General features: G+C 62.8%; 201 protein-coding genes, 3 tRNA genes, 1 other RNA gene and 4 pseudogenes (2 of these 209 only partly in view). 86 read left to right on the top strand and 123 right to left on the bottom strand.

Annotated features, from left to right (window positions below; translation table 11 throughout):
* From IPF49_17820 to IPF49_17785, 8 genes are all read right to left on the bottom strand, one after another.
* A protein-coding gene (locus IPF49_17820) for a prephenate dehydrogenase/arogenate dehydrogenase family protein (protein MBK6289456.1) crosses the window boundary here: on the bottom strand, positions 1-83 show its 5' end (the start). Its footprint begins 784 nt before the window's first position; the window shows 83 of its 867 coding nt (coding positions 1-83); it begins with the start codon at positions 81-83; its stop codon lies off the left edge, out of view.
* 41 nt (positions 84-124) lie between these two features.
* Entirely contained in the window at positions 125-883 is a 759-nt protein-coding gene (locus tag IPF49_17815) for an SDR family oxidoreductase (protein MBK6289455.1), read from the bottom strand.
* A gap of 76 nt (positions 884-959) precedes the next feature.
* Positions 960-2,360, bottom strand: coding sequence for a response regulator (locus IPF49_17810; protein MBK6289454.1), 1,401 nt, complete (start codon positions 2,358-2,360; stop codon positions 960-962).
* Entirely contained in the window at positions 2,357-3,490 is a 1,134-nt protein-coding gene (locus IPF49_17805) for an FIST C-terminal domain-containing protein (GenBank protein ID MBK6289453.1), read from the bottom strand. Before IPF49_17805 ends, IPF49_17810 begins: the two co-directional genes overlap by 4 nt.
* Before the next feature lie 270 nt (positions 3,491-3,760).
* A complete protein-coding gene (locus IPF49_17800) occupies positions 3,761-4,936 on the bottom strand; it encodes an ABC transporter permease (protein ID MBK6289452.1) in 1,176 nt (391 codons plus the stop codon).
* On the bottom strand, positions 4,933-5,856 hold the full coding sequence (locus IPF49_17795) for an ABC transporter ATP-binding protein (GenBank protein ID MBK6289451.1): 924 nt from the start codon (positions 5,854-5,856) through the stop codon (positions 4,933-4,935). Before IPF49_17795 ends, IPF49_17800 begins: the two co-directional genes overlap by 4 nt.
* A complete protein-coding gene (locus IPF49_17790) occupies positions 5,853-6,806 on the bottom strand; it encodes an HlyD family efflux transporter periplasmic adaptor subunit (protein MBK6289450.1) in 954 nt (317 codons plus the stop codon). Before IPF49_17790 ends, IPF49_17795 begins: the two co-directional genes overlap by 4 nt.
* Positions 6,807-6,947: 141 nt before the next feature.
* On the bottom strand, positions 6,948-8,456 hold the full coding sequence (locus tag IPF49_17785) for an aldehyde dehydrogenase family protein (GenBank protein ID MBK6289449.1): 1,509 nt from the start codon (positions 8,454-8,456) through the stop codon (positions 6,948-6,950).
* Between the two features lie 295 nt (positions 8,457-8,751).
* On the opposite strand from IPF49_17785, the gene IPF49_17780 reads away from it, so the two are divergent.
* The 16 genes and pseudogenes from IPF49_17780 (at position 8,752) to IPF49_17705 (ending at position 32,109) form a co-directional block, all read left to right on the top strand.
* The gene (locus tag IPF49_17780; GenBank protein MBK6289448.1) at positions 8,752-10,959 is read left to right on the top strand and encodes a TonB-dependent receptor; all 2,208 of its coding nucleotides are present in this window, start codon (positions 8,752-8,754) and stop codon (positions 10,957-10,959) included.
* A gap of 135 nt (positions 10,960-11,094) precedes the next feature.
* Positions 11,095-12,726, top strand: coding sequence for an AMP-binding protein (locus IPF49_17775; GenBank protein MBK6289447.1), 1,632 nt, complete (start codon positions 11,095-11,097; stop codon positions 12,724-12,726).
* A gap of 41 nt (positions 12,727-12,767) precedes the next feature.
* The gene (locus tag IPF49_17770; protein ID MBK6289446.1) at positions 12,768-14,447 is read left to right on the top strand and encodes an AMP-binding protein; all 1,680 of its coding nucleotides are present in this window, start codon (positions 12,768-12,770) and stop codon (positions 14,445-14,447) included.
* Between the two features lie 7 nt (positions 14,448-14,454).
* A complete protein-coding gene (locus IPF49_17765) occupies positions 14,455-14,682 on the top strand; it encodes a hypothetical protein (protein MBK6289445.1) in 228 nt (75 codons plus the stop codon).
* 81 nt (positions 14,683-14,763) lie between these two features.
* Complete coding sequence (gene peaA, locus IPF49_17760; GenBank protein MBK6289444.1) at positions 14,764-16,377, top strand: quinohemoprotein amine dehydrogenase subunit alpha; 1,614 nt, start codon at positions 14,764-14,766, stop codon at positions 16,375-16,377.
* A gap of 14 nt (positions 16,378-16,391) precedes the next feature.
* Positions 16,392-17,828 carry a quinohemoprotein amine dehydrogenase maturation protein gene (peaB, locus tag IPF49_17755; GenBank protein ID MBK6289443.1) on the top strand — a complete coding sequence of 479 codons (1,437 nt, stop codon included), beginning with the start codon at positions 16,392-16,394 and terminating at the stop codon, positions 17,826-17,828.
* On the top strand, positions 17,825-18,151 hold the full coding sequence (qhpC, locus tag IPF49_17750) for a quinohemoprotein amine dehydrogenase subunit gamma (GenBank protein MBK6289442.1): 327 nt from the start codon (positions 17,825-17,827) through the stop codon (positions 18,149-18,151). The genes peaB and qhpC overlap by 4 nt, the downstream gene beginning before the upstream one ends.
* A 12-nt stretch (positions 18,152-18,163) precedes the next feature.
* Positions 18,164-19,300, top strand: coding sequence for a quinohemoprotein amine dehydrogenase subunit beta (gene peaD / locus IPF49_17745; GenBank protein ID MBK6289441.1), 1,137 nt, complete (start codon positions 18,164-18,166; stop codon positions 19,298-19,300).
* The gene (locus IPF49_17740) at positions 19,300-20,976 is read left to right on the top strand and encodes an ABC transporter ATP-binding protein (protein ID MBK6289440.1); all 1,677 of its coding nucleotides are present in this window, start codon (positions 19,300-19,302) and stop codon (positions 20,974-20,976) included. Before peaD ends, IPF49_17740 begins: the two co-directional genes overlap by 1 nt.
* Positions 20,973-21,635, top strand: coding sequence for a S8/S53 family peptidase (locus tag IPF49_17735; protein MBK6289439.1), 663 nt, complete (start codon positions 20,973-20,975; stop codon positions 21,633-21,635). The genes IPF49_17740 and IPF49_17735 overlap by 4 nt, the downstream gene beginning before the upstream one ends.
* Before the next feature lie 286 nt (positions 21,636-21,921).
* Entirely contained in the window at positions 21,922-24,660 is a 2,739-nt protein-coding gene (locus IPF49_17730) for an MFS transporter (protein MBK6289438.1), read from the top strand.
* The gene (locus IPF49_17725; protein ID MBK6289437.1) at positions 24,657-28,400 is read left to right on the top strand and encodes a nitrate reductase subunit alpha; all 3,744 of its coding nucleotides are present in this window, start codon (positions 24,657-24,659) and stop codon (positions 28,398-28,400) included. Before IPF49_17730 ends, IPF49_17725 begins: the two co-directional genes overlap by 4 nt.
* A pseudogene (gene narH / locus IPF49_17720) lies at positions 28,397-29,939 on the top strand (nitrate reductase subunit beta). Before IPF49_17725 ends, narH begins: the two are co-directional and overlap by 4 nt.
* On the top strand, positions 29,936-30,616 hold the full coding sequence (gene narJ / locus IPF49_17715; GenBank protein MBK6289436.1) for a nitrate reductase molybdenum cofactor assembly chaperone: 681 nt from the start codon (positions 29,936-29,938) through the stop codon (positions 30,614-30,616). The pseudogene narH and the gene narJ overlap by 4 nt, the downstream one beginning before the upstream one ends.
* A 4-nt stretch (positions 30,617-30,620) precedes the next feature.
* The gene (gene narI, locus IPF49_17710) at positions 30,621-31,322 is read left to right on the top strand and encodes a respiratory nitrate reductase subunit gamma (GenBank protein MBK6289435.1); all 702 of its coding nucleotides are present in this window, start codon (positions 30,621-30,623) and stop codon (positions 31,320-31,322) included.
* A complete protein-coding gene (locus IPF49_17705; protein MBK6289434.1) occupies positions 31,312-32,109 on the top strand; it encodes a peptidylprolyl isomerase in 798 nt (265 codons plus the stop codon). The genes narI and IPF49_17705 overlap by 11 nt, the downstream gene beginning before the upstream one ends.
* Before the next feature lie 120 nt (positions 32,110-32,229).
* On the opposite strand, the gene IPF49_17700 is transcribed toward IPF49_17705, so the two are convergent.
* The 11 genes from IPF49_17700 to IPF49_17650 form a co-directional block, all read right to left on the bottom strand.
* Positions 32,230-32,865 (bottom strand): outer membrane beta-barrel protein, encoded by a 636-nt coding sequence (locus IPF49_17700; protein MBK6289433.1) that lies wholly within the window; start codon positions 32,863-32,865, stop codon positions 32,230-32,232.
* A gap of 322 nt (positions 32,866-33,187) precedes the next feature.
* Positions 33,188-33,916, bottom strand: a complete 729-nt coding sequence (locus IPF49_17695; protein ID MBK6289432.1) for a hypothetical protein — start codon at positions 33,914-33,916, stop codon at positions 33,188-33,190.
* A 111-nt stretch (positions 33,917-34,027) separates the two neighbouring features.
* The gene (locus IPF49_17690; GenBank protein MBK6289431.1) at positions 34,028-37,165 is read right to left on the bottom strand and encodes an efflux RND transporter permease subunit; all 3,138 of its coding nucleotides are present in this window, start codon (positions 37,163-37,165) and stop codon (positions 34,028-34,030) included.
* A gap of 1 nt (position 37,166) precedes the next feature.
* On the bottom strand, positions 37,167-38,474 hold the full coding sequence (locus tag IPF49_17685) for an efflux RND transporter periplasmic adaptor subunit (protein MBK6289430.1): 1,308 nt from the start codon (positions 38,472-38,474) through the stop codon (positions 37,167-37,169).
* Entirely contained in the window at positions 38,471-39,733 is a 1,263-nt protein-coding gene (locus IPF49_17680; protein MBK6289429.1) for a TolC family protein, read from the bottom strand. Before IPF49_17680 ends, IPF49_17685 begins: the two co-directional genes overlap by 4 nt.
* A 92-nt stretch (positions 39,734-39,825) precedes the next feature.
* Positions 39,826-40,227 carry a CopL family metal-binding regulatory protein gene (locus IPF49_17675; GenBank protein MBK6289428.1) on the bottom strand — a complete coding sequence of 134 codons (402 nt, stop codon included), beginning with the start codon at positions 40,225-40,227 and terminating at the stop codon, positions 39,826-39,828.
* 114 nt (positions 40,228-40,341) lie between these two features.
* Positions 40,342-41,694, bottom strand: a complete 1,353-nt coding sequence (locus IPF49_17670) for an FAD-dependent oxidoreductase (GenBank protein MBK6289427.1) — start codon at positions 41,692-41,694, stop codon at positions 40,342-40,344.
* Positions 41,695-41,756: 62 nt separating this feature from the next.
* Positions 41,757-43,244 (bottom strand): wax ester/triacylglycerol synthase family O-acyltransferase, encoded by a 1,488-nt coding sequence (locus IPF49_17665; GenBank protein ID MBK6289426.1) that lies wholly within the window; start codon positions 43,242-43,244, stop codon positions 41,757-41,759.
* A 92-nt stretch (positions 43,245-43,336) separates the two neighbouring features.
* Positions 43,337-43,813 (bottom strand): helix-turn-helix transcriptional regulator, encoded by a 477-nt coding sequence (locus IPF49_17660; GenBank protein MBK6289425.1) that lies wholly within the window; start codon positions 43,811-43,813, stop codon positions 43,337-43,339.
* 77 nt (positions 43,814-43,890) lie between these two features.
* The gene (locus IPF49_17655; GenBank protein ID MBK6289424.1) at positions 43,891-45,657 is read right to left on the bottom strand and encodes an ABC transporter ATP-binding protein; all 1,767 of its coding nucleotides are present in this window, start codon (positions 45,655-45,657) and stop codon (positions 43,891-43,893) included.
* A gap of 16 nt (positions 45,658-45,673) precedes the next feature.
* Positions 45,674-46,621 carry a lysophospholipid acyltransferase family protein gene (locus IPF49_17650; GenBank protein MBK6289423.1) on the bottom strand — a complete coding sequence of 316 codons (948 nt, stop codon included), beginning with the start codon at positions 46,619-46,621 and terminating at the stop codon, positions 45,674-45,676.
* A 141-nt stretch (positions 46,622-46,762) separates the two neighbouring features.
* Between IPF49_17650 and IPF49_17645 the strand changes: the two genes are divergently transcribed.
* The 3 genes from IPF49_17645 to IPF49_17635 are packed head-to-tail and all read left to right on the top strand — an operon-like array spanning position 46,763 to position 49,548.
* Complete coding sequence (locus IPF49_17645) at positions 46,763-47,896, top strand: mitochondrial fission ELM1 family protein (protein MBK6289422.1); 1,134 nt, start codon at positions 46,763-46,765, stop codon at positions 47,894-47,896.
* On the top strand, positions 47,890-48,495 hold the full coding sequence (locus IPF49_17640) for a hypothetical protein (GenBank protein MBK6289421.1): 606 nt from the start codon (positions 47,890-47,892) through the stop codon (positions 48,493-48,495). Before IPF49_17645 ends, IPF49_17640 begins: the two co-directional genes overlap by 7 nt.
* Before the next feature lie 48 nt (positions 48,496-48,543).
* Positions 48,544-49,548, top strand: a complete 1,005-nt coding sequence (locus IPF49_17635) for a kinase (GenBank protein ID MBK6289420.1) — start codon at positions 48,544-48,546, stop codon at positions 49,546-49,548.
* Between the two features lie 13 nt (positions 49,549-49,561).
* Here IPF49_17635 and IPF49_17630 read toward each other — a convergent pair whose 3' ends face one another.
* Positions 49,562-50,734, bottom strand: a complete 1,173-nt coding sequence (locus IPF49_17630; GenBank protein ID MBK6289419.1) for a cytochrome P450 — start codon at positions 50,732-50,734, stop codon at positions 49,562-49,564.
* Positions 50,735-50,925: 191 nt separating this feature from the next.
* On the opposite strand from IPF49_17630, the gene IPF49_17625 reads away from it, so the two are divergent.
* A complete protein-coding gene (locus IPF49_17625) occupies positions 50,926-52,188 on the top strand; it encodes a cytochrome P450 (GenBank protein MBK6289418.1) in 1,263 nt (420 codons plus the stop codon).
* Positions 52,189-52,210: 22 nt separating this feature from the next.
* On the opposite strand, the gene IPF49_17620 is transcribed toward IPF49_17625, so the two are convergent.
* The 9 genes from IPF49_17620 to IPF49_17580 all read right to left on the bottom strand — a co-directional run bounded on the left by IPF49_17620 (position 52,211) and on the right by IPF49_17580 (position 59,429).
* Entirely contained in the window at positions 52,211-52,441 is a 231-nt protein-coding gene (locus IPF49_17620; GenBank protein ID MBK6289417.1) for a DUF885 family protein, read from the bottom strand.
* Complete coding sequence (locus IPF49_17615; protein MBK6289416.1) at positions 52,383-52,802, bottom strand: cytochrome c; 420 nt, start codon at positions 52,800-52,802, stop codon at positions 52,383-52,385. The genes IPF49_17620 and IPF49_17615 overlap by 59 nt, the downstream gene beginning before the upstream one ends.
* 5 nt (positions 52,803-52,807) lie before the next feature.
* The gene (locus IPF49_17610) at positions 52,808-53,332 is read right to left on the bottom strand and encodes a methylamine dehydrogenase (amicyanin) light chain (protein MBK6289415.1); all 525 of its coding nucleotides are present in this window, start codon (positions 53,330-53,332) and stop codon (positions 52,808-52,810) included.
* Positions 53,329-53,928 carry a methylamine dehydrogenase accessory protein MauD gene (gene mauD / locus IPF49_17605; protein ID MBK6289414.1) on the bottom strand — a complete coding sequence of 200 codons (600 nt, stop codon included), beginning with the start codon at positions 53,926-53,928 and terminating at the stop codon, positions 53,329-53,331. Before mauD ends, IPF49_17610 begins: the two co-directional genes overlap by 4 nt.
* Positions 53,925-54,461 carry a DoxX family membrane protein gene (locus tag IPF49_17600; GenBank protein MBK6289413.1) on the bottom strand — a complete coding sequence of 179 codons (537 nt, stop codon included), beginning with the start codon at positions 54,459-54,461 and terminating at the stop codon, positions 53,925-53,927. Before IPF49_17600 ends, mauD begins: the two co-directional genes overlap by 4 nt.
* Positions 54,462-54,465: 4 nt before the next feature.
* Complete coding sequence (locus tag IPF49_17595) at positions 54,466-55,614, bottom strand: amine dehydrogenase (protein ID MBK6289412.1); 1,149 nt, start codon at positions 55,612-55,614, stop codon at positions 54,466-54,468.
* 45 nt (positions 55,615-55,659) lie between these two features.
* Positions 55,660-57,075: an aldehyde dehydrogenase family protein gene (locus IPF49_17590; GenBank protein ID MBK6289411.1), complete on the bottom strand. Its 1,416-nt coding sequence runs from the start codon at positions 57,073-57,075 to the stop codon at positions 55,660-55,662.
* A 108-nt stretch (positions 57,076-57,183) separates the two neighbouring features.
* Entirely contained in the window at positions 57,184-58,572 is a 1,389-nt protein-coding gene (gene sthA, locus IPF49_17585; GenBank protein MBK6289410.1) for a Si-specific NAD(P)(+) transhydrogenase, read from the bottom strand.
* Positions 58,569-59,429, bottom strand: coding sequence for an HDOD domain-containing protein (locus IPF49_17580; protein ID MBK6289409.1), 861 nt, complete (start codon positions 59,427-59,429; stop codon positions 58,569-58,571). The genes sthA and IPF49_17580 overlap by 4 nt, the downstream gene beginning before the upstream one ends.
* 152 nt (positions 59,430-59,581) lie before the next feature.
* Here IPF49_17580 and IPF49_17575 point away from each other — a divergent pair, with 152 nt between their 5' ends.
* The 8 genes from IPF49_17575 to IPF49_17540 all read left to right on the top strand — a co-directional run bounded on the left by IPF49_17575 (position 59,582) and on the right by IPF49_17540 (position 66,958).
* Positions 59,582-60,163, top strand: a complete 582-nt coding sequence (locus tag IPF49_17575) for a GNAT family N-acetyltransferase (GenBank protein MBK6289408.1) — start codon at positions 59,582-59,584, stop codon at positions 60,161-60,163.
* Between the two features lie 4 nt (positions 60,164-60,167).
* Positions 60,168-60,710: a YaeQ family protein gene (locus tag IPF49_17570; GenBank protein ID MBK6289407.1), complete on the top strand. Its 543-nt coding sequence runs from the start codon at positions 60,168-60,170 to the stop codon at positions 60,708-60,710.
* A gap of 141 nt (positions 60,711-60,851) precedes the next feature.
* Complete coding sequence (locus tag IPF49_17565; protein ID MBK6289406.1) at positions 60,852-62,051, top strand: acyl-CoA dehydrogenase family protein; 1,200 nt, start codon at positions 60,852-60,854, stop codon at positions 62,049-62,051.
* Positions 62,052-62,081: 30 nt separating this feature from the next.
* Positions 62,082-63,197: an acyl-CoA dehydrogenase family protein gene (locus tag IPF49_17560; protein MBK6289405.1), complete on the top strand. Its 1,116-nt coding sequence runs from the start codon at positions 62,082-62,084 to the stop codon at positions 63,195-63,197.
* 99 nt (positions 63,198-63,296) lie between these two features.
* Positions 63,297-63,926, top strand: coding sequence for a lysoplasmalogenase (locus IPF49_17555; protein MBK6289404.1), 630 nt, complete (start codon positions 63,297-63,299; stop codon positions 63,924-63,926).
* Positions 63,923-64,732: a histidinol-phosphatase gene (gene hisN, locus IPF49_17550; GenBank protein ID MBK6289403.1), complete on the top strand. Its 810-nt coding sequence runs from the start codon at positions 63,923-63,925 to the stop codon at positions 64,730-64,732. The genes IPF49_17555 and hisN overlap by 4 nt, the downstream gene beginning before the upstream one ends.
* Positions 64,733-64,829: 97 nt before the next feature.
* Entirely contained in the window at positions 64,830-66,254 is a 1,425-nt protein-coding gene (locus IPF49_17545; protein ID MBK6289402.1) for an MATE family efflux transporter, read from the top strand.
* Positions 66,251-66,958 carry a metallophosphoesterase gene (locus tag IPF49_17540; protein MBK6289401.1) on the top strand — a complete coding sequence of 236 codons (708 nt, stop codon included), beginning with the start codon at positions 66,251-66,253 and terminating at the stop codon, positions 66,956-66,958. Before IPF49_17545 ends, IPF49_17540 begins: the two co-directional genes overlap by 4 nt.
* Here IPF49_17540 and IPF49_17535 read toward each other — a convergent pair.
* The 6 genes from IPF49_17535 to IPF49_17510 form a co-directional block, all read right to left on the bottom strand.
* A complete protein-coding gene (locus IPF49_17535) occupies positions 66,900-68,216 on the bottom strand; it encodes a hypothetical protein (GenBank protein MBK6289400.1) in 1,317 nt (438 codons plus the stop codon). The genes IPF49_17540 and IPF49_17535 overlap by 59 nt on opposite strands.
* Positions 68,217-68,337: 121 nt before the next feature.
* Positions 68,338-69,813 carry an oligosaccharide flippase family protein gene (locus IPF49_17530; GenBank protein MBK6289399.1) on the bottom strand — a complete coding sequence of 492 codons (1,476 nt, stop codon included), beginning with the start codon at positions 69,811-69,813 and terminating at the stop codon, positions 68,338-68,340.
* A gap of 115 nt (positions 69,814-69,928) precedes the next feature.
* Complete coding sequence (locus IPF49_17525) at positions 69,929-73,141, bottom strand: efflux RND transporter permease subunit (GenBank protein ID MBK6289398.1); 3,213 nt, start codon at positions 73,139-73,141, stop codon at positions 69,929-69,931.
* A 28-nt stretch (positions 73,142-73,169) separates the two neighbouring features.
* A complete protein-coding gene (locus tag IPF49_17520) occupies positions 73,170-74,330 on the bottom strand; it encodes an efflux RND transporter periplasmic adaptor subunit (protein ID MBK6289397.1) in 1,161 nt (386 codons plus the stop codon).
* A 172-nt stretch (positions 74,331-74,502) separates the two neighbouring features.
* Positions 74,503-75,408, bottom strand: coding sequence for an SDR family NAD(P)-dependent oxidoreductase (locus IPF49_17515; protein MBK6289396.1), 906 nt, complete (start codon positions 75,406-75,408; stop codon positions 74,503-74,505).
* A gap of 33 nt (positions 75,409-75,441) precedes the next feature.
* The gene (locus IPF49_17510; GenBank protein MBK6289395.1) at positions 75,442-76,620 is read right to left on the bottom strand and encodes a steroid 3-ketoacyl-CoA thiolase; all 1,179 of its coding nucleotides are present in this window, start codon (positions 76,618-76,620) and stop codon (positions 75,442-75,444) included.
* Positions 76,621-76,893: 273 nt separating this feature from the next.
* Here IPF49_17510 and IPF49_17505 point away from each other — a divergent pair, with 273 nt between their 5' ends.
* Positions 76,894-77,358 (top strand): MaoC family dehydratase, encoded by a 465-nt coding sequence (locus tag IPF49_17505; protein MBK6289394.1) that lies wholly within the window; start codon positions 76,894-76,896, stop codon positions 77,356-77,358.
* Between the two features lie 30 nt (positions 77,359-77,388).
* Here the strand turns inward: IPF49_17505 and IPF49_17500 are convergent, their stop codons facing one another.
* A complete protein-coding gene (locus IPF49_17500) occupies positions 77,389-78,243 on the bottom strand; it encodes an SDR family oxidoreductase (protein MBK6289393.1) in 855 nt (284 codons plus the stop codon).
* A 246-nt stretch (positions 78,244-78,489) separates the two neighbouring features.
* Here IPF49_17500 and IPF49_17495 point away from each other — a divergent pair, with 246 nt between their 5' ends.
* Together IPF49_17495 and IPF49_17490 are read left to right on the top strand one after the other, a co-directional pair.
* Complete coding sequence (locus IPF49_17495; GenBank protein ID MBK6289392.1) at positions 78,490-78,933, top strand: Hsp20/alpha crystallin family protein; 444 nt, start codon at positions 78,490-78,492, stop codon at positions 78,931-78,933.
* An 88-nt stretch (positions 78,934-79,021) separates the two neighbouring features.
* A complete protein-coding gene (locus tag IPF49_17490; GenBank protein ID MBK6289391.1) occupies positions 79,022-79,345 on the top strand; it encodes an Hsp20/alpha crystallin family protein in 324 nt (107 codons plus the stop codon).
* Between the two features lie 74 nt (positions 79,346-79,419).
* On the opposite strand, the gene IPF49_17485 is transcribed toward IPF49_17490, so the two are convergent.
* Together IPF49_17485 and IPF49_17480 are read right to left on the bottom strand one after the other, a co-directional pair.
* Positions 79,420-80,526 (bottom strand): SDR family NAD(P)-dependent oxidoreductase, encoded by a 1,107-nt coding sequence (locus IPF49_17485; protein MBK6289390.1) that lies wholly within the window; start codon positions 80,524-80,526, stop codon positions 79,420-79,422.
* Positions 80,527-80,537: 11 nt separating this feature from the next.
* Positions 80,538-81,854, bottom strand: a complete 1,317-nt coding sequence (locus IPF49_17480; GenBank protein MBK6289389.1) for an AarF/ABC1/UbiB kinase family protein — start codon at positions 81,852-81,854, stop codon at positions 80,538-80,540.
* Between the two features lie 161 nt (positions 81,855-82,015).
* Between IPF49_17480 and IPF49_17475 the strand changes: the two genes are divergently transcribed.
* The 4 genes from IPF49_17475 to IPF49_17460 all read left to right on the top strand — a co-directional run bounded on the left by IPF49_17475 (position 82,016) and on the right by IPF49_17460 (position 87,463).
* Positions 82,016-83,818, top strand: coding sequence for an ABC transporter ATP-binding protein/permease (locus tag IPF49_17475; GenBank protein MBK6289388.1), 1,803 nt, complete (start codon positions 82,016-82,018; stop codon positions 83,816-83,818).
* A gap of 72 nt (positions 83,819-83,890) precedes the next feature.
* Positions 83,891-84,220 (top strand): hypothetical protein, encoded by a 330-nt coding sequence (locus IPF49_17470; protein MBK6289387.1) that lies wholly within the window; start codon positions 83,891-83,893, stop codon positions 84,218-84,220.
* A 121-nt stretch (positions 84,221-84,341) separates the two neighbouring features.
* Positions 84,342-85,292 (top strand): HDOD domain-containing protein, encoded by a 951-nt coding sequence (locus tag IPF49_17465; GenBank protein ID MBK6289386.1) that lies wholly within the window; start codon positions 84,342-84,344, stop codon positions 85,290-85,292.
* Positions 85,293-85,399: 107 nt separating this feature from the next.
* Positions 85,400-87,463 (top strand): CocE/NonD family hydrolase, encoded by a 2,064-nt coding sequence (locus IPF49_17460; GenBank protein MBK6289385.1) that lies wholly within the window; start codon positions 85,400-85,402, stop codon positions 87,461-87,463.
* Positions 87,464-87,510: 47 nt separating this feature from the next.
* On the opposite strand, the gene IPF49_17455 is transcribed toward IPF49_17460, so the two are convergent.
* Positions 87,511-88,263, bottom strand: coding sequence for a hypothetical protein (locus IPF49_17455; protein ID MBK6289384.1), 753 nt, complete (start codon positions 88,261-88,263; stop codon positions 87,511-87,513).
* The gene (locus tag IPF49_17450; GenBank protein MBK6289383.1) at positions 88,193-88,705 is read right to left on the bottom strand and encodes a hypothetical protein; all 513 of its coding nucleotides are present in this window, start codon (positions 88,703-88,705) and stop codon (positions 88,193-88,195) included. The genes IPF49_17455 and IPF49_17450 overlap by 71 nt, the downstream gene beginning before the upstream one ends.
* Positions 88,706-89,110: 405 nt before the next feature.
* Here IPF49_17450 and IPF49_17445 point away from each other — a divergent pair, with 405 nt between their 5' ends.
* Positions 89,111-90,676, top strand: a complete 1,566-nt coding sequence (locus IPF49_17445) for a hypothetical protein (GenBank protein MBK6289382.1) — start codon at positions 89,111-89,113, stop codon at positions 90,674-90,676.
* An 85-nt stretch (positions 90,677-90,761) separates the two neighbouring features.
* On the opposite strand, the gene IPF49_17440 is transcribed toward IPF49_17445, so the two are convergent.
* The 5 genes and pseudogenes from IPF49_17440 to IPF49_17420 form a co-directional block, all read right to left on the bottom strand.
* Positions 90,762-91,733: a zinc-binding alcohol dehydrogenase family protein gene (locus IPF49_17440; protein ID MBK6289381.1), complete on the bottom strand. Its 972-nt coding sequence runs from the start codon at positions 91,731-91,733 to the stop codon at positions 90,762-90,764.
* A gap of 444 nt (positions 91,734-92,177) precedes the next feature.
* A pseudogene (locus IPF49_17435) lies at positions 92,178-92,528 on the bottom strand (IS630 family transposase).
* Positions 92,529-92,659: 131 nt separating this feature from the next.
* A complete protein-coding gene (locus IPF49_17430; protein MBK6289380.1) occupies positions 92,660-93,532 on the bottom strand; it encodes a metallophosphoesterase in 873 nt (290 codons plus the stop codon).
* 164 nt (positions 93,533-93,696) lie between these two features.
* Positions 93,697-93,879, bottom strand: a pseudogene (locus IPF49_17425) (ATP-binding protein).
* The gene (locus IPF49_17420) at positions 93,879-94,913 is read right to left on the bottom strand and encodes a poly(3-hydroxybutyrate) depolymerase (protein MBK6289379.1); all 1,035 of its coding nucleotides are present in this window, start codon (positions 94,911-94,913) and stop codon (positions 93,879-93,881) included. The pseudogene IPF49_17425 and the gene IPF49_17420 overlap by 1 nt, the downstream one beginning before the upstream one ends.
* A gap of 578 nt (positions 94,914-95,491) precedes the next feature.
* Here IPF49_17420 and IPF49_17415 point away from each other — a divergent pair.
* The 4 genes from IPF49_17415 to IPF49_17400 all read left to right on the top strand — a co-directional run bounded on the left by IPF49_17415 (position 95,492) and on the right by IPF49_17400 (position 99,552).
* Positions 95,492-96,550 carry a spermidine/putrescine ABC transporter substrate-binding protein gene (locus IPF49_17415; protein ID MBK6289378.1) on the top strand — a complete coding sequence of 353 codons (1,059 nt, stop codon included), beginning with the start codon at positions 95,492-95,494 and terminating at the stop codon, positions 96,548-96,550.
* A gap of 109 nt (positions 96,551-96,659) precedes the next feature.
* Complete coding sequence (locus IPF49_17410; GenBank protein MBK6289377.1) at positions 96,660-97,853, top strand: ABC transporter ATP-binding protein; 1,194 nt, start codon at positions 96,660-96,662, stop codon at positions 97,851-97,853.
* The gene (locus IPF49_17405) at positions 97,853-98,746 is read left to right on the top strand and encodes an ABC transporter permease (GenBank protein ID MBK6289376.1); all 894 of its coding nucleotides are present in this window, start codon (positions 97,853-97,855) and stop codon (positions 98,744-98,746) included. Before IPF49_17410 ends, IPF49_17405 begins: the two co-directional genes overlap by 1 nt.
* Positions 98,743-99,552, top strand: a complete 810-nt coding sequence (locus IPF49_17400) for an ABC transporter permease (GenBank protein MBK6289375.1) — start codon at positions 98,743-98,745, stop codon at positions 99,550-99,552. The genes IPF49_17405 and IPF49_17400 overlap by 4 nt, the downstream gene beginning before the upstream one ends.
* 253 nt (positions 99,553-99,805) lie before the next feature.
* Here IPF49_17400 and IPF49_17395 read toward each other — a convergent pair whose 3' ends face one another.
* The 6 genes from IPF49_17395 to IPF49_17370 all read right to left on the bottom strand — a co-directional run bounded on the left by IPF49_17395 (position 99,806) and on the right by IPF49_17370 (position 106,954).
* A complete protein-coding gene (locus tag IPF49_17395; GenBank protein MBK6289374.1) occupies positions 99,806-101,170 on the bottom strand; it encodes a 2-oxo acid dehydrogenase subunit E2 in 1,365 nt (454 codons plus the stop codon).
* 4 nt (positions 101,171-101,174) lie between these two features.
* Positions 101,175-102,188, bottom strand: a complete 1,014-nt coding sequence (locus IPF49_17390) for an alpha-ketoacid dehydrogenase subunit beta (GenBank protein MBK6289373.1) — start codon at positions 102,186-102,188, stop codon at positions 101,175-101,177.
* Position 102,189: 1 nt separating this feature from the next.
* On the bottom strand, positions 102,190-103,425 hold the full coding sequence (locus tag IPF49_17385; protein ID MBK6289372.1) for a 3-methyl-2-oxobutanoate dehydrogenase (2-methylpropanoyl-transferring) subunit alpha: 1,236 nt from the start codon (positions 103,423-103,425) through the stop codon (positions 102,190-102,192).
* A 91-nt stretch (positions 103,426-103,516) separates the two neighbouring features.
* Entirely contained in the window at positions 103,517-105,874 is a 2,358-nt protein-coding gene (locus IPF49_17380) for a hypothetical protein (GenBank protein ID MBK6289371.1), read from the bottom strand.
* Positions 105,875-105,993: 119 nt separating this feature from the next.
* Positions 105,994-106,149 (bottom strand): hypothetical protein, encoded by a 156-nt coding sequence (locus tag IPF49_17375; GenBank protein MBK6289370.1) that lies wholly within the window; start codon positions 106,147-106,149, stop codon positions 105,994-105,996.
* Between the two features lie 55 nt (positions 106,150-106,204).
* Positions 106,205-106,954 carry an SDR family oxidoreductase gene (locus IPF49_17370; GenBank protein ID MBK6289369.1) on the bottom strand — a complete coding sequence of 250 codons (750 nt, stop codon included), beginning with the start codon at positions 106,952-106,954 and terminating at the stop codon, positions 106,205-106,207.
* Between the two features lie 233 nt (positions 106,955-107,187).
* On the opposite strand from IPF49_17370, the gene IPF49_17365 reads away from it, so the two are divergent.
* Entirely contained in the window at positions 107,188-107,487 is a 300-nt protein-coding gene (locus IPF49_17365) for a hypothetical protein (GenBank protein ID MBK6289368.1), read from the top strand.
* Positions 107,488-107,565: 78 nt separating this feature from the next.
* The gene (locus IPF49_17360; GenBank protein MBK6289367.1) at positions 107,566-107,967 is read left to right on the top strand and encodes a cytochrome c5 family protein; all 402 of its coding nucleotides are present in this window, start codon (positions 107,566-107,568) and stop codon (positions 107,965-107,967) included.
* 91 nt (positions 107,968-108,058) lie between these two features.
* Here IPF49_17360 and IPF49_17355 read toward each other — a convergent pair whose 3' ends face one another.
* The 8 genes from IPF49_17355 to IPF49_17320 all read right to left on the bottom strand — a co-directional run bounded on the left by IPF49_17355 (position 108,059) and on the right by IPF49_17320 (position 117,160).
* Positions 108,059-108,424 carry a hypothetical protein gene (locus tag IPF49_17355; protein ID MBK6289366.1) on the bottom strand — a complete coding sequence of 122 codons (366 nt, stop codon included), beginning with the start codon at positions 108,422-108,424 and terminating at the stop codon, positions 108,059-108,061.
* A complete protein-coding gene (locus IPF49_17350) occupies positions 108,421-108,693 on the bottom strand; it encodes a hypothetical protein (protein ID MBK6289365.1) in 273 nt (90 codons plus the stop codon). Before IPF49_17350 ends, IPF49_17355 begins: the two co-directional genes overlap by 4 nt.
* Positions 108,694-108,701: 8 nt before the next feature.
* Positions 108,702-109,217, bottom strand: a complete 516-nt coding sequence (locus IPF49_17345) for a nitrous oxide reductase accessory protein NosL (GenBank protein MBK6289364.1) — start codon at positions 109,215-109,217, stop codon at positions 108,702-108,704.
* Positions 109,214-110,029: an ABC transporter permease gene (locus IPF49_17340; protein MBK6289363.1), complete on the bottom strand. Its 816-nt coding sequence runs from the start codon at positions 110,027-110,029 to the stop codon at positions 109,214-109,216. Before IPF49_17340 ends, IPF49_17345 begins: the two co-directional genes overlap by 4 nt.
* 9 nt (positions 110,030-110,038) lie before the next feature.
* Positions 110,039-110,962, bottom strand: a complete 924-nt coding sequence (locus tag IPF49_17335; GenBank protein ID MBK6289362.1) for an ABC transporter ATP-binding protein — start codon at positions 110,960-110,962, stop codon at positions 110,039-110,041.
* A complete protein-coding gene (locus IPF49_17330; protein MBK6289361.1) occupies positions 110,952-112,217 on the bottom strand; it encodes a nitrous oxide reductase family maturation protein NosD in 1,266 nt (421 codons plus the stop codon). Before IPF49_17330 ends, IPF49_17335 begins: the two co-directional genes overlap by 11 nt.
* Before the next feature lie 29 nt (positions 112,218-112,246).
* The gene (locus IPF49_17325) at positions 112,247-114,928 is read right to left on the bottom strand and encodes a 4Fe-4S binding protein (GenBank protein MBK6289360.1); all 2,682 of its coding nucleotides are present in this window, start codon (positions 114,926-114,928) and stop codon (positions 112,247-112,249) included.
* 288 nt (positions 114,929-115,216) lie between these two features.
* A complete protein-coding gene (locus IPF49_17320; GenBank protein ID MBK6289359.1) occupies positions 115,217-117,160 on the bottom strand; it encodes a nitrous-oxide reductase in 1,944 nt (647 codons plus the stop codon).
* Between the two features lie 459 nt (positions 117,161-117,619).
* Here IPF49_17320 and IPF49_17315 point away from each other — a divergent pair, with 459 nt between their 5' ends.
* Positions 117,620-118,528 carry a neutral zinc metallopeptidase gene (locus IPF49_17315; GenBank protein ID MBK6289358.1) on the top strand — a complete coding sequence of 303 codons (909 nt, stop codon included), beginning with the start codon at positions 117,620-117,622 and terminating at the stop codon, positions 118,526-118,528.
* Between the two features lie 150 nt (positions 118,529-118,678).
* Positions 118,679-119,104, top strand: coding sequence for a hypothetical protein (locus IPF49_17310; GenBank protein MBK6289357.1), 426 nt, complete (start codon positions 118,679-118,681; stop codon positions 119,102-119,104).
* Positions 119,105-119,185: 81 nt separating this feature from the next.
* Here IPF49_17310 and IPF49_17305 read toward each other — a convergent pair whose 3' ends face one another.
* The 6 genes from IPF49_17305 to IPF49_17280 form a co-directional block, all read right to left on the bottom strand.
* Positions 119,186-120,181: an aminoglycoside phosphotransferase family protein gene (locus IPF49_17305; protein MBK6289356.1), complete on the bottom strand. Its 996-nt coding sequence runs from the start codon at positions 120,179-120,181 to the stop codon at positions 119,186-119,188.
* Positions 120,182-120,192: 11 nt separating this feature from the next.
* On the bottom strand, positions 120,193-121,809 hold the full coding sequence (locus IPF49_17300; GenBank protein MBK6289355.1) for an AMP-binding protein: 1,617 nt from the start codon (positions 121,807-121,809) through the stop codon (positions 120,193-120,195).
* Positions 121,810-121,827: 18 nt separating this feature from the next.
* Positions 121,828-123,039, bottom strand: a complete 1,212-nt coding sequence (locus IPF49_17295; protein ID MBK6289354.1) for a thiolase family protein — start codon at positions 123,037-123,039, stop codon at positions 121,828-121,830.
* Positions 123,040-123,115: 76 nt separating this feature from the next.
* On the bottom strand, positions 123,116-123,961 hold the full coding sequence (locus IPF49_17290) for a nitroreductase family protein (protein MBK6289353.1): 846 nt from the start codon (positions 123,959-123,961) through the stop codon (positions 123,116-123,118).
* A gap of 64 nt (positions 123,962-124,025) precedes the next feature.
* The gene (locus IPF49_17285) at positions 124,026-125,234 is read right to left on the bottom strand and encodes an acyl-CoA/acyl-ACP dehydrogenase (protein ID MBK6289352.1); all 1,209 of its coding nucleotides are present in this window, start codon (positions 125,232-125,234) and stop codon (positions 124,026-124,028) included.
* A 66-nt stretch (positions 125,235-125,300) separates the two neighbouring features.
* Positions 125,301-125,879 carry a TetR/AcrR family transcriptional regulator gene (locus tag IPF49_17280; protein ID MBK6289351.1) on the bottom strand — a complete coding sequence of 193 codons (579 nt, stop codon included), beginning with the start codon at positions 125,877-125,879 and terminating at the stop codon, positions 125,301-125,303.
* Between the two features lie 806 nt (positions 125,880-126,685).
* Here IPF49_17280 and IPF49_17275 point away from each other — a divergent pair.
* The 4 genes from IPF49_17275 to IPF49_17260 all read left to right on the top strand — a co-directional run bounded on the left by IPF49_17275 (position 126,686) and on the right by IPF49_17260 (position 132,150).
* Positions 126,686-128,098 (top strand): TonB-dependent receptor, encoded by a 1,413-nt coding sequence (locus tag IPF49_17275; protein ID MBK6289350.1) that lies wholly within the window; start codon positions 126,686-126,688, stop codon positions 128,096-128,098.
* Between the two features lie 12 nt (positions 128,099-128,110).
* Complete coding sequence (locus IPF49_17270) at positions 128,111-129,019, top strand: zinc ABC transporter substrate-binding protein (GenBank protein ID MBK6289349.1); 909 nt, start codon at positions 128,111-128,113, stop codon at positions 129,017-129,019.
* Positions 129,016-129,789, top strand: coding sequence for a metal ABC transporter permease (locus IPF49_17265; protein ID MBK6289348.1), 774 nt, complete (start codon positions 129,016-129,018; stop codon positions 129,787-129,789). The genes IPF49_17270 and IPF49_17265 overlap by 4 nt, the downstream gene beginning before the upstream one ends.
* A gap of 123 nt (positions 129,790-129,912) precedes the next feature.
* Positions 129,913-132,150, top strand: coding sequence for a patatin-like phospholipase family protein (locus IPF49_17260; GenBank protein ID MBK6289347.1), 2,238 nt, complete (start codon positions 129,913-129,915; stop codon positions 132,148-132,150).
* A gap of 10 nt (positions 132,151-132,160) precedes the next feature.
* Here the strand turns inward: IPF49_17260 and IPF49_17255 are convergent, their stop codons facing one another.
* The 5 genes from IPF49_17255 to purU all read right to left on the bottom strand — a co-directional run bounded on the left by IPF49_17255 (position 132,161) and on the right by purU (position 136,852).
* On the bottom strand, positions 132,161-133,057 hold the full coding sequence (locus IPF49_17255; GenBank protein ID MBK6289346.1) for a haloalkane dehalogenase: 897 nt from the start codon (positions 133,055-133,057) through the stop codon (positions 132,161-132,163).
* A 109-nt stretch (positions 133,058-133,166) separates the two neighbouring features.
* Entirely contained in the window at positions 133,167-133,784 is a 618-nt protein-coding gene (locus IPF49_17250; GenBank protein ID MBK6289345.1) for a hypothetical protein, read from the bottom strand.
* 119 nt (positions 133,785-133,903) lie between these two features.
* A complete protein-coding gene (locus IPF49_17245) occupies positions 133,904-134,446 on the bottom strand; it encodes an OmpA family protein (protein MBK6289344.1) in 543 nt (180 codons plus the stop codon).
* Positions 134,447-134,571: 125 nt separating this feature from the next.
* Entirely contained in the window at positions 134,572-135,942 is a 1,371-nt protein-coding gene (locus tag IPF49_17240; GenBank protein MBK6289343.1) for a sodium-dependent transporter, read from the bottom strand.
* Positions 135,943-136,000: 58 nt separating this feature from the next.
* Positions 136,001-136,852 (bottom strand): formyltetrahydrofolate deformylase, encoded by an 852-nt coding sequence (gene purU / locus IPF49_17235; GenBank protein MBK6289342.1) that lies wholly within the window; start codon positions 136,850-136,852, stop codon positions 136,001-136,003.
* Between the two features lie 293 nt (positions 136,853-137,145).
* Here purU and IPF49_17230 point away from each other — a divergent pair, with 293 nt between their 5' ends.
* Entirely contained in the window at positions 137,146-137,448 is a 303-nt protein-coding gene (locus IPF49_17230) for a hypothetical protein (GenBank protein ID MBK6289341.1), read from the top strand.
* A gap of 85 nt (positions 137,449-137,533) precedes the next feature.
* On the opposite strand, the gene IPF49_17225 is transcribed toward IPF49_17230, so the two are convergent.
* A complete protein-coding gene (locus IPF49_17225) occupies positions 137,534-139,246 on the bottom strand; it encodes a thiamine pyrophosphate-binding protein (protein ID MBK6289340.1) in 1,713 nt (570 codons plus the stop codon).
* Positions 139,247-139,616: 370 nt separating this feature from the next.
* On the opposite strand from IPF49_17225, the gene IPF49_17220 reads away from it, so the two are divergent.
* From IPF49_17220 to IPF49_17205, 4 genes are all read left to right on the top strand, one after another.
* Positions 139,617-140,516 carry an FkbM family methyltransferase gene (locus tag IPF49_17220; protein MBK6289339.1) on the top strand — a complete coding sequence of 300 codons (900 nt, stop codon included), beginning with the start codon at positions 139,617-139,619 and terminating at the stop codon, positions 140,514-140,516.
* A 67-nt stretch (positions 140,517-140,583) separates the two neighbouring features.
* Positions 140,584-141,507: an NAD(P)-dependent oxidoreductase gene (locus tag IPF49_17215; GenBank protein ID MBK6289338.1), complete on the top strand. Its 924-nt coding sequence runs from the start codon at positions 140,584-140,586 to the stop codon at positions 141,505-141,507.
* Positions 141,508-141,560: 53 nt separating this feature from the next.
* Positions 141,561-141,728 carry a hypothetical protein gene (locus IPF49_17210; protein ID MBK6289337.1) on the top strand — a complete coding sequence of 56 codons (168 nt, stop codon included), beginning with the start codon at positions 141,561-141,563 and terminating at the stop codon, positions 141,726-141,728.
* A gap of 78 nt (positions 141,729-141,806) precedes the next feature.
* The gene (locus tag IPF49_17205) at positions 141,807-142,676 is read left to right on the top strand and encodes a fumarylacetoacetate hydrolase family protein (protein ID MBK6289336.1); all 870 of its coding nucleotides are present in this window, start codon (positions 141,807-141,809) and stop codon (positions 142,674-142,676) included.
* An 82-nt stretch (positions 142,677-142,758) separates the two neighbouring features.
* On the opposite strand, the gene IPF49_17200 is transcribed toward IPF49_17205, so the two are convergent.
* From IPF49_17200 to IPF49_17175, 6 genes are all read right to left on the bottom strand, one after another.
* Positions 142,759-143,397 carry a cobalamin-dependent protein gene (locus IPF49_17200; protein MBK6289335.1) on the bottom strand — a complete coding sequence of 213 codons (639 nt, stop codon included), beginning with the start codon at positions 143,395-143,397 and terminating at the stop codon, positions 142,759-142,761.
* A 44-nt stretch (positions 143,398-143,441) separates the two neighbouring features.
* Positions 143,442-144,749 carry a monomethylamine:corrinoid methyltransferase gene (locus IPF49_17195; protein ID MBK6289334.1) on the bottom strand — a complete coding sequence of 436 codons (1,308 nt, stop codon included), beginning with the start codon at positions 144,747-144,749 and terminating at the stop codon, positions 143,442-143,444.
* 100 nt (positions 144,750-144,849) lie between these two features.
* The gene (locus IPF49_17190; protein MBK6289333.1) at positions 144,850-146,223 is read right to left on the bottom strand and encodes a hypothetical protein; all 1,374 of its coding nucleotides are present in this window, start codon (positions 146,221-146,223) and stop codon (positions 144,850-144,852) included.
* Positions 146,224-146,239: 16 nt separating this feature from the next.
* Positions 146,240-146,866 (bottom strand): TetR/AcrR family transcriptional regulator, encoded by a 627-nt coding sequence (locus IPF49_17185; protein ID MBK6289332.1) that lies wholly within the window; start codon positions 146,864-146,866, stop codon positions 146,240-146,242.
* Positions 146,867-147,104: 238 nt separating this feature from the next.
* Positions 147,105-148,181 (bottom strand): phosphotransferase, encoded by a 1,077-nt coding sequence (locus IPF49_17180; protein ID MBK6289331.1) that lies wholly within the window; start codon positions 148,179-148,181, stop codon positions 147,105-147,107.
* Positions 148,178-149,128, bottom strand: coding sequence for an SMP-30/gluconolactonase/LRE family protein (locus IPF49_17175; protein ID MBK6289330.1), 951 nt, complete (start codon positions 149,126-149,128; stop codon positions 148,178-148,180). Before IPF49_17175 ends, IPF49_17180 begins: the two co-directional genes overlap by 4 nt.
* Before the next feature lie 245 nt (positions 149,129-149,373).
* Here IPF49_17175 and IPF49_17170 point away from each other — a divergent pair, with 245 nt between their 5' ends.
* A complete protein-coding gene (locus IPF49_17170) occupies positions 149,374-150,828 on the top strand; it encodes a coniferyl aldehyde dehydrogenase (protein ID MBK6289329.1) in 1,455 nt (484 codons plus the stop codon).
* Between the two features lie 143 nt (positions 150,829-150,971).
* Here IPF49_17170 and IPF49_17165 read toward each other — a convergent pair.
* The 16 genes from IPF49_17165 to IPF49_17090 form a co-directional block, all read right to left on the bottom strand.
* Positions 150,972-151,048: transfer RNA gene (locus IPF49_17165), tRNA-Pro, on the bottom strand.
* 79 nt (positions 151,049-151,127) lie between these two features.
* Complete coding sequence (locus tag IPF49_17160) at positions 151,128-151,490, bottom strand: MerR family transcriptional regulator (protein ID MBK6289328.1); 363 nt, start codon at positions 151,488-151,490, stop codon at positions 151,128-151,130.
* A complete protein-coding gene (ihfA, locus tag IPF49_17155) occupies positions 151,474-151,776 on the bottom strand; it encodes an integration host factor subunit alpha (protein MBK6289327.1) in 303 nt (100 codons plus the stop codon). The genes IPF49_17160 and ihfA overlap by 17 nt, the downstream gene beginning before the upstream one ends.
* Before the next feature lie 4 nt (positions 151,777-151,780).
* The gene (pheT, locus tag IPF49_17150; GenBank protein ID MBK6289326.1) at positions 151,781-154,153 is read right to left on the bottom strand and encodes a phenylalanine--tRNA ligase subunit beta; all 2,373 of its coding nucleotides are present in this window, start codon (positions 154,151-154,153) and stop codon (positions 151,781-151,783) included.
* Between the two features lie 72 nt (positions 154,154-154,225).
* Positions 154,226-155,242: a phenylalanine--tRNA ligase subunit alpha gene (gene pheS / locus IPF49_17145; GenBank protein MBK6289325.1), complete on the bottom strand. Its 1,017-nt coding sequence runs from the start codon at positions 155,240-155,242 to the stop codon at positions 154,226-154,228.
* Between the two features lie 141 nt (positions 155,243-155,383).
* A complete protein-coding gene (gene rplT, locus IPF49_17140) occupies positions 155,384-155,740 on the bottom strand; it encodes a 50S ribosomal protein L20 (protein ID MBK6289324.1) in 357 nt (118 codons plus the stop codon).
* A gap of 29 nt (positions 155,741-155,769) precedes the next feature.
* Complete coding sequence (rpmI, locus tag IPF49_17135; GenBank protein ID MBK6289323.1) at positions 155,770-155,964, bottom strand: 50S ribosomal protein L35; 195 nt, start codon at positions 155,962-155,964, stop codon at positions 155,770-155,772.
* Positions 155,965-156,010: 46 nt separating this feature from the next.
* Positions 156,011-156,535 (bottom strand): translation initiation factor IF-3, encoded by a 525-nt coding sequence (gene infC, locus IPF49_17130; GenBank protein ID MBK6289322.1) that lies wholly within the window; start codon positions 156,533-156,535, stop codon positions 156,011-156,013.
* The gene (thrS, locus tag IPF49_17125) at positions 156,532-158,472 is read right to left on the bottom strand and encodes a threonine--tRNA ligase (GenBank protein ID MBK6289321.1); all 1,941 of its coding nucleotides are present in this window, start codon (positions 158,470-158,472) and stop codon (positions 156,532-156,534) included. The genes infC and thrS overlap by 4 nt, the downstream gene beginning before the upstream one ends.
* Positions 158,473-158,737: 265 nt before the next feature.
* On the bottom strand, positions 158,738-159,586 hold the full coding sequence (locus tag IPF49_17120) for a mechanosensitive ion channel (protein ID MBK6289320.1): 849 nt from the start codon (positions 159,584-159,586) through the stop codon (positions 158,738-158,740).
* A 117-nt stretch (positions 159,587-159,703) separates the two neighbouring features.
* Positions 159,704-160,726 carry a TIGR03617 family F420-dependent LLM class oxidoreductase gene (locus IPF49_17115; protein ID MBK6289319.1) on the bottom strand — a complete coding sequence of 341 codons (1,023 nt, stop codon included), beginning with the start codon at positions 160,724-160,726 and terminating at the stop codon, positions 159,704-159,706.
* Positions 160,727-161,043: 317 nt separating this feature from the next.
* Positions 161,044-161,877 (bottom strand): SDR family oxidoreductase, encoded by an 834-nt coding sequence (locus IPF49_17110; GenBank protein ID MBK6289318.1) that lies wholly within the window; start codon positions 161,875-161,877, stop codon positions 161,044-161,046.
* 38 nt (positions 161,878-161,915) lie between these two features.
* Complete coding sequence (locus IPF49_17105) at positions 161,916-162,704, bottom strand: SDR family oxidoreductase (protein MBK6289317.1); 789 nt, start codon at positions 162,702-162,704, stop codon at positions 161,916-161,918.
* A gap of 121 nt (positions 162,705-162,825) precedes the next feature.
* Positions 162,826-164,421 (bottom strand): FAD-dependent oxidoreductase, encoded by a 1,596-nt coding sequence (locus IPF49_17100; GenBank protein MBK6289316.1) that lies wholly within the window; start codon positions 164,419-164,421, stop codon positions 162,826-162,828.
* A gap of 212 nt (positions 164,422-164,633) precedes the next feature.
* A complete protein-coding gene (locus IPF49_17095; protein MBK6289315.1) occupies positions 164,634-165,500 on the bottom strand; it encodes a hypothetical protein in 867 nt (288 codons plus the stop codon).
* Positions 165,497-166,495, bottom strand: coding sequence for a transketolase (locus IPF49_17090; GenBank protein MBK6289314.1), 999 nt, complete (start codon positions 166,493-166,495; stop codon positions 165,497-165,499). Before IPF49_17090 ends, IPF49_17095 begins: the two co-directional genes overlap by 4 nt.
* 142 nt (positions 166,496-166,637) lie before the next feature.
* Between IPF49_17090 and IPF49_17085 the strand changes: the two genes are divergently transcribed.
* Entirely contained in the window at positions 166,638-167,762 is a 1,125-nt protein-coding gene (locus tag IPF49_17085) for a hypothetical protein (protein ID MBK6289313.1), read from the top strand.
* 113 nt (positions 167,763-167,875) lie between these two features.
* Here IPF49_17085 and IPF49_17080 read toward each other — a convergent pair whose 3' ends face one another.
* Positions 167,876-170,182: a TonB-dependent receptor gene (locus tag IPF49_17080; protein ID MBK6289312.1), complete on the bottom strand. Its 2,307-nt coding sequence runs from the start codon at positions 170,180-170,182 to the stop codon at positions 167,876-167,878.
* 652 nt (positions 170,183-170,834) lie between these two features.
* Here IPF49_17080 and IPF49_17075 point away from each other — a divergent pair.
* Positions 170,835-171,605: an SDR family oxidoreductase gene (locus IPF49_17075; GenBank protein ID MBK6289311.1), complete on the top strand. Its 771-nt coding sequence runs from the start codon at positions 170,835-170,837 to the stop codon at positions 171,603-171,605.
* 143 nt (positions 171,606-171,748) lie between these two features.
* Here the strand turns inward: IPF49_17075 and IPF49_17070 are convergent, their stop codons facing one another.
* From IPF49_17070 to uvrB, 3 genes are all read right to left on the bottom strand, one after another.
* On the bottom strand, positions 171,749-172,993 hold the full coding sequence (locus IPF49_17070; protein MBK6289310.1) for a sulfotransferase: 1,245 nt from the start codon (positions 172,991-172,993) through the stop codon (positions 171,749-171,751).
* Positions 172,994-173,497: 504 nt separating this feature from the next.
* Positions 173,498-173,574 (bottom strand) — tRNA-Val (locus IPF49_17065).
* Between the two features lie 59 nt (positions 173,575-173,633).
* The gene (uvrB, locus tag IPF49_17060; GenBank protein ID MBK6289309.1) at positions 173,634-175,649 is read right to left on the bottom strand and encodes an excinuclease ABC subunit UvrB; all 2,016 of its coding nucleotides are present in this window, start codon (positions 175,647-175,649) and stop codon (positions 173,634-173,636) included.
* A 215-nt stretch (positions 175,650-175,864) separates the two neighbouring features.
* On the opposite strand from uvrB, the gene IPF49_17055 reads away from it, so the two are divergent.
* From IPF49_17055 to ilvD, 5 genes are all read left to right on the top strand, one after another.
* Positions 175,865-175,940 (top strand) — tRNA-Asn (locus IPF49_17055).
* Positions 175,941-176,052: 112 nt separating this feature from the next.
* A complete protein-coding gene (locus tag IPF49_17050) occupies positions 176,053-176,256 on the top strand; it encodes a hypothetical protein (GenBank protein MBK6289308.1) in 204 nt (67 codons plus the stop codon).
* Between the two features lie 210 nt (positions 176,257-176,466).
* The gene (locus IPF49_17045) at positions 176,467-177,090 is read left to right on the top strand and encodes a pyridoxamine 5'-phosphate oxidase family protein (protein ID MBK6289307.1); all 624 of its coding nucleotides are present in this window, start codon (positions 176,467-176,469) and stop codon (positions 177,088-177,090) included.
* 28 nt (positions 177,091-177,118) lie between these two features.
* Positions 177,119-177,571 (top strand): PPOX class F420-dependent oxidoreductase, encoded by a 453-nt coding sequence (locus IPF49_17040; protein ID MBK6289306.1) that lies wholly within the window; start codon positions 177,119-177,121, stop codon positions 177,569-177,571.
* Between the two features lie 152 nt (positions 177,572-177,723).
* The gene (gene ilvD, locus IPF49_17035; GenBank protein MBK6289305.1) at positions 177,724-179,409 is read left to right on the top strand and encodes a dihydroxy-acid dehydratase; all 1,686 of its coding nucleotides are present in this window, start codon (positions 177,724-177,726) and stop codon (positions 179,407-179,409) included.
* 261 nt (positions 179,410-179,670) lie between these two features.
* On the opposite strand, the gene IPF49_17030 is transcribed toward ilvD, so the two are convergent.
* Positions 179,671-179,988, bottom strand: a complete 318-nt coding sequence (locus IPF49_17030) for a phage integrase N-terminal SAM-like domain-containing protein (GenBank protein ID MBK6289304.1) — start codon at positions 179,986-179,988, stop codon at positions 179,671-179,673.
* A 185-nt stretch (positions 179,989-180,173) separates the two neighbouring features.
* Between IPF49_17030 and IPF49_17025 the strand changes: the two genes are divergently transcribed.
* The 4 genes from IPF49_17025 to IPF49_17010 are packed head-to-tail and all read left to right on the top strand — an operon-like array spanning position 180,174 to position 181,929.
* Positions 180,174-180,467 carry a helix-turn-helix transcriptional regulator gene (locus IPF49_17025; protein MBK6289303.1) on the top strand — a complete coding sequence of 98 codons (294 nt, stop codon included), beginning with the start codon at positions 180,174-180,176 and terminating at the stop codon, positions 180,465-180,467.
* A complete protein-coding gene (locus IPF49_17020; GenBank protein ID MBK6289302.1) occupies positions 180,451-181,494 on the top strand; it encodes a HipA domain-containing protein in 1,044 nt (347 codons plus the stop codon). The genes IPF49_17025 and IPF49_17020 overlap by 17 nt, the downstream gene beginning before the upstream one ends.
* Position 181,495: 1 nt before the next feature.
* The gene (locus IPF49_17015; GenBank protein ID MBK6289301.1) at positions 181,496-181,720 is read left to right on the top strand and encodes a hypothetical protein; all 225 of its coding nucleotides are present in this window, start codon (positions 181,496-181,498) and stop codon (positions 181,718-181,720) included.
* A 14-nt stretch (positions 181,721-181,734) separates the two neighbouring features.
* A complete protein-coding gene (locus tag IPF49_17010; protein MBK6289300.1) occupies positions 181,735-181,929 on the top strand; it encodes a hypothetical protein in 195 nt (64 codons plus the stop codon).
* A gap of 292 nt (positions 181,930-182,221) precedes the next feature.
* Here the strand turns inward: IPF49_17010 and IPF49_17005 are convergent, their stop codons facing one another.
* The 4 genes from IPF49_17005 to IPF49_16990 all read right to left on the bottom strand — a co-directional run bounded on the left by IPF49_17005 (position 182,222) and on the right by IPF49_16990 (position 187,337).
* Positions 182,222-182,947: a hypothetical protein gene (locus IPF49_17005; GenBank protein MBK6289299.1), complete on the bottom strand. Its 726-nt coding sequence runs from the start codon at positions 182,945-182,947 to the stop codon at positions 182,222-182,224.
* A gap of 365 nt (positions 182,948-183,312) precedes the next feature.
* Positions 183,313-184,740 carry a hypothetical protein gene (locus tag IPF49_17000; GenBank protein ID MBK6289298.1) on the bottom strand — a complete coding sequence of 476 codons (1,428 nt, stop codon included), beginning with the start codon at positions 184,738-184,740 and terminating at the stop codon, positions 183,313-183,315.
* Between the two features lie 216 nt (positions 184,741-184,956).
* Positions 184,957-185,193 (bottom strand): transposase, encoded by a 237-nt coding sequence (locus IPF49_16995; GenBank protein ID MBK6289297.1) that lies wholly within the window; start codon positions 185,191-185,193, stop codon positions 184,957-184,959.
* A 350-nt stretch (positions 185,194-185,543) separates the two neighbouring features.
* Entirely contained in the window at positions 185,544-187,337 is a 1,794-nt protein-coding gene (locus tag IPF49_16990; GenBank protein MBK6289296.1) for a class I SAM-dependent methyltransferase, read from the bottom strand.
* Positions 187,338-187,830: 493 nt separating this feature from the next.
* Here IPF49_16990 and IPF49_16985 point away from each other — a divergent pair, with 493 nt between their 5' ends.
* The 8 genes from IPF49_16985 to IPF49_16950 all read left to right on the top strand — a co-directional run bounded on the left by IPF49_16985 (position 187,831) and on the right by IPF49_16950 (position 195,993).
* Complete coding sequence (locus IPF49_16985; protein MBK6289295.1) at positions 187,831-188,712, top strand: hypothetical protein; 882 nt, start codon at positions 187,831-187,833, stop codon at positions 188,710-188,712.
* Between the two features lie 67 nt (positions 188,713-188,779).
* On the top strand, positions 188,780-189,784 hold the full coding sequence (locus IPF49_16980) for a hypothetical protein (GenBank protein ID MBK6289294.1): 1,005 nt from the start codon (positions 188,780-188,782) through the stop codon (positions 189,782-189,784).
* Between the two features lie 2 nt (positions 189,785-189,786).
* Positions 189,787-190,713: a hypothetical protein gene (locus IPF49_16975; GenBank protein ID MBK6289293.1), complete on the top strand. Its 927-nt coding sequence runs from the start codon at positions 189,787-189,789 to the stop codon at positions 190,711-190,713.
* Positions 190,713-191,858 carry a mitochondrial fission ELM1 family protein gene (locus tag IPF49_16970; GenBank protein MBK6289292.1) on the top strand — a complete coding sequence of 382 codons (1,146 nt, stop codon included), beginning with the start codon at positions 190,713-190,715 and terminating at the stop codon, positions 191,856-191,858. Before IPF49_16975 ends, IPF49_16970 begins: the two co-directional genes overlap by 1 nt.
* Positions 191,859-192,020: 162 nt before the next feature.
* Positions 192,021-193,646, top strand: coding sequence for an aldolase (locus IPF49_16965; GenBank protein MBK6289291.1), 1,626 nt, complete (start codon positions 192,021-192,023; stop codon positions 193,644-193,646).
* Positions 193,630-194,373, top strand: coding sequence for a 3-deoxy-manno-octulosonate cytidylyltransferase (locus IPF49_16960; protein ID MBK6289290.1), 744 nt, complete (start codon positions 193,630-193,632; stop codon positions 194,371-194,373). Before IPF49_16965 ends, IPF49_16960 begins: the two co-directional genes overlap by 17 nt.
* Positions 194,354-195,052, top strand: a complete 699-nt coding sequence (locus tag IPF49_16955; GenBank protein MBK6289289.1) for an HAD family hydrolase — start codon at positions 194,354-194,356, stop codon at positions 195,050-195,052. Before IPF49_16960 ends, IPF49_16955 begins: the two co-directional genes overlap by 20 nt.
* The gene (locus IPF49_16950) at positions 195,049-195,993 is read left to right on the top strand and encodes a hypothetical protein (protein MBK6289288.1); all 945 of its coding nucleotides are present in this window, start codon (positions 195,049-195,051) and stop codon (positions 195,991-195,993) included. Before IPF49_16955 ends, IPF49_16950 begins: the two co-directional genes overlap by 4 nt.
* A 36-nt stretch (positions 195,994-196,029) precedes the next feature.
* Here the strand turns inward: IPF49_16950 and IPF49_16945 are convergent, their stop codons facing one another.
* On the bottom strand, positions 196,030-196,782 hold the full coding sequence (locus tag IPF49_16945; GenBank protein ID MBK6289287.1) for a hypothetical protein: 753 nt from the start codon (positions 196,780-196,782) through the stop codon (positions 196,030-196,032).
* 319 nt (positions 196,783-197,101) lie between these two features.
* Here IPF49_16945 and IPF49_16940 point away from each other — a divergent pair, with 319 nt between their 5' ends.
* Positions 197,102-198,034, top strand: coding sequence for a sulfotransferase domain-containing protein (locus tag IPF49_16940; GenBank protein ID MBK6289286.1), 933 nt, complete (start codon positions 197,102-197,104; stop codon positions 198,032-198,034).
* A gap of 81 nt (positions 198,035-198,115) precedes the next feature.
* Positions 198,116-199,063 carry a hypothetical protein gene (locus IPF49_16935; protein MBK6289285.1) on the top strand — a complete coding sequence of 316 codons (948 nt, stop codon included), beginning with the start codon at positions 198,116-198,118 and terminating at the stop codon, positions 199,061-199,063.
* 6 nt (positions 199,064-199,069) lie between these two features.
* Here the strand turns inward: IPF49_16935 and IPF49_16930 are convergent, their stop codons facing one another.
* Positions 199,070-200,104 carry a mitochondrial fission ELM1 family protein gene (locus tag IPF49_16930; GenBank protein ID MBK6289284.1) on the bottom strand — a complete coding sequence of 345 codons (1,035 nt, stop codon included), beginning with the start codon at positions 200,102-200,104 and terminating at the stop codon, positions 199,070-199,072.
* A gap of 193 nt (positions 200,105-200,297) precedes the next feature.
* Between IPF49_16930 and lptF the strand changes: the two are divergent.
* From lptF to IPF49_16915, 3 genes and pseudogenes are all read left to right on the top strand, one after another.
* Positions 200,298-201,185 (top strand): annotated as a pseudogene (gene lptF / locus IPF49_16925) (LPS export ABC transporter permease LptF).
* A gap of 181 nt (positions 201,186-201,366) precedes the next feature.
* The gene (gene lptG / locus IPF49_16920; GenBank protein ID MBK6289283.1) at positions 201,367-202,443 is read left to right on the top strand and encodes an LPS export ABC transporter permease LptG; all 1,077 of its coding nucleotides are present in this window, start codon (positions 201,367-201,369) and stop codon (positions 202,441-202,443) included.
* Positions 202,444-202,470: 27 nt separating this feature from the next.
* Positions 202,471-204,195 carry an ABC transporter ATP-binding protein gene (locus IPF49_16915; protein MBK6289282.1) on the top strand — a complete coding sequence of 575 codons (1,725 nt, stop codon included), beginning with the start codon at positions 202,471-202,473 and terminating at the stop codon, positions 204,193-204,195.
* On the opposite strand, the gene IPF49_16910 is transcribed toward IPF49_16915, so the two are convergent.
* Positions 204,174-205,259 (bottom strand): mitochondrial fission ELM1 family protein, encoded by a 1,086-nt coding sequence (locus IPF49_16910; GenBank protein ID MBK6289281.1) that lies wholly within the window; start codon positions 205,257-205,259, stop codon positions 204,174-204,176. The two genes, IPF49_16915 and IPF49_16910, sit on opposite strands and share 22 nt — an antisense overlap.
* Positions 205,260-205,390: 131 nt before the next feature.
* On the opposite strand from IPF49_16910, the gene IPF49_16905 reads away from it, so the two are divergent.
* From IPF49_16905 to IPF49_16895, 3 genes are read left to right on the top strand one after another with little or no spacing between them, the layout of a single operon-like run.
* Positions 205,391-205,636, top strand: a complete 246-nt coding sequence (locus IPF49_16905; protein ID MBK6289280.1) for an acyl carrier protein — start codon at positions 205,391-205,393, stop codon at positions 205,634-205,636.
* Positions 205,633-206,814: an aminotransferase class I/II-fold pyridoxal phosphate-dependent enzyme gene (locus IPF49_16900; protein ID MBK6289279.1), complete on the top strand. Its 1,182-nt coding sequence runs from the start codon at positions 205,633-205,635 to the stop codon at positions 206,812-206,814. Before IPF49_16905 ends, IPF49_16900 begins: the two co-directional genes overlap by 4 nt.
* Positions 206,811-207,764 carry a metallophosphoesterase gene (locus IPF49_16895; protein ID MBK6289278.1) on the top strand — a complete coding sequence of 318 codons (954 nt, stop codon included), beginning with the start codon at positions 206,811-206,813 and terminating at the stop codon, positions 207,762-207,764. Before IPF49_16900 ends, IPF49_16895 begins: the two co-directional genes overlap by 4 nt.
* Positions 207,765-207,773: 9 nt before the next feature.
* Here the strand turns inward: IPF49_16895 and IPF49_16890 are convergent, their stop codons facing one another.
* Both IPF49_16890 and IPF49_16885 read right to left on the bottom strand, forming a co-directional pair.
* Complete coding sequence (locus tag IPF49_16890; protein MBK6289277.1) at positions 207,774-208,577, bottom strand: nucleotidyltransferase family protein; 804 nt, start codon at positions 208,575-208,577, stop codon at positions 207,774-207,776.
* A 3-nt stretch (positions 208,578-208,580) separates the two neighbouring features.
* Positions 208,581-209,705, bottom strand: coding sequence for an N-acetyltransferase (locus IPF49_16885; GenBank protein ID MBK6289276.1), 1,125 nt, complete (start codon positions 209,703-209,705; stop codon positions 208,581-208,583).
* 403 nt (positions 209,706-210,108) lie between these two features.
* On the opposite strand from IPF49_16885, the gene IPF49_16880 reads away from it, so the two are divergent.
* Together IPF49_16880 and IPF49_16875 are read left to right on the top strand one after the other, a co-directional pair.
* Positions 210,109-211,881: a fatty acyl-AMP ligase gene (locus IPF49_16880; GenBank protein MBK6289275.1), complete on the top strand. Its 1,773-nt coding sequence runs from the start codon at positions 210,109-210,111 to the stop codon at positions 211,879-211,881.
* A gap of 31 nt (positions 211,882-211,912) precedes the next feature.
* The gene (locus tag IPF49_16875) at positions 211,913-212,842 is read left to right on the top strand and encodes an NAD-dependent epimerase/dehydratase family protein (protein MBK6289274.1); all 930 of its coding nucleotides are present in this window, start codon (positions 211,913-211,915) and stop codon (positions 212,840-212,842) included.
* Between the two features lie 2 nt (positions 212,843-212,844).
* Here the strand turns inward: IPF49_16875 and IPF49_16870 are convergent, their stop codons facing one another.
* Positions 212,845-213,690 carry a hypothetical protein gene (locus IPF49_16870; protein MBK6289273.1) on the bottom strand — a complete coding sequence of 282 codons (846 nt, stop codon included), beginning with the start codon at positions 213,688-213,690 and terminating at the stop codon, positions 212,845-212,847.
* 447 nt (positions 213,691-214,137) lie between these two features.
* Here IPF49_16870 and IPF49_16865 point away from each other — a divergent pair, with 447 nt between their 5' ends.
* Positions 214,138-214,962: an RNA methyltransferase gene (locus IPF49_16865; protein MBK6289272.1), complete on the top strand. Its 825-nt coding sequence runs from the start codon at positions 214,138-214,140 to the stop codon at positions 214,960-214,962.
* On the opposite strand, the gene IPF49_16860 is transcribed toward IPF49_16865, so the two are convergent.
* Both IPF49_16860 and IPF49_16855 read right to left on the bottom strand, forming a co-directional pair.
* Complete coding sequence (locus IPF49_16860) at positions 214,922-216,097, bottom strand: VWA domain-containing protein (protein ID MBK6289271.1); 1,176 nt, start codon at positions 216,095-216,097, stop codon at positions 214,922-214,924. The genes IPF49_16865 and IPF49_16860 overlap by 41 nt on opposite strands.
* A 13-nt stretch (positions 216,098-216,110) precedes the next feature.
* Positions 216,111-216,959 carry a MoxR family ATPase gene (locus tag IPF49_16855; protein MBK6289270.1) on the bottom strand — a complete coding sequence of 283 codons (849 nt, stop codon included), beginning with the start codon at positions 216,957-216,959 and terminating at the stop codon, positions 216,111-216,113.
* A gap of 220 nt (positions 216,960-217,179) precedes the next feature.
* On the opposite strand from IPF49_16855, the gene cysK reads away from it, so the two are divergent.
* On the top strand, positions 217,180-218,154 hold the full coding sequence (gene cysK, locus IPF49_16850) for a cysteine synthase A (protein ID MBK6289269.1): 975 nt from the start codon (positions 217,180-217,182) through the stop codon (positions 218,152-218,154).
* A 6-nt stretch (positions 218,155-218,160) separates the two neighbouring features.
* On the opposite strand, the gene IPF49_16845 is transcribed toward cysK, so the two are convergent.
* The 7 genes from IPF49_16845 to ffs form a co-directional block, all read right to left on the bottom strand.
* Positions 218,161-218,562, bottom strand: coding sequence for a hypothetical protein (locus IPF49_16845; protein ID MBK6289268.1), 402 nt, complete (start codon positions 218,560-218,562; stop codon positions 218,161-218,163).
* The gene (locus IPF49_16840) at positions 218,556-218,831 is read right to left on the bottom strand and encodes a YcgL domain-containing protein (protein ID MBK6289267.1); all 276 of its coding nucleotides are present in this window, start codon (positions 218,829-218,831) and stop codon (positions 218,556-218,558) included. Before IPF49_16840 ends, IPF49_16845 begins: the two co-directional genes overlap by 7 nt.
* On the bottom strand, positions 218,828-219,970 hold the full coding sequence (rnd, locus tag IPF49_16835; protein ID MBK6289266.1) for a ribonuclease D: 1,143 nt from the start codon (positions 219,968-219,970) through the stop codon (positions 218,828-218,830). The genes IPF49_16840 and rnd overlap by 4 nt, the downstream gene beginning before the upstream one ends.
* Positions 219,970-220,566 (bottom strand): recombination protein RecR, encoded by a 597-nt coding sequence (gene recR / locus IPF49_16830; protein MBK6289265.1) that lies wholly within the window; start codon positions 220,564-220,566, stop codon positions 219,970-219,972. Before recR ends, rnd begins: the two co-directional genes overlap by 1 nt.
* 17 nt (positions 220,567-220,583) lie before the next feature.
* Positions 220,584-220,904, bottom strand: a complete 321-nt coding sequence (locus IPF49_16825) for a YbaB/EbfC family nucleoid-associated protein (protein MBK6289264.1) — start codon at positions 220,902-220,904, stop codon at positions 220,584-220,586.
* Position 220,905: 1 nt separating this feature from the next.
* Positions 220,906-222,621: a DNA polymerase III subunit gamma/tau gene (dnaX, locus tag IPF49_16820; GenBank protein ID MBK6289263.1), complete on the bottom strand. Its 1,716-nt coding sequence runs from the start codon at positions 222,619-222,621 to the stop codon at positions 220,906-220,908.
* 71 nt (positions 222,622-222,692) lie between these two features.
* Positions 222,693-222,789, bottom strand: an RNA gene (ffs, locus tag IPF49_16815) — signal recognition particle sRNA small type.
* A 247-nt stretch (positions 222,790-223,036) separates the two neighbouring features.
* Between ffs and IPF49_16810 the strand changes: the two genes are divergently transcribed.
* Positions 223,037-223,621 (top strand): hypothetical protein, encoded by a 585-nt coding sequence (locus tag IPF49_16810; GenBank protein MBK6289262.1) that lies wholly within the window; start codon positions 223,037-223,039, stop codon positions 223,619-223,621.
* Positions 223,622-223,633: 12 nt separating this feature from the next.
* Here the strand turns inward: IPF49_16810 and tilS are convergent, their stop codons facing one another.
* From tilS to IPF49_16780, 6 genes are all read right to left on the bottom strand, one after another.
* Complete coding sequence (gene tilS / locus IPF49_16805; protein MBK6289261.1) at positions 223,634-224,968, bottom strand: tRNA lysidine(34) synthetase TilS; 1,335 nt, start codon at positions 224,966-224,968, stop codon at positions 223,634-223,636.
* 11 nt (positions 224,969-224,979) lie between these two features.
* Positions 224,980-225,930, bottom strand: a complete 951-nt coding sequence (locus IPF49_16800) for an acetyl-CoA carboxylase carboxyltransferase subunit alpha (GenBank protein MBK6289260.1) — start codon at positions 225,928-225,930, stop codon at positions 224,980-224,982.
* Positions 225,931-226,008: 78 nt separating this feature from the next.
* On the bottom strand, positions 226,009-229,458 hold the full coding sequence (gene dnaE / locus IPF49_16795; GenBank protein ID MBK6289259.1) for a DNA polymerase III subunit alpha: 3,450 nt from the start codon (positions 229,456-229,458) through the stop codon (positions 226,009-226,011).
* Between the two features lie 7 nt (positions 229,459-229,465).
* Positions 229,466-230,080 (bottom strand): ribonuclease HII, encoded by a 615-nt coding sequence (rnhB, locus tag IPF49_16790; protein MBK6289258.1) that lies wholly within the window; start codon positions 230,078-230,080, stop codon positions 229,466-229,468.
* Between the two features lie 78 nt (positions 230,081-230,158).
* A complete protein-coding gene (gene fabZ / locus IPF49_16785) occupies positions 230,159-230,599 on the bottom strand; it encodes a 3-hydroxyacyl-ACP dehydratase FabZ (protein ID MBK6289257.1) in 441 nt (146 codons plus the stop codon).
* 71 nt (positions 230,600-230,670) lie between these two features.
* Positions 230,671-230,686 carry the end of a hypothetical protein gene (locus tag IPF49_16780; protein ID MBK6289256.1) on the bottom strand. It continues 473 nt past the right edge of the window, so 16 of the gene's 489 nt are visible here — the last part of the coding sequence; its start codon lies off the right edge, out of view; its stop codon occupies positions 230,671-230,673.

Genomic DNA, 230,686 nt, shown 5'->3' with positions numbered 1-230,686 from the left:
GCGGCAGGATTCCTGTGCACGGCCAGGGCCACTGAGCCCCCCATATTTCCCAAACCAATCACCGTCATGCGTTCTATTGCCATGGTTTCACCTCAATCGCCCTGCCGCCAACTGCTGCTGCTGCTTAAACAAACCACGAACCGCCGTTGACCAGCAGCGTTTGCCCGGTCACATAGGCCGATTCATCACTGGCAAGAAACAAGGCCGCGCCCGCGATATCCCCGGGCTCCGCCATGCGCTTCAAGGGAATGCGGCGGGTGAGGGACTGTAGCTGTTCCGGAGTCAGGCCACTCAGCAATTCGGTATTGGTCGGCCCCGGACAAATGGCATTGACGCGAATGCCGCGTGCGCCCAACTCGCGTGCCAGAGAGCGCGTCATCGACAACAGAGCACCCTTGGCCGTGTCGTAGTGGACCGCGCTCTCTCCACTCAGAGCACCGGTACTGGAAATGCTGATGATGGATCCCGACAACTTCTGTTCAATCATCGCCAGGGCAGCGGCGCGAGTACAGTAGAAGCTGCCACTCAAATTGATATCCAGCATCCGTTGCCACAGCGCGTCATCGATCTGTGACAGCGACTTGCCCTGTCCCGCTATACCGGCAACGTTGACCAGTACATCCACCCGCCCATAACGCTGCTGAACATCGACGAACAACTGCCGTACTTTGGCGCTGTCAGAGATATCGCAGACCGCCGCCATGCAATCGCCGCGACCGTTGATCAGCGCCAGGGTCTGGGCGGCGAGCTGTTCCACCACGTCGACGATCACCACCGCCGCACCCTGGGCGGCAAACAGCTCGGCCATGGCACGACCGATACCCCGCCCCGCTCCGGTGATGACGGTGACCTTGTCGGCCAATCTGGAACCCTGTGTTACCACCGATTGACTCACATCCACTCTCCAGATCAATCAAATTCAATACCCGCAAACCATTCGATTCCTGATATCCGTGCGGCTACCAGCCGCGCAGCAGGTGCTGCATCAATGCCCGCAGGCGCGCAACCTCCACCGGCTTGGTCAGGAACGGAATGCCGCGCTGCTGAAGCTCCGCAGTGAGTTGCGGCGAGGTATCGCTGCTCACCACGATCGCGGGCAGCGGCCCGGAAAACTCGACGGAAATCTCCGCGAGCGCATCGAGGCCGGTGCGCGCATTGCCGAGATGATAGTCCGCCAGCAACAGGTCCGGAACCAGATCGGCATCGATCAGCCGCGTGAGCACCTCCTCGATCGACGAGCCGGCGACCGTGCGGCACTGCCATCCCTCGAGCAGCCGCTCCATGCTGCGCAGCACCTGCTCGTTGTCGTCGACCAGCGCCACGCAACGCCCGGCAAACGTGGCCGGCGCATGGCTCAGTGCCGCGACCACGGGAGCCGCGAGCTGGCGCGCATCTCCGGCCGGCAAATCGAGACTGAAGGTGCTGCCACGCCCGAGGCTCGAGCGAACCTCGACCCGGGTTTCCAGCAGGCGCGATATCCGCTCGACGATCGACAGCCCGAGGCCGATGCTGCCGGCACCCTCCGCGGCGCCCGGCGCGCGCCAGAACTCCTCGAAAATACGACTCACGTGCTGCGCATCGATACCCGGCCCGGTATCGCTCACCTGCACCCGCAGCTGCGTGCCGCGGCGCCGCGCCGCGAGCAGGATCCTGCCGCCACCGGCGTATTTGAGTGCGTTGCTGAGCAGGTTGCGCAACACCGTCTCGAGCAGCGCGGCATCGGTATGCACAACCGCGTCACGCGGCACCATGCGCAGGCGCAGCACTCCGCTGCCGGCCATCGAGCCGTACTCGCGCGCGAGGCGCTCGAGCATCGGCGCCAGTCGATGATGCGCCGGATCCGGGTGGATCGCGCCACTGTCGAGACGCGAGATGTCCAGCAGCGTGCCGAGCAGGCTGTTCAGCGTACCAAGCGCGAGTTGTACCCCGCGCAGGGATTCGGCGTTGCGGGTATCGAGTTCGGCCGGCGACATCGATTCGAGATAGAGAATCGCGGCATTCAAAGGCTGGCGCAGGTCATGGCTGGCGGAGGCGACGAAACGGGTCTTGCTGCGCGTTGCATCCTCCGCCTGCTGCTTGGCACGAATCAGGGCTGCCTCGTACTTGCGGCGCAGTTCCAGCTCGCGCTCGAGACGCAGGTTCAGCTCGCGCAGTTCCGCGGTGCGTTCGGCAACGGTCTTCTCGAGGTTGATCGCGGTCTGGAATGCGGCAAAGGCATTGCCCTCCTGGCTGATCCGGTGCTCTACCCGATCCATCAGCGTCTCGTTGGTGCGCTGCAACCGCAGCATCGCCCGCTCGAGGGCGACAATCCGCGCCGCCGCCGCGACGGTCCCGGCATCAGCTGCCGCCTTCTCGCTCATGGCCCGACCGAGAACGCGATGCAATTGAAGGAATTGTTCATGTTGATCGCATTGGCCTGCTCTCCCATGCACGAGAAACCCCAGACATTGTTGCGTGCAAACAGCCTGCCGACCGCGGCTTGCATGCCATTGCGCTCGACTTCCACCTTGCGCGCCGCGCACTCGAATGCGAGCACCAGTTGCGGTGCGCCGATCTCGCGGCGCAGCGCCGCGAAGCGCTCCTCGAGCTGGCCCACGAAATCGCCGGGCTGCGCGACGCGAAACACCATGCCCTCGTCGATCGCGCAGGCAAAGCGCATGGAACTGTCCTCGAGCACCTGGGAAAAACCGCGTGCATAACCCTTGTCACCGATCATCAGGATAATCGGGTGCGAAGAAAGATGCTCGACGTCGATATCGGCCTCGTCGAGGCCGCACAGCCGCGCATACTCGACGATGGCCGGCGCGCCGTTGATCTCGTGGACCAGCCGCTTCGCCGGCGTGGCCGCGGTGATGACCCCGCGCGTGGACGATGGGCGGTAGTGATGGAAATTGTAGTGCCGGAATTCGAGCGCGGTATGCACCAGCAGCATCACCGCGGCATCGTCGTGCAATTGTCCGCAATCCAGCACCGGCGTGCGATTGAGCTTCCAGTTGTCTCCGGCCGAGCCACCGATCAGCGTGGTATTGCCGAGTTCGCTGCCGAGTGCCGCCGCCACGAATTCCTCTGCCTGGCTGGTGCTGTCGATCAGCAGCAACGCAAAGGTATTGCGCGCATCGGCGTCCGGAGCGCGCTCGCGAAGCTCCCATTGTGCCGACAGCACCAGGTTGCGCGCGTCCTGGAAACCAAAGCCGCGCAACCCGTCGATGCGCCGCGATACGGCGGTGAAATCGCCCTTGCGAAAACCGATGCACACCATCGAATTCTCGTGATAACCGCGCCCGGTGATCTCGCCGGAGGTGGTGCAGCCGAATATCCGCTGCGCGGGAAATCTGGCCGCCACCGGCATCAATACCTGATCCAGCAGATCGGGAGCGGACAGCAACAATGAAAACTCGAGGTCCGCGCGCGCCAGCACGCCATCGAGCTCGGCGATGACTCCGGCAGTGGAGAGGCCCTCGGCGTGGGCCGTGAAAAATGAAGCCGTCATGCGTGCGGATCACATCGCGGGTGGCGCCGGAGCCGAGGCGGCCAGCTCGATCGACCCGAATGCCGCTGCCAGCCAGCCGCCTGCACCCTGCTGATCGAAATTGTTGTCGATGTCCATCTGTTCTCCTGGGGTGTGGCGCGTTGGCGTCTGGTCCGCGCTAGAGCATACAGGCGCCGCCACTGCCGCCGGTGATGATGGCGGTCTTTCCGTTCAGCCCGAGATCCATGCAGCACTCCCTGTTGTTTTTTCGCTCGAGCGATTATCGCTGTTTCAGGAATCCAGCGTATGCCGGAAGCGGCTCAGTGCAATCGCCGACACCACTACCAGAAACAGCAACAGTGGCCAGATATTGGGGGCAACATCGGCAAAGCCGCCACCCTTCAACATGATGCCACGTACGATGCGCAGAAAATGCGTCAGCGGCAACACTTCGCCTATGCCCTGCGCCCACGCCGGCATGCCGCGAAACGGAAACATGAAGCCCGACAGCAGCATCGAGGGCAGAAAGAAGAAGAACGTCATCTGCATCGCCTGCATCTGGTTGCGCGCCACGGTCGAGATCAGGTAACCCATGGTCGACACCGTGGCGATGAACAGCGCCAGCATCACGCACAGCAGCGGATAGGAGCCCTGCATCGGCACCTCGAAAACCCCGTGCGCAACCGTGAGGATGATCACTACCTGAACCGCCCCCATGGCGATGTAGGGCAGCAACTTTCCGATCATCATTTCCATCGGCCGCACCGGCAGCGCCAGCAGGTTTTCCATCGTGCCGCGCTCGACTTCACGGGTCAGCGCCAGCGCCGGCATCATCACCATGGTCATGGTCAGGATCACGCCGAGCAGACCGGGCACGGTGTTGTACTGGGAGATACCGTCGGGGTTGTAGCGCCGGTGCATCACCAGATCGAATGGCGGCTGCCCGGAATCGGCGCCGGCGGCACCGAGACGCTGGTGCGCCAGCGCGGTGCGTGTCAGCTGCGTCGCCGCCGCGAGCGCGTTGGACGATGCGGCGGGATCGGTGGAGTCGGCCTCGAGCAGCAGCTGCGGCTGCTCCCGGCGCAGCAATTGCCGGGTGAAACCCTCCGGGATCGTGACCACGAAGGCGACCTCGCCGCGCGCAAGCTGGCGATCGCCCTGTACCTCGGCATCATTGACCGACACGATGCGGAAATAGCCCGAGTTTTCGAATGCATTGACCACCGCGCGCGAATACGCGCTGTGATCCTGGACAAAGATCGCGGTGGGGAGCTGCTTGGGGTCATTGTTGATCGCAAATCCGAACAACACCAGTTCCAGCAACGGAACCCCCAGGATCATGCCGAAGGTCACGCGGTCGCGTCGCAGCTGGATGAATTCCTTGATCAGCACGGCATTTATCCGCCGCGCCGACAGGCCACGCAAGTGGTCCAGCAGGCGCGCCAACAGCGGCGGACGCTCAATCATGCATGGCCTGCCGCACGGCTTCGCCTGCTCATCAGGTGGATGAAGACATCTTCCAGCGTGGTCTCGCCCTCGGCCCAGCGATGCGCCGCGTGATCGCGAAACGGTGCGATCGCGGCCTGCAGTGCAGCCCTGTCCGTGCCGGTCACATGCAGCGTGTCACCGAATGGCGCCACTTGTTCGATACCGGCCCGGCTTTCGAGCGCCACGCGCAGCTGTGCGATGTCGCCGCCCTGGACCGTGAAGGTGTGCAGTCCGGCGTTTTCAAGCAGTTCGCCGATGGTGCCGTCGGCCAGGATCTCGCCATCCATGATGTAGACGATGCGATGACAACGCTCGGCCTCGTCCATGTAATGGGTGGATACCAGCACCGTGACACCCTGGTCGGACAGGTCGTGAATGGCATCCCAGAACTCGCGGCGCGCCTTGGGATCAACGCCGGCGGTCGGTTCGTCGAGCAACAGCAGGCGCGGGTTGTGCATTACGCAGGCTGCCAGTGCGAGCCGCTGTTTCCAGCCCCCCGAGAGCGAGCCGGCCAGTTGCCGGCGACGATGCTGCAATCCGATGCTGTGCAACGCCTCGTCCACTTTCTGCAGCCGCGGGCGCAGATCATACAGGCGCGCGACGAAATCCAGGTTCTCCTCGATCGTGAGGTCCTCGTAGAACGAGAAGCGCTGCGTCATGTAACCGGTCTGGAGCTTGATGCTCCCCGCCTGGGTGCGCAGATCGAAGCCGAGACAGGTGCCGCTCGCCGTATCGGGACGCAGCAGGCCGCACAGCATGCGGATCGTGGTGGTCTTGCCACTGCCGTTTGGCCCGAGAAACCCGACGATCTCGCGCTCGCGCACGCGCAGCGCGATGTTGTCGACGACCGTCTTGCCGCCAAAGCTCTTGCTCAGGCCGCTGACATCGATCACGTTCATGGCTGCTGCCCGGCGCCGATCGTGATATCGACGATCTGGCCCGGCGCCAGTTGCCGCGCAGCGCCGAGCAGTTCCCCCTCGACCAGCACCACCAGCTTCTGGCGACTCTCCACCGAGTAGATCACCGGCGGGGTGAATTCGGGACCACTGGCGATGAAATTCACTCTTGCCTGCAGCGCCGGCGCACATCCGTCACAGCCCAGACCGAGCAAATCGCCGATCCGGACCCGGCTCAGCATCGATTGCGGAACGAACAGCTTGAGCTTGCGATTCAGCGGTGTCAGCAGGCTCAGCACCGGGGCGCTCGGGCCTGCCATTTCGCCCGCATAGCGGATGATGTCCTCGACCCGTCCGGCGGCCGGCGCCCGCAGGGTGCGTTGCTCCAGCCGCCACTCGGCATCGGCCATCGCCGCTGCCGCGGCCTCCACGACCCGCCGCGCGGCCTCGATTTCCTGGACCCGCGCGGCGATGCCGGCCACCTGCAGGCTGGCATCGATCTCGCGCAGGCGTGCGCGCGCCACGTCGTGCGCGGTGCGCGCCTGATCGAGCGCCGACTGGCTCTGCACCTTGCGTCGCACCAGGTCGGTTGCGCGCTCGAGATCGAGCTCGCTTTGGGCGAGATCCGCCCTGGCGGCAGCGCGGTTGGCCTCGATGACGGCGATCTCCTCGGAGCGCTTGCCGGTGGTGAGGTTGTCGAAGCGCGCCCGCGACTCGGCATGGCGCGCGCTCGCGGCCTCCAGCGCAAAACGCGCGTCGGCGGCATCCATGATCGCCAGCACATCGCCGGCCTTGACCTGATCGCCACGACGCGCCTCGAGACTTTCGATACGCACGACCTCAAGCGGCGCCAGATAAACGGCCTCACCCTCGACATAAGCGCTGAGCGTGGCATCGGAAGGCGCACAAAACAGTCCCGCGAGCAGCGCGAAACCGCATAACCAATCCACCATGCATGACTCCTCGATCCGCAAGGACGCCGCCGCAGCGGCGCTCGTAGCGCTCATCGCTGCGCAAAAAAATGGGGCTCCAGAGCCCCATCATAAGTCGATTTGTGCGCACCCCGAAATAGCGGGGTGCGATTCACCAGTAATTCACAGTGCGATGCAGATGGTCTGGGTCTCGGTGTAGGCCCTGACCGCATCGACGCCGTTCTCGCGTCCCCAGCCGGATTCCTTGAAACCGCCAAACGGCAGCGCCGCGTCGATCACGTTGTGGCAATTGACCCACACCGTTCCGGCCTTGATGCGCGGGGCAATACGATGAACGGTGCTGACGTCACGCGACCATATGCTGGCACCGAGCCCGTAGGGCGTATCGTTGGCCGCGGCAATCACGTCCTCGATGTCATCATAGGGCATCGCCACCAGCACCGGTCCGAAGATCTCCTCGCGCACGATCTTCATGTCGTTGCGGGTGTTCACGAACACCGTGGGATTGACGAAGTAACCGTTGCTGTCGGGACGATCGCCGCCGGCCACCAGTTCCGCGCCCTGCTCCACACCCGAGGCGATGTATTTGCACACCCGCTCCTGCTGGATCTTCGAGACCATCGGCCCGATCTCGGTGCCCGGATCGAGACCGGGACCGACCTTCATGCTCTTCGCGATATTGGCCACACCGTCGATGATCTCGTCAAAGCGCGACTTGTGGACGTAGAGGCGGGAACCGGCGCAGCAGGTCTGGCCGTGGTTGAAAAAGATCCCGCTCGCGGCACCCGGAATCGCCACCGCGGGATCCGCATCGGGGAACACGATCGCCGGTGATTTGCCGCCCAGTTCGAGGGTCACTTTCTTGAGGTTGCCGGTTGCCGCCTGGATGATCAGCTTGCCGACTTCGGTGGAACCGGTGAACGCAACCTTGTCGACACCGCGGTGCGAGGACAGGGCCGCGCCCGCGGTATGTCCGTAACCGGTCACGATATTGAGCACCCCGGCGGGGAAGCCGGCTTCCAGCGCCAGGCGACCGATGAAGAGCGCCGTCAGCGGCGTTTCCTCGGCAGGTTTCAATACCACGGTGCAGCCGGCCGCGAATGCCGGCGCCAGCTTCCAGGCAATCATCAGGATCGGGAAATTCCACGGAATGATCGCGCCGACCACGCCGACCGGCACCGGGTTGGCAAAAGCAAAGAACTTGCCGTCCGGGTTGAACGGCACCGAAGGCCGCAGCGTACTGCCCTGCAGCTTCGAGGGCATGCCGGCCATGAACCGGAAGCAGTCGATCGCACAGGTGATATCGACGGCCTTGGCGATGGCCACGTTCTTGCCGTTGTCGATCGACTCGAGTTCGGCCAGGGTATCGATATGCTGCTCCATCAGGTCAGCCAGGCGGTGGATCAGGCGCTCGCGCACCGCTGGTTTCATGTCGCGCCAGGCCGGGTCCTCGAAGGCACGGCGGGCCGCGGCGACCGCGCGATCGATATCGGGGGCATCGCTTTCGGCCACCCGCGCGACCTCGAGACCGGTCGCGGGATCGAACACCGCCAGGGTTTTTTCCGCTGCGGCCGCCACCCACTCACCGCCGATCAGATTGCGGTGACTGGCACCAAGGAACTCGCGGGTGGCCGGACGGATGGTATTGAGATCGTTCATTGCTACGGTCATTGTCGGTACCTCCAGAGTGTTATCGGGGAACACGGGGCGCTCCCCGCACCATAAACAGATTCATCTGCCGGATCCATGGTAACGCTTCCCCGATAGCACCGCATCGTACCGTGGCAGGGTAGCGCCTGCTACTTTCGTAGCATTCAACCTGCTGCTTTCGGGCAGTTGGCAAGCGTACCGGTTTCGCTTACCCTTCCGATCGATTGACTCATATTGGCCGCGGGGCGTCCTCAGGCGCGTGTGGTCCGAACAACAAGCAATACCAGAGCAACGACAACCGCGGAGGCCCAGCCACATGTCATCTTTCAAACCAAAGCTCCTTGCCAGCACCATTGCCATGGCTCTGCTGCCCGGCCTGTTGCAGGCACAGATACTCGATGAAATCACCGTGACCGCGCAAAAGCGCGAGCAGAGCGTGCAGGATGTCGGTATCGCGATGAGCGCCTTCAGCGGCGAGCAGATGGAGCAACTCGGTTTCGCCAATGCCCAGCAGGTTACCGCGATGGCGCCCGGTGTATCCACCATCCAGCCCAACGGCGAGGCCAACTACGCGATTGCGATCCGCGGTGTGGCGAGCAGCGACTTCACCACCAACGTCGAGAGCCCTGTCGCGCTGTACCTCGACGAGGTCTATATCAGCCAGATGTCCGGCGCCGGCTTCCAGCTCTATGACATGGAGCGGGTGGAGATCCTGCGCGGCCCGCAGGGCACCCTGTTCGGGCGCAATGCAACCGGTGGCCTTGCCCACTTCATCTCGAACAAGCCCAGCCAGGATTTCAGCGGCTACGTGAAAGGCACCATCGGCGATTACGACCAGTACAAGGCGGAGGGCGCGATCGGCGGCGGTATCACCGACACCCTTGCGGCGCGTTTCTCCGGCGCCTACGTCAAGAGCGACGGCTATGTCAGGAACCGTTACACCGGCACCGATCTGAACAATGCCGACGACCAGAGCTACCGTCTCCAATTCTTGTGGGACCCGACCGAGGACCTGCAGATCCTGCTGAGCGGGCGCAAGTCGGAACAGGAAATCGATTCCGGATTTTTCGAAAACGTGACTTCGCTGATTCCCGGAAAACTGACGCCACCGCGCTTCAATCCGATCCTGAACGGCTATCGGGATCATGATGGCAACCCCTACGGCGGCGATTACGACCGCGACGGCTTCAATGATCTGGACACCGACGGTCTCACGCTGACCCTGAAGTGGCAGATCGGCGACCTTAACCTGACCTCGATCAGCGACCGTTCGAACGTGCATCGCCACTATATCGAGGATTCCGATGCCTCGCCGGTGTCGTTCTTCAACTTCTTCCTGAATACGGGCGCAGAGCAGACTTCCCAGGAGTTGCGACTCGATGGCGATACCGACAGGCTGAAATGGGTCGCGGGGCTTTATTACCTCAAGCTCGACATCAACGACAACAACGGCGCGATCTCCGACCCGTTTGTCGGGCCGGCCACAACCCCGGGTGCCGAAGCCGGCCTGCTGAACCCCTATACGCGCGAACTGGAATCGTACTCCGGCTTCGGCCATCTCGAGTACCAGCTCAGCGATCAATGGACACTGATCGGGGGGCTGCGCCTGATCAAGGACGAAAACGACTTCAAGTACAAGACGAGCATCTACGATTTTCTGGATCCGATTGCGCACGATTTCGACGCCGCCTCGAACCTCGCCAACCGCTTCACGCTGGCAAGCTACGAGGGCGACCGCAACGACGACGAGTGGTCGGGGCGGGTGCAGCTCAACTGGACACCGAACGACGACCTGCTGGTTTATACCAGCCTCAACCGCGGCGTGCGCGGCGGCGGCTTCAATGCGCCGATCTTCCCGCTGACACCGCCACTCGACTACAACGACGCCACGTTCTCCTACGAACCGGAGAAGCTCGACGCGGTCGAGGTCGGCTTCAAGGGCACGTACTTCGACGGTCGCGCGCGCGTCAATGGCGCCACCTACTATTACGATTACAAGGACTACCAGGCGTTCTACATCGTCGGCATCGACACCATCACTTTCAACACCGATGCCACCAGCAAGGGCGCGGAACTGGAACTTATCGCGAGTCCGATCGACGGGATGGATCTGTTGCTCGGTGGCGCCTACAACGATATCGATGTCGAGTTGCCGAGCGGTGACGTGCCGTCCGTACAGTCGCCGAAGTGGATGTGGAACGCGATGGCGCGCTATGAATGGTCCGCGCTGAACGGCACGCTCGCGGTACAGAGCGACTGGCAGTACCGCAGCGAGCACTTCTTCGCGCTGACCGGCGCCGAAACCGTGCGCGAGAACGGCTACTCGATTGTCAATACATCGATCAGCTATACCGACTGCAACAAGCAGTGGACCGCATCGGCCTTCGTCGACAACCTGCTCGACGAGGAATACCTGGTGCAGACTTTCGATCTCTCCGGCCCGGGCGTATTCGACATGACGGAACAGTACTACGGCCGCCCGCGCTGGTGGGGCGTATCACTGCGTTACAAGTGGGGCGCGTAAACCAGGACTGTCGTCACTCGGGTTTCGGCCCGGGAAGAGCGAGTATCCCCGACCTGCGGTCCGTGCTGCGGGTCGGGATCGGGCCTGACAGTATCTCGAATGTCGGCCGCAACAGCGCATAACAGTACCGGCAGCATGCAAACGACAACCGCGTCAAACGACTACGAAACCGCGCGCCGGGAGTTCCGCTGGAACTGTCCGCCGCGCTTCAATTTTGCACGTGACGTGATCGACCGTCACGCCAGCGCCGGACCGGACAAGCTTGCGCTGCTGTGGGTCGATGACCAGGGCAACGAAGAACACCGCAGCTTTGGTCAAATGGCCGAGGCTTCGTGCCGCGTCGCCAACCTGCTGCGCGATGCCGGCGTGCAGGCCGGCGACCGCGTGGTGATGGTGCTCGGACGTGAGATCGCCTGGTGGGAAGTGCTGAGCGCGTGCCTGCGCATGGGTGCGGTGATCAGCCCCGGCACCACCCAGCTTGCGGCGCGCGATATCGCTTATCGCATCGGCGCCTCCGCAGCCACCTGTATCGTCACCGACAGTGCCAACGCCGCGAAGGTCGATCAGCTTGCCGCGCAGTGCCCGAGCCTCGTGGCGCGGGTGCTGATCGACGGGGCGCGCGAGGGCTGGGTGGACTATCGCGCGGCGGCCAGCGCGGCTTCGACACAGTTCGCGACCATCGATAGTGCCGCCGACGACGAGGCACTCTGTTACTTCACCTCGGGCACTACCGGTTACCCGAAGATGTGCATCCACAGCCACGGCTACGGACTCGCGCACCAGACCACGGGGCGCTACTGGCTCGATCTCGGAGCGACGGATCTGCACTGGAACTGCAGCGACACCGGCTGGGCAAAAGCCGCATGGAGCAGTTACTTCGGGCCGTGGAATTGCGGCGCGGCGGTGTTCGTGCACCAGACCACGGGCTTCAGTGCCAAACGTACACTCGAGCTGCTGGCGAAATATCCGGTCACCACATTTTGCGGCGCCCCGACCATCTACCGCATGTTCGTGCTCGAGGATCTCGCGAGCTACCGCTTCCCGGCCCTGCGCCACTGTGTCGGTGCGGGCGAGCCGCTCAACCCGGAAGTCATCGTGTCCTGGCGCCGCGCCACCGGGCTGACCATACGCGACGGCTACGGGCAAACCGAGACCGTGATCCTGTGTGGCAACTTCCCCGGCTTCGAGCCGCGCTTCGGTTCGATGGGCAAACCGGCGCCCGGCATCGATCTCGCGGTGATCGATGCCGATGGCTCGATTCTTCCTCCCGATCGCGAAGGCGACGTCGCGGTGCGGGTCAAACCGCAACGCCCGCTGGGCTTGTTCCTGGAATACAAGGGCAACCCGGAAAAAACCGCGGCCAGCTTCCGCGGCGACTGGTACCTGACCGGTGATCGCGCCACGGTCGATGCCGACGGCTATTTCTGGTTCGTGGGGCGCTCCGATGACGTGATTCTCTCGGCGGGTTATCGCATCGGTCCGTTCGAGGTCGAGAGCGCGCTGATCGAGCACGCGGCGGTGGCCGAGTCGGCGGTGGTATCGAGCCCGGACGAGAAACGGGGCGAAGTGGTCAAGGCCTTCGTGGTGCTCGCACCCGGTTACCGCGCCAGCGAGGCACTCGCGGTGGAACTGCAGGAGCATGTGAAATCGGTCACCGCACCCTACAAGTACCCGCGCAAGATCGAGTTTGTCGACGAGTTGCCAAAGACCGTGAGCGGCAAGATCCGGCGCATCGAACTGCGCGATCGCGAGTGGGGCAAGAGCTGAGGGGAGCGGGCAATGGCGGGCTTCGCGAAGCGGGAAAAAGCATGAAGTTGAGCACCAGTCAGGCCAGCGGAGCGCACGATCAGCCGCTGCTCGAGTTGACCATCGGCGAGGCACTGGGCAACACCGCACAACGCCACCCGGAGCATGTCGCGCTGATCGTGCGCCACCAGGGCATCCGCTGGACCTACGCCGAGTATCTGGAGCAGGTCGACAGCCTCGCCGCGGGCCTGGTGCACCTCGGCATCGAGGCCGGTGACCGGGTCGGGATATGGGCACCCAACTGCGTCGAGTGGTGCCTGACGCAGTTCGCCACCGCGCGTATCGGCGCAATCATGGTCTGCCTCAATCCCGCCTACCGCCTCTACGAACTCGAATACGCGCTGAACAAGGTGCAATGCAAGGCGCTGATCACGGCCGCGCGGTTCAAGAGCAGCGATTACCTCGACATGCTGCAGACCCTGGCGCCGGAACTTGCGCGCGCGGCGCCCGGCCAGCTCGACTCGCACAAGCTGCCGCACCTGAAAACCGTGATCCGCCTCGGCGATGACGAGAGCGCAGGCATGTTCAATTTCGGCGCGCTGCGCCGCGCACCGAATGCCGCGGATCGCACCCGTCTCGCCGCCATTGCCGCAACACTCGAACCCACGGATGCGATCAATATCCAGTTCACCAGCGGCACCACGGGCAACCCCAAGGGCGCGACGCTGAGCCATCGCAACATCCTCAACAACGGCAAGATCGTCGGCGACGGCATGCGCCTCGGCGCGCACGATCGCCTGTGCATTCCGGTGCCGCTCTACCATTGTTTCGGCATGGTGATGGGCAACCTGGCCTGTATCACGCACGGCTCGACCGCGGTATTTCCGGGCGAGGCCTTCGAACCGCTGGCCACGCTGCAGGCGGTGGCCGAGGAGCGCTGTACCGCGCTGCATGGCGTGCCGACGATGTTCATCGCGGAGCTCGAACACCCGCGTTTCGGCGAGTTCGATCTGGGCAGCCTGCGCACCGGCATCATGGCCGGCGCACCCTGCCCGGTCGAGGTCATGAACAAGGTGCTCGAGCGCATGCACATGCGCGACGTGCTGATCGCCTACGGGCAGACCGAGACCAGCCCGGTGAATCACATGACCGGAGCGGACGACCCGATCGCCAAGCGCGTGGCAACCGTTGGGCGCCCGGCGGCGCATTGCGAGATCAGGATCATCGACGGCGAAGGCGCGGTGGTGCCGACGGGCGAGAAGGGCGAGATCTGCTGCCGTGGCTACGGCGTGATGCACGGTTACTGGGACGACGAGGAGCGCACCCGCGAGACCATCGACCGCGACGGCTGGCTGCACTCGGGCGATATCGGCGTGATGGACGACGAGGGCTACACCGCGATCACCGGACGCATCAAGGATATGATCATCCGCGGCGGCGAGAACATCTACCCGCGCGAGGTCGAGGAGTTCCTCTACACGCACCCCGATATCCAGGATGTGCAGGTGTTCGGCATACCGGATGAAAAATACGGCGAGCAGGTCTGCGCGTGGATCAAGCCACGGCCCGGTGCGATGCTCGATGCCGAACAGCTCAAGGCCTTCTGCCGCAAGCAGATCACGCATTTCAAGGTGCCGCAGTACATCCGCTTCGTGGATGAATTCCCGATGACAGTTACCGGGAAGATCCAGAAATTCCGCATGCGCGAGGCCATGATCGCGCAACTCGAGGCCGCTGGCTGAGGATCGCATGAACCTGAATGTTGCCGGCGAAACCATGGTGCGCACCAACGCGGCGTCGACGCCGGTACAGGTCAGTCGACTCGCATTGTTTGTTGCCGCCTCGGTCGAGGGGCACACCGTATTCGTCGGTTACCGCAAGCCCTGGAAGGCAGAAACCGGACCGATGCTCGATCTCGCGTTGCAGCCATTCCCGCGGCTGATCGAGCACGGACGGGTTCCGGGTGCGGCGCGGTGACAAACCTGTATTTTTCTATAGTATGCGTCAATCGAACCATTTTACTGGCGCCCCCTGGCGACCGATCAACGGAGGCAGACCGTGCAAAAAATGAATTGCGCCCTCGCGGCACTGGCACTGGGCTGTGCCCTTGCCTGCCCGGCACCGCAGGCATCCACCCCTGAAGAGCTGATCCATTTGAACTGCGCCGGCTGTCACTTGCCGGTGGAGAAGCCGGACGCGGGCCTCACGCGCATGCAGCAGCAGCGCAAGACGCCGGAAGGCTGGCAGATGACGCTGACGCGCATGCATGTGCTGCACAAGTCCCCGTTCACCGACCCCGATGGCGCAAGTCCCGAGGACGTGATGCGTACGCTGGTCAAATACTTCGCCGACACCAAGGGCCTCGCACCGGCGGAATCCGCCCGCTACCGCTACAGCCTCGAGCAGCGGCACAACACCATCGACGTGCCCGAGGATCCGGAGTACGCGGTCATGTGCGCGCGTTGCCACGCGGAGTCACGCGTGGGCCTGCAGCGGCGCTCCGAGGCCGAGTGGCGTGACCTGGTGCATTTTCACCTGGCGCAGTTCCCGACCTCCGAATACTCGGCCGGCGGGCGCGATCGGGACTGGCTCGGTACCGGACTCGATACGATCGTGCCCCTGCTGAGCAAAACCTATCCTTACGAGACCGCCGAGTGGTCGGACTGGCAGAAGGCCACCAAACCCGCGCTCGAGGGCCGCTGGCGGCTTGCCGGTCATATGCCCGGCAAGGGAGATTTCGACGCACTGATGACCGCCACCGCGGACGGCGCGGACAATTTCCGCATCGATCTGCAAGGACAGTTCGCCGACGGCGAGGATCTGAGCGGAACCGGCAGCGCCATCGTCTACACCGGTTACGAATGGCGCGCCAGCATCGACGCCAACGGCGTCGCCTACAAACAGGTACTGGCCGCAACCGAAGATGGCGCGCAACTCGAGGGCCGGATGTTCCAGCGCGAGCGCGAGGAATTCGGTGTCGACATCGAGGCATGGAAAATCAGCGGCAAGCCGCAGCTGCTGGCGCTCGCTCCGGCGCACCTGCGCCAGGGTGGCACCCAGACGCTGGTCCTGGCTGGCGCGGGACTGGCCGGGAAACCCGATTTCGGCAAGGGCATCCGTGTCGACGAGGTCGTCAGCAGCGACGCGGAGCGGATGGTCGTGACGGTCAGCGCCGAGGCCGGCGCAGCGACCGGTCCCCGTGCCGTGCGCGTCGGCAACGCCACGCTCGGGAATGCGCTCACCGTGTACACGCAGATCGACCGGATCGAGGTAACGCCGGCTTACGCGGTTGGACGCGTTGGCGGATCGGAGGGCTCGCAGGACAAGGTGCGCGCCACCTTCGAGGCCATCGCGCTGGCCAATGGAGCGGATGGCGAACCGGGTACGGCGGACGATATGCGCATCGGCGTGGTCGCGGCCGAGTGGGCAGTGGCGCCCTGGGATGAAAAGGCCGCTTCGGACAACGATGTGAAATTCGCCGGCGTCATGGACAAGGACAGCGGCGTGTTCACGCCGGCGGCCGCCGGCCCCAACCCGGCGCGCAAGTACCAGACCAACAACGCCGGCAACCTGAAGGTCGTTGCCAGTGTCCAGGATGGGGAACGCACGCTGCAGGGCGAGGGGCGTTTGCTGGTCACGGTGCAGCGCTGGAACAATCCCCCGATCCGCTGAACAGGTATACAGCCATGGGTAGCGTGTTCAAACTGCAGGCGCACAATGTGCACGAGATCGAACTCCAGGCACGGCGCCTGCTGTTCCATGTCCCGAGCAGCGCGCTGTTCGAGGCCGATCCGCTGTCCGCGGCGGTGATCGCGGCACTGCGTGGCCGCGCACCGGCCTCGCTGGCCGAGTTGCAACAGGAACTCGGCGCACGCTTCGGCAGCAGTGAAGTGGCTTCGGCGCTGGAGGAATTGCAGGATCTCGATATCGTCAGCGACGGCGCCGCATGCCGCAGCACGACGCAGCATGCCAGGGTGAGTCGCATCCCGCTCACCACCGTGGTACTCAACGTCAATACCGGCTGCAACCTGAGTTGCACCTACTGCTACAAGGAGGATCTGAGCACGCCCGACAAGGGCGAGAAGATGAGCCTCGCCACCGCGGTGCAGTCGATCGAGATGCTGCTGCGCGAGTCACCCGCGCAGGAGCGCTACAACATCGTGTTCTTTGGCGGCGAGCCACTGACCAACCTGGCGCTGATTCGCGAGGTGGTCGAGTTCGCGGAAAAGCGATTTGCGGAAATCGGCAAACGGGTCGATTTCTCGCTCACCACCAATGCCACCCTGCTCGACGAAAAAACCATCGCGTGGCTCGGTGCGCACCGATTCGGCATCGCGGTGAGCATCGACGGACCCAAGGCGGTGCACGATCGCAACCGCATCACGGTCGGCGGCAAGGGCAGCTATGAAACCGTGGCACGCAAGGTGCGCCTGTTGCTTGGCAGTTATCGCGCCCGCCCGGTCGGCGCTCGGGTAACCCTGACCCACGGCACTACCGACGTGATCGGCATCTGGGATCACCTGTTCAACGAACTCGGTTTCGCCGAGGTCGGTTTCGCGCCGGTCACCGCCGGCGACATCGCCGATTTCAACCTCGACGAACACGAACTCGCCGCGGTATTCGCCGACATGAAAAGGCTCGGCGAGCGCTACCTCGAGGCAGCGCTCGAGAACCGCAGCATCGGCTTTTCCAACCTGCACCAGTTGCTGACCGATATCCACGAAGGCACCAAGAAGGCGCTGCCCTGCGGTGCCGGCTACTCGATGGTCGCGGTGGACAAGAACGGCGGCGTGAACCTGTGTCATCGCTTCACCGGCTCGGAGCTGCCGACCTTCGGCAACGTGGACAGCGGACTCGATCGCGAGGGACTGGCGGATTTTCTGGGTCAGCGGCTCGATCGCGGCAATACCGGCTGCAACACCTGCCGCATCCGCAACCTGTGCTCGGGCGGCTGCTATCACGAGAGCTACCAGCGCTACAACGACCCCGCGCAACCGGTCTACCACTACTGCGACCTGCTGCGCGACTGGGTGGATTTCGGCCTCACGGTCTACACACGGATTCTCGCGGGCAACCCGGGATTCTTCGACACATTCCTTTCCCCGCGGAGGGCACGTCAATGAAACACCTCAAGGCGCTCAACGCCAAGGCAAAGCTTTTGGACGCGGCAACCGGCACGGATGACGTGCAGGAAGTCGTTGCAATGCAGACCGTGGTCGGCTGCACCTCGACCACCGATCCGGGCTGGGAGGTCGATGCTTTCGGCAGCGTGGCTGGCCTGTGCCAGCCGATGGAGGCCGACCTCTACGGTTGCGCCGACCCCTGCTGGTGGCCGGCGCAGGTGCCCGACCTGATGAACACCTACCCCGACTGGGATGCAAATGCGCCCTCGGCGGGCAAGGACTGGCGCAATCTCGATGCGGTTTTCCCCAAGGCCAAGGATTGAAAGGAGCCAGCCATGTCCAGTTCTCCCAAGCTGCTTTCGAAATACGCGCGCCTGGTCCCGGTGCTGGCACTGTCGATCGCCGCGGGCGCCTGCTCCGGCAAGGGCTCCGCGCAATCGTCCGTGCACGATCTGATGGTGGTCGCGAACAAGCCGAACAACCTGCACCTGGTCGATCTCACCGACCGCAAGGTCCTGCGCAGCTGCGAGCTGCCGGGAAAATACGGCAGCGGAACCGTCGCCATGGCGCCCGACAAGCACACTGCCTACGTGATCAGCAACCAGTTCGAGAATGTGTATGGCGTGAATCTCGATACCTGCGAACTCACTTTCTCCGCGATCCAGTCCGCGGGCAACGTGCGCGTGAAATCGATAGGCTCGCTGGCGGTCAGTACCGATGGCACCGAGGTCTACACGCACCAGAACCCGGTGCGCCTGCTGCCCGATCGCTACGAAGTCATGGATGCGCGGATCGCGGTATACAAGGTCGCCGACGGACTCGATGCCAAGCCGGTGCGCACCTTCCCGGCGCCGCGCCAGGTCATCCTGCTGATTCCCGCAGCCGACGGCAAGACGCTGTATCTCGGCGGGCAGGACGTGTTCGCGATGAACATGCAGACCGGCGAGACCACGGTGAAGATCGCAAGCCTCCACGCCGAGGATCCGCTCCAGGGCCAGCGCGACGTGCTGTCGATCTGGCCCATAGGTTCGCAATCGAACGAGTTCATCCGCTTGTACACCGCGGCACGCTTCACCGATGACACGCGCAACATGGATACCGCGCGCATCATGTGGGGTTTCGAGCGGATCGATCTCGCGACGGGCGAGGCCGAGTCGCGCGATTTCGGCCCTCTCGAGGTGGTGCTGTTCTCCGGAATGACGCGCCCCGGCGACAGGAACCAGTTCTACGCCGTACTCACGCAGCTCAAGAAATACGATGTGAGCCAGCAGAAGGAACTGATGTCGGTCGACCTCGATCACAGCTACTACTGCCTCAATTTCTCCACCGATGGCAGCAAGGTCTACCTCGCGGGCACGTTCAACGATATCGCGATCCATGATGCCGACACGCTGCAGAAACTCGGCAATATCGAGTTGCCCGGCGGTGATATGAGTCTCTCCACGGCGCAGGTGTTCGCACGCCTTCCCTGATGCGCCCGCTGGCGGGTATCGAGTGGACATGGCTCGGCAGCTTCCTGCGTCCGCAGCGCGCGGCGATTGCCGCGCTGCTGGGCCTGTCGCTCGGCGTCTCCGCGCTGGCGCTGGTGCAGCCCTTCATCACCAAGCTGCTGATCGATGACGGACTGATAGCGCGCGACTTCCCGAAACTGCTCCAGTTCGCGATCCTGATTTTCGTGATCGGTCTCGCGGCCTCGCTGCTCGGCGGCATCAACCGCTATTTTTACACCCGCGTTTCGGCACGCATCCTGTTCGCCATACGCGAAAGCGTGTTCGCGCACCTGCAGCGCCTGTCACCGGCCTTCTACGCCCGCAACCGCGGCGGCGATATCCTGTCACGCCTCGATGGCGACGTGGCCGAGATCCAGCGCTTCTCGATCGACAGCCTGTTCGCCGGCATCAGCGGCGTGTTCGGCCTGCTTGGCACGGTCGCGTTCATGCTGTACCTGAGCCCGCAACTGAGCCTGCTGGTGCTGACACTGGTGCCGATACAATGGCTTTACCTGCGTTTCATGCGCGAACGCGTGCGCGACGGGGTGCGCCGGGTGCGCGAGCGCTCGGCCGACCTGTCGGCGTTCCTGATGGAAACGCTGCCCGCGATCAAATATATCCAGGGGGTGGCGGCGACGGAGCGCGAACAGCAACGCCTGGGACAATTCAACCGCGCCTACCTGAAGGATCTGCTCGCCCTGCAACTGACCGAGTTCGCCACCTCGGCGGTGCCCTCCAATCTCACCTCGGCCCTGCGGGCAACGGTATTCATCGCCGGTGGTTACCAGGTGATCCAGGGGAGCATGGCGCTCGGCTCGCTGATCGCCTTCAGCACCTACCTGGGAATGGCGATGGGACCGGTGCAGAGCCTGCTCGGCGTGTACATGGCCCTGAACCGGGTCCGCGTCAGCGCCGAACGGGTGCGCTTCCTGACCACCGCCAGGCCCGATGTCGATGCCACCGGCACCATCGCGCCGCACGACGGGGCGGCCGTCGAGATCCGGCTCGAGGATCTCGGGTTCCGTTATCCCGGGAGCGGGGAATTCGTGTTGCGTCATGCCAGTGTGTGCCTGCCGCCAGGCAAGAAAATCGGCCTGTGCGGTCCCTCCGGCAGCGGCAAGACCACGCTGCTCGATCTGCTGCTGCGGCATTACGATCCGGTGGAAGGCTGCATCCGCATCGGTGGCGTGGATCTGCGCGAACTGGAGCTCGCCGGCTGGCGCCGCCGGGTGGCTTTCGTGGCCCAGGATATCGTGCTGTTTCGCGGCAGCATGCGCGAGAACATCCGCTACGCCAATCCCGCGGCAGACGCTGCCAGCGTGCGGCGCGCGGTGCAGCTCGCCAATCTCGATGAGCTCGTTGCCCGGCTGCCGCAGGGACTGGACACCGCGATCGGCGAGCGCGGCGCGCGCCTCTCCGGTGGCGAAAGGCAGCGCATCGCGATTGCCCGCGCGCTGCTGCAGCATCCGCTGCTGATCGTGTTCGATGAAGCCACCTCGGCGGTGGACAACGATGCCGAAGCACTGCTCATGGGCGAGCTCGATCGCCTGTTCCCGTCCACCACCCGACTGATCATCAGCCATCGCGAGCGCCCGCTCGAGAACACCGACCTGCTGCTCGAAATGCGTGATGGCGTGCTGCGGCAAATTGCGCCGTGATCCGTGTCGGCGTGCTCGACAGCGGCATAAATGACGCCACGCGCCGGCGCGTGCTGCACGCCGCCGACTTCCCGCCCTTTGGCCAGGACGTCGGACAGACACGAGGCGGCGCCCGCGACCGGCTCGGTCATGGCAGCGGGATCGCGGCAGTGATCATCCGCAGCGCCGCTGCACAATTGCTCGATGCGCGGATATTCTTCGACGATCTGCGCACCAGCGCGGCCCAAGCCGCGAGCGGCATCGACTGGCTGCTGGAGCAGCAGGTGCGGGTGATCAACCTGAGCTTTGGCTTGCGCGAGGATCGCACCGCGCTGCGCAATGCCTGTGCCCGCGCCCGTGCCCGCGGCGTGGTGCTGGTGGCAGCCTCGCCGGCGCGTGGCGAGCCGGTGTTTCCCGCCGCCTACGAGGACGTGATCCGTGCCACCGGCGATGCGCGCTGCGCGCAGGATCAGCATTCATGGCTGGGCACCGCGCAAGCCGACTTCGGCGCTCATGTAAAGGCGCCCGAGGCGCGCATCGCCGGCGCCAGCATCGGTTGCGCCCATGTGTGCGCGGCGATCGCCGCATGGCTGGCGCTGAACCCGCGGGCTTCCCGTGAAGAGCTGGTCGCGGCCCTGATCGACAGCGCCGCCTTTCGCGGCCCCGAGCGTCGCCGCTAACAGCCGGCGCGCACACGGCAGCACCCGGGCGCTGCGTATCGCACCAGCGTCCGCGGCTGAACATTCCACGCCACGTCGTCATCGGTTCGGGTTCAAGCACGTCGCCTGTTTTCCCCCGAGCTCGATGCGGCCGAAGGGGATAGCCACCTAATCGGTGTTAGCTACAAACCCTGATGCAGATCATGACGTCGCAAGCGAATCATTCCGAAAATTTGCAAGCTCTTCCTGTACCGGCATTCACACCCCGGGAAGAGGATCACAAGCCAGCGCCCAAACGGAGGCAACAATGGTTGGGGAAGTGCTTCATGAGGGACGCACACGCGCCCTCAGCCTGTCCACCGTGGCCTTCACGGTCTGTTTTGCGGTCTGGACCATCTTTTCGATCATCGGTATCCAGATCAAACAGAATCTCGGTCTCTCGGAAACCCAGTTCGGCCTGCTGGTGGGAACGCCCATCCTGACCGGATCGCTGGTGCGCATCGTGCTCGGCGTGTGGGCCGACCGTTACGGCGGTCACAAGATACTGCCGCTCGTCATGATCGCGGCCGGCATCGCGACCTGGGCGCTGGTCTGGGCCGAGACCTACACGCAATTCCTTCTTGTCGCGCTCGGCGTCGGGCTCGCGGGCGGCTCCTTTGCCGTCGGCATTGCGTATGTCTCGCGCTGGTACCCGGCCTCCAAACAAGGTACCGCGCTTGGCATCTTCGGGGCCGGCAACGTCGGGGCCGCGGTAACCAAATTCTGCGCCCCCTTCTTGATGGTCGCCGCCGGGTGGGAAATGGTTGCCCAGGTATGGGCCGTGGTGATCGTCGTAACGGGTGTCCTGTTTTTCTTCCTGGCCACGGACGACCCGGTCGTCGTCGAGCAGCGGCGCAAGGGCATCACGCCACGCAGCGCCTGGCTCGAACTCGAGCCGCTCAAGAACGTGCAGGTGTGGCGCTTCTCGCTCTACTACTTCTTCGTGTTCGGCGCCTTCGTCGCGCTGGCGCTGACGCTGCCGCACTACCTGATCGGCGTGTACGGGCTGGATATCCGCAGCGCCGGCATGATCGGCGCGCTTTACTCGATTCCAGCCAGTATTTTCCGTGCCTACGGCGGTCATCTGTCCGACCAGTACGGCGCGCGACGCATCATGTACTGGACTTTCGGGGTGTCGTTGCTGTGCTGCTTCCTGTTGTCGTACCCGCCCACCCAGTATGTCGTGCGCGGCATCGACGGGCCGATCAGCTTCACGCTCGAAATGGGCTTGCCAGCCTTTATCGTGCTGATTTTCGTGCTCGGCTTTTTCATGAGCCTGGGCAAGGCCGCGGTGTACAAGCACATCCCGGTCTATTTCCCGAAAAACGTCGGCGCCGTGGGCGGTCTGGTGGGGATGATCGGCGGTCTGGGCGGATTCCTGCTGCCGATCGCCTTTGGCGCATTGAATGATCTGACCGGTGTCTGGAGCAGCAGTTTCATGCTGCTGTTCCTGATTGTTGCCGTCTCGACTGTCTGGATGCATGTTTCGGTACGCAGCATGGAGCGCGCGGCAACCGGCACGGCGCTGGAAGACCTTCCGGCCTTCCCCGAGTTGCAGGATATCCACGTACAGGCGCAACCAGAGCATCGGGCGCCATCCCATGTGCTGTCCGACTGGCGACCGGAGGACCCTGCGTTCTGGCAAGCGAGCGGTCGTTCGATCGCGCGGCGCAATCTGCTGATCTCGATTCCCGCGCTGCTGCTCTCGTTCGCGGTCTGGATGGTGTGGTCGGCGATCGTTGCCAAGCTGCCGCTGATCGGCTTCGCCTACACGACCGACCAATTGTTCTGGCTGGCGGCATTGCCCGGGGTCTCCGGCGCCACATTGCGTATCTTCTACAGTTTCACGATCCCGATTTTTGGTGGTCGCATGTGGACCACGCTGGCGACTTGGTCGCTGCTGATACCAGCGCTCGGCATCGGGTACGCGGTGCGCGATCCGGGCACGCCCTACGCGGTCTTTCTGGGACTTGCGCTTGCCTGCGGACTGGGTGGCGGCAACTTTGCCTCGTCGATGTCGAACATTTCGTTCTTCTATCCCAAAGCCGAGAAGGGACACGTGCTGGCGCTCAACGCGGGGCTTGGCAACCTCGGTGTCAGCGTCGTGCAGTTCGTGGTGCCGATGATCATCACGGCAGGCGTGTTTGGAGCGCTCGGTGGCGCGCCGCAGACCGTGACCCAGAACGGCGAAACCAGCCAGATCTGGCTGCAGAACGCGGGCTTCATATGGGTTCCGTTCATCATCGCCTCGGCGTTCGCAGCCTGGTTCGGCATGAACGATGTGGCCTCTGCCAAGGCATCCTTCGCCGACCAGGCGGTGATCTTCCGTCGCATGCACAACTGGATCATGTGCTGGCTCTACACCGGAACCTTCGGCTCGTTCATCGGCTTTTCCGCGGGCTTTCCATTGCTGGCCAAGGTCGAGTTCCCCGAGGTGATCGTGCTGAAGTACGCGTTCCTCGGTCCGCTGGTCGGGGCGCTGTCACGCTCGCTGACCGGCGGGATTGCCGACAGGTACGGCGGCGGTCGCGTGACCTTATGGGTATTCGTCGGCATGATGGCCGGTGTTTGCGGAGTGCTCTATTTTCTCGGCATCAAGGAGCAGGATGGTGCCTTCTGGGGCTTCTTCGCCAGCTTCCTGTTCCTGTTCTTCGTGACCGGCGTGGGCAATGCATCGACCTTCCAGATGATCCCCGCGATCATGCGCAAGGAAGTCGCGAAGCTCTGTCCCGGGCTGTCGCCGGCCGAACAGCAGAAGCAGTCCGACAAGGAATCGGCCGCGATCATCGGCTTTACCTCGGCCATCGCGGCCTACGGTGCCTTCTTCATACCGAAGAGCTATGGCACCGCGATTGCGCTGACCGGAAAAGTCGATGCCGCGTTGCACGGCTTTCTGCTCTTCTACGCGTCTTGCCTGTTTATCACCTGGTACTGTTACACCCGTCGTGGCGCCCTGCTGTGGGATGTCGAGCGTCGCGTGCCAGCTGAATCTGGAGACTTGTCATGAGCTACTTTCTCGATCGCCTCAATTTCCTCAAACCGCGCGACCCGGAGTTCTCGGACGGACACGGGGTGACGAAGAGCGATGACCGCAGCTGGGAAAACGCCTACCGTGCGCGTTGGCAGCACGACAAGATCGTGCGCTCCACGCACGGCGTGAACTGCACCGGTTCGTGCAGCTGGAAGATCTACGTCAAGAACGGGCTGGTCACCTGGGAAACCCAGCAGACCGATTACCCGCGCACCCGCCCGGATCTGCCCAACCACGAACCGCGCGGCTGCCCGCGCGGCGCCAGCTATTCCTGGTATCTTTACAGCGCCAACCGCCTGAAGTACCCGATGCTGCGTGGTGCGCTGCTGAGGCTGTGGCGTGAGGCGCGTCGTACACTCGCCCCGGTGGATGCCTGGGCCAGCATCGTCGGCGATCCGGAAAAGACACGTGCCTACAAGACCAAGCGCGGCATGGGAGGCTTCGTGCGGGTCAGGTGGGAGGAAGCAAACGAACTGATAGCGGCCTCCAACCTGTATACCGCGAAGAAATGGGGGCCGGACCGGGTGATTGGCTTCTCGCCGATCCCGGCCATGTCGATGGTGAGCTATGCGGCGGGTTCGCGTTACCTCTCGCTGTTCGGCGGCACCTGCCTTTCGTTCTACGACTGGTACTGCGATCTGCCGCCGGCCTCGCCGCAGGTCTGGGGCGAGCAGACCGACGTGCCCGAGTCGGCCGACTGGTACAACAGCCGCTACCTGATCGCCTGGGGGTCCAACGTGCCGCAAACGCGGACCCCGGACGCGCATTTCTTCACCGAGGCGCGTTACAACGGCACCAAGACCGTGGCAATCACGCCCGACTATGCCGAGGTCGCCAAGCTCTGCGACGTATGGATGCACCCCAAGCAGGGTACCGATGCTGCGCTGGCAATGGCCTTCGGGCACGTGATCCTGCGCGAGTTTCATCTCGATGAGCCTTCCGAGTATTTCCGCGCCTACTGCCGGCAATACTCCGACATGCCGCTGCTGGTGCGGCTCGAACCGCGCGCCGACGGCGGCTTCGTCAGCGGCCGCTACCTGCGCGCCAGCGACCTGGCCAACTGTACCGAGAGCAACAATCCCGAATGGAAAACACTTGCCTGGGACGAGTTGAGCGATGCGATCGTGGTGCCCACCGGTTCGGTCGGATTCCGCTGGGGCGAGGACGGCAAATGGAACATCGAGGAGAAGTCCAGCGCCGGAGATGCAACACGGCTGCGCCTGAGCCTCGAGGGCTGCAGCGATGAAATCGTGGCGGTCGCCTTTCCCTATTTCGGCGGCGTGATGCACGAAAAGTGGAATGCCAACGTGCAGCAGGACGTGCTGCGCCGCAATATTCCGGCCCGCACCTTGCGCATGGCCAACGGCGAGACATGGCATGTGGCGACGGTCTATGACCTGCAGCTCGCGCAGTACGGGCTGGATCGCGGCTTCGGCGGCGATTATGTGGCACGCGGCTACGATGACGACGTACCCGGCACGCCAGCCTGGGCCGAGAGCATTACCGGGGTTCCGCGCGCACAGATCATCGAAATCGGGCGCGAGTTCGGACGCACCGCGCATAAAACGCGTGGACGTTCCATGATCATCGTCGGCGCGGGAATGAATCACTGGTATCACAACGACATGAACTACCGCGGGTTGATCAACCTGGTGGTCATGTGCGGTTGCGTCGGCCAGACCGGCGGCGGCTGGGCCCACTATGTGGGACAGGAAAAACTGCGGCCCCAGTCGGGCTGGCTGCCGCTCGCGTTCGGACTGGACTGGAGCCGTCCACCACGGCAGATGAACGGCACCTCGTTCTGGTATTTCAACTCCGACCAGTGGCGCTACGAGAAGCTCGATGTCAGCGAAATCCTCAGCCCGCTTGCCGACCCCGAGAAGTACCGCGGCAGCCTCGCGGACTACAACCTGCGGGCGATCCGCATGGGCTGGCTGCCCTCGGCGCCGCAGCTCAACTGCAATCCTCTTGCGCTGACCCGCGAGGCGGTCAGCGCCGGAGCCGACATCACCAGCTACGCGCTCGAGAAATTCAAGAGCGGCGAACTGGACTTCGCCTATGCCGATCCGGACGCACCGCAGAATTTTCCGCGCAACCTGTTCATCTGGCGCAGCAACCTGCTCGGCTCTTCCGGCAAGGGGCACGAGTACATGCTCAAGCACCTGCTCGGCACGCGACACGGGCTGCAGGGCAAGGATCTGGGCGAGCGTGGTGCGCGCAAGCCCGACGAGATCACCTGGCGCGATCCGGCGCCGGAGGGAAAGCTCGACCTGCTGGTCACGCTCGATTTCCGCATGTGCACCACCGCGCTGTATTCCGATGTGGTGCTGCCAACCGCCACCTGGTACGAGAAGAACGATCTCAACACCTCGGACATGCACCCCTTTATCCATCCGCTATCCAAGGCGGTCGATCCGGCCTGGGAGGCACGCAGCGACTGGGATATCTTCAAGGGTATTGCGCACGCCGTCAGCGAGCTCGCACCCGGCGTGCTCGATGCCGAACGTGACCTGGTGCTGGTGCCGACGCTGCACGACAGCCCCGGCGAACTGGCGATGCCCGAGGTGCTCGACTGGAAGCGCGGCGAATGCGAGGCAATTCCCGGGAAGACCATGCCGTCGATGGTGGTCGTGGAGCGCAACTACCCGGATCTGTACAAGAAGTTCACCTCGCTCGGACCGCTGCTCGACAAGCTTGGCAACTGGGGCAAGGGATTGGTGTGGGATACCAACGAGGAAATCAACTTCCTCGGCGACCTGAACCAGCGTGTCACCGAGGAAGGCGTGAGCAAGGGCCGCCCGCGTATCGAGAGCGCCATCGACGCCGCCGAGGTCATCCTGAGTCTGGCACCGGAAACCAACGGACACGTGGCGGTCAAGGCATGGAGCGCGCTCGGCAAGTTCACCGGGCGTGCACACACGCACCTGGCCGAGGGCAAGGAGCACGAGGCCATCCGTTTCCGCGATGTGCAGGCGCAACCGCGCAAGATCATCTCCAGCCCGGTGTGGTCCGGACTGGAGGACGAGCACGTCAGTTACAACGCCGGTTACACCAATGTGCATGAGCTGATTCCATGGCGCACACTGACCGGCCGCCAGCAGTTCTACCAGGATCACGAATGGATGCGGGCCTTCGGCGAGGGACTGATGGGATACCGCCCGCCGGTGCAGACCAAGACCATCGGACCGATGCTCGGCAAGAAGCCCAACGGCAATACCGAGATCGTGCTGAACTGGATTACTCCGCACCAGAAATGGGGAATTCACAGTACCTACAGCGACAACCTGCTGATGCAGACTCTCTCGCGCGGAGGACCGATCGTGTGGCTGAGCGAGGACGACGCGCGCAGCGCCGGCATCGTCGACAACGACTGGATCGAACTGTTCAACGTGAACGGCGCGATCGCCGCCCGCGCGGTTGTCAGTCAACGCGTGATGCCGGGCATGGCGATGATGTATCACGCCCAGGAGCGCATCATCAACGTGCCCGGATCGGAGATCACCGGCACCCGCGGTGGTATCCACAACTCGGTCACCCGGGTGGTCGTCAAGCCGACCCACATGATCGGCAGCTATGCCCAGCTCAGCTACGGCTTCAACTATTACGGCACCACCGGCACGAACCGGGACGAGTTCGTGATCGTGCGCAAGATGAACCAGGTCGACTGGCTCGATGGCGAGCCGGTTCCCCCGCCTGCACAGGAGGCCAAGCGATGAAAGTCCGCGCCCAGATTGCGATGGTGCTGAATCTCGACAAATGTATCGGCTGCCATGTGCTCGATCACCTGCAAGAACGTGTGGACCTCGCGTGAAGGGGTCGAATATGCGTGGTTCAACAACGTCGAGTCCAAACCCGGTATCGGTTACCCCAAGCAATGGGAAAACCAGGGCAAATGGAACGGCGGCTGGGTACGCACCGCGGCCGGCAAGCTCGAGTTGAAGGCCGGCGGGCGCTGGCGCTTGCTCGCCAAGATCTTCGCGAACCCGGACCTGCCCGAGATCGATGATTACTATGAGCCATTCGATTTCGATTACCACCACCTGCACGAGGCGCCGGAGGGCCAGCATCAGCCCACCGCGCGACCGCGTTCGCTGATCACCGGTCAGCGCATGCAGAAGATCGAGTGGGGCCCGAACTGGGAGGAAATCCTCGGTACCGAGTTTGCGAAACGCTCGCAGGACACGAATTTCGAGGCGGTGCAGAAGGAAATCTACGGCGCCTTCGAGCGCACCTTCATGATGTACCTGCCGCGTCTGTGCGAACACTGCCTCAATCCCGCCTGCGTCGCCGCCTGCCCCTCGGGCGCGATCTACAAGCGCGAGGAAGACGGCATCGTGCTGATCGACCAGGACAAGTGCCGCGGCTGGCGCATGTGCGTCTCGGCTTGCCCGTACAAGAAGATCTATTACAACTGGAAGAGTGGCAAGAGCGAGAAGTGCATCTTCTGCTATCCACGCATCGAGGCTGGCGAACCAACCGTGTGTTCGGAAACCTGCGTGGGACGCATCCGCTATCTGGGCGTGATGCTCTACGACGCCGACCGCATCAGCGAAGCGGCCTCGGCGGCGCATGACCAGGAACTCTACCAGGCGCACCTCGACCTGTTCCTCGACCCGGAAGATCCGGCGGTGCAGCAGGCGGCACGCGCCGAAGGCATCCCCGAGAACTGGCTCGAGGCGGCGCGCAATTCTCCGGTCTACAAGCTGGCGATCGACTGGAAGCTGGCGCTGCCCCTGCACCCGGAATACCGCACGCTGCCGATGGTCTGGTATGTGCCGCCGCTCAGTCCGATCCAGGATGCGGCCACCCGCGGACAGATAGGCAGCAATGGCGAAATTCCCGACGTGCAGTCGCTGCGCATTCCAGTGCGCTATCTGGCCAACCTGCTGACCGCAGGCGACGAGCAACCGGTGGTGCGAGCGCTGGAACGCCTGCTCGCGATGCGCAAGTGGCGCCGCGCCCTGAACGTCGAGGGTGTTGCCGATACAGCAGTGCTGGAGCAGGTTGGGCTCACGGTGGCGCAAGCCGAGTCAATGTACCGCTACCTGGCCATCGCCAACTACGAGGATCGCTTCGTGATACCGTCCGGGCACCGCGAATACGCCGATGATGCCTTCGGCGAGCGTGGCGGCTGCGGCTTCAGTTTCGGCAACGGTTGCAGTGGCAACACACCGGCCGATCTGTTCGGTGCGCAGAAGATCACCGTATACCAGGTGCCGCCGGCGCGCCAGGAAAAGACCCGGGAGCCGTCATGAAATCGCTCAAATTGATCAGCGTTCTGCTTGATTATCCGCAGGACTCGCTGTGGGAACATGGCAGCGAAGTGCGCGCGGCGTGTCAGGAACTGCCGCAGGCGGCGCAGCGCTCGGCGTTGGCGGATTTCGTCGACGCCCTGTTCGCGCAGGACCCGCTCGCGGCGCAGTCACGCTGGATCGAAACCTTCGATCGGGGCCGCTCCATGAGCCTGCTGATGTTCGAGCATATTCATGGCGAATCACGTGACCGCGGCCAGGCGATGGTGGATCTGCTCGAAAACTACCAGCGCGAGGGCTACGAACTCGACAGCCGGGAGTTGCCGGATTATCTGCCTCTGCTCCTGGAATTCCTGTCCCTGCGGCCCGCAAGCGAGGCCTGCGACTGGTTGCATCATCTGGCGCATATCATCGCGCTGCTGGCCGCGCGGGCCGCGCAACGCGACAGCCCTTATGCGCTGCTGTTCCGCCTGCTGTGCGAGATCGGCGGTTGCGAAGCGCAGTTGCATGGGCTGAACGCAGCGCTCGACGAGCCGCGTGACGACACCGCCGAGGCCATGGACGCGGTCTGGGAGGAGGAACAGGTGCGTTTCGGAACACAGGGCATGGACGAGCCCTGCACGAATACGCGAATTCGCCCGGCGCCAAGAGCCGAGCCGGTGCAGATAATCGGGAGGTAATGAAATGGACCGTTTTATCGATGAACTGCTGTTCCAGTTCTATCCCTATGTCGCAATAGCCGTGCTGCTGATCGGCAGCTGGCTGCGTTTCGATCGCGACCCGTACACCTGGCGCGCCGGTTCGAGTCAGCTGCTCTCGTCGCGCGGCATGCGCTGGGGCAGCAATTTGTTTCATGTCGGTGTGCTGGCAATTCTGGCCGGACATTTCGTGGGGCTGCTGACGCCCCACTTCATCTATGAACCATTCATCAGCTCCCCGCACAAGCAGTTGCTGGCCATGGGGATAGGCGGCGTGTTTGGCTTGATGGCCTTCGTCGGCATGACGATTCTCGTGCTGCGCCGCCTGTTCAACCCGCGTGTCCGCGCCACTGGCCGGCGCAGCGATCTGGCCGTGCTGCTGCTGCTCTACGCGCAACTGCTGCTCGGGCTGGCATCGATTTTTGTGTCGGCCGGTCACCTCGATGGCGCGCAGATGGTGCGCCTCGGCGAATGGGCGCAGCATATCGTCACCTTCCGCGGGGGCGCGGCCAGTTATATCGCCGGTGCGCACTGGATCTACAAGGCGCACGTTTTTCTCGGCATGACGCTGTTGCTGATCTTCCCCTTCACCCGCCTGGTGCATGTCTGGAGCATGCCGGTATCGTATCTGCGCCGCCCGTATCAGGTCGTGCGCAAGCGCCAGCAGGTGCTTCGTTATGGTCGCTGATGCAGGCGGCGTGTACGAACCGCGTACGTCGTCGGGCGTGAGCGTTGGAGGAGTCGCCATTGACGAGACCGCGATTGCCCGCGAGATGCAGCACCACCCGGCACCCGATCAGCAGGGTTCGCGCATGGCGGCTGTGCAGGCGCTGGTAGTACAGGCGTTGCTTCAGCGTGAAATCGAACGGCGCGGCATCGTGGCCATGCCGCGGCCACAGGAAAGCGGGGAAGAGGCCGCCATTCGCGTGTTGCTCGATGACGCCCTGATTGTGCCCGAACTCGAGGAAGCCGATTGCCAACGATTCTTCGAGGCAAACCGTGACCGGTTCCGGGCTCCGGATCGCGCGCTGGTCTACCACATCCTGCTTGCCGCGGCACCCGCCGATACGGCGACGCGCCTGCGTGTGCGGGCGCAGGCCGAGGAGCTCATTGCGGACATCCGCAACCATCCGCAGCGCTTCGCCGACCTCGCCGCGCGACACTCGAGCTGCCCGTCGCGGGAATCCGGCGGTGAACTCGGCTGGCTGGAAAACGGGCAGACAACACCCGAATTCGAGCGCCAGGTGCTGCAACTCGGCGTCGGCTTGTGCGAACTGCCCGTGGAATCGCGCTACGGGCTGCACGTGGTGCGGGTCGACTCGGTTGTGCGCGGCGTCCACCTTCCCTATGAGCAGGTCCGCGAGCGCATTGCCACGCGTCTCGAGGTACAGGTACGTCAGCGCGCGATCCAGCAGTTGCTGAACGAATTGAGCGAGCGCTTCGGGGTCGAGGGCCTCGACGACGACGCCCATTGAGCCACACCGGGTCATGGAGCGAACGCACGTTCGCAAGGCGCGGCCGATTCAGACCTTGGGACCGAGTGCAATAAAAAAGGCCCGCTCGATGCGGGCCTTTTTCGTGGCAGAACGCGGCGATCAGTAGCAACAGAAATCGTAGCGAACCCCGAGCGACCAGGTGTCGATCTCGTTGTTGAAGGCATAGGAGTAGCCTGCGCCCACCGAGAACGTACGCGTCGGATAGAAGCGCGCGTTCAGGCTGGCCGTGAAGTCATCGGTCTCGTAGCCGATGTTCTTGGAGCGGTCGTCGAGATCGCCTTCGAACAGATCCGTGTAATTGCCGTTCGCCTCGACTTCGAATTTCGGGTTCAGCCACGCGCGCAGACCCACCTCGGCACCGAGACCCGAGCCATCGACGTCATAGCGGTTGCCGTTTCTGAGCGTGGAAGGAACGTCGTCGAAGTCCTTGTACGCGGCCAGCACACCGCCGTAAAGATCGATGCAATCGGCAATCCGGGTGCGAGCGCCCACGGTAATCGCGCCGGAGCGGATGTCGACGGAGGAATCATCCACTTCTCCGTAGACCACGTTCAGCTTGGTGTAGATCATCTGGGTGGGTTGCAGACTCAACGTCAGCGCGGCACCGTCGCTCTCCACGTTGAGGTCATCGTATTCCCCTTGGGTATACGCGCCTTCGATGTAGGCATAGCTGAAATCCTGGGCCATCGCGGCAGCGGGCAAGACCAGGCAAATGGCGAGTAGCGATTTTTTCATGAGTGCTTCCTCTGTCTCCGTACAACAGCAGCAGTTGCTCGACCAAAAGGCGAGTCGTTGAATCCAGCTTAGTCGCTCGATCTCGGTTGCAGCCTCCACCAGTGAAAAATTGCCGAAACAGTGATATTTCCGCGGCCCATATGGAGCCGCCGTGCTCGAAATGCGCAACTCGCAACCGGCGCGCCCGTCCCTGCGGACGAAAAACGCCCGCCGGCTTTCACCGACAGCTGATTCGACCGCAAGGCGGGAAATGCAGGATCGCGCGCAAGCGCGCAATAAGCGGAATGACGCAGGGAAGCTCAGGCGACTCCCTGCGCGGGGTTCAGAACGCGAAACCGACGCCGATCACCGGGCCGCTTATCGAGATATCGGCCGAGTCGTTGCCATTTTCGAGATCGTAGTTGAGGTTTCGATAGCCAAAACGGAATTCGGTGCCGCAGCAGTCGTAGACGAATTCGGGCGCCATCTCCCACACCAGGTCGGAGTCCCCCGCGCCCACCGACAGCGTCGGGCTGAACGTCCAGTACTTGCTGAGCGCCAAACGCGGACGCAGCATCACCACGCCGTCGTATTGGGTGCTGCTGCCATCGACCTCGCCCACGTTCTGTATCTTGAAATCGGTATCGAGTTTGATGTAACGCACCCCGACCAGGGCATCGATGGTCGATCGCTGACCGGCGTGAAAGCGAACACCGGTCGCAACCACACCCAGGGTGGAGTCCGATTTCAGCTGGGCCTTGTTTGACGCACGGCGCAACTCGACATCGCCGGAGTCAATCGCCAGGTAATCGAATTGCACCAGGTTGACCCAATTGCCCTTGTTCGCCTCGAGCATCACCGAGCCGCCGATATCCATATTGTCCATGATGTCGGAGAAATCGGCAGAGGAATTGAAGTCGTGCCCGCGGACGTGGAAGTCACCATCGATACCCATTGCCCACAGGTAGGGTGTCAGGCGCACATCCCAGGCATCACCGGCAGCTGCCGGCAGAGCGAATTGCGCCGCCAGCAGCGAGACCGCGGATACCGCAAACAGATTGCATTTCAACATTTGGCTATCTCCATGATGACAAAAACGATTGCCCGCTTTATACCACACGCGCTACCCACCAGCATCCGAAAAATACGCAAGGAGAAAATTGGCGGTGCACAGTGCGTACGCTCAGGCAGCCGTGCCTGCCCGTCCCGGGCCCGCCTGTCCGCACGGCGTTTTGACCAGCGCATACAACGCCGGTATCACGATCAGGGTGAGCACGGTCGAAGACACCATGCCGCCAACCATGGGCGCCGCGATACGGCGCATGACTTCGGAACCGGTGCCGGTGGACCACATGATCGGCAGCAGTCCGACCATGGTCGCCACCACCGTCATCATCTTGGGCCGCACCCGTTCGACCGCTCCCGCCATGATTGCCGCGCTCAAATCCGCATCGCTCGGACTCGTGCCCTGATCCTGCGTGCCGAGCATGGCCGCATAAGCCTGGTCGAGGTAGATCAGCATCACCACGCCGGTCTCGGCGGCCACGCCGGCGAGCGCGATAAACCCGACCGCCACCGCCACGCTCATGTTGTAGTCGAGCCACCACATCAGCCACACCCCGCCGATCAGCGCAAACGGCACCGACAACATCACGATCAGCGTCTCGGTCACGCGGCGGAAATTCAGGTACAGCAGCAGCAGGATCAGCCCCAGGGTTATCGGCACCACCAGTTTCATCCTGGCGATCGCGCGCTCCATGTATTCGAACTGCCCGCTCCAGCTCAGGTAGTAGCCGGGCGGAAGATCGACCTGCGCGGCAACGGCCTGGCGCGCGTCGGCGACATAGGATCCGATATCGCGCCCGCGGACATCGACGTAGACATAAGCCGAGAGCAGCGCATTTTCGGTGCGGATACCGGAGGCGCCTTTCTCGACCCGAATGCGCGCGAGCTCGCCGAGTTGCACCTGCGCGCCGTCCATGGTGGAGACCAGGACTTCGCGCGCGATAGTCTGCGGCTTGTCGCGTAATTCACGCGGATAGCGCACGATCACGCCAAAGCGCTCGCGTCCTTCGACGGTGGTGGTCACGGTCTCGCCACCGAGTGCCGCCGCGATCACTTCCTGCAGCTCGCCCGGCACGACGCCGTAACGCGCCAGTGCGTCGCGATCGGGCTCGATGCCGAGGTAATAGCCGCCCGTCAAACGTTCCGCATAGGCGCTGGTGGTTCCCGGCACGCTGCGCACCACTTCCTCGACACGGGTCGCGATACGCTCGATCTCGGCGAGCTCGCGGCCAAACACCTTGACCCCGATCGGGGTGCGGATCCCGGTGGCAAGCATGTCGAGGCGTGCCTTGATCGGCATGGTCCAGGCGTTCGCAATACCGGGAAACTGCAGCGCCCGGTCCATCTCCGCGACCAGCGCATCGAGCGTCAGGCCAGCGCGCCATTGCCGCTCGGGCTTGAGATTGATGACCGTTTCGAACATCTCGATCGGCGCCGGATCGGTTGCGGTCTGCGCCCGCCCCGCCTTGCCGAACACCGATTCGACTTCCGGGAAGGACTTGATGATGCGGTCCTGTTGCTGCAACAGCTCCGCCGCCTTGGTGACCGACATGCCGGGCAACGATGAGGGCATGTACAGCAAGGTGCCCTCGTTGAGGGTCGGCATGAATTCGCTGCCGAGCCGCAAGGCGGGCCACAGCGAGATCAGCATGACCGCCACTGCGGCCAGCAGGGTAAACGCGCGATGGCGCAGAACCCAGCGGATCACCGGGCGATACAGGCTCACCAGCACGCGGTTTACCGGGTTTGCGTGCTCCGCGATGACCCGGCCCCTGATGAACAGCAGCATCAGAACCGGCACCAGCGTCACCGACAACAGCGCCGCACTCGCCATGGCAAAAGTCTTGGTGTACGCCAGCGGCTGGAACAGCCTGCCCTCCTGGGCTTCCAGCGTGAACACCGGCAGAAACGATACGGTAATGATCAGCAGGCTGAAAAACAGCGCCGGCCCCACCTCCTTGCACGCCGCCACGATCAGCGGCTGGCGCGGCGCGTCCGCACCCGCGCGCTCGATATGCTTGTGCGCGTTCTCGACCATCACGATCGCCGCATCGACCATGGCGCCGATGGCGATCGCTATTCCCGACAGACTCATGATATTGGAGTTCAGTCCGAACCAGCGCATGGCAAGGAACGCCATCAGCACCGCGATCGGCAACATGAGGATGGCGACCAGCGCGCTGCGCACATGGAGCAGGAACAACACGCAGACCAGCGCAACGATCGCGATCTCCTCGACCAGGGTACGCTTCAGGGTATCGATGGCGCGGTAGATCAGCCCCGAGCGATCGTAGACCGGCGTGATGCGCACACCCTCAGGCAGACCGCTCGCCACCTCGGCGATCTTGGCCTTGAGGTTGCCGATCACCGCGAGGGCATTCTCGCCGTAGCGCGCCATCACGATACCCGCCACGACTTCGCCCTCGCCATCGAGTTCCGCGATGCCGCGGCGCTCATCGGGCACCAGTTCCACCCGCGCCACGTCGCGGATCAGCACCGGCACGCCGTTCGCGGACTTCAGCACCAGCTTTTCGATATCTTCTGTGCCGCGCAGATAGCCGTGGGCGCGGATCATGTACTCGGTCTCGCTCATCTCGAGCACGCGTCCGCCGACATCGGTATTGCTGCGGCGGATGACTTCGGAGATTTTCTGCAAGGGTATGCCATGGAGACGCAGCTTCGCGGGATCCACGGTCACCGCGTACTGGCGCACGAAGCCGCCGACACTCGCGACCTCGGCGACACCGTGGGCACTGGTCAGCTGGTAACGCAGGTACCAGTCCTGCAGTGCCCGCAGTTCATCGAGCGATTGCTGCTCGCCCTCGAGCGCGTACTGATAGACCCAGCCCACGCCGGTGGCATCGGGCCCGAGCCCGGGCGTCACCCCATCGGGCAAGCGCCCGGCAGCGGAATTCAGATACTCGAGCACCCGCGAGCGTGCCCAGTAGAGGTCGGTACCGTCCTCGAATATCACGTACACGAACGATGCGCCGAAAAACGAAAAGCCGCGCACGACCTTGGACCGCGGCACCGAGAGCATCGCTGTTGTCAGCGGATACGTCACCTGGTCCTCGACCACCTGCGGGGCCTGCCCCGGATACTCGGTGAACACGATGACCTGCACATCGGAAAGATCGGGCAGCGCATCGAGCGGCGTGTTGATCAGCGCATGGCTACCCGCACAGATGATCAGGGCAGTGCCGAGCAAGACCATGAAAACATTGCGCGTCGACCAGTCGATCAGCCAGTTCAACATCTCAATGCCCCTCGTGTGCGCCAGCGGGTGATGAATCGGCGGGAGCCTGGCCGGCACCGGCTGCGTGGCCCTGATGGGCGCCGAGCCCCTGCAGGGATGCCTTGAGATTGCTCTCGGCATCGATCAGGAAATTGGCCGCAACGACGACCTCCTCACCCTCGCGCACGCCATCCAGCACCTCGACATGATCGTCGCCGCGCTGTCCGAGGCGAACCTCCCGGGGCTCGAACCGTCCTCCCGGGTGTGCGATCAGCACAACGCGTCGCGTACCGCTGTCGATCACCGCTGTTTGTGGCACCACGATGCGCGGCAGCGGCTCGCTGACCTTGATCTCGGCCTCGCCGAGCAGCGCCGGCCGCAGCACGCCGTCCGGGTTCGGCAGCGTGGCGCGAAACCTGAGCGTGCGCGTCGCCTCGGACAGGGTCGGGTAGACAAAGGATACCTGGCCCGCAAACACCCGCCCCGGCAGCGCCGGTGTCTTGAAGCGGAGCTCCTGCCCGGGCGCGATCGCGGAAAAATCCAGCGAGCCGATCTCGGCGATCAGCCATACCTGGCTGAGATCGGCAAGCTCGAACAAGGTGTCGCCCGCCATGAAGCGTCCGCCCTCGGTTGCCCGTTTCTCCAGTACGACCGCAGCGACTGGCGACACCAGCGCCAGGCTGCGTTTTACCTTTCCCTGCTCGAGAGCACGCAACTCCTCTGGCGCAATATCCCAGTTGCGCAGCCGCGCCAGCGCCGCGTCGGCGAGCTCGCGCATGTTTCGCCTGGCACTGTCTTCACCGAGGTGCTCGAGTGCCGCGTGCGCGATAAGGTACTCTTCCTGCGCCGACACCAGTTCCGGACTGTAGAGTTCCGCCAGCGACTCGCCACGACGTACCGCCATCCCGGTCTGGTTGGCCTGCAGGCGCTCGACCCAGCCCGCAAATTTCGGCGCAATGGTGTGCAGACGACTTTCATCGACCTCGATGCGGGCGCTGGCACGGACGGTGCGGCCAAGTACCCGGCGCTCGACAAGGGCGGTGCGCACCCCGAGCTTCTGCACTTTCCGCACATCGAGCACCACCATGCCATCGGGGTGCTCGGCCTGGTCGGCATAGACAGCTACATAGTCCATGCCCATCGAGTCCTTCTTCGGCACTGCGGAGGTGTCCGCAAGCCCCATCGGATTGCGGTAATACAGAACTTCGCGTGGCGCAGGTGTGCGCTCGATCGGGACGCCGACCTCGCCCCGATCGCTGCGCAGATACCAACCGCCAGCAAAACCCGCACCCAGGGCCACGGCAACAAACAGCGTAGCAGTGCGCGTCATGGCGTCAGACTCCCTATCAGGGCGCGCAGGCCGGCAGCGCTCTCGAGCGCCTCGCGACTCGCGTCGTATTGTGATAATTCCGCCGCGCGCCAGGCGCGCAGCGCATCGAGCAGGGTCATGAAATCAACCTCGTCCACCGCGTAGCTGGCGCGCGCCGCGCGGTACGATGCTTCGGTCTGGGTCAGCAGCGTGTGTTGCACCAGCGCCCTGAGGTGCTCGGCGGATTCCCAACTGGCGTAGCGCGCGGCAGCGTCGGCGCGCAGTTCGGTGCGCACCGATTCGAGTTTCAACTCGGCGGCGCGCTCCATCAGGCGTGCTTCGCTCTCCTCGGCACGCCGCCTTCCCTGCTGCAACGGAATCTCGACCCCCAACATGACTTCCCAGTTCTCGACATGCTGCCCGCGCTGGATCGGCGCCAGGCTCAGCGTCACGTCGGGATAACGGTTGCGCAGACTCAGTTCGCGTGTGCGTGCGGCCGCCTCCAGCCTGGCGCGTGCGGCAAGCACCGCCGGATGGACCTCGTCGAGTTGCTCCATCAGGTAATCGAGGCGCCAGGGAATCGTCAGCTCGGGCGTGGTGCGGGGAATTGCAAGCGTCGCGTTGGCCGCGCGTCCCAGCACCGCGTTCAATTCCGCGCCGGCCACGCGGCGCTGGGTATCGAAGGCAATACGGTCGTGCTCCATCAGGGTCAGTTCGACCTGTGCCTTCAGCGAATCCTGCATCGGCACGATTCCGGAGCGATAGCGCGCGGTCGCGAGCTTCTCGATCTCGGCCATGAGCGAAATGATTCGCTCGAGCGCGGTGCTTGCCACGTTGGCATGCCAGTAACGCACATAGGCGCGCTCCGCCAGCGCCATCAATTCGAGCGCGCGCGCGCGTTGTTCGGCATCGGCAACGCCGGTCCGGGCCCGCGCGACATCGCGCGCCAGCCCGCGCTTGCCCCACAACGGAAAGCGTTGCTGGAACTGGTACCTGGTCGCGCCCACATCGCTGGGATCCAGCGTCGGATCGTTGCTGTCGATATCACGCCATTCGATTTCCAGCATCGGGTCCGGAAGCGCAGCTGCCGGCACTTCGCGTGCCCGCATTGCCTGCACCTCGAATGCCATCGCCTGCAGTTCGGGGTTGGCCTCGATCAGGCGCGAGCGCACCCCGTCGAGGGTGGCGCCGGGCACGGACCCGTCATCGGCCGCGACGGCGCCCGCCACCAACAGCCACGCGGCCGCCACAACGCGCACTGCGCGTGCATGAAAAAACATCGGAAACCTCCGTCAAATCCACAGCTGGTGCCCGGCCCGCAGGCCGACATGCCGCATATCGGAGCCGGCCATTTGGCCAGCCCGAACGGAATTCAGACGATGGGAGGTCGGAAGGGATGCGCGGGGGGCGCGGACAGGATGAATTCGGCGGCCATCTGCAATTCGCTTGCCGGCGTTGGAGAAAAGAGCAGTGGCAGGACCACGGGCAGTGCGCTTGCGGCAGTGCCGCAGTTGCAGAAACAGGCGCCGGACTGGCAACAGGGCTGCGCGGTGTTGCGGTCGGCGGTGTCGAACCCGTCACCGCCGGGTTGCGCATCCGTCATTGTGTGCTCATGACAACCGGCGTGCTCGCCCCGCCCCGGCTGCGCGGATTCATTGTTATCGGCCAGCGACATCGAAAGCATCATCTGGCTCGCGCTCGCCGCGGCAATGCCGGCCACCGGCAACCAGGCTGCCAGCAGCCAGACGAGCCATCGGTGACGGAGCCTTGTCATGCCCTGGATCCGGAAAAACGAATAATCATGCTACGCCGCAATATAGGGCCGTGCAACCGCGCGATTTCACCGCGCGAGTTCAATAGTTGAATGCCATGCGGCCAAGGCGCCCGCTCACGGTACCGGCCCCGGCGGTGGGAGGTACTGCGCAAACCACGCCCTCAGCGCCTGCGCAAGTGCGCCATTACTCCCCGCGATGGCGGCAATCCGCCCCGCTAAAATCCGCTCGCGCTGCACCTCGTTTGCCGGCAGTCCGTGCAGCAGCGGCGCCACTTCGACCCCCGCCACCCGCCACACTCCGAGCGGCTGGTCACTGCTCAACACCACGTCGCGCTCCCGGATAAAACCGTTATCGACCACCGGGCGCAGCGCCACTCCGAGCAAGCGCCGCGTGCCGCTGTCATGCGCGGGCTCGTCGTCCGGCCACTGCCGGCGAGCGTTCCAGAACGGTTGCTGCGGCCAGCGGGTTTCGGCGCGATGGAAATCGCGTCCGATACGGGCAAAGCGGCTGAAGATATGCGCGACGCGTTCGCCATAGAAGCGCTCGGCGAGCGCGGCGCCGTCAGGATCGCGCAACAAGGTGTTGACCACCGCCGGCGCCACCGATGCCGATGACAGCGCCTGGAAAATCCCGTTTCCCGACAGCGGATCGACGGCCATCGCCGCATCGCCAATGCGTATCACACCGCGATCGATCAGTGGCGAGTGCAGGATCGCGGTGCTGCTGCGCGCGATCGGCGGGCCATTGACCGCGCACGCCGCGATCCAGTCGGCAACCGCCGGCAGCGCCGCGAGACGCTGGCAAAGATACGTCGCCAGTGCGCCGCGCCGGGGCATATTCGGCGCATCCGCAGCCAGCGTCAGTTGCGTGTAGCGCTGCCCGTCGGCACTGCACGCGAGCCACGCCCAGCCGTCCGCAAAGCTCAGCACGCAGGAGGATCCGGCATCCGTCCGCGGCCCAGTCCAGCGCTGCAGCAGCGAGACCGTCTCGGGGCCGCGCAGGCGTTGCCCCCCGCCGCGGGTGGCCGCACGCCCGCGCGCATCGATCACCAGCCGCGCGCGCAGGCTCCGCTCACCGAGTTGCAGCGCTACATGCCCGTCGGATTCGCGTCGCAGCGCGTTCACGCGCTCCGCCCGAACGTTCAACCCGGATCGTCGCAACTCCGCGAGCAGCGCGCGATCGAGTTCGCGACGCGACAACAGGTGCTCGGTGTTGGCGGCACGCTGCTCGCCGTTCCAGCAAACGCTGCGCGGCGTTGCCGCGGGCACATCCGCCAGCGCCGCGCCGAGCCCGGCATCCGCCAGCCCGCGCAACACCCGTTCGGAAACACCCTCGCAGGCCGCAAACGCACGTGGCACGGCGATTACCGTCACCGCATGCCCGAGATGCGTCAACGCCAGCGCCACGGCGGCGCCGGCCGGCCCCGCGCCAACCACCGCGATATCGATTGGGGAAATTCCGGCCATCGACGCGCTCCGCTGTCTCACTGTCCGCAAGCGGATCGCGCGTCACCACGCACTGGCCACGCTCAGCTGCGTTTGCTGCGTCGCTTCGCGCGGCGCGGTACCGTCGTGGCTTTTCTGGCCGCGGGTTTGCGCGCATGCATTGCTGCCGCCGCGCGCAATTCCTCGAACGAGGAGTATATACACTCGGCATAGAACGCCGGGTCAGGCATCATTTCACGGCAGGAGTTGATCGCGATCGATAGCTGGCCGTCGTAACTGATCACCGCGTGGAACAGCCCCATGCTGTCCATGATCGGGCCGAACCCGGTCATGCTGACCAGCCGCGCACCGGCCAGGTACAACGGAATCCTGGGCCCCGGTACGTTGGTGATCACGGTATTCACCGGTGTCGCGATGCCGGTCGAGGTGAGCAGGCGCGTACCGAGCGACAGGAAACCGAGTGCCGCGAGTTGCGGCGGAATCGCCTCGAACAGGTCGAGCGCGGTGCGCGGCCCCAGGGCCTTTGCCGTTTCCTTGGCCACCGCCGAGTCACGCCGCACCGCATGCAAACGCTCGAGCGGATCCTCGATCACGGTATGGATCGGAAACGCCACTGCGCTCACCAGGTTGCCACCGAACTCGCGCTCCCCGGCCTCGCGGAAACTCAGCGGTGCGATGGTCACGGGCGAGCTGTCGCCAAGCTCTCCGCGCGACTGCAGGTAGCGCCGCATCGCCCCGCCGATGATCGTGACCACCACGTCGTTCACGGTCGCGCCGCTCTCGGCCTTGCGCATGAGCTGCAGTTCGTCGAGCGCAAAAAACGCGGATTCGACCACGCGGTACGAGGAAATGCGCGTGTTGAAGCGCGTATTGACACGCGGCGATGCGGTGCCGAAGCGACCCTCGCGCACCCCCGTGCCTATAAAGCGCACCGCCGGTACCAGCTCCTTCGCAAGGCGCCACCAGCGCGCCGGAGAACGCAACGCATTCAGGCCCGCATTGCCCAGCATCCGGTTGGTTCCCGGACCCGGCTCGTCGTCCTCGAGTTGTGGCACCACCCGCTGTGCCGGGCGCGGATGCTCGTCGTGCAAGACCTCCAGCGCAGTCAACGCAGCCATGCCGTCCACCGCCGCATGATGCATCTTCAGGAACAGGGCAAAACTGCCCTTGGGGAGGAAGTCGATGCCATCGAGCCCCTCGATCACCACGAGTTCCCACAGTGGCCGGCTGCGGTCCACGCCGCGCGCGTGCAGGCGTGCGGCGAGAATGCACAGCTGGCGCCAATCGCCCGGATGTGGCAGGGCAACATGGCTGATGTGCGACTCGACGTTCAGATCGGGATCGGCAACCCAGTAAGGATTGTCGAGACCAAGGGGCACTTCCTGCACCTTCTCGTGGAGCATTGGCACCAGGTGTGCGCGCTCGCGAAACACCTTCACGATGTCACGCAGCCGCACCGCGCCGTCCGGCGCCGAGCGTTGCGTGTAGAACATCAGCAGGCTGATGTGCATCGGTGCACCCGGACTCTCCTGAGTCAGGAACATCCGGTCCAGTGCCGTCAGTTGTCGCATGGCTGTCATCCCGCGTGATTGCCCGAATGGCAGAACAGGAAATCGTCCGGCCTACCAGGGTCGCGCCGGGTTGATCCGGGTCAGGAGAACGGCTATTCGTTCACCCGGTATCCGGGCAGGAACTCCACCGACTCGCCGTGCTCGCGCAGCTTGCCGTAGAGCGAGTTGAGATGGGTGCGCAGGGTCGCCCGGGAAATCGTCAACTGTTCGCAGATCTGGGCATTGGTCTTGCCGCGGATCAACCAGGAGACGACTTCCAGCTCGCGCCTGGTCAGGCCCTTGTCGCGGTAATGGGCCAGCGCAAGCTGGTAGATTTCATCGAGCGGTTGCAGGAAAGTGACGATGCGCTCATCGCTGCAGATCAATGTCACATCATAGTGCCCATCGTGGATGTGGCTGTTGCGGTAAACGCTGCAGCCCCAGTTCTTCCACTGCCTGCTGCTGTCGTCGGCATGCAACATCATGCATCCGTCGGTGCACACGCTCCCTTCCCGCAGACCACAGACATCGCGACAGATATCGTTCTGCAGCAGCACCCGCGCGTCGCGATCCTTTACGCAAACACCCACCTTCGCGGAATCCAGCGCCTCGTCCAGCATAGGCCTCACACCCATTACGGTAGACAAGACACTACTGTACGCCAGAATCAGCCCGCGCGGGCCAGCGAAAAACGCGCATTTTCCACATGATTGCTTTGCGGCCAGGGTACCGCCGGGGCGCCTGCGCGGCCCTGATCCACGTGATAAACATGATCGGCGATACCGGCCAGCGCGTCGCGATGCGAAACCGCGATGATCGTGAGCTGCCCGCGCAGCCCGCGCAGGGTATCGCAGATCGCGGCCTCGCCTTCCTGGTCGAGCGCACTGGTTGCCTCGTCGAGAATCAGCAGACGCGGGCGATGCAGCATCGCGCGGGCGATCATGAGCCGCTGGCGTTGCCCGCCCGAGAGCATGCCGCCGCGCTCGCCCACCACGTGATGCACACCCTCGGGAAATGCCGCCACGAATTCGCCCGCACCGGCAATTTGCAGCGCATACTCCACATCGCCTGCATCGAACTGCGGGTCTCCCAGCGTGATGTTGTTCAGGATCGTATCGTGCAGCAGCACGGTCTCCTGCGCCACGTAGCCGATACTGCGTCGCCACGCTCCGATATCGAGTTGCTCCAGGGGAACGCCGTCGACCAGAACCCGTCCGGCGGATGGCTCCACCAGCCCCGTTATCAGGTCCAGGATCGTCGTCTTGCCGCAACCGGAGGCGCCCATCAGGGTGACCAGCGCGCACGCGGGAATTTCCAGGTCCAGATTCTCGAGCACCGGCATCGCTCCACGCCTCAGGCACACCGACTCCAGCCGTATCCCCTCGTCCAGCGAGGGTAACAGCTGACCGCCCTGCGTATCGCGGGCCATCCGCGCCTGTGCAATGGTCTTTTCCAGCGCGAGCCAGGCGCTCTCGCCCACCGCGACTTTCTGGTACTCCTTCTGCACCTTGCCGAACTGCGCCAGCATTCTCCCGAGTATCAGCACCAGGACCATCACCGTGGCGACCGGCATGTCGAACCAGACCAGTGCGATGAACATGCCACCGGTAATGGCGATTGCAAACATCTGCTCCTGGGCCGCCACCAGCGCGGCCGCGCTGAAAATCTGCTGCCGCAAGGCGGTGTCCAGGCGCGCGGTATCGCTCGCCAGCACCGCACTGACCAGGTGCTCCTTTGACATGGACTTCAGCGATTTGAGCGATTGCAATGCATCGGCGAGCCGCGCGCTCAACGAGCGCAGGTACCGCGTCTGCGTTCTCCCCGCCCTGCGCGCCATGTGTACCAGGGTGCCCGACAGGCCGATGATGATCACTCCGAGCGCCAGGCACGCCAGGGTTGCTTTCCACGAGATGGCGAGCGCCACCGCGGCGTAGATGAGCGCCTGCACCAGGAAGGTCGCGGCATTGATACCGTTGACGAACGCCGCCGCGCTGCGTTGCGTTTCGTTGCTCAGCGCATTGCAAAGATTTCCCAGCGGCTGGTGCAGGAAGTACTCCCAGCGACTGCCGAGGACACAGCGCAGCAAGTTCATCCGGAGGTCGGTGGCAAAACGCGCCGAGGTATATCCGACCAGCCGGTTCGCATACAGCAGCAGCAGGCTCTTGAGCGTGATGCCGAGCAACATCACCGCCAGCAGGATGCCGATATCGGGCTCGAGGCCGAACCTGTCCAGCCATGCGCCGACGAGTTGCTCCAGCCCGGCTTGCTGCCGCGGCTCGGCGCCGACCGGCCCATCCCTGACCACGGCCATGCTCAACATGGGCAACAGGCTGCTCAGGCTCAGGCCTTCGGCAAAACCCGCGCACACCAGCGCCAGCAACATCAGCACGGTCTGCCAGGGGTAGCGTCGGGCAATATCGATGATCAGGCGCATGCTCGATGAGCCTCCGCTATGCCAGGGTTCGCGGCGAGTGCGCGGCCAGTGCCAGGGAGTCCCGCCGGATGATTCCGGGCCAGCGACGCCGCATGCACAACCACTGCTCCGGACGCTGCCTTATCCAGGACTCGAACATCGCGTTCAGTTCGCTCGTAAGCCGCAGCGCACTCTCGCGCGTGCCGTACTGCCCCTGCGGCAGCAGCGGCTCGTGGACCCGCACGACGTAGCGCGCCGCTCCGAGACGCTCGATCTGCACCGGTATCAGCGGGCGACCCAGCTTCAGTGCCAGCCACGCCGGGCTGATCGAGGTCTGGGAAGGCGTGCCGAAAAACGGTAAAAATTCACCAACATCAGCCCGCTGATCGGGCAACATTCCGACCGAACGCCCGTCCCGAAGCTCGCCCAGCAGACGCCGGATGCAGTTCTTCTTGCCGATGAACCGGCAATCGGAGAACTGCCGCCTGGCCTGGATCAGCTCGTTGACGAGAGGGTTGCCCTGCGGCGCGTACACGACGCTCAAGGGTATGCCGAGACCGGATATGGCGGCCACCGCAAGTTCCCAGTTGGCGATGTGTGCCGACACATAGACCGCGGGCTCGCGGGCCTCCAGGATTGATCGGGACTGGGGCGCGATTTCGAGCTCCGTGACGAGTTGCCGCCAGTGCTGCAAATGCGGGTATTCAGCGAGAACCGCGCCGAAATTGCCCCATGTTTCGCCCGCCCGCCGCACCAGCGCGCCGGCATCCAGGTCGGGAAAAGCCAGCTGCAGATTGGCACGCACGAAGCGCTGCTTGCCGAGCTTCGGTCCCAGCCAGCGGAACAGCCTGTTGCCCATGTGCGCGGCACGCACCGGAGACAGGCAACGGCTGAACCACCAGAAGGCACGCAACAGCATCGCTTCGGCTTGCCAAGCGAGGCGGCTGTGCGCGGATTTTCCAGGTGCGGCGAGCGAGGGAATCATCAATTCACTTTCCGGGATCGGGCGCTGATTGCACTCAACATTAGCAAGCCCCCCAGAGCCCCGCACTAGACTCCCCGGGTTGATACCGCCGGCAAAAAACCCTGACTAACCTTCACGCATCCAGACTACCGCGGTATCACGATGAACGCGCCCGAAAGCCCGATTGCCCTTGCCCCGACCGCACCGCGGGTGTGGTTGCTGACGGGTCCCAGACCCGGGGACAACAACCAGGTCCTGGGGCTGGGCGAAATGCTTGGATGGCCGTTCCAGATCAAGCGGCTGGTGTATCACGCCGCAACCCCGGTGCCGAAAATGATCTCCAGCCGGCTCGCGAACACCAGCATCGCGGGGCTCAACCGGCGCGCCTCCAGCCCCCTGATGGCGCCCTGGCCCGATGTCGTGATCAGCGCCGGCAGGGATGTCGAGCCGATCGCACGCTGGATCAAGAAACAGTCGGGCAATCGCACGCGGCTGGTGCACATGGGACGCCCGTGGTCACCACTCGACCGCTTCGACCTGATCATCAGCACGCCCCAGTATTTTCTCCCGGAACGGCCCAACGTCCTGACCAACCAGTTGCCGCTGCACCGGGTGACGCAACAGCGGCTCACCAGCGCCGCCGCGAAATGGCAGCCGCTGCTCGAGCATCTCCCGCGACCCTACACCACGGTGCTGGTAGGCGGTAACAGCGGCTCCTTCGTGTTTACCCCGGAGAAGGGCCGACGGCTCGGCAGGCTGGTGGACGAACTGGTGCACAACGCCGGCGGGTCGGTGCTGATCACCAATAGTGCGCGCACCGCCGACAGCGCTTTCGACGCATTGCTCAACCAGCTGAGCATGCCGCGACACGTCTACCGCTGGGCCAACCAGTCGGATGAAAATCCGTATTTCGGTTATCTCGCCCTTGCCGACCGGGTCGTGATCACCGGGGAAAGCGTGTCGATGCTGGCCGAAGCCGGAGTGACCGCCAAACCACTGCACATATTCGACCTGGCCGAGCGCAACGAGCCTGGTGATCCCGCCTGGAAACGGCTGAGCCGCAAGCTCGACTACCGCTCGCTGCGCGATTGGTGCGCAGTCAATTTCGGCGCGCCACACATGCAACGCGATATCGGCGCGATCCAGCGTCTGCTGGTCAGCAACGGACGCGCCACCTGGCTCGGCAAGGAGCCGGCGTGCCGCGAGGCGGCGACGGTCAGCGATGCGCCTGCGCTGGATTTCGATCGCTCGGTTTCACGGGTTCATCAACTCGTCTACGGGGCGCTGTCATGCTGAGCGTACGCCTGCTGGGGTTTTTGCTGCCCGCGCTGGTGCTGGCATTCAGCCTGCTGTTCGCGGTGCTCATGCACGCTCCAGGGGCAGAGCCCCTCTACCAGGAGCACAACCTGCTCGAAAATGCGCAACTGGCGGCACTGGCCTGCAGTTTCGCCGCCTTTGCCGCGCACTTTCTCGCCAGCCGGGAACACTGGGAGCGCTGGCTCCATTCGCTGCTTTGCCTGATCACCCTGGCGATGCTGTGTCGCGAAAGTGATCTGAAACAACTGCTCGCCATTGGCACCTCGGCACAATTTGCCGCCGTGCTGTTCAGCGGGATCCTGTATCCCGCCCTGATCGTCTACGCCCTGACGAGTGCCGTTCGTCTGGATGCGACGGACCGGCGCACGGTCCGCAAATTCCTGGCTTCCACGCCCGGCCTGCTGCTTTCCTCCAGCGCCCTGCTGCTCCTGTTTGCGCTGCTTCTGGACAAGAGCATCCTGCGTCTCATCGAACCGAACCGCCTGATCGAGGAAATTGCCGAACTGGGCGCTTACCTCTTCATGCTGATTGCCGGGTTCCTCAGCCTCGATGCGCGCCAGCGCATCCTGTCGCTGTAGCGAGTTGCCTGCCTCGAGCGCCCACCCCCGATTTCCCAGGACCCACAGATGCACGCGACATGCGAGTTCGAGTCGCTGATCCCGGCGCGCGATCTGCGCATCGGTGTGATCAGCAATGCCAACAGCGGTCACAACCGGAGCATGCTGACGAGCGTGGACAGGATCCTGTCCCGGCATGCCTGCGTGCACCACGTGATTACCCGTGGCGATGAGCAGGTCCTGCCGGCACTGCTCGAAATGGCACGCCGCGACATCGATGTGCTGGCGATCAATGGCGGTGACGGAACCGCGGCAGGTGTGCTCGGCAGGATCCTCGATCACCAGCCCTTCCGCAAGTGTCCGGCGATCGTGCTGCTGCCGGGGGGCACGATCAACCTGAACGCAAGCAGCATCGGCATGGGCAGCGGTCTGCTTGGGGCAGCAACCCGTTTCGGCAAGTGGATCGGCACCGGTCGCCATCCCTGCGAGCGCAGCAGGCATTCGATCCTGCGGGTACAACCCGGCGGCACCGCGCGGGCTGCCTACGGCATGTTTCTGGGGGCAGGAGCGGTGATCCAGGGTACCGACTACGCCCATCGCCAGATACATTCACGAGGATTGCGCGGCTCGACCAGTCTCGGCCTCACCATGGCGCGCACACTCTGGGGCATGCGGCGCCGGGATCCGCGCTTCCGCCAGCCGGTCACCGTATCGATGGCGATGAACGACGCGGGTCCGCTGGTGCAGCATCAGGCGCTGGTCCTGATCGCGAGCAGCCTGCAACGCTTATCGCTCGGCATGAACCCGTTCTGGGGCACCGAACCCGCACCGGTCCGGTTGACGCTGGTCGCCGATCACGCCGAGCGCTTCATGCGCAGCCTGCCCTCGGTGCTCAGGGGACGTCCCAACGGGCACGTGCGTGGGCATGCCGGCTACCTCAGCCACAATGCACACCGGATTCGCCTGGCGATGGATGGAGCGATCAACCTGGACGGCGAAATCCATCATGTGCGCCACGATGACGGCCCACTGAGAATTTCCCGCGGTGGAGAGTTCACGTTTTTGCGGGTATGAAACCGCGCCGCACTCAGTAACTCACCGGCAAGGCAGCAGGACCGCGCAGCACCGTGCCGATCGGTAACGCGGCCGCGGGTTCCACCAGCTGCAATCGTGGCAGGCGCTCGACCAGCACATCGAGTGCCACCGCCATCTGCTTTCGCGCCAGGTGCATCCCCGGACACAGTCGCGGCCCCGGTCCGAAACTCAACAATTTGTTGTCGCTATGGCGACCGAGGTCGAAGCGATTGGCATCGACGTACACTTTCGGGTCGCGATTCGCGGCGGCAATCGCAAACAGGCAGAACGTATTGGGCGGAATTTCCACGCCGGCAAACTCGATCGGAGCGGTAGCGGAGATGCGCGGCAAAACCGCCACCGGCGACTCCCAGCGCAGCAATTCCTCGATGGCATTGGACCGCAGTCCGGGCTCGGTCCGCAACGTCGCCCAGGCACCCGGCACGGTGAGCAACGCATGGAGCAGGTTCCCCATCGCGTCCGTGGTGGTCGACGCACCGGCCGCGAACAGCAGCCGTATATTGGCGAGGATCTCCTCGTCGTCGAGGCGGTGTCCATCAGCGTCGGCAAGGATCAGACCGGAAATGACGTCATCGCGTGGCTGCCGACGGCGTTGCCCGAGAATCGGCACCAGGTAGGCGGTTATTTGCCGGGCACACTCCCTCGCATATCGCTCGTTGCGACGGAACTCCAGGAAGCCCCTCGCCCACTCGCGAAACTCCTCCTCGCGATCGAAGGGTATGCCGAGCATGCGACTGATCACCAGGAAGGAATAACGGTGGGTGAAATAGCGTGCCAGATCGCAGCCACCGTCGGGCATTGCATCGATCAGCCCGTGTGCGAGCTGCGCCAGTCCCTCGACCTCCATCCGCTCGACCGCTGCGGAGCGAAACGCCGGCGTGGCGAGGCGCCGGTACACGCGGTGCGCCTCGTCTTCCATGGTCTGGAACGTCACTCCGACCACCGGTTCGAAGGTGAGGCGATAGGCATTGGCGGGCGGGAAACGCTGGTTGTCGCGAAAGGCTTCAGCCAGCTCCGCGTGCCCGCTGATCACGAAAGCCGGCAGGCCCGCAAACCGGGCCGGGCTGACCGGATGCTGTTCGCGCAAGCGGCGCAGGGTCTGGTGCAGATGCGGCCCGGGCATCTGCTCCGTTGCAAAATCGATGCTGGCCAGTGAGTTGCTCATGGATTGCCGGATTACTCGCTCGTCTCGCTCCCGAATTCCGGAGCATGGGTGTACCACATCTTGCTTGCCGCGGATCAATGCTGAACCAATCGCAAGAAAAAGTCCGCTTTACGCCCGCACCGACCAATCGTAGGATATGCTATTGAGACTACAATCCGTTAGTATCCCTGCAGTTTACCGGAGCCCACTTTATGAGCAGTTGCCCGTTTGCCAATCTCATCGACCCGGACGTCTATGCCAATGGCATGCCCTACCAGGAGCTCAAGCGCATTCGCGACGACGGCCCCGTGCATTACATGGAAGACCCGACACGCGGCGTTCCGTACTGGCTGATTACCGGACGCGAGGAGATCGACTTCATTTCCAAGAACCCGCGGTTGTTCTCGTCCGAAGCCCGCTCGGCGCTCGCCGACGAATACACCGAAGCGGAAATGGACACTATCCATCGCCATATGACGATCAACCAGGATCCGCCGCGGCAACTCAAGTCGCGGCGCATCGTGCGCGCCACTTTCACGCCGGCCGCGGTGGATTCCTACGAACCGCAATTCCGTGCCCACGCCAGGCGTATCGTCGATGCGGTCGCGAGCCGCGGCGAGTGCGAGTTCGTGGAAGAGGTCGCGGCCGAACTGCCGCTGCTGGCCATTCTCGAGCTGTGCGGAATCCCGGCCGAAGACCGCAAGGATTTCTTCGAATGGACCAACACGATGATGTTCAACCAGGATCCGGAGATGGCCATCAGCGAGGAACAGGCGCAGCTTGCCTCGATCAACGTGATCACCTACGCGATGAAGCTGGCCGAAGAGCACAAGAAGAATCCGAAGAACGACATCATCGGCGCGCTGCTGAACGGCAAGGGCAAGGAAGCCGGACTTTCCGATGACGAGTTCGTGTGGTTCTTCCTGATGCTGATCGCCGCCGGCAACGAGTCGACACGTACCGTCACCAGCCACGGCATGCGCCTGCTGATGGAGCATCCCGAGCAGTTGCAGTACCTGGTCGATCACCCCGAGAAAATCCCCGACGCCTGCGAGGAAATGCTGCGCTACAACACGGCTTTCATCCTGATGCGCCGCACCGCGATGGAAGATGTCGAAGTCGCGGGTCATACCATCAGGAAGGGCGACAAGGTGATCCTGCACTACCACACGGTCAACCACGATGAGCGCCTCTTTGGCGAGGATTCGATGAAATTCGATGTGCGCCGCGCCGAGCGCATACCGGATCTGTACAACCAGCACCGCGCGTTCGGGATCGGCCAGCACTTCTGCCTCGGCACGCACCTGGCGCGCCTGGAGCTGCGGGTGATTCTCGAGGAGGTGATTCCGCGCCTGCGCAACCCGCGCCTGGCCGGCGAGATCCGCTATACGCGCTCGAGCCTGGTGAATGGCATCAAGAGCATGCCCATCACCTTCGATCCGGAGCTCAAGCGGGCCGCAGTCGAGGCGGCCTGAAGCGCCACGCAATGCGCGCCGGTCAACGGACGGCGCGCTTGCCGGCGATATCGTCGTCCACCAGTTCCGCGAGAATCGGCAGCGGCACGCTGCCGTTCTTCAGCACCGCATCGTGGAACTCGCGGATATCGAATCGCTCACCGGGTGCGTCGTTATAACCCTTCGACTGATCGAGACAGGCCCGGCGCAAACGATCAATAGATGGCCGGCACACCCACCTGTGCGGCAACCGCGCTGCGCGCGCCCTGCACATCGATCAGGGGCCGCAGGCGCAGCAAACCTACCTCCGTGGTGCCATAGGCAACGAAGTCGGATGGCACATCCGTGGCACAGAATTCCGCCAGCATCCAGTTCAGCAACTCGGCCAGCCGCTCGTCATCGAGCACCGAGATCGCGGCTCCCGGCACCCGCACCAGGAATTCACGACCACCATCGGCGGCCAGGAACCGGCCCATGGAATGGCGGATATCGGGCACCTTTCCGGGGTAGCCGCTGCCGTCCGGCAGATGGCAACCCTGGCAGTTGACCATGTAATTCGAGCGTGCGCGCACTGCGTCAACAGCAAATGCAGCGGGGTGAATCAGCAATGCAGCGAGGAACAGCCAGCGCGCCATGATGGCTATTTCTGATCCATCGCGATGCCGATGATGATCGCGGTCGAGCAGTTGTAGACCGCGCTGGTGGTACCCAGACACCAGTTGATATCGTTGGCGCTCTGCGGGCGATAGATCGGACGGTCGCTTTCGTTGCGATTGCACAGGCAGGCGCCGCAGGAACTCTTGCCACAGCAATCGTTGTAGGAAATGATGTAGTTCTTGCCATCGGCCGGATTGCGGCAGGTACCGATCCAGGTGATCGGCGACATCTCCGTACCCGGCGGACACTCGTTCTGGCTGCCGCCGCAGCAACTGCAGAGAAAGCCGTCGATGGCACAGTAGCGCCAGTAATCGCAGCTGTCCGGATCACCTGGATCGGCCGGCATTGCCGGGCTTGCATCCGCCGCGCTGGCGCGTGCGACCGGCAGCAGGGGCATCGCGGCCGAACCCACCAGCAGGGTACCGATGCCACGCAGCCAGCTGCGCCGCGAGCTGTGTTGCGCCACGCGACGCGAACCCGTTTCGGTCAGTCTGTCGAGCCAGTTCATGTTCCCGATCTCCCCATGTACTCCTGGATTGATGCCACCTCGAGCTCCTTGGCCTCGAACAGGCTGTCGAGGTGTTCGCGCGAATTCACGATACCCATCGCGGCGACCCGCCCGTTTTCATCGATCAGCACGCCGTAGGGCAGCTTCGAAATGCCGTAGCTCATGCCGAGGACTTCCGACATCACGTAACGAAAGCCCTCGAGCCCGTAGCGCGTCACCAGCGCACGATGTTCACTGCTGGCGCCATCGCTGGCAAACACCAGGTCGAGCCAGCCGCGCTCGGCGCGCGCCGCCGACAACACCGCCGGCAGCAACGATTTGCATACCGGGCAATCCGGCGACAGAAAAAACAGCAGGGTGCTGCGCCCATCGGCGCTGCACCCACCCGCCGTGAACGTCTCGCCGCCGAGGGTGCTCACCGTGACCGGCGGTGCGTCCATGCCGACCCGCAACTTCTTGTTCAGCATCAGCGCGCCGGCCGGCGCCACCCGCTCGTAGAGCACTCCGATCTGGCGCACCAGCGCGAAGATCACCACGGCCATGACGATCACGACGATCCACAGCAGGATATTGGAAACGATCAGCGCATTGCTCATTTCAACCGCACCAGCAGATGATTGTTCGACAGCAGCAGGCTTGCCGAAAGATAGATCAGGATGGCCGCGAGTGCCGCTGCAATCGCCACCAGCCAGTCGAACCAGCCGATGCCACGCGCGAGCGGCTGCGCCACGCTCGACATCAGTGCTGCCAGCGCCAGGGCCGCATTGCGCACCAGCAGCCCGGCGCTCAGACCCTGCGCCCGCTCGGGCGCGCCACAGCCGCAATCGATTTCGCGCCGCCCGCGCAGCAGGTTCAGCGCCATCACCGCGAAATAGACCATCAGCAGCAACCCGGTCAGGGCCAGCCCCGCACGGTTCAGCGACGGCAACAGAATCGCAATCCCGGCACCCATTTCCACGGCGCCCGCAATCCAGACCGCGACCGAGCCACTGCCCCGCGGCAGCACCCGGTAATCATCGATGACCGCGGCGTAGTGCAGCGGATTGCGCAACTTGTGCAGGCCCGCATCCACGACCACGAAGCTGAGCATCAGGCTCAGCGCGATCATCACCACCGGATCGATACCCATCGTCTCAGTTCGCGGTGTACACGACGAACGGGGTTTCCTGGCCAAAATCGCTGAGCGTGCGCAGGTACTTGCCGCTCGTTGCGTCGTAGACATCGAGCGCCATTTCGTGGGTCGAGACGATCATCAGCGGCTTGTCGTCGCGCGTCAGGGTCAGCGATATCGCCGGTGTCTGCAGCACGATGCGCCGTTCGCGGCTGCCTTTTTCCAGGTCGTAGACCCAAACCTCGGTGCCCGGGTTCTTGTGGGTGCCATTCGCGCCATCCCGGTGAAACAGCATGTAGAGCTTGCCCAAGTGATCGAGATCGAGGAACTGCCATCCGCCCGGGCGCCAGCCGGCGGCGCGATCGGCATCGTCGAGCAACGACCACGCCTTGCCGGCGCTGGCCGCATCACCCCGCAGATCGACCGGCAGCATCATGCCGTGAAAGCTCGGAAAGTAGGCGATCCCGTTGCGCAGCACCGGCTTTTCGAACAACGGGTCGGCATCCACGTCCCACAGCGGCTTGCTGCGCTTTTCGGCGATCACCTTGCCACCGGCATCGAGCTGCATGCTCAGCATCGCGCCATCGCCGCACAGCGAACTGAAGCCGCGCTTGCCGGTCGGATACATCAGCGCGCAACCGGGGATCGGCAACTCGCCGAGCAGTTTGCGCTGCTCGAGGTCCACGATGCTGACCGAGGTCGCGGGAGTCAGGTTGAACACCAGCGCCAGGCGCTCGTCGTCGATCAACTGCAATCCATAGCGCTCGGGCATGCCGCTGAAGCGCTTGCCGCCCGGCAGCACCACCTCGCCAACCGGGGCGAGCTTCGCCTGGTCGTAGATCGTCAGCACATCGGTGCGCTCGCCACGCTGGCCGCGGGCGAAAAAGGTTTCGGCAACCAGCAGCTCGCGGCGTTTTCCGGCGACCGCGAACTGTCCCATGAACGCATTGTTGATCATGCCCTTGTATTGCGCGGGCTGGGTGGCGCCGTCGGCATCGAGCACGATGACCTTGCCATCGCTCATGTGAAAGAACGCGCCGTCGTGTGCCAGCACCCAATGGGCGGGATACGGTACCGGCAGGGTCCTGATCACACCCATCGGCTCGGCCGGCAACTCGGCATGGACCAATGCAGCGCCCAGCAACACGATCGGCAACAGTTTTGCAAACATGGTCTGACTCCTGATGAACCAGCGGATACTATCGGGAATTACCAGCTAGCTCTTGTCGATACTCACCACCTGGATATCCGTGTACTCGGCCAGCCCTTCCTCGCCGAATTCTACACCGATGCCCGATGATTTCACGCCGCCCATCGGCACGTTCGGCGCGATCGCGGCATGCTTGTTCACCCAGACGGTTCCGCATTCCAGGCGTTGCGCCACGGCCTTCGCCGCATCCAGATCACACGACCACACCGAGCCGCTCAGGCCGAACTCGCTGGCGTTGGCGCGCCGCACCGCATCATCCACATCGCTGTAGCGGATGATCGGCAGCACCGGCCCGAACTGCTCCTCGTCGACCAGCCGCGTGCCGTCGCTGATATCGGCGACGAGGGTCAGCGGATAGAAAAAGCCCGGCCCGTCCATTGGCGCACCGCCGCATAGAATGCGCGCACCTTTGGCCCTGGCATCGTCGACCAGCCCCACGACCTTCTCGAATTGCATCCGGTTCTGCAACGGCCCCATCATCACACCTTCCTCGAGACCATTGCCGACCGGTGTGGCCTCGGCGATGGCCTGCAACGCGGTGCAGGTCTGGTCATAGATGCTGTCATGGACATAGAGGCGCTTGATCGCGGCACAGGTCTGGCCGCTGTTGATGAACGCGCCGCCGAAGATTCGCGGCGCCAGCGCCTGCGGGTCGGCATCGGGCAGCAGGATCGCGGCGTCGTTGCCGCCGAGTTCGAGCGTGATGCGCTTGAGGTTGCCGGCCGCGCTCGCCATCACCTTCTTGCCGGTGCCGCAGGAGCCGGTGAACACGATCTTCTTGATGTCGCCGTGGCCGGTCATCCACTGCCCCAGCTCGTCGTGACCGCTGACCGCGTTCAGCACTCCCTCCGGCAACACCTGGCTGATCAGTTCGACCATGCGCAGCGTGCCGAGCGGGGTGTAGGGCGAGGGCTTGATCACCACCGTGTTGCCGGTGCGGATCGCCGGCACGATATGCCAGATCGCGATCATCAGCGGCCAGTTCCACGGGGTGATCGAGCCCACCACCCCAAGCGGCTTGCGGTGCAGCTCGACGCGGCTGGTCGCGGTGTCCTCGATAATTTTCACCGGCAGGTCGAAACTCGCCTGCGCCCCGGCCCAGGCCACGCAGCCGCCGAGCTCGAATTCCGAGCCCATGCCCTTGAGCGGTTTGCCCTGCTCCATGGTCAGCAGGCGGCTCAGCTCACCCATGTTCGCTTCCAGCGCGCCCGCGATATCGAGACAGGCCTGCTTGCGTCGCTCCTCGCCGGTGGCACTCCAGCCGGCATAGGCCCTGGCCGCCGCCGCGACCGCCTGGTCGAGCTGCTCACGGCTCGCGACCGGCGCCTTGCCCACCAGCTCGCCCGTGGCCGGATTGAGAATATCGAACGTCGTCGCGGTGGCAACCTTGCGGTTGTCGATGATCAAACCGTAATCGGCCATTTCTGTTCACCTCTGCATCAATGCCCGGCACGATCATAGCAGCACCGTCGCGCGAATTCGTGCCTGTGAACGCAGTACCAGCTTGACCGAGCGTGCCGCCGCCGCCAGCTACCCCTGCATTTGCGCGGTTATCTGCAGCGCGGCGACGCGATAGGCTTCGGCCAGGGTCGGGAAATTGAAAATATTCTCGACGAAATCCCCGGCGCCCACGCCCGCCAGCATGCCCATCTGCGCGATGTGGATCAGTTCGGTGGCGCCCTCGCCGACGATCTGCACCCCGAGCAGCCGCCCCGCGCCGTCGCTCACCATTTTCAGCATGCCGTCCTGATTGCCGGAAATATGGCCACGGGCGATCTCGCCGAACTGTGCTCGCCCGACCAGCACCGTCTGAGCGCTCTTGCGCGCAACCGCCTCGTCGATACCGACCGAGGAAATTTCCGGGATCGCGTAGATGCCCATCGGGATCTGTGCGCTCATGTCGCCGAGATCCACGCCCAGCGCATGCGCGCTGGCGCGCCGCCCCTGCTCCATCGAGGCCGAGGCAAGCGAGGGCGGCCCGATCACATCACCGGCTGCATAGATGGTCGGTACCGCGGTCTGGCACCACTCGTTTACCGGGATATGGCCGGCGTCGGACAGCGCGAGTCCAGCCGCCGCGAGGTTCAGCCCTTCAACGTTGGCCACCCGTCCGGCCGCCAACAACAGCTTGTCGGCACTGAACTCCCGACCGTCCTCGAGACGGGTGAGGACCCGCGACACCCCGTCCCAGCACACCTCGGCGATCCGGGCCGAGCCGATGAACTCGCCCCCACTGGCGCGGAAGGCCGCGACAAAACGCTCGACGATTTCGCCGTCCATGAAGCCCAGCGGTCGCGGGTAGCGATCGATCATCGTGACCCGCACCCCGAGACTGGCGAATACCGAGGCGTATTCACTGGCGATGATGCCACCGCCCAGCACGGTCATCGATTCCGGCAGGTACAGCATCGACAGCACCGAGTCGCTGTCGAAGATGTGCTCGTGATCGACCGGAACATCCGCCGACTTGCGCGGATAGGAACCGGTGGCGATCAGCACATGGGCGGCGCGGTAGCTGGTCTTCGCGCCGCGCAGCGATTCGACCTGTACCGTATCGGGCGCCAGGAACGAAGCCCGGCCATGCAGGCAGTGCACCCCGTTGCGCTCGAGCTGGGCCTCGATGAAGCGGTGATGAGCACTGACCACATCCTGCAGGTTGCGGACCAGCGCAGCCATTTCCGCACCGGGGCGAAAACTGAAGTCGAGCAGGTCCTGGTAGCGACGCAGCTGACGGATGCGCAACGCGCTCTCGCGCAGCGTCTTGCTGGGAATGGTTCCGCGCTGCACGCAGGCCCCGCCCAGGTGGCGGTCGCTTTCGATCAGCGCCACGCGCCGGCTCGACTTGGCGGCCTGGATCGCCGCTTTCTGCCCCGCCGGTCCGCTGCCGATCACCAGCAGATCGAAATCCGTGGCGCTCATGCGGCAATCTCGCTCAGCATGGCACGCACACTGTCGGCCTTTTCCAGCAGCATCCGCGCATCCGCGAGATAGAGATTGATTTCCACCATTTCCGGCAACTCCATCAACGGCTGTGCATCCATCATGCCCTCGCCCAGTGTCTGGAGCGCGATCGCGCGCGCCACGCTCACCATCGCCACCAGATCCGGAGCCCGTGCCGAGCGCGAAAAATCACCCAGGTGAGCGATGGTCTCGGCAACCGGCTCGGGCAGGCCCCAGTGCGTCGCCACCGCGAGGCCAGCTGCCGCAGCGTGCCGCTCGAGCAGCGCGAGCAACAGCGACTCCTCGAGCTGTTCGCCCTGTCCGGGCAACATTTCCTGCAGTGCCTGCAACAGCACCGGCTTGCCGATCTGGTGCATCAGGCCGCTCAGGAACGCGACCTCGACATTGCGCCGCAGCGTGCGCGCGATCTCGCGACTCCACAGCGCGGTGGCCAACGATTCGCTCCAGATGCGCTCGAGCAGCGCGGCATGCCGCGGCGCATTGAAAAGTTTCGGTCCCATGCAGGCGGCCAGCGCGATATCGGCGATGCTGCGCATCCCGAGACGGGTGATGGCCTGCTGCAGCGAGACGATCGGCGCGCCGCCGCGCAGCGAAGCGGAATTGGCGATGCGCATCACATGAGCGGCAATCGCCGGGTCGTGCTGGATGGTGTGCGCGAGCCGGGCGATTTCGGCATCGGGGTCATCGATCATGCCGAGCACCGTGCTGGCAACCGCCGGCAGCACCGGAATGACCAGCTGGCCAGCGCCGATGCGCGCCTCCATCTGTGCATCCAGCCGCTGCGGCAGCTCTTCGCGCCCAAGCTCCTGCATCATTCCCTGCCTCTGCGCTCGACTATTGATCAAAGGTCCCGATCAGACGGTCCGGGACGGCGACATCGCATCTGGACCGGCACAAAGGCTACCACGGGGATGCCTGCTGACGGCATACTTCCGCTTTTACCCACACCATGCAGGAAAGATCGGCCATGAGCGCTCGTGTGACACGCTTGCCTGCGGGGGTGAGCCTGGAGGTTCCCAGTCTTTCGCGGGCCCGCGAGTTTCTCGCCGCCGTCGAGCGCAGCCGTACCCTGCACGGGCGCTGGGTTGCGGCTCCCGACACCCGCGCCGCGCTGCGTACCTATATCGAACGCACCCACGACGGCAGCTACCACGGTCATTTCGTGATCAATGCCGAGCAGCAGCTGGCGGGAGTGATCAATATCGGCGAGATCGTCCGCGGCGCGCTGCAGAGCGGCTATCTCGGGTACTACGCCTTCGCTCCCCACGCCGGCCAGGGCCTGATGCGCAAGGCGCTGCCGCAAGTGGTCAGCCGCGCCTTTCGCGACTACGGACTGCACCGCCTGGAGGCCAATATCCAGCCCGACAACGAGATTTCGCGCCGCCTGGTCACTGCCCTGGGGTTCCGGCTCGAGGGCTATTCACCGCGTTACCTGAAGATTCGCGGGCGCTGGCGCGATCACGAGCGCTGGGCGATCACGACCGAGAGCTGGCGGGCACGCTCGCGCGCCGATGTCACCGGACTGCCACGCACGATCCGGGCTGCGTGAAGCGATGGCACTCAAGGCAACCGTCTACCGCGTGGAGCTCGATATCTCGGATATCGATCGCGGGGTCTACGCCACGCATGCGCTGACGCTCGCCCGCCATCCTTCGGAAACCGAGGAGCGGCTGATGGCGCGGCTACTCGCCTTTGCGCTCTACAGCGACCCAGCACTCGAGTTCTGCCGCGGCATCTCCACCGAGGACGAACCCGACCTCTGGCTGAAAGACGACACCGGGGCGATCCTGCGCTGGATCGAGGTCGGACTGCCCGATGAACGGCGCCTGCGGCGCGCCGCGGGTCGCGCGGACAGCGTAGTGGTGCTGGGCTACGGCGGTCGCGCGGTGGATGTGTGGTGGGCAAAGAATGCCGGGCTGCTGGAGCGCCTGCCGCGATTCACGATGCTGGCGCTGCCGTTCGAGGCCGGCAGGGAACTGGCGCTGCTCGCCAACCGCTCGATGCACCTGCAATGCACGATTCAGGAACGGCAGCTCTACTTCAGTGACTCCGCGCGCTCGGTACTGGTCGAACCCCAGGTGCTGCGCGAAAACTGATCCCGCGCAAACCGCCCCCGCTTCATCCGGGGGCACGTTGCCGGATTCCCGGTGGAGCCGGGCCCGGGCCACGGCGCCGCTTGATATGGGCAGCGCCACGCGGGAAGATGCCGCGACCGATCGATTGCAGGGGATTGCACCATGGACAACCGGTTCAGCGCCGCCGAGCTGGCCTTTCGCGACGAGGTGCGTGCATTCCTCGCCGCCGACTACCCCGAGGATCTGCGCAACAAGGTCAGGGACGAACTGCAGCTGGAGCGCGAGGACCTGGTGCGCTGGCAGAAGCTGCTGCACGCACGCGGCTGGGCCGGCATCAACTGGCCGCCCGAGCACGGCGGCACCGGCTGGACCCCGGCCCAGAAATACATCTTCGCCAGCGAATGCGCGTTCGCGCACACGCCGCGCATCGTGCCGTTCGGGCTCGCGATGGTGGCACCGGTCATCTACACCTTTGGCAACGCGGAGCAGAAAGCGCGCTTCCTGCCCGATATCCTCGCGAGCAACGTGTGGTGGTGCCAGGGTTACTCGGAGCCCAATGCCGGTTCCGATCTGGCCTCGCTGCGCACCGGCGCCACGCGTGACGGCGATCACTACGTGGTCAACGGCACCAAGACCTGGACCACGATGGGGCAATGGGCCGACTGGATCTTCTGCCTGGTGCGCACCGGCGGCGCCGGGCTGAAGCCGCAGGCGGGCATCAGTTTCCTGCTGATCGACATGAAAACCCCGGGCATCACGGTGTCGCCGATCTACCTGCTGGACGGCACGCCGGAAGTCAACGAGGTGCATTTCGACAATGTGCGGGTGCCGCTCGAAAACCTGGTCGGAGAAGAGAACAAGGGCTGGACCTATGCCAAGTACCTGCTGACCCATGAACGCACCGGGATCGCGCAGGTGGCCAAATCGCGGGTGCGGCTGCTGAAGCTCGAGGAGATCGCGCGCGCCACCCGGCAGGGCGGCGCCGCGCTGATCGATGACCCGCTGTTCGCGCGCCGCCTGGCGGAAATCGAAATCGACCTGCTGGCACTGGAGTACACCGAACTGCGTGCGCTGGCCAGCGTCAGCACCGGCAAGGCGCCGGGCCCCGAATCCTCGATCCTGAAAATCAAGGGAACCGAGATCGCCCAGGCCATCGACGAGTTGCATGTCGAGACCGCAGGTTACTACGCCCTGCCCTTCGTGCCGCGGCAGTTCGTGGCCGGCTATGACGGCGCGCACATCGGCCCCGCCGGCGCCGCCAACGCCGCGCCGGTGTATTTCAACAACCGCAAGGCCTCGATCTACGGCGGCTCGAACGAGATCCAGCGCAACATCATCGCCAAAGCGGTACTGGGCCTGTAGTGCCGGCCCGCCAGAACAGGTAGCAGCCTCATGGATTTCAGTTACAGCGACGAGCAACAACTCCTGCAGGACAGCGTTGCGCGCTTCGTCCGCGAGCAATACTCCTTCGATACGCGGCGCCGCATCCTGGAGGAAAGCAGCGGGTTTTCCGCCGCCAACTGGCGCATGTTCGCGGAACTCGGCTGGCTGGCGGTAGCAATCCCCGAGGCCGATGGCGGGCTCGGGGGTTCGGTGATCGACTGCGCATTGCTGTTCGAGCAATTCGGCAAGGGCCTGGTGGTGGAGCCGTACCTCGCCAGCGTGGTGCTCGGTGGCGCAATCGTGGTCGAACTCGGCAACAATGCGCAGCGCGCAGCGCTGTTGCCGGCGCTGGTGGCCGGCGAGCTGCAGCTGGCGCTCGGTTTTGCCGAACCCGACAGCCGCTACCAGCTCGATGCGGTACAGACCCGGGTCAGACGCGCTGGCGCAGGCTGGATACTGGATGGCAACAAGTGCGTGGTGCTCAACGCCGCGAATGCCGATGTGCTGCTGCTGAGCGCGCGCGACGAGCAGGACCGGCTCGGAATCTACCAGGTGGATCCCTCCGCGCAGGGCGTGACGCTGCAATCCTACCCGACGATCGATGGCGCTCGCGCCGCCGACATCGGCTTGCGTGGCGTGCAGCTGGCGGCGGATGCCCGGCTCGAGGCCGCCGACGATGCACTGGAGGCATTGCAGAGCGTCATCGACCGCGCCACGCTGTGCGTGTGCGCCGATGCGCTCGGCGCGATGGATGCGCTGTTGTGGAAAACCGTGGAGTACACCAAAACACGCAAGCAGTTCGGAGTACCGATCGCGAGCTTCCAGGCCTTGCAGCACCGCATGGCGGAGATGTTCATCGAACTCGAACAATCGCGCTCGATCCTGATGATGGCGCTGATGAGCAGCGACTCCGGCACGGACGCGCGCCGTGCGGTGTCCGCCGCAAAGAGCCGCATCGGGCGCGCCGCGCGGCTGCTCGGCCAGGAAGCGATCCAGCTGCACGGCGGCATCGGCGTGACCGACGAACTCGACGTGGGACACTATTTCAAGCGGCTGACCGCAATCGAAGCCCTGTTCGGCAACAGCGACTGGCATCTGCGCCGCTTCGCCGCGCTGTCCAATTGAGCAAGCAACAGGAATCACCACCATGAACCCCGCCAATCGCCGCCGGTTTCGCCATGACAGCCTGCTGCTGGCCGCGGCGCTCGCGCCGTGAGGAACCGGGTGACGATTGCCTATCTGGTGCTGGCCGCGCTCTATCTCGCGTTGTTCGACTACAACGCGAGCTGGCTCGGGGCGTGGGTCAAGATCCTGCCGATCGTGCTGCTCGCCGCAGGCAGCTTGCGGCTTGGCAGCGCCCGCTGGCGCGGCGGGATGACCGGCGCGCTGCTGTTCTCGGCGCTCGGCGACTGGCTGCTGGCGGTCAACGGCATTACCGGCAATCTGTTCGCGGCCGGGCTCGGCAGCTTCCTGGTGGCGCAGTTGCTGTACGCGCAGCTGTTCTGGCGTGAGCGCAGTCGCGAGCGCCGGCGTCTGTGGTATGCGGCGGCGTACCTGCCGGTGGCGCTGGGGCTCGCCTGGATCACGCTGCCAGCGGCCGACGAACTGGCACCGGCCGTCGCTGCCTACATGGTCGCGATCACCGCGATGGTGACCGGCGCCGCCGTCGCGGATCGACCCCTGCTGCTGTTCGCCGGCGCGCTGATGTTTGCCTGTTCCGATTCGCTGATCGCGCTCAACAAGTTTGTCGAGCCGATTCCCCGGGCAGGACTGCTGATCATGCTCAGCTACTACCTCGCACAGTTGCTGATATGGCGCGGCGCGCATCCGCGCGGCGCGGAGCAAGCCACATGAACGACACCGAGATTTCCGCCGCTCTGGAGTTCGCCACCGGCATCGTCGAACAGGCCGGGCAGATCGCGCTCGGCTATTTCCGCCGCCCGCTCGCTATCGAGAACAAACTCGGCGACGGACTCTTCGATCCGGTCACGGTGGCCGATCGCGAAATCGAGCACTTCCTGGGCAGCCGCATCCGCGAGCGCTTTCCCGATCACGGCATCGTCGGGGAGGAGCACGGCATCCTCGAGGGTCGCTCGCGCTACAGCTGGATCATCGATCCGATAGACGGCACCCGCGCGTTCATCAGCGGTGTTCCGGCCTGGGGCATCCTGCTCGGGCTGCGCGAGAACGAACGCTGTATCGCCGGCGTGGTGCACCAGCCCTATCTCGAGGAAACCTTCTGCGGCAGCGCCGGGCAGGGCTGGCTGCTGCGCCGCGGCGAGCGGCGAGTGCTCGCCTGCCGTCGCGAGGCGCGACTGGCGGACGCGATACTCTATTGCACCCATCCCGGCATGTTCGGGAACGCAACCGATCTCGCGGCATTCCAGCGCGTGGCGGAGCGCTGCCGGCTGATGCGCTATGGCGGCGATTGTTATTCCTATTGCCTGCTCGCGCTCGGTCATGTGGACCTGGTGATCGAAGGCAGCCTGCAGGCCTACGACATTCAACCGCTGATCCCGATCATCGAAGCTGGCGGCGGCGTGGTGACGGGACGCGATGGCGAAGACGCCTCCAGCGGCGGTTTCGTGATTGCCGCGGCCAATCCAACCCTGCACCACCAGGCACTGCAGGCGCTGCGCGCCGGCCGAACCAGTTCCTAGCCAGGAGTTCGCGCCGATTTGTTCCCTTGCGCCACCGTGGCGCCGCCGTGATCATGACGCGCTGAAACGAGCAGCGGACAGCCCTTAGCCCGAAGCCATGAATATCCCCGCCAACCAGAGCCTGCGCGAGCGCTTCGGCGAGGAGGCCGCTCGCGTGCTGCGTCTGGCCGGACCGCTGGTGGTCGGGCAGTTCGCGATCATGGGCATGGGCGTCACCGATGTGGTCGTATCGGGTCGCGCCGGCACCGATGACCTCGCGGCGGTCACCATCGGCTTCTACCTGTGGGATCTGTCGATGCTGTTCGTGTTCGGCGTGGTACTCGCCAACAGCGCGCTGGTCGGGCACCACTATGGTGGCGGCAAGGGCGAGTGCATCCGTCGCCAGTTCCAGCAATGCCTGTGGCTGTCGCTGCCGCTGGCGCTCGCCTCGGGACTGATGCTCCATGCGGCGATGCGCGGGGTGACGCGCCTCGACATAACTCCCGAGGTGGCGCGTATTGCGGCAGGGTACCTGCTGCCGACGATCCTGACCTCGATGCTGATGCCGTTCATGGTCACGCTCAGGACCACCTGCGAAGGCGTTGGTCTCACGCGCCCGGTGATGTGGCTCACCATGGCTGCATTCCTGATCAATATTCCGCTCGACTTCGGCCTGGTCAGCGGTGCCTTCGGTCTGCCGCGGCTCGGCGGTGCGGGCTGCGGCTGGGCAACCCTGGTGTCCTTCCTCCTCATGATGCTGTGCTGGGTCATTTATTTTTCGTTGTCTCCGACGCTGCGCATCTATCGCCTGTGGAGCGAATTCGGCCCGCCGGTGTGGCGCGATATCCGCGCGATCCTTTCGCTCGGATTGCCGATCGGCCTGTCGCTGTTCGCGGTGGGCGGATTTTTTGCGATCGTGCCCCTGCTGATGGCCGGGCTGGGCGCGGTCGCGGTCGCCGGGCACGCGGTCGCGATCACCGTCGATACCCTGATGCTGACCGTTCCGCTCGGTGTCGGGCAGGCGATGTCGGTACGTGTTGCGCATCAGCTCGGCGGCGGCGATCCGCGCCGCGCCCGCGAGGTGTGCATTATCGGGATGAGCTTGCTGATGGCCATCGCCGTGCTGCAGGCCGCGGTGATGGTGGCATGTCGCGAGCCGATCACGCTGCTGTTCAGCGACGATCCGGCGGTGCGCGAACTCGGCGCCGGTCTGCTGCTTTTTGCCGCCACCTACCGACTGTTCGATTCGGTCCAGGTCGGCGCCGGCATGGCGCTGCGCGGCTACCAGGACACGCGCGTGTCCTCGGCCATCGACATCTCCGCTTACTGGCTGTTCGGTCTGCCGTTATGCTATGGGCTGGGGCTCGGAACGCTGTGGGGCGAACCACTCGGCGTGAGAGGATTCTGGATCGGCATGGTGGTGGCGATCGCACTGGCGGCGATGCTGATTGCCTGGCGCCTGGTACGCATCAGCGCACGCTTGATCCGCCAGCCGGGCCTGGGCACACCGCCTCCCGGGGACATGGAAATTCACCAGAAATGACCCCGTTCCATAGCAACGTGCCACCCAACCGGTTCGGTCGCGACTTCATCATCGGCGATCTGCACGGCATGGTGAGCGCGCTCGAGGCGGCACTCGAGGCAAGACAATTCATCCCCGGTCGCGATCGCCTGTTCAGCGTCGGCGACCTGGTCGATCGCGGTCCCGCGTCGGTGGCCGCGGTCGAACTGATCCGCAATAAATGGTTCCACGCGGTGCGCGGCAACCATGAAGACATGCTGCTGCGCGCGGTCGCCGGCGAGGAACCGCGCATCAGTACGCTGTGGCGCGAGAACGGTGGCGCGTGGGGCATGCGCGGCGAGGACGCCAACGCCGCCGCGCGGGCCGCAGCCGCGCTTTGCGCGACGCTGCCCCATGCCATCACCCTGCACCACAAGAGCGGCCGGCGCTTCGGAATCTGCCACGCCCAGTGTCCGGTCGCCGACTGGAATGATATCGAGCGCGCGCTGAACGACCCGGAACTGCGCCGCGAGACATTGTGGGCGCGCGAGCGTATCCGCCGCGACAATGCTCAGCCGGTGCGCAATATCGACCTGACCATCCACGGCCATACCGTGGTGAAGACCCCGCTGCGCAGCGCCAATGCCCTGTTCATCGAAACCGGCGCGTATCTGCCGGACGGCTATCTCAGCCTGCTGTGCCTGGATGATCTCGCTCGAGACGCAGCACCGATCGCCAGGCGATGATCATCTCGGCGAGAAAGCCCGCGATCATGCCGAGCACCGCGGTGCGCTCATCGAGCACACCGCCACCGAGCAGCAGCGCGCCGCTCCCCGCGATCGCCACCACCCGCACGAAACTCCCGGTCGCCATCGCCGCGGTGCGTTTGCGCGCGATCAGGATGCCGTGGTAGTAGTTGCGCACCATCAGGATCGTCGGCACCACCAGCAGCAGGAAGCACATGTAGCGGGCGCTGGCGTACAGTTGCGGGTTGAGGCCGAGCGCACCCAGGAAAAACGCCTCGCTGAACGGCGGCACCACCAGCACCACCGTCATCGCCAATGTCAGCGAGCCCGCGACCAGCGCCATGAAGCGTCGCTTCTGCGCCAGTTGCCCGAATCCGAACACCGAGAAGAAATGACGGAACTGGTTCACCACCGCCTGGTAGAGCATCAGGAAATCCATGCTGACGCGCATCGCCGCGATGATCGCGACCGCGTCCGGAACCCGTGACACGAAGACGAATATCAGCGGCCTGCTGACGCCGAAGGTCATTCCCGAGATGCACACCGGCCAGAAAAACTGCAGCAGGTCGCGGTAGCCGGGAACTTTCTCCTCCGCCAGAAATATCTTGCCGCGCACACCGCGCCAGATCGCGAGCAGCGCCGCCAGCTTGAACAGGCCCGACAACCATTCCGCGCCGCCGAGTATGTACACCGGGTGCCACTGATGGCGGAAACCGTGGATCGCGGTGCTTACGCCGATCGCAACGCTCAGTACGCCGATGATCGACACCCAGCTGGTGCGCTCGGCAAGAATCAGCAGGCCGTTGTAATAGTGATGGGTGACATGCAGCAGGATCAGGCCACTCAGCAGCCCCAGATAGGCGCACACATCGCGCAGCATCGCGCCGTCGATACGAAACAGGATGCCGACCATGCTGTTGCCGGTAGCGGTCAGGCCGAGCAATGCCACCGGAACAGCGAATGCCGCGCCGATCGAAAAACAGAAACGCCGCACCCGTTGCCGCGCCGCTTGCGAGCGTGCGAACACGGTCACCATGTTGGGCATGAACGCGGTGCCGACATCGAAAAAGAAGAAAACACCGATGGCGTAGGCATAGACCGCGAGCTCGCGCTCGGGATCGGCATGGCGCGCGAGCACGCCGTTGAAGGCCTGCTGGCCTATCAGCATGAAAGTCGCGCTCAGCGCCAGTGGCCAGAAAAAGCGCCAGTAACGACGGTATTCGGTGACGGTCGGCAGCGAAATATCGGAAGCGCCCATGAGGCGGCACGATACCACCACGGCCGCGCCGGCGAGAATCGCTCAGACCCTTCACTATTGGAAATAAGCCGGGCCGGAGAGGCTGATTCGACGCAGCTGATGGCGCGACGCGGAAGCGGAATCAGGAACGTTGCCTGCCGCTGTACCAAGACACGGCAAGCTCGCGTACCCAGGCGTGGATCGCGATGCGGTGTGCCCGATCCACGAGCGGCGTGACCAGCACCGCGGCACTGGCCAGCCCCAGCAGAGCCGCGCGCACCGCCAGTGCGCTGGCGTCCGCGAGCGGCAACAACAGCAACGCAACGCAAACCGTCGCGAAATAAATCACCGCGAGCACGAGCTTTGGCCACGGCACCTTGACCAGGAAAAAGCGCTGCCCCACCGCCAGCGTGTAGACGAAGCGGAATGCGAACGCGACGAATGTCGCCCACGCGACGCCGAGAGGACCGTGCCGCGGGATCCACAACACGAACAGTATCGTGATCAGCAGCGCGGTACCCGCGGTTCCGTAGGCTATGTATTCGGTCCTCGCCGCGCGCAACATGCCGATGCGGAAAAAATCGGCCCAGCACAGCAGCAACGAAGCTCCCACGACCCATGGCACCAGTTCGATGGCCCCCCAGTACGCCGGTTTCGACACCAGGTGCAGAAACGGCGGTGTCAGCACGATCACCCCGACCGCGGCGGGCAACAGCACCAGGTTGGCATACAGGAACACCTTCCCGAAAAACTCCCCGCTTCCCGGTTCGCTCGCATACTCGTATTGCCGCGCCGCCCAGAACATGGCAAATGGTGACCAGAACAGGTTGGAGAAGGTGAGGCCGAACTTGTAGGCGAGAGCATAGACGCCGAGCGCCTCGAAGCTGTCGTACGCTTTCAGGAAAAAGCGATTGCCGAAACTGATGTAGTACATGCCCAGCGAGGAGACCATGATCGGCAGCGAAAAGCGCACGAAGCTCGCGGCGCGATCACGGTCGATCCCGAAGCCGACCGCCGGCAGCAACCAGATAGCGAATCCGAGCGCCAGCAGCACGCTGCTGATCAGCGAGGCCCAGATGATGCCCCAGTAACCGAGTCCGAAACCACCGATCAGCACGATGTTCAGCACCAGTTGCAGGAAAAATTTCGCGGCGCTGCTCGCAACGTAGGCGAGCGAACGGTCCTCGATCCGCAGGCAGGCGAAAAATGTCTCGTTGAAGGCAGAAACGACCAGCGTCAGCGAAAACAGCCGCAGGGCGGTGTCGAATCCCGCCGGCCCGGCAAGCCAGTGCGCCAGCGTAGCGCTGAACACCTGTATCAAGGCTGCCCCGATAATATTGGCAATCAGCAGCAAGCTCAGCGCCGTGGACAGCACCCTGCGCTTGTCCTCTACCGTGCGGGCATCGGCGTGGAACTTGAATATGGCGGCCCCGACCCGCAAGCCCATGAGCAGGGAAGCCAGTTCAATGATCGAACTCAGCAACTCGACCAGCCCGTAGTCCGCCGGCAACAGGTAGTGGGTATACAGCGGCAGCAACAACAGCGAACTCAGGCCGCGCAGCAACTGGCCGGTGCCGTACACCGCGGTGTGGTAGATGATCTTGCGCGGTCGGTTCACGCTCACCCCTGCCGCTCACGATCGGCATCGATGCCGTAACACTGTGCCGCGCCCTGCGCCCCGCCCCGGTGGTTTCGCGCTGCCCTGCCCCGTCCGGCGTGCCATTTCGCAGGTTTCACTCGTTGCGCACCGGCGTCTTGCCCGCCGGCACAAACCACCGTTTGGCCCGTTCTCCGAAGGCATGCAGGTAGCTGTACAGTACCGGCACCACCACCAGCGTCAGCAGCGTCGAGGTGATCACACCACCGATTACCGCGCGTGCCATCGGGGCATTGATCTCGCCGCCGCTGCCGGCGCCGATCGCCATCGGCAGCATTCCAAACAGCATCGCCAGGGTGGTCATCAGGATCGGGCGCAAGCGCACCTGTCCGGCATCGAGCAGCGCCTCGCGCAGCAACTTGCCTGCGCGCAAGCCGTGATTGGTGAAATCGATCAGCAGGATCGCATTTTTGGTCACCAGCCCCATGAGCATGATCATGCCGATCATCGACAGCATGTTGAGCGTGGTACCGGTCACCAGCAGCGCGATGAATGCACCGACAAACGACAACGGCAGGGACGCCATGATCGCGACCGGCTGCACGAAGCTCGCGAACTGCGAGGCAAGAATGAAATAGATGAATATCACCGCCAGTCCCATCGCCCCGAGTGCCGCGCTGAAGGTATCGTTCATCATCTGCTGCGAGCCCGCAATATCGAAACGGTAGCCGCGAGGCAACCGGGTCTGTTCGATCAAGCGCTCGACATCGGCACCCACCTCGCCGGCGGAACGGCCTTCGGTCCGCGCCGACAACGTGATGCGGCGTTGCAGGTTGAGGCGCGTGATCTGCGGCGGCGCGGTGGTCTCGACCAGTTCGGCCACCTGGCGCAGGGGCACCAGCAATGGCAGTCCGTCGCTGTCGAGGCGCGCACTGGCGAGATACAGCTCGCCAAGATCCGCGGGCGCACGGCGCGCATCCGCCGGCAGCTGCACGATCACATCGTAGTCCTGGCCGTCCGGTCCGAGCCAGTGACTGATCTGCTCACCCGCGACCAGTACCCGCAACGCGCGGCCGATGCTCTCGACATCGAGCCCGAGATCATTGGCGAGCTCGCGATCGATACGCACCGCCACCGTGGGGCTGGTGCCCTTCTCGCTGCTCTCCAGATCCACGATGCCGGGGATTTTCGCCATCTTTTCCATCAGCTGATCGGCGAGCGCGATGAGCCGGGACTGATCCGGTCCCAGCACCGAAATCTGGATCGCCTGATTGTATCCGACCGAGATTCTGAGCCCGGCGATACGGGCAATGCGCGCACGGATCAGCCGCTCGAGCTCTTGCTGCGATCGCCGCCCGGTCTTCCCGCGATCGCCAAGGCGCAGGTTCAGGCGCGCGGTATTCTTGCCCTTGTAGGTGCCGACCTGGCTCGATACGACTTCGATATCGGGAAACTCCTGCAACGCGACCTCTACCTGGCGGGTCTTGGCGTCGGTGTATTCGAGACTCGAACCCATCGGGACCTCGATGAGCATCGAGATGAAGCCGTCATCATCGCGCGGGAAAAACTCGCTGCCGATCAACGGCACCAGCAGCAGGCTGCCAGCGAATATCGCCAGCGCGCTCCACAACACGATTCCCCGGTTCGATACCGTGCCGAGCGCCTGCCATTCGCGCCTGGAGAGCGCGTGCACGATGCCAAACAGCGGCAGGTATACGCGATGACGTTGCTCGCGCAACGCCCAGCCAAGCACCCGAGCATAGCCGCGGTGCAGCGCCTCGACACCGCTCTCGATGCGATTCATCAACCGTCCCAGCCAGGGAGCCAGGCGAAACCGGTTTTCAGGCGGATCGTGCCACACCGAGGACAGCATCGGATCAAGCGTGAAACTCACGAACAGCGACACCAGCACCGCCACCGTGATGGTGACACCGAACTGGAAAAAATAGAGTCCGATCATGCCTCCCATGAACGCAACCGGGATGAACACCGCGACGATCGCGAAGGTCGTCGCCATCACCGCGAGGCCGATTTCCTCGGTGCCATCACGCGCCGCCTGTTCATGGCTCTTGCCCATGCCAAGATGACGCACGATGTTCTCGCGCACCACGATCGCATCATCGATCAACAGCCCGATGCACAGGCTGAGCGCCATCAGGGTGACCATGTTCAGCGTGAAACCGAACGCATGCAGTGCGATGAATGTCGCGATCACCGATATCGGCAGGGTCAGACCGGTGATCACGGTCGAACGCCAGGAATGCAGGAACAGGAATACGATCAGCACCGTCAGCAGCGCACCCTCGAGAATCGTGGCCTTGACGCCATCGAGCGAGCTGCGGATGAAATCGGCATTCGACTGCACGGTGGCGATACGTACATCGGCCGGCAGACGCGTCTCGAGTTCGCGGATCGCCTCCTCGATGCCGTCTCCGACCGCCACCACGTTGGCGCCCTGAACCTTGAACACGTTGATCCCGAGCGCTGGCTGGCCGTTGATGCGCGCAATCGAATTGCGCTCCGCCTCGCCATCGACGATATCGGCAATCTGGTCGAGATGGATCGGCAGGCCGCCCTGCTGCAGGTAGATCGCACTACCCCGCGTGGTGACGATGATGCGACCAAAATCTTCCGGGTTCCCGATCCGCCCCTCGACCCGCACCAGCTGCTCGCGCTCGCCACGACTGATGTCGCCGGCCGGCAGATCGCGGTTGGCACGCTGGATTGCGCCGACCACCTCGTCGACCCCGATGCCGTAGCTGCGCATTTGCTCGGGCTTGAGCAGGATCTGGATCTGGCGGATCACGCTCCCGTTGACCGCCACGTTGCCCACGCCCGGTACGATCTGCAGGCGTTTGGCAATGACCTGGTCGGTCAGCGTCGAGAGTTCGCGCAACGAGTGGCCGGGCGAATAGACCGCGAGAGTGACCACCGGCTGCTGGTTTTCGTCCTCCTGCGAGCGGCTGATCCGCGGCATCGTCGCATCACGCGGAAAAGACGGTGCGATATCGGCAACCTTGTCGCGTATGGTCTGGGTGGCTTCGGCCATATCGGTATCGATACGGAATTCGAGCCACATATAGGCCGAGCCTTCACGTGCGGTCGCAAAGATACGCTCGACACCGCTGACGGTATTGATGACATTCTCGATCGGGCGTATCAGTTCGTTCTCGATGGCTTCGGGCGAGGCCCCGGGGTAGGCCAGCACGATCGAGACCATCGGCGGCGTGACATCCGGCATCTGCTCGACCGGCAGCCTGATGTAGGAAAACACCCCGAGCAGCAGCAACGCACACATGACCATGGTGGCGAATACCGGCTGGCGGATGCTGGTGCGCGTTATCCACATGGGAACTGGCTCGTCGCCGCCATGCGCATCAGTCCGGCGGCAACGCGGACGTCAGTTGCACCGCCGTGCCGGGTTCGAGCGAGGCCAGATCCACCGCCAGCACCTGCTCGCCTTCGGTCAGCCCGTCGAGCACCTCGACCAGGTTGTCGTTGGCCGCATGCATGCCAATGTGCACCGCCCGGCGCTGCACCACGCCATTTTCGATCACCATGACGTAGTCCAGCCCCGCATCGTTCAGCACCGCGGTGGCCGGGATCGCCAGCGCCGCCTGCGCCTGCTCGATCAGCAACGAGCCTTGCGCAAACATCCCGCCGCGCAGTGCGGCATCGCTGTTGTCGATCGAGAGATAGAGAAGAATCAGTCGCGAACCCTGCTCGGCGTTCGGGTTGATACGCTCGAGCCGTGCCTCGAACACGCGCTCACCGTAGCCATCGACACGGATCCGGGCGATCTGTCCTGGTTTCAGGACCGGTATTTCCGCCGCCGGTGCGGCAGCCTGCAGTTCCATGTGGCGCAGATCCACGAGTTCCAGCAGCAACGCATCACTGCTGATTTGCTCGCCCGGTTCGGCGATGCGCCGTGACACGACCGCGTCGAATGGGGCCCGCACCTCCGCATCCTGGAGTCCGATCTCCGCCAGGCGCAACTGCGCCTCGGCCAGCTTCACGCCGGCCGCGGCTGCGTCGTATACGCTTTTCGAGGTATCGAGAACGTTCTGCGCAATGAACTGCTTCTCGAGCAGGCGCTGACTGTTCTCGTAATTGAGAGAGGCGATGGAGAGGTCGGCACGCGCCTTGTCGAGTGCGGCCCGCTGACTGGCCACGAGCGCCTGCTGGCTGCGCGTGTCTATGCGTACCAGCACCTCGCCGGCGCGCACCGACTGGCCCTCGCGGACACTCACCTCGAGCACCTCGCCAGACACCCTGGATCTGATCTCGGACTGGACCAGCGGTTTCAGCGTTCCGGACAGCGGCAGCTTGCGCACCAGGGTGCGACGTTTGACGGTTGCGATATCGCTGGCGGCGAGTTCCATCGGTGCCTGCGCAACCGAACGGTCCGCGGCGGCGAGCGAGGCGCCGTTACCCGGGTGTTGACTCAAGAACCACAGCGACCCGCACAGCAGCACGACTGCCGCCAGCGCCGCGATTCGTACCCTGCGTGAAGATGCAGGCCGGTAGCCTGACGCCATGTACCCGTGTTCCCGTTTGATCAGCAGCATGCGCGGAATGCAGCACTTCAGCCGCACACCATGATGCCCGAGAGCGGCGGGACGTTGTATGTATCAGTTGGGCAATATCACGCGTAATCCGCGCAGCAAGCACCTTGCGACGCGAACTTTCCGCTCACCCGCTTCCCGCTGGTCACTGCCCGGGAATAACCGCGAATCCATCGAGTATCGGGCGCAACTGCTCGAAGTGCGGTGACAGTTGCCGATCGAGCGTATCCATCGTCCACTGCTCCTCGCTCTCGAACACCGCACCGAGTTTCGGACCCTCGACCATCGTGACCTGCCTGCCCCACACCACGAACACGTAGCCGCTGATGCGTTGCGCGCGCGGAGAGGCGAGATAGCCGACGAAGGGGGCGACATTGACCGGATCGAATTCGTCGAAGCCCTCTTGCGGCTTGGCGAACAGCTGCGCGGTGCCGCCGCCCATGGTCATGTCGGTGCGCGCCCGCGGCATGATCACGTTGGCGGTCACGCCATACTTGATCAGCGCCTGCGCCGCACCCATGGTCAGCGCAACGATCCCGGCCTTGGCCGACGCGTAGTTCGGCTGGCCCACCGAGCCGTACAGAAAGGCTTCCGAAGAGGTGCTGATCAGACGACCGTACAACTGCCCGCCGCTGCTCTTGGCCTTCTCCCGCCAGTACGCCGCCGCGTGACGCGTGTTGACGAAGTGCCCCTTCAGATGCACCCGCACCACCGAGTCGAACTCCTCCTCGCTCATGCTGAAGATCATCTTGTCGCGGCAGAAACCGGCGTTGTTCACCAGGATGTTGACATCGCCCCAGGTATCCAGCGCCGTCTTGAACAGTGCCTCGGAATCGTTCCAGTCGGCACAATCGCCATAGACCGTGATCGCCTCGCCACCAAAGGCCACGATTTCCTCGCGCACGCTTTCCGCCGCCTCGCGTGCCGCCGGCAGGCCGATCTCGTTGATCACCACGCGCGCGCCCTGGCGCGCCAGTTCGAGGGCCTCGACACGCCCCAGGCCACGTCCCGCGCCGGTAATGATTGCTACCTTGCCCGCCAGTTCACTCATCCTGATTTCTCCGTATCGACCGTGTTGTCGCGCTCAGTTCAGGCGCTCGATGATGGTGCCGGTGCCGATTGATGCGCCGCAGCACATCGTGACCAGCGCAATGCTCTTGCCGGTGCGCTCGAGTTCGTGCAGCGCACTGGTGATCAGGCGCGCACCGGTGGAGCCGACCGGGTGTCCGAGTGCAATCGCGCCGCCGTTGGGGTTGACCCGCGCCATATCGGGTTTGTATACGCTGGCCCACGACAGCACCACGCCGGCAAAAGCCTCGTTGATTTCGATCACATCGATATCGCCCATGTTCATGCCGGTCTTTTTGAACAGCGCGGCGGTGGCATCTACCGGGCCGTCGAGCAGGAAATAGGGGTCGGTACCGACCACCACGTCGGCGATGATGCGTGCGCGCGGCTTCAGTCCGCGGCGCTCGGCCTCCTCGCGGCTCATCCACAGCACCGCTGCGGCGCCGTCGGATACCTGCGAGGAATTTCCCGGCGTGTGGATTCCGCCTTCCTTCACGCTCTTCAGGCCCGCCAGTCCGTCCATCGTGGTCGGACGCACCCCCTGGTCCATGCGTACCGGGCGCGTCGCGCCGGTCGGCTTGCCATCTTCACCGAATATCGGCGCATCGACCGTGATCACTTCACGATCGAAATGTCCTGCGGCCCAGGCAGCCGCCGCGCGACGCTGGGACTCGAATGCAAACGCATCCACATCGGCACGGGTGATGCCGCGCTTGGTGGCAATGCGCTCGACCGCCTGGAACTGGTCCGGGCTGCTGTCCCAAGGCCAGCTCTTCGGCTGGAAATACCCAGGTCCGTTGATCACATTGGCGCCGAGCCCGACATGGCTCATGACCTCGACCCCACAGGCGACGCCGATATCGATCGAGCCCGCCTTGATCAGCGCGGAAATCAGGTGATTGGCCTGCTGCGCGGAACCGCACTGGGTATCGATCGTGGTGCCGCCCGGTGCGTAGCTCACGCCCATCGACAACCAGGCATTGCGACACAGGTTGCCGGCCTGCTCTCCGGCCTGGGTCACGCAACCACCGATCAGCTGTTCGACGTCTTCGGGTGCCACACCGGCGCGATCGATCACCGCGCGCTGGGCGAGTGCCAGCAGTTCGGCAGGGTGAAATCCGAACAGGTCTCCTATCACGGGCTTGCCGCGGCCAATCGGTGTACGCAATGCCTCGACGATGACGGCTTCTCGCATGATGACTCCTTGAGGTTCGGGGTTTTCGGGGTGCGGGCACGACGTGGTGTGCGCAAAAACAACAACGCTGCGAGCCCGGGGGCCGCGCGCCGGAGCGCAGACTTTAGCCGATGGCACCACCAATGCAATAGCAATTCACGTCGCCGCCGATTGACATCTGCACTCAGTGCCGGCGCGACGGATTGCCAAACGCTAAAGACAAGTCCGGATTACGGCTGCTACCATTGGCCATCACGCCACTGACGGCTTCACCACAGCGACCGGGAGCACATGATGAAGCAATACCGCTTCGACGATGTCGAGGGAATGCAGGAACTGCTATCCGATCAGTTCGGAGCATGGAGCAACGAGCTCGAGATCACCCAGGACCTGATCAATCGTTTTGCCGATCTCTCGGGTGACGATTACTGGATCCACACCGACCCGGAACGTTGCAAGACGCAGAGCCCTTTCGGTACCACCATCGCGCACGGCTTCCTGACCCTGGTGCTGATCAGCAGGATGCGCGGCACGCCGACCTACGAGATCATCGGCTACAACAATATCCTCAACTACGGCTCGGACAAGCTGCGCTTCACGGGCGCGGTCCCGGTTGGCAGCCGCATCCATTCGCGCTCCCGCGTGAAGGCCGTGGAACGCCTGCCCAAAGGCACTCGCATGACGCTGGAAACCCAGGTCCACGTGGTGGGCCAGGAGCGTCCGGCGCTGGTTTACGAGATAGTGATCATCTACATGTAGGGAGCGCACCCCGCCCTGACATGAGGGAGTTCAATCCCTGGAGCGGCGCCGGGGTTGCCACTCGGGCACCAGGTTGTGTTTGAGGCAATGGCGCTGGGCAAACACGGTCTGGCCATTCAGTTCACGCGCCGCGGGTTCGGTGGCCAGCCACGCGACCACCGTCGCGGGCACCTCGGGCGGAGCGCCACCATATAGCGCCGCAAATTCTTTCATGTCGGCGCGAGCGCCCATGGTCTCGGTGATCACGAAACCCGGCTCCATATTGAAAAAGCTCAGCGTCGAGTCTGCGTATTCCACGCGCAATACACCACTCAACCTGATGAATGCGGCTTTCGAGGCCGAATAGGCAAAACCCCAGCCACCTTTGCCGATCGGCCCGGGAGGGTCGATCATGCCGGACTCGGACACCACGTTGACGATGCACCCCGAGCCGCGCTCCAGCATGTGCGGCAGACAGCGTTGAATCAGGTGCAGTTGCGAAAACACATTGCCCTGGAACAGGTTCTGTATGTCCTGCTGCCCGATCTCCATCACCGGGCACATGATGCCGGGACCCTGGTAGATGCCGTTGTTCACCAGCAGATCGATATGCCCCCAGCGCGCAAGCGTCTCGTTGACCGCGGCGTCGATGGATTCCAGATCGAGCAGATCGAGCCGGATCGGCAACGCCCGGCGCCCGAGCGCTTCGATCGCATCAGCCGTGGTGCGCAGGCTTCCGGGCACGGACTTCAGCTCGGATTTGCTTGATCCGTGCTCGTGTGTTTCGCCCTCCTCCAGGGTGCGCGCCGTGACCACCACATCGTAGCCCTTGCGAGCCAGCGCCAATGCGGTGGCCTTGCCGATGCCGCGGCTGGCACCGGTAATGAATGCAACCTTGGAATCCATACGAACATGCTCCTGTATTCAACCATCGATTTCGATCAGTCCCGGGACAGCGCCGGACATCGCGCAGACGCACACCACGCGGGCTCGAGCTTCCGCGATGCGCAGCTTAGCGCATCAGCGTGACCAAGAGGCAAGCGCACCCTTGAAACTCGCGCACAGCGGCACCATTTATCCTACTGTCGGGCGACGGCAGCCAGCGCTGGCCAGGGCCCGAATCACACCCATCTATTGCGTCGGAGGTGTCTTATGTTTTCCTACCTTGGCAACAACCGGGAGCGCGGACCGTTCGGGGAATTCGACAGTCTGCAGCGGGAAATGGAGCAATTGTTCGGCGGCTGGTCCGGTGACGGTATCCGCAGCGGTCGCGCCGGGGCCTATCCACCGCTCAACGTTGGCGTAACCGCGGAAGAAGTGAACGTATACGTGTTCGCCCCTGGCCTCACGGCTGCGGACTTCACGCTTACACTGCAGAAAAACCTGTTGACGGTAGCGGGCGCGCGCAAGATCGACACGCCCGAGGACAGCACCTGGTATCTGCGCGAGCGCTTCGAGGGCGATTTCCGTCGCGTCGTGACACTGCCGGAAGACGTGGATCCGGACCAGGTCATGGCCAGCTACCGCGACGGCGTGCTGCATCTCGCGATCAAGCGGCGCGCCGCAGTTCGTCCGCGTCAGATCAGTGTCAATTGAACAGGAGGACCGCATCGTGAAAACCGAATCTTCAGACAACGCATTGCGCACCTCTGGCGGCGCCACCAGGACGGGCAATGAGCGGACCATGCGTCCGCGCGTCGAGGTGCTCGAGAATGCCGATGGCATCACCCTGCTTGCCGATCTTCCCGGCGTGAACAACGAACGGCTCAACCTGCAGGTCGACAAGGACAATCTGCTGATCGAAGGTCGCGCGGAAATCACGAAACCGGAAGGCATGCAGGCGGTGCACGCCGAGGTGCGCGGCAAGTACTACCGGCGCGCGTTCTCACTCAGTGGCGAGCTCGACACGGACCACATCCGCGCCGCGCTGAAGGATGGCGTGCTGAGCGTGCATATCCCGAAACGCGCCGAGGTTCGTCCCCGTCGCATCGAGGTGCGCATCGACTGAGAGGCACATCCTGACCCGTGGTTGCGTGACTGAAAGCCGATCCGCAGCAACATGATGTTGCTGCAGCCAGGTCTTCAGTCACGCGCTCGCGGGCCGCGCGCCCGCGCCGGCTTGTGCCGCTGGGCGCGAATATATTCGGCGTATTCGAGATGTTTGAGGTGACCGTTGTCGGCCAGCCAAACAATCGAATCGCCAAGCGTCTCGCGGATATCACGGTAGCGGAAGCCGAGATCCTGCTGCACCCGGGTATCGTCGGAGGGTGTCCATTCGGTGGCATACCAGGTTGCCTCGTAGCTGATCGGCAGATCGAACGGCACGAAGAGGTTGACCAGGTCGCCAAACCGACCGATACCCTGCAGGGCGTATTTGGATACGCGCACCTTGCGCCGCAACTTCGTGCCTATCACCGATTCGAGAATATCCGCCATCTCCGCCCAGCGGAAAAACTGTCCGCCCATCGTGTAGCGCCGCGGCGGACCGCCACGCTCGATCAGGCGCAGGTGTGCCAGCGCAAGATCACGCACATCGATGATCTGGATACCCGAGGAGGTGATCACGAACAGATCCTCGACGGTGGTGCGCAAACCGACCATTGCCTCGCTGAGCCCGGGATCGTCCGGACCCATGATGCTGCCCGGATAAGTCGTATAGACATTGGCGCCGCGGGCCTGCAATCCACGCACATACAGATCGCTCTCGATCTTGGAGCGTCCGTAGCCGACAGCCTGGGTGCCGAGTGGTGAATTCTCGTCGACGGTCTCCACCCCCGGGTTGAACAGTGCGGTACTGCTCGAGACCTGCACGATACGGCTGATGCCTCGATCGACCGCACCGCCGATCACCAGCTCGGTGCCGCGACGATTGGTGTGAATCGTGGCAATCGCATCCTTGGCATGCACATTGACCATGGCGGCGGCGTGCACCACCGCGTCACAACCCTCGAGCGCACGCGCCACCGATTTCTCCTCCGCGATATCGCCCTGGACGTGCGCCAGCGTATCGAGACCGAACGGCCCCAGCACGCGCCGCATCTTGTCGGGACTGCGCACCAGCAGGCGCACCTCGTGACCGGCCTCGTGCAAGACCTTCGCGGTATGAAAACCCACGAAGCCGGTAGCGCCCGTGACCAGTACCCTCAGATTGCCGGAGCGCGTACGGCGGTTACGTTTTGCCTGTGCCATGAACTTCCCCTTCAGATGCGTTGCTCGATGATACGTCGCAGATCGACCTTCGCCCGCAGTCGCGCGGCAAGCAGGTAGATACCGCCCAGCTTGCGATGCAGGAATACCGCATCGGCCGGCGGATTGTGCCAGTACCCTTTCTCGAAACTCAACACCGTGCCAGCCTCGCGCAGGCGCAGCGGGAGATCCGATGCCGCGAAATCATAACTGCCGCGGAATCCCAGCGGCTCGGTTGCCAGCACGAACAGATCGAGCAGTTCCTCGCGATGGCGCGCCTTGATGGTTTCGGGAAAATAACCGATCGCGCCGGCGCCGGCGAGGATGAGGGCGCGATCGCCATCGAGCACCCCGCGAAAGAGCTTGCGGTAGCCGTCGATGATGCGCCTGGGATAGCGCCGGGTTGCCCCGAAATCGAACAACACGATCTTCCCGGTGGCTTCCTGGTAGTGGTAATTGGCGAAATTGGGATCGGTCTGCACCAGCCTGAAATCGAACATCTCGCGGAACAGCAGGCGGAAGAGCAGCTCCGCGATCCGGTCACGCACCGCCTGCGTCGCGACGTCCATGCTTTCGAGCGGCTTGCCGGGCAGGTAGCTCATCGCCAGCACTTCGCGCCGGCTCAGATCCATGTGCACCACGGGCACCGCGAAGTCAGCGTCATCGGCCAGCAGCTCGGCAAATTTCGCGAGATGCGCAGCCTCTTTCAGATAATCGGCCTCGGCCCGCAGCTGCCGCTTGGCCTCGTCGAGCAACGGTCGCATATCGAGCGATTCGGGCAACAGACGCGAGATCCGCAACAAGGCCGCGACATTGTTGACATCGCTGTCGATCGAGCGTGCCACGCCGGGATACTGCACCTTGAGCGCCAGCTGCCTGCCGTCGAGGGTGGTCGCACGATGCACCTGCCCGATGGATGCCGCGGCCAGCGGTCGCCAGGAAAAATCCGCGAACAGCTTCTCCCAGTTCTTGCCCCAGGCTTTGTGCAGCACGCCCTCGAGCTGGCTCCGCGGCATGGCCTGGGCATCGGCGCGCAGGCGCGAGAGGATCTGGCTGAGTTCGGCCGGCAACAGATCGCCGGCGTCCATCGAGAGCAGCTGGCCGAGCTTCATCGCGGCACCACGCAGGCTCGCGAGCTGCTCCGCAACGCGCCGCGCATTGGCGGGCGTCAGCAACAGCTCGCTGGCACGCGGCAGATTGCCGCGCGCGATCTGGCGCCCGCCTTCGGCCAGCATGCCGCCCGCAATGCCGGTCGCCAGGCGCGCCATGCGTCCGAGACGCGACAGCCTGCCACCGGGTACAGCCGTTTCCTTGCGGCGCTGATCACTCATCTACCGATCCTTGTCTTCGTGACGACCCGTACATTGTGCGCGCTGCCCGTCATCACCACCACGTCAGCCCGACTCCTTTGTCATTGTGCGGGAATTCCCGGCAACGCGGGAAGCCGCATGCACCGTGTAGAATGCCCGGTCCCGACAGGAAAGTCCGCGCCATGCGTCATCGCCACCATGCTTCGACATCTTCCGGTGGATTCCACTGGCGTGCGGTGCGCCTGATCTGGCCCTACCTGCTCGAGTACCGCGCGCGCATCGCGCTTGCACTCGGCTTTCTGGTGCTCGCCAAGGCGGGAAGCATCAGCGCACCCTTCCTGCTCAAGTACACCGTCGATGCACTGGACACCAGCACGGGCACCTCCGGCGCGTTGCTCGCCACGCTCGGCCTGGTGGCGGCCTATGGCCTGGCGCGTTTTCTGAACGTGATGTTCGGCGAGATACGCGATGCGCTATTCGGACGCGTCACCGAGCGCGCCATGCGGCGGGTGGGGCTGCTGGTGTTCGAGCACCTGCACGCACTCGACCTGGAATTTCACCTCGAACGACGCACCGGAGGGCTGGCACGCGACATCGAACGCGGGACCAATGGCATCAGCTTCCTGATGCGCTTCTTCGTGTTCAACATCGCGCCCACCCTGTTCGAGATCGCGGTGGTGGCCGCACTGCTGGCGTGGAATTACGGTGCCTGGTTCGCCGGCATCACCGTGCTCTCGGTGCTCGCCTATATCGCATTCTCGGTCGTGACCACGGAGTGGCGCACCGCATTCGTGCGCGCGGCCAACCAGGCCGATTCGGCCAGCAATACGCGCGCGGTCGACAGCCTGATCAATTACGAAACCGTGAAGTACTTCGGCAACGAGCGCTACGAGGCGGCGCGCTACGACGCCGACCTCGCCCTGTGGGAGGAAGCGCGGCGCAAGAACCGGCTGTCACTGCTGGCGCTCAACGCCGGGCAGGCGCTGATCGTCGCACTTGCCATGACCGCCAGCATGGCGCTCGCGGCCCGTGACGTGGCTGGCGCGCGCATGAGCGTCGGGGACTTCGTGCTGATCAACGCCTTCATGATGCAATTGTTCATGCCCCTCAACTTTCTCGGCATGGTCTATCGCGAGATCAAGGGCTCCCTCGCCTCGATCGAGGAGATGTTTGCCCTGCTGGACGTGACGCCGCGGGTAGCGGATGCGCCGAACGCAAGCGCCCTGCGCGTGACGGGCGGAGAAATCGAATTCCGGGCGGTCGATTTCCGCTATCACGATGATCGCGAAATCCTGCACGACGTGAATTTCCGTGTCGCACCGGGGGAGCGGCTGGCGGTGGTGGGCGCCAGCGGTGCCGGCAAATCGACCCTGGTGAAACTGCTGTTCCGTTTCCATGATGTCAGCGGCGGCAGGATCTGCATCGACGGGCAGGACATCCGCGGCGTGACCCAGCAGTCGCTGCGCGCCGCGATCGGCATCGTGCCGCAGGACACGGTGCTGTTCAACGACACGCTGCTCGAGAACATCCGCTACGGACGCCCCGATGCGCCGGTCCGGGAAGTGCTGGAGGCGCTGCGCCTGGCACACCTCGAGGACTTCGTGCAGCAGTTGCCCGACGGACTCGAGACCCGGGTCGGAGAGCGCGGCCTCAAGCTCTCCGGCGGCGAGCGCCAACGCGTGGCCATTGCCCGCACCATTCTCAAGCACCCGCCGATCCTGCTGTTCGACGAGGCGACCTCCTCGCTCGACAGCAAGGCCGAGAGCATCATCCTCGATGCCCTGCGCGATGTCGCGCGCGGCCATACCAGCATCACCATCGCGCACCGACTCTCGACGATTGTCGATGCCGATCGCATCGTGGTGCTGGACGCAGGACGCGTTGTCGAACAGGGCCGTCATGGCGAACTGCTGGCGGCAAACGGCGCCTACGCGGCACTGTGGAACAGCCAGCGCAACGCCCCGGTACCTGCACCGACGGCCTGAGTGCCGTCCGCTCCGATTGGCGGACAAGGTGCCTGCACGGGTATGCTAGGTGGTCGATCAGCGGATCCCGATGTGAAACTTCCAGCCAGCAAGACCGAAATGCGCGAACAACTCGAGAAGCAGGTACGCGAGTACCTGGGTCGCGGCGGTGCGGTGCAGGCCGTGGCACGCGGTGCGAGCGGGCGCGACGACTCGTCCGGTGCTCCGGGCTTTCGCTCCTTTACCCAGCGCCCCCGCGAAGAGCGCACCTATGTACCGGAGGTGGTCGCGGCAATCGAAGCACGACGCCGCAAGCCGCGCGAAACCAGGCCTGCCCGAAGCGGCAAGCCGCGCCTGGTGCGCAAGGCGGTATATGACGACTTTGGGGAGCCGATACGCTGGGAATGGGTCGACAAGAGCTGAGCAGCCCCGAAAAAGCGCCGGTCAGCGTCTATAATCAGGGCTTGCAAACCGCAATTCAGCGCCTGATGTCCGGCCCACAATCATCCATCAGGTCAAAAGAACAACCAAATTAGAGACCACCATGAAAGATTCGAGCAACGCCACGCTGGAGTTCGTCCACCAGCAAACCGCAGGGAATCCCACCCAAACGGCCACCGCCGCCGGAGCGCAGGCGGAAGCATCGCGCAAGGCGGGATTCGAGTTCGTCAAACAACTCGCCGCGGAACTCTCGACCCGCACCTTCGAGCTGCCGCCCTTTCCGGAAACGGCAATGCGGGTACGCGACGCGCTCAACGATGCCCAAGTCGACGTGGAAAAAATCGCCCGCATCGTGCTCTCGGAGCCGGTGCTGTCGGCACGCTTGCTGCGGCTGGCCAATTCCGCGCTGCTCAAGCGCGGCACCATGGAAATCACCGATGTGAGACAGGCGATCAGCCGGCTCGGTTTCGAAATGATCCAGAGCGCCGCGGTCTCGATGGCCATGGACAGCAGTTTCCCCATCCCAAAGGATCCCGCAGTCAGGCAGCATTTCGAAAAGACCCGCACCCACAGCGTCCATGTTGCCGTGCTGTCCTATATCCTGGCCAAGCATCACGCCCAGGGCATCAAGCCCGACGAGGCGCTGCTGACCGGACTGCTGCACGATATCGGACGCTTCTACATCCTGACCCGGGTCACCGCGTTTCCCGAGCTGTTCAGCGATCCACAGGCGCTGGAGGAACTGGTGCAGGACTGGCATACCGGTGTTGGTCGCGCGATCATCGAATCGTGGGGGTTCCCGGAGTCCATCGCGGTGGCGGTCGACGAGCACGAGATCCTCGACCGCGAACATCAGGGCAACGCGGATCTTGGCGACGTGATCCTGGTGGCCAACCTGCTGTCGCGAATCGGCGAGCCGCGGGACACCGCACCGCCGCCGTTCAATGAAATCGATGCCTGCAAAAAACTGAAACTGAACGAGCAAAGCTGCGTCGGTGTGGTCAAGGACGCGGAAGAAGAAGTCCGTTCGATGACGCTGGCGCTGGGCGGCTGATCGCGGCGGCCGCCGCCGTCCTTGACCCGCTTGCGCTGGACAGGATCTGCGCGCCGACATTATGGTGCCTGCGGTAACGACCTGATCGCAGGTCGCGCGGAGGCCATATGCGGATCGCGAAAAACTTCTTGCTGGCCCTGGTACTGCTGGTCCACGGCAATCTCCTCGCGGCAGCGACGCTCGAGCATGAGGGCATCGCAATCCACGAAGCCTGGATCACCCTGCCCGATGGCGTGCGTCTTGCCGCCGACCTCTACCTGCCGGCCGATATCGGCGCCAAAAAACTTCCGGTGCTGCTCGAGTACCTGCCCTACCGCAAGGACGAGAGTCGTGGCGGACGCTTTGCGGATTTCTCCTACTTCATCAGGCACGGCTATGTCGTTGCGCGGGTCGATATCCGCGGCACCGGGCGCAGCGAGGGCCGTCTGATTGAATACGAATACTCCGAGCAGGAGCAGAGCGACGGAGAAGTCGTGATCGACTGGCTGGCGAAGCAGCCGTTCTCCAGCGGCAATATCGGCATGTTCGGCATCTCCTGGGGCGGATTCAACTCGATCCAGATGGCAATGCGCCGACCACCCGCGCTCAAAGCCATCGTGCCGGTCATGGCCACCGACGATATCTACCAGGACGATGTACATTTCATGGACGGCATCATGCATGTCGATGCCTATGAACTGGGACAGGATCTGTGGAATATCATTCCGGGTGCGCCGGATTACCGGATCGACGAGGCCTATTTCCGCGATCGCTTCGACACCACCCCGTGGTTGCTGATCTACAAGCGCCAGCAGCGCGACGGACCGTTCTGGGACCGCGCCTCGCTGAACCGCGACTACAGCCTGATCGATATTCCCACCTACGCGATCGGCGGCTGGTACGACGGTTATCGCGACAGCGTGCCACGCATGCTCGAACACATGAGCGCTCCGGTGAAAGGCATGCTCGGCCCGTGGAACCACACCTGGCCCAACCAGGCGGTTCCGCCGCCGGGCATCGAGTGGCGACGCGAAGCGGTGCGCTGGTTCGATCATTGGCTGAAGGGCATCGACACCGGCATCATGAACGAGCCGCGCTTTTCGGTATATGTGCGCGACTGGCATCCACCGGGCATCGCGCCGGCCGAAATTCCCGGGCACTGGCGCGGCGAAGCGGGCTGGCCGTTGCCCCGCATCACGCCCCAACGTTATTTTCTGGGCGCCGACCAGAGCCTCGGCCGCACTCCGGCCACTGAAGCGGTACGCTACCTCGGCTATCGCCCCAGCGTCGGCATCGAGGCCAGCGGCAGCGTGATGTGGTGGGGCGACTGGGCTCCGGACCAGCGCCCGGCCGACGGTTTCAACCTGGTGTTCGAAACCGAACCACTCGCCGACGCGCGGGAAATACTGGGTTTTCCGCGCGCCCTGCTGAACGTGTCGGCCGATGTGCCGCAGGCGGACTGGATCGTGCGTTTGTCGGACGTCGCCGAAAACGGCGCGGTGACGCAGGTGGCCGGCGCAGGCTTCAACGGGACCCACCGCGATTCCTCGACCTCCCCTGCCGCGCTGGTGCCGGAGCAGCGCTATGCGCTCGATATCGAGATGCACTTCAGCTCGTGGGTATTCCCGAAGGGGCACCGCATCCGGCTCGCGGTCGGCAACGCGCACTGGCCGATGTTCTGGCCAACACCCTATCCGATGACGACCGCGTTGTATCTCGGTGGCGCGCAGGGTTCCGCCTTGCTGTTGCCGGTTGTACCGGCCGGCAAGGAGTCACCACTGCGGTTTCCCGCGCCGGTTGCGGACCCCGAACTGCCGGGCTACCGCTCGATCGCGGCCGAAACGGTATCGGGCTACCCGGAAATCAGGACCGTGCTGCGCGATGAACGCGAACAGACCACAACGGTGACGGCGACCAATTCGGGCGTCGACGAATACCCGTTTGCCACCGTGCGCTACAGCGAGAAAGTGGTGCACCGGGTCGCGGACCTCGACCCGGCCAGCGCCTCGGTGCAAGGCGATTACAGCATCACGGTCGAGCGTTCCGGGCGCACGCTGAGCTGGTCGGGTGTGCTCGAGTTGCGCAGCGACCGCGACAATTTCCACTACGACTACACGCGCCGGCTCAGGGAAGGCGACACGCTTCTGCGCGAGAAAAGCTGGAAGGAAACCATCCCGCGCGATTTCCAGTAGGCTGCGGCCCAGGCCAGGGGAGCGGCAAGCTCCCTGCCCGGCTCAGCTCAACTCCGTTTTCGGAAGATCATTGCAGCTCCTTCCGGGCCACCTTCCAGATCCTCACCTCTCCGAGTGAACTCCCAGGCCGTTCCATCCTTGCCTTCTATGCTGATCCGGTTGCCGCGGGTCTCATAATCGAGACTCTCGGATTCGCCATCGATGGTGATGCGTACCCGTTCGTCATCGATGAACTCGAGCATCATTTCATCTCCGACCGGACCGAAGGCATAGAGGCTGCCTGCAAGTTGCGAATCGGCGCTCCGTTTGGAACTGCTGGATGTGCTGGAACCTCCGCCACTGGAACTGCCGTTTTTGCAGTATTTTCCGAGTACCTCACCGCCATCGAGACAGCCATCATCATCGATGCGAAGGATAGAAATATCACCACCGTTGTTGATTCGGACGCGATCTTTCTCGACCTCGTAGGTTCCCTCTTTGGTCGTCCCCATGAAGGTGAGTTCCACCCGCTGCTCGTCCCGGAGATCGATTCTTTCGAGCCAGCTGTTCTCCGTTCCCGAATAAACTCCCTCGACAGAGCTGCCACACCCGGCCAGCGGCAGCAACAGAAACAGGACAATCCATCTGCAGATCGACATGGCGCTTCCTCCCCAGGAAATCGGGCCAATGTTACACCCGCATATCCGGTGCTTGTAAATAATGGCCCGCTGCCCGTTCGGCCCGGTCGGTTCACTGCACGGGTGGAACGCATCCGCCGGGTTGTTCTTCGATCCGGCGCAGGAAGACGTATCCTGTTCCATCCCAGTGCCAGACAGGATGGCAGAAGCCGGGCCCTCCCAGCTCCAGGTCAGGAAATCCCTGGACCTGGTTACCGACCCGACGATAGCCCAAAGCGGCAAAGCCGAAATTTGCCTGCAGACGCCCAGCTGAATCGCGAATGAACAGCCACAACGAACTTCCCGTGAAACCCGAGTTGCAGACGTTGCCCGCCTGCACGAATACTTCGGGAGAACCGTCGTCGTTCAGATCTTCAAGAGTGATCGTCGGATAGGCGTTCATTTCGCAGCTAGCATCGATGACGGTCCGGCCATCTTCTCCGAGCTTCAAGCCCAGCACGGCCGCGATATCGAGCTTGTCGGCAGTCGAGAGTTCAGTATCGACCGCTGCGAAGAGCACTTCGATCAGCGGATCGACCCCACCCGATGACATGCAGTTCGCGGCGGTGAGGATACCTGCCGACATCGCTAGCCCCCTCCACCAGCGCAAGGACCCAGCGCGCCGCGCACCGGCCGGTGCCCGATCAGACGATTTCACGGTACGAGCCTCCCACTTGCACGCGCCGCCGTCCATATGCAGGACAGCCAGCGAACAGTAATCCAAAACCGCTCGAGGCGAAACATCCTGTGAACATCCAATTCGTTACCCCGTCACCCGATTGCCCTGCGGTTTGAAAAAAACCACGGAACGACAGCCCGACGAATTGACACCAATCCGCAGCCAGGCGTAATTTCACCCGGATCGTCGAGCGGCGCCCACGGTGATTTATTCGGCCCGCACGATCATCCTGTATCGTTCGGAGGATCTGCCGTGTTCCATTCTGCCGGTCGTTCGCCTGTCTGTTTTTGCCAATTCCGCACCGCAACCCTGTTGAGTGTACTGCTGCTTGCCGCCTGCGGCAGCGGTGAAATCACCATGAGCGAGATCAACGATGCCAACGTGCTGAACAACCAGCCCGCAACATTGCGGGAGGGTGGCGAGGTTGTCACGGGCACCGTAGTGGAGAAGACGGCCGAAGGGCTTGTTCTCCGGCGTGTTCCTTATGTGGACGGATTCCCCAACGGTCTGATCGAAGAATGGCATCCGAACGGACAGAAAAAGTCTGAGAAAACGTTGAAGTACGTCGCCCGCGGTCCACGCGATGGGGGACTGATGCCTGCCGGACCGAGTCGGACCTGGTGTGAAAACGGCACTCTGCAGGTCGAGTCCGATGCCGATGCGGGAGGCTCCCCTGTCGGCATCTACCGCAACTTCACCTGTACCGGCCAACCGCTCAGCGAACGCACCATGCCAATCGGACCGATGAAGACCTGGGCAGAAGTGCAGGGCAGCGACAAAACGGTCCTCGTCGAGGAAGGCACCACGGTCGAGGGCGACGGCTGGGAAGGCGTGCACAAGCAGTACTATCTGAACGGCAGTCCGAAACTCGAGGAGCACTGGGTCGCAGGCGCACTGGATGGAACGTACCGCACCTGGAAGGAGGATGGCACATCGCTCGAGACAGGCACCTACCAGGCTGGCAACAAGATGGGGACCTGGGTGGTCAACCAGGGCACACGCGATCAGGTCACCGAATACGACGAAAGCCTGTTCATCGACTCGCGATACTCGGCTCCGTTCATGAGTGCGGCCGGGATCTACATCGGCGCCGCAACCGCACTCAACAACGCACGCCCGGACCTCGACAAGGCGCGCTACTTCATCGACGAAGGTCTCGTCGATGTGAAAAAGCGACTGAACCTGCTTCAGCCGCAACCAGGCATACCGTTCTCCACCAACCGCTGGACCTATCCATACATTCTTGCCAGCTCGGAAGTATTGCCGCTGCTGATCGAGCAGGGCGCGGACCCGAAGTCCGCTGATTCCGAAGGCAGAACCCGATTGTTTTTCTGCATCTATTCACTCGGTGCCGACCGCTTCTGCAACGCCGCGGATGCAAAGCAGATGATCGAGACCGGCATCCCCGTCAACCAGCAGGACACCTTCGGAAACACCGTGCTGCACGAAGTGGTGAAGACCCACACCTACATCGGCGGCATCGTCACGAATGAGAAACGCCACGAAGTCGGCACCATGCTCATGGATGCGGGCGCGGATCCGGACATCGCGAACCGGGAAGCCACGACGCCACTGATGCTTGCGGTTACCGCCCGCCAGTTTCCGCTCGCGACGGAAATGCTCAATCGCAGCAAGAACCCGACGGCACTCGACGGCAACGGGTTGAACCTGATCCACCTTGCATTTTTCATCCCGCTCGGCAATCAGGTGAGGTTCGAACTCACACCTCCAGTGCAGGACTTCCTCAAACTGGCCGTGAGCAAAGGCATAGACCCGCTCGCGCCACTCGGTGAATCCGGCACTCTCAAGGAGATCGCCGAGCAGATTGGTGCGATCGATGCAGCCCGATTTCTGACAGAGCTGAAGGCGGGAAGCTGAGCGAGGACTGCGACACCTCGGCCACACCGGGGGCAATCCTGCGCCTGATGCTGCTGGTGGCAGGCACTGACGTCCACCAACTCGATCATGCCGGCTCCCGTGCAATCTTGAATACGATGCGAGAGTTGGTTTTGTGCCCCCAGACCTGCTGGACCTGTGCCAGATCGAAACTTTCGGTATCGATGGACAACCGCGCCGCACCGATAGCCTGGAATACCTGAGCTGCGGCAGCGACGATATCCGTATGCGAAACACTGCCGAGCCCACTGCCAAGTAACTCGAGGCGTGAGCTGCGGAGCGAGGCACCTGCCAAAGTGATGTTGGTGCCGGCCATGGAGCCGATCTGCACAAAACGTATATGCGGTTGCGCACGCGCTCCCGCATATTCCCCGGCCACCTGAAGAAAAGCCTCGGCAGATGCCCCCCAGAGGTAATCGAGCACAATACTTGCGTGTTGATCATGAATCGCCTCGCGAAACAGTACCTTCAGGCCGGTGATGGGTAGCTCCAGCGGGATGACCTGATCCGCCCCCAGTGACAACAAATCAGGAAAACAGTCAGGGTTGCGCGCAGTAGCGATAATCTTGCCAGCGCCCAGGTACCTCGCTATACGGATCGCCAGGCGGCCTGAAGCACCTGCAGCACCGTTGATCAACACGGCTTCACCCGTTCGCAACTTTGCGCGCTCGGTCAGCGCTACCCAGGAAGACATACCAGGATTAGCAATTGCTGCGATCGTTACATCCTCGAGCGCATCCGGTACTTCAACCCAGTTCGCAGAGTTGACCACGGTTTGTTGGGCCATAGCCCCGTAGGGCATACGAGGGAAGGCGAAGTAGACGCGGCGGCCATCCTCGAGATAACCAACACCATCCACGCCCGGCACCAGCGGCGGCCTGCCACTGCTGTAATGCTTGCCAGAAGCCTGGGCCCGTACAAGCTGACTCAGCGCACTGGCGCTGACACGCACCAGAACCTCATCCGTTCCCGCCTTCGGCGATGGGTAATCGGCATAACCGGGAGGGTCCATAAACTCATGTACAACCGCCGCTTTCATCCGTGCCTCCATAGAACTGTCAAATGAATCTGAACGTACCCGGCACACAGTTCGGAAGACTCGCCAAATGTGCCAGCCCATCTCCCGCCGTAGCAATGCGGTGTGCGCCGAAACGCCGTCACTCAAGGTCGAGACGGTCGATAGCCCAGGAATTCTGGACCATGACAGCGGGGCCATGTTCCGAGCCGACTCTCCGGTAAGCCGGGACGCCTGGAGGCTGTTCCTGCTCACGCCCGGCCAAGCAACGCGTGCTCGACCGGCTCCAGCCGGTCATTGCCGAAATATATGTCGCTGCCGTTGACAAAAAATGGTCGGCGAGCCGAAGCCACCACGTTCGATCAGTTCCGCGGTGTTCGCCAGCAACCGCTCCTAGTGTAGTGCTTCATTCTGTTTGGAACTTAAGCGGCTATTGGCGCGAATCACCTTCTGCAGGACGGCGATGGTTTTCAGGAACTTCAGCCACGCGACATGGGTGTGACGCTGCTGACATTGTCCAATGACCTGAGCGTCGAGGATGTTGAGCGCGGCAAACAGCGTGGTCGTGCCGTTGCGCTTGTAGGCATGCGTCATGGTAGCGGCGCGCCCCTTCTTCAGCGGCAGCCCAGGCTGCGTGCGATCGAGCGCCTGTACCTGACTCTTCTCGTCGCAGCACAATTCGAGCGCATGCTCAGGGGGCGACATGTACAGCCCGACGATATCTTCGAGTTTCTCCACGAACTTCGGATCGCGCGAGACTTTGAAGCCACGCACCCGCTGCGGTTTCAATCCGTTCGCACGCCAGTGTCGCGACACGCTCGCGGCGAGCAGTACGATACGCGCACGCTGCACCAGTCGAACGCTGGTGAGCTTGGAACGAATCAGCTTCGCCAACTCCGCTCGCTCCTCGCCGGTCAGCACGATTTCCGGGATCGACCCGCGGCTTGCGCTCAGATCCGCAGCCTGCCCGGACCGTTCCAGGCGGTGTTTTCCCCCGGATACCCGAATTGCGCGGAAACGAGACGCACCCCGCCCACATCGACCTCCAGGCTCCAGTGGTGGTGCCCGAAGACCCACGCGACAACTTTGGCCCTGGCGGCGGCGTCGATCAGATCGCCGCAGTTGCTGTCGAACGCGGGCGAGAGGGAAGTCGCGCCAAAAACCGGATTGCGCGCGGCGGGATGGGGCACATGGTGCGTCACCACCAGCGTCGGCCCATCGTGCGGCTCGGCCAGCTTTTGCGCCAGCCACGCGCGCGACAGCCGGTGCTCGGCAAACGCGTCCTGCGGCAGGAACGGCCCTCCGCCCCGGCACGTGATCAGCCGGTGGTCCTCGAGCGTCCGCTCGGCTTCGCGCATGCCTTGCCCGGGATCACCCAGTACCGCGTAGTCGGTCCACAGCGTAGCGCCGAGAACCCGCAGCGAAGCAGATCCGCAAGGGTAGCGCGCCTCGCCCCGATCGAGCACCGTGACGCCCGCGGCCTGCGCCGCGAGGAGCGCGTCGCGCTCGTCCTCGAAGACACCGCGATAGTACTCGTGGTTTCCCGGCACCACCAGCGCGGGACATCCCAGATACGCCGCGGCCTGCTCCGCGTAATGCAGCGTCGAGACATCGCGCCGTGAGCGCATGCGGCCGATATCGCCGGCAAGCACGAGAAGGTCCGCGGTCCCGGCCAGACCGGCGAGGTCGGGTCCGAACGCGAGCGGCCGCATCGCGGTCCATGCGGACGGCTCTTCCTTTTCCCGGATCTCGATATGAATGTCGCTGTAATACAGAATCCTGGCCACTGTCGTCATGTCCGGCCGCGGCCCCTCTGCCAGCACGTGATCAATTCGAGCGTCGTGCTGCCGAACGCGTCAGCGTGCTGGTTTACGCCTGCGTCACAGTCAACTGCATCGGAGACCGGGTCCGCGTATTGCGCGTTTGGCCCCAGGCTCACCTCCTTTGCGTTTTTCGGCTCGGAATTTCGGTTGTGCCGCGCATCGACGCTTTGGCGGAAACGCCAGGACCCGTAGCGCGCCTCGACGATATGACATGGGTGCGTGAGCCGGTCGAGCAGCGCCGTGATCATCTTTGCATCGCCAAAGACGCTGGCCCATTCGGTGAAGCCGAGATCGGTCATGATGACCACACTGGCTACGCAACACGCCGGGATTGTCCAGGGGCACATCAGCGATTCAGGCCCATGAAGAAGTCCCACATGAGGTCGTCAGCATTGATCGCGGTGGATGGCGGCTCGCTGCTGCGCCACTTGCGCGCGCCCGGCCAGGAGTGGGCACCCTTTTCGGTGACGCAAAGCTCCACCTGCGCACCACCGCTGCAGGGCGCGTACCGGTCGCAGTAAGCGCCCGCCTTGTCGAGCACGCGCCTGGGCGTCGCTTCGCAACCATCGCGTTTGACCCAACGGGAAATCGACTCCGGCACCGAGGTGAATTCGGTGACCGCGGAGCGCATGCTCTTCGGCCCCATGCCGCCGTTGAACGGCAGGTGGTCGTCGTTCCTGGCGTGAATCTGGAGGACGGAAACCGGACTCTTCGGGTTGCAACTCTTCGTGTTGTCGGTCCCGGCAACGGCAGCGATCGCCTTGAAGGTGCCGGACATTTCACAAGCCAATCGATGTGCCATCAGGCCGCCGTTGGACATGCCCGTGGCGAAGATCTTCTGGTGGTCAATGTTCAATTGCCGTGACAGATTCCCGATCATCTGCCGGATGAAGCCGACGTCGTCGACGTTGTTGTCACGCGCAGGACCGCAGCAGTTACCCGCGTTCCAGGTGGCCAGCTGGCCGCTTGGCGATCGGCTGAACCCATTCGGGAACACGACGATGTAACCCGTCCGGTCCGATTTCGAGATCAGGCCGTAGTTTTCGTCTGACGCCATGAAGTTCATGTTGCCGCCCCCACCGTGGAGCGCAACCAGCAGCGGCGTCGGTTTCGCCGGGTCGTAGCCGGCGGGCACATGCACCTTGTATTCGCGCTTGATGCCGTCGTGATCGATCGAATACACATGGTCGCCGGCATTCGTGATCTTTGCCTTCGGGTCTGCTTCGCTCCGCGGCGCCGCGTGCCCGGCTTGTCGCTGCGCCCGCCACTCCCGGATGCGCTCACGCAGCGACCCCTCCTGGGCCAGGCTCAGCGTGCTGACCACACTCGCAGCCAGCGCAAGCAGGACAATCACAATCCGTACCATGATCTTCTTGTCCATGAGGATTCTTCTCCACCCTCCAACAGGCTGAACACGCTAAGTGTAGGTAGCAGGACGGATAAAGCCCCTCCCCGACCGAATCCAACCCTCCGGGACGGCTGACGCTCGGTGTCCTGTCGGGTGTCCAGCCCGCGATTTGTCCGAGTCCGCCGCTTCCCTGCCCCCCGGTTCGCGCACCGCCCGTGTGTACCGCTCACGCACTCTCCGGCGGCCCTGTTGACGGCGGACCGGGCAACGCCTTGCCGCAGCGCACCGCTCTCCACATCGATACCGAACACACGCTTGAGCCGCTGCGCCTTCATCCGTGTAAAGCGTAGGACCCTCGTCGGGGCGCGCCGCGTACACGCCGCCTGCCAGCGTGCTACCCGCCCATGATTGGCGGATGGGCGGTGCCCGAACCGCTGTCCATCCCTGCTGGCAGGCAGAACGCCTGCGCCACTATTACCGCTTCAATCATGCAAGAATTGGCGCACGTTGACGTCACGAGTTGCCCCAGGGCCAAGGCCGGGTGGACAGCGCCGTTGAACCGCGGGGACAATGCGCCAATCATTGCACCCGGTGAATGGACAAACTAACCAATGTCCGCCAGACAGTTGCGCCGCACTCTGCTCAAGACAGCCGCTGCCGCCGCGTTCCTCGGCGCCAGCGCCGCGGTGCTGCCGATGTTCAGTACGCCCAGCAGACGGCAGACGCCGCAGTCCTGCCCGAGCACCGACCTGTCGGGCAGCGAGAAAGAGCTGAGCATATCGAGCTGGCCCGCCTATGTGGACCCCGTCGACGACCCCGATTCGACCCTGCACGGCTTCGAGCGGCAAACGGGTATCACGGTCCATTTGACCGAAGACATCACGGACGCCCAGCTGTTCTTTGCCAAGGTGCTCAACCAGCTGGGGGCCTGTCAGCCGGTGAATCGGGATCTGATGATCCTCAATAACCCGCTGGCTGCACGAATGATCGCACTGGGTTGGCTGCAGGAACTCGATCATTCCGCCATGCCCAACGTGACTGCCAACCTGCTGCCAGGTCTGCGGCAAACCGTTTTTGACCCGGGCCGCCGTTATTGCTTGCCCTGGCAGAGCGGTTTTACCGGAATCGCCTACAACGCCGCGCTGGTTCCGGAGGTCGGGAGCGTCGGCGAGTTGCTCACCAGGGATGATCTTCGCGGGCGCATCACCTTGCTGTCCGACATGGAAGACACCATGCCTTTCATGCTCAGGTTGGTGGGCGCGGACCCAAGCCGATTCGACGATGACGATTGGCACTCGGCGATCGAATTGCTGGTCAGCACGAGACGACGCGGCCAGATCAAGGCCTTCAACGGCAGCGAGTTCAGGGGAGACCTGGTGGCGGGCAACATCGCTTCCTGCCTGGCGTGGTCCGGTGATGTTGCGCAACTGCAGCTCGATAATCCCGATATTCGCTTCGTGGCGCCCGAAGAAGGCCTGGTGCTGTGGTGCGACAACCTGATGATTCCGAATCGCGCACGGCACAAAGCCAACGCCGAAAAATGGATCAACCACTATTACGATCCCGAGGTGGCGGCCCGGTTGGCGGCCTATGTCTACGGCATCTGCCCCGTCGCGGGGGCGCGCGAGGCGATGCAGGGGATCGCGCCTGCGCTGGCGGATAACCCCTGATCTTTCCGTCCGAGGAACTGCTGTCACGGAGCTTTTCCATGATGCCATTGAACGAGACCAGGAACCGGCGATATACCCACGATTTCACCGAAGCCATGGGCGGCTGATCATGACGACTGAACCAGGACCACTCGACACGCCAGCCCGCGAACATGAAGGACGCTCACCCGGTGATGACGATGCCGGCCACGACCTGAGGCTGGAGGGTGTGACAAAACGCTTTGGCAGTTTCATCGCCGTGAAAAATCTCGATCTCGTGGTGCCGCGTGGCTCCTTCTTCGGTCTGCTCGGCGCTTCGGGCTGCGGCAAGACGACCACCCTGCGCATGATTGCCGGCCTCGAGCAGCCGAGCTCGGGACGGATCATGATCGGCGGTATCGACGTGGCCGGAGTCAAAGCCTACAAGCGGCCCGTCAACACGGTATTTCAGAGCTATGCGCTGTTTCCGCACCTGAGCATCGCCGACAATGTCGCCTTCGGGCTGCGCCGGCGCGGCGTGAAGGATGTCAGCCGGCAGGTCACCGACATGCTCGCGCTGGTCGAACTGGAAAGCCATGCCAAAAAGAAACCCGCTCAATTGTCCGGCGGTCAGCAGCAGCGCGTGGCGCTGGCCCGTGCCCTGATCAACAAACCCGAAGTGCTGCTGCTGGATGAACCGCTGGGAGCGCTTGACCTGCGTTTGCGCCGCCAGATGCAGATCGAACTCAAGCGCATCCAGAGCGAAGTGGGCCTGACCTTTGTGCATGTCACGCACGATCAGGAAGAAGCGATGACAATGGCCGATACCATTGCGGTGATGAACAAGGGCGTCATCGAGCAACTGGGTACGCCCGCCGAACTGTACGAAAATCCCCGCACCACGTTCGTGGCGAATTTCCTGGGACAATCCAACCTGCTCGAAGCCGAGGTAGTGGATGCCAGCGGCGCGCGCCTGGTGCTCAATGTCGCGGGCACGCGGCTCGGCGTTTCCAAATCGCGCGCCAGCGCCACGGCGGGGCGCGTCTGGCTCGGGGTGCGGCCCGAAAAAGTCGGCATTGCCGAAGCCACGGATACGCTGGGCGATGAACTCGATGTCATCGAGGGTGGGGTGGTATCCGACACCAGCTTCGTTGGCGTCAGCACCCAGTATCTGGTGCGCATGCCCTGGCAGCAGGAGTTATCGGTATTCGAGCAGAATACGGGCGCGCGCCGGGTTCTTGCCCCCGGCACTGCGGTCAAACTGCATTGGAATCCGGCGCACGCCTTTGTGCTCGATCGCGACGTGCCCGCCAGCGCCGGCTCGCATGCTCCGGAGGGGGGCTGATGGCCACCACTCCCGCAACGCCGCCCGTGCTCGAGGTGCCCGCGCAGCGGCATCGCATTCCCCTGGGCTACTGGCTGCTGCTGCCTGGCGGTCTGTGGCTGGCGCTGTTCTTTATCGTCCCCTTGTATTCACTGGTGGCTACCAGCCTCTATGACCCCGGCGGTGGCGCGATCGCCGGTTACGAGATGACGTGGAGCGTCACGAATTACTGGCATGCAATCGGCGATTACACCGGCCCCCTCGGGCGCTCGCTGCTTTACGGTGGAATCGCCACGGTGTTGTGCCTGCTGCTGGGCTATCCCCTGGCCTACAGCATGGCATTCAAGGCCGGTAAATGGCGCAACCTCATGCTGGTCATGGTCATTGCACCATTTTTCACCAGCTTCCTGATCCGCACCCTGGCCTGGAAGTTGATTCTGGCCGACCAGGGCATCGTAGTGCAGACCCTTCAGACGCTCCACCTGCTTGCGCCCGGCGGCCACTTGCTGGCAACCCCGGTCTCGGTCGTGGCCGGACTGACCTACAATTTCATTCCGCTGATGGTGCTACCGCTCTATGCCGCCCTGGAGAAGATCGACGGGAGCCTGATCGAAGCGGCGCAGGATCTCTACGCCTCGCCTTTGCGCGGCTTTCTCAAGGTGACCTTGCCCTTGTCCATGCCGGGGGTCGTGGCAGGCACGCTGCTGACCTTCATTCCCGCGGTGGGTGACTACATCAACACGCAACTGCTCGGCAACACCGAGACCCGCATGCTCGGCAATGTCATCGAGAGCCTGTTCATCACGGTAGGCGACTACCCGGCCGCCGCTGCGCTGTCCATGGTGCTGATGCTGCTGATCGTCGGCATGGTGATGCTCTACGTGCGCAAGTCCGGCACCGAGGAACTGCTATGAAGCCCTGGCGCATCCTGTTGAACTGGCTGGACAGGCATCTCGTGCTGATCATCGGGGTGCTGGTGCTGGTCTACATGTTCATTCCGGTCGGGGTGGTGGTGGCGATGAGCTTCAACACACCGCCCAGCCGCAACGTGTACGAATTTGGCTCGTTTACCTGGAACAACTGGATTCATCCCTGCGAACCGTACGGCATGTGCGAGGCACTCTGGCGCAGTGTGGAGATCGGCGTACTGGCGACGGTCTGCGCTACCTTCCTGGGTACGCTGATGGCCTTCGCCCTGGTGCGGCACCGTTTTGCGGGGCGTTCTGCCGCCAGCCTGCTGGTGCTCCTGCCGATGGCAACTCCCGAGATCGTGATGGGCTCCTCGCTGCTGGCCCTGTTCATCGCTCTTGGCCTGGGCGGACAACTGGGGTTCTGGACCATTCTCATCGCCCATATCATGTTCTGCCTGTCCTTCGTGGTGGTCACTGTCAAGGCACGCCTGAACGGCATGGACCCACGACTCGAGGAGGCTGCCATGGACTTGTACGCCACCCCGTGGCAAACGTTCTGGAGGGTCACCTTCCCCATGGCATTTCCGGGCATCCTCGGCGCTGCCTTGCTGTCGTTCTCGCTGTCCTTCGACGACTTCATCATCACCAACCTCAATGCCGGCACCACGACCACCTTTCCGATGTTCGTCTGGGGTTCCGCAAAACGCCAGATTCCGATGCAGGTCAACGTCGTTGGCACGCTGATGTTCCTGGTTGCGCTGGCAGTCGTGCTGGCGGCGGAGTTCAAGCGGCGCCGCGATGAGCATTGACGCCAGCGCGCCCGCCCGCAACTCCCGGCAATGGCGAATTGAATTCAGGCGCCACCCGCGCCAGCTTAATGCTGATGCCGCCGATGCGGTTCAGCCCCTCCCCGACCGGATCCAACCCTCTGGGTCGGCTGACGCCCGGTGTCCTGTCGGGTGTCCAGCCCGCGATTTGCCCGTATCCGGCGCTGCCGCTTCCACGTAGTCTGCGACGCTGATGCCGAGAGAGTTCCCGCAGCGCCACACATCCCCGCCGGATTCAGACAAATATCGTCGCCGGATGTTCCAGCAGGCCCTTGATCGCTTGCACCAGGCTCGCCCCGTCATGCCCGTCGACGATGCGATGATCGAATGAAGCCGAGAGGTTCATCATCAGCCGTGCGACGATCGCGCCGTCGCGCACCACCGGGCGCAGCTCGCTCTTGTTGATGCCGAGAATCGCGACTTGCGGATGATTGATCACCGGCGTCGAGGCGATTCCGCCGAGCTTGCCGAGGCTGGTGATCGTGATCGTCGAACCCGAGAGCTCCGCGCGGCTCGCCTTGCCGTTGCGCGCGGCGTCGCTCGCGCGCTGGATCTCCGCGGCCGTCTGCCACAGATCGAGCGCTTGTGCATCGTGAACCACCGGCACCATCAGCCCGTTTGGCGTCTGCGCCGCAATCCCGGCGTGCACCGCGTCGAACTGCGTCACCACGCCGGCCTCGTCATCGAAATGCGCATTGCATTGCGGAAATTCGCGCAGCGCCTTTACCAGCGCCCTGACGATGAACGCCAGATAAGTGAGTTTGGGCTGATCGGCGCGGCGCGCCGCGTTCATGTGCTGGCGCAGCGACTCGAGTTCGCTCAGATCCACTTCCTCGACATAGGAATAGTGCGGAATACGCCGTTTGCTGAGGGCCATTTTTTCCGCGATCACGCGGCGCAGACCGATCAGCTTCAGGGTGCGCATGCCGGGCGCGCCAGGCACGGGAATCGCGGTCGATGACACGGGATGCGCATGATATTGCGCTGCGTCGCCGGTATCGCGCAGCAGCGGCACGGCGGGTTTCGGGGTGGGCCGCGCGCCGCTGATATAGCGATCCAGATCCTCGTGCGTGATACGTCCGCCCTTTCCGCTTGCCGGAACGCCCGCAAGATCGATCAAGGCTTCGCGCGCGCGGCGACGAACGGTGGGCGCGGCCGCCGCTCGATGCGCGGAGTCGTGCGCGATCGGGATGGACTCGCGCGACGGCGCAGCCGGCGCCATCGCGGCTTCGGGCGGAATCGCTCGCACCGGTGACGGGGGCTCGGGCGGCGCTGGCGCAGCGGCCGGGGCCGCTTCGGGTTCCGGCTCGCGCGCCGCCACCGCGTTCGCAGCCGCTGCGGGCGCTGCGGCCAGTGCCGCATCCGTCTCGAACACGATCAGCTGCGCCCCGACCGTGATACGCGCGCCGGGCTCCGCGCACAACTCGCTCACCACGCCGGCCACCGGCGAGCTCATTTCCACCGTTGCCTTGTCGGTCATCACGTCGACGAAGTGCTGGTCCTCGGCCACCGTATCGCCGGGCTTCACATGCCACGCGACGATTTCGACATCGACCACGCCCTCGCCGATATCGGGCATCTTCATCACCTGGCGCGCCATCGAATCAGCCCTCCAGTGTGCGGCGCATCGCCGCGATGATCCGGTCCTGGCTGGGAAAGTATTCCCACTCGAAGGCATGCGGATAGGGAGTGTCCCAGCCGGTCACGCGCTGTATCGGTGCCTCGAGGTGATAGAAGCACTCCTCCTGGATCTCGGCGACCAGTTCCGCGCCGAAACCGCTGGTGCGGGTTGCTTCGTGGATCACCACGCAGCGCCCGGTGCGCAGGACCGACTCCATGACCGTCTCGGTATCGAGCGGCAGCAGGGTACGCAGATCGACCAGTTCGGCGTCGATGCCGCTCCTGTCTATTGCAGCCGCCGCGACATGCACCATGGTGCCGTAGGTGATCACGGTGACATCGTTGCCCCTGCGGCGTATCGCGGCCTCGCCGATCGGAATCGTGTAATAGGCTTCCGGCACTTCGCCCTGCGGATGATTCGCCCAGGACTCCGCCGGCTTGTGCGGATCGCCATCGAAGGGACCGTTGTAGATGCGCTTGGGTTCGAAGAACATCACCGGGTCGTCGTCCTCGATCGCGGCGATCAGCAGGCCCTTGGCATCGTAGGGATTCGACGGGATCACGGTCTTCAGGCCGCATACGTGGGTGAATATCCCTTCCGGCGATTGCGAATGCGTCTGCCCGCCACGGATTCCGCCGCCGCAGGGCGAGCGCACCACCACCGGCGCCCAGAACTCGCCGCCGCTGCGATAACGCAAACGCGCCAGTTCGCTGATGATCTGGTCCGTCGCCGGGTAGATGTAATCGGCAAACTGGATTTCCGCGACCGGACGCAGCCCGTTGACGCCCATGCCGATCGCGGTGGCGATGATGCCGCCCTCGGCGATCGGCGTATCGAGCACGCGATGCCTGCCGTATTTTTTCTGCAGCCCGGCGGTGCAGCGAAACACGCCGCCGAAATAACCCACGTCCTCGCCGAGCACCAGCACGTTTTCATCGCGCCCCATGCTCAGATCGAGTGCGGAATTGATCGCCTGGATCATGTTCATGCGCGCCATCTCAGTCGCCCTCCATCATGCGGTGGCGCTGCTTGCGCAGATGCGGCGGCAAGCCCTTGAACACATCCTCGAACATCGAACTCACCGGCCAGTGCGGACCGTCCTCCAGCGAACCGTAGGACTCGGCCTGTTTCCACGCCGCCGTGTTGCGTTCCTCGAGCTCCGCCAGGAGCGTGCCATGCTGTTCCTCGCTCCATTCGCCGCACCTTGTCAGGTGCTGCTTCAGGCGCTCGATCGGGTCACCCAGCGGCCAGACCTCCGATTCACCCTTGGGCCGGTAGACGCTGGGATCGTCGCTGGTCGAGTGCCCCTCCGCGCGATAGGTGAAGAACTCGATCAGCGTCGCGCCGCCGCCGCCGCGGGCGCGCTCCGCCGCCCAGCGGGTGACCGCGTGCACCGCGAGAAAATCGTTGCCGTCGACGCGCAGCCCGGCGATGTTCATGCCGATCGCACGCGCGGCAAAGGTCGTATCACCCGAGACCACGCTCTGCGGCGTGGAGATTGCCCACTGGTTGTTCACGATATTGAGCAGCACCGGCGCCTTGTAGGTCGAGGCAAACAGCATCGCCTGGTACACATCGGCTTCGGCGCTGCTGCCCTCACCGACCCAGGTCGCGGCGATATGGTCCTCGCCCTTGTAGGCCGAGCCCATTGCCCACCCCACCGCCTGGCTGAACTGGGTGGCAAGGTTGCCGGAAATGGTGAAGTAGTTGCCGTCCTTCCAGCTGTACATGATCGGCATCTGCCGGCCCTTGCAATTGTCGCGCGAGTTCGAGATGCAGTGACACATCATGTCGACCACATCGCGTCCGCGCACGAACAGCAATCCCTGCTGGCGGTAGCTCGGGAACAGCATGTCGCCCGGGCGCAATGCCATCGCCTGCCCGACCGCAATCGCCTCCTCGCCGGTGCATTTCATGTAAAACGAGAGCTTGCCCTGGCGCTGCATGCGGAACATGCGGTCGTCGTAACAACGCGTCATCAGCATGTGACGCAGCCCGGTGCGCAAGGTTGCGGCGGAAACGTCTTCACCCCACGGACCCTTGGCATGACCCGCATCGTCCAGCACGCGAATCAGCCCGAAACACAGTTCGCGCGTCGCGACCGGCTCGCACAACGGATCGGGACGAAACGAGTCCTCCGGCGCCGGAATGTCCAGGTACGAATAATCGGGTACCTCGCCGGGGCGAAACGGCGCCTCGGGAAGATGCAGCTTGCTGTGGTAATGACGGGTCATGACAGGGCGCTCCGGAATTCTGTTGCTGGGCAACGCGCACGTGATCAGTGCGCCAACAATACGCCAAATCCGCGCCGGGGGTTACGCCAACTCAGGGACATTCGAGGGTCTGGGTTTTCGGCATCCCGTTGCAGCAACCATTGCCGCCCGCACAGGCCTGGATCCTGTAACGTGAATTCTCGTCACAGGCCGACCACTCGACACCGCTGTAACTCCAGCTGCCGGTACCGCCGTCCGGAGGGCAATGGTTGCGCACCACGTCCTTCCATTCACCGAGCAGCCTGGCCAGCGCCTGCGGCGGGTTCGCGGGGGGCAGGTTGCCGGACTGGTCCAGCTTGTTGATGCCGTGACACGCGGTGCATACGCGCCGTTCCCCGGGCTTGAAACTGATCCAGTTGCGCTCGCGCACTACCGCCTGCTCCCAGCCGCTCTTGCCGGCGTCGATCAGCTGCCAGGCCAGCGCGCGGCGCGCCGGCACGAATGCGGCCATCGAGCCGTCGCTCGCCAGCGGCACAGCGCCCTGCGGCCCGCTCGGATAATCGCCCATGGCCGCGAGTGCAGCCGGATGATGCATTGGCACCGCGAGCACGCGCCGGCCGGGCTTGGGCACGCTCGATTGATAGCGGAAATAGCCGCGGATCTGGTCGGCCTGGAACAACTGCATATGCGAGACCGGATAGATTTTTGCACCACCGAGGCCAATGGTTTCGGCGCCGCCGCCGGCAACGGCGAGATTGAAGGGTTGCTGCTCGTCGGCACGGTCGCGCGCCGTAACATTGCGGCTCACGATCAGTGCCAGGTCACGCGCGTGCAGCCAGTTGCGCAACAACGCCTCGCCGACGCCGGCAGCAGCCAGCACCTGGCGCTCGCGCGCCGGCAGCGGTGGCGCCACGCGCTTGCGCGGCACCACCCGCGCCACGACCTCGACCGGATCGAGCTCCCACATGGTGCCGCACCAGTTCACCCGCTGATCCGGATCCCACCACGACACGCATTGCTGGATACCCGCCGTGAGCAGCTCGCCGAGGGCTTTCGGCGCCAGGTGGAACTCGCGAATACGGAAGTCGTAATTGATTTCCGGAGTGCTCGTGCTGCCGCTGTTTTCCTCGTCGCCCTTGTGCGGTGTGTGCACCACCAGCAGCCGCCCGTCAGACAACGGAAGGGGGTTGCGAAAGCGGCCAAAAGTACTCTTCGAGGCGACCAGCACGACCCGGGATTTTTCCGGGCTGGCATCGGGCGCGCCCTGCAGGCGGATCAGATCGCCCGCCGTCGCGGTGCTGAACTCCGGCGCGCGCACGCTCCAGATGCGCCCGCGCACCAGCGGATCCTCGCGCAGGTGAAAGGTACCACCACTGCCGGACAGAAAGATGGGCGCCGCGTTGAACTTCCCCGGCTGGAAATAGCTCAGGGCCGGGTCATTGCGAAAGTTCGCTTCGCTGTAGCTGCCACCGAGTTCGTGGCGCCCGATGTGGTTGAGCGTCTCCTCCTCCGATCCGTCCTGGTTCAGCGTCCACGGAAAGAAATGGTTGAAGGTGTGGCCGTTCAGCGGGTAGTTCGCGGCGATGCGTTTTCCGTCGTAACCCTGGGCCGGCAGCAGGGAGTATGCGGCGCGGCGCAACTCCGGAAAGTACTCGGTGCGCGTCGGCACGGCGGGTACCACGGTGCTGCTCTCCGAGGCATAGTTGAAACTGCCGTAGCTACCGGCATCGAACACGTCGGCATCGGCCTGCTGGTCACGTTGCAGATGATCCCACTTGGTGAACAGGATGCGGCCATAGGAATCGACCGTGGGATACGTGACACCCGATGGCGCATGCTCGATCAGCTTGAAGCGGCAGGCGAGCGGATCGATTTTCCACAGGCCGGTATCGATCGGCGTGGATTCGTACTCGTCGCGCTGCGGATAGAGACGCGCAAGACCGCTGCGTGGCCTGTCGGAGACGAAAATGATCGAATCATCGGAACCGTAGGCCGGCGCGATATTGTTGTAGGCGCCAGGCTGGCAGCGCACCTTGCTGATCTTTGCGCTTTGTCCCTGCGCCAGCCCGCTGACCTCGTAGAGCTGCCAGCGGTAATCCGCGACCTCGTAACGCTTGCCGGGCGCACCCACCACCATGCTGAACAACGCGCGCTCGCCGCTCCAGTGCACCACCGGCTGGCGTACCGCGATGCCCGTGACATCCTGCGAGCCGGTACTGCCGAATCCCGCCTCCTGGGTCAGGTTGCGCAGCGTGCCGTCAGGATAGCGGATCCACAGATCACCGCCCCTCGGCACGCTCTGCATCTCCGCACGCTGGGTGCCGAAAGCCTCGGCAATGGTCGTGAAACCCACCCATGGCACCTGGGTCACGAACAGGATGGGGCCGGCCCCGGCAAGTGCCGCCGGACTGCCGGCACACAGCGCCCACAAGAGGCAGGGCAAGGCGACGATCCGTGCTATGAGGCTCATCGGTCGGGGTTCTCCGCAAGGTGCATGTCACCAGAACATTTGTAGCGCATCGCAGCGCCATGCGCCGAGAGATGTTTCGCAATGTCGGCAAGGATCGCGTTCGCGCAGCGGATACCGGCTCAGACCCCGAAGCCGAGCCCTTCGCTGGCCATCACGATTTGCGGCCCGCCAGGGGGCTGCGAAGCGAGCAACTCGGCATTGATGCGCACGACGTTGCGCGAAAACGTCGGCATCCGCTCCACCAGCTCGAACAGATTTTCCCTGTCGCTCATCATGGAGTTTCCGAGCTTGTCCAGATCGGTTTGTCGCCGCTGCGGATCGGTGCGCGATTCACGAGCCGAGCATCATCAAGCCACCATCGACCGCAATCGTCTGCCCGGTGATGAAGCGCGAATCGTCACTGGCAAGGAAGGCCAGCACCGGAGCGAGATCGTACAGCGGATCGCCGAGCGTGCCGCCAAGCGGTATGCTCCGGCGCAGATCCGCCTCGACCATGGCAAGTACCGCCGGGTCCATCGTCGCCATCTGGCGCTCGAAGATCGAGGTCGCGATTGCCGGTGCCACACAGTTGACGCGCACCTTCGCGGCACCCCATTCCAGGGCAACGCTGCGGGTCCAGGCCATCACCGCGCCACGCGAGGCTGCATAGACCGCATTGCCCCCAAAGCCACGCACACCTTCCACGGAGCCCATGTTGATGATCGAACCGCCGCTTGTGCGCATCCGGCGAAAAGCCGCCTGGTTGGTCCACACGGTTGCCTTGGCATTGGCGTCGAACATGCGGTCCCAGGCAGCGGCGTCCACCTCTTCGGCCGCCTGCGACCCATGTATCCCCGCGGCATGCACCAGCACCTCGAGGCCGCCGAGATCATCGGCCATGCGTCCGAAAACCGTCTCGACCGCGGTACGGTCCGTGATATCGCAGCGGTAGCTCGCCACTGCCGGCGGCAGTTCCGGTCGCGTGGAGTGGTAGGTGCAGGCAACCCGTGCGCCTCGTTCCACGAACAAGCGTACCGCGGCATTGCCGATGCCACCCGCGCCGCCGGTCACGATGATGCGTTTATCTTTCAACCCTGACATGAATGATTCTCTCCTGACAGTGGTATCCCGGGGCTTTTCATCCAGGTTAATGCAACACATCGATGATGAGCGGAGCGACGAGATACGAACCACAGCCGCTGCGGTTCGCGCGCTGGTCGCGCGGGTCCGGGCTGCCATCGCATCGAGTGCGACCATGGTATCGCGAAAGAGACTCGTGGCGCAGGTCACGCGGCGCAACCTGCGTCTTCGCCAGTTAGCGGCGGCTCGCGAGGTTGCTCGACAAGTACAACCGGCAACTCGCTGCAGCGGTGCGCTGGGCCAAGGGTCAGGGAATCGAGCTTTCTGGTCTCGACAGCCTCGAACGCTTCTTTCAGCGCATGTCATTGGATCCCGCGGTGCGCAAGGTGCTGAAGGAAGAAGGCCAGACCCGAGGCCGCAAGCAGCGACCATTCCGGGTCGATCCCGTGGAGGTCGCCCTTCGTCACCGTCTGAAATCCATGCGGCATGTGCTATATTTCCCCCCGCGCCGAGGATGCTCGCCCGACTTTATGTTTTGCTCCGCAGCCACGTAAATGATGGCGCCAATCCAGTCACTGATCCGGCCCAACCGCGGTCAACATGTACCTGGTTCCCCCCCATTGGAGAAATCAATGAAGACAACATCAATCATTTTGGCGGTCTCGCTTGCGGCTTTGTTGAGCGCATGCGGAAAACGGGAGAGTGCTGCGCCGGCAGCCACTGCGCCCGAAGCACCGACCGCAGCGGCCGCCGCACCCGCGCAGCCGGTAGTGGCAGAGAACGCGCAGGGCAAGAAAGTCTACGGCACCGTCTGCGCGATGTGCCATGCCGCAGGTGTGGCCGGCGCGCCGAAGCCGGGCGACAAAGCCGACTGGGGCCCGCGTATTGCACAAGGCAAGGACACACTCTACCTGCATGCCATGGAGGGATTCACCGGTGCAAAAGGCATGATGCCTGCGCGTGGCGGTTCCACCACCCTGAGCGATGATGAGATCAAGGCTGCAGTGGACTTCATGGCTGATCAGTCGACCTGAAAGCCCGGACCACACTGATACAGTGTGGTCTTGTGCAAAACGGGGCGGCGATCACAATCGTCGTCACCGTACCCACCAGCCGGCAGACGTATCAGACGCTGCCCGTGACTCCCAACATGGGGTTGTCGAGCAAGGCGCGGATCAGGCTTTGCAGGTTGTCCACCGGCGACGCTTCGGGCCGGGTGAGCGGGTCGGCAACGATGCGGCCGTCCGCTTCGTGCATGTGGTTGGGGAAGGTCGCCAAATCACGGTGCAGCGGGGCGGTATCGATGCCGGATTCGGCATCGCCATAGACCCAGCGCAGCGAATAGGCGTCGGCGGCCGCATAGCGCACAACCAGCGTCACGCCATTGCTCAGGCGAACGATCATCGCATCCTGTTTCTGTTCGGTCGGAGAAGCCAGAACATCGCCAAAAGCGGCATCGATCCTCGAGCCGAGTTCAAGGTGCAGGCTCATTTTCGATTGGCCTCCTTCAAGCGTTCGCCGACCGCCGCACGCACCGTTTCACGGGTGTCTGCAAGAATCCTGGCCGCCAGATAGAGCTCGTAGGCAGGATGCTCGCCCACCACACCAGTCCGGATTTTCTGCAACAACGCCGCTTCGTCTTCTGCGCCATGGGATCCGAGAATGGCGCTACGATTCTCGCGCAGCTCGTAAGCCAGTCTCGACAGAATATCGATTTCGGCTGCTTCCTCAGGATCGATGCTTGCAAAGAAATTCGTCATGGTCTTGTCTAATGAATTCTGTCATGGAGCACGCCGCCATCGAGGATCACCATGCCGGGGGTGATGTCGGCAAAATGATAGACCTTGCCGCCGTATTCGGCGGCAAACTTCGTTGCATCGGCTTGCAGCGCGAAACTGGCGATGGTCGGCCCCATGGATCCGTCCCGCTTGCTGCCGTAGACGTAAAAGGCATTTTTCGCATCGATCCAGTGGTCGCGCGGCGCATCCCAGTCCGCTTTGCCCATATCCTGGACGAAAATGCCGCGAACGGCCCTGAGCTGTTCGGGATCGAGGACCGTGTGGAACATTTCCACGGTATCGCAGAAGAAATCCGGCTCTGTCTGCCCGGCGTATTGGATCTGCGCCTTGGGGCCAGGATAATCGGCCAGCAGCATGCCATCCAGGCTGCACGATGTGCCCTGCTCGATTTCCAGAGGGACGACTGCGGTTGAGGTTGCCGACTGTCCGCAAGCGGCAAGCGCGGCCACGGCGGCAAGCATCAGGGTAACTAGTACACGATTCATTTACGGAATCTCCAGGTGGCAATACCCAATGGCGCCGCGATCCAGGCCACCATCACCAGCCCCAGCAACCAGGAGTTGGCCAGCGCCGGAGGAAAAACAGTCGTCAGTCCATACATGGAACGAACGTCTGCCAGGCTGAATATGTTGAGGACGCGGAACACGTCGGCGGGGTTTGCGAGGAGCAGGTAGGGGAAAACTTCGCCGCCCCACTGGCCACCGGTGACGACCAGTGCGCCGAGCAGCAGCAGGTCGAACACCAGCACGAAGAAAAACCACAGGGCGATTGCGAGCCCTGATGCGTGAGTACGATCCGAGGCGAACACCGACAGCATGACCGCCATGCTCAGGAAAGCACAGCCCAGCAGCACCGAGCTGAGCATGAAACCGAAGTAATGGATCAGGGCGTTGAAATCGAGTTGCGGCGACAGCAGGATCGCCACCAGCCCGAATCCGGCCACGGTGGAAAAGCTCAGCGCGCCAGCCAGCCCGAAGTATTTTCCAAGGAGCAGTTCCAGCCGGGTGATCGGCATCGACAGCAACAGGTCGAGGGAACCGCGCTCGCGCTCGCCAACGATCGCGTCAAAGCCCAGAATCAGCGCGATCAGCGGGATCAGGTAGATGACCAGGCTCACCAGGCTGGCGATGGTGACGTCGATCGATCGAAAGCCGACGGAGCCCTGTTGCGCGGCACCGAAGTAGGCGATGACGAGCGCGAAGACGGTAAACACCAGCGCCACCGCCAGTACCCAGCGGTTACGGATCCGATCCCGGAATTCCTTGCCGGCGATGGCACCGATTTGGGCAAATTCCATGTTCGTCCCTTAATCCGAAAAGCCGAAGAACATGTCTTCGAGCGAGGGCTCGCGCACGGTGAGGTCGCGCACCCGGCCATTCAAGGTGGCCAGCGCCTGGATCACTGCCATTTTGACTTCCCGCTGGCACTGTACCGCTACATGATCGTCGTGTGCCTCGATTGCGCCCACCGGAAGGTGACCGAGCACCGTGCGCACCGCCTCGAAATCCTCCCGCGCAACGCGCACCGTGAACCACAATGGCAGGTCCATCTGTTCGCGCAGGGTCTGCACCGTGCCGCTCGCCTGGATCCTGCCGCCAGTCATGATCGCCAGACGATCCACCCGCTCCTGGATCTCGGCGAGGATATGGGACGTGATCACCATGGTTACGCCTTCGCTGCGCAGCTGACGGAGGACGGCGTAGAAGTCGCGGATCGCTTGCGGATCGAGACCGGTGGTGGGTTCATCGAGGAACAGGATCCGCGGCTGGCCGAGCAGCGCCTGGGCAAAGCCAAGGCGTTGGCGCATGCCCTTGGAGTATTCGCGTACCGGGCGCCTTGCCGCGTGCGCGAGGCCCACGCGTTCGAGCGCCGGGTTGCATTCCGCGGGCGCTGCGCCTTTCAGGCGCGAGAAGAAATGCAGCGTCTCGAGACCAGTCAGGTTGTCGTAGAGAACGACATTTTCCGGCAGATAACCGATCGTGCGCCGCACACTGCGAAAATTGGCTCCGTCCACCCGCGTGCCGGCGATCCGGATCTCGCCCGCGGTGGCGCGGATCAGGCCGAGCATCATCTTGAACATCGTGCTCTTGCCGGCGCCGTTGTGGCCGATCAGGCCGAACAGTTCACCGGCGCGAATGTCGAGGTCGACCCCGTCGACTGCATGAATCGGTCCATAGTGCTTGCACACCCCGCGCGCGACGATCACCGCGGCATCCGTATCAGTTTGCATGGGAGAAATACCGGCCAATCCATTGACCCCAGTCAGCATGTTGCGGCTTCATCCGCGGCTGGGGATCGACGACGCTGGGTGCGCGCAGCAGCGGGAACTGCTGGCTCACCAGCCGCAGCGTATGCACCGCCGGGCTGGCGAGCAGCAGCTTCATCATCGGGTGACGCCAGGACAGACGGTCTACGAGATCGTTGGCCTCGTAGGGCACGTCACCGACATCGTCACCGTTGCGATCCCAGCCCAGATAGTTGCTCCAGTAGTTGCCGGGCCAGATTTCGTCCCGGCTGGCCACGTACTTGATCTGGGTAGGGTTCGAAACGAAGTCATTGCCGTCGACCTGGTTGCGATACGAACCCGCGGCCAGGTGCACCCCGATGGTGTTGTCCGCCACCAGGTTGTTGCGGATGATGTTGTACTCGGCATCGTAGATGAAAAATCCGCGGGCATTGCCGGCAACAATGTTGCCTTCGATCAGCGAATCCTGGATGGTGCGCAGCATGATGCCGTGATCCGAATTGCCCCATGCGCGATTATTGCGGACCACCTGGTTGCGGGTCATCATCAGCGCGAGGCCGCCACGGTTGTGGTAGGAGTCGTTGCCTTCCCACACGTTGTTGTGCGAGTTCATGTAGTGGGTACCATAGCGGACGTTGTGGATCCGATTATTGCGGAACACCGAGTGGTGCGACACATCCACGTAGATGCCATCGCGCACGAAGCTGATCTCGTTGCCGATGATCTGCGCGGCTTCGGTGTTGTAGAGCTGGATGCCATTGCCGCGCCGGGGAGATTTGTAATCGCGCTTGCCGGTGATGACGTTGTTGCGAATCTCGACGGTTTTGACCGTCTCGATATAGATTCCGAACAGATTGTAGGTCAGGTCGCAGTTGCGCACCGTTGCACGATGGGCGCCCCGGCGGATGTAGATGCCGGCATTCTGATCGAGCAGGCTGTCTCCCGAATCGCGCACGATCAGCCCGTCGATGGTCACATCCTCGGCGGTGACACGAATGGTGTCGCCTTCTTTGCCCGCGCTTAGCGTGGGTCGATTGATGCCGACCAGGATCAGGGGCTTGTCGATCAGCAACCGCTCCTGATAATAGCCACGCTCTACCCGCACCAGGTCACCGGGTTTGGCGAGCGCAATCGCCGCGGCAATGGACTCCCCCGCCCGCACCGTCCACTCACCGGCAACGGCGCTACCGCTAGCCAGCAAGCAGAGCAATGCCGCAACCAATGGTCGACACGCCTTCATTCGCACTGCGAATGAAGGCGTACCGTCTGCTAGTAGAGCCATTGCAGCGACGGGATGCCTTGCAGGAATTCCAGCACACCCGTGGTTTTCATCATCAGGAACATGGCCACGGCGATCAGGAGATTCTTGAACCCCACGTAGGAGGCCATGTCGGCCCACGATGCCGGGCGTAAATTACGCTCCCACCAGGGGCCGTCCTTGACGTAGGGTTTGAAGCGCATCCGTACCACCAGTTCGTACGCGCTCCACGCCAGCCACCAGCCCAGCACGATACCGGGGCCGATACTGCCCACCGCACCGAGGATCCAGACCCAGGTCATCAGCACAGCCAGCGCGAGGCCGCTCGCCTGCAACAACAGGCGCGGTTGCTCGAATGCCTTGCGGCTCCATGGGAACAGATGATCCATGAACTCCTGCCCGATGAAGGCAGCCAGCCGCTGCCGCTCGGCGGGCGCCGGCGAAGGGTGGTCGGAAACCGCAATGATGGGGATGAAATAGCCGTCCGCCCCGATCGCGGTCAGCGGCTGGCCGGCCTTGGTGCGGCGCTTGCGTTCCTGGGCCAGCGGCGGGCAGGCGTGATCGTCGTAATACAGTATCTGGCAGTCGAGGCACAGCAGACATTCACGGCGGTCGATGCGGCCGGAGTCGTCAATCGCCTGCGATCCGCAGCCAACCTGGCATGCCCTGCACGGTCCGCACTCCTGCTTGCGCTTGAGGCCCCACCAACGGAACGTGGAAGGTACCGCCAGGGCGGCGCCGAGCGGACACAGGTACTTGCAGAATGGGCGCTCGAAGAAAGCCGACGCGACGATCAGCACGCTCCAGAAGGTCACGAAAGGCCAGGAGCGGTTCCACACCCCGACCAGGAAGGTGGTTTTGAACGGCTCGACTTCGGCAAGCCTTTCAGCCAATCCCATGGAATAGAAGGACACGGCGAGCAGGATCGCAAAAATGCCGTACTTGATCCATTTCAGGCGATCATGCCAGTTCTGCGGCAGCAGGTGGCGCTGGTAGCGCTTGAGCCCGAGTTTGCCGGCCACATGGTAGACCAGTTCCGCGAGTGAGCCGTAGGGACACATCCAGCCGCAGAACATGCCACGTCCCCAGAAGAACACGGTGACGATCATGAAAATCCAGAACAGGAAGACGAACGGATCGGACAGGAACAACTCCCAGCGCCACTCGAACAGGATGGCGTGGAACCAGGTCAGCACCTGGGTGATCGAGGGCACGGCCAGCAGGTAGAATCCGACGAAGCCGATCGAGGAAATCCATAGCAGATATTTGGGAATATCCTTCCACCGCTTGTCCTTGTGTGTCGAACGCCGCACCAGTTTGTCCCGCAGTGCATAGACGGTGCCTGCGGCTGCGAGCCAGAGCAGAAACAGCAGCACCTCGACCTTGCGCGTTTTCCATACCGTCAACCAGACCGCTTCCGGCTTGACGATCTCGGGATGCCCACCCTCGAGATAGCGGCCGGGCAGCCAGTATTCACAATCAAAGTTGGCGAAACTCCGGTTACCCGTCTGCGGGTCCCTCTTGTTGGCCAGGAGTACCAGGCTCCAGGGATAGGCCGCGCTGAATGTCGGCGAGCGGATGATGAAGATGGCCGACTCGTGATAGGCGGGCGCACCGGCTGCCGCGATCCCGTACAGGTTGAGATAATCCAGATCGCGGAAGGTGAAGGTATCCATACCCTGCGCCACCTGGACCCGGTCATAAATCCCGCCGCGCACAAAACCCGAGCCCTTGAACGACTCGAGACCACTGGCGATGAGGAAGATCGCATGCTCGTCCGGCTTGAGCCTGGACATCAGGCTTCGATAGACGGAATTCCCGAGCACGCTGCGTCCCACTACAGGCGCATTGAGATAGCCAAAGTGAATGTCGATGTAGGGCTGATTCGAGCGCGGCATCCCCACCGCCACGGTATCGACCCTGAGTCTGCGGATGCTGCCATTCTTGACCAGTGCATCCCAGTCCAGCGTGCTCTCGTCCTGGATGAACTTCGCCTGGGGACGAATGGTGGGCTCGATGATGCCGACCTGTCTTGCAATCGCCAGACCGCTGCGCAGGATGACCTGGTTTTCCGCAATCACCGTCACCGTGGCCCCGGTGATGGCATCCAGCCCGATGACACCTTCACCGGGCCGGCCCGCGCCCACTTCGATTTTCGAGCCAACGAACTTGCCGAGGTATTGATTGACGAACCGCGTGAGTTGCGCCTCGGGTATGCCCAGCAGCAGGATGGGCTCCGAGTGCCGCAGAACCTGCACCCCCGTGATGGTGCCCTTGGTATCCATGCCGATCAGGGTCACCACCGGCTTGCCCGAGTAGGCGGGGATGTCCACGATATCGGTGGACAGGAATACGTAGCCGATCAGTTCACAGCCGTCCTTGCCGTCGCAGTCGCGATTCTCGCCGCGACCATGCTTCTTGCCGTGATCGGCTTCCTCGCCGTGGCCGTGGTTCCTGTTCCGGTAGGCTTCGACATAGGCAGGCTTGCCCATGCGATGGGAAAAGCTGTTGGCGCCAGGTACCACATCCGTGCACGGGACGTAGGTGCAAAGATCCGGATCAGTCGATAATTTTGCCGGCAGCGGCGCCTCGTAAGAGGCGCCCGGCACCGCCGCCGCGGTCAACCCGCTGAGGCAGCAAAAAAGAAGAAGTGTCGTCAGCAAACGCGCGAAGACAGCGGAAACAGATTTCATGAAACTCCGGCCAGTTGCAAGGCGGTTCGGAGATTACCGCCGCTCGAACTCAATCACTATAAAACATCCGGGCGTCCCCCACGGCTCGAACTGATGGAGCATCGAACAAGTTGCTTCGCTCTGCGCTTCGAACCGACTGCCTTGAGGCAAACCGACGAACCCGCCATGAACGAATTCAAGCACCTGCCATTCAGTCCGGGATCGTCGAAATCGTATCCAGGATTTTTCAATCGCTCATGAGCGATCGAATCGCCCCTCCCGTGTTTCCTGGAGAAGGGCGGGTGTTGCTCAGGCCTCGACGATCATGCGGCTGCGCATTTCCAGGTGCAGGGCGTGACAGAAGTTGGTGCAGTAACACCAGTAGACCCCGGGCTTGTCGACCTTGAAGGTGACCGACTTGGTCTCCTGCGGGTTGACGAGAAAGTTGATATCGTATTGCGGAATGGCAAAGCCGTGTGTCAGATCCTCCACCTTGTCGTGGTTGGTCAAAATGATGGTCACTTCATCGTCTTTCTTGACCTTGAATTCCCGCAGGCTGAAGGTCGGCGCCTGGCTGGTGAGCTTGACGGTCACTTTCTTGCCGTCACGGAAAACGCCTGATTCGGCCGGGTCTTTTACCGCCAGCGGGAACTCGTCCATATCGTATATCTGACGCGTCTTGATGATGTCGCGACGGACGATGATCGAGTCGTGCGGCTCCGAGTACACCGCATGGTCGGCCACCAGTATCATCTTGTCACCGCTGATGTCGATCATCTGCGCGGTCTCGGCATGGAGCGGGCCGACGGGCAGGAAACGGTCCTTGGAGAACTTGTTGTCCGAAATGAAGTAGCGGCCATCGGCTTCACGGGTTTCGCCCATCGAGGTGAAACCATGCCCCGGCTGGTAATGGACGTCGATGCGGTCCACCACCACATTGGCATTGCTGTCGCCATTGAACGACTTGATCGCGGCTTCCACGTTCCACTTCACAATCTGGCTGTCGAGAAACAGCGTGGTGTAGGCATTGCCCTTGTTGTCGAACCCGGTGTGCAGTGGCCCCAGACCGATTTCGGGTTCTGCGACCACGGTGTCGCGCGCGTTGGCCAGTTCGCCATCGAACCATTTCAGCACCAGAGCGTGCTCGATCACCGAAGCCGTCGGCGAAAGCTTGCCCGAGCAGGCGTAATATTTGCCGTCCGGGCTGATGTTCACGCCGTGCGGGTTCTTCGGTATCGGCACGTAACAGGTCAGCGCGGTCTTCGGGTCCTTGTTGGATTCGCGCGTGCCGTCCACCACCGGCACCTTGGAACTGCCAATGGTGATCGTCTTGCCGGCCTGAACCGCCTCTTCGATGCGTGCCACGTTGAAGAACAGGCAGGCATCCATTTCGTTTGCCATCATGTCTTCGTAATGGATGGCATTCTCGGTGTTGTACTGGTTGGTGCAGGTCAGCTTACCGTCATACGAACTCGCCACCAGATCGCAGTTACCGTCGATCATCACTTGCCAGCGGGGCTCCATGGTGTTGGAGTCGACACAGGTGAACATTGACTTGTACTTGCCCGGATCATCCACATCGCGCCCGTCGTTGGGCAGCGGAATCGAGAACTCGGCGCCGCAGAATACCCGGGTGGTGTAGTTGATGCTGGAATCGACCGGGTCGCGTTTATCGGTAAACGTACCGTGAAAGCCCTGGACGTTGGGCAGTTCGGTGATCTTGTCGCATTCCATGGTGTCCATGCGGACGCGCGCCAGGCGTGCATGGATCTTGTCGTTGACGAACATGTACTTGCCGTCGTAAGTGCCGTCGGTGTAGGACTGGTGGACGTGGTGCGTGTCGCCAGTGGTGTATTTCGGCGTGCCGTCGGGCTTGGTGCCGAGAATGGCCTTGGATTCGTTGGTGATGCCCCAGCCCACCAGGCAGTCCATGTTGAATACCGGAATACGCTTCAGTTCGCGGCCGGATGGCAAGCCATAGATACGTACCTCGCCGGAATGGCCACCACTGGAGAATGAATAATATTCATCGAGCTGGCCAGGTGGCACCTCGTACTTGCCGAATTCGGGTGCCTCCGAGTGGGCCGTTGGGGCGCCGGGCGCACCTGCCGTGGGAGCTGAGTCCTTGTTGCAGGCAGTCAGGCCCGCCGAAAGCCCCGCACCGGAAAGCCCCACCAGTGCGGCGGTATTCAGGAATTTTCTCCGCCCCAGGTCGGGTTGCATATCGGTTTTGTCGCTATCGTCCTGTGTCATGGTTGCCTCGCTTCCTGGTTCAGTTAACGGCTGTCTCTCGGTTCATGGATGGAAACCTGCTATCCACACCGTGAACAATCGTCGGGGGCGGATTGGCGGGTCGCCGTGTCAATTTGACGCCCCCGCACAGTAGCGAAGCACATTCAGACCTGATACGCAATGCAACCCGGCAAGCCTCATGCAACGAGGCGCCCCGTGTCGCATACTGTAGCGGCATTCAACGCTGAGAGTACCATCATTGTGTCATGAGGCGTATTCAATTTCACCCTGGGCTAAGTGCTGCGGAGCCACCCCAAGCATTTCAATCACGATGAACGAGGCGTTCGAGATATTGTCGAATGTGCCCGCGACCGCGGCGCATCCGCGAACCCCGACCCATTGTTGTGAAGCGCGCTTCCGGCGGACAATGGCGAGCGCCTGTCAGCCCGAGGGCTGATTCACGGCCGAGGAGTAACGGGAATGCGGTGGAAAGACGGACGGCGCAGCGACAATATCGATGATCTGAGAGGTTCCTCGGGAGCGCGCATGGCAGGCGCGGCGCCGTTGGTCCTGCTGCGTTTGCTGCCCATGTTGTTGCGCACCCGTGGCGGACGCTACCTGCTCGGTTTCGTGATCTTGGCCTATGTCGGCGCCAGACTGGTCGGTATCGACCCCGGAGCGATGCTTCAAGGCGGTTCGACCGTCGCGCAAGCGCCGGACGGCAAATACACGCCCAATGCGGCCGAGCAGCAGCTCGCGGAATTCGTCTCCGTGGTGCTGGCGGATACCGAAGACACCTGGCGCGTCGCATTCGAGCAGATGGGCAAGCGCTACGAGGAACCCCGGCTGGTGATGTTCACCGGCGCGGTGCGCTCAGCATGCGGCAATGCGCAGGCCGCCATGGGGCCTTTCTATTGCCCCGCCGATCACAAGGTGTATATCGACCTGTCGTTTTACGACGATCTGAAAGATCGTCACGGCGCACCGGGCGATTTCGCGCAGGCCTATGTGATTGCCCACGAGGTCGGGCACCATGTGCAGACGCTGCTCGGCATTGCGCAGGAAGTGCAGCAGGCAGGCCGCGGCGCGAGCGAGGCGCGGATCAATCAGCTATCGGTACGCCAGGAACTCCAGGCCGACTGCTTCGCGGGTTTCTGGGGACACCAGGCAAACCGCGAACGGCAACTGCTCGAGCCCGGCGACCTGGACGAGGCGCTGAGGGCAGCCACCGCGATCGGCGATGACCGGCTGCAGAAACAATCGCAGGGATACGTGATTCCCGACAGCTTCACCCACGGCAGTTCCGAGCAGCGTGCGCGCTGGTTCCGCAAGGGCTTCGACTCCGGTGATCTCGCGCAGTGCGATACATTTGCCGCGCGGAATTTGTGAGCGCAGTTGCGAGGACGGGTCGAGCGCACTGCCCCCTGTTCCTGTCCGCTTGGTTTCCATGACCCAGATCATGCAAATGCTATTGGCGTGGCAGTTTGCCGGCGCTCATACTGAAATACTTCCCGCCCGCTGATCAAAGAGGATAGTTCAATGGCGAAGAAACCCGGCCTGATGGATCGTATTGATGACGCGGTCGAGCTTGCCCGGCGCGAGATCAAGAAGGGTACCCGCATTGCCCGGAAAAAGGTGCACGATGCCCAGGTTACGGTTGAGCGCAAGACGAAGGCCATTCGGGCCGGACTGAAGTCCGATACGAACAAGGCCGAACGCAACGTCAAGCGACAGGTCAAGACAGTGGCAACGGGAGTGAAGAAAGCCGCGGCCAAGGTCGAGAAGGCGGTCAGCCCGAAGAAGCCTGCGGCACGCAAGTCTCCGACCCCCGGCATGCAACTGGACAAGGGAATCGCCAGCGTCAAGCGGGCAACGAAGAAAGCGGAAAACGCGGTACGCGAAACCGTGAAGCCGGCCCGGAAATCCGCGAAAAAGAAAGCGGTGAAGCGGGCGGCTGCCAAGTAATATTCAAGGGGACGGCGCATTCGAACCGACGGATCGAGCGAATTACCGTCCTCCTTTTCCCTTGTTTCCCCACGTGCCCACTTATTCACGCAACCGATACAACTGCTCCGTCGCGATGCGGAAGTTCTCGTGTGCAAAGCCCGCATCGACACCGCTACGGTCGCACTCGAGGATCAACTGCAGCGCACCGCGCGCCTGGTAGACGCGCGAGCGCAGCAGCAGATCGCCATCGAGGTGCTGCGGGTCGAGCCGTGTGCCATAGGCTTCCCAGAAAGCCTGCGGAAGATCCAGGAATCCGAAAATCCACTCCGCTGCCGGTTCGCCCCAGAATGCCCGCTCGGCATCGAGGATCGCGCTGATCCGCCACCCGTCGTCGTGCTGCTCCACCAGCACGTTGCGCGGCCACAGATCGCCATGCACCAGGCGCGGGGGCTGCGACAATTCGAGTTGCGCACGGCAGGCACGCAGTTGTTCGCGAAAACGCGCCAGGCCCGCCACCGCGATGCCGCACTGCTCGAGGTCGAGCGCCAGTTCATCGACCAGGTGAATCAGCCATTGCGCATGGCTGCTCCAGCCCTGCGCCGGTGGCGGGAAGCCGAACACACTGCCCTGCAGTTCATGCAGGTTGCGTACTGCATCACCGAACTGCATCCATAGCGCGTGCGCGGCGCGCACCGGAATGCGCTCGCCCACCCGGTCCCAGCGCGCACCGCCGCGGTATTCGAGCAGCAGCAGCGGGCGCTCCAGCGTGGCACAGGTAAAATCCTGGTGAAGAAGTTTTGGAATCAGGGGGCAGGCATCGGCCAGCAGTGGTTGCAGCGCCGCTTCGCGTTGCAGCAGGGCCTGTTCATGGCGCAGCAACGGCGCTCCGGCGGGCGGCCCCAGGCGCAACACCACCGGGGCGCGTTGGGCGAAGGCGATCCGGTAAACGGCATTGAGTTGGCCGCCGGCGATCTGCCGGCAGTCGCTGATCCGCGTCGCGCTGCCGAATGCTTCCCCGCAGACTTTTTCGACGGCCTGCGGATCCAGTGGTTCGTGAAATGGCTCATCCTGTTCGCCAAGGCTGACGAAACGCACGGCAACGTGTTTCAGCGGCTCGCAAACACATTCGCAGCCTCACGGCGGAACTGCTCCAGCAGGAAGCGCTCCTGTGGCTTCTCGGATGCGGTCTTGGGAATCTCGTCGACCAGTTGCAGGTAGCCGGGCACGAAATTCGGCTCGAGACCGGCGCGGCAATGCGCAAACACCGCCGCCGCATCGAATTCCTGTCCCGTACGCGCCACGACTGCCGCAACCACGTCCTTCTCGCCCGGCGCCCCGGACAGCGCGCTCACGCCATACACGTAGACATCGTCCACCAGGGGGCACTCGGCCACCACTTTCTCGACGTAGCTGGTGTTGATGAAATCCCCGTTATGGCGGATTCCCCCGCCCTTGCGGTAATCGAAGAACAGCCAGCCAGCGGCATCCGCATGACCCATGTCGCCGCTTCTGTTCCAGCCGTCGCGCAGCTTGCGCTGCGAGGCCTCGGGATTGGCGAAATACTCGACCGCCACCGAAACATCGCTGCCCTCGGCGGGTCCGCAGCAGATCTCGCCCACCACGCCGGGCGGGCATTCATTGCCCGCGTCATCGAGAATTTTCATCGCGTAACCGGGCAAGGGTTTGCCGAACGAGCCGACCGGGCCCTGGCCGGGTGCGTTGAAGGCCATGCCACCGCCATCGCTGGCGCCGTATATCTCGAAGATCCGCACATCGAAACGCCGCTCGAATGCCTCCCAGATCGCCGCCGGCATCCCGCCGCTGATCACCAGGCGCACCGGGTTGGCGGCATCGTCCGCACGTGGTGGTTCGCTGTAGACCGCGGTCGCCATGCCGCCGAGCAACGAGAACGAGGTGCAGCCGTAGCGGCGGCAGATATCCCAGAGTTTCGACTTGGTGAACTTGCGGCTGAACACCGCGCGATGGCCGCCGTAGAGCGACGGGCACAGCGCGGTGGCCTGGGCATTGTTGTGGGTGAACGAGAGCCCGGTATAGGGCCGCTCGTCGGGCTGGTAGCCAAACACGAAACCCATCATGCCGGTGCCGCCGAAGCGCTGGTTGTTGCCGACGATACCCTTGGGGTCTCCGGTGGTGCCGGAGGTGTAGATGATCTGGATCGGATCGCTCAGCGTGACCGCTGCCATCTGCACCGTGGGTACCGCCGCCGCCAGCACTTCGTGCAGCGGATCGATATGCCAGGCGGCTGCTTCAGCCTGCCCTGCTTCGGGTTCCAGCAGCAACGACCATTCGAGCGCCGGACACGAGCGGCGCGCCTGTTCGACCTCGGCGAAATTGTAGCCGGCGCACACCACGCCGCGACTGCCCGAATTGTTGACCATGAACGCGATCTTGTCGGCACGCGTGCGTGGATCGACCGGCACGAACACGGTTCCGGTCATCGAGGCCGCGATCATCGCCTCGACGAATTCCGGATGGTTGCGCAGCATGATCACGAAACGTTCGCCGCGGCGCATGCCGCGCGCCAGCAGCCAGGCCGCCAGGCGATTGGCGTTGGTGAACAGATCGGCGTAGGTCCGGACCTCGTCCGCGCTCGCGCCGTCATCGAGGCTGTAGTGCTCGAAAGTCAGTACATCGAGATCCGGCTTCTGTTCCGCCCGCAACGAAATCAGGTCGGCGAGGATGAATTCATTGCGTTCCCGCATGGCGTGTCCTCTGGCCGATCAGCGCATGGCGATCGTGATGTTCATGACCGCGGTATCGTTGCCGAGGGTGCCGCCACCGTTGTGGCACAGCCCGACCCGCGCACCCTCGACCTGGCGGGGACCGGCGCGGCCCTGCAGCTGCCAGGTGATTTCCGCGAGCTGGGCCACGCCGGTGGCACCTACCGGGTGTCCCTTGCGCAGCAAGCCGCCCGAAGTGTTGACCGGGATACGCCCGCCGAGCGAGCTCTCGCCGCGCTCGAGGAATCCGCCCACATCGTCCGCGGCGCACAGGCCAAGATGCTCATAGGTGATCATTTCGGTAACCGCGGAGGAATCGTGCAGCTCGACCAGGCTCAGGTCCTGCGGCCCGACCCCGGCCTCGTGATAGGCATCGGCGATCGAGATGCTGGTGACGTTTTCCGCGGCGCCGTCCGCATGCTCGAAAAAGGAATGCACCACCGAGGAGACGACGCGCACCGGCTTGTGGATGCCCAGCTGGCGCGCCTTGCGCTCGCTCACCAGCACGACGGCGGCGCCGCCATCCGCCACCGGGCAGATCATCGGGCGCGTCAACGGATCGACGATCACCGGTTGCGCGAGCACTTCCTCGACACTCATCGCGTTGCGGAACTGCGCCCGTGGATTGAGGCTGCCATGCACCGAGTTCTTTGCCGATATCATCGCGAAATGGCGTAATTCGGTCCCGTGCGAGGCCATGTAATTGCGCGCCAGAACCCCGTAGAAATCGGCAAACATCGAGCGCTTGGTACCCGAGCCCTCGCTTTGCCCGGCACTCATGCTGGCCAGGAAGCGATCGCGCTCCTCGACATCGATGGCGCCGCCGAAGGCGCTGTAGGTGATCGCCTTGTTCTCGTGAAACAGCTTTTCGAAACCGACCACCAGCACCACGTCGTAGTAGCCGGCCGAGATCATCATCGCGGCCTGGTTCAGCGCGGTCGAACCGCTGCCACAGGCGTTCTCGATGTTGATGATCGGAAATTTGCCGAGACCGATCGAACTGAGCACCACCTGGCCGCGGATCGACTCCTGCCCGGTGACCAGCCCGGCGGCGCAATTGCCGACATAGGCCGCCTCGATATCCCCGGCACTGATACCGGCATCCTGGATCGCATCCAGCGCCGGCTGGCCGCCGAGCCACTTGATGCTCTTGTCGAGGTGCTTGCCGAATGGCGTCATGCCGACGCCGGCTACCACTGCATTCAGGCGCATGGAATAGTCCTCCGCGGTTCGTTCGTTGTCTCGTTAGCCCCGGGCAGCGGCGCGTGCGCGCCTCGCCCGGTCGTTTTCACCAGCTGGACTTGGGGTCGTCGGCCAGCACCTCGAACGCATCGTCACGCCACAGCCGCGTGTCGAGGTCAGTCGCCTTGGCGAGCGCGCGCAGCTCGGCGTCGCGCCACGGCAGCGGCGCCGCTGTCTGGATCAGTTTCTCTCGCTCGAGCTCGGCAACCACCGCGGGATCGGACGCGAACGGTTTGCCATATTCCATCTCGCAGAACAGTTCCTCGAGCGGCGGCTTGATCGTCTGCCCACCCGCTTCCCACGATTCGGCGGGATAACCGACCGCCTGCAGCGCCAGCGGCACCGCGGTTTCGGGAACCTTGAGGCGCCTGCCGACACGCCCGAGCACCGGGCCGCCCATCAGGCAGCTGCCGAGTCCCTCCTCGTAGGCCACCAGCGTCGCCTGCGCGATCGCCTGTCCGCAGTCCATGATCGCACCCGGCGAGTTGCCGGTGACTTTCGGGTCGTTCATCAGGAAGCCCGGTGCGAGCTTCTGCTTCACTTCGGAAATCGTCTCCTCGATGTGAACGCCCATGCGGCGCGTCTCGACCAGTTCCGAGACGGTCTTCACCCAGTGCTCGCCTTCGTAGGCCATCGGTTCGTTGTACCAGAGGATGAATACCGGCGCGGTCTGCATCTGCTGGTAGCTGATCGGCAGCTTGATGCTGTCGATCAGTTCCTGCGTGGCCTGGTCACGCCAGATCACGACCGCGCGGATATTCATCACGTTGCCGGCGCAGGACGCGCGCCGTGCCGCTTCAAGCATCTTCTGGATCTTCGCACGCTCGACCGGGCGCCACGAGGCGAAGATACGGATCGAGCGGCGGCGGCCGATAACTTCCTTCAGTTCCATTTGCGGTACTCCTGTGCGGATCGGAAAGGGGTGTTGCGTGAATCCGGGATGGCGTTTGCGCTTTTCAGAGCCGCGCCGCCGCCATCAGGCCGAGCATGCTGTTCTCGCCGTCCTCGATCAGCGAGGAGCGCGCGTCACGGAACAGTTTCTCGGCCAGATATTCGTGGGTGAGTCCGTTGCCACCGAGCAATTGTATCGCGTCGTGGGCCACCTCGAACGCAGACTGGGTGGCGAGCACCTTGACCGAGGCCGCATACTGGAACGGCACGCCGCCCGGCTTGACTGCATCCGCCAGCGAAACGCGGCGCACGTGCGAACGCGCCGCTTCGACTTTCTGGAACATGCCGAACAGGCGGTTCTTGACGTTCTGGTGCTCGATGATCGGGCAGCCGCCCTGCACCCACTCCTTGGCGTAATCGAGCGCGATATCGTAGGCCGCACGCGCAACCCCGACAAATTGCTGGCCCATCGCGAGATTCGCGCCCTTGAGGTTCATTTCCCAGACGAAGGGGTAAGCATCCGGCCCTTCGGCGAGCATGAAATGGGCCGGCACCTCGACCTGGTCAAAAAATATCTCGCCCTGGTTCAGCGCGCGCTGGCCGAGTTTCTCCAGTGGCTTTCCCTTGCTGATTCCCGGCAGGTCGAACGGCAACAGGAACACCGCGCCATCGGCAAGCCCGACACTGGAATTCTCGAAACCCGCGAACACGACCCCCGATCCGGCGATGGTGCCGCAGGATACCCATGCAGCCTTCTGCCCGTTCAGCACATAATTGCTGCCGTCGCGCCGGCACTTCAGCACCGGCTTGATACGCGGGTTTCGAAATCCCGGCTCGGTGAATGCGACGTTGTCGCTGCCATGCCCGGGTTCTGTCAGTGCCAGGCAACCGATCTCGTCACGCTGGCGGAAAAATTCGTACAGATCGTTGCGCGCGAATTGTTGTGCGATCAGCGAGGAGATATTCAGCAGTCCGCAGCCGATAAAAATTCCAACGTCTCCCGCACAGAGTTCCTCGAGCACGATGCAGTGCAGCAGCGCCTTGTGCTCGGCGCTCATGTCCGGGTCATCGATTTGCGCCCCGGCGCCGAGACCGAGGCCCTTGTATCCCTCGATCACGCCCCACAACGGCGAATCCGCGGCGATCACCGCCTCCGCCGACATCCGGTCGAGCCGCATACCGACCGGGCGCATCACATCCATCGCGAATCGACGACAGGTGTCCCTGATCGTCAGCATTTCATCCGTCAGCCCGAGATCGAGATCGAAATCCATCGCCGCCTCTTCAAAAAGAACAAGTGCTCTCGTATTTGAACACCGCTTAATCAATCGGTCAATTGATTATTTGCGTGGGCCACGCGGCTTCAGCAACTGCCCCTTCAGCAGGCGTTCGAAACTTCTGATCGTGGCCGCAAAACGCGCCTCGCCCAGGTCGGTGTCATGGGCGATCGACAAACCGCTGACCAGTGCGACCAGCAGCTGCGCCGCATCCTCGACCGTGACACCGGTGGCCAGCTCGCCGCGCTCGCTGGCCACCTGCAACAGCTCGCGGAACAGCAGGTTGAACGCCTGCGCATCCTCCGCGTGCAGCCAGTCGAGTTCACGGTTGTGGCGGATCTCCGCGGCGGAATTGCCGGCGAAGCGGACCATTCCAGGCCAGGCGCGCGAGACCGCGATGACCCGCTCGAGACCGAGACAAAGCTGATCGATGCAGCTGCGATCGGCGGCTTCGGCAAAGGCCGAGCGGTAGGTCTCGGTCAGCGTGATCAGGCAATGGCGCAGCGCCTCCTGGTAGATCGCGGCCTTGGAGTCGAAGTGATGGTAAAGAGAGCCGCTGGTGATACCGGCCGCTTGCGCAATATCGTGGTTGCTGGTCTGCGCATAACCGGACTGGGCAAAACAATACACCGCGGCACGCATGATGTTGTTGCGTGTGACCGCGGCAACACCGGCTCCCTCGGGGCGCCCGCGCTTGCGGGCCGGGCGGCGTCTGGCGGGCGGAGAGTCATGCTTCATGGATAACTGCCTTGCGCATCGTGGCGCGTCATCGAATCGTCTCACGGTAATCGGCGCACCCGCGCCATTGCGATGGATGCCGCTCGCTCGTCTTGCGTTCATGCCGCTCGCGCGCATATTGCCGCGAACCGGATTGTAGAGTGTGGCGGAGATCGAAAGCACGGGCGCTGCTGATCCGCCCCCCCGTGCGGGCACAGTAGTACTTCAGCTGACCAAGTTCGGCTGTTAGAGTGGCCGGGTCACCGTCGCATCGATACCCATGACGTACCGCTTGCCAGCAAAGCATTATTCTCATTCCCTGCTCGCCGCATTGCGCATGGTGCTGATGGTTGTGGCCCTGCTCAACTACGCAACCGCCTCGGCCCAGCATGAGCACAGTGGGCCCGGACCCGAAAGCCTGTGTGCGATCTGCGTATACGCCAGCAGCAGCGGTGGCACACTGTCCACCCATGATGAGTGGCACAAACCCCTGTCCCGGCACGGCGCAATACCGAGCCCCGAACTCCCCCCGGCGGCGATTCACCGCGCACCCGCCACGATCTCCATCCGCGGGCCTCCGCCAACCGCCTGAACTCCCGAATGAAGGCTGATGGCGCACGCCATCACACCGCTAATTCGCGGGGCATGCCCTGCGTCGCCGACAGCCCGGGCGACGATCGACATTCCGCGCGGAATCGACTGGAGATCCACTCATGCAATATCCGAGGAATATGTCCATTGCGCTCGCAATTGGCGTCGCCAGCACCCTTTGCGCGCGGGCGGCCGGCGCCACCGGCAGCGAAGCCGAACAATTGCGCGCGGAACTCGCGGCAACGCGCGCAGCCTTCGAAACGCGCATCGCCGCGCTCGAGGCACGACTGGGTGCGATAGAGACGCCGCCCACCAAGGGGGAACCCGTACGCAGCGAACAACTCGACACCATCGAATCGCGTCTGCAACAAGTGGAAATTGTGGCGAACCAGCCACCACAAACGAGCGCCAACGCCTTCAACCCGCAGATGTCGGTGATTCTCGCCGGCACCTGGGCAAATCTCGACGAGAATCCCGATGACTACATGCTGGGCGGTTTTGTGCCGGCCGGCGGCGAAGGCGGGCCGGGTGAGCGCGGCTTCAGTCTCGGTGAAACAGAGCTGACGCTGAGTGCCTCGATCGATCCGCTGTTTTACGGACAGGTGACCTTTGCGGTGGATGCAGGCGACGAGATCAGCGCCGAGGAGGCACTGGTTCGCACCAGCGCACTGCCCGACGGATTCACCGCGCAGTTTGGCCGCTTCTATTCGGCGCTGGCCTACCAGAACGCCCAACATGCCCACACCTGGGACTTCAGCGACATTCCCCTGGTTTACCAGGCCATGTTCGGCGGGCAATACAAGACCGAGGGCCTGCAACTGAAATGGCTGGCCCCGCTCGAGCAGTTTGTCGAGCTTGGCGTGGAGTTCGGCAACGGCGACCAGTTTCCCGGCCAGGACGATGGCAACGGGGTGGGTGCCTATACCCTTTTCGCCTCGACCGGCAACGATATCGGCGCCAGCGCAAGCTGGAAAGGCGGCATTGCATGGCTCGGCACGGAGGCCGGGAGCCGCGTCTACGCGGAACCCGATCCGTCGCGGCAGGACGTATCCAATCCAACCGAATTCAACGGCGACAGCACCACCTGGAATACCTACCTGGTCTACAAGTGGGCACCGAACGGAAACGGCCAGGAGCACCATTTCACGCTGCAGGGCGAGTATTTCGATCGCCATGAAGACGGCGTGATGCTGCAGCTCAACACCAGCCGCGGCAATGGCCGCTCGTCTTATCGCGGCGATCCCTCGGGCTGGTACCTGCAGGGTGTCTACCAGTTCATGCCCCGCTGGCGCGTCGGCTTGCGCTACGACAGTCTCGATTCCGGCACGCTGCGTCTGCGCTCGCTCGATGGCGTATTGCGTGACGCGGATTTCCCCACGCTCGCCACCTACGATCCCGATCGCACCACCCTGATGCTCGATTACTCGCCGACCGAATACAGCCGCCTGCGGCTGCAATACGCGCACGATCAAAGCGCTCCCGGTGCGACCGACCAACAGCTATACCTGCAGTACCTCATGAGCCTCGGCGCGCACGGCGCCCATCAATTCTAGGAGTAAACCGCGATGAAACACCTGCTGTCCCGGACATGGTTCATAGGGGTGCTGGCAGCGCTGTGCATGCCGGCCCAGGCGGCTCTCAACGTACTGAGCTGCGAGGCGGAATGGGCCGCGCTGGCAAGCGAAATCGGTGGCAAACGGCTGAACGTCTCCAGCGCCACCACGGGTCAGCAGGATCCGCATCGCATCGAGGCGCGTCCCAGCCTGATCGCACGCGTGCGCAACGCCGATCTGCTGGTGTGCACTGGCCTGGATCTGGAGGCCGGGTGGTTACCCGTATTGCTGCAGCAATCCGGAAACCGCCGCATCCAGCCAGGCCAGCCCGGCAATTTCGTTGCCGGCAATCTGGTCCCGCGCCTCGAGTTGCCCACCCAGCTCGACCGCGCCCAGGGTGATGTACATGGCTCGGGAAATCCGCACATCCAGCTCAATCCGCACAACCTCGTGCCAGTGGGCGAGGCGCTGGCAACACGCCTGGGAGAGCTCGATCCGGCCAATGCCGAGGCTTATCGTGCAGCGTACGCCGATTTTCGCGCACGCCTGGAGTTCGCCATGCAGCGCTGGGAACAGCAGGCCGTTGCATTGAACGGAGTGGGCGTGATCGCGCACCACAAGGACATGGTCTACCTGTTTGACTGGCTCGGCATGCGCGAGATCGGGAATCTCGAACCCAAGCCAGGGCTCGAACCGAGCAGCGCACATCTCGCCGCGCTGCTGCAGCAGTTGCGTCAGGACCCGGCGCGCATGGTGCTGCATACCCCCTACCAGAGCGAGCGCGCATCGCAATGGTTGTCAGCGCAGGCAAGCATCCCGGCCGTGATGATCCCCAACACCGTCGGCGGTACCGACGCCGCCACTGACCTGTTCACGCTGTTCGAGGACATCATCAGCCGTTTGCTGGGAGGGCTGCAGTGAATCTTGCGCTCGCCGATCTGTCGATCGTGCTACCGGCCTTCCTCGCCGGCTGCCTGGTGCTGGTCACGCATGTGCCGCTTGGCACCCAGATCCTGAGCCGCGGCATCGTGTTCATCGACCTGGCGCTGGCGCAGATCGCGGCACTCGGCGTGATCGTCGCCGGCATGCTTGAATTCGATCCGCAGGGACTTGCAACCCAACTCGCCGCAGCAACGGCGGCCCTGCTCGGTGCGGCCTTGCTGACCTGGACGGAAAAGCGCTGGCCCGAAGTGCAGGAGGCCCAGATCGGTGTACTGTTCGTGCTCGCCGCTACCGGCGGCATCCTGCTGCTCGCCAACAATCCGCACGGTGGCGAACACCTGCGCGATCTGCTGGCGGGACAGATCCTGTGGGTACGCTATGAGCAACTGCTGTTGCCAGCACTCGGTTCCGTGCTGATCTCGGTCCTGCTGCTGGCAAAGCGCCAGCAATTGCACCCGCTGCTGTTCTACGTGGTATTTGCGCTTGCCGTGACAGCCTCGGTACAGCTGGTCGGCGTGTACCTGGTGTTTGCCAGCCTGATCGTGCCCGGACTGGCCACGCGGAATTTCCGCCGCTGGCGGCTCGCCGCCGGCTACGGCGTGGGCATCGCGGGCTATGGCAGCGGGCTGGTGCTTTCGACGCTGTTCGACCTGCCCTCCGGCGCCCTGGTCGTCTGGTGCATCGCGCTGTGCGCCATCCTGTGCTTTGCGCTGGGGCCGCGCCGCGCTATTGCTACCAATAACGCCTGATCAGGATTCCACCCTCGCGAGTCTAGAATAGAGTCTTCACGCACTCGCGCCCGGCTTCACTCGCACCTGCCACCGAGGCACCTGCGCTCCCGATCCTGCGGCGCCGTTTTCCAGGAAATCGTCATGAATTTTCCGCGCCTGATCGTCTGGCCATTGTGCCTGTTGCTGGCTCTCGCGAGCGCGTCGTTGACCGCGGCTGATGACGCCAAGCCGAGGGCTCCGCGTGTCGGCCTGGTTCTGGCCGGCGGCGGCGCGCGCGGGCTGGCACATATCGGGGTGATCAAGTATCTCGAGGAAAACAATATCAGGGTGGATGCCATTGCCGGCACCAGCATGGGATCGATCGTGGGCGGGCTCTATGCATCCGGCATGAGCGCGGCGGAGATCGAGCAGGTCGTGAGCACGCTGGACTGGCAGAAAGCCTTCAATGACGACGCTCCTCGCAATCAGCTCACGTTCCGCCGCAAGCAGGAAGACTACGACTTCCTGGCCCGTGGCCGGCTGCGTTTCAAGGACGGCAGGTTCCGCATCCCGATGGGTATCGTGGAGGGCCAGAATCTGAATTTGATGCTCCACGACCTGGTGTCGCATGTATCGAACGTCACCGATTTCGACCAGCTGCCGATTCCGTACCGCGCGGTGGCGACGGATATTGCCACCGGCGATACCGTGGTGCTGGACCACGGCGATCTCGCGACCGCGATGCGCGCCAGCATGTCGATTCCAAGCGCCTTCGCGCCTGTCGATGTGGACGGCAAACTGCTGGTCGACGGCGGCATCGCCAAGAACATCCCGGTCGATGTGGTGCAGGCGATGGGAGTCGACCGACTGATCGTGATCGATATCGGCACGCCGCTGTCGACACGCGAGCAAATCGAGGACGGCGGCGGATTTGCCATTATCGACCAGCTCACGACGGTGCTCACGCGCAAGAACTCGGAGCAGCAGATTGCGCTGATGGGACCCGACGACATTCTGATATTGCCGGCACTCGATACGGCCGGAATCACGACCATGGCATTCAACAAGGCCGAACTCGCGATTCAGCTCGGCTACGATGCGGCACGCGCCGCCGGTGAGCAGCTCGCCGTCCTTGCGACTCCGCGCACCAGGTTGCAACTGGTGCAAACATCCGCTCCGAAAGCCACCAAGTCACCGCTGATACAGCGCGTCGAGATACATACCGACGCGTCGGTATCGCGGCAGTTGCTGCGCAACATGATCAGCCAGCGCGAGGGCAAACGCCTCGATCGTCGCAAGCTCGAGGAGGACATCACCGCGATCTACGGGCTCGACGAGTTTTCACGGGTCGATTATGACCTGACGCGAAGCGACGGGAAAAACGTGCTGAACGTCAGGGCCATTGCCCATCCCGCCGGTATCAGCTATCTGAAAATGGGTATCAGCTGGGAGCAGGACAGCCGCGGCGACAGCGAATTCGGCGTGCGCGCCAGCTGGCGCCAGAAAGGCATCAATGCGTTGGGTGCCGAATGGTACACCCTGGCGCAGCTCGGCGGCCGCTCGCTGTTCGGCACCGAGTTCTATCAACCGCTCGACATCAACCGGCGCTTTTTTCTCGATGCCCAGTACCAGTATCAACAACGCCTGCTCAATTTCTCCGAAGATGGCGAAGTGCGGGCGCGGGTGGTGGTCGATGACCATGTGCTGGAATTCGGACCGGGCATCAATTTCGACAATACCGCCGCATTGCGCGGCGGATTGTTTACCGGTACGGCCAATACCGATATCCAGATCGGCTCGCCACTGCTCACCTCGAGCAGCCAGGACGACGGGGGTATTTTCGCGGAGCTGCGCTATGACACGCTGGACCGTGCGTATTTTCCCGGACACGGCACTCGCCTGAGCAGCCACTATGCGTCAGGCAAGGATGAATTCGGCGCCGAGGCCGATTACGAGGCGTGGAGCACGATTGCCCTTCTTGCCCGCAGCTTCGGACGCAATTCGATCATCGCAACCGCACGCTGGTCGGAACTGGATATCGACAACAGCACGCTGATCCTTCCCTCGCAGGTCTTTTCCCTGGGAGGATTCCTGTCGCTGTCGGGTTACACCCGTGACTCGCTGGCGGGCAACTACCTTGCGGCGGCCAACCTGGTCTTCTACCGGCGCCTGACCGAACAATCCTTTCTGCCAATCGACTTTCCCGTCTACGCCGGTGCCAGCATCGAAACCGGCAACGTCTGGCTGCGACGCAACGACGTGACGGCGGACGAACTGCTCTACGCAGGCAGTCTGTTTATCGGTATCGATTCACCGCTGGGACCGGTATTCCTGGGTGCCGGATTCGGCGAGCACGACCAGCGCGCGCTGTACCTGCAGATCGGCCAGGTTTTCGACTGATGTCGCGCGCTCAGCAGGCGGCGCCGCGCAGCGCGCGCACAAATCCGGCCACTGCCGCACCGATCTCATCCGGGCTGTCCTCCTGGATGAAATGCGAACCCTTGACCGTGATTTCCCGCTGGTTTGGCCAGCTGCGGCAGAATTCGCGTTGCCGGCCGACCAGTATGGAACCCGGTTCCGCATTGACGAACAGCTTGGGCGTATCGCAAGTCGCCAGCCAGCGCGCATAGTCCTCGACGATTTTGACCATTTGCTCCGGCTCGCCGGCGATCGGTATCTCGCGCGGCCAGCTCAGTACCGGACGTCGATCCTCTCCCGGGCGCAGGAACGGCCGCCGGTACTCGTTGATTTCCGCCTCGTCCAGGGAACGCAGGATCGATCCGGGCAGCACGCGTTCGACGAAGACGTTTTTCTCGAGCACCATTTCCTCGCCCGCCGGCGAACGAAAGCCCTGGAAGACGCGCCGTGCACCTTCCGGCCAGTCGCTCCACTGCACCGGCATCACGATACTTTCCATGTAGGCAATGCCCTGCACGCGCCCACGGTGCGTATTGGCCCAGTCGAAACCCAGCGCCGACCCCCAGTCGTGGATCACCAGCACCACGCGCTCACCGAGATCGAGCTTGTCGAACAGGGCGAACAGGTAGTCGCGCTGCTCGGCGTAGGAATAACGGACCGGACCCGATGCATCCAGTTTGTCGGAATCACCCATCCCGATCAGATCGCAGGCAATCAGCCGACCGAGTCCACGGCAATGGGGCATGACGTTGCGCCACAGATAGGAGGACGTCGGATTGCCATGCTGGAATACGATCGCATCACCCTCGCCCTCGTCGATGTAAGCCATGCGACGCCCGTTGATATCGAGGAATTTCTTGGCCGCGAACGGTTTCGAACTGATCGTCATGCGATACCCCCGGATGCGCGCGGCGTCGCTGTCACCGGTTGCAGTATCTGCGATGTGCCTTCCGCCTTGCGGGCCAGGCTCGCGGCCCGACACCGGGCAAGCGCGCGGTTCATTTGATCTGCCATTTCGGGCAGCCGTAGTAATCGATCTCCGCCTGCGTGGAAGGGTAGCGCCCGCAATTGAAGTAGCGCCAGTAAAAGGAATTGTAACCGCGGCATAATCCGCTGTCGGTATCCAGCACCGGACAGCGCAGTGATTTGACGTGGCAACAACGCCGGCAACTGCCACAGGAAATGCCGTGACTCCAGGACGGCGCGAGCTCCGCGATACCGCGCCGCGGTGCCGATTGCGGCGCGCTGGAAAGCGGCACCCCCAGCATGAAACTGCTCTCTCCGCGCAGCACCAGCATCAGCAGGCGCCAGCCATGCGGATACAGCATCGTGCCCGGGCGCAGGTAGCGCCAGAAGCGCCAGTCACCAAAGAACAACTGTGTCATCAGCGGCGCGCTGAGGAATCCCCCGACAACCGTGAGCAGCGAGAAAGCGACATAGGCGTGGAATGCCAGCCGCGCACAGGCCCAGCCCGTGCGCTGCCAGCGTGACGGCTGCTGCAGGCTATCGCGCGCTGCCGGCACAAACCATTGCACGCCACGGTCGGTGCACAGGAGATCATCGGTCAACTCGTTGGGGGGAGCATGTTCGGGCGTGCGCTCGGCGGCAATCTGCACTTTCGGAAAAATCCTTGGAATCCGTGCCCAGTATACTTGCATGCCACCGCGATGGCAGCGCATATCCGTCACGCGACAGCCGGATTCGGGGAGGTCCTGGCGACTCGTCCCGGAGCGCTTTACCGGCCAGGCGCCGAGACGATCCAGTTCGGATTGGCATCGGCCGAGCGGGTGACCTCGTGCTCGAGTTCGGCAGAGAGCTCGACACGTCGGTTGAGCTGACGGCCCTGCACGGTATCGTTGGAAGCGGTCGGGCTGCTCTCGCCCTTGCCCACCGCGGATATCTTCGAGCCATCGACGCCCCGCTCCACCAGGTAATTGCGCACCGAGTCCGCGCGGCGCTGGGACAGGCTCTGGTTGTAGGTATCGGCGCCGACGCTGTCGGTATGACCGGTGACCGTTATCGAGCGCAGCCGGGCATTGCCACGATACTTCTCGACCATGGTGGACAGCGTGAAGGCGGCCTCCGAACGCAGGGTTGCCTGGTCGAAATCGAACAGTTGCTCCGAACTCAGCGCAAACACCTCGGTGACGGTCGTGGGAGCCGCGGCAGCCACATCCGGCCCGGGCGCCGGCTGTTCCATCTGGCAGCAACAACCGCCCAACAGCGTCACAACCAGCATGGTGCTGCAAAGCGCGGCTTTCCCGGACAATCCACTCATTGCAAAATCTCCTTGGTCGCAGGTATTGGATTGCCATGACGACAACCGATGGCATACGCGATGGAGAGTAGCAGAGCGGGCCGAAAGTGCCGTGGCGACAAATTACCCGGGCAAACGGCAAAAAATCAGCTACCGACACCCAGCAGCAGGATGAGCAGCACCGCGACCGGTACCGGGTAGCGGATCAGGATGCGCCACAGGCCAAACACCCGTCCGTCGGGCAAGTCGAGTTCCTCGCGGGTCGAGTCACGGCTCATCTGCCAGCCCGCGAACACCGCGATCAGCAAGCCGCCGAGTGGCAGCAGGACCTGGTTGGCGAGGTAATCGAGTATCGCGTTCAGATTCTTGCCGGCCACCCGCCATTCGGAGAATTCGCTGTAGCTCAGGATGGACAGCAGACTGAGTATCGCAATTGCCGCCAACACCAGCAGTGCGCTGCGATGACGCGCAAAGCCGCGGTGCTCCTCGAGCCACGCCGTGAGCGCCTCTATCAGCCCCACCATCGAGGTAATTCCGGCGAAGGACAACAATACGAAAAACAGCACGCCGAACAGATGCCCGCCCGGCATCTGCGCAAAGGCCACCGGCAGGGTCTGGAAGATCAACCCCGGTCCGCCCTGCGGATCGAGGCCGAATTTGAATATGACGGGAAAAATCACCAGCCCCGCCAGCAGCGCCACCATGGTATCGGCGACGATGATGAGCCATGCCGAACGCACGATCGAGACGCTTTTCGGCAGATAAGCGCCGTAGGTCATCATCCCCGCCATGGCGACACCGATCGAGAAAAAAGCCTGCCCGACCGCTGCCAGCCAGACCGATGCGGTAATTTTGCTGAAGTCCGCCCGGAACAGATAATCGAGCGCCGCCGGAAAACCACCGCTGACGATGTTGAATGCCGCGAGCACGAGCAACAGCAGGAACAGCGCCGGCATCATGACCGTGACCGCGCGCTCGATCCCCTTGCGCACGCCGGCGTAGATGATCGCGCCCGTCAGCACCAGTCCGATCCAGGTCCACAGCACCATCGTTGGCGTATCGTGCAGCAAGCCATCGAATTCCGCCCGCGCGGCGGCGGCGTCGATACCGGAAAAGCCCGTCAACAGGGCCTTCCACAGGTACAGCAGCACCCAGCCAATCACCACGCAATAGCTGAGCCCGATAACGAAAGCTGCCAGCAGGTTCATCCCACCGACCCACTGCCAGTGCCGCGATCTTCCTTCGGCTTCGGCGATCGCGCGCATCGCAGCGGGCGGAGAGCGCTGCCCGCGGCGCCCGATGAGGAGTTCGGCTATCAGGATCGGAATACCGATCGCGAACGCACAGAACAGGTAGACGAGCACAAATGCGGCGCCGCCGTTCTCGCCGGTCATGTACGGAAAACGCCAGATATTGCCGAGGCCGACGGCAAAACCGATCGTGGCCATCAGGAAGCCGAAACGCGATGACCAGCTCTCGTGCAAATCACTGCTACCCGTCGTGCCGCCTGCCTGCATCACTCGCACCCCTGCTCCTGTCGTTCAAGCCGCGGCTGCCGCCCGCGGCGCCGGCAATTCAGAGTATGACCGTGCGCTGTCCGTTCAGTACCACGCGCTCGGTGACGTGCAAACGCACCGCCTCGGCGAGCGCGGTGGACTCGGTGTCATGCCCCATGTGCACCATCTGCTCCACCGAGACCTGGTGATCGATGCGCTTGACCTCCTGCACGATGATCGGTCCCTCGTCGAGATCGCTGGTGACGTAGTGCGCGGTGGCCCCGATCACCTTCACGCCGCGCTCATAGGCCTGGTGGTAGGGCTTCGCACCCTTGAAACCGGGCAAAAACGAGTGGTGGATATTAATCGCGCGACCGGCAAGCTGGCGACACATCCCATCCGAGAGAATTTGCATATAACGCGCCAGCACCAGGAGGTCGACACGCTCGGCACGCATCAGATCGAGAATCTGCTGTTCCTGCTCGTGCCTGGTTTCCCTGCTGACCGGGAAATGGTGATAGGGAATCCCGTACCATTCGACCAGGCTGCGGCAGTCGGCGTGGTTCGACACCACGCCTGTCACATCAATCGGCAGCACCCCGGACTTCCACCTGTTGAGCAGAACGTTGAGGCAATGATCGTACTTGCTGACCGCGATCAGCACGCGCTGACGCGCGGCCAGCGGACGAAAGCGGTAATCGAGATCGAGCTCGGCGGCAAGCCGCGCAAGATGCGCGCCGAACTCCTCGATCGTGCACCCGAGCTGACGGTCATCGAACACGAAGCGCAGGAAAAAGCGCCTGCTCTGCTGGTCGCTGTAGTTCGACACCTCGGTGATGAATGCACCGTTGCGGTAGAACACATCCGAGACCAGGGCAACGATTCCGAGGCGATCCGGGCAGCTGAGGGTGAATACATATTCGCTGTTCAATTCATTGCTCTCCAGTTGGACCGCCAGCACACCGGCGCTGCAACACCCGGGTGCAACACGCTCGCGGGGCCACGGCGGAATTCAAGTCTACCGACCGGTTCAAGTCAATTGCCCGCGTACTCCTGCAACAAGCGCTCGCGCGCCGCGTACATCGCGGCAATGGCTGTTGCCTATACCGGCCCGAAGCCGCGCACCTGCTCCGGCAAGCGCACCAGCGCCAGCGCCGCATCGTAGCGCCCGGCATCCAGAGAGCCGAGGATGCGATCCAAGAGCGCGCGGTAATCAACGATCAATTGCCGCTCCTGGCGACGTTCCGCCAGCTAGCCGACGGGATCCAGCCGGGTGCCGCGCAGACGCTTGCCGTGTGCCCGCATGCCCATCGCCTTCAGCATCCAGGGACCGAATTCACGCTTCCTCGGGCGCCCTTCGGCATCGTGACCGGCGCCTGGCTGCCCGCGGGCAGTTTTGTCGAGCTATTGTGCGGAGAGCCGGCGCAGAAGAACGGCAACGGCGAGGCGAGCGCCATCCAGTTCGCGCTCATCGGCACGACAACGCACCCGACACTTGCGGCAAGCGATTTCGTGATAGTCGGCTGACACGACGCGGCAACCGGATCGGCCGGGTTCATGCGTTGTGGCCAGCGTCCGGCCCGACAACGGAATGGCATGGGCATTCCCGCTGCTATCGCTGACCGGGCGCTCTCCCCTGCTCCAGGTTTTTGACGCGCTGCCCGATGGGGGGTGCAATGTCGCCGTCCACCAGCACGTCCAGCAGCAACGGACCGCTGCGCCGGAACAGGCTTTCGATGCCCAGCGCCTCGAGTTCGTCAATGGTGGCGATGCGGTAGGCCTCGATATCCATCGCCCGCGCGATCATGGCGAAATCGGTCCGCGGCAACTCGTTGGCCGTGTTCTCCAGCCCGCGCATGCGTTGCCCGTGCATCACCGTGCCCAGCACACCATTGTTCAGCACCAGGATGACCACGTTGATGCCGAGTTGCCTGGCAACACTGATTTCCTGGGCGCTCATGAGATAGCTCCCGTCACCGGTGATGCACAGCACGGGAAATTTCGGGTTGGCGAGCTTGCCGCCGATGGATGCGCCTATGGCCCAGCCCATCGGCGCAAAACCCATCGAGATCGGCATCTGGTTGACATCGATCAGGCGCCCGGCGCGCGGGTGCCAGTAATGCGTCGCCCAGAAAAACGCATTGCCTGCGTCGGCATAGAGGCGGGTCCCGGGCGGAACCTTCTGGCTGAGACTCCAGAACAGCCGGCGCGGATTGATCGGAACACAATCGCGGCCACAGTCCTCGACGTGCAGCAGGCTGATGTGTTTTGGCAATTGCCGTGCGTCGCGCAACGCGGGGAGCGCACCGCCATCCGCTTTGCCGGGCTCCGGCCGATGCTCTTCGTCCTGCTGGTTGAGATACCTGAAGACGATGCGCGGACTGCCCCACAGGTTCATTCGAGCCATATATGACCTGGCGAGGTGCTCGGGGTTGTTGTTGATGTGCAGCAGCCGCTGCGAAAGGATCGTGCTGCCGTCCCAGCCGCAGGTGGCGTTTTCATCGAGATTGGCGCACACGACCAGGATGATGTCGGCTTCTTCGGCGCTCAGCGTCTTGCGGGCGGATTCATGGCCCGCGGTACCGAATACGCCGCGGTACAACGGGTGGTCGGCGGACATCCAGCCGCGCCCCATGGGCGTGGTGACGATCGGCCATTGGCGCCGCTCCGCGAAGCAGAGAATTTCCTCCATCGCATTGATACAACCCTCGCCGACCACCACGACGCCGCGCCGGCAGCCGCGCAACAGTATGCCGAGGCGATGCAGCAGCATCCTGTCCGGGGTGATCTCCTGGCCGAAAAACGCATAGCGTGATACCGGCCTGCGCCGCGCGCCCACGGTGCGGCCAAAGATATCCTGCGGCAGACTGATGTGCACCGGACCGGGCGTCGGCCCGGTCGCGCTGCTGAGCGCGGCAAGCAGATTGTGTTCGAGCTGATCGGGATGCGTCACCAGGGCGTTGTAGCGGGTACAGGCCCTGAACATCAGCATCGCATCGACGCCCGTCGCACTGGCTTCCTGCATCGCGCCGCGCCCGAAGGTGGTGGTGCTGTTCTGGCCGGTCACAACCAGCAGCGGTATGCCATCCACATAGGCGTTGCTCACCGGCGTCAGCAGGTTGGTGCACCCTGGGCCAGAGGTCGCGCTGCAGACACCGATCATGCCGCTTTCACGCGCGAAGCCGGCGGCCATGAATCCCGCACCCGATTCGGAACGTGTGAGGATCCAGCGCACGCCGCTGCGCTGCTGGTGTTTTGCCAGCGCGCAGCACAGCGGATCGATGTTGCCACCGGGCACACCGAACACGTACGGCACGCCGAGCATGCCGAGATAGCTCACGACCAGGTCGGCGCAGCTCGTCACCGCGCCCTCGTCGTCATCACCGGACAGGTTGTCCGAGTGCGCCGGCGTGATGTCGCGGATGCGGTGAAACAAAGGTCTGACAGCCTCTTTCGCCAAGCGATGGTGCTGCTGTGAATCCTAGCGCGGTGCAATCACCAGCGACGGCGGACAAGCAACCGATTTCGATAACTGCGTTGCAAATCCGGACAAAAAACCGCTGGCCGGCGACCGTGCCGGTATGACTGCGTGCTGCCGCCAGACGCATGGCAGGAAACAGCAAGGTTCCCTTCACCACGCAAGTAAGTGAAAATTGACTCGTGCTCGGCGCCCGAGCACCTCCCGGAGACCAGGAATGCGTATAGACAAGCTGTTGAGAGACAACCGCCTGCGGATCGTCGATATAGGAGCAAGCGGAGGTATAGATGCGCGCTGGGCAAAATTCACCAATGAATACCAGGGCATTCTGTTCGAGCCCGACCCGCGCGAATTCGAGCGTCTGAAATCGACCAGCGCACCGCAACTGGTGGTGCTGAACTCGGCACTTTTCGACTCGGTCGCGACCATCGACTTCCATCTCTGCCAGAAACAGCGTGTCTCATCGGTGTATTTGCCGAACAGCGGATTTCTCGCGCGCTTTCCGAAGCCGGAGCGCTTCGAGATCACCCGCACGGTGCAGATGAGCACGGATACGCTGGACAGCCAGCTTGCCCTGCACGCGATCGACGATATCGACTTCATCAAGATGGATACGCAGGGTTGCGAGCTCCCCATTCTCCAGGGCAGCACGGTGACCCTGGAGCGCACCGTGGGCATGCAGATAGAGGTGGCGTTTTCTCCGATTTACCAGGACCAGCCGCTGTTCAGCGATGTCGACAACTTCGTCCGGGCACACGGTTTCGAACTGTTCGATCTGAAACCACAGACCTGGATGCGCAGCGACAGCGGGCGCGGCCGGGGGCAGCTGGTATTTGCCGATGCCCTGTATTTGCGCAGTCCCGAACAGATGGCGTCGCTGGCCGGCCTGACCCCACGCAAGCTGATCCGGGCGATGTGCATATACCTCGCCCACGAGCGCACCGATATCGCGCGGGTTCTGTTGCGCGAAGCAAGCGGCAGGATCGATCTGGAGGCCGAGCAGTGCGAACTTGTGCTGGCGCAGATTGGCGCGCTCGAGCGTCGCGCCTCGCTGCAGGACCTCCTCAGGTTGCGACGCCTGCGGCACCGCATTGCGAAAATCATGGCGCGCCTCTAGAAGCAGGCTCACGCTGCACAGCGCCCCGTGACGGGGTGGAACTCCTCCAAGGAAACAAACGATGTCTATCAAAGACTGCCGGATACTCGTCACCGGCCCGGCTGGCCAGATCGCGTTCCCGCTGGCCGCGCGCCTCGCGCGCGACAACGAGGTCTGGGGCATCGCACGCTTCGGTGATGCGGCTGCGCGCGATCGGGTGGAACAGACCGGCATCACGACGCGCGCGGTCGATCTCGCCGCACCCGACTGGAGCGGGCTCCCGGAGCATTTCGACTACGTGCTGCATCTTGCGGCGCAGATTCCGCCCGGGCTCGACTACGATGCCACCTTGCGCACCAACGCCGAGGGCACCGGCCACCTGATGCGCCGCTTCCGCTCGGCACGTGCCTGCCTGGTGATGTCCACCTGCGGCGTTTACGCGCCACCGGCCGATCCGCACCATGCGGTACGGGAGACGGACCCGCTGGGCGTCAGCCACCAGCCTTATTCGCCAACATACTGCGTCTCGAAGATCGCGCAGGAGGCGGTCGCCCGCTTTGCCGCGGGGGCCTATGGGCTCCCCACCGTCATCGCGCGCATGAACGCCGCTTATGGCGACAACGGCGGGCTCCCCGCAATCCTGCTCGAGATGATCCTCGCTGATCAGCCGATCGCGCTGGTGCCCGGACGCGCACCGATCGCGAGCCCGATCCACGAAGACGATATTTTCGCGCAGACACCGGCACTGCTTGCCGCCGCGGCGGTGCCCGCGACGATCACCAACTGGGGCGGCGACGAAGCGGTCGATGTGCGTGAACTGTCGGAGTACCTGGCCCAACTGGGTGGACGCACGGTGCGCTTCCGCGAGTCGGCCGACGGCATCACGCAGTTCCGCCTCGACACGACGCGCCGCCGCGAACTGGCGGGACCGTGCCAGGTAAGCTGGCGCGACGGTGTGCAGCGCATGGTCGCGACGCGGCATCCGGAACTCGTCAAGGCCGCGCGGCCCTGAGGAATGCCGGACCGTTGCACGCGCCGTAATGCCATCATGGCAAAGGATTGCTTATGAGACTGCAGATCCAGTACCGGGCGCACTATGCCTTTGGCGAAGCCGTCACGTTCTCGCCGCACTTGTTCCGCCTGTTTCCGCGCGTCGAGCGCCACGTACGCGTATTGAACTCCGTGTTCGAAATCAATGCGCGCATCGTTCCACTTGGCAGCGACGCAGCGTGATCCGCAGCGACCGCGCCTGGTTTCGACCGTGAATCCAGGGCATTGAGCCCGACTGAAGTCTGCCCGGAGGCGCTTGAAATGAAACTGGTACGATTCGAGGCGGGTGCAGGCCCGCGCTGCGGCGTGGTTGTCGGCGCAGGTGTGGTGGATCTCGCCGCCGCGGGATCGCCCTATTCCGGGATGATGGACATCATCGCGGGCGGCGCAACAGCGCTGGCCGCGATAGCGCAAACAGTGGCCAGAACCAGCCCGCAACATGCCCTCCGGGATATCCGTCTGCTGGCGCCGGTCGCCAGGCCCGGGAAATACCTGGCCATCGGCATGAATTACGGCAAGCATGCTGATGAGGCAGGGAAACTCGGCATTGCCCGGCAGGGTCACCAGGTCTGGTTCAACAAGCAGACCACCTGTATCTCGGGGCCTTTCGACGAAATCGATCCCGGCGTCACGGAAATGCTCGACTACGAAGTGGAACTGGGCCTGGTGATCGGCACCGCGGCCAAGGGCATCAGCGTAGACGATGCGCTACGGCAGGTATTCGGATATTTCGTCGCCAATGATGTGTCCGCCAGGGACTGGCAGATGCACTCCCCCACCTTCACGATGGGCAAATCATTCGATACTCATGGACCGATTGGTCCCTGGATCGTCACCGCGGATGAACTCGGCGATCCGCAAAACCTGGACTTGCGCTGCCTGGTCAATGGCGAACTGCGCCAATCGAGCAACACCTCCGGGATGATTCACGGTATCGCCAACCAGATTTCCTACCTGTCCACCGCCTTTACGCTCGAACCCGGCGACCTGATTGCCACCGGCACACCCGAGGGCGTGGGCGTAGCGATGCATCCCCCGACATTTCTGCAACCCGGGGACGTGGTGCGCTGCGAAATTGACGGCATCGGCGCCATCGAGAACCGTGTGCGTGCGTCTGGCACGAGGCACTGATTGGCCGGTCGCTGAAGTTCGGCTGACAAGCGGAAATGCCTGGTAACTGGACATCTCGATCTGCACGCCCGGCCAGGTCCGACTAGCTGATCTTGAGCAGTTTCCTGGCCAACTCCACGCCGTCCTTCGCCTGCGCGCCCCAGCCGTCGGCCCCCTGCGCTTCGGCCCACGCCCGCGTCGTCACCGCGCCGCCGACAATGACGGGATACTTGTCGCGCACGTTCATTTCCGACAACAGGCTGATCAACTCGCTGAACTTCTCCATCGCCGGAGCGAAAACCACCGACACGGCAATCATGTCCGCGCCGACGCTTTCGGCTTTCTTGTAGAAGTCCAGCGGGCTGTTCTTCTCCCCGATGTCGATGACCTCGAAGCCGCCGATGGACAGCAGGGTGCTGACCAGGTTCTTGCCGATATTGTGCTGGCTGAGCATGGTTCCCAATACGATTTTCTTGTTCACCTTCATGCCCTTGCCCTCCGGGAAGGCTTTCTGGATCAGGGGAATGCAGGCCTTGGCCGTAACACCGGCGCGCACCAGGTCGAGGACGATTGCTTTCTTGGCCGCGAAGCGATCCCCCACGTCGCTGAGTCCGCTCATCACACCCTCCTCCAGAATGGCCATCGGGTCCAGCCCGGCCGCGAGCAGTTCCGCGGTCATGGCCGCCGCTTGTTCCGGCTTTGTCTCGCTTACAAGCTGCCGCAGATCCGCAATTGTCGCCATGTCGTTTTCTCCTGAAGGGTTGGTCACAAGGTGTGGGCCGCGATCTAGTAGTGCCAGGTTGGGTAATCGAGACCCAGGTCCCGGAATATCCTGGTGAACTTCCGGTAGTGGTCGAGGAACAGCTGATTCGGTCGCATCGTATTCAGGTCGTAGAGCTCGCCCAGCGGGACCGGGGGAGGCGCAGGCGCCCGCTCCAGGGCGTTGATCCGTTTTATGATTTCGACGCCCTCCTTGGGCGTGAGTCCCGCCGCCGCCCGGGAGACCTCACCGACCCAGCGGGCCTCGATGCCGGTGTGACCTCCGGACAACCAAGTGCCTTCCATCCCCGAAATGCAGGCAATGATCGCGGCGACGGCCACGCCATACCAGTGCTCGTCACACAGGGGCAGCGTCTCGCTGTCCGTGCCCCCGAAGCATACCCAGGGCAGCTTCAGGTTGCGCTCCGCGGCCAGGGCCGCCGCCGAGTTGCACCAGGTGACGTCGTTCCCCGTGTAAACGCCGTCCACCGTGACAGACATTGCCTGGGTAAGGGCGCCGCCCGAGTAGGCGAGCATTCCCAGGGTGTGGGCGATGATCTGCATGGCACCCTGCTCGGGGCCGGTGATGTAGGCATACAGGGTGGGAGAGGAACTCATCCACGGCTCGAGGCCCAGCTGGTCGGCATAAAAGGCCAGGTTGAAGCGATCGTAGTCGACACGCATGTCCTGCAGGATCTGCACCGGCAGAGTGCAGTTGTGCCGGTTGTACAAACCCGATGCAAAGGTGCTGATCAGGGTGTGGGGCGTCGTGGAGGTCATGGGGATGCCGAAGAAGAGGCCGGGCTTGCCGGCCCAGGCCGCCGCCTCGTTCATGATCCGCGCCTCGGTGAGGCAGACCTGCGTCTGCATCGGTGTCCCGGCGATATTTTTCATTCCGCCGATACCGAACAGGGGCATCGGAATGACACCATCGCAGGTCGGCTCCTGCATGACCGTCATGGCGTGCTGCTTGTAGAGTTGCGTGTCCGTCGTGATGATGCCGGCCGCGTTGAAACAATAGGGGTGCTGCCGGTCACCCGGCGCCCTCGGGGAGAGCGTGATTGCCTCCCGCCCGTGGCCCACGGTGACCTCGTGTCTCGCCGTGAGGATGGCCTCCTCGATTTCCTCCTGGCTAAACTTGATGATCCTCTGGGTGTCCTTGCACAACAATCCGACTTCCAGCAGCAGTTCCTTACCGGCCTCGAAGATGGCGTCAGCCAGCTCGGGATCGATCATGGCCGGTTCATCGGGATCGAACTCGATCCGGTACTTCTTCTGGAGATCGCCCAGCACTGTCGGGAAGAGTTCGGTTTCGAACTTCTCCTCCGTCATCATCGGCCCGGTGGTTGATCGCTGTATTGCTTCCCAGAGTAGTTTTCCCATGATTCGAGTTCCTCAGCTTGCTGAATCGGCAAACGTTACGTGGGGCTGGCGGTCAGCCCTGCAAATAACACTCGTTCTCCCTCATCGATCGCATCAATGAGGCGCACTCCTGACCCACGTAACGGATGTGCTGCGGGAGAAGCCAAGGCATGGTGTCGACGATGTACCAGGACAGATCCTCGGGATCGTCGAAGCCCTGTTCCCAGAAAATCGTGCTGGCGTCATGGGACAGCAGCATGGCAGTCGCCTTGCCGTTGTCGTTCCCGAACAGGAAGATGCCCGAGGTATCCACATGCAGGGGCAGCGGACGCCTGAAGTGCTCGTCCAGCACGCGTTGCGATCGCGCCCAATCGTCCGCGTCGAGGTACGCGGAGTGAATGACGAAGATGGCGCTGCCGACGTCGATGCCGAGGCGTCTGGCCACCTCGAACTGCAGCCGTACCAGCGCCGTGGATTCCAGGGGCCAGTCGCTGTAGAGATCGCAGCTGCCCAGTACGAAGGAGGCGAAAAGCTTGCTCTCGACGACATTGAACGTGGCGGAAACCAGGGCAGAACTCTCGCCAGTGTCGTTGAAGATCACGCTACCAGCGCGTGTATCAGGCGACACCCTCAGGCGATCGATCACGGCTTCCAGTCGCTCGACCCCGGCTCCCGCAAGCAAGCGCTTTTCGCATATCAGCGGGTAGCGGCACTCGAAGTCCTCGTGATTGAAGTCGAAAAAGCCGGGAAACACCTCCCGCTTTTCCTCTGGCTTGCCGTCTTCCAGTTGCGGTGTCTCGATGGTAACGACGGCATTCAGCGTCTCGGCAACCCGCTGTCCGTCCGTGGCCCCCTTCTCTATTCCGATTTTCAGCGCCAGGTTGAGCAGTTGCAGCCAGCTGTCGCCCACGTCACCGGAAAAAATCGGGAAGGTAGTCTGCCGGGAATGAAAAACCTTTCTCAGGGGAATCTGCGGGTTCGGGAGCGGGCGCGGCTCGCGCTGCGCACCGAGCAGGGGTAACTCCTCCACGGCGGCGGCGACTTCGTTCGGGAGCCTCCCGCGGAGATCGATCAGCTGAACGTCCGCGCGCAGCGCGTCCAGCGTGGCTGCGTCCAGTTCATCCCCCAGTCGCCCGCGCGAATCCGGCAACTGGCCACTTTCCCCGAGACCCTGCTGCCACAGGACGCGCAGCGCTTCGCCCGTGGCGTATTCATCATCGCCCCATAGAACGAGGTGACGAATACCGGGGTAGAGCAGGAGTCCCCGCAACAACCATTCGAGGTCGGCCCGGGTGCGAAGTGAGGCGAGGAGCGCGATACGCTCCCGATCGAGCCCGGGAGGGGTTGCGGCCTGGCCTGCAAGCGAACCGCAGAGTGCCACATCCCCTTGCTCCAGGTTCAGGGCTTCGAGCCTGGGCAGATGGCCTGGTTCCCATGTGTGTTCCACTGTCGCTCTCCCGTGATTACGCTGGCTGCCCGACCCGGACCCGCTGCAATTCGAGGGTGCAAAACGCGCGCAGGAACTGGGCTTCGAGGCGCTCGAGCACGGTTTCATGGGGGGTACTCATGCCCCGCATGACCCAGTGCATGAGTTCTACCTGCTGCAGCGCGAGCATCTTGCGCACCAGCAGTTCAGGATCGTCCTCGACGTAGACCTGCTCCTCTATTCCGCGCACGAAAAGTTCCTGCAGAATCGCCGTGCCCTCCCGCCAGGGAACTTCCCCCGCGCCGTAGGTTGGGAAACTCACTGCCCAACCGTTGCCCTCGCGACAGTGCATGCGCAGAAAGTCCGCATGCTCGAGGAAATACCGCGACCCGGAGCGCAGCACAGCGAGGTGTCGCTCCAGGGTTCCCTCGATGGTTTCGCTGGCTTCGCAGATACAGTCGAGAAATTCCCGTATTCGAATCCGGTGAATCCCGGCGTACAGGGACTCCTTGCCGTCGATGACCCCGTACAGTGTGCCCAGCGAGATTCCAGCCTCCGCCGCAATCTCCGGCATACGGGAGTCATCGACTCCCTTCGCGGCGAAAATCCGCTCGGCGGCCTCGTTGACCGCGTGCAGATAGATCGACCTGCGCTTCTCCTTCACTCGCTCCCGCAGGAGTGCCCCGTGCTGTCCGGATGCGGCCATGGACTTATAAGCTTTCGTCTTTCTATTCATAATTCACTTTATATCAAATTAGAATCACCATTTCAACTTTTTGACTTGACCATAAAACGAGGGCTTGTGGCTTGTCGGCGCGGCGCGGTATTGAGGTGATGAACGATCCGGCAGCGAGTGGCCTTCCGGTCCTTTGGGCGACGCACCGGCACCGCTGCCTTGGCAGTCAAAGATCGGCGAAGCGGCGCAGCGCAGCGCGGACCTCTAGGTCCGCGAGCGCGGCTTCAGCCCTTGCCAGGAAAGCCGCGGCAAAAATACGGCGGCGCTCGCTGGCGTCTTCGGGAAAGGTCACGATCTGGCAGCATGCCGGCACGGCGTAGGCCGTCTGCAGGCGGTGGTCCCGCCAGGCGTCCTCGAAGCTGATCGCGAGACCGCCACGCGCGGCCCGGGCGTCGAGGTAATGGCGCAGCAAATCGCGCTCGTGGCGGCGGCGGTCGTCTATCGCAAGCGCCATGGTGAGGAAGTAACTGACATCGCGCAGCGGCGTGCTGAGGTTGACGATACCCCAGTCCAGGAAACCGGTGCGCCCGTGGTCGTCGAAAAGATTGCCGATATGGGGATCGCCGTGAATCACGGTGCGCGGTCCGCTATCCCAGAGAGCGTGAAACGCCTGCCGCTTCGCGAGATAGAGTTCGGCGATCGCGGCAAAGTGCGTACTCAGTCGGTCACGGTGGTGGTCGAGGCCATAGCGCAGGCGGACGTCACCGTAGTCACCACCCGTCATCGGAGGCGGCACCCACGCCGCCTCCGCCGCCCGGCGTGTAGGGTCCTCGTAGCGCACGTGCAACTCGGCCAGGTCCTCCAGCGCCTGCGCGGCGGCGGCCGGAGCCACGCTCGTGGGTCCGTCCGACACCGTACAGCCAGTGGTGGTCAGGTCCTCCAACAGCAGCAGGAAAGACCCGTCGCTGGCATCATGGCAGGCGACGTGTACCGCCGGCACACGCAAGGCAAGCGAGGGCGCCAGGCGTTCATAGAAGAGCGCTTCGCGCAGCCCCATCCCCGTGGCGGCGATCGCCTGGCGCCGCGCGGGGTCGGCGAAGGGAAGCATCTTGCAGAACATCCGCGGCGGCGCTCCCGCGGACACGTCATAGCGCACGCGCAGATCCGCGTGGGCGTTGGTGATCTCCCGGTGCGCAATCACTTCGATATCAGCGACCCGGACTCCGGGATAGCGGACGGCAAGAGCTGCAGTCAACCACGCCGTGTCGATGTCCTCGGGAGTGCTCGGAAGCGGAGTCATCACGTGCGCATCGGCTGCCCGGTTCGAGTCGGGTCTTGCCAGCGGTTCAGAAAGTTCAGCGGCAGCCCCGGCGTCTCCCAGCGGCAGGAGACCAGCCGCCCCGTCATCGAACAGGTGATGTACGCGGTGCGCAGATCATCACCGCCGAAACAGATGTTGGTCGTCATCATGTCGCCCGTGGGTACGTGGCGCGGAGTGCGGCCGTCCGGGGGAATGATTGTGATCCCGCCGTTCAGGAGCGTCGCCACGCACACATTGCCTTCCGCATCGACCGCCAACGAGTCGAAGAACTGATAGCTCTCGAAACCGGCAACCAGTGCCTGCACAGGATCGATTGGCCCAAGCTGCCCGGGCGCGGTGATCGGGTACCCCATCAGGCGACCGGTCAGGGTTTCGGCAACGTAGAGACGATCCTCGTCCGGGGAAAGCCCAACGCCATTCGGTGACAGGCTCGGGAAGAGAACCTCGCGGATGGAGGCACCGTCGGGCGTCGCGTAGTACACCGCGCCGCGATCCATTTCGCGTTCACGCGTCTTGCCGAGGTCAGTGAAGTAGAAGCCGCCCTGGCGATCGAAGACGATGTCGTTGGGACCTCTGAGCGGTACCCCGTCGCATGCCGTGTAGAGCACTTCGAACTTGCCGGTGTGCAGGTCCACGGCTTCGATACGGCCACCGGAGTAGTCCGCCGGCTGATGTCCGGGAAAAAAGGATCCGTGCGCCTCGACCCACTCGAAGCCGCCGTTGTTACAGACGTAGCAACGGCCGTCGGGACCGATCGCCGCGCCGTTGGGACCGCCGCCGAGTGCGGCGACCACCTCGACCATGCCGTCAGGCGTTACCCGCGAAAGCGTTCCCCGCCGGATCTCCACGAGCAGCACGCTGCCATCGGGCATTGCGATCGGCCCTTCCGGAAAGAGCAGTCCACTCGCAACCTCGGAAAACTCCAGCATGCGCTTCCTCATCATGGATTTCGGTGTGTTGTTGGTAGCAGCGGCCGATGAGAAGCAGCCTACTCCGCGCCGAGCGCCACCGTCAATTTCCCGCAGGGCTTCGTGCCGCGGTGCGTGGAGTGGGGTTCATCCCCGGTAGCGACCCCGTGGCTTTGCCCAAGGTCGCCAGGTTCATGATACCGTGGGCAACCGGATTCACCTTTGATTGCGGCAAACCGAACAAGCAAGGGAGCGGATAAAGCGCGATGTTGATAGTGGAAGAAACCCGGCTGCAACAGATTGCATCAACGATGCAAAAGACCCTCGAGCTTCAAAAAAGTGCTTTTTTGGCGGATGGTGTTGCTGACTACAAGACGAGGATTGACCGCCTCGATCGCCTGCGTTCGTTGCTCGGCGAAAACCGACATTTACTTTGCGAAGCACTCTCGCTGGACTTCGGTCACCGCTCGATCGATCACGCCCAGTTGACCGAGATTGCCGCTCCCGTTGCCGGTCTTGAATATACGAAGCGGCATCTGCGCAAGTGGATGAAAGCCGAGCAGCGCAAGATCCCCTTGCTGTTCTCGCTGCTTGGTGCGCGCGCCACGGTGCGCTATCAACCCCTGGGTAGCGTCGGTGTGATTGTTCCCTGGAATTTCCCTGTCTATCTGACCATGGGGCCGCTTACCGGCATTATCGCGGCAGGTAACCGCGCCATGGTGAAGCCGTCGGAGTTCACACCCCGCGTTTCGGATTTGCTGTGCGAGCTGTTTGGCAAATATTTCGATAAATCCGAGATTGCCGTTTTTCCCGGTGGTGCCGATGTCAGCGCTGCTTTCAGCGAGTTGCCCTTCGATCACCTGCTGTTTACCGGGGCGGGGTCGATCGCCAGACACGTGATGCGCGCTGCATCTGCAAACCTGGTTCCTGTTACGCTGGAACTGGGGGGCAAGTCTCCCACCATCATCAGTCGCGATGCCGATCTTGAAAAGGCCGCCATCAGCATCATGGATTTCAAGCTGTCCAACGCGGGTCAGATCTGTATTGCACCAGACTATCTGTTGGTGCCGGAGGAGAAGCTGAACGAGGTAGTGAGTGTCATGGAGCAAACCGTGAGGCGTTTGTTTCCAACGCTCATTGACAATCCGGACTATACGTCGATTGTAAATGAACGCCACTTCCAGCGTCTGCAAAGCTATGTGGACGATGCGCTCGCAGCCGGAGTCGAGATGGTGGAGATCAATCCGGCAGGTGATGACTTTTCAAATCAGCCCTATTTCAAGATGCCGCCCCGATTGTTCCTCAACCCCGGAGATGATCGGCTGATCATGCAAAATGAAATTTTTGGACCGCTGCTCCCGATCAAGACCTACAAGCAGGTAGAAGAGGCGATTGACTATATCAATCGACATGACCGCCCGCTGGCCTTGTATTACTTTGGTTTGGCCGATGGGGCGGAGGTGGAGCAGGTCATCTCACGCACCCTGTCCGGAGGCGTTGCGATCAACGATGTGGCGGCACAGGCAGGTTGTGAATCGTTGCCCTTTGGCGGGATCGGGCCAAGCGGCATGGGTGTTTACCATGGCTTCGACGGCTTCAAAAGTTTCTCGCACGGACGTGGGATCTACAAGCAGTCGCGCATCAATTTGTCTGACTTGTTCGGTTTGCGTCCCCCCTACGGCCCGAAGTTTCGCAAAGCAATCAAGAATATGATGAAGTAGCCATACGGGAAAAATTGCCAGGTGTTTTCTGCCGCATGCTGAGCGCTTGTCCCTGATTCCGTGACTTCCCGGATCTCCGCATCGCGTCCTGCCGGATGTGTGCGGATTTCTCCGGTGCGGATGATGGGCGTGCCTTTACAAATTGGTCGGAGCGGCGGGATTCGAACCCACGACCCCCACTCCCCCAGAGTGGTGCGCTACCAGGCTGCGCTACGCTCCGATGATCTGCAGATTCGCGCTGGAACCGGCCTCTTCGGCAGGCCGCGGATGATACCCGAAGTGCCGGGTGATGTGTACTTTCAGAAACCCGGATGGCGCAACGTCGTCAGCACTTCCTCGAGTTCCGAAATCATCTGGCGAATCAATTGCCGGTAATGCGAATCTTCCTTGCCCGCATCGCCTTCCATGCGCTGGCGCGCACCGCCGATGGTGAAGCCCTGCTCGTACAGAAGGCTGCGTATCTGGCGGATCAGGATGACGTCCTGGCGCTGGTAATAGCGGCGGTTGCCGCGTCGCTTCACCGGGCTCAGCTGCGGGAACTCCTGCTCCCAGTAACGCAGCACATGAGGCTTCACCGCACACAGCTCGCTGACTTCACCGATGGTGAAATAACGCTTGCCGGGAATCGGTGGCAGTTCGTTGTTGTTACTCGCTTCCAGCATACGCTTCTACCCTTGCTTTCAGTTTCTGGCCGGGGCGGAATGTCACCACGCGCCGGGCCGAAATCGGAATCTCCTCACCGGTCTTGGGATTGCGTCCCGGTCGCTGACGCTTGTCACGCAGATCAAAATTGCCAAACCCCGAAAGCTTGACCTGCTCATTGCCTTCAAGCGACTGGCGAATCTCTTCGAAAAACATCTCGACGAGCTCTTTCGCCTCCCGCTTGTTCAGACCGAGATCCTCGAACAATTTTTCGGCGATATCGGCCTTGGTCAGCGCTTTACTCATATGCTCAATACCTTAAAGCGGCGCCACAGTCCCGGGTGAGCCCTGCGACCATCCTGTCGATGACCGCGTTGACTTCTTCGTCGGTGAGGGTCCGCTCCATATGCTGCAGCACCACTCCGATCGCAACGCTTTTCTTATCAGGATCAATGCCTTGCCCACGATATATGTCAAATAACTTCAATTGTGTCAGCCAGTCTCCTGCTGCTGCGCGCGCCACATCCAGCAATTGCGCAGCCGATATTTTTTCCTCGACCACGACAGCAATATCACGTCTGACCTCAGGAAATCTAGATAATCCTTTGAAACTTGGCAAGTTTTTCTTGCCAAGTATTTCAAAGTCGAGCTCGAACAGGAACACCGGGCCATGCAGTTCGAGCGACTCGAGCAACTCGGGATGCAAGGCGCCAAGATGGCCGACCTCGACTCCGCTGCGCCGCAGCACCGCGCACTGCCCCGGGTGCAGTGCAGCATGGGAAGCGGGCTCGAATCGGAACTCGGCGGAGGTCTCGCTCACGTCCAGCAGCGCTTCCACATCACCCTTGATATCGTAGAAATCGAAGTCGCCGGCAACGCTCGCCCAATTCTCCGGACTCCGCTCGCCGGTGACGATTCCTGCCAGCGTGACCCGCTGTTCGAGGCCATCGGGGCCCGGCAGAAAGCGAAGCCCGGTCTCGAACAGGCGCATGCTTCGTTGTTGCCGGTTCTGGTTGAACTGCGCCGCCTTGATCAGCCCCGCCCACAGGGTGGTGCGCATCACGGCCATCTCGGCGGAAATGGGATTCGTGACCGGTACCGGCGAGCGGCCGGGATCGAGCATGGCCTGCAACCGCGGCTCGACAAAGCTGAAGGTGATCGCCTCCTGGTAGCCCATCGCGATCAATCGATGGCGCAGCTCGCCCAACGTATGGCGTGCCTCGGGCAGCACGCGCATTGGCATCGCCGCGGTTTGCACGCGCGCGGGAATGCGGTGATAGCCATGAACCCGGGCGACTTCTTCGATCAGGTCGGCTTCGATCCGCAGGTCGAAGCGAAAGCTCGGCGGCGTCACCTGCCAGTCGGAACCAGCACGCTCCACGCCGAGGCCGAGCCTGCGCAAGATATCCTCGACCTCCCCGGCCGGAACGCTTACCCCCAGCATCATCGCGAGACGCTCCGCCCGCAGCTGGATCGGCGCAAGCTCCGGCAAATGCTCATCGGCACTGGCAAGCACGACCGGGCCTGGCTTGCCGCCAACCGTGGCGAGCAACAGCTCGGTTGCCCGCTCGATCGCGGCAAGCTGCAACTCGAAATCGACGCCGCGCTCGTAACGGTGCGATGCATCCGTGTGCATCCCGTAACCGCGCGCCCTGCCCGCCATCGTGGCAGGCATGAAAAAGGCGGATTCGAGAAAGATATCCCGTGTTTGTTCACCAACCGCCGAATCCAGTCCGCCCATGATGCCGGCAAGCGCGATCGGGCCACCCTGGTCGGCAATCACCAGCGTGTCGACACGCAACTCGACCACGCTGTTGTCGAGCAGCGCGAGACGCTCCCCGGGATGCGCCATGCGCACCACGATCGGTCCCTGCAACTTGCCGAGATCGAAGGCGTGCATGGGCTGCCCAAGCTCCAGCAGCACGTAATTGCTGACATCCACGACCGGGGCGATGCTGCGCACCCCGGCGCGCCGCAGCCGCTCCTGCATCCACAGCGGTGTCTCGGCAGCAGGGTTCACGCCGCGAATCACCCGACCCGCATAACGCGGACATGCCGCCGGCACCGCCAGCGTGACCTCGAGCCTGTCCGGGATCACTGCCGCGACCCTGGCAAATGGCGCGCGCTCGAGCTCGAGCCCGTTCAGCGCAGCAACCTCGCGTGCCAGCCCGGCCATGCCAAGACAGTCGCCGCGATTGGGAGTGAGACCGAGTTCGATGATCTGATCATCGAGGTCCAGCAACGCGACGATGTCACACCCGAGCTCGGCGCTGCCTGGCAACTCCAGCAAACCATCGCCGCGAGCATCCATCCCCAGCTCATCGGCCGAGCAAAGCATGCCGCATGACTCGACGCCGCGCAGCGTGGCGCGCTTGATCGTGAGCCCGGGCAACTGCGCCCCTTCACGCGCCAATGGCACGCGCAGCCCCACGCGCACGTTCGGGGCACCGCAGACGACCTGGAACTCATGGCTGCCATCGAACACGCTGCAGACACGCAGACGCTCGGCATCCGGATGTGGCTGTACCGCGCGCACCTCGGCAACCACGACGCCCTGCATCGGCTTTGCGGCCGCGGTGATGGACTCCACTTCCAACCCCGACATCGTCAGCTGACGGCCAAGCGCCTGCGTATCGAAGGCCGGATCGACCCATTCTCTCAGCCAGTTCTCACTGAATTTCATGCTGTGTCCGTCGCTTCTCGTGTCTTCTGTTATGAACTATTCAACTTTAATATATTGACGTAATCATTTGTTTTAATTGAATTGTTTAAGAAATCTCAAATCGTTATCAAAGAACAGACGCAAATCGTTCACCCCGTATCGAAGCATCGCCAACCGCTCCACGCCCATGCCGAAGGCATAGCCGGTATAGCGCTCGGCATCGATCCCCGACATCTCCAGCACGCGCGGATGCACCATGCCGCATCCCATCACTTCCAGCCAGCCCGTGTTGCTGCACACCCGGCACCCGCTGCCGCCACAGATCACGCACTGCATATCCACCTCGGCCGAGGGCTCGGTGAACGGAAAATAGGAGGGGCGGAAACGCACCTCGAGTTCGCTCTCGAAAAACACACGCAGGAAATCACTCACCACCCCCTTGAGGTCCGGCATCCCGACTCCTTCGGCAACCACCAGCCCCTCGAGCTGGTGGAACATCGGTGAATGGGTCAGATCCGAATCGCAGCGATACACGCGGCCCGGGCAAACCACCCGTATCGGCAACTCGCCACGCTGCATCACCCGCACCTGAACCGGCGAGGTGTGGGTACGCAGCACGGTGCTCGGATCGATATAAAAGGTATCGTGCATGGCCCGCGCCGGGTGTTCGGGCGGAATGTTCAGCGCTTCGAAGTTGAACCAGTCGTTTTCTATCTCCGGCCCCTCGACCACCTCGAAGCCGACCGAGCCGAAAAATTGCTCCATGCGCTCGATGGTGCGCGTGATCGGATGCAGTCCACCGGCGGACTGGCGCCGCCCGGGCAGGGTCACATCGATGCGCTCCGCGCCGAGCTTGCGCTGCAATTCGGCCTGCTCCAGTACCCCGCGCCGCGCGGCTATCGCCTGCTCCAGGAGGTCTTTGACAGCGTTTATCTCTGCGCCACGCTCGCGACGCAGTTCCGGCGCAAGCTGGCCAAGCTCCTTGAGAAGGTGGGTGAGCTCGCCTTTCTTGCCGAGCCAGCGAACGCGCTGCTCGTCGAGCTCCGCAAGCGAGCCAGCGGCGGCAATCACGGCTGCGGCACTGGTGGAAATCTGCTCGAGTCGATCCATGCGAAAACTTCCTGGTCTGCTTCGAAACGCCGGTGGCGCCAGGTAAATCGAACAAAAAAATAGGGAAAGAGCTCTCGCCCTTTCCCTACCTTTTCAAATGGTCAACCGAACGCGCCCGGCCATGGGCGCGTCACAGGGGCTTCAGGCGAGCGCCGCCCTGGCTTTTCCGACGATCGCGGCAAACGCATCCTTGTCGTGAACGGCCAGATCGGCGAGCACGCGACGGTCGAGACCGATCCCGGCCTTGCGCAGACCGGCGATCAGCCGGCTGTACGCCAACCCATTGGCCCGCGAAGCGGCATTGATGCGCGTGATCCACAACGCGCGGAACTGGCGCTTCTTCTGGCGGCGGTCACGGTAGGCATACTGGCCTGCCTTGATCACTGCCTGTTTGGCAACACGGAATACACGGCTGCGGGCGCCGTAGTATCCTTTGGCTCGGTCGAGAATCTTCTTGTGACGGCGTCGGGCTACGACACCACGCTTGATACGGGGCATGTCTCAGTTCCTCAATTCAGATGGGTATGTCACTTGTCGCAAAGCATGCGCGCTACTGCTGGCTCGTCCGACGGGCTGAAGCCATCGGTGCCACGCAGCTGACGCTTGCGCTTGGTGGTCATCTTGGTGAGGATGTGGCTCTTGTTGGCATGCTTGCGCTTGTAACCGGAACCCGTCTTCTTGAAGCGTTTGGCCGCTCCGCTATGTACTTTCATCTTGGGCATTGCAAAAACTCCGCATTTTGTGTAACTGCTAACGTTTGAAGTGATCTCACTTCTTCTTCTTCGGAGCGAGCACCATGGTCAGTTGCCGACCTTCCATCTTCGCGTACTGTTCCACCACCGCAAGCGGCTCGAGATCGGCTTCGATGCGCTTTATCAGCTCCATCCCGATCTCCTGGTGGGCCATTTCACGACCCCGGAAGCGCAACGTCACTTTGCCCTTGTCTCCATGCTCCAGGAAACGTATCAGGTTGCGCAGCTTTACCTGATAATCCCCTTCCTCCGTCCCTGGTCGGAATTTGACTTCTTTTACCTGAATGATCTTCTGCTTTTTCTTCGCAGCATTCTTCTGCTTCTTGGCGTCAAAGATGTAACGCCCGTAATCCATGATCTTGCAAACCACCGGCTCGGCATCGGCAGCAATCTCGACCAGATCCAACCCGGCGGTTTCCGCCGTCTTGAGTGCCTCTTCTATCGGCACGATCCCCAGTTGCGTACCTTCCTGATCGATGAGCCGTACCTGGCGGGCACGAATATCCTCGTTGACTGCAAGCTTCTTGTTTTCTGATTTCAAGTGTTTGTTTCTCTACCTTCCAAAACAATACGGCCGTAACGGCTAATCTCCGAAGTGAGGTGCAACGAGAACTCGTCGAGAGTCATCGCGCCCAAGTCCTCACCACGGCGAGTCCGTACGGCCACCGTTCCAGTTTCCGCTTCCCGATCCCCTACTACCAGCAGGAACGGAAGCTTGTCGATTGTGTGCTCGCGGATTTTAAAGCCGATTTTTTCGTTTCTCAAGTCAGAAATGACCCTGAACCCCTTGTTTTGCAAGGATTCCTCTACCTTTAGTGCGTATTCCCGCTGCGCATCGGTAATATTCATCACCACCGCCTGCGTCGGTGCGAGCCAGGCGGGAAACGCGCCCTCATGCTGTTCGATCAGGATTCCGATGAATCGCTCGAACGATCCGAGGATCGCGCGGTGCAACATCACCGGGGTCTGGCGACTGCCATCCTCGGCCACATACTCCGCATCGAGTCGCCCCGGCATCGAGAAATCGACCTGAATCGTGCCGCATTGCCAGACCCGGCCGATGCAATCCTTCAGCGAGAATTCGATCTTCGGTCCGTAGAACGCGCCCTCCCCCGGCAGCAGTTCCCAGTCGAGTCCCTTGGCATCGAGCGCGAGTTCGAGAGCCTTCTCCGCCTTGTCCCAGATTTCGTCGCTGCCAACCCGCTTCTCGGGCCGGGTCGAAAGCCGGTAGATCACCTCGGTGAAGCCGAAGTCTTCATACACCTCGTGCAGGAAATCGATGAATACACCCACCTCCTGCTGCAACTGGCTCTCGGTGCAGAAGATATGTGCATCGTCCTGGGTGAAACCACGCACGCGCATCAGCCCGTGCAGCGAACCGGAGGGCTCGTTGCGATGGCAAGAGCCGAACTCCGCCATCCGCAGCGGCAGATCACGGTAACTCTTCAAGCCCTGGTTGTAGATCTGCACATGGCAGGGGCAGTTCATCGGCTTGACGGCATAGTCGCGATCATCGTTCTTCAGCGTGAACATGTTCTCGCTGAATTTATCGGCGTGCCCCGAGCGCTCCCACAGCGAGTACTCGACCACCTGGGGCGTGCGCACCTCCTGGTAACCGCGCCCCCTGAGCTTGGCGCGCATGTACTGCTCGACGACCTGGTAGATCGTCCAGCCGCGCGGATGCCAGAACACCATGCCCGGCGCTTCCTCCTGGGTATGGAACAGTTTCAGCTTCTTGCCGATGCGCCGATGATCGCGCCGCTCGGCCTCCTCGATCCGATGCAGGTAGGCCTTGAGCGCCTTCGCGTCGGTCCACGCAGTGCCGTAGATACGCTGCAGCATCGCGTTCTTCGAGTCGCCACGCCAATACGCGCCGGCAACCTTGGTCAGCTTGAACGCCTTCAATCTGCCGGTGCTGGGCACATGCGGCCCGCGGCACAGATCGATGAAATCGCCCTGCCGGTACAGCGAAATATCGTCCGCGGCGGGAATCGAGGCAATGATCTCCGCCTTGTACTCCTCACCGATCCCACGGAAAAATGCGACCGCTTCATCACGCGGCATCAGGCTGCGCTCCACCGGTATATCGGCCGCAGAAAGTTCCTCCATGCGCTTTTCGATGGCGGCCAGATCCTCCGGCGTGAAGGCGCGCTCGAAGGCGAAATCATAATAGAAGCCGTCCTCGATCACCGGCCCGATCGTGACCTGCGCCGACGGGAACAGTTGCTTCACGGCCTGCGCCAGCAAGTGCGCGGTGGAATGACGGATGATCTCCAGCGCCTCTTCCGAGCGATCGGTGATGATCGCGAGGTTTGCATCCTCGCTGATGATCGTGGAGGTATCGACCAGGCGGCCATCGACCCGCCCACCGAGCGCGGCCTTGGCAAGACCGGGGCCGATATCGGCCGCCACATCGCATACGCTGATAGGCGCGTCAAAGGCACGCTGGCTGCCATCGGGCAGGGTAATCACTGGCATGTCGTCATCTCCTGCGGTGGTGGCCCGAACGAGAGGCCGCTTGTCCACCGATATTTGAACCGTCCACGCACGCCAGGGGGCTACTCGATGAGATGGCGAAACCCGACGCGAGGGTGCAAACCGGCAGCGTTTCCAATACAACGCCGCCGGCAGTCAATAATCAGGCGCGAAGCTTAGCACGCCCGCAAGGCGCGGACGCGCTGCCCTTGCGGGGATTTTACCGGTCCCGCCGCGTAACCCGATCGTCGGGGAGACCGGCCCCGGCTCAGGCTTTCTCGGAGTACAGGTGAACATCACGCTGCGGGAACGGAATGGAGATGCCCGCGGCATCGAAGGCCAGCTTGACCCGCTCGGTCATCTCGAACTGCACCGCCCAGTAATCTGCCGCCGCTACCCAGACACGCACCACGAGGTTCACCGAGCTGTCGCCGAGCGACGCCACCGCCACCAATGGCTCGGGATCGGCGTGGATGCGGGTCTCCTCGTTGATGAGCCGCAGAAGCACGGCCTTGGCCTGCCCGATATCGTCGCCATAGCCAATGCCAAAGCTCATGTCGACGCGGCGCATTGCCTCCTTCGAGAAATTCGTGATGATCCCGTTCGACAGCATGCCGTTGGGTACGATGATGATCTTGTTGTCCGGCGTATTCATCACGGTGTTGAAAATCTCGATCGACTTCACGCTGCCGGAAACGCCCTGCGCCTCGATGAAATCGCCTACCTTGTAGGGCCGGAACAGCAGGATCAGCACGCCGCCGGCGAAATTGGCGAGGCTGCCCTGCAACGCCAGGCCGATGGCAAGACCGCCTGCCCCAAGCACCGCGACAAAGGAGGTTGTCTCGACGCCAACCATCGAGGCAACGCTGATCAGCAGCAGCGCCTTGAACAGGATATTGGTCAGGCTGCGCAGGAACCGCGCCAGGGTCGGCTCGACGTTGCGCTTTTCCATCGCGAGCGCAACCCCGGCGACAAAGCGGTTGATGATCCACATGCCGACGATAAGGACGATTATCGCCAGCAGCAGTTTCGGCGCGTATTGCAGCGTCAGTTGAACGGCGGTATCCAGGTACGACTGAAGCTTGTCGGGCGAGAGTTGATCGGTCAGTTGGTCCATCGGAGGTTCTCCGTAACGTTCTGCATGTCAATTGAATCCGCGCCACCCTAAACGGTGACGGCATGGATTTCAAATCATCGCTGCGCGACGTTGCGGCCGGTAGCGTTAGCCCCCCCCCTACGTGCTTCGTATACGTCTTAGCTCCTGGACAATGTCCGCCCAGTAACCCGGATCCGGGCAGCGGTTATGCGTAAGGCTCACACTATCGGCAATGCCACTCAGGCGCTCGGTGAGCTTTGTGGCTATTTCATCACGGCGTCCAACCACCGCGATGGCTTCCAGAATTTCGTCGTTGATCAGGCCGGTCATATCATCCCACCGACCCAGTTTGGACAGGGCATTGAGCTCCTTGTGCACATCCTCCCAGCCGTGGCATTGCAGCGTTGGCAAATAGGCCGGTGTCGAGCCGTAAAAAGCCAACTGCTTTCTCGCCGCGAGCTTGGAGACTTCGAACTGCTCCTCGGTATCAGCGGTGACAATCAGCGTCGCACACATCACTTCCAGGCTATCCCTGCTTCTTCCGGATATCTCCAGGCCTTTGCGTAGTGCCGGCAAACTGTTTTCCAGCAGGGACTTGCGGGTGCTGAAGGGGTGAGCGATGAATCCATCAGATACTTCCCCGGCCACCTGTGTCATCAGGGGGCCAAAACCACCGGTAAAAATGGGCGGCGGACCGTAGGGATTGGGACCAGGATCAAAGGCGGGAATCATGATGGAGTGGGTGTAGAACTCCCCTTTGAAATCCAGTTTGCTATTGCCTTCCCAGTGATCCCAGATAGCCCGGATAGCCTGCACGATTTCGCGCATCCTTGCCGCGGGTTTTGACCAGGTGGAACTGAATCGCTTTTCGATATGTGGGCGTACCTGTGTGCCCAGGCCAAGGACAAAACGACCTCCACTGATGGACTGCATATCGTAGCCGAGATTTGCCAGATTCATCGGGTTGCGGGCAAAGGCAATCGCTATCGCCGTACCCAATCGCAGCGTTTCGGTATGCTCCGAGGCAACCGCCAGCGTGAGGAATGGATCGTGCTTGGCTTCAAACGAAAAGCCTCCGTCATACCCGATATCTTCCAGTTTCTTGTAGATCGTGCGGGCATCGCGCGGATCTTCCAGCGGGGCCGTTGTGTAAATTTTCATGCGCTCATCTCCTGTCATGACTATCAGTACAGTGACCACGCCGTCAACACGGAATGCACCGCGCAGGCCTGCTGGTCAAACGTCGTGGAGTACACCACAGTGTTCCTGACAAAGCCGGAACAAAGGCCTGTCCCGGGCTCAGCTATCGTTCACATTTCAGGGGTACTTGCCAAACTTCCCCTTGGGTTTTGATTCCATAGAGGCGAATCGGTATTGTTCACCAGAAGCTTTCCACAATCCACAGAGCCGGTTCAAACAGTGGCAATCAGAGGGTCGCTACAATATTTCAGGAGCGAGCTATAACCGACACCACGGTGTCAGGGCATGTATGCGCCACCACTGACACTGATCATCTGTCCGGTGATGTAGCTGGATACGTCTGAGGCCAGAAAAAGACAGAGATAGGCGATATCCTCCGGACGTCCCAGCCTGGGAATCGGCAAGCCACTCATATTCCAAAGTGAACCATCTTCCAGCGCGCGCTTCATGTCATCGGGCTTGCCTATGGAATCAAATCCAAAGCGATTCCAAAAACTGCCTTCACCTACGTTATCTTCATGTTCCGGAACGATCCACCCGGGGCAAACATTGTTAACCCTTACGCCTTTTTTTGCCCATTCCCAGGCCAGCGCCTTGCTGAATGAATTGACAAAGCCCTTGACACCGCCGTAGTGCACGATATTGGCCGCCGCCTCTCCCAAAAGGGACGAATTGGATGAGATATTGATAATTGATCCCGTCGATCGTCCCAGCATATCTCCCGCCACCGCCTGGCAGCAATTCACTACACCATCGATATTGAGGGCGATTTCCCATTTCCGGCCTTCCTCGTCCAATTCCTCGAAGTTCGAGGGATGGGCCACACCCCCGGCGTTATTCACCAGCACGTCTACAGGGCCAAATTCAGCGTTACATCGCGCCACCATGGCATCCACCGACGAGCGTGTGGTGACATCGGTGGAAATCGCCAGCACCTTGCCCTCGTAGCCGTTCTCTTGCGCTTTCCGGGCAAGCGCCTCACCCGTTTTGGCGTCCCGGGAGGCACTGATCACATTGAGCCCCTCGCGCGCGAACTCCAGCACCAGGCCCTGCCCGATGCCGCCACTGCCACCGGTGATAACGGCGGTCTTTCCCTTCAGCCCCAGATCCATTTTTCTACTCCTTATCCCCAAAGTGTCAGTTCATCAATTCAAAGCATACCAGCGAGGGGATTCCACAGCGTGGAATGCACCGCACCATCCACCGCCAGCATGGAGCCATTCACAAAGCTCGCATGATCCGAAGCCAGGCAGACAGCAGCACCAGCAATTTCCTCTGGTCGTCCCAGGCGTCCCTGGGGTTGGGCATCGCTGTAGCCTTGCACCCCGCCCGGAAGTGTTTTCAGCCAGTTCACCAATCCGGGAGTTTCCATGGCGCCAGGAGAAATACTGTTGGCTCGAATGCCCTGCCGTCCGTACTCGGTTGCCACGCTCTTCATCAGTGAAATCACACCTGCCTTGGCTATACCGTAAATGGCGAGACCTGGCATGGCGTTGATACCAGCACCCGAAGTCGTGGACAGGATGATGCCACTACGCTGCGGCACCATCACCTTGAGGGCCGCCATGGTGCCGTAATACACCGAGTCGATGTTCAGTGCCATGATATTACGATAGTCCTCGAGCGGTACGTCCAGCATTGCGGTCGGGAAGGAACCACCGGCATTATTGAACATCACATCGAGCTTGCCGTAAGTATCACAGGCGAATAGCACCAGTTCGTCAATTTTTTTCGGATCAGTGATATCCGCCATGAAAACCGTGGCCGTGCCACCCTGCTCCTGGACAAGGCTCAGCGTTTCGCGCGCCAAATCCACGTTTATATCGTTGACGACCACGGAGGCGCCACACTCGGCAAAGGCCAGCGCACTTGCGCGCCCGATACCCGATCCCGCTCCCGTGACAATGACGGACTTCCCAGTGTGATCAATACTCATCATTTTGTATGCTCCAGGGCTTCGACAACGATGCGTTCAGTGAGACAGGGGACTTCCGGCAATCTGCCAGTGAGATTGTTGCGATAATCACTGGCGTATTCCAACAAAGCAAAGGGACACGACACTACACTGGCTCTGACGGTTGGCGCTTTATGATCTGCTCGCCAGCTATAAAGGCAAAGGTAAAGGCCGGTCCGAGCGTGCCACCGCCACCGCCGTACAGCGCCCCGGGGGCGCCAATGCCGGCGGTGTTTCCCGAGGCGTAGAGGTTCCGGATGGGGCGATTGAAAACATCTATCACCTCAGCCCGGCCATTGACGCGTACGCCGCCACAGGTGCCAAGATCAGCTGGGGTAACTTCTGCGGCATAGAAAGGCGCCACTGCTACTGGCGCAAGCGTGGCAGAGGGGTTAATTTCTCCGTGTCGGTCGTAGGCGCTTTCGCCACGGTGAAAATCCGGATCGATTCCCTGTCGCGCGTAATGATTGAAGCGCTCCACGGTCGTAGTCAGCCCCTTTGGATCGATATTCATGCTTCTGGCCAGATCAGGGAGCGTGCCGGCGGTTACTACCCAATCGGGCAAGGGCTCACTGGCGCTTTTTCCGGCAATGGTTGAATTGTTACGCACGCTGCTGTCGAAGATTGCGAAGGCGGGAATATTGCGGTATCCCAGATCGCCCCAGTTTTCCCATGTATGGAAGCTCTGCCAGGTGACGTCGTAGGCGGCCGCTTCGTTGGCGAAGCGCTCACCGTAACGATTGACACATATTCCGCCCGCGAAACGACGCTCGATCTGAGCCGAGAGGGAGATACCACCTCTCAGGTGACCATTGCGTTCCGCGTCCTCACGATAGGCCACTTGATGCCAGACTTCGTTCATATTGCGCAGGTCAGAACCCAGCGCCATCGCCATGTGTATTCCGTCGCCGATATTACCCTCGGCTCCCCAGGTATACGGTGAGGGGCCGCGCAGAAAGTGCGTCTTCATTTCCCGGTTGCGTTCGAATCCGCCACTGGCGATCAGTACCCCGCGACGTGCGCGGATGCGTACGGGTTTGTCGCCAATACTGGCTTCTACACCCAGTACGCGGGTGCCGTCTGCAGTGTGCTCGGCAATCAGCCTTCGCGCCGGTGAACTGGTCAACACTGTGACCCCCGCTTGCTGACAGGCCTTCATCAGTGCCGCAATGAGAACACCACCGGCCATGCCCCCACGTGCCTGAACTGGCTCCACCGAACGGCCGCGAACGTTGGAACCATCCCATTCAGGATGGTAATCCGCCACCTTGCCAAGCAGGGTCGAAACCCGCCAACGAATATCACTGGCAGATTCGATGAACTCGAGCATGCGGGGACCCTGGTCCACAAAGGCCGTCATCAGCTCTTCCGTTGCCTGATCACGGGACAACTTCTTCAGATAGATGAGTGAGTCTTCGCGGCTGTCACTGAGGCCTTCCCGACGCTGGATGGTGTTGTTGGGAATCCATAGGACACCCCCGGACACCAGCGTCGTGCCACCCGGTGTATCGAGCTTTTCCAGCACCAATACGTCGAGCCCTGCGCTGGCGGCGCGCAACGCCGCGCAAAGCCCTGTTCCAGAGCCCACGACGACCACATCGACTTCGCGATCGAAGGACTCCGGCGCCGGGCTGGAAGCCCGCGTCAGCGGAGCGGCGGCCGCCGTGGCTGTCACGCCTGCGATAAACGCGCGTCTTTTCATCTTGTGAATCCCCTGGAAGCGATCCTTATTGCACACACATCTTGCGCCGCTTGGCCATGTCCGTATCTGTGCTTTGGAACAGTTGCACGCCGGAAGTCCGGGGAACTACCGTGACAAGACACGGCAGCGACCACCAGGACGACTGAGTTTACACCGCTAGAGTTCAGGCCGGGCGTCTGCCAATCAGGTCGGTTATCTGGTTCGCGGTCTCTTCAACAGTCAATCCGTAGTGCTGGTAAAGCTGGTGAGGCATACCCACAGCGAGAGGGGCTGCCAAGACCGCCGATCACACCGTGTTCCTCAACCGTGAGAATTGCCCCCGTCGATCTGGCCGCGTTGATGATCGCGTCTTCATCCAGCGGCTTGAGCCAGTTGGCATCAAGAACACCGACCTCAATTCCCTTTTTACGCAGTAGATCGGACGCGCCAGTCGCTAGCTGGGTGCCCAGGCCCGTGCCGATGATCGTGGCGTCGCTGCCCTCACGGACACACATGAACCGACCAGCCTGAAACGGCGGGACCGAATCATAAACCGGGTAGACGCTGGCATCGCTCAGGCGAATGAATACCGGGCCCGGGAGGTCCATGGTGGCCTGCAAGAGGGCACGTGCGGCATTGTCATCCGCGGGGCTCACGACGGTAAGGCCCGGAATGGCCCGCGTGATGGCGATATCCTCGATGGCGTGGTGGGTGGTGCCAAAGAAGCCCATTGCCAAGCCGCTCCATGCCGAAAGAATACGCACTGGCATCTGCGTAGCCGCCAGGTCGGCGCGAATCTGCTCGGCACATTTAATGGCGCCAAAAGCACCCATTTGCAATACGTAGACCTTGAAGCCATAGCTGGCCAGTCCTGCCGCAACTGACATGGCGTTGGTCTCGGCAATGCCTGTGTCAATAAAACGGTCGGGGAACTTCTTGACGAAGGCACCAGTAATCGGACCCGCGCCCAGGTCGGGCGAAACAAGCAGGATGTCCTCGTCGGCCTCGCCCAGTTCCAGAAAAGTCTGACCGATGTTACCAGTGTACTCGCTCTCTACAGCGCCCGCGTTGAAGCTGAAAGGATCGCTCATCTCGCTCATGTCCGTGCCTCCATGATTTCTCTCCGGGCACGCTCCAGGTCCTGTTCGCCAAGTGCGCCAAGGTGCCACTCCCGTGGGGATGCCTCCATAAATGAAACGCCTTTGCCCTTCAGGGTGCGGGCGATGATACAGGTGGGCTTTTCTTTGTCTTGCATGGCTTCGCCGAAGGCGCTCATCAGAGCCTCGGGGTCGTGGCCGTCCACGTCGACGCTGGTCCAGCCAAAACTGGAAAATCGCTCGGCGAGAGGTTCGATACTCATCACTGACTCCGTGGGGCCGTCGGCACAGGAACCATTGGCGTCGACGATCGCAACAAGATTTCCGGCCCTGTAGTGCGAGGCGGCCATCGCCGCTTCCCATACCTGCCCTTCATGAATCTCACCGTCGCCCAGCAGTACATACACCCGGTGATCCAGCTTCCTTCTGCGTGACGCAATTGCCATACCAAGCGCAACAGAGAGGTTGTGACCCAGGGAACCGGAGCTGAAATCGACGCCGGGGGTGCGCAACATGTCAGGATGGTCTGTCAGCCTGCTATTGAAGTCGCCAAAGGTGTCCAGCCATTCGATTGGAAAATATTCGAGCTCAGCAAACAGCGGCCACAACGCCACCGCGACATGGCCTTTCCCGAGCAGAAAGCGGTCGCGGTCGGGCCAGTCCGGCTCCCCTCTGCGCAGACGCAGCACGTGATGATAGAGCGTGACCAGTATCTCGGCACACGACAGACTGCTCGAATAATGCCCCATAGGCGCATGGTCAATGATTCGAAGTATGTCGAGCCGCAGTTGTCTGCTGCGCTCCTTCAGGTCGTTAACGCTGATTGGTCTGAGTCGTTCAAGCTGAGTATCGGTATTCACGTTTTGCTGCCCTCCGGTCCAGATGGTCCACACAGCACTGAAATAGTCAGGGTTGCCGCTTGCGCTTGCACTGTTCAGTGCTGACCCACTGGCTTGGGCATTGATAGCATGCCTCTGCCTATCTTGGCTCCAGAGCATCCCGCACGACACAAATCATTGCTGCTGTGGAACGATAATAGCGATTCGGCTTGATGTGCCCATCCTACATATGTATGACTTGTGTCATCCGTATATGATTAACGGTGTTGGGAGACTGACTAAAGATTGGCAGGGACATCCTATGACGCTCGCTTGCTCTGCGATAGATACACACCAATACGCCTCGCTGGTGGCTGCCCTCTATCGAGGGCCTTTCCAGCAGAGTCCCTGGCAGGATTTTCTGCGGGAGTTGCAGGCTGCCTTCCCGCCCTGTATTCCAGTGATAGGGCTACGACTGCCTAGCCCGGGCGATACCGGAATATCTTTTGTTGGTGGTGTGGAAATCTCGCTCCAGGACCGTCAGAACTATGCCAACAAGTTCAAGGCGCTGGATCCACTGGTGAATCTTCCAGACGTCACGGTCGTAGCGCTAGACGACCTGATCTCCAGGAGCGCTCTGAAGCGCACTACCTATTACCAGACCTTCATGAAGCCATTCAACCAGGAGCAGTTGATAGGTTTCGACATCCAGAGGGATGAACAGGTTGCGCTATTTCTGCGCCTTATCCGTGGTCACCGGGAGGCGACCTTTGCTGGCCGGGACAGAGCGTTTCTCGAATTGCTGATACCCCAGTTCAGGGAACTGGCCAAATGGATGGAAAAAAGCCGTAGCCATCTCCGGGAGCACAGTCTTTTCGAGCAGGCCTTTTCCAATCTGGCAATGGCGACAGTGATTCTGGATGCTGATATGAATATCGTCCACATAAACAACATTGCCGAACAATTGCTCGGGGAAAATAACGGCGTCATCTGCGTAGCTGGCAAGCTACGCCTGATTTCACGCGAAGGTAATCTGCATCTGCAGGAATCGCTTCAGAGCATCCTTGCAAGTGAACAGGACACGATACCTCATGTGATTTCCATGCCGAGAAAAAGCCAGCCGCATCCCCTGCTAATGACGCTCAAGAAGCTTCCACTTGGAGACGGGGTAGAAAATGCTCATCACGTCGCCGTCTACATGACGGCCGTGGAAATGCGCCATTTCGATAAAGCGCAGCTGCTTGTCGAGGCGTTCGGACTCACCCCACAGGAGACCAGGCTGGTGATTGCACTCGTCAATGGCAGAACAATGGATGACTTTGTCGAGGAGATGGGTATCCGCAAGAATACCGCGCGCAGCCACTTGTACAGTGCGTTCCGGAAAGTGGGCGTATCGCAGCAGTCCTCCCTGGTCAGCCATGTGCTAAGGGTAATCTATGGCCTGTGAGCGCTAATACCATAGGAGTAAACCGTGGCGCCGTGCGCCAGGATTCAAGGGCAGCGTGATGCGGCGAGGGCTTGTCGGGCCACGCGATGCCACGTGGCCACGCCAGGCAGTGCTCAGAGATTCATCTTGATGTCAATTCCGAAGCGGCGCGGCTCCAGCCAGTACTTGCCGGCAAAACCCAGTCCGCCGAAGTCGATGCCGTCGCCCACGTTGTTCTGGTCCGTCAGGTTATCGCCCCAGACACCGAGGTCCCAGGTTCCCGAATTGCCGAGTTGCATGCCGGTCAGCGAGATTCGCGCGCTCAGGTTCTCGTGACCTGGATCGTGGATCTCCTCGTTGAACGGGGTCTCCCAATCGAGCGGGAACATGTAGCGTTCGGAACTCTGCGCATAATCCATGCGTGCACTGAGCTCTCCAAAGGACAGCCCCGGAAACACGTACTCGGCGCCAACCCGCCAGTTGTTGCGTACCAGTTGGACGAAGCGCGCTTCGTCAGAGACGTCGATCAGGTTGTTGGTTGTCGGATCGCGGTAGAGGTACTCCTCGTAGGTCGGGTCCGTGTAACCGAACGTAGCAGTCACCGTCAGGTTCTCGGTGAGCACGGCCGCGAGTTCAACCTCGACACCCTGGAATGTCGCCTCGCCCGCGTTCACGATCACCGCCGCCGAGCCCGACGAGTCGGCGAGAAACTGCGAGATCTGCAGATCGTCGTAGGTGGTGTGGAACAGCGCCACGTTGGTCCGCACGCGGTTGTCCAGCCACTCCGCCTTGAACCCCAGTTCCCAGGCGAGAGCCTCCTCCGGCTCGAAAGTGGAGAGCACGGCGGCGCGCGGGGAGAAGCCGCCAGCCTTGTAGCCGGTGGAGACGCGCGCGTAGCCCATCATGTCATCCGTGAATTGATAGTTCACCGAGAGCAGCCAGGAATCGTTATCGAAATCCTTGTCTCCCTTCTCCGGGAAGGACGACGACCAGAAAGTCTTCTCGTCGCGGGTGTAGCGTCCCCCGACCGTGAATTCGAGCCGATCGTCGAGCATGTCCGGTGTGTAGCTGGCCTGGGCAAAGATCGCCTTCGACTCGGTATCCCCACCAAAGGACGATAGCGGCGCCAGGTTGAGACCGGCCTGCCCGCCGGGCAGCACGACGGTCAGCCGCTGGCTGTTGTACTCGTCGGCGCTCTCCTCGAAGTAGAACACGCCCGCCACATACTTCCAGCGCTCGGTACCGCCAACCAGTTGCAGTTCCTGCGAAGTCTGGTCCTGCTTCTGCGGGGCGTTATTACAGCCGTACGGTCCGTTGAGGTCTTCGATACCCACGGGCGCGAAGGTTACCGGGTCGAGCACGAAGCCGCGCATCACGCCATTGCCGGTGAGGCTGCAGATCGTGTCCTGCTCGAACTCGCGGTAAGCAGTGACCGACTTGATCGCCAGCGCGTCGTTTATGTCGTATTGCAGGGTGAGCGCCGTGCCAGACACCTCGCCTTCGCTGTGAAAGCGTCCGTCGAAGGGCGCCTGAAGGCCGTCATCGAGGCGCTTTTCCGTGATGATGAAGGGTGCGCCGCCGAATGTCGGCGAGGCGCCGTAGTAGTTCCGTACGTCATCGGTGGCGGCCACCATCTGGAAGAAAACGGGGCTGCCCTTGCGCTTGCCGTAGTCGTACGTCAAATCCGCCGACAGTTTCTCGCCGAAGTCCCCGTGCAGGCCCAGCCAGATGGAGTTGTTATCGAGCGAACCCGGGTCTTCGGCGTCATTCGCGAGCTTGTTGTCAAAGTAGCCATCGCGCTCGCGGTGCAGGTAGGCCAGCGTGGCCTTGATTGTGGAGTCGCCGATCAGGCCGGTGTCGACGCGCGCGCGGGTATACCAGTCGTCAAAGGAGCCATAGCCCGCCTTCGCCTCCAGGCCGAAATCGTCGGCCGGCTTCTTGCTGACCAGGTGCACGGCACCACCGGTCGTGTTGCGCCCGAACAGCGTACCCTGCGGTCCGCGAAGCACCTCGATACGCTCCACGTCCACCAGATCGAAGATTGCGCCCGCAGTGCGCGCAACGTAGACGCCGTCCAGATAGATGGCCACGCCCGCCTCGGCGGTGGCTGCCGGCTCGGTCTGCCCAATTCCGCGGATGAAAATTGCGGCAGCGTTCAGGCTGCTGGTCTGTTGGGTGATGACGAGGTTGGGCGCCAGCTGGGCCAGGCGAGTTACGTCCTGCACGTTGAGCGTATCCAGCAGCTTGCCCGAGATCGCGGTCACCGCAACGGGTGTCCGCTGCATCGATTCCTCCTGACGCCGCGCGGTCACAGTGATCTCCTCCAGTCGCCCGGACGCTTGCGGCGAAGATGGTGCCTGGGCAATGGCCTGGCTATGCAGTCCGATGGCCGCAATCAATGCCGCCGCGCCCGAGAGCCTGAAATGCAGGTCAGTTTTCATGCGCATGATCTCCTGAAGGTCTTTGAATCAATTACTTATGTAATGCGTCGGCAACGATATTTCGAGCGATGGCGATAAGCATCTGCTTTTGTTCAAATTAACGTCGGGACGCTCAACACACTGTTGTTTGCTTCTGGCTACACCATTATTAACGATGATGTAACTGCATATACGGTAGCCTGAAACAGGAAGCGCCATCTTCCTACAAATGTACTAGATTCCAGATCTTCCAGCGGGCTTTTCGGCCAGGAAACCGGGGGCGATTCAAAATGAAGGATCACATACGCGACTGTTGAACTCGCTCTTCTATTGCATACGCGTGATGCAACGCCAGAGTGACTCAGCTAACCTGAGCTGCATTCATTCACCTGGATGCGCCGGAATTTATCATCGCGCGCAGGCGATCGAACAATAGCGATGGTCATTCCCGGTATGAAAGGTGGGTTGGTGAAGCACTGGCTGCCGACAACGCCCACTTCAATGCCTGGCTGGAGAGGCTCCTGAGTACGCCAGCTTTTAGTTTTGGAACACTGCCGGGCCAGCTGGCATATATACGGCAGGATACTTCGACATCTACCAACGCCGGAGGATTCTGTCTTGTACGTATCGGATTTTTTATTCACGGCATTCAATTAGTAGGGAGCGTGGAGTTATGCAACATCTGAGTAGCCCGAGTAGCGCGGTTGTCGTCACCGGCGGGGTGTCCGGCATTGGTCTGGCGTGTGCGGAAGCCTTGGCGTCCGTTGGCCGGCCGGTGGCGATCTGGGATCTGGACCAGGAACGAAGCGTTGCTGTTGCCAACGATATCGCGGCGCGTTTTGGCGTCCCGACTGTCGGCGTGGGAATCGATTTAACTGGTATCGGCAACATTGCGGCAGCCGCCGATACCACTCGTAACAGTTTGTCCAGCATCGGTGGGTTGGTGCATGCTGCAGGTATCTCCCTGGCAATACCGCTAAACGAGTTGAGCGAAGAACAGTGGGATCAGGTGTTGAGCGTAAACTTGAAAGCGCTGCCGTTTTTGGTCAAGGCCCTGCGTTCCGAGCTTGCTGCACAGCCGGGGTCGGCGGTGGTGGCTATTGCCTCTATCAATGCCACGATGGGCAATGCCGCCAATCCCGCCTACACGGCCTCCAAGGGTGGCGTGCTGTCACTGGTGCGCTCTCTGGCGGACGAACTGGCCAGCGACGGTATCCGGATCAATTCAGTGACGCCGGGCTACATCCTCACACCAATGACGCAATCCATGGTTGATAACTTGCCCGAAGGTTTTTTTGACCGCCCCGTAATGCTGGGGCGGATGGGGAAGCCGCAGGAAGTTGCGGCGGCCGTGCGCTTCCTGCTTTCGGACGAAGCCAGCTATATCACCGCTGCCGAACTGGTAGTGGATGGCGGCACAATTGCCTCACAACGAACACGCTAACCGCGCTTTGGCTGTCGTCCAGGGACTCTGGCGGTCTCGACCGGAGCATGTTAATCCTGTCGCAGACAGGGACAAGCGAAGCACCCAGCGCCATTGATGGGTTCTCAGCGCCCAGGTGAGTCGCAGCGAGTGTAGCGGTCGACTCAGATCTCATCCGGTACGCCGAAGGTCTGCTGATAGCGCTCGAACAACGCGCGCTTGCGAGCATTCTCCTGCGCTGCGCCGACGCTGTAGCGGTGCTTGCCGAATTTGCCCCGGGGCTTTTGTGCCAGGTAGTCCTGCATCGCCTTGCGCGCCGCAGGTTCCAGTTCTGAACCGAAGTCCGCATAGAGCGTATGGAGCGCCTCCAACGGCTGCTCGATCAGCCTGGCGTAGAGGAGGTGATGTACCCGCTCGGTGGGTATCTGGCCTGATTCAAGCAGTTCCAGGATACTGTCCAGGCGCGCGGCCCCCGCCTCCGGGGCCGTCAGGCTTTCGAGGGCGCCGGCATCGAAGGGCTGGCTGCTGCGCATCCAGCAGAGCGTCCCCAGAAGATTGGTCACCGATGCCTGCGCCACCAGCGGGTCACGGTGAGTGATGACCACACGGGCATCGGCAAAGGTGCGAAACAGCACCGGCAAGTTGCCCAGGTGCGTCGGTGCCTTCAGCAGCCAGTGGCGGCGCGGGTTCTTCCACTGAAGTACCTTCAACATGCGCCGGTAATAGCTATAGGCGTAACCCAGATCCTGCCGGTAGTACCAGGCAGTGTAGCTGGGAATCTGGTATTGCCCCGGCAGATTCTCACTGAGAAAAGTGCAACTCATGGCGACAATGCACTCGTTGGGGATACTGGCGCCCATTTCGTGCATCGATGCATATGTGGGAACCACCCGATTCCATTGCGTGACGAGGTGCTCACAGCGTGCAATGCGGGAATCGGTTTCGTAAGAGGCGGTTTCAGGGGGCGGGTAAGGGAACATGATTTCCCAGTTGCGCGGAGAACCGAACTGGCCATCCCGGGCCAGTAATTCGAACAGGATGGAGGTTCCGGAACGGGCCAGGCCGGTGACGATGACCGGCCGGTCAATCACCTCCTCGTCGATTTCCGGGTGCTGCGCATAAGCGGCCTCGATACCCAGGCGGGCTTCCAGCCAGCGCAGAATATCCGAGCGCGTCATCAGACGCCCGAGCAGGTGCAGGTCGGCCTCGTCCTCGAGTGCCTGGAGAAATATGTGGAAGCCCTCCAGCCACTCATCACTGCCGAAGTCATCAAAACCGGTATTGCGGCGTGCGGTATCCATCAGTTCCCCGGCTTGCAGAGGAACCAGGCTGCGGATATCCATGTGCCGGCCTTCATCGACGACCTGTTGCACCCAGTCGGGGCGCGCCGGTGGTGTCCAGTCGCTCACTGTATTGCCTCCGTGTAACGCCGCACGAATCGTTCCCACTTCTGAATTGATTCAAGAGGTGGATTATAGGGCACTTGATGACCGGATACAGGCACTCCTCCCCGTATTCCCGTCAAACAGCTATGCCATTTGCGCGCCGGTATGCGAGGGGCTTCCATCTCCCTGGCTGCGCGTTCCTGGCGGGAAATCATCTCGGCAAACACCATCCCCGACACGGCGAATTCCGCTGCACAAACCGTTTCGAGCGTTCCGGTTGGAGCGGGTTCAGACCAGATCGAGCGCCAGGCACGCCGGGAAGTTCAGCAGACCTGCGTAGACCTTCGATGACTTCCTCGCGGGCGGCGAGTAGTTGGGCGGATTCATCGGATGGTATGGCGGCGCTCCCTGATCGAGAGCGTCGATATTATCTCGCTTCCAAGTAACCCAAAATGTAACCCAGCTTGCGAGAAGCACGCCGGCTAGGACGTTTATCTTCTCTAACTATTGGTTTTCTTTAGGGTTATTTGGTAGGCCCGAGTGGATTCGAACCACCGACCTCTACCATGTCAAGGTAGCGCTCTAACCAACTGAGCTACGAGCCTTCGAGAAGGGCGGCATTATACTGGGTCGCGATACGAAGGCAAATTTTCTGTCGGGCGCCTCAGGCGCTGGCAAACAGACCCTGTTTGAGGGCCGCAAGGCGGTCACGCACGCGCGCCGCCTCCTCGAATTCCAGATTCCGTGCATGCAGGTACATCTGCTCCTCGAGCCGCGCAATCTCGCGCGCGACCTCGGCCGGACGCATGTCCTCCGCATGACGGTACGCGGCCGAAGGCTCCGCCGCCTGCTTGTTGCGGGAGCGGCCGCGCGCACCGGCGGAATACGCGCCCTCCAGGATGTCGGTCACATTCTTGACCACGCCCACCGGCACGATGCCATGCAGGGTATTGTGTTGCAGCTGCTTGGCGCGGCGGCGCCCGGTCTCGCCGATGGCGCGCTGCATCGAGCCGGTCTCGCGATCGGCGTAGAGAATTGCGGTGCCATTCAGGTTGCGCGCCGCGCGCCCGATGGTCTGGATCAGCGAGCGCTCCGAGCGCAGGAACCCCTCCTTGTCGGCATCGAGTATCGCGACCAGCGAAACTTCCGGCATATCGAGGCCTTCGCGCAGCAGGTTGATTCCGACCAGCACATCGAACCTGGCCAGACGCAGATCGCGGATGATCTCGACCCGCTCCACCGTTTCGATATCCGAGTGCAGGTAGCGCACCCGCACTCCGTGTTCGGCCAGGTACTCGGTCAGGTCCTCGGCCATGCGCTTGGTCAACACCGTGACCAGCACCCGCTCATTCAGCGCCACCCGCCGGTTGATCTCCGAGAGCAGATCATCGACCTGCGAGCTTGCCGGACGCACCAGGATCTGCGGGTCGATCAACCCGGTCGGGCGCACCACCTGCTCGACCACGCGATCCGCGCGCTCCATCTCGTAGGGCCCCGGCGTGGCCGACACGAAAATCAGCTGCGGCACGCGTTTTTCCCATTCCTCGAAACGCAACGGCCGGTTGTCGAGTGCCGAGGGCAGTCTGAAACCGTATTCGACCAGCGTTTCCTTGCGCGAACGATCGCCCTTGTACATGCCGCCGAGCTGGGGAATCGTGACATGCGATTCGTCGACAACCACCAGCGCGTTCGCGGGGATGTAGTCGAACAGCGTCGGCGGCGGCTCACCGACATCGCGCCCCGACAGGTAGCGCGAGTAGTTCTCGATGCCGGTGCAATAACCGAGCTCCCTGATCATCTCGATGTCGTAACGGGTGCGCTGCTCGAGGCGCTGCGCCTCGACCAGCTTGTCGGCCGCCCGCAACACCACGAGTCGCTCGGCCAGTTCGAGCTCTATAAAGTCGAGCGCCCGCAACAGGGTGTCGCGCGGTGTGACGTAATGCGTCTTCGGGTAGATGGTCACCCGTGGCAATTGGCGCAGGACCTCGCCCGTGAGCGGATCGAACACCGATATCTGCTCGATCTGGTCGTCGAACAACTCCACCCGCACCGCTTCCCGGTCGGATTCCGCGGGGAAAATATCGATCACGTCGCCGCGTACCCGATAGCTCGCGCGATGGAAGTCGATATCGTTTCTCTGGTACTGGAGTTCGGCAAGGCGGCGCAGCAGGTGGCGCTGATCGATGGTGTCGCCACGATCGATATGCAGAACCATCTTCAGGTACAGGCCGGGGTCACCGAGACCGTAAATCGCCGACACCGTCGCGACCACGATCGCATCGGAGCGCTCCAGCAAGGCCTTGGTCGCCGAGAGGCGCATCTGCTCGATGTGCTCGTTGACCGATGCATCCTTCTCTATGTAGGTATCCGAGGACGGCACATAGGCTTCGGGCTGGTAATAGTCGTAATAGGAAACGAAATACTCGACCGCGTTGTCAGGGAATGCTTCGCGGAATTCGCCATACAGTTGCGCCGCCAGCGTCTTGTTCGGCGCCAGCACGATGGTCGGGCGCTGGATCTCGCCGATCACATGCGCAATGGTGAACGTCTTGCCGGATCCGGTAACCCCCAGCAATACCTGCGACAGCAGCCCGGAGTTGATGCCGTCGACCAACTCGCGGATCGCCTGCGGCTGATCGCCCGCCGGCGCAAAGGGTGAATGTACGGTGAATCGTCGCATGCGTATGGTTCAGTGGCCCCTGGCTGCATGGAAAACTGGCAGAACTGGTCATTCTATCCGCATCAGTACTGCTCGGAGCTTGTACGAAGCCTTTTTGGGGTCTCTGCCGGCGCCCGCGTGATGCGTATTTTTTCACCGCGTTGATTGCGACATCGATCTATTGACCTGCCTTGGAGGCCTCATTAACATACGCGGCCTCACCAGACCGGTGTTTTTCCGCCTTAGCTCAGTTGGTAGAGCAATTGACTGTTAATCAATGGGTCGCTGGTTCGAGCCCAGCAGGCGGAGCCATTAAGCTGCTGAAAACAAGGATGTTTTCAGAGACACGACGACGAAGCGCATACCCACGAGGTACACCAGAATGTACAACGCGGCCTGAAACGCTCGTTTTCGAGGTCTCGAAATGGCAACCATCGTCAAACTCAAGCACGGCCGATTCAAGGCAATCATCCGCTCAGGGCATCGCGTCCTGAAGACCAAGTCATTCACCCGTCGAACTGATGCCAAGCAGTGGGTGCTGCGCATCGAGTCAGACCGCGAGTATCGCGCCGAAGTTGGAAGCGCTGCCGCCGGGTTCGTGGTACGTCATGGCCACGGATGGCGATAATCGGTAGTGCAACGGGCGGATCACCGACAATATGCGGCGAAAGGCGATACGTGCGTGTGAATCAACGGGTTTCGCGCAACGAGTGGGAAGCAACCGAATCACGGAGCAATACGAAACTGCGGCAGCAGACAGACAAACGTTTTCGCGAGAACGTGTTTTCCACAGCGTCGTCATGTGCACAAAAGCCGACACACCGTCGAGGATGGCAGCATGAAAAATAACTTTCTCGTTGAATGCGAGGATGATCTCGAGTCGATTATTGGCAAGCCAATCGAAGTTGTTAAGCAAAAGCTCAGAAAATCCCTTGATGATTCCATGATGGAGTTCATTCGCCGATCACCACTCATCTTTCTTTCAACCGTCGACGATAAAGGCCAGGTAGATATTTCCCCAAAAGGTGATTCCCCCGGCTTTGTGCACGTTGATGAAAAAGGTAATCTGCTTATTCCGGACCGGCCTGGAAACAAGTTGATGTTCGGGTTCAAGAACATCCTGAAAAACAGGAACGTTGGCGTGATATTCGTGGTTCCCGATATGAGGGAAACCCTGAGGATCAAAGGACAGGCATCTCTTTCCAAGGATCCGTCCCTCCTGCAAGACCTGAGCGCCAGAGGAAAGCCGGCGTTACTGTGTACTTCTGTCACAATCAGCGAATGTTTTTTTCACTGCGGCAAAGCGATGATTCGTTCAAATATGTGGAACCCCGATGCTTGGGTAGCACATCATGATTCACTTATGGTGCGTCAGTTAGCTAAAAGCCTCGACGCTGATGAGGAATTTGAAAACGTATTGGAGGCCCAGGTGGAGCAGAACTATCGCGATGAACTCTACTAGCGTATATCTTGATGGTAAAAGGTGGACCATGACCAAGCAGCCCGTCGAAATTGCCATTCCGAAGAACAAGCACCCGCTCATTGCCAGCACAAAATTCGGCGTAATGAGCACCATCAGACATTCGGACGGCATGATTTCGAGCAATCCGGTCGGCTACTTCTGGGATGGCGAGATTATTCGGATTTCTACGCTTAAGAGCCGGGTCAAATATCAGAATCTGCTGGCTGACTCGCGCGTCGCATTGTGCATTGTCAATGCCGGCAACGTCATGGACTATATAGAAATCCGCGGCCACGCCACGCTGGAGGATGATCCGCAACGTGATTTTTTCCGATGTCAGTTCATGGCAGGCAGCGGCGGTGTCGAGCCACCCGAGGATATCGACCCGCCGGGAGCCGAGCGCGTGATTATTACTATCCATCCGAACCGGGTTTCCAGTCCGTTGCTCTACGGCGGGCGCTTCGACACACCGGAAAAATAGAGCGGGAGTCAATCAGTGATTCGGACTCGATGCGACAACATCACGAATTCCCGGCAAGCTGCTCCGGTCCGGATGACGAGGATTGGACCCAAATCGGCTAAACGCGAGTCCGGCTTTTCTGCCTTGAACAGCTGCGGAGTAGTGCATGGATCATGACTGACCCAAAGGACAGCAAAGACAATGCGCGCCGCTATTCGAGCATTGTCGTGGACGGCGTTTCACAGGCACCCAGCCGGGCCATGCTGCGGGCTGTCGGATTCACCGAGGCTGACTTCGGGAAGAGCCAGATCGGGATCGCCTCGACCTGGAGCATGGTTACACCCTGCAATATGCACATCGATCAGCTGGCCCGGTTGGCCGGTGAAGGTGCCGATGCGGCGGGTGGCAAGTCGGTGATCTTCAACACCATCACCGTTTCGGACGGGATTTCGATGGGTACGCCCGGCATGCGCTACTCACTGGTGTCGCGTGAAGTGATTGCCGATTCGATCGAGACGGTCGTCGGTGCCGAAGGCTTCGATGGCCTTGTGAGCATCGGTGGCTGTGACAAGAACATGCCAGGTTGCGCGATTGCCATGGTACGCCTCGACCGGCCATCGGTGTTTGTCTACGGCGGCACGATTGTGCCCGGTGCCAACCGCTGTGACATCGTCTCGGTCTTCGAGGCGGTCGGTGCCGTCGCTGCCGGTCGCATGTCGAAGGCGCAGCTGCTGGCAGTCGAGCAGACGGCGATTCCGGGTGCGGGTTCCTGCGGCGGCATGTACACGGCGAACACGATGGCCTCGGCCATCGAGGCACTTGGTCTAAGCCTGCCGAACAGCTCCGCACAGGACGCAATCTCGCCAGACAAGCTGGAAGACTGTCGCCGGGCGGGCGCAGCTGTGGTCGAGTTGGTGCGTCGTGGCATCAAGCCTTCCGATATCCTGAGCCGCGAGGCTTTTGAAAATGCCATTACGGTAGTGATCGCGCTCGGCGGCTCGACCAACGCGGTCCTGCATCTGCTGGCGATCGCGCACGAAGCGCATATTCCGCTCACGCTCGATGACTTCACGCGGATCGGCGCGCGGGTGCCGGTGCTTGCTGACCTGCGTCCGAGCGGGCGATATGCGATGTCCGAGCTGGTGGCTATCGGCGGGATTCAGCCGCTGATGAAGATGCTGCTTGACCGGGGTCTGCTGCACGGCAAATGTATGACGGTCAGTGGCAAGACCATCGCCGAGAATCTGGCCGACATAAAGCTGTATCCAGCCGGTCAGGATATTATTCGTAACTTCACAAACCCCATAAAGAGTGACAGTCATCTTATTGTTATGAAAGGAAACATAGCACCAGATGGTGCGGTGGCCAAGATTACCGGCAAGGAGGGACTACGCTTCGTCGGCAATGCCCGGGTGTTCGGCTCGGAGGAAACCGCGCTGGAAGCGATACTCGGCGGCGTGGTTGTTGCCGGTGATGTGGTGGTGATTCGCTACGAGGGGCCAAAGGGCGGTCCCGGCATGCGCGAGATGCTGAGCCCGACCAGCGCGATCATGGGTCGCGGTCTGGGTGCCGAGGTCGCATTGATCACGGACGGCCGCTTCTCCGGCGGCAGTCACGGCTTTGTCGTCGGCCATGTTTCGCCCGAGGCCGCCGTCGGTGGCCCACTGGCGATCCTGCAGGATGAGGATCGCATCACCATCGATGCCGAAAAGCGGACGCTTGAGGTGGACCTTTCGGCTGCGGAACTCGAGGCGCGTCGTGCGCGCTGGACCCTGCCGCCGCGAGAGGTACCGCGCGGCGTGCTCAGCAAGTACGTACGACTGGTGAATTCGGCGTCGCTCGGCGCGATCACGACTTGAGCACGGACAGAGCAAGAGGCGCTATCGATGGACGGCTGGGGCGTGATCCGCCGGCGCCTGACGAGCGGCTCACCGCGCCGCCCGTTCCAGCCAGTGTGGCGCTTGACGAAGGCCACATAACGATCCATCCAGCCCGGCATGTACATGCGACTGGCCGCGACGATGTTGCCGGTGTCGTCGAACAGGCCATCCTTCATCTACGGGAACATCTCCCGCGGGGCCAGGGTGGCATGTTCAGGAAGACCAGCACGCCGCGCAGGCTCAGCCCAACTTCGACGAGGTGAGTGACACGGATGATCCGGGCAATCTTGTCGCGAGCCAGGGCATCAGGCAGTGACTGGATGAGCGGTGGTCTGAGCATGTCGATCCGGAGCGTGCGGACTGGGATTTGGTCAGCGCGGCAAAGCAGTCTCCGAATTCATCGGCGGTGAGGTTGTCGGGGCAGCGATCAACGTGCCGGGCGATACGGCGCACGGAAAAGGCGTAGGCTTCGATTGTTTTGCGGGCTTTGCCTTGCAGCTTGAGTGCGACGAGGTGCTGCTGGCCGGCGGGTTTCGACGACGGCAGTGACCTGCACATCGTCGCCCATCAATTCTCCCAAGAACATCCGCGTAGCAGAACGAGTTAGCGCAAATCAGTTACCGATCGGGATGATTTGTCATCAGTCTGTGGGTGAACGTGAAATTGGTACTGATCGGTACTTTTTATAGCCATCCCGCCAGGATTGCCCTACTATGTTACCGATCAGTATTTTTGGAGGCGTCATGAACCAAAGCGGCCTTCTCCCATCCGAGCCTGTCAGTTCAACCGAAGACCTGGGACGACGCCTTCGCAGTTACCGCAAGGCCCGTGGACGCACGCAGGTCGAACTTGCCGAGTTGAGTGGCTCTCGCGCGCGCTATCTCTCCGAACTCGAACGCGGCAAGGATACCGCCCAGATCGGCAAAGCGCTCGAAGTGTTGCGCCTGCTTGGCCTGGACATCTACATCGTGCCACGGAGCCTGAGTGCCCAGGTCCGGCGGGCCATCAAGGAGGCCAACGATGCTCGACCCGGATGAACTGCACGTCTGGCATCGCGATCAACTGGTCGGTTTCCTGTGGCGCGACGCCGATGATCGCATCGGCTTCCGCTACGACGCGGACTGGGTCCGGAACGGTTTTCGGCTGTCGGTCCAGTTGCCGCTCACAACAGCCGCGTTCGAGCCGGGTGATCCGCGTGCACCGTTTTTCTTCCGCAACCTGCTGCCGGAGGGCGAGGCAAGAAGCCGCCTGCTGTCGCTGCGCAGGCTTCCCGACAGCGACTTCGTGCTGCTGCGCGAATACGGCGGCGATTGTGCAGGCGCGATCTCGATCCTCCCCGGCGACATGGATCCGACGTCAACCGCGCGCTATGCCGCGCTCTCCGAAGAGATGTTGCACCAGCTGGTGCAGGATCGAGGCGCATCGGCCTATGCACCGACCGACCGCTCACCGGCCGTACGGCTGTCGCTGGCCGGCGCGCAGCACAAGTGCCCGGTGTTCCACGAAGGCGGCACGTACGCCCTGCCGCAAGGCGTGGCGCCCTCCAGTCATGTGCTCAAGTTCGAGGTATCGGACCTGCGCAACGTGCCACTTTACGAGTGTTTTCTCGGGCGGCTTGCGCGTGCGGCCGGCCTCGAGGTGTGCGAGAGCACGATTGACCAGGTGCGCGAACTGCGCTTTCTGCGAATTACACGCTACGACCGTGTGCGCAACAGCCAGGAACTGCAGCGATTGCACCAGGAAGATTTTCTGCAGGCGCTTGGCCCTACGTATCGCGACAAGTACGAGAGCCTGGGAGGGCCCGGTGCGCGCGCCTGCGCGGAACTGATCCGCACGCACTGCGAAGATCCCGTGACCGACCTGCAGCGCCTTGTGCAGTGGCAGGCATTCAACGTGCTGGCCGGGAATTCCGACGGCCATGCCAAGAATCTCTCGTTGCTGCAAACCGGCATCGAACAGGACGCCTGGCGCCTGGCGCCGTTCTACGACCTGCTATGCACGAGGGCATTTCCGCGACTCGACGCGGCCCTCGCGCTGTCCGTAGGCGGCGAGTTCACCGGGTGACGTGACACCAACGCACTGGGCACGGTTCGCGCGGGACTGCGGCTTCGCGGGCGCGGGCGCGCGGCGCATCGTCGAGGACATACGCTCGCTCGCAGAACGACTGCCGACACTGCTGGATGCAACACGCGCGGCGTTCGAAGCGGAGTTCGGAACCGCACCTGCTCTGCAGCAGGTAGAGGAGGTCGTGCGCCAACAGTGCCGGCGGCACCTGGCCCTCGGAGATTGATTGCGTCTCGTCGATTGCTACCATTTGCCAAGCAGCGGGCGCTGCGCATCGAGTCAGACCGCGAGTATCTCGCCGCACTGGGTGAACCCGGCCTTCGCGCTACCCTCTCCGATCTCCTGTCTGTGTACCTCAAGTCGTGGCCCGGAATCGACGCCGCACGCACCACGCAATTGCGCTGGTGGATCGATGCACTCGACGACAAGGCATAGTCCGAGGTCACCACCGATGATATGCGCAGAGCGCTGGAGCGATATGCCGCAGGGGTTCTACCCCGTTACCGCGCACCGTGCCGATCCTGGTGCTGCGATCGGTGGCGCCCCTCGTGGGATAGGACCGTCCATCCTCGACAGCCCTGCAGGCCACGACCGTGGAAAGGGCATGTCGAGATTCCTATCCACTGGAAATCCGAAGGGTTGATTCGGCAAGGTCACCGACGGCTTTTGATGAACGGCTGGCGTCCTGCCATCTTGGGCGCTGCAGGCATGGGAGTGGTCGGCTGCTTCATTGCGGAAAGACCACCGTGCCCTTGGGATCGCGATTGCCGCTGCTGTCCCTGCAACGACCAGAACCGTCGTAGTTGGAGTAAATGCTACCGGAATCACAGGGATTGGAATTCGAGGTCGGGCCCGTCATCGACCTCATCCTGTTCACTTCCGCCTGGCACAACGGGTCCGCGTTGCATTCCGCGATGGCCCGCTCGCGTTCCTTGGCATGAAGCGCCAGGCTCTCACGCACGCTCATCACTCCACCATTGGCCACGTTGGTGAACGGAATGCTGCCCACGCTCGCAATATGTTGATACTGCTGGGTCGCATTGCTGCATCCTGGCGGCGCAGGATGCTCGCGAATCGCGCGAGCGGCCTCCCCCGGTGCGCCAAGGGTGATGAGGCCTTTCCCGTCACCACCGCAGGTGATGAAGTTCGCATCCACGTGCGATGCCGATATTTCGCTGCCGTTGCCGCCCAGGAAGAACTTCCTGGAGACATTGACCTGGACGAAAACAACCTCCGATGACTTGCAGCCCGGTGAGTTGGACTTTGTCGAAGCGGTGACGTCGTTGCCCTTGAGGGTCAGGTAACGCAGCCCATCGCAGGTGGTGGAAGTCGCCTTGACCCACTTGGCGTTCGCCCAGATGGGTTCATCGGCAGCCGCGGGGCTCGAAAGTTGGAGCATGACGATGCCCGTCACTGTTGCCATTCGCATCGATCGGGAAGCATGGTGTGCCATCGCAATCTCCGTTCAGGGAAGCCGGACAGTCAGAGGATAGTAGTTTCAACAGACCTATTCTACGGACTTGGCTGGTAAAGCTGTCGAGGTAGGCGCCTCTGAGTGGCGTTGATCTTTGGCGCGAACTGGCGAATTGGGCAGATTGCTCGCGCGCATGCGGGCCGTTGCGCACGAGGGATATGCGGAGTCGCGAAGTCCGGGAATGGGGCGCGCAAGCAGGGAATTTGCCGGGATGATTCCCAGGCGGCCTGATCAGTTCTGCCCTTTCCCCCTTCACGCAGGAGGGGGGTGCCATTTGACCAAGCAACGACCGCGATACGGCTGGCTTCAAAGTCACCCCGGACGATCGAAGGACGGTCATCGCTTTATTTCAGTATGGGCTCCAGCTTCACGAAGAACGGATTGCTGTCGGTGGGATCCGTACCCGCAGTGAGCATCGACAGTCTCAGGGTCCGCCGATGCATGATGCGAATCAGTTCAGCATCCAGCTTGGGGTCAGCTTTTTCGATGACGCCCATAATCGCGGTCTCTGCAGCGGCGAGGCTGTCGTGGGGCTTGCCGGTCACGCGGCTGATGTCCTTGATGGTCTCTGCCGTGAGCCAACTTCCGTAGCGGGCATAATTCAGCTGATACTTTGGAATTGCGCCAAGGATGCCACGCTCCCAATCTGCAAAGGCATCCGCGAGGGGAAGCCGCTCGATGTCGATCACGAGTTTTTGCAGGCCGGTATCCGCAAAGAAATCGGCGTTCGGCGCGGGAAGGTGCAGGTCATGGTCGAGCGTGATTCCCTCCAGTTCGGCGATGGACTCGAGTGCGCGCCGTGCGCAACTCAAATACTCGAATACGCCTTCGATCCAGTTCGAATCCCGGGCATCGGGCTCCATAAAGGCTTTTGCGGCGATCGCAGCGAACAGAAGGAAGGATGCGGTGTGGTAATTGATCACCGGAAGATCCAACTTGGTGCCGCTCGCTTTTTCGTAGTGGCGATAGAGCGCGGGAATATCACCCATGTTTTCGTAAGGGTGTCGCCCCCTGAAGCATGCGAGATCCCAATGGATGTCGCCGATATGGGCAATCTCGAAATCCACATAGGCGGCCACTTCGGCCCCACGGGACATGAACTGTCCGGCATCGCCCGTCACGAAGCTTGCCTGGGTGCGATGCTTGGGAACATTCCTCCGCAGCCATGACATGATGCAGGCCAAGACCTGATCATTCAGTCCGTTATCGATTCCGAACTGATATTGCCGCTCGATAATATTGAGCGCGACCTCGTCAGCCGTCTTCGGTTCCAGATACCACTCTATGCCCTTGAACTCGGTGACGGGGATCGTGTGGATCCGGGCCAAGCCCTCCATGTAGGCCATCATGGCTTGCCATCGATCGGGGTCCATGCCGGTTGGCGTATCGATGGCCGTGTAGATCATGCCCGGATCGCGATCGCCGCCGGTCTCGACCCAGTCGATGACATAGGCCTTGGGAAAATCGCTCCAGCCGTGTACATGCGGAACCTTCACGCCATTGGCCTCCAGGGCTTGCGTGACGAGCATCTCGTGTTCCAGGGAAAAGAGGGTGGAAATTGGCCTATCCCCGCGCACGAGCACGGCGCGCTCGTCATTGTTCTTGTCGCGATATTGAACTTTCCACAGCGGCCTCCAGCGGGCCAGCCGCTTGATCGCGATCACGGACCCTCCCAGGTTCTCAGCGACCCAGCGCTTTACGCCTTCAATTCGTGCCGCATCGAAATCCTGCATATCGGCAAAGTCGAATTGCCGATCCGGGTTCTTGGACATGCTCCTTCCTCCTTCGAGCTAATTGGTCTGACAGCGAAGATTCCCGACATTCAATTGCTGAAGCGCCCGGATGTGCGCCGCCCAACACAACAAGCAACGTTTGCCCACCGAACACTCGAACCGGCATCGCGGCCCAAGCGAACACCTCATACCACTCAAATGCCTACCACTTTTACAATTTTAGCGACGTCCCCCCGCCCTGCGTAGCGGCTTTGTTTAGAGTCCTCCGGGCATTGTAAGGGCATTGTCGAGCGGTTGCTTTGCATAAACGGCAGGCGGTAGCCACCAAGATTTCTTCGGTCGCTCGACATAGTATTCGCGGCGCCAGCGCTCGATCTCCGCCCGCGCGCGGGCCGAACTGATAAACCAATGCTCGTTCAGGCATTCGTCTCGGAACCGCCCATTGAATGACTCCACGTACGCGTTTTGATTCGGCTTGTCCGGCTCGATCATTTCGGCTCCATAGCGCCGGTGTCGCTGTACTAACTGGACAATTGTCTTGCGTAACTCCGTGTTGCGATCCAGGCGCGGCTGATACCGCAACGCACTCGCGCTCATGTTCACCCTGCGCAACGCGTGCCGCTCCGTCAGTCCCCTGCTCGTGAACCACCGCACCAACTCTCGCCTCGCCGGTGCGATCACCACTTTTTTTCACAACGCCTCGCGAGTCACCTCCATGTCGATCATCGATTCGGCCAACAGCTTTTTCAACCGGGCATTCTCGGCCTCAAGTGCCTTCAGACGCTCGGCATCGGAGACGTCCATGCCGCCAGCACATGGATGCGGTTGCGGGACTGGAGCACTCAGCCGGGCACGCCGAGCCGCTCCAGCCATTCGTCGAGAAACGAGACCGGGCGCAATTCCAGCCAGTACTCGCGCCGCGCCGCGAATTCGGCGAAGTCGAGCGCGGCGATGCGCTCGATGTCGATCTCGACCGTGCTGAGGGGTGCGCCGCGCCGCACGATGCCGACCCCGTGATCGGTGTCCAGCACGAAAACCTCGAGATCGGCGCGGTTGGCACGCAGGTGCACGATCGCGCGGTACACATCCCCGGTCCAGGCATTGCCGAATTCGAGATGGCGACGTGCATCGGCCTCGTTGGCGCAGGCCTCCGCGGCATTCTTCGGCAGGCAGTCGTGCAGCGCTATCACGCCGCCCGGCGCAAGGTGGGTTAGCGCGTTGTCGATATCGCGCAGCACCTGCGCGTAGCTGTGCAGCCCGTCGATGAACACCACCTCGACCCCGTCCGCAAGGGCCGTGCGCGCGTGCTGCTCGAAGAATTCGTCGCTGGGTACGGCGAACCAGCGCGTGGCGGCGATGCCCTCCACGCCGCCGGGTACCGCGAAGGCCGGGTCCACCGCAACACGCTGCGGCGCATCGATTTGCAGGAAATTCGTCGCGCGCTCCACGCCGATCTCCAGATAGCGCTGCGCGCCGAGCCGGCGGATGATCCGCTGCACGATCGTGGTGCGGTTGACGAGTCCCTCGGCGAGTTGCGCCTCGCGCGCCTCGGCCAGCGCCTGCAGCCCGGCAGCGCGCTGCGCGGTGCCGAGCAATGCGACCGCACGGTGCAGGCGATAGTCGAGCTCCCCGGGCCGGCGGCGCAGAAGACTCGCCCAGGCGCAGCTGCCGAGCGTGAAGCACTGCTCGCTGAAACACGCCTCGCCGATGCGACCCAGCGTGGCGGGTTTCAGCGTGTCCAGGCCACGCTCGAAATAGCCCTGCTCGCCGGCATTGAGCTTGCGCAGCATCAGCTCGACATTGCGCAGCGCGCCCGGGCCGATCGGTGTGATCCCAAGCAGCTGCAGCGCAGGCTCGAGCGCGGCACCGGGGCTGCCGAGCGCGCATAGCACGCCGACCTGGCGCTGGCGCAGGTAGGCATTGTCCGGGAAGCGCGCCAGGCCCTCGCGCAACACGGCGGCAGCGGCGGCGAGATCGCCACCGCGCGCCTCGATCAGGTCGAGGTGGGCGTAAAAACCGGGCAACACCTCGCCGCCGCGCGATTGCGGATCGCGGTACTGGCGTTCGGCGAGCTTGCGATCCTCGAACACCGGTAGTGCCGAATCGCCAGCGCCGCCGCTGCGTGGCTTCTGCAGCAGCGCGAAGCTGTCCTGCCACTGGCCGAGGCCCCAGTCGGTGAACACCTCGACCACCGCGAGGCCCGCGTGACGTGCGAGCGCCCGCATCCCGTCCGGGTAGAAGCGCCAGCAGTCCACCGGGTGGCGGTGCTCGGGGCCCGCCGAGGGCACCACCAGGCAGGCCACGCCGCCGCCGCGCAGCACGCGCGCGATCTGTTCCATCGTGAGCCATGGAAACTCCACATGCTCCAGGGTCTGCCCCGAAATCAGCACATCGATACTGGATTCGGGCAGCCCGTCCCACCGGTACGGGTCCGCGACCACCAGGTCGACATTGGGGCCCGGCTCGATATCCAGCCCGCGATAGCGCCACGCAGGCGCATCGAAGAATCGCCGGTAGGTGCGCATGCCGTCGACGTTGCGCGCGCCGAGGTCGACGATCTCGAGCGCCGATGCGCGGTGCGCGCCGAGGTAATCACGGCAAAAGGCCTCGATCTTGCGCAATGAGGAATCGTGCATACGGGATCCGGTTCAGGTAAATACAGGAAGGATAAAGCCCCTCCCCGACCGAAACCAAGCCTCTGGGACGGCTGAGGCTCGGTGTCCTGTCGGGTGCCCAGCCCGCGAGCGGCGCCCCCCGCCGCGCCCGGGCGCCATCAGCGAAACGGATTTCATGATCGTCACCGGCAGGGTGCGAGGCACATAGCCCGGGCCGGACGACTACGAGTAAGCCCGCCGCAGTTTATTTCCCGGTGTGCAGCAGCGTGTACGGCGCCTCCACCCGAACACACTGACAACCGCTAATGCGCTGTAATACAATGCCTTTCAGCGCTTCATGTGTAGTGTCGCAATGCCAGCCGACGCATTGATTGGAATTTGCCAATCAATGGGTTGCTGGTTCGAGCCCGGCAGGCGGAGCCATATTGACGAGGGGGTTGGCACGAGCCAGCCCCTTTTCGTTTGTGCGTTACAAAGACACAATGATCGCCTCGCGGATCACGGAGGAAGGCATTTGTTGTTGGCAACTCGGCGGCTGGGGCTGGTGGCGTTTGCGTGGCTGATTTGTCAGACAGGCCATGCGACGGCAAACGCATGCTGGAAGGAACTGCATTTCGCGGCAAGCAACTCCTGGGTCGCCGCGACGACGGTCATCCAATACCAGACCATGGCAACCGCCACTGCCGTCGCGGAACTGCAGGGCGCGACCGCTCTTCCCGTGTTGCCGGCGACGTCTTCCGCTATCGGGAAAATTCACGTCACCTTCAGTGCCGCACGCAGCCAGGGCGAGCTCGACACATGGTTCGACCCGGGCAACGGTGCGGTATTGCAGAGCCTGCGCACCACCCAGGGCCGCGACCGCAGGCAGAAACTGTACCGTTTCGCGAGCGATGGAGTATGGCGCGAGCGCCGCGAACCGGCGCCCGCATCGGGCTGGATCCCGACCAACAGCAGGCAGATCGCGTATCCGGTAACGATCAGCACCGATGATCCGGTGATCACTCCGCTGATGCTGATCGATCATGCTGCCAGGCTGGTGCGCGATGCGCAGACAAACTCCTCCACGCACCTGGTATTCACCGACACCCAACTCTATCGGGTCACGCTTGAACTCGGCCCCGAGCAGAATCTCGCGGCGAAATTCACTCTGGTCGAGGATGGCCGGGAAACGCCGATGAACGAATCCCGCGCCGCGCGGCGTGTTTCGATCAACGCACAATTGCTCGGCACGGAACCCGAACAGGACCGCTTCAGCCTGCTCGAACTGAGCGGCGAACTGGCGATCGACATCGATGTTCGCACGGCGATACCACTGCGCATCCAGGGCTCCACCTACCTTGGAGTCGTGCCCGTGGCAATCACGAAGGCGGTACTCGAGCGGAACTGCCAGCCATGACCCTGGCGGTCGCGGCGCATCGCTATACTTCGCTGATCGAAAGCGTTCGCACCGAAAACGAAAATCCATGATCAATGAAACCCCTGCGACGCTTTCCGCAACCCCGCAGGCTGTTCGCCTCGGAATGATCTCCAATCCCAACAGCGGCCGGAATCGCCGCCACCTGAGCAGCATCAGCGCAATGCTGGATCTGACCCCCGGCGCCTTCCATATCGTCACTGCGCGCAGCGAGGACATTGCGCTCGCCATGACCGAGCTGGGACGCGCAGGCGTCAATGTGCTGGCCATCAACGGTGGCGACGGCAGCGTGGCGCATGTACTGGGTGAACTGGTGACGGGAACCGCGTTCGAATCACCGCCTCTGCTGTGCGCACTGCCGGGCGGCACCACCAACGTGACCGTCGGCGACGTGGGAATACGCGGCAGTCTCCAGGGATCGGTGCTGAAACTGCTGGCCTGGGCGCGAGGCGTGCAACGCGGCGCACGGATAGTCCAGCGTCCGATAATCAGCGTGCGCAATGCCACCGGTGAATCGCTCGGTTGCGGCCTGGTGTTTGGCGTGGGTGCCGTGGTTGACGGTATTGAATACTGGCACGAGCAGGTAAGATCGCGCGGCATGCGCAGTGAATTCAGTTCGGGAGTCGCGATGATCCGCACCTTGTGGGGCATGATGCGCGGGCACGAGGGATTTGCCCGGCCGCTCGAGATACACATCAGCACACCAGGTTGCGCTGCTCCGCTCGATGGCGAATTCATGCTGCTGGTCATCAGCACACTGCAGCGTTTGTTTCTCGGCATCCACCCGTTCTGGGGTCCGGGCGAGGAAGCCTTGCGTATCACCGCCATCGAGCGCGGTGCGCAGCAGTTCATGCGTTCGCTTCCCTCCGTGCTGCGCGGCCGCCCCGCGCAATGCGTGCGCGCGGATACCGGTTATCACAGCGCCCGGCTGGATTCGGTTCAGCTCGATTTCAACGGCGCGTTCACGCTCGACGGCGAACTGCACCACGTCGCACCGGGCAGCGGTCCGCTGCACGTGGGCGTGGCCGGCAACGCACGTTTCCTGAGAATCTAGCCGTGGAGCCATTCGGCCCGGCTTTCGAAGGCGACGAACAGGCTCGCGCGGCTCTCGACGCATTGCTCGAATCACTGCAGCAACGGCACAAGGGCAGCGTGCTGGCGGTGCTGTTCTACGGATCCTGTCTGCGCAGCGGCGATCTGTTCGACGGGCTGGTCGATCTCTACGTGATCGTCAGCGGGTATCGGCAGGCACACACCCATTTCCTGAGTGCGTTCGCCAACCGCGTGCTGGCCCCGAATGTCTATTATCTCCAGCGAGCTGTCGGGGAGGGCAGCGTGCGCTGCAAGTACGCCGTGCTGTCCATCGGGGATCTCGAACGCGGGGTATCGCGCAAGTGGTTCGAATCCTATATCTGGGGTCGTTTCAGTCAACCGGTTGCACTGGCATTCAGCGCCGACGACACCACCCGCGACAGGGTGCGCAGCTGCCTTCGCCGCGCGGTCATCACGCTGCTCGATCGCACGCTGCCGTGCGCGCCGCCGAACGGCACGATCAGTGAATTGTGGGAGCGCGGACTCGTACTGAGCTACGCGACCGAACTGCGCGCCGAGGGCAGCCGACGACCCTCGACCCTGGTCGAATACGGCGCCGGTTTTTTTCAGCAGGCAACCGAAGCAGTAGCGGTGCAATTGCGCTGGTCGTTTGAAGTCGATGGCCGCAACTACCGTGCAGCGCCGCCAGACCGCGTTCGCCAACACGCAAGACTGGCCTGGGCCCTGCGCCGCGCATCCGGCAAATTGCTGTCGGTATTGCGCTTGTTCAAAGCCCTGTTCACCTTCGAGGGCGGTTTCGATTACATTGCCTGGAAGCTTGAGCGGCACAGCGGAAAGGTGATCACCATCCCCCCGAAGGTGCGCAAGTATCCGCTGCTGTTCGTCTGGGGCTTCATGTGGCGGCTCTATCGCGACGGAGTGCTGCGCTGATGCCGTGTGAGGACACCAAATCCCCGTCGCCCGCGCGGCCCCTGATCTGGCTGCTGCTCTCCGACAAGCAGGGAGACAACAAGCAGGTTTTCAGCCTGGCCGACCGCCTCGGTTGCGCCTACGAGACCCGGTTCGTGTTTCCGAAGCCCGGTTTCGTCAAGGGAAAGCCGTGGTTTCGCCCGTCCATCGCCCATATCGACCTCGAACGATCCGACCGCCTTGGCGCACCCTGGCCCGACCTCATCATCACGATCGGGCGTCGTCCGGGAATGGTGGCGCTGTGGATCCGGGCCCGGTCGAAGCGCCACACGCGGATCATCCTGATTGGCCGCCAGCCACGCTATCTGCGTGAATTCGCGCTGGTGATTTCATCGTGCCAGTACATCACCGCCGATGACCCCAGGATCATGCGTATCGCGCTGCCGCTGGACAACGAGCCGCAGCGCGGCCGCCAGCCGGATTTGCCGCCGGGCAGCGCGCAATCAACCCCGGGAGCCGGCGAGCTGGCCGTATTGATCGGCGGCCCAACGCGCAGCTTCAGGCTTGGCGAAGCCGAGGCAATGGAGTTGCTGAAACTCGCCTGCGAGCAGCGGGCAGCGGCAGCGATACGTTTCGTGACCAGCCGCCGAACGCCCGCGGCGGTGGTCGCCTGGATAGCCGGCAACCTGCCTCCCCACGCCCGCCTCTGCCAATGGAGTGCGGGAGCGCACACCACCTCCGATTATGCGAATGCGCTGGCGCAATGCGATCGCTTCATCGTGACCGGTGACAGCATCTCGATGATCTGCGACGTGGTGCGCGAGGGCAAGGCACTGGCGATCTATCGACTTCCGTTCAGGAACGCCATCTACGATTACTGGCATCGGTTCATCCTCGCGGTCGCGCCGATCGATGACGGGCACGTTCGTAGCGGTCTGCTCGCCGCACTGCTCAAACGCGTCGTCGATTCACGGATAATTCGCCTGCCGCGAAGTTTTGACGCGTTCTATTCCTATCTCGAGCAGAACGGTTGTGCGTCGGATATCCGCCGCGGATTCCTGCCATCGGGCAAGTTCATGCCGGAGCAGGATCTGGAGCGCGCCACGGAGCGGACCCGTGCGGTGCTGGCGATGACGGGCGAGTCGCCTGCCCGCGATGCACGTTGATACCGGTGACAACCGGCCCTCGATGGACACAATTTCTACCGTCTGACGGGGGTGGCCGCTCCCGGATACGACCCATATAATGCAGGCACTGGCCAACGGGACGCCACGGCATGAAAACTGCAGCTTTCATGCGCCTCCCGGCCCATCCTGGTATGCATGACCATGACGCTCCGTATACTCGACTGCACCCTCCGCGACGGCGGCTATTACAACAACTGGTGTTTCCCGCGCGAACTGACCGAGGAGTATCTGCGGGCCATGGCTGCCGCGCAGGTCGATATCGTCGAGATCGGTTTCCGCAATTTCCCGCAGGCCAGCTTTCTGGGCCCTCACGCCTACTCCACCGATGCGTTTCTCGGCACCCTGGATATTCCCGCCAGCCTGTCGCTTGCCGTCATGGTGGACGCAAAATCGCTGCTGGGCGGTGAGGATGATCCGGTGCGCCGGGTGGATGCGCTGTTTCAACCACGTGCCGGGTCACGGGTCGAGTGGGTACGAATTGCCGCCCATCTCGGGGAAATAGCCCATTGCCAGGCCGTGGTGGCGCGGCTCGTCGAGCTTGGCTACAAGGTCGGGCTCAACATGATGCAGGCCGCTGGCAAACCGTCCGGGTACCTCACCGAGCTTGCGCAAATGCTGCAATCCTGGGGCTCGCTGGATGTCCTGTATTTTGCCGATTCGTTCGGCTCGATGAATCCGAGCGAAGTAGGACAGGTGATCGAGGCATTGGCGGGCGGCTGGCAAGGTGAAGTGGGAATCCACGCCCACAACAACAAGTCCCTGGCGATACAGAACACGCTCGCCGCGATCGATTGCGGCGCGAGCTTCGTGGATGCCACGGTAACCGGAATGGGACGGGGCGCGGGCAACGCGGAACTCGAGATACTGCTGTGCGAACTCGAAGCGCGCGGCCTGAAACAATCGCGGCTGGAGGAACTGACCTCGGTATGCGTTGACGGTTTCCAGCCGCTCAAGGATCAATACGGCTGGGGTGCGAGTTTTTTCTATCACTATTCCGCGCTGCACCAGATCCATCCGATGTTTGCGCAGACGCTGATAACGGACCCGCGCTACAGCCCGCGCGAGAAATTTTCCGCGCTGCAATCCCTGTCCGGGCGCAATTCGACCAGCTTCAGCCAGAACGAGATCGAGCGTTCGCTGCATTCGTTCCGCGATGACCGGCCTCTCGACGAACACGCGCCCGACACCGACCTCAGCCCGTTTGCCGGTGCCGATGTGATGCTGATCGGCGCAGGCGGCAGCGTCCAGCAATACGCACCCGACATCGAACTGTTCATCCGCGAGCACCATCCCCTGGTGGTCACGCTGAACCATCAGGCCGCGATCGACAGCACGCTGGTGGACCGCATCATCTGCGTGGATCAGTTCCGCTTGCTGTACGAGGCGGATTTTCTTGCCGCCTGCGGCAAGCCGATCTACTCCGCGAAACGCTTTCAGGATGCCGCCATGCAACAAAAGCTCGCGGCGACCGAGATGCACGAGTACGACTGCGTGATGCAGTCCGAGCATTTCGAGGCGCGCGCCAACGGCTGCATCATCCCGGTGCCACTGGCATTTGCGTACGCCTTGGCGCTGTGCATCGCGGGCAAGGCGAAGAGGATATTCCTGGTCGGTTTCGACGGCTTTCATGCCGATGACTCGCGCCAGTCGGAAATGCTGCAGCTGCTGAGAATCGTGACACCCGTGTGCGGTGAGGTCTCCCTGACCGCGCTCACGCCCACCAACTATCCCGTGCTGCAGGGCTCGATCTATGCCAGCTACCGGTAGTTCCGATCATGCCATCGTGATTCCGGCGCGCTTTGCCTCCTCGCGCTTTCCGGGCAAGCCGCTGGCCGATATCCTCGGCAAGCCGATGATCCGCCACGTATGGGAGCGCTGCATTGCGACCACGTCGGCAGAGCATGTCTACGTGGCTACCGATGATCCGCGAATAAAGACTGTCTGCGAAGGATTCGGGGCGCGGGTGCTGATGACCTCCCCCGACTGCCTCACCGGCACCGACCGGGTTGCCGAGGCGGCGCTGGGGCTCGACTACGACTTCCTGGTCAACGTGCAGGGTGACGAGCCGATACTGGACCCCGCCGACATCATCGCCGTGGTCGGTGCCTACCGGCGTTACGGCGGCGCGGTCGTCAACGCGATGACCGCGATCCGCGACGAGCGGGATTACTGGTCCCGGCACGTCCCCAAGGTCGTCGCCACGCACGATGCCCGGTTGCTGTACATGAGCCGCGCGGCGATTCCCGCCAACAAGGGTGGCGTCTTCGAAAAAGCCTGGAAGCAGGTGTGCATCTACTGCTTTTCGCCGGCGCAGCTGGCAGCCTATACGGCGGTGAGTGCCAAGGGGGCGATAGAGCGCATCGAGGATATCGAAATCCTGCGTTTTCTCGACCTGGGCATAGAGGTGCGCATGGTCGAACTGGACTCGGCGAGCATTGCCGTAGATACGCCCGAGGATCTCGAGCGCGTGCTCCATGCACTTCGCGCTCGCTGAATATGCCACGCTGGTGTTCGATTGCGATGGAGTGATCCTCGACTCCAATGCAATAAAGAGCGCGGCCTTTCTGACGGTCAGCGCGGCTTTTGGCCCATCCGTTTCCGCGGCTTTTGTCGATTATCACCAGCGCCACGGCGGCATCAGTCGCAATGCGAAGTTTGCCTATCTGCTCGACGTACTGCTCGAGGTGCCCGCGGCCGATCGGGAGCGCCTCCTGGAACAGTTGCTGCGCGATTACGCGGACATCTGTGCCCGCGAACTGCTGCGCTGCCGGCTGATCCCCGGCGTCGCGGCACTGCTCGCGGCAATCCCGCAAAAAGTCGTGGCACACGTGGTTACCGGTGGTGCCGAGAACGAAGTGCGCTCGGTATTCCGCGCGCGCGACCTCGATCGGTACTTTGCTTCGATACGCGGCAGCCCGACCCCCAAGCGCGACAACATGCACGCCCTTCGCGAGGCCGCTGCGTTCCGCGGCCGATCCGTTTATTTCGGTGACGCCGAGCTCGACATGCAGTTGGCCGAAGAGTTCGGTCTCGATTTCATCTATGTCTACGGCGCATCGGACTGGCACGACGGCCGGGAGCGGTGTATCCATCGCCAGATCGCGGATTTCAGGGAGCTCGGGTTCCATGACCCCGATGAATCGACAGCCCGCGCGGAGGAAGTCCGGACATGACCGTGAACCTGTTTGTACTGAGCACCGGCTTTCAATATTATTTTTCGACGTTGCTGATCGAGCACCTCGGACTGGAGCAGGTCTCCTACGCGATGTACCAGCCGCGCGAAGGCATCGAGCGCCGCGCTGCGCTGCGTTATCCGGTGGTGCATGTCGATGCCAGCGACCCGCTCACCCGGCTCTTCGGCAAGAAAGCCGGCAAGCGCCGCTTTGCGCACCGCGTCTTCGGCGAGCTCGGGTTGCGCGGGCAGCAGGTGCGCGTGTTCTGCCCCTATTACAATGAGTCGTTTGTCTACGCGCTGCGCAAGCTTCTCGAGCGCAATTGCCCCAGCGTCGAGTACAACATGATTCCCGACGGCGCAGCGCTGCTGCGGCAGCTGCCGGGCGTTGCCAAGGGGCGCAGGGTACCGGCGTGGCTGTTCCGGTTGTTCATCGGCGTGGAACCGGCGAGCACGCGCCACAAGTCGGGCTCCTACAGTCCCTTTCTCGACAGGATCTATCACTTCGAGGCACGCACCATTCACGCCGACCCGCAAAAGGTGGTGATCGTGCCGCTCGCCCGGTCGCAACAGCCGCCATTCGACGAGGTGCTGGTGCTCGGTGGCCTGCGTGGCATCAGCGAGGCCTTCGTGCTGGCCGCAAGGGAAAAATCCTTCGGGCAGCCGGTGAAATTCCGCATGCACCCGAAGAACCGGCGCGGGATCGAATTCATTGCCACGCACGCTCCGGACTGGATCGAGCTGGAATTGAGCGGCATTCTCGAGGAGCACCTGCTGGCGCATCCGTATCGCATGGTGATCGGCTATTACTCGTCCGCGGTGATGTTCAATCACCTGTTCGTCGGCAACAGCCGCTCCGAATTCATCGTCGATGCCGACAGCGAGGATCCGGATTATCACGTTACCGCGGATGCCTGCGGCATTCCGGTCACGCTGGTCTGACGGAAAACACTGCCGGGCCCGGCAGTAGTGCGGCCCTCAGTACATGCCGAGTTCTTTCTCCGCCACCAACGGCTTGCCCTTGATCAGGCGGGTCATGCGTTTTGTCAGCATCCTGACGCGACGATAATCCTCGAACACGACGATGAACACCTTGCGCAAGGCACCCTCCGGGCATTCGATCGCCCGCACACCGTGCCAGGAATTGCCGCGCCGGGAAAAGATCAGGCTGCGGTTATCCATGGTCTGCGCGGGAACCGCGGAGTCGAAATCCTCGAACGCCGGGCTCGAGTCGACGTCGAAACGCCCGTGGTCATCGAGAATGACCGTTTCGCCGCCCCATGCGGGATCCCAGGAAGGACGCGTATTGAGATAGAAAATATGCGAGCCCAGCTTGGTCCTCGAATCGCAATGCGGCGAGACACTGCAACTGCCCGGCGTGTAGTGCCAGTGGAAACGGAAGCGGAAATGCCGGTGTCCCAGCAGTGAGGCGATGAAGGCCCGGTAACGATCGCCGCGCAACTCGTCTATGAGCTCCTGCCACGGCAAGGGAATGTCAATGCCATCGACGTACTCGAGCACAAAGCGATCGTGATTCTTTTGCCCGTACTTGCGCACCCGCATTGCGTCGATGGCCGAGGTGAACTGACTGACATCGGGAAGGTTCGCCACCAGGCGGGCGAAGCCCGCATCAGTCAGGAAACCGGCCGGATTGATCCACGGAAACGGTTCCGCATGCTGAAACACGGACGGATCCATGGCAGACAGCGCCTTTGCATCGATATATTCCACCGCAACCTCCACACGCCGGCACTGCAACAGCGACGGCAGAAATTCGCAGGTTCCACTGCGGAACTCCGCCGGGGGGTCGAACTCGGTGGCAACCGCCCGGCGCTCCATTCGCAGGGAAATGCTACCAGAGTTGGTGGCGCTTGCCATGTGCATTTGACCGCATCCGGTGGCGTCCGCGAAGCCGGTCCGGGACCTTTCGCGACCTCGATGAAGCGCCGCACAATTACCTTTTCCCGTGCAGGCAAAGTACCGCGGATAGGTAATGAGCAACTTGCGTGCCCGTGCTAGAGTTTTCGCCAACAATTTGACGGCTTTTCAGATGCACACGGTATTCAAGAAAATCTCGCGATTTCTGGTGTTGGGCTTCTGCTTCTGGCTACCGGCCGAGCGCAGGATCCGGCTCGAGCGCAGGATGCGTGGCAAGGAAGAGTTTCGCAAGCTCGAACTGGCCGATTGCGTGGTCGTGTCTTTTGGCAAGAGCGGCCGCACCTGGCTGCGCGTGCTGATCTCGCGCTTCTATCAACTGAAGCACAACCTGCCGGAACACCACCTGATCGGCTTCGACAACCTGCACCGCAAAAACGCCGCGATACCGCGTATCTTCTTTACCCATGACAACTATCTCAAGGATTACACCGGCAACGCGGACTCGAAACGCGACTACTACGGCAAGAAAGTGATCCTGCTGGCGCGCAACCCGCTCGACACCACCGTCTCGCAATACTTCCAGTGGAAGTTCCGCATGCGTCCCGGCAAAAAGGCACTCAACGACTATCCCGAGCACGGCACCGACCTCGGGATCTATCCGTTCATGATGGACGCCGATGCGGGCCTGCCGAAAGTCATCGATTACCTCAACCTGTGGGCCCGCGAAGCACCGAAGTGCGCCGACTTCCTGCTGGTCCGCTACGAGGACATGCGCGCCGATACCGCTGGCACGCTGAAGCGTATCGTGGATTTCATCGGCACTCCGGGTACCGACGAGCAGATTGCCGATGCCGTGCAGTTCGCTTCGGTCGAGAACATGCGCGCCATGGAAACCAGGCGCACGTTCTGGATGAGCGGCAGCCGGCTGGTCGCGAAGGACGCCAGCAACCCCGATTCGTTCAAGGTGCGCAAGGCGAAGGTCGGCGGTTACCGGGACTATTTCGATGACACGCAGGTGCGCGCGATGCACGAATTGGTGAAAAGGGATCTGGCGGAATTCTACAATTTCCCTCTCGAAGAACTGCAAGCCCCGCAATCGGCGTGACATCGTCGAGCAGAGGCCAGGCGATGCGCACAGCCGCATCCGGCGACATCGTGTAACCCGAGCGAAGTGGAGTGTCCTACCATGGAAAATTGCGTTTTCATCCAGACCAACCACAAGCAATACACCGGTGCGCTGGTCGCGCAGCATGCCGTGCGCCGGTATTCGCGGCACAACGACAAATTCGACGTCAGGATCATCGACAAGCGTGATTACCCGTATTTCGATGCGCGCGAAGGGCAGCTCTACCTGCGCGACGGCGTGAAGCGCGTCTGGCTGAACGACGATCTGCAGTCTTTCACCCTTACCCGATTCATGCCACCCGAACTGATGGGCTTCAGGGGACGCGCCGTTGTCATCGACCCCGACGTGTTCGCCTGCGCGGATGTGTGGGATCTTTTCGCGCGCGACATGCAGGGCAAAGCCATCTTCTGCAGGCCGCGTTCCGGCACCAAGGGCCTGATCGACAAATGCCTTGCCACCAGCGCGATGCTGCTCGACTGCTCGAAGCTCGGGCACTGGCACGTCGAGGAACGATTCAATCGGATGTTCGATTTCACTTTCGACTATATGGACTGGATCTGTCTGAAGAGCGAACCGGAAGGAAGCATCGGCCTGTTCGAGAACGAGTGGAACGATTTCGACAGGTTCACCGCCGCCACCCGCATGCTGCATACCACGCGTCGCCGTACCCAGCCGTGGAAGACGGGCCTGCCGGTCGATTACCGCATTGCCGAGCGCTTCCGCCTGTTTCCTCCGGCTGCCTGGCTGATGCGCGCACGCCGCCACCTGTTTGGCGAATACGGCCTGATGGGGCGTTACAAGCAGCATCCGGACCTGAACCAGGAGCGATTCTTCTTCGGGTTGCTGAAGGAGTGCCTCGACACGGGCATCGTGACCGAGAGTTTCCTGCGCGAGGAAATGCGGCAGAATCATGTGCGCCATGACGCGATCGAGGTGCTGAAGGCAACGCCGGATCTGCCACCCGCGCCACAGCACCCGCTTTCCGGTGGGCTGAACCGCGCAGCCTGATCACGCTCAGACGAACAGCGCCGCCACCGCCAGCGCGGCGCGCTGTGCCTGGTCGGCAAGCACAGGGCCCGGATGCCCGGGCCAGCGCTCGCCAAGCCACGCGGCACGCCGCGTATCGAGCAGGTGCTGCAGGATCGTATCGACGTTGCGGCGCATTCGCTGCGGACCGATCGCCATCGCCAGACGATGAGTCAGGGGTTTGAAGCGATAATTGTACGAGCGGCGCCACCAGTCGGCGCCGTCATCCAGGCTGAACAGGTACAGCGGCTTCGCCGTGAAACTGGCCTCGGCAACCATCGACATGCTGTCCGATGTCACCACGAACTGATCGGCCAGCGCCAGGTATCCAAGATAGGGATTGTCGGTGCGCCCGGCCGACCAGCGATGACAATGCACCGGCACGTCTATCGCGGCCAGGAATGCGTCCATCGCCTGCGGCGGGGTACGGGCACTGTCAGTCGCCATGACCGAGCCACCGGCGGAGCGAGCCAGGCCGTTGACCAGGACACCCAGCCTGCGTGCCTTCTGCGGGGTGAATACACTGGCGCCGCTGTTGCCGCCGAGCAGCACCGCGGTTCGCGGTGCTGCATAACACGAGAGTTCCTTCGCCCAGCGCTCGCCTGCCCGCTCGAGCAGCGCAGAGTTCAGGCAGTGCATGGGCAACTCGTTGACCAAAACGTTGCCGCGTTCGGGCAGGCTGTACTGCGGCGTGCTGATGACCAGGTCGAAGGTTTCGATCGGCGCCCACGGGCGCCCCACGTGCACGATGCGCGTGCGGCTTGCGGATTGCTCCCTGATCCAGCGGGCAACCGGTTCATTGCGCCGCCCGGAGCTGATCACCAGTTCCGGCCAGGGCGGTTGCAGGGGGCTGGAACGGCCGCGATCGACCCCGGCCAGGGTCGCGCCGAGCAGCCGATTGCTCAGCAATTCCCAACCCCGGTAGAAAATGCGTTTCTCCTCGCGCGGCCAGCCCAGCGCATCAGCCAGCGCGAGGACCTGGTTATTGTCGCCGGCCTTGTGACCGAGCAGCAGCCACAGCAAGGGACTGCTGCCGCGGCGCGCCGCAGAATTCACGTTACTATCACTCACCCCGGGCAATACTCCTCGGCTCCTGCATTACAATGGCGCAGCGCATGAGCAGGGCCGTTCCAGGCGCCCGCTCCTTGCTTGCGAAGCGTCATGCGCTGCAGCTTGATCTGCCTGGCCACCAACAGCACGGACACCACCGCCGCGCATGCTTATCGAGCGCTATCTCACAACGGAAATCGTCAAGCCCTTCCTCGCCGGGTTGCTGATCCTGGTGACGGTGTTCATCGCGTTCAGCGCCGCAGTACGGCTCGCGGACGCCGCGTCGGGCGAAATCGCCGCTGCGGCGGTGACGCAACTCATCATCCTGAGCACACTCGCTTCGATGGAGGTACTGGTACCGACCACACTCTATCTTGCCATACTGTTCGCGATCGGACGATGGTACAAGGACTCCGAAATGGCAGCACTGGCTGCCGCCGGTGTCGGTGAAATGCAGCTCCTCTGGTCGGTTTTCAAGATCGGCGTGATCGCCGCCGTCATCGTCGCCCTGCTGTCGATCTATGTACGGCCGTGGGCCTATGGCACCAGCTATGCGCTCGAGCAGGCAACCATCAGCCGATTCGACCTGGGCAATATCCCGCCTGGCAGCTTCGTCGACCTCGGCAATGGAGGGTATGTGCTGCATGCGCGTGAAGTCGACAAGGATCGCGACGAGTTGCGCGGCGTTTTCGTGCAGAGAGATCGTCCGGGGCGCTCGCAGGTGATTGCGGCCGAGCGGGCCAGGATCAATGCCATGGACGAAGAAGGATCGCGCTCCGTGGAGTTTTTCGACGGGCATGCCTACCTGCTCGACAAGTCGGGTCCGCACGATATCAACATGCGATTCGCGAGTTTCCTGATCCGTTTTCCCGAAGAGGAACGCATCAGCAAGTTCCGGCGCAAGGCCGTCGATACGGCCACGCTCGGCGCTTCCGATGAACCGAAAGACATTGCGGAATTGCAGTGGCGCCTGAGCACACCGCTGGCAACACTGCTGCTGACACTTCTGGCCGTGCCGCTCAGCCGTGCCAATCCGAGGCAGTCCCGGTTCGCGATTTTGCGGTTGCGGTGCTGGCCTACCTGTTGCTTTTTTCCGCATCCAGCGTGGTGCGCAACTGGCTCGAAAACGGTGATATTCCTGCATTCCCCGGAATGCTCCTCGCCTACGTGCCTTCACTCGCACTGCTGGCACTGCTGCTCGCAATGCCGCGTTTGCGACTGCACGGGCTGCGCCGGTGATTATCCGTCGCTTTCTCGCCGGTCACCTGTTGCGCGGGTGGCTGGTGGTATTCACGGTGCTGACCTCGCTGTTCGCGTTGCTGGCGCTGGTCGACGAGGTCGACAATCTGAACGAGCGCTACACTTTTCTGAACGCGCTTTCCTATATCGCACTTACGACACCACAACGGATCCTGGAACTTTCGCCGGTGGTCGCCGCCCTCGGTACCATACTGGCATTTGCCGGCCTGACGCGCACCAGCGAGTTGGTGGTGATAAGGGCAGCCGGCTTCTCGATGCGCCAGCTGGTACTGCTGTGCACTCCACCGACCATGTTGCTCGCCCTGCTGCTCGGCCTGTCGAGCGAATTCCTGGTCGCCAGCATGCACCAGAGGGGAGAAACGCAGCGCACCGTGCTGCGCAGCGGCAACTTCGACCTGCTCGCCGGACAGGGCTTGTGGTCGAGCAGCGGAACGCGCCTGTTCAACGTGCGCAACCTGCGCGTCGGACAGATACCCGAGGGCATTTCACTCTATCAGTTCGACGCGCACGGCGCGCTGGTCACGGCAATCGACGCCGCCCGCGCCGAGCCGATGAAGGACCGCAACTGGAAGCTGATCGATGTACGGCGCAAGGACTGGATCGACGGCAAGGTGAGCACGACGTCCCTGGCGGAACTCGAACTCGGTCCGTTCTGGTCGGCGTCGGAATTGCCGGTGCTGGGGCAATCGCTCGCCGCGATGTCACCAAGCGCACTCTACGAGTACTCCGGATACCTCGAACAATCCGGGCAGGAGTATCAGCGTGTACGCATGGCGTTCTGGCAAAAGATCGCGCTCCCGGTCTCGGCAGTGGCGATGGTGCTGCTCACCACGGTCATCGGTCTCGGTTTCGGCACCATGCGCAGCAGCGCATTCGGATTCCGGGTGCTCGGCGGAGCAGTGCTCGGCGTGGGGTTCTATCTCCTGACCCAGATATTCCATACCGGCGGCCAGCTGTTGGGCCTCGACCAGAGTGTCGTGGTGCTGATTCCGATTTGCCTGGCCGTGCTGCTGGCGGGACTGGTGGCGGTCGTGACCCGCGGTCCGCGCTGAACGCAGGCACTGCACAAGGAAACCCACATGTCCCTGATGTTGAGCTTTTACCGCGCCTATCCACTGCCGACACTGCTGGCGCTGCTCGCACTCCTGGTGGCCGGCCTTGCCGAGGGGATTGGCCTGTCCGTGCTGCTTCCGCTGCTGAATATCGCCATCGCGACGGAGTCCGGGGGCAACGGCGGGGCGCCTTCCGCCGCCGAGGGCGATTTCGAGCACGCGGTGCGCGGAATTCTGGGATATATGGGTGTCGAACCCACGCTGGCCAACCTGCTGGTGGTCGTGGTCGTGGCGATCGGGTTCAAGGGCGTTCTGCTGCTGGTTGCGCAGCGACAGGTCGGCTATACCGCGGCGCGTCTCGCCACCGACCTGCGCCTCGAATTGCTGCGCGCGATCCTGCTGAGCCGCTGGGAATATTTTCTCAATCAACCGGTTGGCAAGCTCACCAACTCCCTTGCCACCGAAGCATCGCGGGCATCCGATGCCTTCGTGAACGGCGCGACCGCGTTGACTTTCCTGGTGCAGGCCCTGGTATACGCCGCAGTCGCCATCGCGGTGTCTTGGCAGGCCACGCTTGCCGGAATACTGGCCGGCTCGATCATCATCGGCCTGTCGCACTCGCTGGTTCGCATCACCAAGCAGGCGGGGCGCAAACAGACCTCGGTGCTGCTGTCGCTGATGGCAACCATGACCGATACCCTGGGCTCGGTGAAACCGCTCAAGGGAATGGGTCGGGAACATCTGGCCGATGCGGTACTGTCGATGGAAACCACCCGGCTCAACCGCGCGCTGGAACGGCAGGTACTTGCCAGTGCCCTGCTCGAATCCACGCAGGAGTTTCTGTTCACCCTGATCATTGCCGGCGGCATCTATATCGCGCTCTCCTTCTTCCATCTGCCGTTTGCCAAGATCATGGTGTTGGTGGTGGTGGTCGGGCAGATGGTCGCGCTGCTCGGGAAAGTGCAGAAGCAATACCAGAAGATGAGCCTCGGCGAGAGCGCCTACTGGTCGATGAGACGCACCATCGGCGAGGCACAGCGCGAGGAGGAGGAATTACGCGACGGTGATCGCCCGCATCTCCATCAGCGCCTGGTGCTGGAGAACGTCTGTTTCGCCTATGCCGATCGGCAGGTGCTGGACGGTCTCGACCTGGAAATACCGGCCGGCTCGCTGGTCACGCTGATAGGCCCTTCCGGCAGCGGCAAAACCACGGTGGTCGACCTGATCATCGGCCTGCTCAAACCCGATTCCGGCGCGATCAGTCTCGACGGCACATCAATGCGCGATATCGATATCCGTCAATGGCGGCGCTCGATCGGGTATGTACCGCAGGAAACGCTGTTGCTGCACGAAAGCGTGGCTCACAACGTGAGCCTGGGCGACCCTGCACTTTCCGACGATGACATCGAGCACGCGTTGCGCGCCGCGGGTGCCTGGGACTTTGTCAGCACCCTGCCCGAGGGGATGCACAGTTCGGTTGGCGAGCGCGGCGGCAAGCTGTCCGGCGGACAGCGTCAGCGGGTGGTGATCGCCCGCGCACTGGTGCGACGCCCGCAGCTGCTGATTCTCGACGAGGCAACCAGCGCTCTCGATGGAGACAGCGCGGATGCAGTGCGCCAGACGCTCAGCGACTTGCGGGGCGAACTGACCATACTTACGATCACTCACCAGAGCGTGCTGGTGGATATCGCGGATCGGGTCTACCGGCTGGTCGATGGCAAGGCCGTTCTTCAGCCACGCGTGGCATCCTGAGCAAGCAGTGAGCGCACCCGCATCCGCGCCCGCGCAACATCACTCTCCCGCGTCTCGATGTCATGCGAGAATTCCTCGCCAAGCCACACCGCACGACCATCACGCACGAGCTGCGCGTGCACCAGGCTGATATCACGCCCGAGACGTCGCGGACCAAAGCGCATCAACGCGCGATAGGCCAGTGACTTGATGCTGTGATCCGTTTTCGCATTGCCCCCGCCCTCGCCATGATCACGCTCGAGATCGAACATATGGACCGGGCGCCGCGTGGCGCAGGCTTCCGACAGCATGGAGATGCTGTCGAAGCTGACGATGATGTGCGCGGCGCAACCCAGGTACGCCAGATAGGGATTGTCCGGATCCTGCGGCTTCCATTGGTACAGCTCGTGCGGCACGTCCACGATGCGCCGGATCGTCTCGATCACGGCTCGGGGCGTACGCGCGCTGCCGCTGATCAGCAGACTTCCGCCCAGCGCCCGCGCCATCGCACTCGCCTGCAACGCCAGGCGCGCGGCCGCATGCACCCCGAATGCGTAGGGACCGCTCGGTCCGCCAACGATCACCGCGATATGGGGTGACGGCAACTGCCGCAAACGCTCGCGGTGACGCTCGAGCGCGATCTCCAGCCGACCGCGCGTAATCGCGTGCAGCGTCAGCGTGTTCTGGAGCACCCGCGAGTCGCTGGCGAGACGGTACTGCGGGGTGGTGATCACCAGGTCGAACTGACAGGCCCGGGCCCACGGCCGACCGATATGCACGATGCGGGTCCTGCCCCCCGAGGCCCGCCGAATCCAGCGGCACACCGGCTCGTTGCGCATGCCTGCGGCAATCACCAGATCCGGCCACGGTGCCTCGAGCGCTGCCGAGCGGGCGCGATCGATGCCGAACAGCCCGGTGCCGCGAAAGAGATTGAACAGCCCGCCCTGCCAACGATGCACCAGCGTCTTGACCTCGAAGGGCCAACCGAGCGCCTCGGCAAGTGCCAGCAACTGGCTCTGCTCGCCGGCCCGATACGCGCCGATCACCCAGACCCTTGGTTGCGGCTTGTCATTCGCTGAAGGCACGTTCTTGAATTCACCAAAAAATACACAGAGCAATGATGCCACCGCGCAGGTGACGGTCCGGGCCAGTATAATCGGGCGAACGTTGACCGCGGCGCCTTTTTTCTTCGCATGCAGCAGCAGGGAAATTCACCATGACGAGTTATCAGGACTGTGTGCAACGGGTGCTCGGAATGCTCGAACCGCTGGCAAGGGACCGCGGCGCGGTCGCCGAGGCGAGCGACCTGGTGGGTGATCTCGGCCTGTCTTCGATCGATGTCATGGAAGTGATCGAGAGTGTCGAGGACGAATTCGATGTTTCATTTCCACTGAACAGCCTGCCGACAATCCGCACCGTAGGCGATCTTGCCCGTGAAATCGCGAGGCTGACCGCAGCATGAAACTCCTCGAAAAATTCGCCCCCATGGCCGGCGTTCGCGCCGAGCTCGCGGGACTCGGCATACGTCCGTTCGGTGCCGTCACCGAAAAGCTGCTGTCGTCGACCGAAGCCATTGTCGATGGCCGTCGCGTGATCCTGGCAGGCACCAACAATTATCTTGGCCTGACCTTCGATCCGGAGTGCATCGCCGCGGCCCAGCAGGCGCTCGCGGAACAGGGAACCGGAACCACCGGTTCGCGGATGGCGAACGGCACCTTTGCCGAGCATGTCGCACTCGAGCAGGAACTCGCCTCCTACTACGGACGGCAGCATGCGATCGTGTTTTCGACCGGTTTCAGCGCCACCATGGGCATGGGCGCCACGCTCGCCGGCGCCGGCGACGTAGTGATGCTCGATGCCGACAGCCATGCCAGCATCTATGATGGCGTGCGGCTCGGCGGCGCCGAGATCATCCGCTTTCGCCACAATGACGTGGAAAATCTCGAGCGCAAGCTGGCAAGACTCGGCGAACGGGCCGCCAGCACCCTGGTCATTACCGAGGGCATCTACAGCATGCTCGGCGATACCGCGCCACTGGCCGAAATAGCCGCGCTGAAGCAGAAGTACGATTTTTGCCTGATGGTCGACGAGGCCCACTCGCTCGGGGTGCTCGGCGAACACGGGCGCGGACTGGCCGAGGCCGCCGGCGTGGAGGACCAGGTGGATTTCGTGGTCGGCACGTTCAGCAAGAGTCTTGGCTCGATCGGCGGCTACTGCGTCAGCAACCTCCCCGAACTCGAAGCCATACGGTTCTCGATCCGTTCCTATATCTTCACCGCCTCTCCTTCGCCATCGGTGATCGCCTCGACGCGGGTCGCGTTGCGCCAATTGCAGCAGCGCCCGCAATTGCGCGAACAGCTGTGGCGCAATGCCCATCAGCTCTATGACGGCCTGAAGGCTCTGGGCTTCACCGTTGGCCCGCAAGCCAGCCCGGTGGTTGCGGTGAAACTCGAAGACCGCGAACTGGCGTTGCGCTGGTGGCCGCGCCTGCTGGAAATGGGCGTATACGTCAATCTCGTGGTTCCACCGGCATCGCCCTCGACATTCAGCCTGCTGCGCTGCAGCGTCAGCGCCGCCCATTCCGGGGACCAGATCCGGCGCATGCTAGAGGCATTCGCCGCATTGCGGAACGACCCGTGAGCGCGGCTTCCGGGCCGATGCAGACGCCATTTCGTTTCGCGCAGCTCTCGGATCCGCATCTTTCCGATCTTTCCTCGGTACGCTGGCGCCAGCTCGCCAGCAAACGCCTGCTCGGTTACCTCTCCTGGCGACGCCGCCGGCGCCACGAACACCGGATCGAGATGCTCGACGCACTGCGTGCCGACCTGCAAACGGTGGCGCCGGACCACACCGTCGTGACCGGAGACCTGACCCATATCGCCCTGCCCAGCGAGTTTCGCGAGGCACGCGACTGGCTGCGAAGTGTGGGTACGCCCGAGCGCGTCACCGTGGTTCCGGGCAATCACGACTGCTATATCGCCACACCCTGGGTGGGTACCCTCGGTCTGTGGAGCGAGTACATGCGCAGCGACCACGCCCCTGCAAACACGAATCCCGAGGTGTTGTTTCCATCTCTGCGGGTGCGTGGTCCGGTGGCATTCATCGGCCTGAGCAGCGCGGTACCGTCATGGCCATTGCTCGCCATCGGCCGCCTCGGTTCGGCGCAACTCGACAGGCTGCAGACCATTCTCGATTCACTGCGCAACAGCGGTCTGCTGCGTGTTCTGCTGCTGCATCATCCCCCGGTACCCGGGGAAGAGAAATGGCGCAAGCGCCTGGTGGATGCGGCGAAGCTGGGCGAATTACTGGGCGAGCACCGCGTGGATATGGTGCTGCACGGGCATCGCCACCGCGCGATCCAGAGTGCCATGCGCATCCCGGGATGCGAGGTGCCGGTATTCGGCATTCCCTCGGCATCCGCCGCCGGGAAAATCTCGAATTATCCCTCGGAATACAATCTTTACGCGGTGCGGCCCGGAGAAAGATCCTGGAACATAGAAGCCAGCGCACGCAGTTACGATGCGCGGAACAGCGGGTTTCGGGAGCGAATCGTCGCGCGTTTCGAGGTGCTGCGCCACGCAGCCCACTGAGGCATCGCATCAGGTGCGTGCCTGGCGCTCGAGCAAGCGCTGTTCGACCAGCGCGTGATCCGCCAGCGAATCGACATCCACCGCCACATCGCCAAACGGCATCTTGATGGCAGCGAGACGCAATCCCATGCGTCGCGACAGCAGTTCCATCGCCCCGTCGAGCGACAACAAGCCCATGCGGTAGCGCAACACCGCGCTCCAGCCGAGCAGACGAATCACCCGCAGCGGGGACTTGCGCTCGCTTTCGACCTCGCGCCAGCGATCGGCCATCGCGCGTCCCGCGGGGCTCAGAAACGCAAACAGGTTGCAGCCACAATAATCGTCATCGCGAAAATTCAGCACGGTTTTTTTCATGGTCGGGAAAATTTCCCGGACCCGGGCATGGGAAGCAAGCCCGACCGCGACATCGGCACCGCTCGCAATCGCCGCATGGCAGAAATAATCGATGTATTCCGGCAGCAGCAAAGGATGGTCCGCGGTGGTCAGCAAGACCGGCGTCGCGGGCTCGATAGCCGCGAGCGTGGCGTAGGCGCTGGTGCTCGGTGTTGCCCGCGGCGCCTGCCACAGCACACCATGCGTGCCAATGTAGGCGCCGAGCAGCGAACTCCCCGCGACGCTGTCGGGACCGGGCCCGCTCAGGTGGATCGCCTCGATCTCGGCCGCGGCTCCAAGCGCCTCCAGGACGCGCAGCACCATCGGCACGCCCGCTATCTCGAGCAGCGCCTTGCAGCCATGCCCCGATGCCACCAGCAGCGCATCGTCCGGCGTTCGATCACCGGCAAGAACGAGCGCGGCAAACCTGCCCCCCGGCATGACTCATAGCTCCTTTTCGTAGATCCGGTAGCGCTTGTACAACTCGCCGCCGATCAACTCGATAATCCCGCGCATGCCCGCGTTCTCTTCCAGTATCCACGACATCTCGACCTCGCGTACGCCATGCGCGCAAAGGCCCTTGCGCACCGCGTCGATGACCATGAACGCTAGCCCGGGACCCAGGCGCGAGTGCTGGAATTTCTGGCGCACGCCCATCAGGGGCACGCGGGCGCTGTGCGGGTGACGAACCTTGAGTCCCCACAGCAGGCGCAGCCAGCCAAACGGCAACAGACGTCCGTTCATTTTCGCGGCGATTTCATTCACATTGGGCATCGCGACGATAAACGCCGCTGCCTCGCCCTCGACCTCGGCGATCTGAACGTATTCGGGTGGCATCAGCAACGTGACCATTTTCCCGATATCGGCGAACTCCTCCCTGGTGAACGGCACAAATGCGAAGTTGTGCGCCCAGGCGTCGTTGAAGATATCGCGCACAAGCTCCAGCTCGTGCGCGCTGTTGCGCCTGTCCAGGGGACGCACCCGCACCCGCATCTGCCGGGTCAGCGAGTCCGCAAGGCGTTGCATCACCCGTGGCGCCTCGAAATCGGGAGCCACGCGGTAGGCCATCAGGTTGCGCGCCGTGACCAGACCACAGGAGCCAAGCAGGGCGTCGTAGCCTGGCAGAGCATGGCCCATCATGATCGAGGGCGGTGTGTCGAAGCCCTCGACCAGCATCCCGCATTCCTCGTTGACCGACAGGTTGAGCGGACCGCGTATCCGCCTCGCCCCCTGCTCGCGCAACCACGCGGCAGCAGTTTCGAACAGCGCCTGCGCCAGGGCCGGCTCGTTTTCCGCCTCGAAGAAGCCGAACGATCCGACGCCATCGCCGTGCAGTTCCTGGTGCAAGCGGTCGAACTGCGCCGTGATCCGCCCTGCCGGCTTGCCATCGACGCCGTAGGCGACCCAGGCCTGCACTTTCGCGTGCAGCAGATACGGGTTGCTGCCCCATATGCGCTGGCGGACTTCGAACTCGAGTGGTGCAACCCAGTGCGGGTCGGCGGCGTACAGACGCTGCGGCAAACGCAGGAAATCACGACGACGCGATCGCGAATCGACGGGCTGGATCAAAAAACGGGAATCGATATGAGCCACTACCGATTACTCCCGGTTGCCGCTGAGGAAACGCCGCGCAGTATACAAGCGCCCGTCATGAGCCGGCCAGCAAGGACGAATGCGGCAACCGGGAATTCGCCCGACACGCATCTCCTTGAAGCAATTTTCTTCGTGAAATCCACGAATTAGCGCGAACGCGAACCATTCCGAGCGGGCTTGTTGCGGCCAAATAGTACCACTCAATGAAGGTTGATTTGAAAGCGATCCCAACCAAAAATAGGACGGTGGTCAGCGGCTTCGAGCCGAGCCCGCCCAGGACATGGGGAAGTCAGCTGCGGGTATCCGGTATCCACCCGCTTGTCGTGACTCCTGAAAGGCTCGACGGCGGATATGGCAAACAACAAGGGAATCTACCGTTTTGCGTACCGAATCCACACCGACGACTAATACCTTGCCGTTTCGCGCGGCGGATTTCAGTACCCTGACTGAAGCGCTCGACTACGCATCACAGGGTGTTACCGGGGCAAATTTCTACAGCGGTCGCGGCGATCTGTACGCCGCGCTGTCGTTTGCGGATCTGCGCCAGCACGCCATCAGCCTCGCCCGCAAGTTCATCGCGCTTGGCCTGGGCAAGGGCGATCGTGTGGCAATGGTCGCCGAGACGCACCCGGATTTCCTTCGTGTATTCTTTGGCTGCCAGTACGCCGGCCTGGTTCCGGTCGCGCTGCCCGCGACCATCAACCTCGGCGGACACCAGAGCTTCGTGGCGCAATTGCGCGGCCTGATCGAAAACAGCGGCGCCGCGGTCGTGGTTGCTTCGGAGGGCTTTCTTCCGTTCGTGATCGAGGCCGTCGAGGGTCTTGAACTGACGATGATCGGCGAACCCGCGGAGTTCGATGCGCTGACCGAAAGCAGTGAGCCGTTGCCGGTAATCGGGACCAACGACATCTCCTATCTGCAGTACACCTCGGGCAGCACGCGCTTTCCGCGCGGCGTGATCATCGAGCACCGCTCGGTAATGAGCAACCTGACCGGCATCATTGCCGACGGCGTCAGGATAGGCGCAACCGATCGCCTGTTCTCGTGGCTGCCGTTCTATCACGACATGGGCCTGGTGGGTCTGGTGCTGGTGCCGGTCGCCGCGCAGATATCCGTCGACTACATGGACACGCGCGATTTCGCGATGCGCCCGCGGCAGTGGCTGAGCCTCATGTCGCAAACCAAGGCCACGATATCGTTCAGCCCCTCGTTTGGTTACGAACTGTGCGCGCGCCGCCTGCGCGAGGGCGAGGCCGAGCGCTACGATCTCAGCAACTGGCGCGTCGCGGGCATCGGCGCCGAAATGATCCGCTGGGAAACACTCGAGCGCTTTGCCGAGGCACTGGCGCCCGCCGGTTTCAACCCGAAGGCATTTCTGGCCTGCTACGGCATGGCCGAGTGCACGCTGGCAGTGAGCTTCTCGCCGCTCTTCGAGGGTTACAGTACCGACCGGATCGATCTCGATCACCTGGCCGATCATGGAGTGGCCCGCCAGGTGCCCGCGCATGACACCAGCACGCGGACACGTGCGTTCGTGAGTTGCGGCACGCCGTTGCCGGGCTATGAACTCGAGATTCGCGACGATGCCGGCGCCCTCCTGCCAGAGCGGGTGACCGGAACGATATTCGTGCGTGCCGCCAGCGTGATGTCGGGTTATTTCAATGCCCCCGCGGAAACCGGGGCCGCGCTCAGCGCGGATGGGTGGCTCAACACCGGCGACATTGGATACACGATCGACGGCAGTCTGATCATCACCGGACGCCAGAAAGACCTGATCATCATCAACGGCCGCAATATCTGGCCGCAGGACCTCGAGTATCTTGCGGAGCATCAGCAGGAAGCCCGGGTCGGCGACGCTCTTGCATTCTCGGTGCCGGGACCCGAGGCGCGCGAGATCTGCGTGCTGGTGGTGCAGTCTCGCGAAACGAATGTCGGCAAGCGCCTGGCGCTCATCGACCGCCTGACGCATCTGGTGCGTCTCGAGATGGGCATCGACTGCTACGTCGAACTGGTGCCGCCGCATACCCTGCCACGCACCTCCTCCGGAAAACTGTCGCGCTCCAAGGCCCGTCAGAACTTCATTGCCGCCCACGACCTGGCCGAGGTGGCGGCCGTTGCCGAAGGCATGCCGTTGAGGCAGGCCTCGGCCTGAACACCAGACTCCGCGGCGCGACCAGCGGCGCATGCAGATAGCTCTTACCGGCGCCACCGGCTTCATCGGCAGGCGCCTGTGTGTCACCCTTGCCCAGGACAATCACCGCGTGCGTGCGCTTGCGCGCAACCGCGAGGCTGCGGCCCGCTTGCTCGATCCGCGCACGGAGATTCTCCGCGGCGATCTCGACTCGCCCGAAGCACTCCGGCGCCTGGTAAGCGGCTGCGATGCGGTAATCCATCTCGCAGGAGCCGTGCGTGGCGCGAAGCGGCAGGATTTCGATGCGGTGAACGTGGCCGGCACGGCACAGTTGCTGAGGGCGATGGATGCGGTTGCGGCGCAGGTCCCGTTGCTGTTCTTCTCTTCTCTCGCCGCCCGCGAACCCGGCCTGTCCCATTACGCCCGCAGCAAGCACCTGGCAGAGGAATTGCTGCGCGCAGGCACCCGCGAGCGACCGTGCCTGATCCTGCGCCCACCCGCGGTCTACGGGCCAGGCGATCGCGAACTGTTGCCGGTGTTTCGGTTCATGGCAAGGACCGGCCTGGCACCTGCCGCGGGTAGCGCTGCCGCCCGCCTGTCGCTGCTGTTCGTGGATGATCTCGGTACCCTGGTTTCAGCGTGGCTCGGCACCGCCGGCGAACTCACGGGAACCTTCCCGCTTCATGACGGGCACGCGGGTGGTTACTGCTGGTCCGACATTGCAGCGATCGTGGCGGCACAAGCAGGCAGGGTTGTCCGGGTGTGGGAAATTCCCCGGCTGCCACTCGATCTGCTGGCCCGTGGCAACGCCGGCCTGGCGCGGCTGCTGGCGTACCAACCCATGCTGACACCGGAAAAGCTGCGTGAACTGCGCCACCCCGACTGGGTATGCGCAAACGACGGCATCACCGCGGCCCTGGGCTGGAAGCCGCGGATCGAGCTGAGCGCCGGGTTGCGCCTGACCCCGGGCTGGAGTGATTGAGATCAGAACGTGCGCACCGGTTCCGCCGCCAGCCGATCGCTCTCTTCATGCCACTGGAACACGTTGAGTTCGATGAACACGAATGCCACCAGCCACAGGAAGGCATCCCAGAAATCGATGAAATTGCCCGCAAAGCCCCAATATACCGCGGCGCCCAGCAGAACCGCATAGGTAATGAACTTGAGTACCGAACTGAGACGCAGCAGCATGCCGGTCAGCGCGCCACGAAGCTGCAAGCGCACATCGGCCTCGAGCAGGACGATGACCATTATCCACGCCCCGGCATTGACCACATCGACCAGGGCCATTTGCTGGGCATCGTTCAGCGTGGTGTAGGTAGTGAGAATCTGCGAATTATCGAGGCGGAACAGGGTCTCGCCAGCGAGCGCGGAACAGTTTTCGGTGCCGAGCGCCACGAACTCGTCGAAATTCGTCAACAACGACCAGCCGGAATCCGCCAGCGTGCAGGCATCGGCTGCAATGCGCTGGACTTCGAGATAGGAAATGAATTTTCCGGTATAACCGATAAACGTATCCACGATGACGAGCCCGAACAGGGCACGCAGGCCGTGCAGGCTCCATTTCACGCCACGCCTCTGCAAGCTGCTGTCGGGCAGATAGGAAGTCTCCAGCTCGAACAACAACAGCAGACACACCCAGGCCCCGGTGTCGATGGTCTGCGCATAGACCTCGACGATGCGCTGCCAACCCGACAACTCGTCCAGGCGGAACACCGCTGCCTGCCAGTCCTCCTGGAAAAAGAGCCAGGCATTCCACACCACGGCCAGATAAACCGCATACTTGAACAGCGCGAAAATGTGGCTCGGATGAAGGAGTTTGTGCTCCATACGCTGCGTTTATCCAATGCGGCGGGCTGCGGGCATTTTCGACGGGGCACGCGCAGATGACAAGCCGCCGTCACGCGCCGCAGGGACACACGCGCCCGAGCGCGCCACGATTCGATGCATCCGGGCATGAGTCCTCGCTCCCGGCCCTGACGATGGGACAGTATTGAACACTGACGTTTTTATGACGCGGCATGTATTTTGCTGGTAGCACCCCAAACCCTGTAATGGTGCTGCCATGTCGACAAAACCCAGAGCCGGCGAATCAAAACCAGCCAATTTCCGTTCCGATCGCTTTTGCCAGATCAACGGAATGTGGTATTTCATAACCCGCGAAAAAACCCAGGAGGGGCCGTTCCACAACCGCACCGGCGCCGATCTGGGAGCGCAGCGTTATATCGCGAACAAGCAAGCCGAGCGCCGGGAAGCCTGGAGATACTGCCAAGCCAGATGAGCATTATTCCGGGCGAGGCCTACCTGCAGCGCAAGGCCGCTTTCGATCGCTGCCTTACGGTCTACGGGCGCAATCCGGTACTCGAGGCCCTGCAGGCGCCCGGTGTCGTGTGCGAGCGGCTCCATCTCGCCCGCAGCAACAAGCCGGCACCGGCAATCGAACAGATCGAGGCACTCGCGCGCGAGCAGCGGGCCGAAGTCCTCCTGCACGGGCGTGCGGAACTGGCGCGTATCTCGCGCAATGCGCGCGAGGATCAGGGGGTCGCGGCGGATCTGCGCTGGCCAGGTTACCGGCAACTCGCCGACATTCTGCCGCTGAGCCCCCTCGAAGGGCGCGCATTGCTGGCCGTCGATGGCATCACCAATCCGCAAAATCTCGGCATGCTGATCCGCTCGGCTGCCGCCGGTGCCTGCGAGGGCATCCTGCTGCCGCGCCACGGCGGCTGCGATATCGGACCGCTGGTGATCAAGGCCAGCGCCGGCGCGCTGTTTCGCGCCACGCTGCTGCGTTGCGAACGATTGCCCGCGGCGCTCGGGCAATTGCGTGATTGCGGCTGGAAGATCTGCGTGCTCGACGGTGCCGCGCCGCGCAGCCTGTTCGGCGAGCTGGACGATGTCGCGCGCGTGTACGTCCTGGGCAGCGAGAGCACGGGAGTCAGCAGCACGGTACAGGCACTGGCCGACGAACGACTCGCGATACCGATGAACAATGGTGTCGAATCGCTGAACGTCGCGGTGAGTGCCGCGTTGGTGGTATTCCGCGCGCAGCTGCGCGGGCTGCCTAGCGGCTCAGGTAGGCCATTGCATCCTCGAGACCCTTGATGGTCATCGGGAACATGCGATCCTCGAGCAAGCGACGGGCGATATCGATCGACTGGGTGAAGTCCCAGTGTTCTTCCGGTATCGGGTTCAACCACACGATCTTGCTGTAAGTTTCGCAAAGCCGGCGGATCCAGACCTCTCCCGATTCCTCGTTCCAGTACTCGACGCTGCCGCCAGGCTGGAGAATCTCGTAGGGCGACATCGAAGCGTCGCCGACGAAGATCACCTTGTAGTCGTGCGGGTACTTGTGAAGGATATCGATGGTCGCCATTTTCTCGCTGTGGCGACGGACATTGTTGCGCCACACCGCGTCATAGATGAAATTGTGGAAGTAGAAATATTCCATATGCTTGAATTCACCGCGCGCCGCCGAAAACAGCTGCTCGCAGGTGCGCACATGCGGGTCCATCGACCCGCCCACATCGAAAAACAGCAATACCTTCACTGCATTGTGCCGCTCGGGCACCATTTTCAGGTCGAGCAACCCGGCATTCCTTGCGGTCGAGCGGATCGTATCCGGCATGTCGAGCTCTTCGGCGGCACCGGTACGGGCAAACTTGCGCAGGCGGCGCATCGCGAGCTTGATGTTCCGCGTGCCCAACTCCACCGAATCGTCGAGGTTCCTGAACTCGCGTTTCTCCCAGACTTTCACCGCGCGTTTGTTGCCGCCGTTCGGACCAATCCGGATGCCCTCCGGGTTGTAGCCCTCGGCGCCGAAGGGCGACGTGCCACCGGTGCCGATCCACTTGTTGCCGCCCGCGTGCCGGCCCTTCTGCTCTTCGAGGCGCTTCCTGAATTCCTCGATGAGCTTGTCCAGTCCGCCCAGCGATTCGATTTTCGCCTTTTCCTCCTCGCTCAGGAATTTCTCGAATTCCTTGCGCAGCCACTCCTCCGGTATCAGCGCCTCGATGATGTCGTCAATCGATTCGATGTCCCTGAAATAGGCGCTGAACGCACGATCGAACTTGTCGAAATATTTCTCGTCCTTGACCAGTACCGCGCGGCTGAGATAGTAGAACGCATCGACGTCGGCAAATACCACCCGCGCGCGCAGCGCCCCCAGCAGGTCAAGGTATTCGCGGATCGATACCGGGACGCCGCCGCTGCGCAGACCGTGAAAGAAATTGACCAGCATTCGCCGTACCGCCCTAGCGGCGGCTCTCGCGCCGGTGCATGAACGCCAGCCGTTCCAGCAGATGCACATCCTGCTCGTTCTTCACCAGGGCACCGTAGAGCGGAGGAATCGCCTTGCTGGCATCGTGGTTCCTGAGAATCTCGTCGGGTATGTCATCGGCCATCAGCAGCTTGAGCCAGTCGATCAACTCCGAGGTCGAGGGCTTCTTCTTCATTCCAGGCACGCTGCGCACATCGAAGAATATGTCGAGCGCATCGCTCACCAGCTGACGCTTGATGCCCGGGTAATGCACATCGACGATGCGCATCATGGTGTCGCGGTCGGGGAAACTGATGAAGTGGAAGAAGCAGCGGCGCAGGAAGGCATCCGGCAGCTCTTTCTCGTTGTTGCTGGTGATGATCACGATCGGGCGAATACGCGCACGGACCGCCTCACCGGTCTCGTAGACGTGGAACTCCATGCGATCGAGTTCCAGCAGCAGGTCGTTGGGAAACTCGATGTCGGCCTTGTCGATCTCGTCGATCAGCAGCACCACCTGCTCGGGAGCATCGAAGGCTTCCCACAGTTTGCCCCTGCGGATGTAGTTGCCGATGTCCTGTACCTTCGCATCGCCCAGCTGCGAATCCCGCAGGCGCGATACGGCATCGTATTCATAGAGACCCTGCTGGGCCTTGGTCGTCGACTTGATATGCCACTGCACGAGAGGTTTACCCAGCGCCTGTGCCACCTCTTCGGCAAGCAGTGTCTTGCCGGTACCCGGCTCGCCCTTGATCAGCAACGGCCGCTGCAGGATCACGGCCGCATTGACCGCCATCTGCAGATCTTCGGTGGCAACATATCGCTCGGTACCCTTGAACGTCATGCGATCTCCCCTCGCGTGGTGCGGATATGCCGGAGACGATGTGCCGCCGGGAACGGGGAGTTTATACGATTGAACCCGGTCTCTCGACTGACCAAAGCGCTCAGCGGCGCAGTCGGATCCGCTCAACGCCGCACCGGCCATGGACTTGGCGCAGGAGCAGTAGTAGCCTGTGGCCCATCACTCCGCTCCCGACTCACCTCCCACCGGAGACCGTATCGTCATGAACATTTTTTCCGACAACAGCCTCTCGATCGGCAACACGCCACTGGTGCGGCTCAACCGGATCGGTGGCGGCAAGGTACTGGCGAAACTCGAAAGCCGCAATCCGGCGTTTTCAGTGAAATGCCGCATCGGCGCGAGCATGGTTTGGGCAGCCGAGGAAAATGGCAGCCTGAAACCGGGCATCGAGCTGGTCGAGCCGACCAGCGGCAATACCGGCATTGCACTCGCATTCGTGGCCGCCGCACGCGGCTATCGCCTGACACTGACCATGCCACACACGATGAGCCTCGAACGACGCCAGATCATGACCGCGCTCGGCGCCAATCTGGAGTTGACCGACGGCGCGTTGGGCATGAAGGGCGCCATCGCGCGGGCCGGGCAGATCGTCGCGCAGGATCCGGCGCGTATTCTGATGCTGCAGCAGTTCGACAATCCCGCCAATCCGGCCATCCACGAACGCACCACGGGCCCGGAAATCTGGCGCGACACCGACGGCACGATCGATGTACTGGTGAGCGGCGTCGGCACGGGCGGCACCATCACCGGAATCTCGCGCTACATCAAACACGGCCAGGGCAAGCAGATCACCTCGGTCGCGGTGGAACCGGTGTCATCGCCGGTGATCGGCAATACCCTTGCGGGCAAGGCTCCCACCCATGCGCCACACCGCATCCAGGGCCTCGGTGCCGGCTTCGTGCCCGGAAACCTGGATCTCTCGCTGATCGATCAGGTGGAATGCGTAAGCGATGACGAGGCGATGGAATACGCGCATAGACTGATGCGCGAGGAGGGCATCCTGGCCGGCATCTCCTGCGGCGCGGCGGTGGCGGCGGCGGCGCGCGTGGCCGAACAGCCACAACATGCGGGCAAGACCATCGTGGTGATCCTGCCCGACTCGGGTGAGCGTTATCTGCGCAGCCCGCTGTTCGAAGGCCGTTTCGGCGACCGTGAACTGGTGCAGGCGATCAGCTGAGTCCGTTCAGTGGCGTGCGGTGCCCGCTCTCGCGCGCGCCGCGGGCGCAGCCTTGGGCTTGGTGCGGGTGCGACTGCCTACCAGCCAGAACCACAGCAAGCGCAGCAGCCAGACCCCAAGCACCGCGAAGATCAGGATCAGCAGCAGCCGCACACCCAGCAATGGCCCGAGCCCACCGTCCTCGGCGGTCAGCAGCTCGAAACAGACGATCACCATGGTCGGTGCCAGATGTGCGGGATCACCATCGACCGAAGCCGGCGCGAGCAACAGCACCGCACTCACCACGCGCAGCGCGTCCTTGGCCCAGCTCCACATCCATGAGCTAAGCCGCCACCCGGTGATCAGCAACGCCGTGGCACTCAGCAGGTAGATCGACCACGCCATCAGATAATCGGAATTGCTCAGCATGGGGGCCCACCGGTCTGGCCTGCGGCCATATCAGGCTGTGGTGGCAACTGCAGATAGAAGCCCTGATCGCGGATCGCGCGCAGAACAGCCGCCGATTCCACCCGCGCCAGCTGGCGCCCGGGTTCGAGAACCAGGGTCATCGCCCGGTCCATGCCGCCGAGCTCGCGCAGCAGTGCTTGCGGCACCCGGACCAGGCCCTCGAGATGATCGACATAGACATAGGTCGCCTCGTTGCGCCGGGAGCGATAGATGGCGCAAATCATCTTCATATGACCCAGCCTTCTGTCAGGCGCAGCAGTTCCTCGCCTATCACCGCTCGTCGCCAGCCGCGCATCAGCCCGAGCCCGTCGCTGGATGCCACATCGGCACGCCAGCGCACCAGCTCCTCGAGATCGCGGCGCCGGGCCAGCATTTCCGGGGCAATACCCAGGCTCGCACCACGCTGCACCAGTTGCGCACGCAGCGCTTTCACCAGCCGGCCCTGGGCCGCGGTTGGCGGAGCCGGAACCGGTGCCGGCAAATCGGTGCTGCCGAGCCCCGTCCCGACCGCGGAAATGATCTCGCTCCCGAAGCGGCGTCTGCTGCCGGGTTGCAATTCGCTCAATGGTTCGAGCTGTTGCGCATCGACCGGCTTGAGTTGCGCGATTTGCAACAGAACGGCGTCGGGCACCACCCAGTTGCGCGGCAGATCCTTGTCACGCGCGGTCCGTTCGCGCCAATCGCAAAGCGCTCGCAGTACCGCAAGTCCACTCCCGTCGAGCCGCCAAGCGCCACCGATATTGCGATAGGCATTCGCAGTGTCACGCTCGCGGAATCTCTCCAGCACCGCGGTGCACTCCTCGCGCGCCCAGGCGCCCGCAGGCACGGCAGCGAGTCGCTGCGCCAGCTTTGCCCACAATGCAGGAAGATAGGCCACGTCCTCTGCCGCGTAGCGCAGCTGGCTGGCGTTGAGCGGGCGTTGCAACCAATCGGTGCGGGTTTCGGATTTCTCCAGCGCCACACCGAGCTCCTGGGCCAGCATTTTCTGATATCCCACCGACAGCCCGTGACCACAGAAGGCGGCCACGATCTGGGTGTCGATCAACGGCTCGGGCAGCGCCCCGAGGTGGTGCTCGCAGACCTCCAGGTCTTCGCTGCACGAATGCATGATCTTGACGATTGCCGGGGAAGTGAGCACCTGCGCCAGCGGTGCGAGATCGCGCACCGCAAGCGGATCGATCAGATAGCAGGCCTCGCCATCGCACAACTGGAACAACGCGGCCTGGGCGTAAAAGGTACGCACGCGCATGAATTCCGTATCCAGCGCGAGCACTGGCCGCTGCCTCCATCCCTCGGCCGCACGCGCCAGTGACTGCGCCGAATCGATGCAATGCACCGCCATGCCGTTGACGGGGTCCACGATGCCCATCAGAGCGGCTTGCGCCCGAGGAATGCGTGCTGCAGCGTGCCTCCGTCCACATATTCCAGTTCGCCGCCCAGCGGCACGCCATGAGCGATGCGCGATACCGTGACCCCGGCGGAACGCAATTGCTCGGTGATGAAATACGCCGTCGCCTCGCCCTCCACCGTGGGATTGGTCGCCAGGATGACTTCCTTGACGCCTTCTTCCCGCGCCCGCTCGCCAAGCAGGTCCAGCCCGAGCTCCGCGGGCCCGATACCATCGATCGGCGACAGGCGTCCGAGCAGCACAAAATACAGTCCGGCATAACCGCCTGCCTGCTCGACCGCAAAGACATCCGCCGGCGTTTCCACCACGCAGATCAGGCCCTGATCACGCCGCGCGCTCGCGCAGATCGGGCAGAGCGGATCTTCACTCAGATTGCGACAGCGCTTGCAGCGCCCGACTCTTTCGATCGCACGCGCCAGCGCCGCTGACAGATACTCGCCACCCTCGCGATCGCGCTCGAGCAGGTGCAGCGTCATGCGCTGCGCCGACTTCGGACCCACGCCGGGAAGGCACTGGAGGGCTTCGATCAGCTGGTCAATCATCGGGCCGAATCGCATCAGGGCGGGTTCCAGGTTCAGAATGGCAGCTTGAAGCCGGCGGGAAGGGTGATTCCGCCGGTGGCGCCGGACAGGCTCGCGCGCTGCAATTCCTCCACCCGACGCACGGCATCGTTGACCGCCGCGGCAATCAGGTCCTCCAGCACTTCGCGGTCCTCGCTCATCAGCGACGGTTCGATATGGATACGACGCACATCGTGACGCCCGGTCATCACCACCCGCACCAGGCCACCCCCCGCCTCGCCCTGCACTTCGCTGCGCGCCATTTCCTGCTGCGCGTCCTGCACCTTTTCCTGCAGCTTCTGCGCCTGTTTCAGCAAATCGTCCAGACCCTTCATCTCACAACTCCTCGTGCGCCATCGCGCCCTCACTCGGTACCGAAAGCACCCTGATGCTGTCGCGATGCAGGCGGCCGGCAAATTCGTCCAGCAAGGCGCGCACATTCGCATCGGCCTCGATGGCTGCTATCGCCTGCCGCTGGCGCGCCGCCTGGATTCGCAATTCGCGCGTCGCCGGCGTTTCGGTGCCGGGTGTGCCGATGCGTGTGGCGACTCTTATCGTGCGCCCGAAATGCACGCTCAGGGCTGCACCGATGCGCTCGTCGCACTGCGGGTTGTACAGCATTGCCTGCTGTTCCTGCAGTACCAGGTGCAGCATGTCGTTGTCGATGCGTTCGGGTACGCTGTTGGAGGCCACGCTGCGGGCCATGCCCACCAGCTCCAGCCTTGCCAGCAGCGCCGCCCAGTTTTCCGCGTACAGCGCCTCGAACCTGGCCGGAACCGCGATATCGTGCCGCGGCTCCCCGGCCTCCTGGCTCGCAGCCTGGTCCGGCGTCTCGGTAGTTACGGGACCGGCGGGCCCTGCGGCCGCCGGTTCAGGCTTTTTTGCCGATACCGGCGCCTCCCGCGCTGGCGTATCCGCGCGCGGCAGAGCAGCCATGCGCGCCGGACCCGGCTGGATGTCCGTGGCAGTGGCCGGCCTGAATGCGAGCATCCGCAACATTGCCATTTCCACACCGCTGCGGGCATCCGGCGCGTAGCTGATATCACGCCGGCACAGCAACCCGATCTGGTAATAAAGCTGCACGTCGGCCGCCACCGCGCTTTGCGCCCATGTTGCGTAACGCTCACGGTCTCCATGCAGGGTATCGAGCATCGCCGGCACCGCCTGCACCAGCGCCACACGGTGCAGCACAACCAGCAGTTCCGCCAGCGCACGCTCGAAATCCGTTCCCTGCTGCGCCATTGTCGCCAGCGCGGCGAGCACCGCGGCCGCATCCGCGGCCAGCAATGCATCGATCAGCGCACCGAGCAACTCGCGATCCACATAGCCGAGCATCTCGGTGACCGCGACTGCCGAGATCGCGCCAGCCCCGTGCGCGATCGCCTGATCGGTCAGGCTGAGTGCATCGCGCATGCTGCCCTGCGCTGCCTCGGCAAGACTCCACAGGGCCGGCGTTTCGAACTCGATCTGTTCCTGCCCCAGCACCTGCGCCAGATGGGCGGAAATCTGCTCCGGGCTGAGGTTCTTCAGGTGAAATTGCAGGCAGCGAGAGAGCACCGTGGCCGGCAGGCGTTGCGGGTCGGTGGTTGCGAGGAGAAACTTGACGTGCGGCGGGGGCTCCTCGAGCGTTTTCAGCAAGGCATTGAACGAGTGCCCCGAGAGCATGTGCACTTCGTCGATCAGGTACACCTTGTAGCGGCCACGGGCTGGCGCGTATTGAACGTTATCCAGCAACTCACGGGTGTCTTCGACCTTGGTGCGCGAAGCGGCGTCCACCTCGAGCAGATCGACGAAACGTCCTTCGGCGATTTCCCGGCACGCGGAACATGTCCCGCAGGGAGATGACGAGACGCCCTGCTCGCAATTTAGGCTCTTGGCAATGAGCCGGGCCAGCGTGGTCTTCCCCACGCCGCGGGTACCCGTCAACAGATAGGCATGATGCAGCCGGTTGCGATCCAACGCATTGACCAGCGCACGCAGTACATGCTCCTGCCCGACCATCTGCTCGAAGGTCTGGGGGCGCCAGCGGCGCGCCAGTACCTGGTATGTCATCGCGGTTTGCCGGCTCCCTGGGATTGGTCGAGGGCCGGGATTATACATGCTTGAAACAAGTGGGTGGCGACCCCGGCCAGCCACACCCCGGCACACGCCTTGACGATTACCGTTGCTCCCTTCCGGGCCTGGCGGGGTTCATCGTCCAGCGTTGCGAGGGAACCGACCGGGATCACCATTGACTGGCAGTCGCGGAAAAAATCACGCGCCGCATTATGCGTGATCGACCGCGTACCGGCAAGCGAACGACCGGCCCAATGCACCTGTGAGGGATGATCGATAGCCTGACCGGATTCACGGCAGAATCTCCTTGACATTTGAATTTCCAAATGGAAAGAATGCCGCGCCTTGCGCAGGACGCCCCGGCTCCCTGCGCCAGCAGCGTCGGCTGCTTATCCGATAAAAGGGGATCCGGATGTCGCAACTGCCCTATGCCGAATCTGACAAGCGTGTTCTCAAGGAGGATTATTGCAATTTCGATCTCATCGCCCGCTGCTGGAACGATGAATATCGCGGCAGGGCGTGGAAGAACAAGGAACGGATAGCCGACTTCGAAGGTACCGACCTCGACGAGATCATGTCCGAACTACGCGTCATCGTCGACCGTATACAGGGCGAGAAGCGCAAGCAGCGCGGCAAGAAAAAGCCCACCCCGCAGGAAATAGCGGACGCCATCGTCGCAATCGAGCCAAAACTCTCGCGCGCGCAGAAGATGATGCTGGCGATCCACGGCAAGGCGCTCAACCAGCGCGTGAACGTCAAGGCCATCAGCCGCGTTGGCGACTACGCCTCGCCCGAAGGCGCGTTTGCCGACTACGCCTGCGTGGCGCGCCGTGTATGCGACGAACTCGCCTATGCGCCGGGCAGCCGGCGCAAGGATGTGTACCCTGGCGTGGTGTTGTTCTTCAACGAGGAAATCACGGTCGGCTCGGTGACAACCGATACCGTGCTCAGCCTGCGCCCCGAAATTGCCAAGGCGCTCGAAATACTGAAGTGGTGAAGCGCAGGTGAATTACTGCGCATCGGGCTCTCCCGGCGTCCAGCGCAACATGACAGCGGCCGATCCCGGATCGGCCACAAAACCGTCACAGATGCACAGATCCGCCACCGCGGCCAGCTCGCCATCGACAAACAGCAGCGGCACCCGGTCACGCAGCCACGGCGGCACGGACAATTCCTGAAGCAACTTCTTGAGACTCTTGCGCGGCCGCCCCGCCACCCGGCAATACATGCCCGGCCGCCGAAAGCCGATCGAATAATTCCCGCCTGCCCGCACCCCGGCGGCACAGTTCTGCAGCCTCACCCGGCCCACGCCCGCCAGTGAACCATCGTAACCAGGCTCCATTCCGCCGAGCGGCTCGGCGCTGAATACGCTGGACGAGGCTTTGACCACATACAGCCGATCGGCGAAACGCCGCAGCTGCACCCCTCCTGAAGCGAACAGCGGCTGGCGGTCGGTGGCTGCCCCGATCAACTCGCTCACCACCGTCTCCAGGCGCCGCGAATCCATCGACATTGCCTGCCGCTCGAGCCAGGCACGCAGCACGTTGAGGGCGCGCGGCCCGGGCAAGCGGCGCCACGCCTCGAGCACGAAGCATGGCAGGCCCAACGCATCGTTACTACACACTGCACGCAGGTCCTGTTCGGCACGCTCCGCGCAGATCTGCGCCGCCTCGGCGCAGTGCGATGCGGTGCGCGCCATGCGCGCCCCCGCTCCGGGCCAGCGCTGCTCCAGGAGCGGAAATATCGTGGTGCGCAGATAACTGCGGTCGTAGCCTGACAAGGCATTGCTCGGATCATCTACCCAGACGATGCCCTGTGCGAGCGCATAGCCGAGCAAGCCGGCCCGGGGCAGCGCCAGCAGCGGTCGGCACAGCAGGGTGTGCCCCAACACCCGCGTGCGGGGCATGCCGCCAAGTCCCGCGGGGCCCGCCCCACGCAACAACCGCAGCAGCACGGTTTCCGCCTGGTCATCGCGCTGATGCGCCAGCAACAGCAGATCGGTTCCAAGACAGAAGGCTTCGAATTCGCGGTATCGCGCCACCCGCAACACATCCTCGGATGCACCGTCGGAGATTCCGTCCGGGAGTTGTGCGCGACGCGCAACGAAGGTCACGCCAAGCGCCGCGCAGACCCGGGCACAGTGCAGTTCCCAGTCCGCCGCGTTTTCATGAACGGCATGATTGACGTGCAATGCCACCAGTTGTGGCGCGCCCCCGCGCCCCGCCAAAAAAGATGCGCAGAGGTGCAGCAGCACGCTGGAATCAAGACCCCCGCTGAACGCCACCACCCAACGCCGCCGCGCCGGAAATTCGGCGAGGAGCGATTCGAGAACGGCGGGCGTCACGGCATCGGCGATCAGCGGCTGCCGTAGGACATCAGGCGCTGGAAACGGATTTCGCACAGTTCATCGAGCGGGATCGATTTCAGGCGTTGCAATTCCGTGAGCAGATGTTCCTGGACACGCGCGGCAATCGCGTCCACGTCCCGGTGAGCGCCACCCAGCGGCTCGGGAATGGTCGCATCGACGATGCCCATCTCCTGCAGCACCGTGGAGGTGACGCCCATCGCTTCGGCCGCCTCCGGCGCCTTGTCGGAGGTTTTCCAGATGATATTGGCACAGCCCTCGGGCGAGATCACGAAATAGGTCGAGTACTGAAGCATCGCAAGATGATCGCCCACGCCGATGCCGAGCGCACCGCCCGAACTGCCCTCGCCGATCACCACGCAGATGATCGGCGTACGCAGCCGTGACATCACTGCGAGATTCTGCGCGATCGCCTCGCTGATTCCCCGCTCCTCGGAATCGATGCCCGGATACGCGCCGGGAGTATCGATCAGGGTGATGACCGGCAGGCCGAAGCGCTCCGCAAGCTCCATCAGCCGCAGCGCCTTGCGATAACCCTCGGGCCTCGGCATGCCGAAATTGCGCCTGACCTTTTCCTGGACGCCCCGCCCCTTTTCCTGCCCGATCACCATCACCGCCGTGTCGCCCAGCCGCCCGATCCCCGCGACGATGGCATTGTCGTCGGCGAAATGCCGGTCACCGTGCAACTCCTCGAAACCGCTGAAGATCCGCTCGATGTAGTCGAGCGTGTAGGGACGACGCGGATGACGGGCGACCTTGACGATCTGCCAGGCGGTCAGGGAGGAATAGATTTTCTCGGTCAGGCGGTCGCTTTTCTGCCGCAGCTTCTCGATTTCTTCCGTGATATTGATCTGGTTGTCATTGCCGACCAGACGCAACTCCTCGATCTTCGCCTCGAGTTCGGCGATCGGCTGTTCGAAATCGAGATAGCTGGGGTTCATCTAGGAAATGCGATCCTGGTCCATGACGGGTGCTAGAGCTTAACAAGCCGCACGTGAAACTTCCACGATCCTTTGAGCTCAGGACGAATAGCGCAAGCTCACCCGCCCCGCTCCGAGGCGCTCGCGCAACCGCGCCAGTGCCTCGTCGCTCGGCAGCAGGCGCCACTGATCCCCCAGGCTGATCTCCGCACTGGCATCCGCCGTGCTGTAGACCACCCGCACCGCGCAGCCCTCGCGCGCACGACCGCCTCCCAGGAGACGGCCCAGCACGCTGGTGAAATCAGCGGCGAAATCGTCCTCACCGAGCTGCAGCACCAATTCGCGCGCAAACCGGCGGCGCGCCTCGACAAGCGTATAGGCCTCGTTGGCGCGCATTCTCATGCCACCCGAAAAATCATCGACGCTCACCACCCCCTCCACGACGAGGATGGTATCGCGCACTGCGTGTTCACGGCAGGCGCGGTAGACATCGGAAAACAGCGACACCTCGACACGAGCGCTGCGATCGTCGAGCTGCAGGAACGCGATATCCTCGCCACGCTTGCTTTTCATGGTGCGCATGCCAACCACCAGGCCCACGATACGCTGCGGCTCCTGGTCCGCCCTCAATTGCGTGATGCGCGTGCGCGTGAACTGCGCGATCTCCGCCTCGTGATCGTCGATCGGATGCCCCGTCACGTAAAGGCCGAGCGTCTCCTTCTCGCCACGCAGACGCTCCCTCGCGCTCCACTCGGCAGCCGCCCTGAAGGCGGCATACACGTCCTCTCCGGTGCTCGCAGGCGCGTTGTCGGCAAACATGTCCATCAAACCGACATCGAGATTGCGCGCGCGCTGTTCGGCCGCCTTGAGCGCCTCCGCCATCGCCGCCATCAGCACCGCACGCGAGGCGCCAAGCCCATCCATCGCACCGGAGCGGATGAGCGCCTCGAGCACCCGCTTGTTGACCCGACGCGGATCGGTACGTGTGCAGAAGTCGAACAGGTCACGGAACTCTCCATCCGCGGTGCGCGCCGCGACGATGCTCTCCACCGGCCCCTCGCCGATACCCTTGATCGCACCGAGACCGTAGACCACCTCGCCGCGTTTGTTGACCGTGAAACGGAATTCCCCGCTGTTGACGTCGGGCAGCACCAGCGCCAGCTTCATGTGCCGGCACTCCTCGATCAGCACCACCACCTTGTCCGTATTGCTCATTTCCGCCGACAACACCGCGGCCATGAATTCCGCCGGGAAATGGGTCTTCAGCCAGGCTGTCTGGTAGGACACCAGCGCATAGGCCGCGGAGTGCGATTTGTTGAAGCCGTAGCCGGCAAATTTCTCCATCAGATCGAAGATCGATGCCGCAACCTCGACGGCGACCCCCTGGGTGCTGGCGCCGGCAATAAAGATCTCGCGCTGCTGCGCCATCTCCTCGGCTTTTTTCTTGCCCATCGCACGGCGCAACACGTCCGCGCCGCCGAGCGTGTAGCCAGCCAGCACCTGGGCGATCTGCATCACCTGCTCCTGGTAGAGGATCACACCGTAGGTATTGTTGAGAATCGGCTCGAGCCGCGGGTGCGGATAGCGCACGATCGAGCGCCCGTGCTTGCGGTCGATGAAATCGTCGACCATTCCGGACTGCAGCGGTCCGGGACGGAACAGCGCGACCAGCGCAATGATGTCCTCGAAGCAACTCGGCTGCTGGCGCTTTATCAGGTCCTTCATGCCGCGCGATTCGAGCTGGAAGATCGCCGTGGTTTCCGCGCGCTGCAAGGATGCATAAACCAGCGGGTCATCGAGCGCGATGCGGTTGATGTCGATCGGCTCGCGCTGCTCCCCCGCAAGCCTGCGGTTGACGATCGCCAGGGCCCAATCGATGATCGTGAGCGTGCGCAGGCCGAGAAAATCGAACTTGACCAGGCCGACCTGCTCGACATCGTCCTTGTCGAACTGGGTAACCAGGCCGCCACCGGCTTCGTCGGAATAGAGCGGTGCGAAATCGGTGAGCGTGGTGGGAGCGATCACCACGCCGCCGGCATGCTTGCCCACGTTGCGCGCCAGGCCTTCGAGCTTGAAGGCCATCTCCATGATCTCCGCCACCTCCTCGTTGCGGGCAACGAAATCGCGCAGCGGCTCCTCCTGCGCCATGGCTTTTTCGAGCGTCATGCCGGGTTCGAACGGGATGAGCTTGGAGAGCTTGTCGGCCAGTCCGTATGGCTTGCCCTGTACCCGCGCCACATCGCGCACCACGGCCTTGGCGGCCATGGTGCCGAAGGTGATGATCTGGGAGACCGCGTCGCGCCCGTAGGTATCCGCCACGTAGGCAATCACCCGGTCGCGTCCCTCCATGCAGAAGTCCACGTCGAAGTCGGGCAGCGATACCCGCTCCGGATTCAGGAAGCGCTCGAACAGCAGGTTGTACTGGAGCGGATCGATATCCGTGATGCCCAGAACATAGGCGACCAGCGAACCGGCACCCGAACCGCGGCCTGGCCCGACCGGCACCGCGTTGTTCTTCGCCCAGCGAATGAAATCCATCACGATCAGGAAATAACCGGCAAAGCCCATCGAATTGATCGTGTCGAGCTCGAAGTCCAGCCGTTCCTGGTAGGCGTCCCTGCGTGCCGCGCCATCGCCGAACGCCGCCAGGCGCGCAACCAGCCCTTCCTGGGCGAGGCGCTGCAGAAAATCCTCGATCCGGGTACCCGCGGGTACCGGATAGTCGGGCAGATAATATTTGCCGAGCTCGAGCTCGATGCTGCAGCGGCGCGCGATCTCCACGCTGTTCTCGAGCGCCTCCGGGATATCCGCGAACAGGGCCTGCATCTCCTGCGCCGGGCGCAGGTACTGGTAAGGGCTGAAAAGACGCTGGCGGCGCGGGTCTTCGAGTGCCCGCCCCTCGTGAATGCAGACACGCGCCTCGTGTGCCTCGTAGTCGCTGCGATCAAGAAAGCGCACATCGTTGGTGGCAACCACCGGGCAGCGCAGACGTCCCGCGAGTTCCACCGCCAGGTGCAGGTAGTCCTCTTCGTGCGGCCGTCCGGTGCGGCACAACTCGATATAGAATCGCCCCGGGAACTGCGTCATCCAGGCGCCCAGCAGCTCCTGCGCCAGTTCGCCCCGTTCGGCCAGCAGTGCCTGGCCGACATCACCATCGCGAGCGCCTGACAGCGCTATCAACCCGTCACAACTTTGTACCAGCCAGTCGCGCTGCAACACCGGCCGCCCCATTTGCTGACCCTCGAGCCAGCCGCGCGAAATCAGCCGCGTCAGGTTGCGATAGCCCTCCTGGGCGCAAACGAGCAGGGTCAGCGGGAAAATCGCACCGCCCGTCTCGACCTGCACATCGCAGCCGACAATCGGTTTGACACCCGCTTTCTGCGCGGCCTTGTAGAACTTGATCAACGCGTACAGGTTGCTCTGGTCGGTCAGTGCCACGGCCGGCATACCGAGTTCGGCGGCGCGTTCGACCAGCTTGTCGATGCGCACCAGGCCATCGATCATCGAAAATTCGGAATGGAGCCGTAAATGGACGAAGTGCCTGCTCATGAATGCCTCAATCGAAATCCAGCGCGCATTGCGCAACTGCCGTGCGTACCGGTGCAAAGGAGCGGCGATGGATCGGGCACGGACCAAACCGCGCAAGGGCCGCGAGATGTGCCGCCGTGGGGTAGCCCTTGTGCAGTGCAAAGCCGTAATCGGGGTACTGTCGATCGAGCAGCTTCATCTCCTCATCGCGCGCAACCTTGGCCAGCACCGAGGCGGCACTTATCGCGGGAACCAGCGCATCGCCCCTGACCACCGCCACCGACGCATACCGCCAGACGGGGCAGCGATTGCCATCGACCAGCACCAGATCCGGAACCAGGTTCAGCGCCTGCACCGCGCGGTGCATCGCCAGCAGGCTCGCCTGCAGGATGTTCAGCCGGTCGATTTCCTCGACACTGGCGCGACCGAGCGCCCAGCCGCGCGCCTGCTCGCGCACCGCCGCCGCCAGCTGCGGGCGGCGGGCATGGCTGAGCTGCTTCGAATCGCGCAGTCCCGGCAGGCAGGCGTCGGCTGGCAGGATGACCGCCGCAGCAATCACATCGCCGGCAAGCGGGCCGCGCCCGGCCTCATCGACACCCGCCACACATTGTCGCGTCGCGAGCAGTTCGGCCCAGTCGCTCATGCTCCACCTTCACGCGTGGCGAGTTCGATCACCGCGTCCGCGGCGCGCACCACGCATGGAGCAGCGCACGCGCATTGATCACCGCCGGCGATCCGCACACAGGATGCTCGCCTCGCACACCAGTTGCCCGTCGACCGAGGCCACGCAGTCGAACTTCCAGATACCGCGCTTCTCGGTGACGATGCGCGCCTCGAGCTGCAGGCGGTCACCCGGCACCACCGGGCGCTTGAAGCGCAGCTTGTCGGCACCCACGAAGTAGTAGATCGAGCCGTCGGCAGGTTTCTTGTTCATGGTCCGGAAGCCGAGAATTCCGGCAGCCTGGGCCAGCGCTTCCACGATCAGCACCCCCGGCATCACCGGCAGCCCCGGGAAATGACCCTCGAAAAAACCCTCGTTCACGCTCACATTCTTGTACGCGACGATCGACGTGCCGGGCGTCAGCTCGGTCACCCGGTCCACCAGCAGGAAGGGGTAGCGATGCGGCAGGTATTCGCGGATCTCGTTTACGTCCATCAGCATGAGCGATCATCTCCAGGTTGGCGGGCGGTGGTACCCAGGTGCCGTTCCATTTCCGCCAGCGTACCCGAAGATTACGAGCCTGGCTCG

The sequence above is a fragment of the Gammaproteobacteria bacterium genome (assembly GCA_016705365.1).
GTDB lineage: Bacteria > Pseudomonadota > Gammaproteobacteria > Pseudomonadales > UBA5518 > UBA5518.
Note: the sequence above shows the minus strand (reverse complement) of the source record. Positions and strands in the feature narration are given on the sequence as shown.

Coding starts and splice junctions, on each gene's coding strand:
- IPF49_17560 (MBK6289405.1), top strand. CDS start 62,082: ATGGATTTCAGTTACAGCGACGAGCAACAACTCCTGCAGGACAGCGTT.
- IPF49_17355 (MBK6289366.1), bottom strand. CDS start 108,424: ATGAGCCTGCACCTTGAACTCGGCTCGAGGATCGATGCCGCTTTTGGC.
- IPF49_17620 (MBK6289417.1), bottom strand. CDS start 52,441: ATGTGCAGGGCGCGCGCAGCGCGGTTGCCGCACAGGTGGGTGTGCCGG.
- IPF49_17570 (MBK6289407.1), top strand. CDS start 60,168: ATGGCACTCAAGGCAACCGTCTACCGCGTGGAGCTCGATATCTCGGAT.
- IPF49_17195 (MBK6289334.1), bottom strand. CDS start 144,749: ATGATGACGGAGGAGAAGTTCGAAACCGAACTCTTCCCGACAGTGCTG.
- narI (MBK6289435.1), top strand. CDS start 30,621: ATGGACCGTTTTATCGATGAACTGCTGTTCCAGTTCTATCCCTATGTC.
- IPF49_17005 (MBK6289299.1), bottom strand. CDS start 182,947: ATGGCACACCATGCTTCCCGATCGATGCGAATGGCAACAGTGACGGGC.
- IPF49_17395 (MBK6289374.1), bottom strand. CDS start 101,170: ATGGCGCGCCAGGTGATGAAGATGCCCGATATCGGCGAGGGCGTGGTC.
- IPF49_16840 (MBK6289267.1), bottom strand. CDS start 218,831: ATGAAGATGATTTGCGCCATCTATCGCTCCCGGCGCAACGAGGCGACC.
- IPF49_17095 (MBK6289315.1), bottom strand. CDS start 165,500: ATGAGCGAGATGAGCGATCCTTTCAGCTTCAACGCGGGCGCTGTAGAG.
- peaD (MBK6289441.1), top strand. CDS start 18,164: ATGTCCAGTTCTCCCAAGCTGCTTTCGAAATACGCGCGCCTGGTCCCG.
- IPF49_17040 (MBK6289306.1), top strand. CDS start 177,119: ATGACCAAGCAGCCCGTCGAAATTGCCATTCCGAAGAACAAGCACCCG.
- IPF49_16845 (MBK6289268.1), bottom strand. CDS start 218,562: ATGCTGAGCAATTCCGATTATCTGATGGCGTGGTCGATCTACCTGCTG.
- IPF49_17475 (MBK6289388.1), top strand. CDS start 82,016: ATGCGTCATCGCCACCATGCTTCGACATCTTCCGGTGGATTCCACTGG.
- IPF49_17325 (MBK6289360.1), bottom strand. CDS start 114,928: ATGAAATCTGTTTCCGCTGTCTTCGCGCGTTTGCTGACGACACTTCTT.
- IPF49_17495 (MBK6289392.1), top strand. CDS start 78,490: ATGTTTTCCTACCTTGGCAACAACCGGGAGCGCGGACCGTTCGGGGAA.
- IPF49_17520 (MBK6289397.1), bottom strand. CDS start 74,330: ATGGCGTCAGGCTACCGGCCTGCATCTTCACGCAGGGTACGAATCGCG.
- IPF49_17255 (MBK6289346.1), bottom strand. CDS start 133,057: ATGACGATCAGTTCGAAACCGTTCGCGGCCAAGAAATTCCTCGATATC.
- IPF49_16800 (MBK6289260.1), bottom strand. CDS start 225,930: ATGAACCCCAGCTATCTCGATTTCGAACAGCCGATCGCCGAACTCGAG.
- rnd (MBK6289266.1), bottom strand. CDS start 219,970: ATGGGCATCGTGGACCCCGTCAACGGCATGGCGGTGCATTGCATCGAT.
- IPF49_17360 (MBK6289367.1), top strand. CDS start 107,566: ATGAAGACAACATCAATCATTTTGGCGGTCTCGCTTGCGGCTTTGTTG.
- IPF49_17390 (MBK6289373.1), bottom strand. CDS start 102,188: ATGGCGCGCATGAACATGATCCAGGCGATCAATTCCGCACTCGATCTG.
- IPF49_17200 (MBK6289335.1), bottom strand. CDS start 143,397: ATGGCGACAATTGCGGATCTGCGGCAGCTTGTAAGCGAGACAAAGCCG.
- IPF49_17575 (MBK6289408.1), top strand. CDS start 59,582: ATGAGCGCTCGTGTGACACGCTTGCCTGCGGGGGTGAGCCTGGAGGTT.
- IPF49_17675 (MBK6289428.1), bottom strand. CDS start 40,227: ATGACAAGGCTCCGTCACCGATGGCTCGTCTGGCTGCTGGCAGCCTGG.
- IPF49_17780 (MBK6289448.1), top strand. CDS start 8,752: ATGTCATCTTTCAAACCAAAGCTCCTTGCCAGCACCATTGCCATGGCT.
- IPF49_17775 (MBK6289447.1), top strand. CDS start 11,095: ATGCAAACGACAACCGCGTCAAACGACTACGAAACCGCGCGCCGGGAG.
- IPF49_17080 (MBK6289312.1), bottom strand. CDS start 170,182: ATGAAAACTGACCTGCATTTCAGGCTCTCGGGCGCGGCGGCATTGATT.
- IPF49_17115 (MBK6289319.1), bottom strand. CDS start 160,726: ATGAAAATTTACACAACGGCCCCGCTGGAAGATCCGCGCGATGCCCGC.
- IPF49_17450 (MBK6289383.1), bottom strand. CDS start 88,705: ATGTCGGCAGGTATCCTCACCGCCGCGAACTGCATGTCATCGGGTGGG.
- IPF49_17805 (MBK6289453.1), bottom strand. CDS start 3,490: ATGACGGCTTCATTTTTCACGGCCCACGCCGAGGGCCTCTCCACTGCC.
- uvrB (MBK6289309.1), bottom strand. CDS start 175,649: ATGCGACGATTCACCGTACATTCACCCTTTGCGCCGGCGGGCGATCAG.
- IPF49_17245 (MBK6289344.1), bottom strand. CDS start 134,446: ATGAGTGGATTGTCCGGGAAAGCCGCGCTTTGCAGCACCATGCTGGTT.
- IPF49_17485 (MBK6289390.1), bottom strand. CDS start 80,526: ATGGCACAGGCAAAACGTAACCGCCGTACGCGCTCCGGCAATCTGAGG.
- IPF49_17810 (MBK6289454.1), bottom strand. CDS start 2,360: ATGAGCGAGAAGGCGGCAGCTGATGCCGGGACCGTCGCGGCGGCGGCG.
- pheS (MBK6289325.1), bottom strand. CDS start 155,242: ATGGATCGACTCGAGCAGATTTCCACCAGTGCCGCAGCCGTGATTGCC.
- IPF49_17375 (MBK6289370.1), bottom strand. CDS start 106,149: ATGATGAGCGACAGGGAAAATCTGTTCGAGCTGGTGGAGCGGATGCCG.
- IPF49_17460 (MBK6289385.1), top strand. CDS start 85,400: ATGCGGATCGCGAAAAACTTCTTGCTGGCCCTGGTACTGCTGGTCCAC.
- IPF49_17770 (MBK6289446.1), top strand. CDS start 12,768: ATGAAGTTGAGCACCAGTCAGGCCAGCGGAGCGCACGATCAGCCGCTG.
- IPF49_17340 (MBK6289363.1), bottom strand. CDS start 110,029: ATGGAATTTGCCCAAATCGGTGCCATCGCCGGCAAGGAATTCCGGGAT.
- IPF49_16860 (MBK6289271.1), bottom strand. CDS start 216,097: ATGCTGGTCAATTTCTTTCACGGTCTGCGCAGCGGCGGCGTCCCGGTA.
- IPF49_17630 (MBK6289419.1), bottom strand. CDS start 50,734: ATGAGCAACTCACTGGCCAGCATCGATTTTGCAACGGAGCAGATGCCC.
- IPF49_17210 (MBK6289337.1), top strand. CDS start 141,561: ATGAGACTGCAGATCCAGTACCGGGCGCACTATGCCTTTGGCGAAGCC.
- IPF49_16890 (MBK6289277.1), bottom strand. CDS start 208,577: ATGCCGGGGGGCAGGTTTGCCGCGCTCGTTCTTGCCGGTGATCGAACG.
- pheT (MBK6289326.1), bottom strand. CDS start 154,153: ATGAAATTCAGTGAGAACTGGCTGAGAGAATGGGTCGATCCGGCCTTC.
- IPF49_17725 (MBK6289437.1), top strand. CDS start 24,657: ATGAGCTACTTTCTCGATCGCCTCAATTTCCTCAAACCGCGCGACCCG.
- IPF49_17290 (MBK6289353.1), bottom strand. CDS start 123,961: ATGGAACTGAAGGAAGTTATCGGCCGCCGCCGCTCGATCCGTATCTTC.
- IPF49_17610 (MBK6289415.1), bottom strand. CDS start 53,332: ATGAACTGGCTCGACAGACTGACCGAAACGGGTTCGCGTCGCGTGGCG.
- IPF49_16955 (MBK6289289.1), top strand. CDS start 194,354: ATGCACTTCGCGCTCGCTGAATATGCCACGCTGGTGTTCGATTGCGAT.
- IPF49_17690 (MBK6289431.1), bottom strand. CDS start 37,165: ATGTTGAACTGGCTGATCGACTGGTCGACGCGCAATGTTTTCATGGTC.
- IPF49_17700 (MBK6289433.1), bottom strand. CDS start 32,865: ATGAAAAAATCGCTACTCGCCATTTGCCTGGTCTTGCCCGCTGCCGCG.
- IPF49_17455 (MBK6289384.1), bottom strand. CDS start 88,263: ATGGAACAGGATACGTCTTCCTGCGCCGGATCGAAGAACAACCCGGCG.
- IPF49_17335 (MBK6289362.1), bottom strand. CDS start 110,962: ATGCAAACTGATACGGATGCCGCGGTGATCGTCGCGCGCGGGGTGTGC.
- IPF49_17415 (MBK6289378.1), top strand. CDS start 95,492: ATGTCCGCCAGACAGTTGCGCCGCACTCTGCTCAAGACAGCCGCTGCC.
- cysK (MBK6289269.1), top strand. CDS start 217,180: ATGAACATTTTTTCCGACAACAGCCTCTCGATCGGCAACACGCCACTG.
- IPF49_17225 (MBK6289340.1), bottom strand. CDS start 139,246: ATGCTCGGCGTGCCGTACGTGTTCGGTGTGCCCGGTGGCAACATCGAT.
- IPF49_17120 (MBK6289320.1), bottom strand. CDS start 159,586: ATGGACCAACTGACCGATCAACTCTCGCCCGACAAGCTTCAGTCGTAC.
- IPF49_16905 (MBK6289280.1), top strand. CDS start 205,391: ATGACGAGTTATCAGGACTGTGTGCAACGGGTGCTCGGAATGCTCGAA.
- IPF49_17705 (MBK6289434.1), top strand. CDS start 31,312: ATGGTCGCTGATGCAGGCGGCGTGTACGAACCGCGTACGTCGTCGGGC.
- IPF49_17100 (MBK6289316.1), bottom strand. CDS start 164,421: ATGAAAAGACGCGCGTTTATCGCAGGCGTGACAGCCACGGCGGCCGCC.
- IPF49_17280 (MBK6289351.1), bottom strand. CDS start 125,879: ATGCGTGCCGCGGTGTATTGTTTTGCCCAGTCCGGTTATGCGCAGACC.
- IPF49_17500 (MBK6289393.1), bottom strand. CDS start 78,243: ATGGATTCCAAGGTTGCATTCATTACCGGTGCCAGCCGCGGCATCGGC.
- IPF49_17170 (MBK6289329.1), top strand. CDS start 149,374: ATGTTGATAGTGGAAGAAACCCGGCTGCAACAGATTGCATCAACGATG.
- IPF49_17110 (MBK6289318.1), bottom strand. CDS start 161,877: ATGGATCTGGGGCTGAAGGGAAAGACCGCCGTTATCACCGGTGGCAGT.
- IPF49_16970 (MBK6289292.1), top strand. CDS start 190,713: ATGCCGTGTGAGGACACCAAATCCCCGTCGCCCGCGCGGCCCCTGATC.
- IPF49_17615 (MBK6289416.1), bottom strand. CDS start 52,802: ATGGCGCGCTGGCTGTTCCTCGCTGCATTGCTGATTCACCCCGCTGCA.
- IPF49_17590 (MBK6289411.1), bottom strand. CDS start 57,075: ATGGCCGATTACGGTTTGATCATCGACAACCGCAAGGTTGCCACCGCG.
- IPF49_17380 (MBK6289371.1), bottom strand. CDS start 105,874: ATGAGCCTCATAGCACGGATCGTCGCCTTGCCCTGCCTCTTGTGGGCG.
- IPF49_17175 (MBK6289330.1), bottom strand. CDS start 149,128: ATGCTGGAGTTTTCCGAGGTTGCGAGTGGACTGCTCTTTCCGGAAGGG.
- IPF49_17285 (MBK6289352.1), bottom strand. CDS start 125,234: ATGGATTTCGATCTCGATCTCGGGCTGACGGATGAAATGCTGACGATC.
- IPF49_16935 (MBK6289285.1), top strand. CDS start 198,116: ATGGAAAATTGCGTTTTCATCCAGACCAACCACAAGCAATACACCGGT.
- peaB (MBK6289443.1), top strand. CDS start 16,392: ATGGGTAGCGTGTTCAAACTGCAGGCGCACAATGTGCACGAGATCGAA.
- IPF49_16855 (MBK6289270.1), bottom strand. CDS start 216,959: ATGACGTTCAAGGGTACCGAGCGATATGTTGCCACCGAAGATCTGCAG.
- IPF49_17410 (MBK6289377.1), top strand. CDS start 96,660: ATGACGACTGAACCAGGACCACTCGACACGCCAGCCCGCGAACATGAA.
- IPF49_17785 (MBK6289449.1), bottom strand. CDS start 8,456: ATGACCGTAGCAATGAACGATCTCAATACCATCCGTCCGGCCACCCGC.
- IPF49_17765 (MBK6289445.1), top strand. CDS start 14,455: ATGAACCTGAATGTTGCCGGCGAAACCATGGTGCGCACCAACGCGGCG.
- IPF49_16960 (MBK6289290.1), top strand. CDS start 193,630: ATGCCAGCTACCGGTAGTTCCGATCATGCCATCGTGATTCCGGCGCGC.
- IPF49_17655 (MBK6289424.1), bottom strand. CDS start 45,657: ATGCGCCTGATCATCGATATTGCCCGACGCTACCCCTGGCAGACCGTG.
- IPF49_17315 (MBK6289358.1), top strand. CDS start 117,620: ATGCGGTGGAAAGACGGACGGCGCAGCGACAATATCGATGATCTGAGA.
- IPF49_17490 (MBK6289391.1), top strand. CDS start 79,022: ATGCGTCCGCGCGTCGAGGTGCTCGAGAATGCCGATGGCATCACCCTG.
- IPF49_17565 (MBK6289406.1), top strand. CDS start 60,852: ATGGACAACCGGTTCAGCGCCGCCGAGCTGGCCTTTCGCGACGAGGTG.
- IPF49_17795 (MBK6289451.1), bottom strand. CDS start 5,856: ATGAACGTGATCGATGTCAGCGGCCTGAGCAAGAGCTTTGGCGGCAAG.
- ilvD (MBK6289305.1), top strand. CDS start 177,724: ATGACTGACCCAAAGGACAGCAAAGACAATGCGCGCCGCTATTCGAGC.
- IPF49_17525 (MBK6289398.1), bottom strand. CDS start 73,141: ATGTGGATAACGCGCACCAGCATCCGCCAGCCGGTATTCGCCACCATG.
- IPF49_17075 (MBK6289311.1), top strand. CDS start 170,835: ATGCAACATCTGAGTAGCCCGAGTAGCGCGGTTGTCGTCACCGGCGGG.
- IPF49_17400 (MBK6289375.1), top strand. CDS start 98,743: ATGAAGCCCTGGCGCATCCTGTTGAACTGGCTGGACAGGCATCTCGTG.
- IPF49_17345 (MBK6289364.1), bottom strand. CDS start 109,217: ATGAATCGTGTACTAGTTACCCTGATGCTTGCCGCCGTGGCCGCGCTT.
- IPF49_17370 (MBK6289369.1), bottom strand. CDS start 106,954: ATGTCAGGGTTGAAAGATAAACGCATCATCGTGACCGGCGGCGCGGGT.
- IPF49_17270 (MBK6289349.1), top strand. CDS start 128,111: ATGAAACACCTGCTGTCCCGGACATGGTTCATAGGGGTGCTGGCAGCG.
- IPF49_17645 (MBK6289422.1), top strand. CDS start 46,763: ATGAACGCGCCCGAAAGCCCGATTGCCCTTGCCCCGACCGCACCGCGG.
- qhpC (MBK6289442.1), top strand. CDS start 17,825: ATGAAACACCTCAAGGCGCTCAACGCCAAGGCAAAGCTTTTGGACGCG.
- fabZ (MBK6289257.1), bottom strand. CDS start 230,599: ATGCTGATGGACGTAAACGAGATCCGCGAATACCTGCCGCATCGCTAC.
- IPF49_17730 (MBK6289438.1), top strand. CDS start 21,922: ATGGTTGGGGAAGTGCTTCATGAGGGACGCACACGCGCCCTCAGCCTG.
- IPF49_17625 (MBK6289418.1), top strand. CDS start 50,926: ATGAGCAGTTGCCCGTTTGCCAATCTCATCGACCCGGACGTCTATGCC.
- IPF49_17595 (MBK6289412.1), bottom strand. CDS start 55,614: ATGTTTGCAAAACTGTTGCCGATCGTGTTGCTGGGCGCTGCATTGGTC.
- IPF49_17020 (MBK6289302.1), top strand. CDS start 180,451: ATGCTCGACCCGGATGAACTGCACGTCTGGCATCGCGATCAACTGGTC.
- IPF49_17350 (MBK6289365.1), bottom strand. CDS start 108,693: ATGACGAATTTCTTTGCAAGCATCGATCCTGAGGAAGCAGCCGAAATC.
- IPF49_17650 (MBK6289423.1), bottom strand. CDS start 46,621: ATGATTCCCTCGCTCGCCGCACCTGGAAAATCCGCGCACAGCCGCCTC.
- IPF49_16865 (MBK6289272.1), top strand. CDS start 214,138: ATGAGCATTATTCCGGGCGAGGCCTACCTGCAGCGCAAGGCCGCTTTC.
- IPF49_17510 (MBK6289395.1), bottom strand. CDS start 76,620: ATGCGAGAAGCCGTCATCGTCGAGGCATTGCGTACACCGATTGGCCGC.
- IPF49_17670 (MBK6289427.1), bottom strand. CDS start 41,694: ATGGCCGGAATTTCCCCAATCGATATCGCGGTGGTTGGCGCGGGGCCG.
- IPF49_17030 (MBK6289304.1), bottom strand. CDS start 179,988: ATGTGCAGGTCACTGCCGTCGTCGAAACCCGCCGGCCAGCAGCACCTC.
- dnaX (MBK6289263.1), bottom strand. CDS start 222,621: ATGACATACCAGGTACTGGCGCGCCGCTGGCGCCCCCAGACCTTCGAG.
- IPF49_17740 (MBK6289440.1), top strand. CDS start 19,300: ATGCGCCCGCTGGCGGGTATCGAGTGGACATGGCTCGGCAGCTTCCTG.
- IPF49_16915 (MBK6289282.1), top strand. CDS start 202,471: ATGTCCCTGATGTTGAGCTTTTACCGCGCCTATCCACTGCCGACACTG.
- rplT (MBK6289324.1), bottom strand. CDS start 155,740: ATGCCCCGTATCAAGCGTGGTGTCGTAGCCCGACGCCGTCACAAGAAG.
- IPF49_17000 (MBK6289298.1), bottom strand. CDS start 184,740: ATGTCCAAGAACCCGGATCGGCAATTCGACTTTGCCGATATGCAGGAT.
- IPF49_17480 (MBK6289389.1), bottom strand. CDS start 81,854: ATGAGTGATCAGCGCCGCAAGGAAACGGCTGTACCCGGTGGCAGGCTG.
- narJ (MBK6289436.1), top strand. CDS start 29,936: ATGAAATCGCTCAAATTGATCAGCGTTCTGCTTGATTATCCGCAGGAC.
- IPF49_17535 (MBK6289400.1), bottom strand. CDS start 68,216: ATGGGCGCTTCCGATATTTCGCTGCCGACCGTCACCGAATACCGTCGT.
- IPF49_17505 (MBK6289394.1), top strand. CDS start 76,894: ATGAAGCAATACCGCTTCGACGATGTCGAGGGAATGCAGGAACTGCTA.
- IPF49_17295 (MBK6289354.1), bottom strand. CDS start 123,039: ATGCGCCTGAATGCAGTGGTAGCCGGCGTCGGCATGACGCCATTCGGC.
- IPF49_17545 (MBK6289402.1), top strand. CDS start 64,830: ATGAATATCCCCGCCAACCAGAGCCTGCGCGAGCGCTTCGGCGAGGAG.
- IPF49_16965 (MBK6289291.1), top strand. CDS start 192,021: ATGACGCTCCGTATACTCGACTGCACCCTCCGCGACGGCGGCTATTAC.
- IPF49_17800 (MBK6289452.1), bottom strand. CDS start 4,936: ATGATTGAGCGTCCGCCGCTGTTGGCGCGCCTGCTGGACCACTTGCGT.
- IPF49_17330 (MBK6289361.1), bottom strand. CDS start 112,217: ATGAAGGCGTGTCGACCATTGGTTGCGGCATTGCTCTGCTTGCTGGCT.
- IPF49_16810 (MBK6289262.1), top strand. CDS start 223,037: ATGTCGCAACTGCCCTATGCCGAATCTGACAAGCGTGTTCTCAAGGAG.
- IPF49_17320 (MBK6289359.1), bottom strand. CDS start 117,160: ATGACACAGGACGATAGCGACAAAACCGATATGCAACCCGACCTGGGG.
- IPF49_17580 (MBK6289409.1), bottom strand. CDS start 59,429: ATGATGCAGGAGCTTGGGCGCGAAGAGCTGCCGCAGCGGCTGGATGCA.
- IPF49_17600 (MBK6289413.1), bottom strand. CDS start 54,461: ATGGGTATCGATCCGGTGGTGATGATCGCGCTGAGCCTGATGCTCAGC.
- IPF49_17680 (MBK6289429.1), bottom strand. CDS start 39,733: ATGTTTTTTCATGCACGCGCAGTGCGCGTTGTGGCGGCCGCGTGGCTG.
- IPF49_17465 (MBK6289386.1), top strand. CDS start 84,342: ATGAAAGATTCGAGCAACGCCACGCTGGAGTTCGTCCACCAGCAAACC.
- IPF49_17105 (MBK6289317.1), bottom strand. CDS start 162,704: ATGATGAGTATTGATCACACTGGGAAGTCCGTCATTGTCACGGGAGCG.
- IPF49_16995 (MBK6289297.1), bottom strand. CDS start 185,193: ATGATCGAGCCGGACAAGCCGAATCAAAACGCGTACGTGGAGTCATTC.
- IPF49_17695 (MBK6289432.1), bottom strand. CDS start 33,916: ATGTTGAAATGCAATCTGTTTGCGGTATCCGCGGTCTCGCTGCTGGCG.
- IPF49_17440 (MBK6289381.1), bottom strand. CDS start 91,733: ATGAAAGCGGCGGTTGTACATGAGTTTATGGACCCTCCCGGTTATGCC.
- IPF49_17635 (MBK6289420.1), top strand. CDS start 48,544: ATGCACGCGACATGCGAGTTCGAGTCGCTGATCCCGGCGCGCGATCTG.
- IPF49_17405 (MBK6289376.1), top strand. CDS start 97,853: ATGGCCACCACTCCCGCAACGCCGCCCGTGCTCGAGGTGCCCGCGCAG.
- IPF49_17160 (MBK6289328.1), bottom strand. CDS start 151,490: ATGCTGGAAGCGAGTAACAACAACGAACTGCCACCGATTCCCGGCAAG.
- IPF49_17540 (MBK6289401.1), top strand. CDS start 66,251: ATGACCCCGTTCCATAGCAACGTGCCACCCAACCGGTTCGGTCGCGAC.
- IPF49_17045 (MBK6289307.1), top strand. CDS start 176,467: ATGAAAAATAACTTTCTCGTTGAATGCGAGGATGATCTCGAGTCGATT.
- rpmI (MBK6289323.1), bottom strand. CDS start 155,964: ATGCCCAAGATGAAAGTACATAGCGGAGCGGCCAAACGCTTCAAGAAG.
- IPF49_16940 (MBK6289286.1), top strand. CDS start 197,102: ATGCACACGGTATTCAAGAAAATCTCGCGATTTCTGGTGTTGGGCTTC.
- IPF49_16950 (MBK6289288.1), top strand. CDS start 195,049: ATGACCGTGAACCTGTTTGTACTGAGCACCGGCTTTCAATATTATTTT.
- IPF49_17665 (MBK6289426.1), bottom strand. CDS start 43,244: ATGCGACAACTGACGGCACTGGACCGGATGTTCCTGACTCAGGAGAGT.
- IPF49_17275 (MBK6289350.1), top strand. CDS start 126,686: ATGTCCATTGCGCTCGCAATTGGCGTCGCCAGCACCCTTTGCGCGCGG.
- IPF49_17205 (MBK6289336.1), top strand. CDS start 141,807: ATGAAACTGGTACGATTCGAGGCGGGTGCAGGCCCGCGCTGCGGCGTG.
- IPF49_16870 (MBK6289273.1), bottom strand. CDS start 213,690: ATGGAGCACAAACTCCTTCATCCGAGCCACATTTTCGCGCTGTTCAAG.
- IPF49_17220 (MBK6289339.1), top strand. CDS start 139,617: ATGCGTATAGACAAGCTGTTGAGAGACAACCGCCTGCGGATCGTCGAT.
- dnaE (MBK6289259.1), bottom strand. CDS start 229,458: ATGAGCAGGCACTTCGTCCATTTACGGCTCCATTCCGAATTTTCGATG.
- IPF49_17385 (MBK6289372.1), bottom strand. CDS start 103,425: ATGACCCGTCATTACCACAGCAAGCTGCATCTTCCCGAGGCGCCGTTT.
- rnhB (MBK6289258.1), bottom strand. CDS start 230,080: ATGAGCGACTGGGCCGAACTGCTCGCGACGCGACAATGTGTGGCGGGT.
- thrS (MBK6289321.1), bottom strand. CDS start 158,472: ATGCCAGTGATTACCCTGCCCGATGGCAGCCAGCGTGCCTTTGACGCG.
- IPF49_17260 (MBK6289347.1), top strand. CDS start 129,913: ATGAATTTTCCGCGCCTGATCGTCTGGCCATTGTGCCTGTTGCTGGCT.
- IPF49_17090 (MBK6289314.1), bottom strand. CDS start 166,495: ATGCTCTGGAGCCAAGATAGGCAGAGGCATGCTATCAATGCCCAAGCC.
- IPF49_17240 (MBK6289343.1), bottom strand. CDS start 135,942: ATGCAGGCAGGCGGCACGACGGGTAGCAGTGATTTGCACGAGAGCTGG.
- IPF49_17685 (MBK6289430.1), bottom strand. CDS start 38,474: ATGACGCGCACTGCTACGCTGTTTGTTGCCGTGGCCCTGGGTGCGGGT.
- IPF49_16900 (MBK6289279.1), top strand. CDS start 205,633: ATGAAACTCCTCGAAAAATTCGCCCCCATGGCCGGCGTTCGCGCCGAG.
- ihfA (MBK6289327.1), bottom strand. CDS start 151,776: ATGAGTAAAGCGCTGACCAAGGCCGATATCGCCGAAAAATTGTTCGAG.
- IPF49_17085 (MBK6289313.1), top strand. CDS start 166,638: ATGACGCTCGCTTGCTCTGCGATAGATACACACCAATACGCCTCGCTG.
- IPF49_17790 (MBK6289450.1), bottom strand. CDS start 6,806: ATGGTGGATTGGTTATGCGGTTTCGCGCTGCTCGCGGGACTGTTTTGT.
- IPF49_17310 (MBK6289357.1), top strand. CDS start 118,679: ATGGCGAAGAAACCCGGCCTGATGGATCGTATTGATGACGCGGTCGAG.
- IPF49_16875 (MBK6289274.1), top strand. CDS start 211,913: ATGCAGATAGCTCTTACCGGCGCCACCGGCTTCATCGGCAGGCGCCTG.
- IPF49_16990 (MBK6289296.1), bottom strand. CDS start 187,337: ATGCACGATTCCTCATTGCGCAAGATCGAGGCCTTTTGCCGTGATTAC.
- hisN (MBK6289403.1), top strand. CDS start 63,923: ATGAACGACACCGAGATTTCCGCCGCTCTGGAGTTCGCCACCGGCATC.
- sthA (MBK6289410.1), bottom strand. CDS start 58,572: ATGAGCGCCACGGATTTCGATCTGCTGGTGATCGGCAGCGGACCGGCG.
- IPF49_17050 (MBK6289308.1), top strand. CDS start 176,053: ATGGCAACCATCGTCAAACTCAAGCACGGCCGATTCAAGGCAATCATC.
- IPF49_17640 (MBK6289421.1), top strand. CDS start 47,890: ATGCTGAGCGTACGCCTGCTGGGGTTTTTGCTGCCCGCGCTGGTGCTG.
- mauD (MBK6289414.1), bottom strand. CDS start 53,928: ATGAGCAATGCGCTGATCGTTTCCAATATCCTGCTGTGGATCGTCGTG.
- IPF49_17025 (MBK6289303.1), top strand. CDS start 180,174: ATGAACCAAAGCGGCCTTCTCCCATCCGAGCCTGTCAGTTCAACCGAA.
- IPF49_17420 (MBK6289379.1), bottom strand. CDS start 94,913: ATGGACAAGAAGATCATGGTACGGATTGTGATTGTCCTGCTTGCGCTG.
- IPF49_16980 (MBK6289294.1), top strand. CDS start 188,780: ATGATCAATGAAACCCCTGCGACGCTTTCCGCAACCCCGCAGGCTGTT.
- IPF49_16825 (MBK6289264.1), bottom strand. CDS start 220,904: ATGAAGGGTCTGGACGATTTGCTGAAACAGGCGCAGAAGCTGCAGGAA.
- recR (MBK6289265.1), bottom strand. CDS start 220,566: ATGCGATTCGGCCCGATGATTGACCAGCTGATCGAAGCCCTCCAGTGC.
- IPF49_17515 (MBK6289396.1), bottom strand. CDS start 75,408: ATGAGTGAACTGGCGGGCAAGGTAGCAATCATTACCGGCGCGGGACGT.
- IPF49_17300 (MBK6289355.1), bottom strand. CDS start 121,809: ATGCGGGAACGCAATGAATTCATCCTCGCCGACCTGATTTCGTTGCGG.